The sequence below is a fragment of the Labrenzia sp. THAF35 genome (assembly GCF_009363595.1).
In the GTDB taxonomy this organism is placed as follows: domain Bacteria; phylum Pseudomonadota; class Alphaproteobacteria; order Rhizobiales; family Stappiaceae; genus Roseibium; species Roseibium algicola.
The window spans coordinates 4,789,537-5,013,316 of the sequence record NZ_CP045380.1; the positions used below are offsets into that span (position 1 = coordinate 4,789,537).

Annotated in this window: 228 protein-coding genes, 2 tRNA genes and 1 riboswitch (2 of these 231 running past the window's edge); of the genes, 79 read left to right on the forward strand and 151 right to left on the reverse strand. The window is 57.2% G+C overall.

Going from position 1 to position 223,780, the window contains the following annotated elements; all coding sequences use genetic code 11:
• Positions 1-6,675: the 3' portion of a type I polyketide synthase gene (locus FIU93_RS21980; protein WP_209010199.1), read on the forward strand. Its footprint begins 933 nt before the window's first position; the window shows 6,675 of its 7,608 coding nt (coding positions 934-7,608); the start codon falls outside the window, past its left edge; it ends in the stop codon at positions 6,673-6,675.
• Between the two features lie 26 nt (positions 6,676-6,701).
• Positions 6,702-8,060, forward strand: coding sequence for an aminotransferase class I/II-fold pyridoxal phosphate-dependent enzyme (locus tag FIU93_RS21985; protein ID WP_075282607.1), 1,359 nt, complete (start codon positions 6,702-6,704; stop codon positions 8,058-8,060).
• A 70-nt stretch (positions 8,061-8,130) separates the two neighbouring features.
• Here FIU93_RS21985 and FIU93_RS21990 read toward each other — a convergent pair whose 3' ends face one another.
• From FIU93_RS21990 to FIU93_RS22010, 5 genes are all read right to left on the reverse strand, one after another.
• Positions 8,131-8,940, reverse strand: coding sequence for an SDR family NAD(P)-dependent oxidoreductase (locus FIU93_RS21990; protein WP_152506750.1), 810 nt, complete (start codon positions 8,938-8,940; stop codon positions 8,131-8,133).
• Between the two features lie 20 nt (positions 8,941-8,960).
• A complete protein-coding gene (locus FIU93_RS21995; RefSeq protein WP_173017380.1) occupies positions 8,961-10,406 on the reverse strand; it encodes a capsular biosynthesis protein in 1,446 nt (481 codons plus the stop codon).
• 290 nt (positions 10,407-10,696) lie between these two features.
• Entirely contained in the window at positions 10,697-12,019 is a 1,323-nt protein-coding gene (locus FIU93_RS22000) for a capsular biosynthesis protein (protein WP_152506752.1), read from the reverse strand.
• Positions 12,003-13,352 carry a capsular biosynthesis protein gene (locus FIU93_RS22005; RefSeq protein ID WP_208993338.1) on the reverse strand — a complete coding sequence of 450 codons (1,350 nt, stop codon included), beginning with the start codon at positions 13,350-13,352 and terminating at the stop codon, positions 12,003-12,005. Before FIU93_RS22005 ends, FIU93_RS22000 begins: the two co-directional genes overlap by 17 nt.
• Positions 13,353-13,425: 73 nt before the next feature.
• A complete protein-coding gene (locus FIU93_RS22010) occupies positions 13,426-14,556 on the reverse strand; it encodes a polysaccharide biosynthesis/export family protein (RefSeq protein ID WP_055653909.1) in 1,131 nt (376 codons plus the stop codon).
• A 321-nt stretch (positions 14,557-14,877) separates the two neighbouring features.
• Here FIU93_RS22010 and FIU93_RS22015 point away from each other — a divergent pair, with 321 nt between their 5' ends.
• The 6 genes from FIU93_RS22015 (at position 14,878) to FIU93_RS22040 (ending at position 26,055) form a co-directional block, all read left to right on the forward strand.
• Complete coding sequence (locus FIU93_RS22015) at positions 14,878-15,978, forward strand: AGE family epimerase/isomerase (RefSeq protein ID WP_353621960.1); 1,101 nt, start codon at positions 14,878-14,880, stop codon at positions 15,976-15,978.
• Positions 15,979-16,115: 137 nt separating this feature from the next.
• On the forward strand, positions 16,116-17,027 hold the full coding sequence (gene folD / locus FIU93_RS22020; RefSeq protein WP_022999442.1) for a bifunctional methylenetetrahydrofolate dehydrogenase/methenyltetrahydrofolate cyclohydrolase FolD: 912 nt from the start codon (positions 16,116-16,118) through the stop codon (positions 17,025-17,027).
• 240 nt (positions 17,028-17,267) lie between these two features.
• Positions 17,268-19,250 (forward strand): autotransporter assembly complex family protein, encoded by a 1,983-nt coding sequence (locus tag FIU93_RS22025; RefSeq protein WP_209010200.1) that lies wholly within the window; start codon positions 17,268-17,270, stop codon positions 19,248-19,250.
• Between the two features lie 5 nt (positions 19,251-19,255).
• A complete protein-coding gene (locus tag FIU93_RS22030) occupies positions 19,256-23,602 on the forward strand; it encodes a translocation/assembly module TamB domain-containing protein (RefSeq protein ID WP_152506754.1) in 4,347 nt (1,448 codons plus the stop codon).
• A gap of 218 nt (positions 23,603-23,820) precedes the next feature.
• Complete coding sequence (locus FIU93_RS22035) at positions 23,821-24,171, forward strand: helix-turn-helix domain-containing protein (protein ID WP_075282623.1); 351 nt, start codon at positions 23,821-23,823, stop codon at positions 24,169-24,171.
• Positions 24,172-24,597: 426 nt separating this feature from the next.
• Positions 24,598-26,055, forward strand: a complete 1,458-nt coding sequence (locus tag FIU93_RS22040; RefSeq protein WP_055653901.1) for an NAD-dependent succinate-semialdehyde dehydrogenase — start codon at positions 24,598-24,600, stop codon at positions 26,053-26,055.
• A gap of 33 nt (positions 26,056-26,088) precedes the next feature.
• Here FIU93_RS22040 and FIU93_RS22045 read toward each other — a convergent pair whose 3' ends face one another.
• From FIU93_RS22045 to FIU93_RS22060, 4 genes are all read right to left on the reverse strand, one after another.
• Entirely contained in the window at positions 26,089-28,854 is a 2,766-nt protein-coding gene (locus FIU93_RS22045; RefSeq protein WP_209010201.1) for an EAL domain-containing protein, read from the reverse strand.
• Positions 28,855-28,930: 76 nt separating this feature from the next.
• Positions 28,931-29,992, reverse strand: coding sequence for a FecR family protein (locus FIU93_RS22050; RefSeq protein WP_209010202.1), 1,062 nt, complete (start codon positions 29,990-29,992; stop codon positions 28,931-28,933).
• A 326-nt stretch (positions 29,993-30,318) separates the two neighbouring features.
• On the reverse strand, positions 30,319-31,350 hold the full coding sequence (locus tag FIU93_RS22055) for a FecR domain-containing protein (protein WP_209010203.1): 1,032 nt from the start codon (positions 31,348-31,350) through the stop codon (positions 30,319-30,321).
• A 410-nt stretch (positions 31,351-31,760) separates the two neighbouring features.
• On the reverse strand, positions 31,761-32,480 hold the full coding sequence (locus tag FIU93_RS22060; protein ID WP_152506755.1) for a glycerophosphodiester phosphodiesterase family protein: 720 nt from the start codon (positions 32,478-32,480) through the stop codon (positions 31,761-31,763).
• Between the two features lie 423 nt (positions 32,481-32,903).
• On the opposite strand from FIU93_RS22060, the gene FIU93_RS22065 reads away from it, so the two are divergent.
• The 5 genes from FIU93_RS22065 to FIU93_RS22085 all read left to right on the forward strand — a co-directional run bounded on the left by FIU93_RS22065 (position 32,904) and on the right by FIU93_RS22085 (position 37,510).
• The gene (locus tag FIU93_RS22065; protein ID WP_022999451.1) at positions 32,904-33,488 is read left to right on the forward strand and encodes a YceI family protein; all 585 of its coding nucleotides are present in this window, start codon (positions 32,904-32,906) and stop codon (positions 33,486-33,488) included.
• A gap of 52 nt (positions 33,489-33,540) precedes the next feature.
• Entirely contained in the window at positions 33,541-34,125 is a 585-nt protein-coding gene (locus FIU93_RS22070; RefSeq protein ID WP_077293030.1) for a cytochrome b, read from the forward strand.
• A gap of 23 nt (positions 34,126-34,148) precedes the next feature.
• Positions 34,149-34,706 carry a YceI family protein gene (locus tag FIU93_RS22075; protein ID WP_022999453.1) on the forward strand — a complete coding sequence of 186 codons (558 nt, stop codon included), beginning with the start codon at positions 34,149-34,151 and terminating at the stop codon, positions 34,704-34,706.
• Between the two features lie 151 nt (positions 34,707-34,857).
• Complete coding sequence (locus FIU93_RS22080; RefSeq protein WP_075283804.1) at positions 34,858-36,495, forward strand: fumarate hydratase; 1,638 nt, start codon at positions 34,858-34,860, stop codon at positions 36,493-36,495.
• A gap of 421 nt (positions 36,496-36,916) precedes the next feature.
• On the forward strand, positions 36,917-37,510 hold the full coding sequence (locus FIU93_RS22085) for a L,D-transpeptidase (protein ID WP_031268808.1): 594 nt from the start codon (positions 36,917-36,919) through the stop codon (positions 37,508-37,510).
• 82 nt (positions 37,511-37,592) lie between these two features.
• Here the strand turns inward: FIU93_RS22085 and FIU93_RS22090 are convergent, their stop codons facing one another.
• Positions 37,593-38,162 carry a TetR/AcrR family transcriptional regulator gene (locus FIU93_RS22090; RefSeq protein ID WP_152506756.1) on the reverse strand — a complete coding sequence of 190 codons (570 nt, stop codon included), beginning with the start codon at positions 38,160-38,162 and terminating at the stop codon, positions 37,593-37,595.
• 392 nt (positions 38,163-38,554) lie between these two features.
• Between FIU93_RS22090 and FIU93_RS22095 the strand changes: the two genes are divergently transcribed.
• Positions 38,555-39,025, forward strand: a complete 471-nt coding sequence (locus FIU93_RS22095) for a nuclear transport factor 2 family protein (protein WP_022999458.1) — start codon at positions 38,555-38,557, stop codon at positions 39,023-39,025.
• A 114-nt stretch (positions 39,026-39,139) separates the two neighbouring features.
• Here the strand turns inward: FIU93_RS22095 and FIU93_RS22100 are convergent, their stop codons facing one another.
• The 3 genes from FIU93_RS22100 to FIU93_RS22110 form a co-directional block, all read right to left on the reverse strand.
• Complete coding sequence (locus tag FIU93_RS22100; RefSeq protein WP_152506757.1) at positions 39,140-39,850, reverse strand: DNA helicase; 711 nt, start codon at positions 39,848-39,850, stop codon at positions 39,140-39,142.
• A gap of 187 nt (positions 39,851-40,037) precedes the next feature.
• Positions 40,038-40,406 (reverse strand): DUF971 domain-containing protein, encoded by a 369-nt coding sequence (locus FIU93_RS22105; protein WP_055656473.1) that lies wholly within the window; start codon positions 40,404-40,406, stop codon positions 40,038-40,040.
• Positions 40,407-40,481: 75 nt separating this feature from the next.
• Complete coding sequence (locus FIU93_RS22110) at positions 40,482-41,918, reverse strand: deoxyribodipyrimidine photo-lyase (protein ID WP_152506758.1); 1,437 nt, start codon at positions 41,916-41,918, stop codon at positions 40,482-40,484.
• 402 nt (positions 41,919-42,320) lie between these two features.
• Here FIU93_RS22110 and moaA point away from each other — a divergent pair, with 402 nt between their 5' ends.
• Entirely contained in the window at positions 42,321-43,310 is a 990-nt protein-coding gene (gene moaA / locus FIU93_RS22115; RefSeq protein ID WP_031268810.1) for a GTP 3',8-cyclase MoaA, read from the forward strand.
• Positions 43,311-43,371: 61 nt separating this feature from the next.
• Here the strand turns inward: moaA and FIU93_RS22120 are convergent, their stop codons facing one another.
• Complete coding sequence (locus FIU93_RS22120; protein WP_152506759.1) at positions 43,372-44,610, reverse strand: multidrug effflux MFS transporter; 1,239 nt, start codon at positions 44,608-44,610, stop codon at positions 43,372-43,374.
• A gap of 356 nt (positions 44,611-44,966) precedes the next feature.
• Positions 44,967-46,121, reverse strand: a complete 1,155-nt coding sequence (locus tag FIU93_RS22125) for an Mrp/NBP35 family ATP-binding protein (RefSeq protein WP_152506760.1) — start codon at positions 46,119-46,121, stop codon at positions 44,967-44,969.
• Positions 46,122-46,475: 354 nt separating this feature from the next.
• Between FIU93_RS22125 and FIU93_RS22130 the strand changes: the two genes are divergently transcribed.
• The 8 genes from FIU93_RS22130 (at position 46,476) to glp (ending at position 53,131) form a co-directional block, all read left to right on the forward strand.
• The gene (locus tag FIU93_RS22130) at positions 46,476-47,156 is read left to right on the forward strand and encodes an SDR family oxidoreductase (protein WP_152506761.1); all 681 of its coding nucleotides are present in this window, start codon (positions 46,476-46,478) and stop codon (positions 47,154-47,156) included.
• 26 nt (positions 47,157-47,182) lie between these two features.
• Positions 47,183-47,773, forward strand: a complete 591-nt coding sequence (locus tag FIU93_RS22135; RefSeq protein ID WP_209009519.1) for a GNAT family protein — start codon at positions 47,183-47,185, stop codon at positions 47,771-47,773.
• Between the two features lie 204 nt (positions 47,774-47,977).
• Entirely contained in the window at positions 47,978-48,436 is a 459-nt protein-coding gene (locus tag FIU93_RS22140; protein WP_152506763.1) for a BLUF domain-containing protein, read from the forward strand.
• A 137-nt stretch (positions 48,437-48,573) separates the two neighbouring features.
• Positions 48,574-49,743, forward strand: a complete 1,170-nt coding sequence (locus FIU93_RS22145; RefSeq protein ID WP_152506764.1) for a benzoate/H(+) symporter BenE family transporter — start codon at positions 48,574-48,576, stop codon at positions 49,741-49,743.
• 67 nt (positions 49,744-49,810) lie between these two features.
• Positions 49,811-50,689 carry a formate dehydrogenase accessory sulfurtransferase FdhD gene (gene fdhD / locus FIU93_RS22150; RefSeq protein WP_152506765.1) on the forward strand — a complete coding sequence of 293 codons (879 nt, stop codon included), beginning with the start codon at positions 49,811-49,813 and terminating at the stop codon, positions 50,687-50,689.
• Entirely contained in the window at positions 50,686-51,339 is a 654-nt protein-coding gene (gene mobA, locus FIU93_RS22155; protein ID WP_152506766.1) for a molybdenum cofactor guanylyltransferase MobA, read from the forward strand. Before fdhD ends, mobA begins: the two co-directional genes overlap by 4 nt.
• Positions 51,336-51,857, forward strand: a complete 522-nt coding sequence (mobB, locus tag FIU93_RS22160; RefSeq protein ID WP_022999471.1) for a molybdopterin-guanine dinucleotide biosynthesis protein B — start codon at positions 51,336-51,338, stop codon at positions 51,855-51,857. The genes mobA and mobB overlap by 4 nt, the downstream gene beginning before the upstream one ends.
• Positions 51,854-53,131, forward strand: a complete 1,278-nt coding sequence (gene glp / locus FIU93_RS22165; RefSeq protein WP_022999472.1) for a gephyrin-like molybdotransferase Glp — start codon at positions 51,854-51,856, stop codon at positions 53,129-53,131. Before mobB ends, glp begins: the two co-directional genes overlap by 4 nt.
• A 36-nt stretch (positions 53,132-53,167) precedes the next feature.
• On the opposite strand, the gene FIU93_RS22170 is transcribed toward glp, so the two are convergent.
• Positions 53,168-54,163: an MBL fold metallo-hydrolase gene (locus FIU93_RS22170; RefSeq protein ID WP_152506767.1), complete on the reverse strand. Its 996-nt coding sequence runs from the start codon at positions 54,161-54,163 to the stop codon at positions 53,168-53,170.
• 177 nt (positions 54,164-54,340) lie between these two features.
• Between FIU93_RS22170 and FIU93_RS22175 the strand changes: the two genes are divergently transcribed.
• Positions 54,341-55,324, forward strand: a complete 984-nt coding sequence (locus FIU93_RS22175; RefSeq protein ID WP_209010205.1) for a LysR family transcriptional regulator — start codon at positions 54,341-54,343, stop codon at positions 55,322-55,324.
• A 37-nt stretch (positions 55,325-55,361) separates the two neighbouring features.
• Here FIU93_RS22175 and FIU93_RS22180 read toward each other — a convergent pair whose 3' ends face one another.
• Positions 55,362-56,003 (reverse strand): glutathione S-transferase family protein, encoded by a 642-nt coding sequence (locus tag FIU93_RS22180; RefSeq protein WP_152506768.1) that lies wholly within the window; start codon positions 56,001-56,003, stop codon positions 55,362-55,364.
• Positions 56,004-56,189: 186 nt separating this feature from the next.
• Here FIU93_RS22180 and FIU93_RS22185 point away from each other — a divergent pair, with 186 nt between their 5' ends.
• From FIU93_RS22185 to FIU93_RS22205, 5 genes are all read left to right on the forward strand, one after another.
• On the forward strand, positions 56,190-56,603 hold the full coding sequence (locus FIU93_RS22185) for a hypothetical protein (protein WP_055653860.1): 414 nt from the start codon (positions 56,190-56,192) through the stop codon (positions 56,601-56,603).
• Between the two features lie 264 nt (positions 56,604-56,867).
• Complete coding sequence (locus FIU93_RS22190; protein WP_031268815.1) at positions 56,868-57,644, forward strand: ABC transporter substrate-binding protein; 777 nt, start codon at positions 56,868-56,870, stop codon at positions 57,642-57,644.
• 129 nt (positions 57,645-57,773) lie between these two features.
• Positions 57,774-58,487: an ABC transporter permease gene (locus FIU93_RS22195; protein ID WP_031268816.1), complete on the forward strand. Its 714-nt coding sequence runs from the start codon at positions 57,774-57,776 to the stop codon at positions 58,485-58,487.
• Positions 58,484-59,311, forward strand: a complete 828-nt coding sequence (locus FIU93_RS22200; RefSeq protein WP_022999479.1) for an ABC transporter permease — start codon at positions 58,484-58,486, stop codon at positions 59,309-59,311. The genes FIU93_RS22195 and FIU93_RS22200 overlap by 4 nt, the downstream gene beginning before the upstream one ends.
• 197 nt (positions 59,312-59,508) lie before the next feature.
• Complete coding sequence (locus tag FIU93_RS22205; protein ID WP_152506769.1) at positions 59,509-60,675, forward strand: PLP-dependent aspartate aminotransferase family protein; 1,167 nt, start codon at positions 59,509-59,511, stop codon at positions 60,673-60,675.
• 12 nt (positions 60,676-60,687) lie between these two features.
• Here FIU93_RS22205 and FIU93_RS22210 read toward each other — a convergent pair whose 3' ends face one another.
• Positions 60,688-61,578 (reverse strand): LysR substrate-binding domain-containing protein, encoded by an 891-nt coding sequence (locus FIU93_RS22210; RefSeq protein WP_022999481.1) that lies wholly within the window; start codon positions 61,576-61,578, stop codon positions 60,688-60,690.
• A gap of 100 nt (positions 61,579-61,678) precedes the next feature.
• Here FIU93_RS22210 and FIU93_RS31475 point away from each other — a divergent pair, with 100 nt between their 5' ends.
• The 3 genes from FIU93_RS31475 (at position 61,679) to FIU93_RS22220 (ending at position 63,533) form a co-directional block, all read left to right on the forward strand.
• Positions 61,679-61,831 carry a hypothetical protein gene (locus tag FIU93_RS31475; RefSeq protein ID WP_022999482.1) on the forward strand — a complete coding sequence of 51 codons (153 nt, stop codon included), beginning with the start codon at positions 61,679-61,681 and terminating at the stop codon, positions 61,829-61,831.
• 97 nt (positions 61,832-61,928) lie between these two features.
• Positions 61,929-62,810 carry an NAD(P)-dependent oxidoreductase gene (locus FIU93_RS22215; RefSeq protein ID WP_022999483.1) on the forward strand — a complete coding sequence of 294 codons (882 nt, stop codon included), beginning with the start codon at positions 61,929-61,931 and terminating at the stop codon, positions 62,808-62,810.
• Between the two features lie 54 nt (positions 62,811-62,864).
• A complete protein-coding gene (locus FIU93_RS22220) occupies positions 62,865-63,533 on the forward strand; it encodes a DNA alkylation repair protein (protein ID WP_286202374.1) in 669 nt (222 codons plus the stop codon).
• 35 nt (positions 63,534-63,568) lie between these two features.
• Here the strand turns inward: FIU93_RS22220 and FIU93_RS22225 are convergent, their stop codons facing one another.
• From FIU93_RS22225 to FIU93_RS22240, 4 genes are all read right to left on the reverse strand, one after another.
• Complete coding sequence (locus FIU93_RS22225) at positions 63,569-64,069, reverse strand: DUF302 domain-containing protein (protein WP_077293051.1); 501 nt, start codon at positions 64,067-64,069, stop codon at positions 63,569-63,571.
• A 99-nt stretch (positions 64,070-64,168) separates the two neighbouring features.
• Entirely contained in the window at positions 64,169-65,242 is a 1,074-nt protein-coding gene (locus tag FIU93_RS22230) for a hybrid-cluster NAD(P)-dependent oxidoreductase (RefSeq protein WP_022999486.1), read from the reverse strand.
• Positions 65,243-65,246: 4 nt separating this feature from the next.
• Positions 65,247-66,482 (reverse strand): aromatic ring-hydroxylating dioxygenase subunit alpha, encoded by a 1,236-nt coding sequence (locus FIU93_RS22235; RefSeq protein WP_152506771.1) that lies wholly within the window; start codon positions 66,480-66,482, stop codon positions 65,247-65,249.
• Between the two features lie 148 nt (positions 66,483-66,630).
• Positions 66,631-68,667 (reverse strand): NADH:flavin oxidoreductase, encoded by a 2,037-nt coding sequence (locus FIU93_RS22240; protein ID WP_152506772.1) that lies wholly within the window; start codon positions 68,665-68,667, stop codon positions 66,631-66,633.
• Between the two features lie 169 nt (positions 68,668-68,836).
• Between FIU93_RS22240 and FIU93_RS22245 the strand changes: the two genes are divergently transcribed.
• The 3 genes from FIU93_RS22245 (at position 68,837) to FIU93_RS22255 (ending at position 70,885) form a co-directional block, all read left to right on the forward strand.
• Positions 68,837-69,490 (forward strand): TetR/AcrR family transcriptional regulator, encoded by a 654-nt coding sequence (locus FIU93_RS22245; RefSeq protein ID WP_022999489.1) that lies wholly within the window; start codon positions 68,837-68,839, stop codon positions 69,488-69,490.
• 54 nt (positions 69,491-69,544) lie between these two features.
• A complete protein-coding gene (locus tag FIU93_RS22250) occupies positions 69,545-70,408 on the forward strand; it encodes a helix-turn-helix domain-containing protein (RefSeq protein WP_152506773.1) in 864 nt (287 codons plus the stop codon).
• A gap of 66 nt (positions 70,409-70,474) precedes the next feature.
• Positions 70,475-70,885: a VOC family protein gene (locus FIU93_RS22255; protein ID WP_152506774.1), complete on the forward strand. Its 411-nt coding sequence runs from the start codon at positions 70,475-70,477 to the stop codon at positions 70,883-70,885.
• Between the two features lie 66 nt (positions 70,886-70,951).
• Here the strand turns inward: FIU93_RS22255 and FIU93_RS22260 are convergent, their stop codons facing one another.
• Together FIU93_RS22260 and FIU93_RS22265 are read right to left on the reverse strand one after the other, a co-directional pair.
• The gene (locus tag FIU93_RS22260) at positions 70,952-71,443 is read right to left on the reverse strand and encodes an Lrp/AsnC family transcriptional regulator (RefSeq protein ID WP_031268819.1); all 492 of its coding nucleotides are present in this window, start codon (positions 71,441-71,443) and stop codon (positions 70,952-70,954) included.
• 158 nt (positions 71,444-71,601) lie between these two features.
• Entirely contained in the window at positions 71,602-72,246 is a 645-nt protein-coding gene (locus tag FIU93_RS22265) for a uracil-DNA glycosylase family protein (protein ID WP_152506775.1), read from the reverse strand.
• A gap of 130 nt (positions 72,247-72,376) precedes the next feature.
• On the opposite strand from FIU93_RS22265, the gene FIU93_RS22270 reads away from it, so the two are divergent.
• A complete protein-coding gene (locus FIU93_RS22270) occupies positions 72,377-73,933 on the forward strand; it encodes a HAMP domain-containing sensor histidine kinase (protein ID WP_152506776.1) in 1,557 nt (518 codons plus the stop codon).
• 43 nt (positions 73,934-73,976) lie between these two features.
• On the opposite strand, the gene cobT is transcribed toward FIU93_RS22270, so the two are convergent.
• Positions 73,977-75,002, reverse strand: coding sequence for a nicotinate-nucleotide--dimethylbenzimidazole phosphoribosyltransferase (cobT, locus tag FIU93_RS22275; RefSeq protein WP_152506777.1), 1,026 nt, complete (start codon positions 75,000-75,002; stop codon positions 73,977-73,979).
• 106 nt (positions 75,003-75,108) lie between these two features.
• On the opposite strand from cobT, the gene cobS reads away from it, so the two are divergent.
• The 4 genes from cobS (at position 75,109) to FIU93_RS22295 (ending at position 78,180) form a co-directional block, all read left to right on the forward strand.
• Entirely contained in the window at positions 75,109-75,981 is an 873-nt protein-coding gene (cobS, locus tag FIU93_RS22280; protein ID WP_152506778.1) for an adenosylcobinamide-GDP ribazoletransferase, read from the forward strand.
• 79 nt (positions 75,982-76,060) lie between these two features.
• Complete coding sequence (locus tag FIU93_RS22285) at positions 76,061-77,215, forward strand: alpha/beta hydrolase (protein ID WP_208992404.1); 1,155 nt, start codon at positions 76,061-76,063, stop codon at positions 77,213-77,215.
• A gap of 72 nt (positions 77,216-77,287) precedes the next feature.
• Positions 77,288-77,470 carry a DUF1289 domain-containing protein gene (locus FIU93_RS22290; RefSeq protein ID WP_208993834.1) on the forward strand — a complete coding sequence of 61 codons (183 nt, stop codon included), beginning with the start codon at positions 77,288-77,290 and terminating at the stop codon, positions 77,468-77,470.
• Positions 77,467-78,180, forward strand: a complete 714-nt coding sequence (locus FIU93_RS22295; RefSeq protein WP_062488963.1) for a TIGR02281 family clan AA aspartic protease — start codon at positions 77,467-77,469, stop codon at positions 78,178-78,180. The genes FIU93_RS22290 and FIU93_RS22295 overlap by 4 nt, the downstream gene beginning before the upstream one ends.
• 25 nt (positions 78,181-78,205) lie before the next feature.
• Here the strand turns inward: FIU93_RS22295 and dusA are convergent, their stop codons facing one another.
• Entirely contained in the window at positions 78,206-79,168 is a 963-nt protein-coding gene (dusA, locus tag FIU93_RS22300; protein ID WP_286202450.1) for a tRNA dihydrouridine(20/20a) synthase DusA, read from the reverse strand.
• Positions 79,169-79,347: 179 nt separating this feature from the next.
• Here dusA and FIU93_RS22305 point away from each other — a divergent pair, with 179 nt between their 5' ends.
• On the forward strand, positions 79,348-80,433 hold the full coding sequence (locus tag FIU93_RS22305) for a tyrosine-type recombinase/integrase (RefSeq protein ID WP_152506781.1): 1,086 nt from the start codon (positions 79,348-79,350) through the stop codon (positions 80,431-80,433).
• Positions 80,434-80,454: 21 nt separating this feature from the next.
• Here the strand turns inward: FIU93_RS22305 and FIU93_RS22310 are convergent, their stop codons facing one another.
• Together FIU93_RS22310 and FIU93_RS22315 are read right to left on the reverse strand one after the other, a co-directional pair.
• A complete protein-coding gene (locus FIU93_RS22310; protein WP_152506782.1) occupies positions 80,455-80,667 on the reverse strand; it encodes a hypothetical protein in 213 nt (70 codons plus the stop codon).
• Positions 80,668-80,774: 107 nt separating this feature from the next.
• Positions 80,775-81,032: a hypothetical protein gene (locus tag FIU93_RS22315; protein ID WP_152506783.1), complete on the reverse strand. Its 258-nt coding sequence runs from the start codon at positions 81,030-81,032 to the stop codon at positions 80,775-80,777.
• Between the two features lie 51 nt (positions 81,033-81,083).
• Here FIU93_RS22315 and FIU93_RS22320 point away from each other — a divergent pair, with 51 nt between their 5' ends.
• Positions 81,084-81,398, forward strand: coding sequence for a hypothetical protein (locus FIU93_RS22320; RefSeq protein WP_152506784.1), 315 nt, complete (start codon positions 81,084-81,086; stop codon positions 81,396-81,398).
• 8 nt (positions 81,399-81,406) lie between these two features.
• Here the strand turns inward: FIU93_RS22320 and FIU93_RS22325 are convergent, their stop codons facing one another.
• From FIU93_RS22325 to FIU93_RS22370, 10 genes are all read right to left on the reverse strand, one after another.
• Positions 81,407-82,054: a hypothetical protein gene (locus FIU93_RS22325; RefSeq protein WP_152506785.1), complete on the reverse strand. Its 648-nt coding sequence runs from the start codon at positions 82,052-82,054 to the stop codon at positions 81,407-81,409.
• A 24-nt stretch (positions 82,055-82,078) separates the two neighbouring features.
• On the reverse strand, positions 82,079-82,672 hold the full coding sequence (locus tag FIU93_RS22330) for a hypothetical protein (RefSeq protein WP_152506786.1): 594 nt from the start codon (positions 82,670-82,672) through the stop codon (positions 82,079-82,081).
• A 29-nt stretch (positions 82,673-82,701) separates the two neighbouring features.
• Positions 82,702-82,992, reverse strand: coding sequence for a hypothetical protein (locus FIU93_RS22335; protein ID WP_152506787.1), 291 nt, complete (start codon positions 82,990-82,992; stop codon positions 82,702-82,704).
• Entirely contained in the window at positions 82,989-83,237 is a 249-nt protein-coding gene (locus FIU93_RS22340; RefSeq protein WP_152506788.1) for a hypothetical protein, read from the reverse strand. Before FIU93_RS22340 ends, FIU93_RS22335 begins: the two co-directional genes overlap by 4 nt.
• Positions 83,228-84,451: an oxidoreductase gene (locus FIU93_RS22345; protein WP_152506789.1), complete on the reverse strand. Its 1,224-nt coding sequence runs from the start codon at positions 84,449-84,451 to the stop codon at positions 83,228-83,230. Before FIU93_RS22345 ends, FIU93_RS22340 begins: the two co-directional genes overlap by 10 nt.
• Positions 84,448-84,651, reverse strand: coding sequence for a hypothetical protein (locus FIU93_RS22350; protein WP_152506790.1), 204 nt, complete (start codon positions 84,649-84,651; stop codon positions 84,448-84,450). Before FIU93_RS22350 ends, FIU93_RS22345 begins: the two co-directional genes overlap by 4 nt.
• A gap of 52 nt (positions 84,652-84,703) precedes the next feature.
• Positions 84,704-85,459, reverse strand: coding sequence for a S1 family peptidase (locus FIU93_RS22355; RefSeq protein ID WP_173017381.1), 756 nt, complete (start codon positions 85,457-85,459; stop codon positions 84,704-84,706).
• A 136-nt stretch (positions 85,460-85,595) separates the two neighbouring features.
• On the reverse strand, positions 85,596-85,919 hold the full coding sequence (locus tag FIU93_RS22360; RefSeq protein ID WP_152506792.1) for a hypothetical protein: 324 nt from the start codon (positions 85,917-85,919) through the stop codon (positions 85,596-85,598).
• Positions 85,916-86,323: a hypothetical protein gene (locus tag FIU93_RS22365; protein WP_152506793.1), complete on the reverse strand. Its 408-nt coding sequence runs from the start codon at positions 86,321-86,323 to the stop codon at positions 85,916-85,918. The genes FIU93_RS22360 and FIU93_RS22365 overlap by 4 nt, the downstream gene beginning before the upstream one ends.
• Positions 86,320-87,204, reverse strand: coding sequence for a peptidoglycan-binding protein (locus FIU93_RS22370; protein ID WP_152506794.1), 885 nt, complete (start codon positions 87,202-87,204; stop codon positions 86,320-86,322). The genes FIU93_RS22365 and FIU93_RS22370 overlap by 4 nt, the downstream gene beginning before the upstream one ends.
• A 208-nt stretch (positions 87,205-87,412) precedes the next feature.
• Here FIU93_RS22370 and FIU93_RS22375 point away from each other — a divergent pair, with 208 nt between their 5' ends.
• Positions 87,413-88,378 carry a hypothetical protein gene (locus tag FIU93_RS22375; protein ID WP_152506795.1) on the forward strand — a complete coding sequence of 322 codons (966 nt, stop codon included), beginning with the start codon at positions 87,413-87,415 and terminating at the stop codon, positions 88,376-88,378.
• Here the strand turns inward: FIU93_RS22375 and FIU93_RS22380 are convergent.
• The 35 genes from FIU93_RS22380 to FIU93_RS22545 form a co-directional block, all read right to left on the reverse strand.
• Entirely contained in the window at positions 88,317-88,655 is a 339-nt protein-coding gene (locus tag FIU93_RS22380) for a hypothetical protein (RefSeq protein ID WP_152506796.1), read from the reverse strand. The two genes, FIU93_RS22375 and FIU93_RS22380, sit on opposite strands and share 62 nt — an antisense overlap.
• A gap of 17 nt (positions 88,656-88,672) precedes the next feature.
• Positions 88,673-91,276 carry a peptidase G2 autoproteolytic cleavage domain-containing protein gene (locus tag FIU93_RS22385; protein WP_152506797.1) on the reverse strand — a complete coding sequence of 868 codons (2,604 nt, stop codon included), beginning with the start codon at positions 91,274-91,276 and terminating at the stop codon, positions 88,673-88,675.
• Between the two features lie 72 nt (positions 91,277-91,348).
• Positions 91,349-93,451, reverse strand: coding sequence for a fibronectin type III domain-containing protein (locus FIU93_RS22390; RefSeq protein ID WP_152506798.1), 2,103 nt, complete (start codon positions 93,449-93,451; stop codon positions 91,349-91,351).
• Positions 93,452-93,453: 2 nt separating this feature from the next.
• Positions 93,454-93,846, reverse strand: coding sequence for a hypothetical protein (locus FIU93_RS22395; protein ID WP_152506799.1), 393 nt, complete (start codon positions 93,844-93,846; stop codon positions 93,454-93,456).
• Positions 93,847-93,862: 16 nt separating this feature from the next.
• Positions 93,863-94,450, reverse strand: coding sequence for a hypothetical protein (locus tag FIU93_RS22400; protein ID WP_152506800.1), 588 nt, complete (start codon positions 94,448-94,450; stop codon positions 93,863-93,865).
• A gap of 13 nt (positions 94,451-94,463) precedes the next feature.
• Positions 94,464-95,138 carry a hypothetical protein gene (locus tag FIU93_RS22405; protein ID WP_152506801.1) on the reverse strand — a complete coding sequence of 225 codons (675 nt, stop codon included), beginning with the start codon at positions 95,136-95,138 and terminating at the stop codon, positions 94,464-94,466.
• The gene (locus FIU93_RS22410; protein ID WP_152506802.1) at positions 95,138-97,363 is read right to left on the reverse strand and encodes a tape measure protein; all 2,226 of its coding nucleotides are present in this window, start codon (positions 97,361-97,363) and stop codon (positions 95,138-95,140) included. Before FIU93_RS22410 ends, FIU93_RS22405 begins: the two co-directional genes overlap by 1 nt.
• A 310-nt stretch (positions 97,364-97,673) precedes the next feature.
• Positions 97,674-97,835, reverse strand: coding sequence for a hypothetical protein (locus FIU93_RS31480; RefSeq protein WP_173017232.1), 162 nt, complete (start codon positions 97,833-97,835; stop codon positions 97,674-97,676).
• Between the two features lie 56 nt (positions 97,836-97,891).
• Positions 97,892-98,248: a gene transfer agent family protein gene (locus FIU93_RS22415; RefSeq protein ID WP_152506803.1), complete on the reverse strand. Its 357-nt coding sequence runs from the start codon at positions 98,246-98,248 to the stop codon at positions 97,892-97,894.
• A gap of 6 nt (positions 98,249-98,254) precedes the next feature.
• Entirely contained in the window at positions 98,255-98,692 is a 438-nt protein-coding gene (locus FIU93_RS22420; protein ID WP_152506804.1) for a phage tail tube protein, read from the reverse strand.
• A 934-nt stretch (positions 98,693-99,626) separates the two neighbouring features.
• Positions 99,627-100,052 (reverse strand): DUF3168 domain-containing protein, encoded by a 426-nt coding sequence (locus FIU93_RS22425; RefSeq protein WP_152506805.1) that lies wholly within the window; start codon positions 100,050-100,052, stop codon positions 99,627-99,629.
• Complete coding sequence (locus FIU93_RS22430; RefSeq protein WP_152506806.1) at positions 100,045-100,542, reverse strand: HK97 gp10 family phage protein; 498 nt, start codon at positions 100,540-100,542, stop codon at positions 100,045-100,047. Before FIU93_RS22430 ends, FIU93_RS22425 begins: the two co-directional genes overlap by 8 nt.
• On the reverse strand, positions 100,539-100,886 hold the full coding sequence (locus FIU93_RS22435) for a head-tail adaptor protein (RefSeq protein WP_152506807.1): 348 nt from the start codon (positions 100,884-100,886) through the stop codon (positions 100,539-100,541). The genes FIU93_RS22430 and FIU93_RS22435 overlap by 4 nt, the downstream gene beginning before the upstream one ends.
• Before the next feature lie 155 nt (positions 100,887-101,041).
• Positions 101,042-101,545: a hypothetical protein gene (locus FIU93_RS22440; RefSeq protein ID WP_152506808.1), complete on the reverse strand. Its 504-nt coding sequence runs from the start codon at positions 101,543-101,545 to the stop codon at positions 101,042-101,044.
• Positions 101,546-101,569: 24 nt separating this feature from the next.
• Positions 101,570-102,142: a head-tail connector protein gene (locus FIU93_RS22445; RefSeq protein ID WP_152506809.1), complete on the reverse strand. Its 573-nt coding sequence runs from the start codon at positions 102,140-102,142 to the stop codon at positions 101,570-101,572.
• 15 nt (positions 102,143-102,157) lie between these two features.
• Positions 102,158-102,400: a hypothetical protein gene (locus FIU93_RS22450; protein WP_152506810.1), complete on the reverse strand. Its 243-nt coding sequence runs from the start codon at positions 102,398-102,400 to the stop codon at positions 102,158-102,160.
• Positions 102,400-102,810, reverse strand: a complete 411-nt coding sequence (locus FIU93_RS22455; protein ID WP_152506811.1) for a hypothetical protein — start codon at positions 102,808-102,810, stop codon at positions 102,400-102,402. Before FIU93_RS22455 ends, FIU93_RS22450 begins: the two co-directional genes overlap by 1 nt.
• 76 nt (positions 102,811-102,886) lie before the next feature.
• Positions 102,887-104,230 carry a phage major capsid protein gene (locus tag FIU93_RS22460; protein ID WP_173017382.1) on the reverse strand — a complete coding sequence of 448 codons (1,344 nt, stop codon included), beginning with the start codon at positions 104,228-104,230 and terminating at the stop codon, positions 102,887-102,889.
• A 43-nt stretch (positions 104,231-104,273) separates the two neighbouring features.
• Positions 104,274-105,131, reverse strand: a complete 858-nt coding sequence (locus FIU93_RS22465; RefSeq protein WP_152506813.1) for a head maturation protease, ClpP-related — start codon at positions 105,129-105,131, stop codon at positions 104,274-104,276.
• Between the two features lie 3 nt (positions 105,132-105,134).
• On the reverse strand, positions 105,135-106,367 hold the full coding sequence (locus FIU93_RS22470; RefSeq protein ID WP_152506814.1) for a phage portal protein: 1,233 nt from the start codon (positions 106,365-106,367) through the stop codon (positions 105,135-105,137).
• Positions 106,367-106,552, reverse strand: coding sequence for a hypothetical protein (locus FIU93_RS22475; protein ID WP_152506815.1), 186 nt, complete (start codon positions 106,550-106,552; stop codon positions 106,367-106,369). The genes FIU93_RS22470 and FIU93_RS22475 overlap by 1 nt, the downstream gene beginning before the upstream one ends.
• 1 nt (position 106,553) lies before the next feature.
• The gene (locus FIU93_RS22480) at positions 106,554-108,422 is read right to left on the reverse strand and encodes a terminase TerL endonuclease subunit (RefSeq protein WP_152506816.1); all 1,869 of its coding nucleotides are present in this window, start codon (positions 108,420-108,422) and stop codon (positions 106,554-106,556) included.
• Positions 108,391-108,795: a hypothetical protein gene (locus FIU93_RS22485; protein WP_152506817.1), complete on the reverse strand. Its 405-nt coding sequence runs from the start codon at positions 108,793-108,795 to the stop codon at positions 108,391-108,393. The genes FIU93_RS22480 and FIU93_RS22485 overlap by 32 nt, the downstream gene beginning before the upstream one ends.
• A 244-nt stretch (positions 108,796-109,039) precedes the next feature.
• Positions 109,040-109,321, reverse strand: coding sequence for an HNH endonuclease signature motif containing protein (locus FIU93_RS22490; protein ID WP_152506818.1), 282 nt, complete (start codon positions 109,319-109,321; stop codon positions 109,040-109,042).
• Positions 109,322-109,339: 18 nt separating this feature from the next.
• Positions 109,340-109,415, reverse strand: a tRNA-Pro gene (locus tag FIU93_RS22495).
• 25 nt (positions 109,416-109,440) lie between these two features.
• A tRNA-Thr gene (locus FIU93_RS22500) sits at positions 109,441-109,516 on the reverse strand.
• A 7-nt stretch (positions 109,517-109,523) separates the two neighbouring features.
• Positions 109,524-109,901, reverse strand: coding sequence for a hypothetical protein (locus FIU93_RS22505; RefSeq protein WP_152506819.1), 378 nt, complete (start codon positions 109,899-109,901; stop codon positions 109,524-109,526).
• A gap of 706 nt (positions 109,902-110,607) precedes the next feature.
• A complete protein-coding gene (locus tag FIU93_RS22510) occupies positions 110,608-111,318 on the reverse strand; it encodes a hypothetical protein (RefSeq protein WP_152506820.1) in 711 nt (236 codons plus the stop codon).
• Positions 111,319-111,373: 55 nt separating this feature from the next.
• A complete protein-coding gene (locus FIU93_RS22515; RefSeq protein ID WP_152506821.1) occupies positions 111,374-111,574 on the reverse strand; it encodes a hypothetical protein in 201 nt (66 codons plus the stop codon).
• Between the two features lie 38 nt (positions 111,575-111,612).
• Complete coding sequence (locus FIU93_RS22520) at positions 111,613-111,954, reverse strand: hypothetical protein (RefSeq protein WP_152506822.1); 342 nt, start codon at positions 111,952-111,954, stop codon at positions 111,613-111,615.
• A 190-nt stretch (positions 111,955-112,144) separates the two neighbouring features.
• The gene (locus tag FIU93_RS22525; protein ID WP_152506823.1) at positions 112,145-112,522 is read right to left on the reverse strand and encodes a hypothetical protein; all 378 of its coding nucleotides are present in this window, start codon (positions 112,520-112,522) and stop codon (positions 112,145-112,147) included.
• Entirely contained in the window at positions 112,512-112,979 is a 468-nt protein-coding gene (locus tag FIU93_RS22530) for a VRR-NUC domain-containing protein (protein ID WP_152506824.1), read from the reverse strand. Before FIU93_RS22530 ends, FIU93_RS22525 begins: the two co-directional genes overlap by 11 nt.
• Before the next feature lie 102 nt (positions 112,980-113,081).
• The gene (locus FIU93_RS22535) at positions 113,082-113,387 is read right to left on the reverse strand and encodes a hypothetical protein (protein WP_152506825.1); all 306 of its coding nucleotides are present in this window, start codon (positions 113,385-113,387) and stop codon (positions 113,082-113,084) included.
• A complete protein-coding gene (locus tag FIU93_RS22540) occupies positions 113,384-113,668 on the reverse strand; it encodes a hypothetical protein (RefSeq protein WP_152506826.1) in 285 nt (94 codons plus the stop codon). The genes FIU93_RS22535 and FIU93_RS22540 overlap by 4 nt, the downstream gene beginning before the upstream one ends.
• Positions 113,668-114,063 (reverse strand): hypothetical protein, encoded by a 396-nt coding sequence (locus FIU93_RS22545; protein ID WP_152506827.1) that lies wholly within the window; start codon positions 114,061-114,063, stop codon positions 113,668-113,670. Before FIU93_RS22545 ends, FIU93_RS22540 begins: the two co-directional genes overlap by 1 nt.
• A 597-nt stretch (positions 114,064-114,660) precedes the next feature.
• Between FIU93_RS22545 and FIU93_RS22550 the strand changes: the two genes are divergently transcribed.
• On the forward strand, positions 114,661-114,897 hold the full coding sequence (locus tag FIU93_RS22550; RefSeq protein ID WP_152506828.1) for a hypothetical protein: 237 nt from the start codon (positions 114,661-114,663) through the stop codon (positions 114,895-114,897).
• A gap of 27 nt (positions 114,898-114,924) precedes the next feature.
• Here FIU93_RS22550 and FIU93_RS22555 read toward each other — a convergent pair whose 3' ends face one another.
• A complete protein-coding gene (locus FIU93_RS22555) occupies positions 114,925-115,155 on the reverse strand; it encodes a hypothetical protein (RefSeq protein WP_152506829.1) in 231 nt (76 codons plus the stop codon).
• Between the two features lie 151 nt (positions 115,156-115,306).
• On the opposite strand from FIU93_RS22555, the gene FIU93_RS22560 reads away from it, so the two are divergent.
• The 3 genes from FIU93_RS22560 (at position 115,307) to FIU93_RS31485 (ending at position 116,191) form a co-directional block, all read left to right on the forward strand.
• Positions 115,307-115,516, forward strand: a complete 210-nt coding sequence (locus FIU93_RS22560; RefSeq protein WP_152506830.1) for a hypothetical protein — start codon at positions 115,307-115,309, stop codon at positions 115,514-115,516.
• Positions 115,517-115,747: 231 nt separating this feature from the next.
• Positions 115,748-115,939: a hypothetical protein gene (locus tag FIU93_RS22565; RefSeq protein ID WP_152506831.1), complete on the forward strand. Its 192-nt coding sequence runs from the start codon at positions 115,748-115,750 to the stop codon at positions 115,937-115,939.
• 81 nt (positions 115,940-116,020) lie between these two features.
• Positions 116,021-116,191, forward strand: coding sequence for a hypothetical protein (locus FIU93_RS31485; RefSeq protein WP_173017383.1), 171 nt, complete (start codon positions 116,021-116,023; stop codon positions 116,189-116,191).
• Positions 116,192-116,477: 286 nt separating this feature from the next.
• On the opposite strand, the gene FIU93_RS22570 is transcribed toward FIU93_RS31485, so the two are convergent.
• From FIU93_RS22570 to FIU93_RS31910, 21 genes are all read right to left on the reverse strand, one after another.
• Positions 116,478-116,819, reverse strand: coding sequence for a hypothetical protein (locus tag FIU93_RS22570; RefSeq protein ID WP_152506832.1), 342 nt, complete (start codon positions 116,817-116,819; stop codon positions 116,478-116,480).
• Positions 116,809-118,986 carry a bifunctional DNA primase/polymerase gene (locus FIU93_RS22575; protein WP_152506833.1) on the reverse strand — a complete coding sequence of 726 codons (2,178 nt, stop codon included), beginning with the start codon at positions 118,984-118,986 and terminating at the stop codon, positions 116,809-116,811. The genes FIU93_RS22570 and FIU93_RS22575 overlap by 11 nt, the downstream gene beginning before the upstream one ends.
• Positions 118,970-119,182, reverse strand: a complete 213-nt coding sequence (locus FIU93_RS22580; protein ID WP_152506834.1) for a hypothetical protein — start codon at positions 119,180-119,182, stop codon at positions 118,970-118,972. Before FIU93_RS22580 ends, FIU93_RS22575 begins: the two co-directional genes overlap by 17 nt.
• Complete coding sequence (locus FIU93_RS22585) at positions 119,179-119,364, reverse strand: hypothetical protein (protein WP_152506835.1); 186 nt, start codon at positions 119,362-119,364, stop codon at positions 119,179-119,181. The genes FIU93_RS22580 and FIU93_RS22585 overlap by 4 nt, the downstream gene beginning before the upstream one ends.
• A gap of 32 nt (positions 119,365-119,396) precedes the next feature.
• Positions 119,397-119,558: a hypothetical protein gene (locus FIU93_RS31490; protein WP_173017384.1), complete on the reverse strand. Its 162-nt coding sequence runs from the start codon at positions 119,556-119,558 to the stop codon at positions 119,397-119,399.
• Entirely contained in the window at positions 119,558-119,938 is a 381-nt protein-coding gene (locus FIU93_RS22590) for a hypothetical protein (protein ID WP_152506836.1), read from the reverse strand. The genes FIU93_RS31490 and FIU93_RS22590 overlap by 1 nt, the downstream gene beginning before the upstream one ends.
• Before the next feature lie 172 nt (positions 119,939-120,110).
• Positions 120,111-120,287: a hypothetical protein gene (locus FIU93_RS31495; protein WP_173017385.1), complete on the reverse strand. Its 177-nt coding sequence runs from the start codon at positions 120,285-120,287 to the stop codon at positions 120,111-120,113.
• 60 nt (positions 120,288-120,347) lie between these two features.
• On the reverse strand, positions 120,348-121,970 hold the full coding sequence (locus FIU93_RS22595; protein ID WP_152507675.1) for a DNA cytosine methyltransferase: 1,623 nt from the start codon (positions 121,968-121,970) through the stop codon (positions 120,348-120,350).
• A 143-nt stretch (positions 121,971-122,113) separates the two neighbouring features.
• Positions 122,114-122,302 carry a hypothetical protein gene (locus tag FIU93_RS22600; RefSeq protein WP_152506837.1) on the reverse strand — a complete coding sequence of 63 codons (189 nt, stop codon included), beginning with the start codon at positions 122,300-122,302 and terminating at the stop codon, positions 122,114-122,116.
• A 38-nt stretch (positions 122,303-122,340) separates the two neighbouring features.
• On the reverse strand, positions 122,341-122,562 hold the full coding sequence (locus tag FIU93_RS22605; protein ID WP_152506838.1) for a DUF6511 domain-containing protein: 222 nt from the start codon (positions 122,560-122,562) through the stop codon (positions 122,341-122,343).
• Between the two features lie 139 nt (positions 122,563-122,701).
• Complete coding sequence (locus tag FIU93_RS22610) at positions 122,702-123,625, reverse strand: GIY-YIG nuclease family protein (RefSeq protein WP_152506839.1); 924 nt, start codon at positions 123,623-123,625, stop codon at positions 122,702-122,704.
• A complete protein-coding gene (locus FIU93_RS22615; protein ID WP_209010206.1) occupies positions 123,622-124,200 on the reverse strand; it encodes a hypothetical protein in 579 nt (192 codons plus the stop codon). Before FIU93_RS22615 ends, FIU93_RS22610 begins: the two co-directional genes overlap by 4 nt.
• A 214-nt stretch (positions 124,201-124,414) precedes the next feature.
• Positions 124,415-124,636: a hypothetical protein gene (locus FIU93_RS22620; RefSeq protein WP_152506840.1), complete on the reverse strand. Its 222-nt coding sequence runs from the start codon at positions 124,634-124,636 to the stop codon at positions 124,415-124,417.
• On the reverse strand, positions 124,633-125,382 hold the full coding sequence (locus FIU93_RS22625; RefSeq protein ID WP_152506841.1) for a hypothetical protein: 750 nt from the start codon (positions 125,380-125,382) through the stop codon (positions 124,633-124,635). Before FIU93_RS22625 ends, FIU93_RS22620 begins: the two co-directional genes overlap by 4 nt.
• Entirely contained in the window at positions 125,379-125,507 is a 129-nt protein-coding gene (locus tag FIU93_RS31760; protein ID WP_286202375.1) for a hypothetical protein, read from the reverse strand. The genes FIU93_RS22625 and FIU93_RS31760 overlap by 4 nt, the downstream gene beginning before the upstream one ends.
• Before the next feature lie 63 nt (positions 125,508-125,570).
• Positions 125,571-126,683 (reverse strand): RNA ligase, encoded by a 1,113-nt coding sequence (locus FIU93_RS22630; protein ID WP_173017386.1) that lies wholly within the window; start codon positions 126,681-126,683, stop codon positions 125,571-125,573.
• Positions 126,680-127,300, reverse strand: coding sequence for a hypothetical protein (locus FIU93_RS22635; RefSeq protein WP_152506843.1), 621 nt, complete (start codon positions 127,298-127,300; stop codon positions 126,680-126,682). The genes FIU93_RS22630 and FIU93_RS22635 overlap by 4 nt, the downstream gene beginning before the upstream one ends.
• Positions 127,297-127,566 carry a hypothetical protein gene (locus FIU93_RS22640; RefSeq protein WP_152506844.1) on the reverse strand — a complete coding sequence of 90 codons (270 nt, stop codon included), beginning with the start codon at positions 127,564-127,566 and terminating at the stop codon, positions 127,297-127,299. The genes FIU93_RS22635 and FIU93_RS22640 overlap by 4 nt, the downstream gene beginning before the upstream one ends.
• Positions 127,563-127,889, reverse strand: coding sequence for a hypothetical protein (locus FIU93_RS22645; RefSeq protein WP_152506845.1), 327 nt, complete (start codon positions 127,887-127,889; stop codon positions 127,563-127,565). The genes FIU93_RS22640 and FIU93_RS22645 overlap by 4 nt, the downstream gene beginning before the upstream one ends.
• Positions 127,886-128,239, reverse strand: a complete 354-nt coding sequence (locus tag FIU93_RS22650; RefSeq protein WP_152506846.1) for a hypothetical protein — start codon at positions 128,237-128,239, stop codon at positions 127,886-127,888. The genes FIU93_RS22645 and FIU93_RS22650 overlap by 4 nt, the downstream gene beginning before the upstream one ends.
• Before the next feature lie 4 nt (positions 128,240-128,243).
• Complete coding sequence (locus tag FIU93_RS31910) at positions 128,244-128,576, reverse strand: hypothetical protein (protein WP_353621966.1); 333 nt, start codon at positions 128,574-128,576, stop codon at positions 128,244-128,246.
• Here FIU93_RS31910 and FIU93_RS31765 point away from each other — a divergent pair.
• Positions 128,481-128,789, forward strand: a complete 309-nt coding sequence (locus tag FIU93_RS31765) for a hypothetical protein (RefSeq protein WP_286202376.1) — start codon at positions 128,481-128,483, stop codon at positions 128,787-128,789. The two genes, FIU93_RS31910 and FIU93_RS31765, sit on opposite strands and share 96 nt — an antisense overlap.
• A 59-nt stretch (positions 128,790-128,848) precedes the next feature.
• Here FIU93_RS31765 and FIU93_RS22660 read toward each other — a convergent pair whose 3' ends face one another.
• From FIU93_RS22660 to FIU93_RS22730, 17 genes are all read right to left on the reverse strand, one after another.
• Positions 128,849-129,790 (reverse strand): AAA family ATPase, encoded by a 942-nt coding sequence (locus FIU93_RS22660; RefSeq protein WP_152506848.1) that lies wholly within the window; start codon positions 129,788-129,790, stop codon positions 128,849-128,851.
• A gap of 41 nt (positions 129,791-129,831) precedes the next feature.
• On the reverse strand, positions 129,832-130,008 hold the full coding sequence (locus FIU93_RS31500) for a hypothetical protein (protein ID WP_173017387.1): 177 nt from the start codon (positions 130,006-130,008) through the stop codon (positions 129,832-129,834).
• 219 nt (positions 130,009-130,227) lie between these two features.
• Complete coding sequence (locus tag FIU93_RS22665) at positions 130,228-131,943, reverse strand: DEAD/DEAH box helicase (RefSeq protein WP_286202377.1); 1,716 nt, start codon at positions 131,941-131,943, stop codon at positions 130,228-130,230.
• Positions 131,943-132,407, reverse strand: a complete 465-nt coding sequence (locus tag FIU93_RS22670; protein WP_152506850.1) for a sigma-70 family RNA polymerase sigma factor — start codon at positions 132,405-132,407, stop codon at positions 131,943-131,945. The genes FIU93_RS22665 and FIU93_RS22670 overlap by 1 nt, the downstream gene beginning before the upstream one ends.
• A 49-nt stretch (positions 132,408-132,456) precedes the next feature.
• Positions 132,457-132,639, reverse strand: coding sequence for a hypothetical protein (locus FIU93_RS22675; RefSeq protein WP_152506851.1), 183 nt, complete (start codon positions 132,637-132,639; stop codon positions 132,457-132,459).
• A 3-nt stretch (positions 132,640-132,642) separates the two neighbouring features.
• Positions 132,643-133,185: a DUF2493 domain-containing protein gene (locus FIU93_RS22680; protein WP_209010207.1), complete on the reverse strand. Its 543-nt coding sequence runs from the start codon at positions 133,183-133,185 to the stop codon at positions 132,643-132,645.
• A 4-nt stretch (positions 133,186-133,189) separates the two neighbouring features.
• Positions 133,190-134,110 carry an oxidoreductase gene (locus FIU93_RS22685; protein WP_152506852.1) on the reverse strand — a complete coding sequence of 307 codons (921 nt, stop codon included), beginning with the start codon at positions 134,108-134,110 and terminating at the stop codon, positions 133,190-133,192.
• Positions 134,104-134,310, reverse strand: coding sequence for a hypothetical protein (locus tag FIU93_RS22690; protein WP_152506853.1), 207 nt, complete (start codon positions 134,308-134,310; stop codon positions 134,104-134,106). The genes FIU93_RS22685 and FIU93_RS22690 overlap by 7 nt, the downstream gene beginning before the upstream one ends.
• A 2-nt stretch (positions 134,311-134,312) precedes the next feature.
• A complete protein-coding gene (gene dnaN, locus FIU93_RS22695) occupies positions 134,313-135,368 on the reverse strand; it encodes a DNA polymerase III subunit beta (RefSeq protein WP_152506854.1) in 1,056 nt (351 codons plus the stop codon).
• Between the two features lie 72 nt (positions 135,369-135,440).
• Positions 135,441-136,034 (reverse strand): DUF669 domain-containing protein, encoded by a 594-nt coding sequence (locus FIU93_RS22700; RefSeq protein ID WP_152506855.1) that lies wholly within the window; start codon positions 136,032-136,034, stop codon positions 135,441-135,443.
• 44 nt (positions 136,035-136,078) lie between these two features.
• On the reverse strand, positions 136,079-136,252 hold the full coding sequence (locus tag FIU93_RS31505) for a hypothetical protein (protein ID WP_173017388.1): 174 nt from the start codon (positions 136,250-136,252) through the stop codon (positions 136,079-136,081).
• Positions 136,252-137,043, reverse strand: a complete 792-nt coding sequence (locus FIU93_RS22705; RefSeq protein ID WP_152506856.1) for an ATP-binding protein — start codon at positions 137,041-137,043, stop codon at positions 136,252-136,254. The genes FIU93_RS31505 and FIU93_RS22705 overlap by 1 nt, the downstream gene beginning before the upstream one ends.
• 90 nt (positions 137,044-137,133) lie before the next feature.
• Positions 137,134-137,418: a hypothetical protein gene (locus FIU93_RS22710; RefSeq protein ID WP_152506857.1), complete on the reverse strand. Its 285-nt coding sequence runs from the start codon at positions 137,416-137,418 to the stop codon at positions 137,134-137,136.
• 2 nt (positions 137,419-137,420) lie between these two features.
• Positions 137,421-137,648 carry a hypothetical protein gene (locus FIU93_RS22715; protein WP_286202378.1) on the reverse strand — a complete coding sequence of 76 codons (228 nt, stop codon included), beginning with the start codon at positions 137,646-137,648 and terminating at the stop codon, positions 137,421-137,423.
• A 33-nt stretch (positions 137,649-137,681) separates the two neighbouring features.
• Complete coding sequence (locus tag FIU93_RS22720) at positions 137,682-138,263, reverse strand: hypothetical protein (protein ID WP_152506858.1); 582 nt, start codon at positions 138,261-138,263, stop codon at positions 137,682-137,684.
• A 1-nt stretch (position 138,264) separates the two neighbouring features.
• Positions 138,265-138,549: a hypothetical protein gene (locus FIU93_RS22725; protein WP_152506859.1), complete on the reverse strand. Its 285-nt coding sequence runs from the start codon at positions 138,547-138,549 to the stop codon at positions 138,265-138,267.
• The gene (locus FIU93_RS22730; RefSeq protein ID WP_152506860.1) at positions 138,546-138,761 is read right to left on the reverse strand and encodes a hypothetical protein; all 216 of its coding nucleotides are present in this window, start codon (positions 138,759-138,761) and stop codon (positions 138,546-138,548) included. The genes FIU93_RS22725 and FIU93_RS22730 overlap by 4 nt, the downstream gene beginning before the upstream one ends.
• Positions 138,762-138,848: 87 nt before the next feature.
• Between FIU93_RS22730 and FIU93_RS22735 the strand changes: the two genes are divergently transcribed.
• Genes FIU93_RS22735 through FIU93_RS22745 form a run of 3 tightly spaced genes read left to right on the forward strand, consistent with a single transcriptional unit; the run spans position 138,849 to position 140,619 of the window.
• Positions 138,849-139,541, forward strand: a complete 693-nt coding sequence (locus tag FIU93_RS22735; protein WP_286202379.1) for an XRE family transcriptional regulator — start codon at positions 138,849-138,851, stop codon at positions 139,539-139,541.
• A 37-nt stretch (positions 139,542-139,578) separates the two neighbouring features.
• A complete protein-coding gene (locus FIU93_RS22740; protein ID WP_152506861.1) occupies positions 139,579-140,265 on the forward strand; it encodes an XRE family transcriptional regulator in 687 nt (228 codons plus the stop codon).
• A gap of 60 nt (positions 140,266-140,325) precedes the next feature.
• On the forward strand, positions 140,326-140,619 hold the full coding sequence (locus tag FIU93_RS22745; protein WP_152506862.1) for a hypothetical protein: 294 nt from the start codon (positions 140,326-140,328) through the stop codon (positions 140,617-140,619).
• 413 nt (positions 140,620-141,032) lie between these two features.
• Here the strand turns inward: FIU93_RS22745 and FIU93_RS22750 are convergent, their stop codons facing one another.
• A complete protein-coding gene (locus FIU93_RS22750; protein WP_152506863.1) occupies positions 141,033-141,758 on the reverse strand; it encodes a hypothetical protein in 726 nt (241 codons plus the stop codon).
• Between the two features lie 143 nt (positions 141,759-141,901).
• Between FIU93_RS22750 and FIU93_RS22755 the strand changes: the two genes are divergently transcribed.
• From FIU93_RS22755 to FIU93_RS31625, 7 genes are all read left to right on the forward strand, one after another.
• Positions 141,902-142,111 (forward strand): hypothetical protein, encoded by a 210-nt coding sequence (locus FIU93_RS22755; RefSeq protein ID WP_152506864.1) that lies wholly within the window; start codon positions 141,902-141,904, stop codon positions 142,109-142,111.
• Entirely contained in the window at positions 142,108-142,353 is a 246-nt protein-coding gene (locus FIU93_RS22760; protein ID WP_152506865.1) for a pyocin activator PrtN family protein, read from the forward strand. Before FIU93_RS22755 ends, FIU93_RS22760 begins: the two co-directional genes overlap by 4 nt.
• A gap of 17 nt (positions 142,354-142,370) precedes the next feature.
• Positions 142,371-142,610 carry a hypothetical protein gene (locus FIU93_RS22765; protein ID WP_152506866.1) on the forward strand — a complete coding sequence of 80 codons (240 nt, stop codon included), beginning with the start codon at positions 142,371-142,373 and terminating at the stop codon, positions 142,608-142,610.
• Between the two features lie 371 nt (positions 142,611-142,981).
• Complete coding sequence (locus tag FIU93_RS22770) at positions 142,982-143,596, forward strand: hypothetical protein (RefSeq protein WP_152506867.1); 615 nt, start codon at positions 142,982-142,984, stop codon at positions 143,594-143,596.
• 16 nt (positions 143,597-143,612) lie between these two features.
• A complete protein-coding gene (locus FIU93_RS22775) occupies positions 143,613-143,825 on the forward strand; it encodes a hypothetical protein (RefSeq protein ID WP_152506868.1) in 213 nt (70 codons plus the stop codon).
• Positions 143,826-143,868: 43 nt separating this feature from the next.
• Positions 143,869-144,516, forward strand: a complete 648-nt coding sequence (locus tag FIU93_RS31620) for a hypothetical protein (RefSeq protein WP_209010208.1) — start codon at positions 143,869-143,871, stop codon at positions 144,514-144,516.
• 16 nt (positions 144,517-144,532) lie between these two features.
• Positions 144,533-145,054 (forward strand): hypothetical protein, encoded by a 522-nt coding sequence (locus FIU93_RS31625; RefSeq protein WP_209010209.1) that lies wholly within the window; start codon positions 144,533-144,535, stop codon positions 145,052-145,054.
• A gap of 369 nt (positions 145,055-145,423) precedes the next feature.
• On the opposite strand, the gene FIU93_RS22790 is transcribed toward FIU93_RS31625, so the two are convergent.
• The 7 genes from FIU93_RS22790 to FIU93_RS22820 form a co-directional block, all read right to left on the reverse strand.
• Positions 145,424-146,125 carry a 4'-phosphopantetheinyl transferase superfamily protein gene (locus FIU93_RS22790; RefSeq protein WP_152506869.1) on the reverse strand — a complete coding sequence of 234 codons (702 nt, stop codon included), beginning with the start codon at positions 146,123-146,125 and terminating at the stop codon, positions 145,424-145,426.
• Positions 146,126-146,236: 111 nt separating this feature from the next.
• Complete coding sequence (locus tag FIU93_RS22795) at positions 146,237-147,877, reverse strand: cyclic peptide export ABC transporter (RefSeq protein WP_152506870.1); 1,641 nt, start codon at positions 147,875-147,877, stop codon at positions 146,237-146,239.
• 46 nt (positions 147,878-147,923) lie between these two features.
• Positions 147,924-148,133, reverse strand: coding sequence for an MbtH family protein (locus FIU93_RS22800; RefSeq protein WP_022999502.1), 210 nt, complete (start codon positions 148,131-148,133; stop codon positions 147,924-147,926).
• Between the two features lie 24 nt (positions 148,134-148,157).
• Complete coding sequence (locus FIU93_RS22805; RefSeq protein ID WP_022999503.1) at positions 148,158-149,708, reverse strand: 4-hydroxyphenylacetate 3-hydroxylase N-terminal domain-containing protein; 1,551 nt, start codon at positions 149,706-149,708, stop codon at positions 148,158-148,160.
• Positions 149,698-163,440, reverse strand: coding sequence for a non-ribosomal peptide synthetase (locus tag FIU93_RS22810; protein WP_152506871.1), 13,743 nt, complete (start codon positions 163,438-163,440; stop codon positions 149,698-149,700). Before FIU93_RS22810 ends, FIU93_RS22805 begins: the two co-directional genes overlap by 11 nt.
• 70 nt (positions 163,441-163,510) lie before the next feature.
• Positions 163,511-164,881: an NtaA/DmoA family FMN-dependent monooxygenase gene (locus FIU93_RS22815; RefSeq protein ID WP_286133995.1), complete on the reverse strand. Its 1,371-nt coding sequence runs from the start codon at positions 164,879-164,881 to the stop codon at positions 163,511-163,513.
• A gap of 173 nt (positions 164,882-165,054) precedes the next feature.
• Entirely contained in the window at positions 165,055-165,726 is a 672-nt protein-coding gene (locus FIU93_RS22820; protein WP_152506872.1) for a class I SAM-dependent methyltransferase, read from the reverse strand.
• A gap of 281 nt (positions 165,727-166,007) precedes the next feature.
• Between FIU93_RS22820 and FIU93_RS22825 the strand changes: the two genes are divergently transcribed.
• The 3 genes from FIU93_RS22825 (at position 166,008) to FIU93_RS31510 (ending at position 167,993) form a co-directional block, all read left to right on the forward strand.
• On the forward strand, positions 166,008-167,138 hold the full coding sequence (locus FIU93_RS22825) for a prohibitin family protein (protein ID WP_152506873.1): 1,131 nt from the start codon (positions 166,008-166,010) through the stop codon (positions 167,136-167,138).
• A gap of 100 nt (positions 167,139-167,238) precedes the next feature.
• Complete coding sequence (locus FIU93_RS22830) at positions 167,239-167,817, forward strand: DUF697 domain-containing protein (RefSeq protein WP_023004114.1); 579 nt, start codon at positions 167,239-167,241, stop codon at positions 167,815-167,817.
• Positions 167,817-167,993 (forward strand): hypothetical protein, encoded by a 177-nt coding sequence (locus FIU93_RS31510; RefSeq protein ID WP_023004113.1) that lies wholly within the window; start codon positions 167,817-167,819, stop codon positions 167,991-167,993. The genes FIU93_RS22830 and FIU93_RS31510 overlap by 1 nt, the downstream gene beginning before the upstream one ends.
• A gap of 226 nt (positions 167,994-168,219) precedes the next feature.
• On the opposite strand, the gene FIU93_RS22835 is transcribed toward FIU93_RS31510, so the two are convergent.
• Both FIU93_RS22835 and FIU93_RS22840 read right to left on the reverse strand, forming a co-directional pair.
• Positions 168,220-168,573 (reverse strand): cupin domain-containing protein, encoded by a 354-nt coding sequence (locus tag FIU93_RS22835; protein WP_152506874.1) that lies wholly within the window; start codon positions 168,571-168,573, stop codon positions 168,220-168,222.
• Between the two features lie 98 nt (positions 168,574-168,671).
• A complete protein-coding gene (locus tag FIU93_RS22840) occupies positions 168,672-169,502 on the reverse strand; it encodes a peptidoglycan-binding protein (protein WP_023004111.1) in 831 nt (276 codons plus the stop codon).
• Between the two features lie 222 nt (positions 169,503-169,724).
• Between FIU93_RS22840 and FIU93_RS22845 the strand changes: the two genes are divergently transcribed.
• Entirely contained in the window at positions 169,725-170,606 is an 882-nt protein-coding gene (locus tag FIU93_RS22845; RefSeq protein WP_055653811.1) for a DMT family transporter, read from the forward strand.
• Positions 170,607-170,648: 42 nt separating this feature from the next.
• Here FIU93_RS22845 and FIU93_RS22850 read toward each other — a convergent pair whose 3' ends face one another.
• From FIU93_RS22850 to FIU93_RS22860, 3 genes are read right to left on the reverse strand one after another with little or no spacing between them, the layout of a single operon-like run.
• The gene (locus FIU93_RS22850) at positions 170,649-171,713 is read right to left on the reverse strand and encodes a TRAP transporter substrate-binding protein (protein WP_055653808.1); all 1,065 of its coding nucleotides are present in this window, start codon (positions 171,711-171,713) and stop codon (positions 170,649-170,651) included.
• Between the two features lie 20 nt (positions 171,714-171,733).
• Positions 171,734-173,299 (reverse strand): TRAP transporter large permease subunit, encoded by a 1,566-nt coding sequence (locus FIU93_RS22855; RefSeq protein ID WP_062488973.1) that lies wholly within the window; start codon positions 173,297-173,299, stop codon positions 171,734-171,736.
• The gene (locus FIU93_RS22860; RefSeq protein ID WP_208984142.1) at positions 173,296-173,769 is read right to left on the reverse strand and encodes a TRAP transporter small permease subunit; all 474 of its coding nucleotides are present in this window, start codon (positions 173,767-173,769) and stop codon (positions 173,296-173,298) included. The genes FIU93_RS22855 and FIU93_RS22860 overlap by 4 nt, the downstream gene beginning before the upstream one ends.
• Positions 173,770-174,202: 433 nt before the next feature.
• Here FIU93_RS22860 and FIU93_RS22865 point away from each other — a divergent pair, with 433 nt between their 5' ends.
• Positions 174,203-174,745, forward strand: coding sequence for a peroxiredoxin (locus FIU93_RS22865; RefSeq protein WP_055653804.1), 543 nt, complete (start codon positions 174,203-174,205; stop codon positions 174,743-174,745).
• A gap of 84 nt (positions 174,746-174,829) precedes the next feature.
• Here the strand turns inward: FIU93_RS22865 and cydX are convergent, their stop codons facing one another.
• The 8 genes from cydX to FIU93_RS22905 all read right to left on the reverse strand — a co-directional run bounded on the left by cydX (position 174,830) and on the right by FIU93_RS22905 (position 184,551).
• Positions 174,830-174,949, reverse strand: coding sequence for a cytochrome bd-I oxidase subunit CydX (cydX, locus tag FIU93_RS22870; RefSeq protein WP_031270783.1), 120 nt, complete (start codon positions 174,947-174,949; stop codon positions 174,830-174,832).
• A gap of 12 nt (positions 174,950-174,961) precedes the next feature.
• Positions 174,962-176,119 (reverse strand): cytochrome d ubiquinol oxidase subunit II, encoded by a 1,158-nt coding sequence (gene cydB, locus FIU93_RS22875; RefSeq protein WP_023004104.1) that lies wholly within the window; start codon positions 176,117-176,119, stop codon positions 174,962-174,964.
• 6 nt (positions 176,120-176,125) lie between these two features.
• Complete coding sequence (locus tag FIU93_RS22880; protein ID WP_152506875.1) at positions 176,126-177,730, reverse strand: cytochrome ubiquinol oxidase subunit I; 1,605 nt, start codon at positions 177,728-177,730, stop codon at positions 176,126-176,128.
• A gap of 346 nt (positions 177,731-178,076) precedes the next feature.
• Positions 178,077-179,783, reverse strand: coding sequence for a thiol reductant ABC exporter subunit CydC (cydC, locus tag FIU93_RS22885; RefSeq protein WP_152506876.1), 1,707 nt, complete (start codon positions 179,781-179,783; stop codon positions 178,077-178,079).
• Positions 179,780-181,588 carry a thiol reductant ABC exporter subunit CydD gene (gene cydD, locus FIU93_RS22890; protein WP_152506877.1) on the reverse strand — a complete coding sequence of 603 codons (1,809 nt, stop codon included), beginning with the start codon at positions 181,586-181,588 and terminating at the stop codon, positions 179,780-179,782. The genes cydC and cydD overlap by 4 nt, the downstream gene beginning before the upstream one ends.
• 304 nt (positions 181,589-181,892) lie before the next feature.
• The gene (locus FIU93_RS22895; RefSeq protein WP_152506878.1) at positions 181,893-182,483 is read right to left on the reverse strand and encodes a TetR family transcriptional regulator; all 591 of its coding nucleotides are present in this window, start codon (positions 182,481-182,483) and stop codon (positions 181,893-181,895) included.
• 2 nt (positions 182,484-182,485) lie between these two features.
• The gene (locus tag FIU93_RS22900; protein WP_173017389.1) at positions 182,486-182,929 is read right to left on the reverse strand and encodes an isoprenylcysteine carboxylmethyltransferase family protein; all 444 of its coding nucleotides are present in this window, start codon (positions 182,927-182,929) and stop codon (positions 182,486-182,488) included.
• A 122-nt stretch (positions 182,930-183,051) separates the two neighbouring features.
• A complete protein-coding gene (locus tag FIU93_RS22905; RefSeq protein WP_077293079.1) occupies positions 183,052-184,551 on the reverse strand; it encodes a CoA-acylating methylmalonate-semialdehyde dehydrogenase in 1,500 nt (499 codons plus the stop codon).
• Between the two features lie 340 nt (positions 184,552-184,891).
• Here FIU93_RS22905 and FIU93_RS22910 point away from each other — a divergent pair, with 340 nt between their 5' ends.
• On the forward strand, positions 184,892-185,773 hold the full coding sequence (locus FIU93_RS22910) for a LysR family transcriptional regulator (RefSeq protein ID WP_152506880.1): 882 nt from the start codon (positions 184,892-184,894) through the stop codon (positions 185,771-185,773).
• Between the two features lie 27 nt (positions 185,774-185,800).
• On the opposite strand, the gene FIU93_RS22915 is transcribed toward FIU93_RS22910, so the two are convergent.
• The 5 genes from FIU93_RS22915 to FIU93_RS22935 form a co-directional block, all read right to left on the reverse strand.
• On the reverse strand, positions 185,801-186,406 hold the full coding sequence (locus tag FIU93_RS22915; protein ID WP_152506881.1) for a thiamine phosphate synthase: 606 nt from the start codon (positions 186,404-186,406) through the stop codon (positions 185,801-185,803).
• Positions 186,403-187,176, reverse strand: coding sequence for a thiazole synthase (locus FIU93_RS22920; protein WP_152506882.1), 774 nt, complete (start codon positions 187,174-187,176; stop codon positions 186,403-186,405). The genes FIU93_RS22915 and FIU93_RS22920 overlap by 4 nt, the downstream gene beginning before the upstream one ends.
• 5 nt (positions 187,177-187,181) lie before the next feature.
• Positions 187,182-187,379, reverse strand: a complete 198-nt coding sequence (gene thiS / locus FIU93_RS22925) for a sulfur carrier protein ThiS (RefSeq protein ID WP_152506883.1) — start codon at positions 187,377-187,379, stop codon at positions 187,182-187,184.
• Complete coding sequence (thiO, locus tag FIU93_RS22930; protein ID WP_152506884.1) at positions 187,363-188,340, reverse strand: glycine oxidase ThiO; 978 nt, start codon at positions 188,338-188,340, stop codon at positions 187,363-187,365. The genes thiS and thiO overlap by 17 nt, the downstream gene beginning before the upstream one ends.
• A gap of 161 nt (positions 188,341-188,501) precedes the next feature.
• Positions 188,502-188,622, reverse strand: a riboswitch (TPP riboswitch).
• A gap of 47 nt (positions 188,623-188,669) precedes the next feature.
• On the reverse strand, positions 188,670-189,194 hold the full coding sequence (locus FIU93_RS22935; protein ID WP_209010210.1) for a DNA topology modulation protein FlaR: 525 nt from the start codon (positions 189,192-189,194) through the stop codon (positions 188,670-188,672).
• A gap of 146 nt (positions 189,195-189,340) precedes the next feature.
• Here FIU93_RS22935 and FIU93_RS22940 point away from each other — a divergent pair, with 146 nt between their 5' ends.
• Positions 189,341-190,276 carry a pirin family protein gene (locus tag FIU93_RS22940; RefSeq protein ID WP_031270780.1) on the forward strand — a complete coding sequence of 312 codons (936 nt, stop codon included), beginning with the start codon at positions 189,341-189,343 and terminating at the stop codon, positions 190,274-190,276.
• On the opposite strand, the gene FIU93_RS22945 is transcribed toward FIU93_RS22940, so the two are convergent.
• Positions 190,245-191,087, reverse strand: a complete 843-nt coding sequence (locus tag FIU93_RS22945; protein ID WP_152506886.1) for a DUF6030 family protein — start codon at positions 191,085-191,087, stop codon at positions 190,245-190,247. The genes FIU93_RS22940 and FIU93_RS22945 overlap by 32 nt on opposite strands.
• A 300-nt stretch (positions 191,088-191,387) precedes the next feature.
• On the opposite strand from FIU93_RS22945, the gene FIU93_RS22950 reads away from it, so the two are divergent.
• The gene (locus FIU93_RS22950; protein WP_023004089.1) at positions 191,388-192,095 is read left to right on the forward strand and encodes a class II aldolase/adducin family protein; all 708 of its coding nucleotides are present in this window, start codon (positions 191,388-191,390) and stop codon (positions 192,093-192,095) included.
• Positions 192,096-192,097: 2 nt separating this feature from the next.
• Positions 192,098-192,991 (forward strand): ROK family protein, encoded by an 894-nt coding sequence (locus FIU93_RS22955; protein ID WP_152506887.1) that lies wholly within the window; start codon positions 192,098-192,100, stop codon positions 192,989-192,991.
• Between the two features lie 73 nt (positions 192,992-193,064).
• Here the strand turns inward: FIU93_RS22955 and FIU93_RS22960 are convergent, their stop codons facing one another.
• Positions 193,065-194,216, reverse strand: a complete 1,152-nt coding sequence (locus FIU93_RS22960; protein ID WP_209010211.1) for a DMT family transporter — start codon at positions 194,214-194,216, stop codon at positions 193,065-193,067.
• A 94-nt stretch (positions 194,217-194,310) separates the two neighbouring features.
• Here FIU93_RS22960 and FIU93_RS22965 point away from each other — a divergent pair, with 94 nt between their 5' ends.
• Positions 194,311-194,889, forward strand: a complete 579-nt coding sequence (locus tag FIU93_RS22965) for a MarR family winged helix-turn-helix transcriptional regulator (RefSeq protein ID WP_023014493.1) — start codon at positions 194,311-194,313, stop codon at positions 194,887-194,889.
• A 150-nt stretch (positions 194,890-195,039) separates the two neighbouring features.
• The gene (locus tag FIU93_RS22970; RefSeq protein ID WP_152506888.1) at positions 195,040-195,804 is read left to right on the forward strand and encodes an FKBP-type peptidyl-prolyl cis-trans isomerase; all 765 of its coding nucleotides are present in this window, start codon (positions 195,040-195,042) and stop codon (positions 195,802-195,804) included.
• Between the two features lie 67 nt (positions 195,805-195,871).
• Here the strand turns inward: FIU93_RS22970 and sthA are convergent, their stop codons facing one another.
• Positions 195,872-197,272: a Si-specific NAD(P)(+) transhydrogenase gene (gene sthA / locus FIU93_RS22975; RefSeq protein WP_023004084.1), complete on the reverse strand. Its 1,401-nt coding sequence runs from the start codon at positions 197,270-197,272 to the stop codon at positions 195,872-195,874.
• A gap of 413 nt (positions 197,273-197,685) precedes the next feature.
• Here sthA and FIU93_RS22980 point away from each other — a divergent pair, with 413 nt between their 5' ends.
• The 5 genes from FIU93_RS22980 to FIU93_RS23000 all read left to right on the forward strand — a co-directional run bounded on the left by FIU93_RS22980 (position 197,686) and on the right by FIU93_RS23000 (position 203,418).
• Positions 197,686-198,537, forward strand: coding sequence for a transporter substrate-binding domain-containing protein (locus FIU93_RS22980; protein ID WP_173017390.1), 852 nt, complete (start codon positions 197,686-197,688; stop codon positions 198,535-198,537).
• Positions 198,538-198,771: 234 nt separating this feature from the next.
• Complete coding sequence (locus tag FIU93_RS22985; protein WP_152506890.1) at positions 198,772-200,958, forward strand: anthranilate synthase component I; 2,187 nt, start codon at positions 198,772-198,774, stop codon at positions 200,956-200,958.
• Positions 200,959-201,264: 306 nt separating this feature from the next.
• The gene (locus tag FIU93_RS22990) at positions 201,265-201,603 is read left to right on the forward strand and encodes a hypothetical protein (RefSeq protein WP_023004080.1); all 339 of its coding nucleotides are present in this window, start codon (positions 201,265-201,267) and stop codon (positions 201,601-201,603) included.
• 137 nt (positions 201,604-201,740) lie between these two features.
• Positions 201,741-202,265: a TerB family tellurite resistance protein gene (locus FIU93_RS22995; RefSeq protein WP_023004079.1), complete on the forward strand. Its 525-nt coding sequence runs from the start codon at positions 201,741-201,743 to the stop codon at positions 202,263-202,265.
• A 304-nt stretch (positions 202,266-202,569) separates the two neighbouring features.
• Positions 202,570-203,418 (forward strand): hypothetical protein, encoded by an 849-nt coding sequence (locus FIU93_RS23000; protein ID WP_152507680.1) that lies wholly within the window; start codon positions 202,570-202,572, stop codon positions 203,416-203,418.
• Between the two features lie 9 nt (positions 203,419-203,427).
• On the opposite strand, the gene amt is transcribed toward FIU93_RS23000, so the two are convergent.
• From amt to FIU93_RS23020, 4 genes are all read right to left on the reverse strand, one after another.
• On the reverse strand, positions 203,428-206,622 hold the full coding sequence (gene amt, locus FIU93_RS23005) for an ammonium transporter (RefSeq protein WP_209010212.1): 3,195 nt from the start codon (positions 206,620-206,622) through the stop codon (positions 203,428-203,430).
• A gap of 361 nt (positions 206,623-206,983) precedes the next feature.
• The gene (locus FIU93_RS23010; RefSeq protein ID WP_152506891.1) at positions 206,984-208,075 is read right to left on the reverse strand and encodes a metal-dependent hydrolase; all 1,092 of its coding nucleotides are present in this window, start codon (positions 208,073-208,075) and stop codon (positions 206,984-206,986) included.
• Positions 208,076-208,296: 221 nt separating this feature from the next.
• Positions 208,297-210,141 (reverse strand): dihydroxy-acid dehydratase, encoded by a 1,845-nt coding sequence (gene ilvD, locus FIU93_RS23015; protein ID WP_031270774.1) that lies wholly within the window; start codon positions 210,139-210,141, stop codon positions 208,297-208,299.
• Positions 210,142-210,342: 201 nt separating this feature from the next.
• Positions 210,343-211,314: an AraC family transcriptional regulator gene (locus FIU93_RS23020; RefSeq protein ID WP_152506892.1), complete on the reverse strand. Its 972-nt coding sequence runs from the start codon at positions 211,312-211,314 to the stop codon at positions 210,343-210,345.
• Positions 211,315-211,451: 137 nt separating this feature from the next.
• Between FIU93_RS23020 and FIU93_RS23025 the strand changes: the two genes are divergently transcribed.
• The gene (locus FIU93_RS23025) at positions 211,452-211,856 is read left to right on the forward strand and encodes a DUF4345 domain-containing protein (RefSeq protein WP_152506893.1); all 405 of its coding nucleotides are present in this window, start codon (positions 211,452-211,454) and stop codon (positions 211,854-211,856) included.
• 92 nt (positions 211,857-211,948) lie between these two features.
• On the opposite strand, the gene FIU93_RS23030 is transcribed toward FIU93_RS23025, so the two are convergent.
• The 3 genes from FIU93_RS23030 to FIU93_RS23040 form a co-directional block, all read right to left on the reverse strand.
• The gene (locus FIU93_RS23030) at positions 211,949-213,055 is read right to left on the reverse strand and encodes an alkene reductase (protein ID WP_023004071.1); all 1,107 of its coding nucleotides are present in this window, start codon (positions 213,053-213,055) and stop codon (positions 211,949-211,951) included.
• A gap of 112 nt (positions 213,056-213,167) precedes the next feature.
• A complete protein-coding gene (locus FIU93_RS23035) occupies positions 213,168-213,767 on the reverse strand; it encodes a TetR/AcrR family transcriptional regulator (protein ID WP_152506894.1) in 600 nt (199 codons plus the stop codon).
• A 103-nt stretch (positions 213,768-213,870) separates the two neighbouring features.
• On the reverse strand, positions 213,871-215,070 hold the full coding sequence (locus tag FIU93_RS23040; RefSeq protein WP_055653752.1) for an ABC transporter substrate-binding protein: 1,200 nt from the start codon (positions 215,068-215,070) through the stop codon (positions 213,871-213,873).
• A 295-nt stretch (positions 215,071-215,365) separates the two neighbouring features.
• Between FIU93_RS23040 and FIU93_RS23045 the strand changes: the two genes are divergently transcribed.
• The 3 genes from FIU93_RS23045 (at position 215,366) to FIU93_RS23055 (ending at position 218,588) form a co-directional block, all read left to right on the forward strand.
• The gene (locus FIU93_RS23045) at positions 215,366-216,550 is read left to right on the forward strand and encodes an SH3 domain-containing protein (RefSeq protein WP_173017391.1); all 1,185 of its coding nucleotides are present in this window, start codon (positions 215,366-215,368) and stop codon (positions 216,548-216,550) included.
• A 227-nt stretch (positions 216,551-216,777) separates the two neighbouring features.
• Complete coding sequence (locus FIU93_RS23050; RefSeq protein WP_075281657.1) at positions 216,778-217,254, forward strand: hypothetical protein; 477 nt, start codon at positions 216,778-216,780, stop codon at positions 217,252-217,254.
• A gap of 143 nt (positions 217,255-217,397) precedes the next feature.
• The gene (locus tag FIU93_RS23055) at positions 217,398-218,588 is read left to right on the forward strand and encodes a lytic murein transglycosylase (RefSeq protein ID WP_077290062.1); all 1,191 of its coding nucleotides are present in this window, start codon (positions 217,398-217,400) and stop codon (positions 218,586-218,588) included.
• 117 nt (positions 218,589-218,705) lie between these two features.
• On the opposite strand, the gene FIU93_RS23060 is transcribed toward FIU93_RS23055, so the two are convergent.
• Both FIU93_RS23060 and FIU93_RS23065 read right to left on the reverse strand, forming a co-directional pair.
• Positions 218,706-220,307, reverse strand: a complete 1,602-nt coding sequence (locus FIU93_RS23060; protein WP_209010213.1) for an arylsulfatase — start codon at positions 220,305-220,307, stop codon at positions 218,706-218,708.
• 221 nt (positions 220,308-220,528) lie between these two features.
• Positions 220,529-221,077 carry a cupin domain-containing protein gene (locus tag FIU93_RS23065; RefSeq protein WP_209010214.1) on the reverse strand — a complete coding sequence of 183 codons (549 nt, stop codon included), beginning with the start codon at positions 221,075-221,077 and terminating at the stop codon, positions 220,529-220,531.
• 335 nt (positions 221,078-221,412) lie between these two features.
• Here FIU93_RS23065 and FIU93_RS23070 point away from each other — a divergent pair, with 335 nt between their 5' ends.
• Positions 221,413-223,440: a methyl-accepting chemotaxis protein gene (locus FIU93_RS23070; RefSeq protein ID WP_152506896.1), complete on the forward strand. Its 2,028-nt coding sequence runs from the start codon at positions 221,413-221,415 to the stop codon at positions 223,438-223,440.
• Between the two features lie 182 nt (positions 223,441-223,622).
• On the opposite strand, the gene mdlC is transcribed toward FIU93_RS23070, so the two are convergent.
• Positions 223,623-223,780: the end of a benzoylformate decarboxylase gene (gene mdlC, locus FIU93_RS23075; protein WP_152506897.1), read on the reverse strand. Its footprint extends 1,447 nt past the window's final position; only the last 158 of its 1,605 coding nucleotides appear in the window; its start codon lies off the right edge, out of view — the gene reads right to left on this strand; it ends in the stop codon at positions 223,623-223,625.

Sequence of the window (223,780 nt, forward strand, 5' to 3'; positions counted from 1 at the left end):
GGCACCGGTACGCGCGTTGGCGACCCTGCAGAAGCTGATGCGCTTGGCAAGGTTATCGGCCAGAAACGCGACAAGGCGCTGCCCATCGGATCCGTCAAGACCAACGTCGGTCACCTTGAGCCTGTTTCCGGTCTGGTCGGACTTCTGAAATCGGTAATGGCGCTGCGAGAAGACCTCCTGCCGCAGTCGCTGCACTTCAGAAATCCAAACCCGGATATTCCGTTTGACGAACTGAACCTCAAGGTTGCCGGTGAAGCCGTTTCCCTGGAGCGCAATGGCACCCGCAGACTTGCAGGGGTCAATTCCTTCGGTTTCGGTGGCACGAACGCTCACGCCGTCATAGGCGATCCCGATCCTGAAACCGCCGAAGCTTCGACAGCACCGGTTGACGCGCCGCTGGTCATCAGTGCCCGGTCCAAGGAAGCCCTGCAGCAACTAGCCGGCAAGTTCGCCGAACGTCTCGACAACGAGGCGGATGAAACAGCCGGCAATGTGATTGCCTCGAGTGCCCACGGTCGCGATCTGCTTTCTGAGCGACTTGTTGTTCTCGGCAAGACCAAGGCGGAAAAACTCGACGCACTGCGTTCATTCGCAGAGAGCGGCGATGAAAACGCAGAAGTCGTGTCTGGCAGCGTCATCAAGTCGAACGCGAAGGTCGGGTTTGTCTTTTCCGGAAACGGGTCTCAATGGGCCGGTATGGGTCAGGAAGCCTACCAGGCCGACACGCCATTCCGGACCGCCTTTGACAAGGTCGACAAGATCTTCATGGGTCTGAGCGGTTGGTCGCTCGTCACAACGCTTTTTGCAGAAGACCTTGAAGCCGATCTTGAGCGCTCCGAAATCGCGCAGCCGCTTCTGTTTGCTATTCAGGTCGGCATTGTGGAATCACTGCGCCAGCGCGGCATTACCGCTGCCGGGACCGCAGGTCATTCGGTCGGTGAAGTTGCCGCAGCCTGGTGTGCAGGCGCCCTGAACCTCGAACAAGCAGTCCGCGTCATCCGTGCCCGTTCCAGCGAACAGGAAGTCGTCAGGGATCTCGGGTCCATGGCTGCCTTGCTTCTGCCGGCAGATCAGGCAGTTGCCGCCATCGCGGAAAGCGGACTGCCGAGACTTGAACTCGCTGCCGACAACAGTCCGCGAAGCGTTACAATTTCCGGCGACAGCGAAAGCCTGGATGCTTTTGCGAAGTTTGCCCGCAAGAAAAAGTGGGCCATGCGGCGCCTGAACCTGGCGTATCCGTTCCACAGCGCTCTGGTTGACCCGATCGAAAAGCCTCTGCTTGCTGCATTGGATGGTCTTGCGCCCACAGACGTGTCGCTTCCATTCTATTCGACGGTTACGCCAGATGAACGCGATGTCCGCGTTGATGCCGAATACTGGTGGCACAACGTTCGTCAGCCAGTCCGGTTTGCCGCCGCCATGGAAAACATGGCAGCAGATGATTTCTCTGTCCTGATCGAGATCGGTCCCAAGCCTGTTCTCGGCACCTATGTAAACGACGTCCTGCGGGCCAAAGGCAAGAAGGCCAAGGTTCTTGAAACGCTCAAGGAACCTTCCAAGAAAGCAGCTGCCGCAGCAGGCAATCCGCTTGACAGGATCGCCGCATCCGTTGTGGCACATGGCGGCCAGACTGACCTGATCCGGTTTGTCGGCGAACGCCCAGGGCATCTGGTTCCGCTCCCGTCCTACCCCTGGCAGAACTCCGAGTATCGCCCGGAAAACAGCCCTGAACGCGTCGATTTCATGTTCGGTCAGACCTGGCCGCTGCTGGGATACCGTCTGCGTCAGGACACTGCGGAGTGGTTCAACCACATTGACAGCGGTTCCCTGCCCTTCCTGCAGGATCACAAGGTCGAGGAAAGCATCGTCTATCCGGCCGCGGGCTATATCGAGATGAGCCTGCGCGCAGCGCTCCGGTGGAGCCGGAGCGACCAGATCGAATTGCGCGACTTCGACATTCTTCGTCCGTTGGTGATCGAAGGCGATGAAGTCTGGGAAACCCAGGTCCGTATCTCGCCTGACGATCATGTGGTCGAGATCCTGTCTCGACCGCGCCTGTCCGACAACGACTGGTCCTTGAATGCCCGGGGAACATTCCTGACGCCTTCAACGACTTCCAGGACCCCATGGGCGAAACCCGGCGACAGCGTTCTGTCGGAACTCGATCACGAAACGCTTTACACGGTCACCAAGAGCTTTGGCCTGAATTACGGTCCAGCTTTCCGCCGTGCCGATAAAGTGGTCAAGCACTCGAATACCAGCGCGACCGTTATGCTGTTGCCGCAGGACGAGAGCCTCGCAGATTACTCGTTCTCGCTCTGCCCGACTTTGGTGGATGCCGGTTTCCATGGCCTGTTTGCGCTCCTGGATGGTGTCGAGGACGTTCCGCAAAACACATCCTTCCTGCCGATCCGACTTGGCACCTTGCGTCTTCTGGCACCGGAAACCCTGCCGGCTTCCGTGCGTATCGAAGTCACAAAGGCGTCTCCGCGCTCGATCGAAGCAAACTTCGAGTTCCTGGATGCCGAAGGCCTGACAATCGCCCGCTTGACCAAGACCCGGTTCAAGGCGGTTACTCTTGGACAGGACACACGTCCCGACGATCTGGTCTACCGCCAGATTGCGACGCTTCTTCCTGCGCAGGACCGTATCTCGCCGCTTCAGGAAACCTTCGAAGGCTTGCCTTCATTGGCAGGCAATCTGGACCTTCTAGGCGCCGACGACCAGGAACTCGACGACAGCCGTGTTCTGATCGAAGCGCTGGGTCGCACGATTGCGCACAAGACTCTTTTCGATCTTTTCGCAGATCGGAAAATTGAACTGGCGTCGCTTGTCGCGGCCGGCGATCTGCATGAAACGGCAGTGCCGCTTGCAGCAAGTCTCTTTGGCTGGCTGGCCGAGAGCGGGCTGTGCACGGAAAGTGACGAAGGTTTTGAACTCACGGATCCGTCTGGCAATCCAGATGCATCGGCGCTTCTGCAAGCCCTGACCGATGGCGGCGGAGAACATATCGCCGAGGCAGCATTGCTGGCACGACTTTGGACGGGTTTGTCCGATATCCTGAAGTTCGGCCTTCAGGAAGCTTCCGGCAAGGAATATTCTTCCAGCCTGTTCGACGCCTACCGCTCCTCCTCTCCTGGCAAGCGAGCCCTGTCGTCGGCCCTGCAGTCTGGTGTGCAAAGCCTGATTTCCAGCTGGCCAAGTGACCAGGCACTAAGGGTCCTTCTGGTTGGGGCAAACGGTGGCCTCGCTGCGGCGATCGATGCTGCGCTTGATCCCACCTACATGGCGCTGACCGTAACAGATGCAACGTCCTCCGCAGTTGGCAGGGGCGAGCGTTTGTGGCAGGGCAGTTCGGCGACCGAGTTTGTTGAACCAGGCGAAGCATCCTTTACCTTCGACCGGCATTTCGACATCGTGCTGTTCGATACGTCTCTTGCGGAAATCGATGCCGACGCGCTGAAGCGTTTTACGAAATCCATCGTTCCGGGCGGGCTGGTGCTTGGCGCAGAACCGCTGCCTCATCCGCTCACCGACCTAATCATGGGCGTCGGCTCGTCGTGGTGGGACGAAGGCGCAACTGCCGAGTTCCCGATTTCCAGGCAACAGGCAGACTGGACCAAGACGCTGGAAGCTGCCGGTTTGACCGAGGTCCAGACCGTACCGCTGAAGAGCACTTTGATTGAAGCCGATCTCCTGTGCGCGCGTGCGGGTGATCGCGCTGAAGAAGCATCGGACACCGACGAAGAAGCACCGGAAGCTGAAGCCGAGAAGAAAAAATATCTTCTCCTGACCAGCTCAGAGGGCGCGTCTCACCGTCTCGCCGAAGGTCTGAAGGCTTGCCTGACCCGAAAAGGTCATACAGCCACCCTTCTTGTTCCAGGAGAAGTTACCGAACAGCTCGGCGATGACATCTGGAGTGTTGCGCTTGGCGACAAAGTTGATGCCCAGGTAGCCGACGAAGCGCTCAACGCGCTTGTTGCCGCACATAACGGCCGGGTCGTTCACCTGCTTGGTGCCTATGCTGCCCCGGCCGACGCTCTCGCATCTGTCGATAGTCGTGCCTTCAGCCTGATGACACTTCTCAAGGCGTTGGGACCAAACGGCGGCGAATTCACGGTTCTGGCACCAGCCGGCGCGCAGGATATTGCCGGTGGCAAGCCAGCCGCTCCCGAGCAAGCCGGGATCTGGGCGTTTGGCCGTGTGGTCATGAACGAATACCCGGACGCGAACCTGAAGCTGATCGACGTCTCACCGGATCTGGAGCCAGGGATAGCTGCTGCACGTGTGGCCGACGAAATCCTGGTAGCAAATTGCGAGCGGGAAATCGTTCTCGACAGCAAAACCCGTTCCGGTATCCGCCTTGTAAAAGGTGGCGTCCTATCAAACGTCACGTTGCCGGAAGGCGCCAAACCCGCCATGCGGCTGGATATCCTGCGCCAAGGCTCCCTGGACCAGCTCTCCTGGCACGCCGTTGAGCGCAAGCCGCTTGAAGGCAAGGACGTGGAAATCGCCGTTGAAGCCAGCGGACTCAATTTCCGCGATGTGATGTGGGCACTTGGCCTGTTGCCGGAAGAAGCTCTCGAAGATGGCTTTGCCGGACCGACACTCGGCATGGAGTGCTGTGGTCATGTTGTGGGCTGTGGTCCGGACGTGACCCGCTTCCGACCGGGTGACAAGGTCATCACCTTCGCCCCGGCCTGCTTTGCATCTCATGTCACGGTCGACGAAAGTGGCTGTGCGCCGATGCCGAGCACGGTTTCCGCGGAAGAAGCTGCGACGATCCCGGTCACCTTCCTCACGGCCTATTATGCCCTTGTGCATCTGGCGGCTCTCTCTAAAGGGGAAACGGTCCTGATCCACGGTGGCGCCGGTGGCGTCGGCCTGGCCGCCTTGCAGATTGCCAAGTGGCGTGGTGCGAAAATCATTGCGACTGCAGGGTCCGAAGACAAGCGCAACACCCTGAAGCTGCTCGGGGCAGATGTCGTTCTGGACTCCAGAAGTCTGGCTTTCGTTGACGCAGTCATGGAAGAAACTGCCGGCGAAGGCGTCGATGTGGTTCTCAACTCGCTGTTCGGCGAAGCCATGGAACGCAGCATTGAGGTTCTGAAACCGTTCGGCCGCTTCCTGGAACTGGGCAAACGCGACTACTACGGCAACACCCGGATCGGCCTGCGTCCGTTCCGTCAGAACCTGACCTACTTCGGCATCGATGCCGACCAGCTTCTGACCCGTCAGCCAAAGCTGGCCGTCGACCTGTTTGTCAAACTTGTCGAGCTATTCGAAGCGGGCACGCTACGTCCCTTGCCGCATCGCCTGTTCGAAGCCGCAGATGTGGTCGACGCCTTCCGACTGATGCAGCAGGCGGGCCATATCGGCAAGATCGTGATCCGCCCGCCCGCGGTTCCCGAAAACGTGCCGACCAAGCGCGAGATCTCGTTTGACGGTGAGGCTGTTTACGTCGTTGCCGGTGGCTTCGGCGGCTTCGGTGCAGCATTGCTCAACCGCCTTGCCGATCACGGTGCCAAGTCGCTTGCGGTTCTCAGCCGCCGGGGCGCTTCAAGTGAAGATGCCCAGGAGGTTCTCGCGCAACTGACCAAGCGCGGCATCTCGATCAAGGGTTATGCCTGCGACATCACCAACGAAGCAGCAATCAAGAAGGCGCTTGCAGAGATCCGGGCTGAAGGACATCAGATCAAGGGCGTGTTCCACACGGCGATGGTGCTGAATGACGTGCTGATCGCCAACATGGATCATGACGGTCTGACAAAAGTGCTGGCGCCCAAGGTCCGCGGCGCGGAACTGCTGGACAAACTGACATCCGACGATCCGCTCGATCATTTCGTGTTGTATTCGTCCGCCACGACCCTTGTCGGCAACCCTGGTCAGGCCAACTACGTCGCCGCCAACGGCTACCTGGAAGGTCTTGCACGCAAACGCCGGGCCGAAGGCCGGCCAGGCCTTGCTGTCGCCTGGGGTGCAATCTCCGACGCCGGGTATCTGGCCCGCAACGAAGAAGTCAACGAGATGCTGTCCCGCAAGCTCGGACGCCATGCCCTGACTGCCAAGGAAGCGCTCGACGGGCTCATGGCCCTTATGGTGCAGCCGTCGCAGGAAGACGTTGGCCTTGCGGCGCTTGGATATGCGCGTATCGACTGGCAGGCGGCACGCAAGGATCTGGCACTGGTCGGCACACCTCTGGTCGGTCTGCTTGGCCTTGGTGACGAGGACGAAACCGGTGCGGACGGAGCGATCGACCTTGCAGCCATGCTGGAAGGCATGGATCAGGTCACTGCCGCACAGACTGTTGCCAAGCTTCTGGCCGCCGAAATCGGCAAGATCCTGCGGATTGCACCTGAAGAGATCGATCCGCACAAGCCGCTGTCGGACATCGGCATGGATTCCCTGATGGCTCTCGAGCTGCGCATGAGTGCGGAACGGCAGCTGGGGATCGACATTCCATTGATGTCTCTCGCAAACGGAGCGACGTTGATCGACCTGTCCAGCCGTGTTGCAAACCGGGTTCTGGGCGAAGAAAATGCCTCCGGAATTTCGGATGAAACGCAGCAGCTCGCCAGCTTGCACGTGGATGACCAGCGTCAGGAAACGGAAGATCTTTCCGACATTGCTGCCGAAGTTGAGAACAAGAGCCGCGAACTTGGTTCCTTCCTGTAAGCGGCATCATAAAAGGATTGACTGGTATGGGCGCTGATGATCGCGCCAAGCTGATGGACAGCTTGAAAGCCAACCGCCGTTCTGCGCGTGGACGGGCGACGTCTTCGTCGGCACGTCCACAAGCGGCAGCCCCGAAGCGCAAGGTCTATGACTTCAAGGAGCTGCCGCAGGTCAAGCAATTGCAGATGCACAGAGCTGCGGCAGATATGATGGGGATCGAAAATCCGTTTTTCCGACCTCACGACGGGCTGGCAGCGGGTACGAGCGTCATCAACGGCAGCAACTACGACAATTTCGCTTCTTACAACTACCTCGGCCTGAACGGGCACCCCAAGGTCAACGAGGCCGCAAAGGCCTATGTCGACAAGTTCGGCACGAGCGTTTCCGCAAGCCGTATTGTTGCCGGCGAGCGCCCTTTCCACGCAGAACTGGAAGCAGCGCTGGCGAGGATCCACGGTGTGGAATCGTCGATCGTCATGGTGTCCGGTCATGCCACCAACGTCACGACGATCGGCCATTTGGTCCACAAGGGTGATCTGGTCCTGACAGACTCTTTCGTGCACAACTCGATTGCCGAAGGTGTTCGCCTTTCCGGCGCGACCCGCATGAACTTCCCTCATGATGATCTTGATGCTCTGGAAAAGATGCTCGCAGATCATCGGCACAAGTTCGACAAGGTGCTTGTTGTTGTGGAAGGTCTCTATTCGATGGATGGAGATTTCCCAGACCTGAAGCGGGTCGTGAAGCTCAAACAGGCTTATGACGCCTGGCTGATGGTCGACGAAGCACATTCCATCGGTGTCCTCGGCAAGACCGGCAAGGGCATCGCCGAGCATTTCGGAATAGACCCGACTGAAGTCGAAATCTGGATGGGGACGCTGTCCAAGACCTTCTCATCCTGCGGTGGCTATATCGCCGGATCCAAGGTCTTGTGCGACTACCTCAAAGTGTCTGCGCCGGGTTTCGTGTTTTCCGTTGGACTTTCCGCCGCGCTCGCGGGCGCTGCCATTGCGTCTGCCGAACTGCTCGAGCAGGAACCTGAGCGAGTCACAAAGCTTCAGAAGAACGGAGCACTCTTTCTGGAGCTCGCAAAGGAAGCCGGACTGAACACCGGCCCCAGTGCCGGCTACGCGGTGGTTCCCGTCATTGTCGGCGATTCTGCAAGTGCCGCAACACTTTCCAATCGTTTGCTCGCAAAGGGAATCAATGCCCTGCCGATCATTTTTCCGGCCGTGCCTGAAAAATCAGCGCGCATTCGGTTCTTCATTACGAGCGAACATACCGAAGACCAGATCCGGCGCGCTGTAGAGACAACAGCGTCCGAACTCGACGCCATGCGCGCGGACGGAACTGCCGTCGACAGGCTTATCAAGGCTACGCGCTAAAAGATTTGGGCATCATGCCTCCCGCAATTGCCGGACACGGATATGTTGTCGTGTCCGGTTCAATGGAAGCCTACCTGTCAGAGTTCTCTCGATAACGCGGATCCTGATCAATCGTCACATCAAAACCGCCCATGAAGAGATCGCCGATCTTCGTCGGCAACAGATTTTGAAGGCGAATACCCCAGGCCAGCAAAAACGGAAACGCATAGAACGGCTTGCGACGGTCGATTGCCCGTCGCATCAATGCGGCTGCTTTTGAAGCCGGCATTTCGAATGGTTTGGCACCGTTGTGGCGCGCAGACATCGGTGAAGTGATGAACCCCGGACAGATGATCGTCACGGATATGCCGAAGGGCTTCAACCAACCGCGAAGGGAATGCCCGTAGGCAATGAGTGCCGCCTTCGTGGCGCTGTAGCTCGGCATATCCGGCAAGGCACGCATTCCGGCCAGAGACGAGATAAGCACCAGTTGCCCCTGCCGGCGTATTTGCATGTTGTCGACGAGGCCCGTGAGAGTGTTGACCACGCCTCGATAGTTCACATCAATCTGCCGATCGCTGTCGGCATTCGATTCGCGCGTTCGGTTGGGACCGAGCCCGGCAGTCACACCAGCATTTGCAATGACCAGATCGACAGGATGCCGTGCATCCAGATCGCAGAGGTAGCCATGCAGTGCTTCGCGATCACGAATATCGATGGCGCAGATTTCACCGTCTGCGCCAAGCTCGTGAATTTCCTTCAGCAAAGCTTCCAGCCGCGCCTCGTCCCGGGCAATGAGGGCGAAATAGATGCCAGGGCCAGCGTATTCACGAGCAAGCGCCTGCCCTATGCCGCCACTGGCACCGGTCAACACGATGACTTTTTGTGTTTCGCCTGCCATTCTTGCCTCTCCCATGAGGGTTAGATTCCAAGTTTTCTGCCTAGCCAGGACGAGTGCTGCTTGATCGCGGTCACCAGAAGGTGCCGCTTGTCTGTCCGCTGCTCCGCTAGCCGCGCAACCAGAAACTCCGGTGAGCATGGCAACAAGGAAACCGGGTCAATTGTACGGGCATACTTCACGAGAGCCAGATAGACCAGCTCCGGCAAGGTGCGGCTTGTGCCCCTGCCTTCAATCTGGGTCAAATCCTCACAAAGGCCCCAGCCGGCATAAAAGGGCGCTCCATGGACACACACCTTCTTGCCCCGTAGCAAAGCTTCGAACCCCGATAACGAAGAAAAAGTCTCGACGCCATCGACTGCCTCTATGAGGTCGATGATATTCGCATCTTCGGCAATTTCATCGGCGTATTCCAGCGCGGTTTCACGGGGCACCTTGCCTTTGCGCAAACCGGTCTCAACATCGGGATGTGGCTTGAAAATCAGGAACGCCTCGGGATGACGGGCACGGGCGAGGCGAAGCAGATCGAGATTCACGTTCGGTGTGTTGGCGCAATCGATTGTCGCAGATCTGGATTTTCTGATTGCCGCATCGTCCGCAACCTGCCCCGGTACAAGGATCTTTTCCTTGTTGGCCGGATAGGCAAATGAACGCGTCTTGCCGAAATTGTATTTGGAGACCCTGGCGCGGATGATCAGGTCGATCAAAGTTTCGCCCCGTTCCCGTTCTGCCGGTGAAAGCTCGTACTCATTCAGTAGAACTTCAAGCCGGCTGGGCCGAGACGGGTCGTAGTAGATGCCGAGGTCATCGACCGCAAGCATAGCCCCTCTTGCAAGGCCTGCACCAAGACCGACGGAGCGCAAGAAACCGTCTTCTATGCGCGACAACTGAATCCCGTTTTGTATGCAGATCTGCTCGAACGCGGGATCGGTGCGCCCTGCCCAGGAATATATCCGCCCGCCGTCACTCCGTGCGGCTGAGACAGCGTCCTGTTGGGTTTCGTGAAACGTGACCGCCCCGCCTTTTCCGGAAAAGGTGGCGTTGATCGAAGGATGGTTCCAATACTGCGCGCCGTAGCAATGGCCAGGCATGGCGTTGTCCTGCCACTGCTCCTGCATGAGCGAGTGGATCTCCAAGGCCTCACCAGGGTGCAGAAGATCGCCTGTATAAGGTGAGAACCAGGCAGTCCGGCACGACAGTATCCAGTTCAGCAAATCGTCGATGGCTATCTGCTCAAGAGCGGCCCTGTTTTTGAGCTCGGTCCAGAACAACGCTCCCTCTTGTTGGACTTCGTCTCCGGTCAAAAGCCTCTGAAGCGAAAGACCTTCGGTTCCAATGATCTCTGTTTCGCCCGCCGCTGAACAGGAGAGCAACTGCTCACGCCAAGTGCCTGCAAAATCGCAAACCGACGCAATGTTTCGGCCATGTGTGACGAACTGCCGAATTAGCGTGTCACAGGCGACGCTCATCAAAGACCGTTCTTTCAGCTCTGTGCGGCTCACTGGCAAAAGAATTAAGCTGGAAGGCAGCCGCCGGGCTTGTGCAGGGGTCGGTCCTTCCAGGACCAGAAGAAGGCCACCTGTGGTGGATTTCATGCTGCTGAACGCATTGGCGTTTTTCAGCCAAACTGCCTGATATGGACTGGTATCTGAACTCTCAAGGATCCCGCCCTCGACAGCCGCTTGAAGCCGGGCTTCCAAAGGCCGAAGCTCCGGATCGGCAATCTTCAACGCCGACTTATGCCCCTTCAACCAACCGATCACAACGGCACTCCGAGCGAACGTGCCCTGGCGAGCCTGGGAGGAGGATCGACATAGGCTCCGAAGGCGTTCAAGTCTCTATTGGCAATCTTTTCGGCAATGTTTTTTGCCGCAACTGCGACACCTTCCGAATTGTGGATTGAACCTCTCACCTGCGTTGAAGCTGCCAGCGCCTGAACGTAAGTGAGGAGAAGGTCACGATCCGGCTGATCCGGATTATTCCAGAAACTCGCCAGATCACCCTGGTGGGTCAGGCCGGCAATATCATAGTGGGCCGGCACCAGCGTCTTCACCGGCACACCAGCTTGCAAGGCTTCCAGCCCGGCGGTGGAATTCAGTGTCACGACCCCGAGCGCCTGCTCGAACGGCTTTGCAAGGCCGCCGCCATCGAGAAAATGCACCCGGTGCTGCAAGCCGAAGCGGTCTGCAAGTAGATTGGCAACACCCGGCCAGTCTTCGAAGCCGACATCGAGAGGGTGGCTCTTCAAGACCAGATGAACGTCGTCATCTGCCACTTCGGCCAAGGAGCGGAAAACGACCTCCAGAACCTCTTCAAAACTCTGAAATGGTGAATGTCTGCGCAACTGGAAATCTCCCTCCAGCTGCAACGGCAGCACGTAATAGCGAACCGCCTTCTCCTGCAATTCCGCAAGCTGGCGTTCTGCTGCCCTGTTCCTCCGCTTTTCCGTCAACAGCCTGACTGCTCCGCGCAGATATTCAGCGACCGGGGAATAGATCGTGTGCCGCTGATAGGCGGGATAGAGCGGCTTCAGGAAGACATTCGTCAGGTTATAAACTATGTCTGGAGCTGTCTGGAGCCAGAAGCTGGAGGGATAACGCGGGGTGAGATCCACCGCCTCCGCAGTCTCGGCTATACGCCTTATCGCAGCCGGGTCGGAAGGAAAGTGACTGAGCGTGGACAAACCGGTTCGCTCCAGCGTCATCCAGCCGGGCCGCAATGCCCCAAGTTCTGTCACGGCAACATAAACGCCTAGCCGGACTGCCTTTTCGACAGCAACGCGATGGTAAAGGCGCTGATCCCCATGAAGAACGAGATCTGTGATCTCGTGTTTGCGCAGATAGTCTTCTATGTAGGCCGGCCATTCGGATGGCTGCCCCTTGAAACTGATACAGCCCTTTCCGTGCCAATGTAGCCAGTCACCAGCGCAGAAGTTGATCCGGTGAACATCAAACCCGAGGGCTTTGAGGCAATCACCCGTTTGCTTGTAGAGCGGAGATAACGGTCCCTGCAGAAATAAGACCCGTCTTACGACGTTTGGGCGAGTTTCCGTTGCCACAGACGGCTCAACCGCGCCAGACATGTGTCCACCGTTCGGTTTTGCCACGCCGTTCCAGTTGTTCGGAAAAGGTCGTTGCGATCCCTCTCGCCTGCGCCTTTTGTAAACGAGGCGGCATTTCACAGAATGCTTGCGGCAAATTAACCGTGTCCGCAATCATCCGTTCCGCCATCATGTCGGCAGCCGCCTCTCTGCCTTCCTTGGTGTAGAAACATCCCTTGACCTGAATGGACGCGGCAAGCAACCGTTCAAGCGCATCCAGCAGATCCTGATCCGGCATCGTCGGGTTGCGCCAGAAATCATCAAGAGGGTTCTGGCAGGTCAGCCCCGCGATATCATAAAGTGCGATGCCAAGAACCTTCGTGGGGCAATTCGCTCTGAGGGCATGCAGACCGGTGGTGCTGTTTATCGTCAATGAGCCTGCTGCGTGTTCCAAAAGCCGGTTCAGGTTGCCACCATCCACCAGAACCACACGTTTCTTGACCCGATATTTCTTGGCGAGCGTCCGCAGGATTCGCCCCCAAGGCTCCATGCCATTGTCCAGAGGGTGGACCTTGAAGACAAGGCGCGCCGCGGCAGGTGCGTTTTCTGCAAACGACTTGATGACCTCCTCCGCAGCATCCGCAATATGGTCGTACTGGGAGTTATAGCGCAGCTGATAGTCGCTCTGAAGCTGAAGGGGAAAGACGTAGTATGGCAGGCCAGTCGCAATAATGTCGTCAATCACGTGGTGGGCATGCCTGTTGCGGCTTTTGGCGAGCGAGAATCGCGGAATATTGCTCAGGTAGTCGATCAGCGGATGATAAAGCTTGTCACGGACATACCTGGGATATGACAACGCGAAGATCACGTTCGACATATTGTAGGTTACCTCGTTCACCGCTTCGTTGATGAACGGGTACTTGTAAAGTGCCTGCCGGTCGATATCCGGAAGGCTGCTGCCTACTTTCATGATGAGTTCCGGATCATCCGGAAACCGGGAGTGCGCGGACATTCCGCAATGCTCGAGCGTTATCCAGTCCGGACGCAGATAGCCATTCTCAAAGGTCAGACACGTTATGCCGAGTTCCGCCCCCACTTCCGCCGCTGCGACATGATAAGGCACACGATCCGCGTAATAGACGATGTGGGTAATCTTCTGGTCGAGACAGTAGGCTCGAAGCCAGTTTGGCCAGTTTCGCAAGGAACCGCGATAGGATGTACATCTGCGGTCGTGCCAACCGATCCAGTCGCCGGCACACAGGTTCACACGGCGTGTGGACGCCCCTGCTTTTTCAAGGCTGTCGGCAATGGTTCGCGCAAAAACGCCAGGCGGCCCTTGCAGAAACAGCACCACCATTGAACTGACTGAAACCATGCAATCTGCCAACCTACCGGCTTTAACGGCCCACCATGTTTATCTGAGCCGTTAAATCTTCTTACGGCAACTGTTATTCTGTGAGGTTACTTACCACAGAGTAGTTGCTGATGAGCGGTGCGATGATTTGTAGGAACTTGCCAAGCTCAGCAGTCGGATGGTTCGAAACGAACAGGATGTCCTTGTCCCGCATTTCGAATTTCTGCGACATGAAAAAGCCCTTCGGATCGCGAAGGCTCAGTTTATATACAAGTGGAACGCTCTGCGAGCCCGTCAATTTGTCCGCGAGAAGAGGCTTGAGCTTTCGCACAAGCGCAGCATCTTCGAAGCGGAACAGGAACACACCGTTTGCATCCGCGCGATCATCCCGCAAACCACCCACCGTCGCCAGGGCCTCGGCCATTGTGACGGTTTTCGTCCTGAACGGAACGAGCTGGTTTGCCTTGAGGGCACCAAAAGCAGAGAAAGTACGCGGGCGATGCGACAGAAGAATGTTGTCGTTCGGCGCGATCAGAACGTTGTTTTCCGGATAGTCGATCAGATCTTCCAGACGCGTGGTACCGGCGCGATTGCCGCGCTTCAGCGTAACCACGGTCTCATAGGTCGCGTCGCGCGCGCCACCTGCCTGCGCAACGAGGTCAAGCAGGCGAGTATTTCGCAGCGGCAGCGGATAAACGCCCGGCTTGGCGACATCGCCGACGACAACCGCGGTTGAGCTCAGCTTGTCTCGGAGAGAAATCAGAACCTGCGGCTCAACGGCCTTGCCAACGAGTTTCTGCTGCACCGATTGGCGCAAGCCCTCAATGCTGAGGCCTGCTGCCCGTATACGGCCAGCGTACGGCACGAAGATATAGCCGCTCTCGTCAACAACGGACGGAATGTTGCTCGACCCGCCACCGCCACTGCTGAACAGGCCGTCTGGCGACGCTTCCCAGATAGTGACATTCAGCGTGTCGCCAACGCCGAGGAGCGTTGAAGACCCGCCACTTCCAACTCCGTGGAACTGGTTGGCGAAAGCGAGTGGGCGGTAATTCTTGATGGTGTCAATATTGGACGGTTCGACAACGACGACGGTGTAATCACCCGTCTGCGCGCTGGTTTCGACATCTTGCGACGAAATATTTATCGCAGCCGGGCCCTCGCCCGGCAGGGCGGAGCATCCAAACAGAACTCCGGCAGCCGCCAATACTGACAAAAAACGCATTAGTACCCAATCCACCCAAATTGCTGCCAAGTCTGGTAACACCCTCTTGCAAGGTTGTCCAAGACGCATCGCAGCTTTCCCCGGGAGAAACCTCCCAGCTGTGACTTTGCTGTAACACTACACCGTCTTTTCCTAGTGAATTGATAAATTTCCAATTTATCGTCTTCTGTTCGGCATGTGAGCGTCGATAATCGAATTCAGCGTCAGAGCTTCCAACATCTGTCTTCGGGGTATCTTATGACCGCCAGCAACCGGCATAACGACATTAAAAACATTAAAATTCTCTCGTCAGAATTAACAATCTGGCTGCGGGATTCTGCCTTGCCGCTCTGGTCAACTGCCGGTATCGACCCGCAAACAAAAACCAGTCTTGACGTTATCGACCTCAATACTGGTGCCGGCCTTCCGGTCACGCGGCGCGCGCGGGTCGTGAGCAGGCAGATCTATTCCTTTCTGGAAGGCAAGAAGCTCGGGTGGACGGGACCAGCCGAGGAATTAGCGGCCGAACTTTATGGCTGGTACACGAGCACTTTCCTGATGCCGGACGGACACTACGCCTCTTGTGTTGACATGAATAACACAGTCACAGACACGAGTTTCGACCTCTACAATCAGTCTTTTTCCCTCTTTGGCTTCGCCAAGCTGGCAGCGGATCTTCCCGCCTGTAAAACCAGAGCAAGCGAACACGCAGACAAGCTGCTGGCTCATCTGATGACGGCCTATCGTCATCCGGAAGCAGGATTTCAAGAAGCCTCTCCCGCGAAGGCACCGCTTTGCTCCAATCCGCACATGCACATGTTCGAAGCGTGCCTCGCATGGGAAAAAGTCTCCTCAGATTCTGCCTGGGCGGACCTTGCCGATGAGATCGCCGAACTTGCCCTGACGCGTTTCATCGACCCGGTTTCAGGCGGGCTTCGAGAATTCTTCAACAGCGACTGGACCCCATTTGATGGTGACAAGGGCCGTGTCATGGAGCCCGGTCACCAGTTCGAATGGGCGTGGCTCCTGACAAGATGGGGGCAATCGAGAATGGATGCGGGCGCCCTGATTGCTGCGCGGCGCCTCTATGACATTGCATGGACATACGGCATAGACGAAAGCCGCGGTGTTGCCTTCATGGCCTTGAACGACGATTTTTCCGTCAGAGACCCCATGGCACGCCTGTGGGGACAGACGGAATGGATCAAGGCCGCCGTCGCTCTGGCAGAAGTTTCAACCGGCGCGGAAAGGGACGCCTACCTGGCAGATATTCCGGAAGCCGTCCAGGCACTGAAGGTCTATTTTGCAGACGTCCCCGCCGGCTTGTGGCGAGACAAGCTCTCTCCCGACGGAACCTTCGTCGATGAACCTGCACCGGCAAGTTCGCTCTATCACATCGTTTGCGCCATCTCGGAACTTCACGATTTCGCAGAATCACTTTGACCGGGCCGTCGGCGTCAAAAAGGCGTGCATGGCGAAACCAGAGCAGTAAAAGACGCATTCGGCCTTTTTCATTTCGATACAGAGCTCTATAGCTTGTCGCCGGTTTAAGAAGACGTGCGACCTAATGAGGAGGCCGAATGCCCAAGGCTCAGATCATCGATGGCAAGGCTATCGCGGAAAGTGTCAGGCAAGAAATCACCAACCGGGCAGCCAAGCTGCTGGAAACCAGCGGCAAACGCCCCGGTCTGGCGGTCGTCCTGGTGGGTGAGGATCCTGCCAGCCAGGTCTACGTACGCAATAAGGACAAGGCCGCCGAAGCCTGCGGTTTTCACTCCGTGAAACACACGCTCGCTGCCGACACCAGCGAGGACGCTGTGCTGGCACTTGTCGACCAGCTCAACAACGACCCTGATATTCACGGAATTCTGGTGCAGCTGCCTTTGCCGGGACATATCGACGAGAGCAAGGTGCTGCGCCTCATCCGCCCGGAAAAGGACGTCGACGGTTTCCATCCTGTCAATGTTGGACTGCTGACTGCCGGAGAACGGGACAGTGCGCTGGTGCCCTGCACACCTGCCGGTAGTCTGGTGCTGTTGAAGCGCACACTCGGTGACACGCTCTCGGGTCTCAACGCAGTCGTGGTGGGCCGATCCAACATCGTCGGCAAACCCATGGCGAGCCTTCTGCTTCAGGAAAGCTGCACTGTCACGATCGCTCACAGCCGCACAAGAGACCTGCCGGACGTCGTGCGTTCCGCGGACATTGTCGTCGCGGCGGTCGGTCGGCCGGAGATGATCAAGGGCGATTGGATCAAACCGGGCGCGACCGTTATCGATGTCGGCATCAACCGAATCCCGGCTCCGGACCTGGGTGAAGGCAAGGCTCGCCTGGTTGGCGATGTGAACTTTGCAGAAGCAGCAGAGGTTGCAGGTGCCATAACACCGGTTCCCGGCGGCGTTGGTCCAATGACGATTGCCATGCTGATGGTCAACACCTTGACGGCTGCTCGCCGTCTGCTTGACCTCCCGGAGGAAGAAGCGCTTTTTTGAGTAATAACCGGCCGGCACGAAAGCGCGCGCAAGAATACTTTCGCGCGTTCTTTCGGCACATTCACTAAAGTCTTGTGCCACCTTCTCTCTTGAACTCGTTCCGGCGCCATGGTCTATCGTGTTTGTATTCGCTTAACCATGGCCCTTTAAGGTGCGTAACGTAGGGGCTGCAAACGCAGATGGTTGAATTGCGCTGTTATCAGATGCAATTCGGCTGACCAATTAAACAGGCGGCAGTGAGTGAAGGGTCTACCGTCTTGCAAGTCCGGCAGGTTCGCCGGCAAGCGTTTCAACGCATTTTCCTCATTGGCAGCCTGGTTGGCTGGCGGTGTTTCTTTTGTTGCCTTGCGCCCGGCTGGTGCTGGGTTGGCCTGTGCCCTTCTTCTTGCTGCTCCCCTTCCCGCAAATTCCTTTGAAATATTCGGCTGGAAGTTTTTCGAATCGGCGGAAGACGAAGCCAACGCTGTTCCCGATCCCCTGCCCTACGAGGCAGACCTGACAATCTCCAATGGTGCGGATGATCTCACCAAGGAATTGAGAGACGCCTCGCTGCTGGTGCAGCAACAGGAAAAGCCTCCCTCCGGCGAGGCAGGCCTGCTCGCACGCTCTCTTTCTGATCGCGAACGGCTGATCGCCCAGCTTTATGCCGATGGCCGCTACGGTGGAACTGTCGATATCACGCTTGCAGGCATTCCGCTTGAAACCGCTCTTGAACAAAGTGATTTGCCTGACGCTCGGCCGGTGAAGGTTGAGATTCTGGTCAATCCGGGGCCGGTCTTCACCTTCAGCAATATCGACGTTTCGTCCCAGGACGGCGATCTGTCCACCGACCCGTCCTTCTGGGGCCTCGCGAAAGGCGAGGTCGCTGCTTCCGGCAAGATCCTGACGGCGGAAAAGCGCATGATCGCGGTTCTGCGCGATCGCGGGTATCCGAAGGCGCGGATCGCGGAACGCCGGATAACGGCGGACCATAGCACCAACACCCTCGCCGTGGTGCTGATCGCCGATGCCGGCCATCAGGCACGTTTCGGCCCGGTCTCGGTCAAAGGTACGGAAGTCACTGACCCGGATTTCGTCGTCCAGCAGGCAATGCTTCCGGTCGGAGGCGTCTATTCGCCTGAAGACCTGGCCCGTGCACGCAAACGGCTCAACGAACTCGGCATCTTCTCGTCCATCCGGCTCGTGGAAGGTGAAATCGAAGGGCCAGACGGCACCATGCCGGTCACCATCGAGGTGAGCGAGCGCAAGCGCCACGTGATCGGTGCCGGTGCTTCCTGGTCCAGTACCGAGGGCTTTGGTGTCGAATCCTATTGGCGCAGAAGAAATCTCTTCGGCCGCGGCGAATTGCTCTCTGTTGAAGGGTCCGTTGGCAGGATCGGCAACGAGAGCGTCCTCGACATGGAGTACTCGGCGCGGATCGCCTTTGAAAAGCCAGGCGTTTTCGGCCCGCTTACCAGCTTTTCGACCAGCCTGCAGGCACGCCAGGAACATCCTGACGCCTACAAGAGCCGGTCGATTACCTATGACGCCTATCTCAACAGGGAATTTTCCGAGCAGCTGAAAGGCCGCGCGGGCGCCGAGGTCTTTTACGCCAATGAAGAAGACGCCTTCGGCGATGGCGACTATCTGCTGGTTGGACTGCCGGCGGACCTCACCTTCGATAACCGTGATGACAAGCTCAATCCGTCCAAGGGGATTTTCGCAGCCCTGTTTGCGGAGCCCGCTTACGATACCCTGAACAGCAACGCGATGGGTTTCATCAAAGGCACTGTTTCCAGTTACTATGCGCTCGATCAGGCCAAGCGTTTTATTCTTGCGGGCCGCGTCTCCACAGGGTCGATCCTGGCGCCGTCCGTGGAATCGGTTCCCGCCAGCCGGCGGTTCATCGCCGGTGGTGGCGGGTCCATCCGTGGCTACGCCTATCGCAACGTCGGTCCACGCAAGGATGGTGAAGTTACCGGTGGACGCTCAATTATCGAGCTTTCCGGTGAAGTTCGCGTCATGGTAACCGAAACTATTGGAATTGTTGGATTTGTTGATGCAGGTAATGCATACGAAGACAGCATTCCTGATTTTTCCGAGAGCCTGAAGGTGGGCGTTGGCGCTGGTCTGCGCTACTTTACTCCAATAGGCCCGCTTCGAGTCGATGCTGCGGTGCCGCTGGATCCGGGACAGGATGACCCGGACTTCGCCCTTTATGTAGGTTTGAGCCAGGCGTTCTAACGCAGATGCGTTTTCTGAAACTTTCCTTGCGAATCTTCGGATTCCTGATCGCGGTTGCGATTGCTGTTCCCGTCCTCGCCCTTTGTGCCCTGCAAGTGCCGGCGGGCCGCACCTTTGTGTCCAGCGTCGTCAGCACGCTTGCCTCGTCCGACAATCAGACCATCACGATCGAAAATTTGTACATCAGCTTTGGGCTGAAGGCTGAAGTCGGCAAGGTCTCCCTGGCCGACAAGGAAGGAACCTGGCTGAACGTCGAGAACGTTGCCGCCGACTGGCATCCCATGCGGCTCCTTGCCGGCAATCTCGATATTTCTTCTCTCACCGCATCCCGGATAGATCTGGAAAGAACACCTGTCCAACCACCGGCTGAAGAGGTGGCAGCGACCGAGGAGAGCAGCTCTTCGGGCGGTGTATCGCTGCCATTTAACGTCACTCTCGAACGTCTGGGCCTTGACGAAATCAACCTCGGCGCTCCCCTGCTGGGTGTACCTGTCTCCCTGACGGCCGCAGGATCAGGCTCTTTCGCGCTCGACCCGGCGCTTGTCACTGCCGATCTCGACCTGCACCGGATCGACGGCATAGAAGCCGGTCTTGTGGCCAAGGCACAGTTTGAACCCGCCGCCGAAACGCTTGCCTTCGATATTGAAGTGTCCGAACCGCGCGGGGGTCTTGCCGCACGGCTTCTTGAAGTTCCCGACCTGCCTGCGCTGGATCTGTCGCTCAAAGGTGATGGTCCCCTGACCGACTGGGCAGCCAACCTGAGTGTGGCTCTCGATGACAGGACCACCGTCACTGGTTCGGCAAAAATCGAGGAAAATGCATCCGAACGGCATCTGGCCTTCGATCTGGACGGCGATCTCGCGCCACTTGCACCTCCCGCGGCACAAGCCTTTCTGCTCGGAACGACAAATGCCAAAGGAGCTGCCAGGTTCTCTACGGAGTTCGCCCCTCTTTCGGCCAACCTGACCTTGAAAACACAAACACTTTCTCTGGAAGCAAAGGCCGATCTTGAGAACGATGCCGTCAACGCCACGGCGGATCTTGCCGTAAGTGCCGGGAATGACGCGCTGATTGCGCTCGACCTTGGCGAGAGGCGCATTGCCTTCGGTCCGTTGACCGGAACGGTACGTGTTTCCGGACAACGCTCCGCGGTCGACTGGCAAACCAAGATTGACCTGAAGTCGCTGCAGACAACGGAAGCCAGGACTGGAGCCATCACGCTGTCGTCCTTCGGAAATGGAGCAGATCTCTCCGAAGGAACGCTGACGTCACCCTTCTCGCTTTCGCTTGCCATTGACAGGCTGGAAGGCATTACCCCGCAAACAGAGCCTTTGACCGGTTCACTTGAATTGAAGGCTACAGGCGCCGTGAACGGCTCAACCCAATCGGCCCAGATCAAGGATCTGACCCTTTCAACCGCTGTCGCCTCGCTTGCACTGTCGGACACGAACCTGTCAGCCGACGCTGTCAACGGATCGGGCAGGCTTTCGCTCGCCGACCTTTCCCGTCTGTCGGGGCTGGCAGGCCGCGATCTGGCCGGTGCTTTGAACGGAACATTTTCGCTGGATCTTGATCCAAGCCAACTGTCAGGCACAATCACCAGCGCTCTCGTCACCAGGGATGTCGGGACGGCAATTCCTCAGGCCGACGCGCTTCTTGAAGGTGAAACACGCATCGACGTGGCTGTCGATCTTCAAGGCGTGGACGATATTTCCGTCACCAGTCTCGCTGTTTCGAACAAGGCGCTGGATGCGAAAGGGAATGCCCGTTACCGGCAGAACGAACTCAGTTCCAGCCTGACGACCAGCCTTGCCGATCTCGCAAAGGTCGATCCGCAACTTGCCGGCTCGCTGGAACTCGAAGCGAGCACGGAAGGTCCGATCGACGCGCTTGAAGTGCAGGCGGTTGCCTCTTCAAAGCAGATCATGCTTGCAGGCACACCACTGGATGACTTGAAGCTTTCTGCAGAGGCAACGGCCAATCCCGCCGCGCCTACAGCCAAGATTACCAGCAGTGCCAGCCTGAATGGCCAACCCATTGCCGTTGATGTCGAGCTTACCAGCAAGGACGGTGGGGCAAGTGTCAGCCCGCTTTCCGTCAAACTGGCCGGCAACACCGTGACCGGTGAACTTTCTCTGGCAGATCTCGACAAGCCTGTTGAAACGCTCAAGGGCACGTTGAACATCGATGCTCCGGACCTTGCCTCGCTCTCTCCTCTCCTTCTGACGGAAATCGCCGGACGTGTTCAAGGCACAGTGACAGCCAATCCGGAAACGCGGCAACTCGCACTTGACGTTACCGGAAGCGATATCAGCGTGCCCGCAGTCAGTCTCGGCAGCGTGAAGCTCAAGGCCAATCTTACTGCCCCATACGAGCCGGAAACCGTCACTGCGGACATTCAGCTTTCAGACATCCTGACAGATGCGACCCCGGTTCATGCGGTCAGCCTTCAAGCCCAGCCTCAAAACGGCGGCACCGCGATCACGGCAGACGTCAAGCTGGACAAGAACGGCAAGGATGGCGTGACGCTTGCAGCGCAGGTGAACGAACCGGAAGCTGGCTCCTACGTCGTCGCCCTGTCCGAGCTTGCCATGCGATATCAGGGTATCGCCAGCCAGTTGAAGCAGCCGACAACCATTTCCTATGCGGCCGGTGAAGCGACGATCGAACCACTGGAGCTTCAGCTTGGCAATGGCTCGCTTGCCGTGTCCGGCAAGGCCGGCGAGACGCTTGACCTGAACGCCAACCTGACATCCATTCCGCTCAATCTTGCCAACGCCTTTGTCCCCTCGCTTGGTCTCGGCGGTGCTCTTTCCGGGAAAGTATCTGCCTCAGGCAGCTCATCGGCTCCCGAAGCGACCTGGTCGATCTCCGGAACAGGTCTGACGGCTAACGAGTTGCGAAACAACGGTCTGGCCGCGCTCAGTCTGTCGACCTCAGGCACATTGAAGAACAACCGGATCGACCAGACAACCAAGGTCAGCGATCCGAATGGACTGAACCTCACGGCTGCGGGAACGGTCGGGCTGCAGAAACCCAATCCGATTGCTCTTACCCTGAATGGCAACGTGCCGACTGCGGCTCTCAGACGCCCCATGATCGAGGCAGGTTTGCGCGGTGAAGGCACAATCGCCCTGAGCGGCAATGTCGGCGGTTCGGCAGCAGCCCCCACTTACCAGATCACCGCCACGCCCAACGGTTTGAAGATCACCAGCCTGTCGACAGGTATCACTGTTCAGAACATTCGCGGCACGGCTTCTGTCAGCCAGAACGAAGCGTCGCTAAACGGCATTGCCGGTGACCTCGCGACGGGTGGCTCCATGTCTGCGTCAGGCACTGTTGGCATGAAGGACGGATTTCCGGCGGATCTCAGCCTGAAACTGGACAATGGGCGCTACGTCGATCCTGGCCTGGTGACTGCGGAAGTGGATGCGGATCTCAAGGTTTCCGGTCCGCTTGCTTCTACCAGCGCATCTGCTCTTATCAGCGGTCAGGTATCGATCAACAAGGCGGACGTCTCAATTCCCGAGTATCTGCCCGGTGCGATACCTCCCGTTGATGTTCGGCATATCAATGCTTCCAAGGCGATCCAGCAGCAGGTTGCAGAACTTGGTGGCGAAGTCTCCCAAACACAGACCCAGCAAAAGACCTTCCCGCCGCGTCTGGACATCGTCCTGTCCGCACCGGGACGGATCTTCATTCGCGGTCGTGGTCTTGATGCGGAACTACAGGGCAATCTCAAGATCGTCGGCACAACGGCCTCGCCGCAGGCAATCGGTGCTTTCGGACTGAAGCGTGGCCAGCTCGACATTCTCACACGCCGCCTGATCTTCTCTCGCGGCAACGCCACTTTCGAGGGCTCACTGACACCAGTCCTCGACTTTGCGGCAACGACAGTCGTGAGCGACACCACCATCACCGTTACCGTGAGCGGCGAGGCAGACGATCCCCAGATCGCGTTCTCCTCGTCCCCCGAACTTCCGCAAGATGAAGTTCTGGCACTGCTTCTGTTCGGCAAAAGCGTCGGCAACCTGTCGCCCACACAGGTGGCACGGCTTGCGGCGGCCATAGCCACGCTCACCGGGGGCAGCGACAACGGACCGCTTGCCACGATCCGGAAGTCTCTGGGTCTGGATGCCATCGACATCAACACGGACGGGGACAACGGCCCTTCGGTCGCTGTCGGAAAATACATCAATGACAACATCTACGTCGGCGTTGAACAAGGCACGGGTACCGGTTCCAGCCGGGTGAAGGTCGACATTGATCTGGACCGCGGACTGAAGGTCCGTGGTGAAGTCGGTGCGGACGGATCTTCTAAGGCCGGTATCTTTTTTGAACGCGAGTATTGAGCCCACTCCCGTTCCCGGCAAATCTGACAGGGGCGAAGCGTGTAGCCGCCGCTGGAAACCGCGATTGCGACAAATTGCCCGCCAACGGTTGCGGTGCACTTGTGTCTCGTGCGAGTGTGCCCGCCATGACCAAACAATTTATGAGAAATACTCCGTCCCATCCGGAGGAAACCGTTTTTTCGGTGACGGAGACAGCCGTGAATGACGGGGGTGCAATCATGTCGGTAAACAGCAGTGACTACACTCTGGGTGAACGGATCTGCAAGGCGCGCGATGCCTCCAATCTTTCGACCGCCCAGCTTGCACGTCGGCTGGGCATCAAGACATCCACCCTGCAGAGCTGGGAAAGTGACCGGTCCGAACCGCGTTCCAACAAACTCGTTTTGCTTGCCGGTATCTTGAATGTAAGCCCGACGTGGCTGCTGGTTGGCCGGGGGACACCGCCGGTTTCGGAAAGCAGCACGACCTCCGATCTCGATAGCATGCGTGTTGCCCTCGACAGGGTTCAACGCCAGGCTCAGGCACTTGCCGACGAGATTGCCACGCTACAGGATCGTCTTGAAGGCTGATCCATTTCGCTGAATGACCAATCTTCTTGTAACGGCCGCCAATAAAAAGGTGGCCGTTTTCAAACGTGTGATTTGCTTGGCTCAAAATTCTGCAAAGCAATGGGACTGGTGTCCTTCGGCGCAGGCGTTAAGTGGATTATCCGCGTCCCCGCCCCTCTTGGGTCGCCAGACCGTGGCCTGACTGCTTGTTTGTCTGCCTACTATTTTCCGGCACAGTACGCTTGGCCGGGAAAAGCGCTTGCCAGACCTCGCGCCTCCCCCCTATCTCTAGGTCAACGATTTCCTGGCCGGAATCGAGCTAAGGCCCGAAAGCTGGACCCTCCAGCCTTTCTGGCTCCGCTCCTCGCGTTCGTCAGAATGCACTCACTGCCGGGCGATCCGTCAGACCACCAGCGTCTGCCCCTCTCACGGTTCAGGAAACTACCCATGTCATTGAATGCTGCACTCTTGAAGGAAAAAGTGTTTATCGGCGGAGCATGGAGCGATGCGGACAGCGGACAGACGGTCGCCGTAACCAACCCTGCGACCGGAGAGACGATCGGAACCGTTCCCTTCTGCGGGCGCCCTGAAACCGCAAGGGCGATTGCGGCTGCCGAGGCCGCGCTTCCCGCCTGGAAAGCGTTGACGGCCGAGGCGCGGGCCAACCATATGCACGCTCTCTGCGATGCTATCATGGCCGACCTGGACGACCTGGCCGCCCTCCTGACCACGGAAATGGGCAAGCCGCTTGCTGAAGCCAAAGGCGAGATTGCGCTTGGTGTGAAATACATCCGTTTCTTTGCCGAGGAAGGCAAACGGGTTTATGGCGACACCATCCCCTCGCCCTGGGCAGACCGCCGCATTCTGGTGACCAAGGAACCTGTCGGGGTCGTCGGCTCGATCACCCCCTGGAATTTTCCGAATTCGATGATTGCCCGCAAGCTTGGCGCAGCCCTGGCCTCCGGCTGCACAATGGTGATGAAGCCTGCCGAATTCACCCCTTATTCAGCGCTGGTCTACGGCGTGATGGCGGAAAAGTCCGGTCTTCCCAAGGGCGTGATCAACATCATCACAGGTGACGCTCCGGCGATTGGCGAGGAGATGTGCGAGAACCCCGTTCTGCGGAAACTGACGTTCACCGGTTCAACCCGTGTCGGCAAGCTGCTGGCCGGGAATGCTGGCCGCAACATGAAGAAGATCTCCATGGAGCTCGGCGGCAACGCGCCCTTTATCGTTTTCGACGATGCCGACCTCGACAAGGCTGTCGAAGGAGCAATTGCCAGCAAGTTCCGCAACTCCGGGCAGACCTGTGTCTGTGCCAACAGGCTCTATGTGCAGGCAGGCGTCTACGACGCTTTTGCCCAGAAGCTGAAGGACGCGATGGCGGCGCAGCTGAAGGTCGGCAACGGTCTTGAAGCCGGAACGACCCAAGGCCCGCTGATCAACGAAGCTGCTGTCGAAAAGGTCGCCGATCACGTGCAGGATGCGCTGTCCAAGGGTGGTGAACTTATTACAGGCGGACACCGCCCCAACGGACCGGGAACGTTTTTCGAGCCGACACTGATCACCAAGGCGACGTCCGATATGAAGGTGGCGCGCGAAGAAACCTTTGGCCCGCTTGCCGTTCTGTTCAAGTTCGACACTGAAGAAGAAGCGGTGCGACTTGCCAATGACACCGAATTCGGTCTCGCCTGCTACTTCTATACCAAGGATCTTGGCCGCACCTTCCGCGTCATGGAACAGCTTCAGTATGGTCTTGTCGGGGTCAACGAAGGTGTCATTACGACGGAGGTTGCTCCCTTTGGCGGCGTCAAGGACAGCGGCATGGGCAACGAAGGCTCGAAGTACGGTCTGGACGATTATCTGAACGTGAAATACAGCTGCATCGGCGGCCTCGGCATGTAATTGCCTTGCGTCCCGGCCCAACGCCGGGACGCATTACGCTGCGTTGAGCAGTGTCGACTGAAGATTGGCGGAACTCATGGGGCGCCCGAAAAGGTAGCCCTGACCGTACTTGCAGCCCAGTTCACGAAGCCGCTCAGCCTGTTCAACGGTTTCGATGCCCTCGACGATGACGGACATTCCATAGCCCTTCGCCATATGCAGAACTGCCTCGATTACGGAGATGTCCTGTTTGCTGGCGATCGACTGGCGAACAAATGTCTTGTCGAGCTTGATCTTCGAGAACGGATATTTGGGCAGGTAGCCGAGTGAAGAATAGCCGGTCCCGAAGTCGTCCAGTGAGAAGCTGCAGCCGAACGCCCGCATTTCTTCCATGGCAAACTTCAGGTCGAGCGTTTCATCGATGAACAGGGATTCCGTGATCTCGAGATCCAAGCGGTCCGAAGGGAAGCCGGTTCGTTGCAGCGCCTCGCCGACAGTGGCAACAAGATTGCCGCGGCTGAACTGTATGGCTGACACATTGATGGACAGACGAAGGTGGCTCGACCAGGTCAGCGCTTCCTTCATTCCCCTGTTCAATGCCCAGGCCCCCAATTCAACGATATAACCGTTCTCCTCGGCAATCGGGACAAACTCGGCGGGCGAGATCGGCCCCAGTTCCCGATGGTCCCATCGCAGCAACGCTTCAACGCCGAAGATCGACCGGTCGGCCAGATTGGTGAGTGGCTGATAGACCATGTGCAGCTCGTCACGGACGATAGCCTTGAAGAGTTCCGTCTCCAGTTGGCGCCGGCGCTGTAGCGCTGCGTCCATCTCCGGCAGAAAACGCAGGACCGGCGACCGGTTGTTTCGCCGGACTTTGGCCAGGGCATTGCCGGATTTCTTCAAAAGATGCTCGGGTGTCATGTCTCCGCTGGTAACGATGTACCCGAACTTGAGCTGCACCGAGATTCTGGCGCCTTCGATCTTGTAGTCCTCGCCGATCACTTCCTGGAGCGACTCGATCAGCGCCAGATCCTGATCCGGCTCACAGCGAAATACGCCTGCAAAAACATCTGCTGTAATGGCTGCCCATGTCGTGCGAGCGGAAAGATGGCTTTTCAGACGCATCGCGACCGTTTCACGAAGCTGGTCACCGTAGGAAAATCCGAGCGAAGCAACGATCTGATCGAAATTGGCAATCGCGAATTGAACCAGGCATACTTCCTGGCCCGTGCCGCGAGCCAGCTTAAGCGTTGCGGCAACTTCTTCTTCGAAACCGTTCCGGTTGAAAAGCCCGGTGCTTGGATCGAACCGTGCGAGATAAGCAAGGCGTTCCGCAGATTCCTTTTCTTCCGTCACATCCCGACATGTCAGACAGGCGACCGCTTCGATTTCCATATCGCGCAGTTTCTTCGATTTCGCGACCGTGCGTTCAGAGCGCGTGACGACATATTCGATAAACCGGCGTCTTCCGTCATCCAGGCGCATGTCCAGGATCTTGGCCACCGGCTGACGGTTTCCAGGATCGGCAAGAACTGACAAAGCTTCTTCAACCAGCTCCAGCGGCAGTACATTCCTGGCAGGCTTACCGACAAGAGCATCGCTTTGGAACAACGAGCGGGCCATTTGGCTTGCAGCGGAGACACGACCGTCATTCTGAAGGACGACGATTGCATCAAAGCTGTCGTCGAAGACAAGACCGAGCATACGCTCGCTGTTGCGGCGTCTGACGTTGGCGATGTGCGAGAGGAACTTGTGAAAGCCCAGTTCCCGCAAGACGATGCTTGCGGCTGCCAAAAGCAGAATGAGATGCGAACTTGCGGTCGGCACAAGAACGGGAGCCGACTTCTGGATGGCAATGGCACCAATTTCAAACATGATCGCACAGAGCGCAAGAATGCTGATCTTGAGGGACCAGCCTTCGATTTTCGTCAGAAGCAGAGCGAAGAAAACAAGGAGTGCCCACAGGACCGCAATCCCCTCACCCCTGACTTCCATGGCCCTGTTCTGCAACAGCGTTTCGGCGCCGAGAGCCTGGATTACACTTCCCGGCAAGACATCGTAGACGGGAACAGGAAACAGGTCGCGAAGCTCCTGCGCACTTGCACCGACGATCACCTTCTTGTCCAGAAACAGACCTGGGGCCGCTGACTTGTTCAGGACATCAACAAGCGATACCCGCTCAATCTGTTCCAGTGAGATACTGTAATCAATGCCGAAACTTCCGGCTGCGTCTCCGGTGTACTCACCCAGGAGAGCCGCGGCAGAGATCTCCGAATTCCCATTGATTTCGAAACCGTACAGATTTCGCCAGATGCGGCTGTCGGTTTCCATCGGAACCATGACGACGACCGGCCAGGCAACATTCAGAAACTGTTCGATCGGCTGGTTGACGACTTCCCCAGCGTGCTGTTCAGCCGAAGCAGCTTGCCGAAACACGGCAAGGCTGACCTTACCGGCGCGCTCGATCGCGGCTGCAAACAGCGTGTCATCTTCAGGATTGGAAGCTGAGCTGAAATCGATGTCGAATACGATGTCGCGGGCGCCCGCTTCAGCCAGATGATCTGTCAGGTCGGCATAAAGACGGCGCGGCAATGGCCATACGCCGAGTTCATTCAGGCTTCTGGCATCGATATCCACGACCACGATGTCGCCGGAGACCGGTCTTTCGATCGTGTGGAAACGAAACTCCCATAGAAACCGGTCGAACGCCGTGGTCAGGGCAACCGTGCGCAGAACAGCCACAGCGGCGATCACGCCGACCACGATCAAGACCGCGCTCGCTATCCGTTTCCGCTGTTCAGAGCTTCCGATCAGCACACCCACCGCCCACTTTCTCAGTCCGCACTTCAGGTGTCAGTGGCATAGCCTCGCACCTGCGGCATCCTGATTACCGTCAATTCTTGTTTTTTCCGTTTCCGTTTCCGGAATTGCCTTTGCCGTTCCCGCCGGCATTGTTGTTTCCGCTCCCGGAATTGCCATTTCCATTGCCACCGGAATTCCCGTTGCCGTTACCACCGGAATTGCCGTTACCGTTTCCGCCTGCGTTGTTGTTACCGCTTCCGGAATTGCCATTTCCGTTGCCACCGGAATTCCCGTTGCCGTTGCCGCCGGAATTCCCGTTGCCATTGCCACCGGAATTGCCGTTACCGTTTCCGCCAGAATTCCCGTTGCCATTACCACCGGAATTTCCGTTGCCATTGCCGCCGGAATTGTTGTTACCTTTGCCGCCGGAATTGTTGTTACCTTTGCCGGCATTCCCGTTCGAGTTCGCCGATTTCGCTTCTGCTGCATTTGATGGCACGTTTTTCACGGCCGGCGTTTCGAATGCAGGCGCGCGCTTGGCTCCAGATTTTACGGTCGGTTTGGTGCGACCGCTTACAGACAGGCCAACCCGGTTCGACGGTGCACTGGCAGCAGCCTGACCGGCTGTCAGGTCCACCCTGTCGCCGGAAGCGAAATCTTCCACAGCGACGACGCCACGTTCGACGGAAACGCGTGCCTGCATGCCCTGCACATTGACCTCAAATCGCGTACCTTTGACCACAGCGGCAAAGAACGGGGTTTCGACGGTGAAATGCGGCTGCTGCCGTTTTTCAACATCGACCTCGATCGTCCCCTTTCTCTGCAGCAGTGTGGTCTTTGTTCCATTGCTGCGGAATGATGACATGGCAAAGGTGGTGTTTGGCCCAACGGCAATGGTTTCGCCGCCTCTGCCTATGAGAGCGCGGGCACCTGCTCTGGTTCCGATGGTGTAGCCTTTTTCAAACACCATGCCCTTTTTGACACGGAAAGCTTCCACGCCAGGCGCAACGAAATAAACGATGCCGGACACACGTTTGACGACCCAGTCCGAAGCATTCGCAGCAGCAGGAAACAGGACCAGAGCTGCAAGCAAGAGGACCCGCAGAAGTGATCCTGCTTTCCGCTCGACTGAATACATAGCGTCTTTTTTCATCTTGCTCTTCAACACGTTACGACTGAATGTCAATGCCGTGCGCAGAACCCACGGACAGGTTTATTGAGCTCTACACATCCTGTGTAGCATTTCAGCGTTTAACCCAACGTGAAGACAGGCGGAAAATATTGCCTATGCTCGTCACTAGTTGCGATAAACGACTACTTCAAAACAGAAAGGAGCTAGGTAATCTTCCGTAACATACGGAGTTACCCAGCCCGACCTCCACGACTTGCGTCCGGCAATACGGATTGCTTGTCGTCATATTCCTGGAACGCCTTCAGCAGTAATATCCCGGGCGATGCCTTTTCGCAGACGGAGTGGCGTTACCGACCCTTGCCATTTCCGTTGCCACCGGAATTGCCATTGCCGTTGCCACCGGAATTGCCATTGCCGTTGCCGCCGGAATTGCCGTTGCCGTTGCCACCGGAATTGCCGTTGCCATTGCCGCCGGAATTGCCGTTTCCGTTGCCACCGGAATTACCGTTTCCGTTGCCGCCGGAATTACCGTTTCCGTTGCCACCGGAGTTGCCATTCCCGTTGCCACCGGAGTTGCCGTTGCCATTGCCACCGGAGTTGCCATTGCCGTTGTTCCCCGAGCGGGAATTTCCAGCATTGCCCCGGTTGCCGCCATTGGCAGCTCTTGCTTCAGCTTTGGTAGCTGGCACGTTCTTCACGACGCGTGTTTCGAATGAAGGAGCCCGTTTGGGGCCAGAACGCACCGCAGGCTTGTTCTTTCCGCTGACGGATAAACCGACGCGGCGCGAAGGGTTGGTGGCGGCCGCCTGACCGGCGCCTACGTCGGCACGATCTCCGGATGCAAAGTCATGAACACCGACAACGCCCCGCCCCACATTGACCGACGCAGTCCTGTTGCCGACCTTGACCCTGAACTGAGTTCCTTTGACAACAGCGGCAAGGAAAGGGGTTTCCACTTTGAAATGCCGATACCACCGGCGCTTTACGTCCACATCTACCTGACCAAGGTCCTGGTAGACGACCATTCGCTTGATCAGCACGCCCTTCGGCTCAAGCGTCACAACAGAATTTGGAGAAACAACGAATGTTTCTTCACCCCGATTGATGACTACACGCCCACCGCCGGTCTTGATCTTCCATCCCTTGCGCACCGTCATGCCACGCTTGACGGCAAAGGTCTCGCCGGCACGGGTTTGCACCATGACCCGGCCGCTGACGCGTTCGACCGACCAGTGCCACGGCGTGCCACCTGTCTCCGCGTCTTGCGACAATGCCTCTTGAGAAAACCAGAAGGCCATAAGGGCAGCCAGCAGAAGCGACGCTGCCAACCGCATCCGGAGATCCCAGAACTGTCCAACGTCATCAGCTTTTGCTGCCATGCAACTGGCCTGACCTGAGCAATTGACGTTTATTTTGTTGGACATGGGAGCCCTCTCTTGGCCCAGCTTCGGAAGCTCGGCAAGCTATTCCGCCCCCGTTAACAAGACTTGAATTATAATGGGAAACCTTTTTATTTCATTCTTTTAGTAAAAATTGTTCTATCATCTAACGTTTCCAACTTTTTCCCATATTAGATAAAATTTTAATATTAAAACTATTTAAGATTGTGTTTTTGGATAACTAGAGAAAAATCACAATCATAGATACCTGCGATCCCTGATCGAAATGGCGTATGACGCTCAAAATATTTTTTCAATCATTCCAAAACAAAACGGCCAGGAACCCGTAAGTTCCCGGCCACGCCAGTCAATGATTTCCGTCTGAATGCGAGTTGCATCACGCCGAAGCGTCAGACGGTTGCCAAAAGCTCTTTTTCCACGGACTTGAAAATTTCGACCTGGTCGATGTTCATTTGTTCGACGCCGCAGCGCACGGCTTTCTCGAAAACGGCTCGTTCAGACCCGGCGTAGAACATCTGCGTAATCAATCCGGCCTGCTTTGCCTCGTTTATGAGGTTCTCTTCCAGGTCATCTTCATGGAATTCCAGAATATGCGCACCCTGGGCAACAGCGCGCTCGACCGAACCAACGTGAGCGTAAAGAACCATGCGTCGCAGATCCGGTACCTTTGCACGGGCTTCAGCGCGGATTGCCTGATCGAACGAAAACGTCCAGGCGTCACCCAGCATGCCGCGCACTGCCAGCATGTCGCGAATTTCCGCGGGGTCGCCTTCCTTGATCTCAACATAGGTGCCAATACGGCCCTTGCAGGTATCCAGAAACGCGTCGAGCCTTGGAACTCGCTCGCCCTTGAAGGTCTCCTTGAACCAGTTCCCTGCATCAAGAAGGTCAATTTCGTCGGAAGTCATATCCGAAATTCGGCCACTTCCATCCGTCGTCCGGTCAACAGTTGCATCGTGCATCACGTAGAGGATGCCATCCCTGGACGGCCGAACATCCAACTCGACAACCTCGGCGCCAAGCGCAATTGCTCCCTCGAGCGAGGCAATCGTGTTTTCCGGAGCCTGAAGGCTGGCTCCGCGGTGGCACACAACGACGGCTTGTTTCACGGTTAGGTCTCCTGTGTCTCCAGAGTGATATCCGGAGCTTGGATAGGGCTGGCAAACGGCCACTCTAGAGGGAAGTCGATGAAACAGGTGCCTGAAATTCTTGATGAAATGATGACACTACAACTTCCCTCGCAATTTCATGTGCTTACCGGTCGCGACAACCCTTAATTGAATGACTGAACAATTCACTTCAGCCTCGGAATTCTATCGCGATTCTCACCCAATACCGCAGGGTCGACTTTCTATCCCCCTGACGCTTGAAAATCTTTCCAAAGCCACACAGTTAACGGTGAAGAAATCAACTGAATTATTGTTCAGCATTTACGAACAGTCAGTCAAATTGCACCGCACAATTTTCTTCCTATGTTCCAGTCTGCAGCGTTCATGAGCGAACGCTTCTGGTAACATCTATGAGGTTTGATCATGATCCGTCTCGCAGCTTCTGCGCTTGCCCTTTCCCTCGTTGCAGGCACCGCCCTTGCCGAACCGGTGGCCTACGACTTCGACAAGTCCCACGCCAACCTGGCTTTCTCCTATAACCACCTTGGCTACTCCACGACCGAAGGCCGTTTCGGCGAATGGGAAGGCACGCTGCTGATCGACAAGGACACGCCTGCCAATTCCTCCATCGAATTCACGATCGACGTCGGCAGCCTCGACACGTTCTGGGCAGAGCGCAACGCGCACTTCCTGAGCGCGGACTTCTTTGACGCTGAAAAATTCCCGAAGGCGACCTTCAAGAGCACCAAGGTCGAAAAGACCGGTGACAACCAGCTGGAAGTGACCGGCGACCTGACCATCAAGGACATCACCAAGCCGGTGACCCTGACCGTTGATGTCACTGCACTTGGTGAGCACCCGATGGCGAAGAAGGAAGCTGCCGGTTTTGCCGTTTCCACAGTTCTGAAGCGTTCCGACTATGGAATGGACATGTATGTTCCCTATGTAGGTGACGACATTACCGTGACCTTCCATTCCGAAGCGCTCAAGTCCGACGCGACCAACTAAGTGAACACCCTCGGAGGCCGGACAGACCGGCCTCCGTTTTCCAGGAGCCGCCATGCTGCGCAACACTTCAACCGGGTATGGAAGAATCGCCATCGCGTTCCATTGGACGATGGCAGTCTTGATCATCGGCATGCTTGGCCTCGGCCTCTACATGCACCAGCTTCCCCCGACTGAACAGGCAACCTTTGAACTCTATCAGTTGCACAAGTCGATCGGCTTTGTGGTGCTGACGCTTGCCGTGCTCCGTCTTGTCTGGCGCCTTCTCAACCCTTCGCCGAAACTGCCTGACAACATGCACCCGCTGGAAAAGGCCGGGGCGCATCTGGGACATGTCGGCCTGTACGCGCTTCTGTTTGCACTGCCACTGACCGGCTGGTTCATGGTGTCGGCCTCGCCGTGGGGCATTCCGACCATCCTGTTCAACACCTGGCCAGTGCCGCATCTGCCGGTTCCAGGTGTGCTTGGTTCGCAGGAACAGGCGGAAACCTTCTTCAAGCTGCTGCATGAATACGGCGCCTATCTGCTGATTGCGCTGATTGCCGTCCATGTCGCAGCTGCGCTGAAACACCACTTCATCGCCCGCGACGCCACGTTGAAACGCATGATTTCAACCGCACCCGCCAAGGCCGATAGCTGACAACACGAACTGGAAATCCGCAGATGACATTGAAGCATTTTACATATGCCGTTGCAGTCCTGTCGGCGACGACCTTCACCGCACCGGCGTTTGCCGACACCTGGAAAGTCGATCCGGACAAGAGCAAGCTCGGCTTTGAAGTCAAACAGGGCGGCGGCACGCTGACTGGCGTCTTCGCGTCGTGGGAAGCAGACATCGATTTTGATCCTGCGGCCCCTGAGACCGCCAAGATCAGTGCTGAAATCAAACCCATGAGCGCCACCACCGGCAACGCCCAGTTCGATGGCACCCTGCCTGGCAAGGACTGGTTCAACGCCGGGGACTTCCCGACGGCCGAATTCACGTCCGACACTGTCGAGCTTGTCGAAGGCAACAGCTACCGGGCACAGGGCACGCTCTCCATCAAGGGAATTTCCCAGCCGGTCGAGATGGATTTCACCTTGGACATCGCGGGCGACACCGCCACAGCAAAGGGGACGGCCATCGTCAACAGGCTCGACTATCAGCTTGGCAGCGGCGTCGGCACCGACACGGTCGGAGATATCGTCACCGTTACCCTGGATCTTACGGCGATCCGCTGACATCGCGTTCGGCAAACAAGACTTCCGGCTCCGACCATTTGATCAGGCTGCGGCACTTGGCGTCCGCAGCCTTTTTGCCGTATGAGAACAGCACTCAACGTTCCAGCGCTTCCCGATGTGACGGGAAGCAGCCAGATCAGGAAAGCCTCCTATGAACGCTCCGCTCACACCTCCAGCTTATCAGCACAGCGCCCTTTTCCCTCAGGGAGAAGACAAGACCCCGTATCGGAAATTGACGTCGGACCACGTCAAGACAGCCGAGTTCAACGGCGAAGAGGTACTGGTTGTCGAAGCTGAAGGTCTACGCCTTCTTGCCGAAGAGGCCTTCAAGGACATCAACCATTTCCTGCGTCCAGGCCACCTGGAACAGCTGAAGAAGATCCTGGAAGATCCGGAAGCGACCGAGAACGACAAATTCGTTGCGTTTGATCTCCTGAAAAACGCGAACATCGCCTCCCACGGTGTTCTGCCAATGTGCCAGGACACGGGCACCGCAATCATCATGGGCAAGAAGGGCCGCCGGGTCTGGACCGACGGGTCGGACGAAGCGGCACTCGGCGAAGGTTCCCGGGACGCCTATTTCAAGAAGAACCTGCGGTATTCCCAGCTCGCGCCGATTTCGATGTTCGAGGAAAAGAACACGAGCAACAACATGCCGGCACAGATCGAGCTCTATGCCGAAGGTGAAGATGCCTACAAGTTCCTGTTCATGGCCAAGGGTGGCGGTTCTGCCAACAAGACCTTCCTGTTCCAGGGCACGCCATCCCTGCTGACCCATGACCGGCTGGTGGAATTCCTCAAGGAAAAGATCCTCACGCTCGGCACCGCGGCCTGCCCGCCCTATCACCTTGCGATCGTCATCGGCGGCACGTCTGCGGAAATGAACCTCAAGACAGCAAAACTGGCTTCGGCCCGCTATCTTGACGGCCTGCCGACGCAAGGGTCGGAACTCGGACATGCCTTCCGTGACCTCGAGCTGGAAGCCGAGATCCACAAACTGACCCAGGCAACCGGCGTCGGTGCCCAGTTCGGCGGCAAGTATTTCTGCCACGATGTGCGTGTCATCCGCCTGCCGCGTCACGGCGCGTCCTTGCCAATCGGCCTCGCCGTGTCCTGCTCTGCGGACCGGCAGGCCGTCGGCAAGATCACGAAAGACGGGATTTTCCTGGAACAGCTCGAGATGCACCCGGAAAAATACCTGCCGGAGGTCACCGACGACCACCTGTCCGACAATGTGGTGAAAGTCGACCTGACCCGGCCGATGTCCGAAATCCTGGGCGAACTTTCCAAACACCCGATCAAGACCCGGTTGTCGCTTTCCGGACCGCTGATCGTTGCCCGCGACCTTGCCCATTCCAAGCTGCGTGACCGGCTGGAAAGCGGCGAGCCCCTGCCCGACTATTTCAAGAACCATCCGATCTATTACGCTGGCCCGGCCAAGACACCGGAGGGAATGCCTTCAGGTTCGTTCGGTCCGACAACCGCAGGACGCATGGATGCTTATGTCGATCAGTTCCAGGCAGCCGGCGGTTCCATGGTCATGCTGGCCAAAGGCAACCGTTCCGCTCAGGTGCGCCGCGCCTGCCAGGCTCATGGCGGATTTTATCTCGGCTCCATCGGCGGTCCGGCCGCTCGCCTTGCGCAGGATTGTATCAAGAAGGTGGAAGTGGTCGAGTTCGAGGAACTGGGCATGGAAGCCGTCTGGAGAATCGAAGTCGAGGATTTCCCGGCCTTTATCGTCATTGATGACAAGGGCAACGACTTCTTCAAGGAATTGAACCTCGGCTGAACGCCGCTTCAGCTGAAAACACCAGACCCGCGGCTTTTGCCGCGGGTTCTTTTTTGTCTGTCGACACACCAACAACAGTAACCACGCGCCGTTTTGGCGCGATTTGGATCGCGGTCATACGATTCGGCATCAGGCGCGGAATCGCCCAATCCGGATCAAAGATAGCTGACGATTTATGCCAAGGCGGGCAAATTCCACAATTTCAGCGAGCGAACGCGTCTTCATCACGTTTTTCACGAAAAATCCGTTGCAATTTCAGCACAGACGCAGGACATGGTCGGTGGTCACATCAACGTGAGATTTTCCCGAACGCCGTTTTGCGACATAATAATTAAGAGTGCGGCAAGGACATTTTCGTAACGTCACTTTGATTGAGAATCGCATCGTTGAGGCACCAGCCCGATGCTGATGGGGGATCGGAATGAAGAAACTTTTATTTGTAATGGTTGCGGTTCTGGCGGGCGCTTTTGCGCTGACCGCTCAGGCAGCTCCGCGATATGGCTACTTTGACCACAGCACGAACACCTGGGTCACTCCGAAATATCACCCGGGCGGCCCGTCCCCGGTCAAACGCAAGCGCGTGAAATATGATGGCCCGTACCCTGCAGGCACGATCGTCATCGATACCTCCGAGCGCCGTCTTTATCATGTCCTGCCTGGTGGCAAGGCCATGAAGTACGGCGTCGGCGTTGGCAAGGATGGCTTCCAGTGGGCCGGCACGCACCGCATCACCCGCAAGGCTGAATGGCCGAGCTGGACCCCGCCTGCACAGATGCGTGCTCGTGAACGTGCGAAAGGCCGTATCCTTCCGGCTTACATGCCTGGTGGACCGAACAACCCGATGGGTGCTCGCGCGATGTACATCGGCTCGACCCTTTATCGCATTCACGGCACGACTGAGCCGTGGACCATCGGTTCGGCTGTCTCTTCCGGCTGTATCCGTCTGGCAAATGAAGACGTGATCCACCTCTACAACAGCGTGACTGTTGGTTCGAAGGTCATCGTGAAGCGCTAAACTGCGGCACCAATTATCAAGAAATAAAGCCGGGCCCTGCCCGGCTTTTTTATTTGATGCTCACTTCTAAATCCCAGCTTGATCAATTTTCCTGGATGTGGGCATCGATCAGCACCGCTGCCGCGTTCTTTGCCACACCTGACGGATCCGGGTCGAACCCCATCTGAGCGGCTACGATTGCCCCCTCCTTGAGAAGGAGGATCTGTCGTGCCAGCAGATCCGCCTCGCGAGCCCCCGCCTTTTCCGCAAGACTCCTGAGTGCCGACAGAAGCAGGCGCTTGTGTTCGGTGGACTGGGCATATGCAGGGTGTACGGGGTCCTGAAACTCAGCCGATGCCTTGATGAACATACATCCCTTGAAACCGGGTTCTTCGAACCACTCTTTCAGAATATCAAAAACTGCGAGAAGCTTTTGCCTTGGCGAAAGATCGCGTTCATCCAACCTGCGCAGGAACCAGTTCCGGAAAGTCTCGTCCCGGTATCTCAACACCGCCAGGATCAGATCATCCTTGGTTCTGAAATGCTTGAACATCGTCGTCTTGGAGATGCCTGTTTCAGCAACAAGCGTATCCATGCCGGTCGCATGGAATCCGTCTCTGTAAAAGACAGCCAGAGACTTGCGTACCAGTTCATCGCGTTTGCTTGGTCGCATGAGCTTCCTTTCTGTACTGACTTGTAAATAGTCAAACATCAGCGATCGTTCAAGATACCCAAAATAGGTGCTACCCAAACAGCCGAAACACGACCTCCTCACGTTTTAATGATCTCAGACACGAAGTTAGCGCCTTGCCATCATGTACAGATCGGTACATATATAACTCGTAACTGAACAGATCGGTACACATTTATCTGTTTAACACTGCGAGGCAAACCCATGTTCTCACCAAGACCTGCATATCCGCGCGGCTTCTATCTCTTCGGCGCACTTGTTGCCGGGGTACTTGTGATCACATCAGCCTTGACCCCGGCCCCCCAGCCGCTGGACGCCCGCCTTCATGCGGGGTTGGCCTCGTCTCCTCAAATTCAGACTCTGGAGCTAGCGCGATGACAGAACAGCGCCCCCCGCTGCCGCCTTTTACCCTTGAGACCGCCCGCCAGAAGGTGCGTGCTGCGGAAGACGGCTGGAACAGCCGGAACCCGGAGAAGGTCTCGCTAGCCTATACACCGGACACCATTTGGCGGAACCGGTCGGACTTTCCGGTCGGTCGGGAGCAAGTGGTGGAATTCCTCACCAGCAAATGGCAGAGGGAACAGGAGTACCGCCTGATCAAGGAACTGTGGACCTTTGCCGGCAACCGGATTGCTGTTCGCTTTGCCTACGAATGGCACGATGCGGCCGGACAATGGTACCGCTCCTACGGCAACGAGAATTGGGAGTTCGCTCCCAATGGACTGATGCATCGCCGATTTGCCAGCATCAATGATCTCGCCATTTCCGCGAATGATCGCAAGATGCACTGGCCTCAGGGCCCGCGCCCGGCAGACCATCCTGGCCTGAGTGAACTCGGACTTTAAACATCCACAACCCACAAGCCCGCGAAAGCCCGGAACGTTTCAAGACGTTCAAGCAACCGGTGCCCTGCGTTCAGCAGGACACCGGCCGGTTATCTAAAAGACCGGCAGGGCAACTCAATGTCCGGACAGCATCATCTCGCCGTCGTGCAGGAAACAGCCCTTGTCGAAGTGCGATAGATCGACAGGATTGGTCGTGCGGATATCGGAGAACCCAGGCAGTGACCGGATCTCGGGATCAAAGCTTCTGTGGACCTGCGACAGGAAGACGAGCGTGATACGCTGCTTGTTTGCAAATTGTCTCAGCTCCTCGATCTGCGCACCGAGCGGAGGTTGCGAGCGATGCTGGTCCATGACCTGAAGATAATCGATGACGGCAATGGAGCCCGGCACAGCATCAGCCAGCGTCTCTTCAATCTTCTCGGCGCAGACGTTGTCGGAAAGCCTAATCCGGAACGCTCCCGATTTTTCCGGATCGCGGTATCCGCTGGCGGATAGCTTCATACGAACATCGCGATAAGAACATTCTGACGAAAAGAACACGGACGTTCGACCGGCCTGGGCCGCTTCTGCAAGCAACTCGAGCCCCAGCACTGTTTTGCCGTGTCCGGGCCGCGCCCCAAGGATGACCATATCGCCGGGTTCAAGCGCTGACAAAAGCCTGACCGATGGGCCTTGGTCGCGCACAGCAGACGCGAGATGGCTCCAGCTTCTGAAACCTTCGCGAACAGCAATTGCGTCCAATGCGCGGCTCAACGCGATGGATTTGCTGCGGGCAAGTGATCGGGCTTCACGCTTCAGGCGGAAAACGGGTGCAGTGAGTTTCATGGTGCGACCTCCAGATCGCGTGCATCAGCCGCAGTCCCTCCATATGCGAACGCACGATCGTCTGGTTGCCAGTATGAAACGACCCTGCAGTTCGGCTGCTGCTCCTGATGGAGGGGGATGGCTTGGGTCGAGCCACTCCCTTTATAGCTGATTCCAGCTGGCTTCAGCCAGCCCGGCCTGCTCTCAGTCAACGATCCCGTGTCAGGCCCTTGTCCGCCAGTTCCTGCAGGTAGACACCCCAGTGTGCTTCCGGATCTCTGCCTAACTCGAGGAAATACGTCCAGGTAAAAATTCCGGAGTTATGCATGTCGTCAAAATGGATACGGACAGCATAGTTGCCGACAGGTTCGATCTTCATGATCTCGACGTTGCGTTTGCCGGGCACGGTCTGCTTCTGGGATGGATTGTGGCCCTTCACTTCCGCCGAAGGTGAACACACCCGGAGATATTCGGCAGACAATTCGTGCCGCTCACCCGTGTTGAAAGCAACAGTCAGGCTCTTCTTGTCTTTCGATACGCGTAGTTCCGTCGGCCAGGGAGCAGTCGGGTCGGTCATCTCCGGGTCCTTTGATTCCACCCGGCACATGTCGCCGGGACTTGCGCGCGGACGATACCGGTAGCACGGGCACCGTCAAGCGGCGTCTTGTCCCGCCTGCTTCACCGCTTCATAGCCGTCGAGCGCTGCCTTGCGTGCCTTGGCATGGTCGACCAGCGGTTTCGGATAGGTCTCGCCAAGCGCGATACCAGCCTTTTTCAGGGTTTCGGCCGGGGCATCAAACGGTGCAAAGAGATAGTGCGTGTCCAGATCGCGCAGCTCTGGAACCCATTTGCGGATGTACACACCTTCCGGATCGAATTTTTCTCCCTGGGTAATCGGGTTGAAAACCCGAAAATAGGGAGCAGCATCAGCACCTGATCCAGCGACCCACTGCCAGCTTGCGGAATTGTTGGCAAGGTCCGCATCCACCAGCGTGTCCCGGAACCAGGCCTCGCCATGGTGCCAATGAATACGCAGATGCTTGATCAGGAAACTCGCCACGATCATGCGCACCCGGTTGTGCATGTATCCGGTTTGCCAGAGTTCGCGCATGCCGGCGTCGACAATCGGATATCCCGTTTGTCCTTTCTGCCACTTCTCCAACTCGTCGCCCGGCTCCTGCCAGGGATAGGCATCGAACGTTGAACGCCAGTTGTCCGACGGCAATTTCGGAAAATGGTAGAGCAAGTGGTACGCAAATTCCCGCCAGGCAATCTCGGACAGGAATTTCATACCGTCACCGGCAACCGACGATTTCCGGTCCATTACCTTCTGCGTTGCATGCCAGATCTGTCGGGGTGAGATTTCGCCGAAGTGGAGATGCGGCGACAAACGCGACACGTTCGGAAGATCAGGGCGATTGCGCAATGTGCCATAGCCCTTCAAGCCTTCCTCGAAGAAGCCTTCCAGCCGCTCCGCAGCGCCAGCTTCACCGGGCTGCCAGCAATCCTCCCATCCCTTTGCCCAGTTCGGTTTCGTGGGCAAGAGGTCAAAGCTCTCAAGCTTTTCACCGCCATCGTAGTCCGCAAATTCCAGCTTCTCCGGTGCTGGCAAGGCGTCATCGATGGTCTTTTGCTGAGCAGCCTTCCAGAACGGCGAATACACCTTGAAGGGGCCGCCTGATTTGGTCTCCAGTTCCCAGGGTTCGAACAAGAGGGACGCCTTGAAGCTTTTGACTTCAAACCCGTCTTCTTTCAGCACCTTCTTGAGATCGGTGTCCCGCTCGATTGCATGTGGTTCGTAGCATCGATTCCAGAAGACGGCCTCGGCCTCGACTTCCTTTGCAAGCTGTGGGATCAGGTGTCTCGCGCTCCCCCGCAGGAAGATCAGACCCGGCAGATCCGCCTTCAAGGACGCCAGGCTGTGATGCAGCCACCAGAGGCTTGCCCCGCCAAGCGGGTGCGTTTCACCGGCCTGCTCTGATGGTTCAAGGATGAAGACCGGAAGGACACGTCCCTTGCGGGCCGCCTCGAACAGGGCCGGATTGTCTTTAATGCGCAAATCCTGTCGAAACCAAACAAGTGTTGTCATGCTGCTCCTGCCGCTTGCTACAGCTCAGATACGCCGCAAAACACAATCGGATCAATGGTGTGCCGGATTTTTTGGCTCCAATACCGGGCGAGCGGCAAGTAAAGTGGATCTCCTAGGATTGTGACCGGACCAAGCACTCGTCAGTGGGCGCTTCGATGCATGTTCCTGGTCGCGCAGGCGAGTGAATTCCGGCATCTTTCCAATTGATTTGACAAGAGTACACTCACGAGTTTACCTGATGCCGTAAACCGGACATTTGCAGTCCGGTTTCAATTGATCTTGCCCACATCGACGCCATATGATCTGGATAAGATAAAAATCGAGGGAGAGCGAAACGTGACAGACGGCAAGATTGTGGTCCCGGCACAAGCGGCAATCGGAAAAGCGGAATCACATGGTCCGATGATCGACCCGTTCGGCCGCGCCGTCACCTACCTTCGCGTCTCCGTGACCGATCGTTGCGATTTCCGTTGCGTGTATTGCATGGCGGAAGACATGACCTTCCTGCCCAAACGCGAAGTGCTCAGCCTTGAAGAGCTCGACCGCCTGTGCACTGCCTTCATCGAAAAAGGCGTCCGCAAACTGCGCCTGACCGGCGGTGAGCCGCTGGTCCGCAAGAATATCATGAGCCTTATCCGCAGCCTTGGCCGGCATCTGGACAGTGGCGCTCTGGAAGAGTTGACACTGACCACAAACGGCTCGCAGCTCGCCCGCTACGCGCAGGAACTTTACGATTGCGGCGTGCGCCGGATCAATGTGTCGATCGATACGCTCGATCCGCAGAAATTCAAGGCAGTCACCCGCTGGGGCGACCTTGGCAAGGTCATGGACGGAATCCGAGCAGCGACTGCCGCGGGCCTCCAGATCAAGATCAACATGGTTGCTCTCAAGGACGTCAACGAGCATGAGATCGTGACGATGCTTGAGTGGTGTCATGAGCACGGTCACGACCTGACCCTGATCGAGACCATGCCACTTGGCGAGATCGACGGCGACCGCACGGACCAGTATCTGCCGCTCTCGACCGTGCGTGCGCGCCTGGGCGAGCAATTCACATTGACGGACATCCCCTACAAGACTGGCGGACCTGCCCGGTATGTGACTATCGAGGAAACCGGTGGTCGTCTCGGCTTCATCACGCCGATGACGCATAACTTCTGTGAAAGCTGCAACCGGGTGCGCGTCACCTGCACCGGCCAGCTATACATGTGCCTTGGTCAGGAAGACATGTCGGATCTTCGCGCGCCTCTGCGCGCTTCGGAAGGCAACGACCTTCTGAACGATGCAATCGACGAGGCCATCGGGCGGAAGCCAAAAGGGCATGATTTCGTGATTGACCGGAACCGCAACCAGCCTGCAGTTTCCCGGCACATGAGCGTCACCGGCGGTTAAACAGCCAAAACTTCAGTTACCCAGGCAACAGCAAGTTCAGCGACCTTGAAAACCGGCAAAACTATTCTGCCGGAACAAGCTCGGCGCGCGTGGTGTAGAACCTGATGCAGACGGTCGCGATCAGGCTGCACCCGATGCCCAGTCCCATCATCAGGATCATGCCCCAGGGCGAGGAGGCCAGCAGGCCATCGGCATAAAGCGAGGCGACAATGGATCCGGCCAGCGCGCCCATGGCGACCTGAAGTGACGCCGTCAGGCCGGAAGCAGCTCCCGTCAACTCAGGCCGTACACTGACAGCACCGGACAAGGCACTTGGCAGGCAAACCCCATTGCCGAGACCAAGAAGGAACATCGGCAGGAAGAGGCTGGGTGCGCTCAACGCTCCGAAATAGGCAAACCCGGAGATTATCGCCACGCAGACAACGCCGATGAGAGTGCCGGACAGTATCATCCGAAACAGGCCAACTCGCTCGGCAAACCGGCCGGAGATGAAGTTTCCAGCGATATAACCGAGCGCCACGAACATGAAGTAGAACCCCATTTCCTGCGCACTCAGGGACAGGAGATCGGCGGCAATAAAGGGAGCCCCTCCCAGATAGGCGAAGTAGGCAAGCGCGTTGGACGCCGCTGTCAGACTGTAGCTCCAGTAGAGCGGCTCACGGCAGAGGGTCGCATAGGATTTCAGGATCTGCCGCCCACCAGCCGCTTTTCGGTTCAGGTGCGTTTCAGGCAGAAGCGCAATGCTTGCCCACAGAACCGCCACTCCGAACATCAGCAGCAGCACAAACCCGCCCTGCCAGCCATAGTATTGATCCAGAATTCCGCCGATTGCTGGTGCCACTGTCGGCATCACCGCCATGCCCATGGTGACATAGCCGATCATGCTGGCCGCCTGCTTGGGGCTGTAGAGATCACGCAGGATCGCACGGCCAAGGACCATTCCCGTACAGCCACCGGCAGCCTGAAGAACCCGGGCGGCGATCAAGGCTTCGATTGTTTGCGCAAACAGACAGAACACGCTGCCGATTACGAACAAAGCCATGCCGAGAATGATTACCGGCCGGCGGCCGAACTGATCCGACAAAGGCCCCCAGAACAACTGGGAAACCGCAACCGCGATGAAATAAGCGGACATCGACAGCTGAATCTCGCCCGCGGTTGCGGAAAAGACCACCATCATTCCTGCCAGGGACGGCAGGTATATCTGCATGGCAAGCGGGCTGACCGATGAAATCGCTACAAGCACCGCCAGGGATGGTTTGGCATCGGTGCTGGAAGTCTGAGTTCGGCTGGTGAGCATGCCCGGGAAGGAACCTTTTGGTTTTCACCCTCGCGGGCGATATATTCATGTTCGAATATATATTGGCCGCGTGATCCGGACGTGAAAACCTGAATTGCTACAGGCCCAACATCGAAAGACGGCAGAAACCGCTAATGTTTCTCCTCATTGGCTTTGAAATTGTTTCAACTTTTCAAGACTGACCCGAGCCTTCGCAACGGGTGGAAACTGCTGCATTTCACGGATAAATCTGCGATCAACACCACTAGTCCTGCAGCCAGCTAAACCCGGATGAAAAAAGGCCACAGCTCTCGCCGTGGCCAAAACTTGTCTCGTCGCCTAATCAGGAATTACCCAGGGATCGACCCTGCCCTGTATCAATCGAAGACGATGTTGGGGGCGGCTCGTGTGGGTTCCGCGCTCTCCCGATCAATGCTGTCGAGTACCTTGGTAGCAATGTCCTTGTAGATGCCTGCGACCGAGCCTTCCGGATCGGACACCACCACCGGTGTTCCGGCATCGGAGGTTTCACGGATCTTCATCGTCAAGGGAACTTCGCCCAGGAAAGGAACGTTCAGCCGGTCCGCTTCCGCGCGCGCTCCGCCATGGCCGAAGATATCATGGCGACCACCGCAATCGGGGCACAAGAAGTAGCTCATGTTCTCGACAATCCCCAGCACGGGAACATCGACACGCTTGAACATGTTGAGACCCTTGCGGGCATCAATCAGGGCAAGGTCCTGCGGTGTCGACACGATAACGGCTCCGGCCAGCGGCACTTGCTGGGCCATGGTGAGCTGGGCGTCGCCGGTTCCCGGTGGCATGTCGACCACAAGGACGTCAAGTTCGCCCCAGGCTACTTCGCGCAACATCTGGGTAAGCGCGGAAATAACCATCGGTCCACGCCAGATCATTGGCGTTTCCTCTTCCACCATGAAGCCCATGGACATCACCTTGATGCCATAGCCTTCCATTGGCTTGAGCATTCTGCCCGACAAAGCTTCCGGCCTGCCGGAAACATTGAACAGCCGCGGCACCGAGGGCCCGTAGATATCAGCATCCAGGACGCCGACCTTCTTGCCGAGGGAGGCCATCGCCAAGGCGAGGTTCGCCGTGGTGGTGGATTTGCCAACACCGCCCTTGCCGGACGCAACCGCGACAATGTGCTTGATGCCCGGCACACCCGGTTTTGCAGGCGCCTGCTCTTCCGCAGGTCGCCGAGGCTGTTGGGGGGCTGGTTTGGGAGCTGATTGTTGTGCCGCATTGCGAGCGCCGCCCGCCGCCCGTTCGGCAGTCAGCGCGACCATCACGGTTTCGACGCCATCCACTTCCTTGACCACCTTTTCAGCGGCCTGGCGCAGAGGCTCAAGCTCCTGTGCGCGCTCTGCGGGAACTGTGATGGAAAAAACAACACGGCCATCGGACACAAACACGTCCGAGACAAGGCCCAACGAGACGATATCGCCTTCAAGGTCTGGTCCCTTGATCTGCCTCAGTCGTTCCATGACTGCGCTTTTTATGGTGTCGGTCATCTTTCGGTCCTGTTTCGTACACCGGCCACTGTGTTCAACCGGCTATTTCCGGTGCGAACTCTAGTTCGCCGCTCCATTCAGGCAACCTGCCAAAATGAAGCACGGCGCGTTCCGGTTTCAGACCGCGAGTCATAGAAGGGGTGAAAATCCGACACAAGCCCTGCGCAGTTGAAAGCCGCAAGCTTCAGAAGCTTTCATAACCATGGAATTGGCCATGGTTGCTGCTGGATCTCGCGATTGTTACCCCTCCTTAAAGGGAGACAATGTTTTCGTTGAACAGCCAGACGGCCCGGTTAATTTGTTACGGCTCTATACAGCGTCCTTCCCAAGACATTCCAGCTTCAGGAATTTGACATGCCAACCTGCCTCATCACCGCAGCCAATCGCGGGATCGGTTATGAACTTGCCCGCGCCGCACTGGACAGTGGTTGGACCGTTTACGGCTCCGTCCGCACGCAGCAGTCGGCTGACGAGACAGCGGAACGGCTCGGCAAAGATTTTCATCCGTTGGTTTTCGATGTGAGAGACCATGCCGCCGTTCGCGCGGTCGCCGGCGACCTCGACACCCCGCTGAACCTTTTGATCAACAACGCGGGCATCATCACTCCGGAACGTCAAAGCGCACTCGATATGGATTTCGAGGGTTTTGCCGAAACCCTGGCCGTCAACACCCTTGCACCTTTGGCGGTCTCACAAGCTTTCCTGCCTCATTTGCGCCGGTCGGGATCCAGTCGAATCCTGACTATCTCCAGCCAGATGGCCTGGATGGGATACCGGAAGTCGGACACCCTCGCCTACCGTGCCTCCAAGGCGGCAGTGAACAAGGTCATGCAGGGGCTGGCGACCGATCTGGAATCCGAAGGCATTCCGGTCGCACTGATAGATCCGGGCTGGGTGCGTACGGACATGGGCGGCCAGTTGGCAGACAATGACCCGGTGGATGTGGCGCGGGGCGTTCTGAAGATTGCCGGTTCCCTGTCTGTTACCGATACCGGAAAGTTCTTCAAATGGAGCGGAGAAGAGCGTCCGTTCTGACCTGCCAATTCGACTGGAGACACATGATGGCCTGGCCTCTCCCCGTAACCCTGAAGGGCAGTACCGGCACACTTGCGCCCTTGAGCCTTTCCCACGCCGCCGATCTGTCTGAAGCTGCCGCCGACGGCGAACTGTGGAAGCTTTGGTATACCAGCGTCCCGAAGCCGGATGCCGTTCGGGCGGAAATTGAAAGACGGCTCTCGCTTCAGGAAGCCGGCTCGATGCTTCCGTTCGCCGTGTTGACGCCAACCGGCAAGGCCGTCGGCATGACGACCTATATGAACATCGATGCGGCCAACAAGCGCGTCGAAATCGGTTCGACCTGGTATCGCAAGGCCGTGCAGCGCACTCGCCTCAACACGGAATGCAAACGCATGCTGCTGGCACATGCGTTTGAGGAACTGGACTGCATCGCGGTCGAATTCCGGACGCACTTCATGAATCACCAAAGCCGCGCCGCGATCGAAAGGCTAGGTGCCAAACTGGATGGTGTTCTGCGATCCCACCAGCGCTCGCCCAATGGAGCGCTCAGGGATACGGCGGTTTATTCGATTCTTCCTCACGAGTGGCCTGCCGTAAGAGCCAGTCTCGATTTCAAGCTCGAAGCCGGTGCCTGACCTCCTTATCCACACAAAGATGTACGCACGTTGTATTGCACAGTTTTCTTGTTCTGTTCACCGGGCTGCAAAGCACACTTTTGCGGAGGACTTGGCAACGCTTCGGTAACACGAAAAGCTCTTCTTCGTATTTGATTCAAATTTTAAGCAAATGTGAGGAATTGAAGCGCAGGCTGGTTTCATCGGCAAAAGGATGGACACGCCATGGAACTTTACCGCGCCTGCTACCGAAGCAAGATCAACTGGGGCAAGATGCGTCTGCCCCTGCCCGACGAAATCGACAAGACGTTGCTGCGTATTCGGCGGATCAACAGAAAGGCCGGCGTAACCGGTGCGCTTCTGCTGGTCGATCAGCACATCATCCAGGTTCTGGAAGGCCTGACCGGCCCGGTGCTTGATACCGTCTATTGCGTGATGAACGATCCGCGTCTTGAAGCCATCGAGGGCATCATTCACGAACCGGCGGATTTCCGGCTGTTCCCGAATTCACTGATGTTCTTCCGGGATCTGACCGATGGCCTGGCCGCTTCCAAGCATGACGTGCTGCGCCCTCTGCTTGACCACCCTGCCGACGTAACGCGGGAAGAAGCCTACCGGGCGTTCGGACATTTCGCGCAGGAACTTCAGGAAGGCCGCCTGACCAACGACATGTTGATGATCTGAGCCGCTCCGGGTTTTCTGCCGCGGAGCCCCAGCTCATCACATGTTTCGCAAAATTATCCGGTTCGTGGCCGCAAGGTCCTAGTCCGATTGCCAAGCATGCCGATATTGTGCGCCCTTGTTAACTGGGGGATTGCATCATGTCAGGCAGGTTCGCCGGCCTTCAGCCGGTATCAGCCGGCTTTCTTGCTGCCATTGTCGGCTTTGCAAGTTCATTCGCTATCGTCATTCAAGGGCTGACAGCAGCCGGCGCTTCCCCAGCCGAAGCAACCAGCGGCCTGATGGCACTGTCCATTTCCATGGGCCTTTGCGCGATCGTTGCCTCCCTCGCCACGAAGATCCCCGTCAGCATCGCGTGGTCGACACCCGGTGCCGCGCTCCTTGCGACAGCCGGCCCGCTCGAAGGAGGCTTTTCGGCAGCCGTTGGTGCTTTTCTGGTTTGTGGCGCGCTTATCGTACTCGCGGGCCTGATCAAGCCTTTCGGACGGGCGGTCGCAGCCATTCCGGCACCACTTGCCAACGCGATGCTGGCAGGTGTCCTGTTCGGACTGTGCCTTGCGCCGGTAAGAGCCGTCGCAGAACTGCCTTACAGCGCACTAGCCATCATTGCCGTCTGGGCGATTGCCCTGCGCTTTTTCAGGCTCTTCGCGGTTCCCCTTGCCATGGTCATGACATTCGCGATCGGCCTTTCGAGCAGCGGCCCGATCGACCTGAGCAACGTCCAGCCGATCACCGAACCAGTCTGGATCGCACCCTCGTTTTCCCTGGAAGCATTGATCAGTATCGCGCTGCCGCTCTTCATCGTGACGATGGCGTCCCAGAACATCCCGGGTGTCGCTGTGCTGTCCGCCTATGGATACCACCCCAAAAGCGGACCGCTTTTCACTCTGTCCGGCGTCTTCAGTATGCTGTCCGCCCCATTTGGCGGACATGCGGTCAACCTTGCCGCCATCACGGCAGCAATGTGCGCGGGTGAAGATGCGCACCAGGATCCGGCAAAGCGTTACTGGGCGGCCGTGACCGCAGGTGCGGTCTATGTCCTGTTCGGCCTATTCGCAGGGCTGGTGATGGCCTTTGTCGCGGCCACGCCGACTATCCTGATCGAAGCCGTTGCGGGATTGGCCCTGCTGGGGGCTTTTGCCTTTTCCATCAGCGAGGCCACAAAGGCTCCCGCCGACAGGGACAGCGCCATCATTACCTTCATGGTGACGGCTTCCGGGGTTAGTTTCCTGGGTGTTTCGGGTGCATTCTGGGGACTGCTGGCCGGCGGTGCCTTCATGGCACTTTCGCGAACCAAAACGGCAAAGTAACACCTTGCCCCGCGGCAATCGCGTCCCATAGTGTTGAGACAATCGAAGCAAATGGAGTCGTTTGCCTGTGTCAGGCTCATATGTGCTGCAACCCGACCCGGAAGATTCGCGTCTTTCGACGTCCGTAACCGGTATCGATCAAGACGGACAGCCGGTCGAAACGCGTGTCGTGACGGAAAAACCCCTGACCCTCTACCTGAATTCTCAGGAAGTGGTCACCATGATGACCATTGGCGATCATCCGGACCTTCTCGCCGTCGGTTATCTGAAAAACCAGAACATGCTGGCCGAGGACGATGTCATCACCGGCATCGACCATGACGACGATCTGGATGTTGTGGTGGTTCGCACCGAGCGCGAAACCAATTTCGAGGAAAAGCTGAAGAAGAAGGTGCGCACCTCCGGCTGCGCCCAGGGGACAGTCTTCGGCGATGTCATGGACGGCTTCGATACCGTTCAACTCGCTGAGGACGCCCGTCTCAACACTTCCTGGCTCTATGCGCTGACCAAAACCATCAACACAACACCTTCCCTCTATCTCGAGGCGGGGGCGATCCATGGCTGTGTTCTGTGCCAGGAAGACCGTGCGCTAGTCTACATGGAAGATGTCGGCCGCCACAATGCGGTCGACAAGATCGCAGGTTGGATGGTCCTGAACGACATCCCCGCGCACGACAAGATCTTCTATACCACTGGCAGACTGACCTCCGAAATGGTCATCAAGACCGTGATGATGGGCATTCCGATCCTCGTGTCACGCTCGGGGTTTACCGCCTGGGGCGTCGAACTCGCACGCAAGGCCGACCTTACGCTGATCGGACGCGCACGCGGCAAGCGGTTCGTTGCCTTGTCCGGTCACGACAGGATCGTGTTCGACATGTCCGCAAGCGACGTGGAAGACGAGCCGGATACGGCCCGCCGAAAAGGGAGCGTCCCGGCAGAATGACCAGACACAAGAAGACCCTTGAGAGCAGCAAGGTGCTTGGTTGCGTGCTTGCCGGCGGCCAATCCCGCAGAATGGGCGGCGGCGACAAGAGCCTGATGGATCTTGGCGGCAAGACGATGCTTGATATGATCCTCGACCGTCTGAAACCACAGCTGCACGACATAATCCTCAACGCCAATGGTGACCCTGACCGGTTTGCGCGCTTTCAGCTGCCTGTTGCCGCTGATCCGGTAGGCGATTTCGCAGGACCGCTGGCAGGTGTCCTGGCCGGCATGACTTATGCTCACAACGAGCGACCGGATATCAGCCATGTGATTTCGGTAGCCGGTGACACGCCGTTTTTCCCTACCAGCCTTGTCAGCCGGTTCTGTGCCGCAGTCCCTGGTGACAGACCGGTCATTGCCCTCGCCTCCTCTGCGGACAAGCTCCACCCTGTCTTCGGCCTCTGGCCTGTCAGCCTGAAGCCGGATCTCGAGGACTGGCTGCAATCCGGCAAGACAGGCAAGGTGCTTGCCTTTGTCGACTGTTACGACAGTGTCGAAGTCGCCTTCGATGCGGATCCTGACAACGGGTTGGACCCCTTCTTCAATGCCAACAAACCTGATGACCTTTCGACTGTCAGAGACGCGCTGAGCTTACATTCCAGATGACCACCACCCCTGTATTCGGCATCACCGGCTGGAAGAATTCCGGCAAGACACAACTCGTGGCGAGCCTCGTGGCCGAGTTCACCGCGCGGGGCCTGAAGGTTTCGACCGTAAAGCATGCGCATCACGGCTTCGATATCGACAAGCCGGGCACGGACAGTTTCCGGCACCGCGAAGCAGGTGCAGTGGAAGTAGCACTGGTGTCCGGACGCCGCTGGGCCTTGATGCATGAACTGAAAGAGGAAGACGAGCCGCCGCTGGAAGACGTTCTGGAGCGGCTTGCTCCCTGCGACCTGATCCTGATCGAAGGCTACAAGAGCGAACCCCATCCGAAGATCGAGGCACGCAGAACCGAGGCAAGCGAACGCGGTCCCCTTGCCGTTTCCGATCCGAATATTCTGGCCATCGCAACCGATCACGATTTGCCGGACGAGGTGTTGCCGGTGTTTCATCTGGACGACATTGCCGCCATGGCGAATTTCATCGAGACCCATCTCGGGCTGAAAAGGTCGACAACATGACCGGTAAACAGCTTCTGGATGACTGCTTCCTGCACGACAAGGACCGCTTGCGCCACCACGAGGCGCTGGAGATCTTGAAACAGCGGCTGCATTGCATTGCCGAGACCGAAACCGTACCCCTGCAGGATGCCGCCGAACGCATCCTTGCAGATACGGTGACCGCTCCCCGCAATGTGCCACTGGCCGACAATTCGGCCGTTGACGGTTACGCCTTCCGTAACGCCGATTTCGAGGAAGCCGGAGGTTTCTTCCGTCTGGAACAGAGGATAGCTGCAGGGCACGCGAGCAACGCCGATCTTGGCCCATGGGCAGCAGCCCGGATCTTTACTGGAGCGGTGATGCCACCCGGTGCGGATACGGTCGCCATGCAGGAAGATTGTGAAACGCACCAGCAGGATGGGCAGGACTTCGTGATCGTGCCGCAAGGCCTGAAAACGGGTGCCAACCGCCGTAAGGCGGGAGAAGACGTGGCGGAGGGAACGACGCTGCTGAGCCCCGGTCAGCGCTTGCGCCCGCAAGATATCGCGGCAATCGCGTCCACCGGACAGGCAGACGTTTCCGTTTACCGGAAACTGAAGGTGGCCCTAGTGTCGACAGGCGACGAGCTGCGCCGGCCTGGCGATCTCATCACGCTCGGAGACGTTTACGATTCCAACCACTTTCTGCTGCGCAGCCTGTGCGCAACGCTGCCTGTCGAGATCGACGATCTGGGCATTCTGAAAGATGACGCCGACGCCCTTGAAGAAGTGCTTTCGACGGCAGCAGCCAGCCATGACGTGATCCTGACCACCGGCGGAGCAAGCCGCGGCGAGGAAGATCACATGCTCAAGGTTCTGGACAAGATCGGAAAACGCCACATGTGGCAGCTTGCTATCAAGCCTGGCCGCCCGATGATGTTCGGAAATATCGGATCCTGCGTTGTTCTCGGACTGCCGGGAAACCCGGTTGCCGCGATGGTCTGTTTTCTGCTTTACGCACGGCCGGTCTTCAGCGTTCTTGGCGGAGGTGCCTTTCTGGAACCGCAGGCCTTTCAGGTTCCGGCAGCCTTCGAAGTTCCCAAGAAAAAGCCGGACCGCCGAGAGTTCTACCGTGCTTATCTGAAGCCTCGTCCAGACGGATCACTTGCAGCGCATAAATTTCAACGCGACGGCTCCGGCCTGATCACTGGCCTGCGCGAAGCCGACGGTCTTATCGAAATACCTGAAGACGTGACCTCGATCCGCAAGGGTGAGCTGGTGTCCTTCCTGCCCTTCTCCGGGTTCGGACTGCGCTGACCCGGCAGCGTTGCCGGGCCAGAAAGAGTTTCTTCGTTAGTAGGCGTAGGGCCAGTTGGCCGGGACGAAGCGATAACCCTCGCCGTCCTTTGCAACACGGCCCATACCGGGAAACGGAATATGCGCGCCTGCAAAGAACAACTTGTCGGCGGCGGCCTGGTCCAGGAATGTCTTGCGTGTCGACACTGCCTGCCCGGGATCAATGTCGAACCCGATACCCCAGTCCGGCCGGTTGAACTGATAGACGGCCATATGGACGATATCGCCCGCAATCACGAGGGTTTCGCCGTTGCTGTCGAACAGATAGCCGGTATGCCCAGGCGTGTGACCCGGAAGAGCCATCGGCCGGATGCCGGACAGGATTTCCTTGTCGCCGGAAATCAGGGTCTGGCTGTCCTTGTAGGCATCGGCAGCCTTGCGTGCACCGAGGAAGAACGGTTTGAACTGCTCGGGAGCGCCGTTCATTGCCGCATCATCGTACCAGAAGGCCTTGTCCACCTCCGGGAGGATCAGTTCCGCATTCTTGAAAACCTTGTTGCCGTCACCATCGATCACGCCGAAGAGGTGGTCCGGATGCATGTGGGTGATCAACAGCGCGTCCACCTGATCGGGCGATACACCTGCGGCTGCCAAGGCATCCGGCAGACGCCCCATGGTCGGGCCCAGAGCATCCGCAGTGCCGGCATCGACAAGGATCAGCCGGTCACTGGTGTTGACGAGGTAGGCATTGACAGGAATACGCAACGCCTCACCTTCAACCATGGCTGCATCTCTCAGGCGCTGCCCTTCTGATGCGTCGTAGCCGATCACCAGTTCCGGCGTGACATCGAGATACCCGTCGAGCAAGGCGGTGATTTCAAGATCGCCGACCTTGTAGCGGAGTGCGCCTGCCATCGGCTTTCCGGCCTGATCGACAGCGGCCTCTGCGGGTGCGGACAGAAAAGTGACACCACCGGCAGCGGCAAGCGCCCCTGCCCCGGCAGCCGCACCGAGCAGCGAACGTCTGGAAACGGAAATCTGTGAAGTGGTCATAATTGGCCTCCCGGCTCGACCTGATGGAAAACTTTGACGCTCGAACCGTTGGATCGGTCCGGCAGTCCTAAAAGTGTTTCATTGGCTTTGTTTTTAAAGCGGCCAATATCTTATATTACTCATAACCCGTGCTTATGTATGAGATCGTTCCTCACTCGCTCTCCAACTGGGGCCGCCATGGACAAGCTTTCCTCCCTTTCCGGCTTTGTGCAGGCTGTCAATCTCGGCAGCTTCTCAGCAGCTGCAAAACTTCTCGGCATCTCGCAACCTGCCGTCAGCCAGCAGGTTCGGGCGCTTGAAGACGATCTGGGCATCAGACTGCTGAATCGGACCACACGTCAACTCAGCCTGACGGAAGCCGGGGAACGCTATTATGCCTATGCAAGGGATATTCTGGAGCGCCTCGATGAGGCCGACCGCTCGGTTCAGAGCGAGGAGGCCCAGATGTCCGGCCCGCTATCGGTGGGGCTGCCTCTTGGCTTCGCGGAAACCATCCTTTCGGACTTCCTGATCCGCTTCAAGAAGGATCACCCCGGCATCCTGCTGGATGTGTCGTTGTCCGACCAGTTTGTCGATGTCATCCAGCAACGGCTCGATGTGGCAATCCGCATGGGTGAGATCGAGGACGACCGGCTGATTGTTCGAAGGCTCGGGCTTGCTCAGCGCTGCCTGGTGGCATCACCAGACTATCTGGATAAACGTGGACGCCCTGACCATCCCGACGAGCTGCCCGATCACGATTACTTGCTTTACAAGAACATCGCGACCGGGAACCGGGTTCCGTTCATCAGTCCGATCGGTGAAAAGCTGTCTATCAAGATCACGCCGACAATGCTGGTCAACAACTCTTCGACCCTGCGCCGTGCGGCACTCGCCGGTCTCGGAATTGCGCTTTCCAATCGCTGGCTTATCGAGCCGTACCTGCGAACTGGAGACCTGGAAGTGGTGCTGCCACAATGGCAATACCCGCCGCATCCGGTCCATGCGGTCTATCCTTCCAATCGCTTCATTCCGCTGAAAGTGCGCCGGTTTGTCGACAGCCTTTATAGCTTTTTTGAAGACGAAGGCGCATTCCAGTACGCCGGTAAACCCGATTCAGGCAGCCGTGACTTTCAGCAAAGTGAGGACACTGCGTTGGCCAGCGACGCGGTTACGGCCTGACGGCCGCCCGGCGGCTGGCGCCGGGCTGGCAGGAACCTCACTCGGTATCGACGATCCAGGTTTCCTTGAGTGCAGCCTCTTCCCAGACTTTCCAGGCCTCGGTTGCCTTCATGGCTTCGCTGTATTTGCTCACCACAGGGTCGCTGGATAGCTGGTAGGTCTCGAAACGGCTGACGACGGGTGCATACATGGCGTCGGCAATCGTGAAATCGCCAAACAGGAAAGGACCGCCTGATGATGCCAGGCATTCTTTCCAGACGGTCACGATGCGGTTGACCTCACCCTTAACCGCGTCGCTGACGGCTTTTGCCACCACAGGGCGCTGCATGTTCATGGAACATTCGCTGCGAAGAGCGGTGAAACCGGAATGCATCTCCGCCGAGATGGACCGTGCCCAGGCGCGCTTGGCCTTGTCCTTTGGCCACAGGCCTTTGTCCGGAAAGCAGTCGGCGACATATTCCAGGATCGCCAGGCTGTCCCACACCGTCAGGGTACCATCCTTGAGAACCGGTACTTTTCTGCTTGGTGAAAATGCCGCGAATTCCGGATTTCCATTTTCGAAATCGAAAGGAACCAGGGTCTCCCGGAATGGAATATCCTTGTGCCTGAGAGCGATCCACGGCCTGAAAGACCAGGAGGAGTAGTTCTTGTTTCCGATGAAAAGTTCGTAGTCCGACATTGCTGGGCCCTTTTCCGAAACCCGGCAGAAATAACCATGTGTCACCGGGTAGTCTTTTCCTAGGAAGTTCGGCTTCCAGCTTCAAATTCAATAAGTTCATGAGATTCATCAGGGTTTTTAATATCCCCTCTCGGCACAATTTTTGCTTGCATATTTGACAATACCTGCAGCCAGAAAGAGGATCCGATGACATCTGCTCTGCCGCCCACGCCTTCCGTGTCACCGCAATCGGCCAAGGCGCCCCAAAAGCAGCCAAGCGAAACCGAAAGCCGGTTTCTGCAATTCCGCAGCATTCTTGCGGAACAATATGCAGAGTGGCGTGAACTGCCTGAAGAAGAGCGAATTCGGCACAAGTATCTTGAAGATCACGGGCTGACCGAACTCGGTCTGGACAACCTTTCCCCCAGAAACAGGGCTGTTCACGAAGAAAAGATCGCCGAATTGACAAAGCAGCCGGTTGTCTCGCCGACACCCTATCGTGGGGCAGATGCAGGGGATGCGCTTTCCCGCCCGGTGATTACCCTGCAATCCGTTCTCGACGTTCACGACGCTTCCCGGGAAGCTGAAGCAGCAGAGGCAACAGCCGACTCAAAGGCCTGATTTCTGCCCTTCGGCCGACATTTGGTTCAGGGTGGCATGCTTCTACAGCACGAAGAAAAGGCCTCAGGGAACAGTCAGGTTTCCACAATGACTTGACGCTTCCCCAACGACATGCCGGAAAAATTGAAAATTCGGCGAAATCACGCTGTGTTTTTTTCGTAGGCATGCTTGAAATTTGAACCGAAGTGTATGGAATAGAGCGCTCGGGCAAGAAGGCGGGACGAACCCGCTTGCGCCGCGAAGAAGATATTAGGGGAACAAAATATGCGTGTATTGCGTATGGCTGCGGCCGCAGTAGCAGTACTGGCTGCCGTGAGTGGCGCTGAGGCGAAAGACTGGTCAAAGGTGCGTATCGGCACCGAAGGCGCTTATCCTCCGTTCAACTCCCTGACCGCAGACGGCCAGCTGATAGGTTTCGACATCGATATTGCCAAGGCACTCTGCGAAGAAATGAAAGTCGAGTGCGAATTTGTTACCCAGGACTGGGACGGCATGATCCCCGCCCTGCAGGCTGGCAAGTTCGACGCCGTGATCGCTTCCATGTCGATCACCGAAGAGCGCAAGGAAAAGGTCGACTTCACCAACAAGTACTACAACACCCCGCCGGCAATTGCCGTGCCGAAGGATTCCGCTCTGACCGGTACGTCGGATGAAGACCTCAAGGGTGTCGCACTTGGTGCACAGTCCTCCACCACCCACTCCAACTATGCTGAAGAAAAGCTGCCGTCCGCGGACCTGAAGCTTTATCCGACGCCGGATGAATACAAGCTCGACGTTGCCAGCGGCCGTGTCGATGCCGTCATTGACGACGTTGTGGTTCTGTCCGATTGGCTGGCGACCGACGACGGTGCCTGCTGCAAGCTGCTGGGCACCCTAACGCCGGATCCGGTGATCAACGGTGAAGGCGCCGGCATTGCCATCCGCAAGGACGACGGCGAGTTGAAGGAAATGTTCAACAAGGCCATCGAAGGCATCCTGGCGAACGGCAAGTACAAGGAAATCAACGACAAGTACTTCACGTTCGACGTTTACGGCGGCTGATTAGCCTCCAGTTGATCGCATTCCGGTGCAGCGCGCCCTGTGCGCTGCACCACCTGCAGGGAAAAATCCCGCAGTACGGCCGGAGGGGCGGCCGGAATAGCAACGACAAACAGAAAGAAGCGCCGGCTTATGAATGAAGCTTTGACGCTACTCTCCTTCGGACCAGAGGGTTGGGGAGACGAAATTGCCTGGGGCGTGGTTGTAACCGTATGCCTGGCAATAGTGACTTTGCCGTTCGGATTGTTTCTGGGATTTCTGATTGCGCTTGCGAAAAAGTCATCGGAACCCAGCTTGCGCCTGGCGGCCAATATCTACACCACTCTTTTCCGGGGCTTGCCGGAACTGCTGACCTTGTTCCTGGTCTACTTCGGCCTACAGATCGCGATACAGGTCTTGCTGAAGATGGCCGGCTTCGACTTCTATTTTGAAGTCAATTCGTTTGTCGCCGGTGTCATCGCACTGTCCTTCGTCTTTTCTTCCTATGCTTCCGAAGCGTTTCTTTCCGCCTTTCGCGGGATCCCGCAGGGACAATACGAAGGCGGATATGCGCTTGGACTGTCGAAAGGCAAAACCCTTCGACTGGTGGTACTGCCGCAATTGATCCGGCTCGCACTGCCCGCACTTGGAAACAGCTGGCTCGTCCTTCTCAAGGACACCTCGCTCGTTTCGGTGGTCGGCTTGTCTGACGTCATGCGCCAGTCAGGGATCGCCGCAAGGGTGACCAAGGAACCCTTCATGTTCTTTGGCATCGCCTGCCTGATCTACCTGGTCCTGGCAATGATATCATCCACCGGTCTCGTGCGTATCGAGCGCTGGAGCAAACGCGGAGATACGGCACGATGATCTCCGCAAACCCCGCCACAGGCCTGAAACGGCCGCCCGCACCGCCCCGTGGTTGGACCAAGACGCGAATTCTCGGCCATGTCCTCATGGCGCTCTGGATCGTCTCCGGTGCCTGGCTGCTCTACTATCTGGCGATAAACGTCGCGAGTCCGTTCGTGCTGAAGTATTGGCCCGAGTACCTCAGCGGTTTTCTGGTCACCCTTCAGATCGTCGGCCTGTCGTTGCTGATAGGTGCGGTGCTGAGCGTGCCCATCGCAGCTGCACGAGCGTCGAAATGGTGGCTTTTATCGAAGCCTGCCTATTGCTTCGTCTATTTCTTCCGCGGCACACCGCTGCTGGCACAGACCTTCCTTGTCTACTATGGCGCAGGCACCTTCCAGGCACAGCTGGAGGCAGTCGGCCTGTGGGGTCTTTTCCGGGAAGCCTGGTTCTGCGTGATCTTCGCGTTTTCACTGAACACCTCCGCGTATCAGGCCGAGATCCTGCGCGGTGCCATTCAAAACGTGCCCAGAGGTCAGTGGGAAGGGGCTGCTGCTCTCGGCCTCAACAAGCAGATTACCTTCTTCAAGATCATCCTGCCGCAGGCACTGATCGTTGCCCTGCGGCCCTATGGCAACGAGATCATTCTCATGCTCAAGGGTTCCGCCATTGCGGCAATCGTGACGGTGTTCGATCTGTTTGGAGAAACCAGACGGGCCTACTCGAGATCGTATGATTTCCAGGCCTACATCTGGGCAGCGGTGATCTATCTGTTCCTGGTAGAGATGCTGCGCCGCCTGTGGGACAAAATCGAAGCACGCCTGACGCGGCACCTGATACGCTGAGCAGACTTTCAGCGTTCGAAATAATTGGGCCGGACTTTCCAAGTTCCGGCCCGTTTTTCTGTAACCTGTCCCGCGTTCGCCTTCTCGATATTCCTTTGGAGGCAAGTCGGCACCGCTCTCCCAAATGGATTGATTTCATTTGATTATCCAAGCGGACGGCGATAACCCGAAGGGACCCCCATTCACGGAGCTCTCCCATGCCGAAAACGCCCTCCATTGCCCATGGCCTACACCTCGACAGCCTGCTGGCCCATGGTGGTGGCGGTTTTGATGCGGCAACAGGCGCCGTCGTGCCGCCGATACAGACTGCTACCACATTCGTGCGTGACGAAAACTATGAGCTGGTCAACCCGGGTCATATCTACAGCCGTGACGACAATGCGCTTTTCAAGAAGACCGAAAAACTGATCGCCGCTCTTGAAGGGGGAGAAGACAGCCGGCTGTTTGCATCCGGCATGGCCGCTGTCGCGGCCGTCGCCCGCATCGTCAAGCCAGGCGGCACACTGCTTGCCCAGTCCGGCATTTACTGGGGGACCACGTTGTTCCTGCGCAAGATGTGTGCACGCAACAACATTGCCCTCGTAGAAGCTGATGCAAGCGACCTTCAGTCCTTCCAGGACGAGATAGCTGTCACTCGCCCGGATCTTGTCTGGCTTGAAGTGCCCAGCAATCCGTTCTTGAAGGTCGCCGACATCAAGAACATCGCCAACCAGTGCAAACAGGCGGACGCCCTGCTTGCCGTCGATGCGACCGCCGCAACACCGCTGATCCTCAAGCCTCTGTCGCTCGGAGCGGACCTGGTGATGCATTCGGCGACCAAGGCCCTCAACGGTCATTCAGACCTTCTGGGTGGCGTCGTCACAACCGACAACGCGGGCAGCGAAGCCTGGGCGTTTCTGACCGAGGAACGCAAGTTGGCCGGCGCCGTGCTCGGTTCGTTCGAAACCTGGCTTTTGCTCCGGGGCCTCAGGACACTTGCCTTGCGTGTGGAGCGCATGAACAGATCGGCACAGGTTTTCGCGGAACACTTCGAAAAACACCCGAAAGTGGAAGCCGTGCTTTATCCCGGCGTCAAGAGCCACCCTCATCACGAACTTGCAAAAAGCCAGATGACCGGCGGTTTTGGCTCGCTCATGTCCATTCAGGTCAAGGGCGACAAAACGGCCGCCCTGAATGTCACCGGTGCGCTTGACCTGTTCCAGCGAGCAACCTCCCTCGGCGGCACCGAGAGTCTTGTCGAGCATCGTTTCACCATCGAGGGCGAAGGCTCCGGCATTCCGGAGAACCTGTTGCGGCTGTCCATCGGCATCGAGCATTGCGACGACCTGATTGCGGACATGGAGCAGGCCCTCACTGCAATCTGACGTCTGCCCAGGCTAATCGGCGAGCTGTTCGGCGCGCATGGCCCTGAGCCAGCTCATGAAGGCCTTGAGTGGTGGACGGTTGACACCGGGGCGGGTCACCAGATGGTATCCCGTCCCCGGATAAACGCCGTCTTCAAATAGGACCCTGAGGTTACCCGCCTCGATTTCAGGCTCGACAAAGGTCTTGGCGGTGGCCGAAATACCATCGCCCCGCCGCAACCCTTCCAGCACCATATAGCCGGGCAAATGGGTGATGTTGAGCTTGCCCTTGGGCACGACGCCCTGGCGCTCCAGCCAGATGGTCAATTCGTTGGTGCCGTATTCCTGCAACCAGGGAAACTCCAGAAGATCTTCAGGGCTTTCGATCTTCTTGTCTCCGATCAGGCAATTGGCACCGATCACCGCAAAATTCGTCGGGATGAACAGTTCCGATTCAAGCCCTGTCCAGTTGCCCTTGCCGAAACGGATCGCCAGGTCGACGCCGCCAGGTCTGAGTTCAACCACTTCGGCCGTCGGATTGAGCATCAGTTCAATGTCGGGATGCTTGTGCCGGAAATCGCTGATCCGCGGCATCAGCCAACTTATTGCAAAGGACGGCGTCATGGTGATGTTGAGCGGACGGACCAGATCTTCCCGCGTCAATTCATCGACTGTCTCCCTGATGATTTCAAAGCCTTCGCTCAGACCTTCAAAGAGCTGCTTGCCTTCAGGGGTTAATGCAATGCCCCTGCCCTCACGGACAATCAGTTTCAACCCCAGAAACTGCTCCAGAGCCTTGACCTGCTGACTGACGGCCGCGTGAGTGACGTTCAATTCTCTTCCCGCGGCCGAGAGACTGCAGGTCTCGGCAACGGCAGTGAAGGTTCTCAGACTGTTGAGGGATGGGAGAGATCGCCAATCCATATGTAATTTCACCTTACATTTTGAAAATCTTCCTGACTGGCATCAGCAGCCGTAAACAGCCACATTACTCTCACACAACGCAGCGAGAGGATGTAAGCATATGTTTGATATTTACGCACGTAGCTTCCTGGAAGCAACCCGGTTCTCCAGCAACACTCGTCCGGATCCGCGCACCCAGCGGCACCTGGACGCCCAGTCGGCGAAGCGGGAACGTCATTTGCGGCTCTGGCAGCGCGGGCCCTATTGGATCTAAGCTGACAGCAAGAGGCAAATGGCCTAAAACCATGATGAACCAGTTCAATTAAAGGCCCGGCTCGTACCGGGCCTTCGCATGCGAAGGGAGCGTCGTCATGGCAAAGGTTGCATTTATCGGTCTGGGCGTCATGGGATATCCGATGGCCGGATACCTGAAAACCAAAGGTGGGCACGACGTCACGGTCTATAACCGCACGACTGCTAAGGCCGAGAAATGGGCTGCCGAATATGGCGGCAACTTCGCCAAGACCCCGAAGGAAGCAGCTGAAGGTTGCGACTTCGTCTTTTCCTGCGTCGGAAACGACGATGATCTGCGCTCCGTCACGACCGGCGAAGATGGTGCCTTTCATGGATTGAAGGAAGGCGCGATTTTTGTCGACAACACCACCGCGTCTGCCGAAGTTGCCCGTGAGCTTTATGCAGCGGCCAAGGACAAGGGCTGCGGCTTCATCGATGCTCCGGTTTCCGGTGGCCAGGCAGGTGCCGAAAACGGCGTCCTGACAGTAATGTGCGGCGGAGATCAGGATGCTTTCGACAAGGCCAAGCCGGTCATCGAATGCTTCGCAAAATTCGTCGGTCTGATGGGAGAAAGCGGCGCAGGGCAATTGACCAAGATGGTCAACCAGATCTGCATTGCCGGCCTGGTGCAGGGCCTTTCCGAAGCCATCCACTTTGCCAAGAAAGCGGATCTCGACGTCGCAAAGGTCATCTCCGCAATTAAAGGCGGGGCTGCCCAATCCTGGCAGATGGAAAACCGGTGGGAGACCATGAATGCGGGCAAGTTCGACTATGGCTTTGCGGTCGACTGGATGCGCAAGGATCTCGGCATCTGCCTGAAGACCGCAAATGATACCGGTGCCCGCCTGCCTGTTACGGCGCTGGTCGATCAGTTCTATGCCGAAGTTCAGGCCATGGGCGGCAAACGTTGGGATACGTCCAGTCTGATTGCCCGCCTGGAAAATGCCGACAAGTCATAAACGGGCACCCATATGCCCCAAGTCCCGGACACGACCTTAACGCTTGAAAACGTATTGAACGATCTGCGTGAAGCGGGAACGGAGCCGAACCGTGCTGGAATGGCGCGGTTCGGCATCGAAACAGATCGGGCCTTCGGCGTTCCACTCTCTGTGCTGCGTCCGTTGGCCAGATCCATAGGCCCTTCCCCGGACCTTGCACGGGAACTCTGGGCCAGCGGCTTTCACGAAGCTCGCCTCTTGGCAATCCTTCTGACCCCACCCAAACACCTGGCACCCGAGCTCGCCCTTCAGTGGCTGAACGACATCAATTCCTGGGATCTGTGCGATCAGCTCATGAATGTTCTGGCCCGGCGTGCCGGTTCAAACGAACTGGTTCCGGCACTTGCCGCAGACGAACGCGAATTCGTCCGGCGGGCTGCCTTTGCGCTGATCGCCTGGCGCGCCGTCCATGCCAAGACAGCGCCCGAAACCGAATTTCTGGACTACTTTCCCTTGATCCGCGCTGCTGCCGCGGACGAGCGAAACTTTGTCTGGAAAGCGGTGCATTGGGCCCTCCGCCAGATCGGCAAACGCTCCTTGCCTCTACATGGCGCCGCTCTCGCGATTGCCGAAGACCTGGCAACATCCGAAAACCGGACAGCCCGCAAGGTCGGCAATGCGGCTGCCCGGGAGCTTTCGTCCGAGAAGGTTCTGAACCGCCTCAACAAGGCTGCAGACATCTAGTTAAATGTTGCTGTCGATCTATTATCGACCGCCGCTTACTGACCTGCCGCTTCCTTGGCGATGGCATCCAGCAAGGCATTCACTTCACCGATAGCCGCCTTGGATTCCTCAGAGCCTGTTTCACCGAGGTGACGATATCCGACCGTTACGGTGCCAGGCTGGTCCGGAGTTTCGTAGACGAATACCGAATAGGGGCAATAGGCGATGTTCGCAGCGTCAGCCTCCATCACCTTGCGCGAGAGATTAGCCGAGCAGAACAACATGGCCTGCGCCTTGACGAAGATCTGTTTCTGACCACCGACATCTTGTGATGTGCGATCCAGCATGTCGCCTATGTGCGAGACGTAATCGATGACCAGGCCATGATTGACGATGGCATTTTCAAGATCGAAACGCACATCATCAAAGGCCGCTGAAACCTGGTAGGCGGTAACGCCTTCCGGAATTGACTGGGCGCTGGCGGCTCCGGTGCCGCAAACTGCGAGGCCCACAAAAGCAATTGCGATCCGAAACGGCTTCCTGAAACTTTCAAACATGCGACGTCCTCCCGAGCATGAAGACCAGAATACTCCGCTCTTCATGCCCGCGCCATTGATACATCGCAAATTTTGAATATTTCCTCGACTATCTCCGGCTCAGATATCGACCTCGACTGTACCGATCGGATTCGAGCAACAGGCCAGAATGAAACCGGCCTCGATATCTTCATCGCTGATGCCACCGGAGTGGACCATGTGAACTTCACCGGAAAGTTTCTTCACCTTGCAGGTGCCACACACACCGAACGTACAGCCCGACGGGATATTGAGCCCTGCATCCTTTGCAACCGCCAGAACCGTGTCGGTTTCCGAACACCAGGAAGACACCTTGGAGTTGGCAAAAACGATCTGGGCCTGCACGTCGTCCTGAGGTACGACGTCATCGAACTCTGTCAGTTCAGCCTTGGTTTCAGCCGGCGCCTGGAAGCTTTCCTGGAAATAGTTTTCCATGTTGAAACCCAGCGAGTTCAGAATCTCGCGCACGGATTCCATGAAGCCTTCGGGGCCGCAGCAATAGACTTCGCGCTCCAGATAGTCGTTGCACATCAGGCCCAGCATCAGCTGGTTGAAGTGCCCGCGATAACCGGTCCAGACCTCGTAAGGATCGCTCTTCGTGACGACGAAGTGCAGTTGCAAACCGTTGACGCGGCTCGCCATGTACTCAAGCCGCTTGCGGAAGATCAGATCAACAGGCCGCGTTGCGCACTGGATGAAACAAATGTCAGGATCCTCACCGCGCTCGAAGAGCGTCGTCGCCATCGACATCATGGGCGTAACGCCGGAACCGGCTGAAATGAACAGGTACTTGTTGTCCGGATTGCGCGGCAGATGGAACAGTCCAGCCGGTCCATAAGCCTTGATCTGCATGCCGGGAACAAGGTTCTCCAGCATCCATTTCGTACCGACGCTGTCCTGCTGGACCTTTACCGTTACGGAGATATAGGCGTTGGTCACCGGCGAAGAGGAAATCGTATAGGTGCGTTGAACGTTTCCGCCAGGCACCGGGAGATCGAGCGTGATGAATTGGCCTGCCCGATAGACGAAAGTCGCGCCTGATGGCGGACGGAAGGTGAAGGTTTTCACCCCCGGCGCCTCGGGCAGAACACTCACGCATTCCAGAACTTCACTGTCGGACCAGACCGGCGTATCGCGTCCGGGCATCGGGATCATCGTACTACTCCGCGGCGACACGGAAACGGCCCATCAGACCGTTTTCCAGGGTTCGGGAGTACCAGTCGACGAACTGGATGACGCCGCTTTCCTGAGCCGGAGAATACGGCCCCGGTTCATAGGCCGGTGACTTGATGCCGATCTGGTTCTCCTCAACGATCTGACGGTCCTCATCGTTGGTGTGGACCCAGACTTCCGTCAGCCGCTTGAGGTCGTAGTCGACCCCTTCCTGAGCGTCCTTGTGCACCAGCCAGGTGGTTGTCACCTCGGTTTCCATGGGACTGATCGGCAGAACGCGGAAAGTCAGCACCTGGTCGGACAGGAAGTGGTTCCAGGTGTTCGGATAATGGAAGAACAGGCAAGACCCCGCGTTGTCGAAGGGCACGGTCCCGATACGCTTGGAAACGGCCGCCTTGCCATCCATGGTGTAGCTGACCGCATCTCCCAGGAACGGAATGCGCACGAAACGCCATTGCTCGGACGGCGAAATCAGGAACCTGGACGGAAGCCCTGCGCCTTCGCAGCGTTCCACATGCGCCTTGCCGACGTTGGAAGAGGTTGAATCGTCACCACCCACAAGGTTGGGATCGTCCGGGAATGTCCGGCATAGCGACGGATGCGACCCGGAGCAGTGATAGCACTCGCGGTTGTTTTCCAGAACAAGCTTCCAGTTGCCCTGCTCGACGATGGTCGACTGGTGGGCAACCTTGAGGTTGGAAAGGTCGTGCGGACCGAGATAGCGTTCAGCCTGCTTTTCCAGTTCCGTGGTGTCGGGAGCAACGGCAGCAAGGCAGATGAACACCATGCCTGAAACGGTCACGCAGTGCACGGTCTTCAGTCCATGGTTTTCCGGCTTGAACTCCGGCCCCATTTCGCGCGCCCACAGAAGCTTGCCGTCGAGTTCGTAGGTCCACTGGTGGTACGGACAGACGAGCTTGGGCGCCGAACCTTTGGATGCTGCACAAATGCGGCTGCCGCGGTGACGGCAGGAATTGTGGAATGAGCGAATGACACCGTCGGCTCCACGCACGATGATGATGTTGTAATCACCGATCTGAAGCGTGACGTAATTTCCCGACTTCGGCAGCTCGGCAGACGGAATGGCGAAAATCCATTCCTTCTGCCAGATGTTCTTCAGGTCCGCCTGGTAGACGTCGGCATCGGTGTAGAAGGCCTGGGGCAAAGAATACCCGGCTCGTCGGCCCATCAGAAGTGATAGAATTTCCGCATCGCTGAACATGGTGACACATCCTCTTTGGCCGAGTCTCCCGGCCTGTCCTTGCCGGGAACGTTAGGCCCACCCGACCCCACCGCCGTAGCGCAAAAGCGTCATTTGGTTATCCATGTAAGACGCTGCCCAAATTTTCCGCGTGCGGTGCAGCATCACGTCAAATGTCCTTGACCAAACGTAACGCATCATAGATTGCCGCATGGGTGTTGCGAGCCGCAACCGCATCGCCAATGCGGAAAAGCGCGAATGTTCCATCCGGGTTGGCCTCGAGAGGCTGCGGGCGGCCAAATATCAACGCTTCCTGCTGAACCGCACCAAGGTTTTTCGACATCGGCTTCAGCTCGAAATAGAGTTCGTCCATCGGTATTGTACCGTGATTGACGACGATTTGGTCGAATTCCCGCTCTTCCGTGTGGCTGGAATAGTCTGTTCCGACGACAGCGGTGATCAAGTTCCCGGAACGCTTTGCAGCTTTCAGGCGGTAGGTGACCGTGAAGCGAACGTCCTTGTCCTGCAGCGATCGCATGTAAGGCACCAGGTTCATTGCCATGACATCCGGGGCGAAGGACCTGTCCGGCGTCATGATCTCCACGTGAGCGCCGGATTTTGCGATCATCTCGGCCGCCTGAAGTGCGGGATGATCACCGGCATCGTCGTAGACGAGTACACGTTTGCCCGGCTTGACGTCGCCAGCAATGATATCCCAGGCAGAGACAACAAGATCATTGCCTTCGCTCAGGACTTCCGTATGCGGCAAGCCTCCTGTTGCGACGATCACCACATCCGGGTTTTCTCCCGTGATATCTTCTGCTTCTGCAAAAGTGTTGAAACGGAACTTCACGTCTTTCGCCAGGCACTGGTCCATTCGCCAGTCGATTATGGAGATCATTTCGCGCCTGCGCTCGGATTGCGCTGTCAGCCGGACCTGACCACCGGCATTTGGCGCTGCCTCGAACACGATCACATCGTGCCCCCGTTCACCTGCAACGCGCGCCGCTTCCATGCCGGCGGGCCCTGCGCCAACGACGACCACCTTCTTTTTCGTGTCCGCGAGCGGGATCTCGTGGGGCATGGTCAATTCCCGACCGGTTGCCGGGTTGTGGATGCAAAGTGCATCGCCAGCCTGATAGATGCGGTCGAGACAATAGGTTGCTCCCACACAGGGGCGTATATCCCCTTCCCGCTTTTCGGCAATTTTCCGAACCACCATAGGGTCGGCCATATGTGCCCGCGTCATGCCGACCATGTCCAGAAGCCCTTCGGCGATCGCATGGCGCGCTGTTGCGACATCGGGGATCTTGGCTGCATGGAAGGTCGGCATGCCGACTTCCTTCTTGATGCGGCCGGCAAAATCCAGATGCGGGGCGTTGCGCATGCCCTGAACGGGAATCACGTCGGTGAGCCCCGGATCAGTGTCGATGTGGCCCCGAATGACATTGAGGAAGTCGACCTGTCCCGTAGCCTTCAGGCGGCGGGCAATTTCAAGACCTTCGTCTTCCGTGATGCCTCCGTCCAGATCCTCGTCCGCGGTAAAACGGATGCCCAGAATGAACTCGTCACCAACCCTCTGCCGAACCGCCTCGATGACTTCGAGTGAAAAGCGCATCCGGTTTTCCAGTGAACCGCCGTACGGCCCATCCAGTGTGTTGGTGACCGGCGACCAGAACTGGTCCATCAGGTGACCATAGGCCTGCAGCTCTATGCCATCCATCCCGCCGGCCTTCATGCGTTCCGCCGCGTCGGCATAGTCGGCTATGATGCGGGCGATGTCCCACTCTTCGACCTGCTTGGGAAAGGCCCGGTGCGCTGCTTCACGTTCATGGCTGGACGAAACCGCAGGTAACCAGTCCCCCTTGTTCCAGTGTGTCCGGCGACCAAGATGGGTCAGCTGGATCATCACCGCACAATCGTGTTCGTGGCAGGCATCCGTGAGCCGCTTGATCCACGGCACGACTTCGTCCTTGTAGGCAAGGATATTGTTGAAGACGGGCGGCGAGTTGCGAGAGACGGCCGCGGAGCCGGCGGTCATGGTCAGTGCGACACCGGCCTTTGCCCGGACCTCGTGATAGGCGCGATACCGGTCCTTTGGCATGCCATCCTCAGGATAGGCAGGCTCGTGCGACGTGATCATGATCCGGTTTTTCAGCGTTAAATGTTTCAGCTGATAGGGCTGCAACAACGGATCTTTCGACATCTCTTTCCTCTCCGGGCATTCCACCGCGTCACGGATTTCCTCAGGTTTGCAAAGATTAATTCCCACCGATCAACTTTGAAAAGTCTGAAAAGCGACATATGTGTCGCTTTTGTCGACATTAGTGTCAATTTTGATTGTCGGCAGGCCGGAGCTTTGTTATCGCAAGCACATGAGCGACCTATTGATCGAAAAAACGTCCGGTTGGCGCGGCACACGTGAAATCTGGATCGAAGCTGCCTACCAGGCGCTGATTGAACATGGCATTGATGCCGTCAAGGTGATGCCCCTGGCCGACAGGCTCGGTCTGTCGCGGACCAGTTTCTATGGCCATTTCTCAGACCGGAACGACCTGCTCGACGCCTTGATCACCCAGTGGCAAACGAAAAACACCGGCAATCTGGTGAAACGGACCGAGGATTACGCGGAGACAATCACCGAGGCGATCCTGAACCTTTTCGATTTGTGGCTACTGCCGGAGCTGTTCGATTCCCGGCTGGAATTTGCGATGCGCAACTGGGCACACGCGGATCCGGACCTGACGCCCATGCTGGAAGAAGCCGACCGGGTGCGGATTGAGGCTTTCACGGCGATGTTCGAACGTTTTGGCTATGAACACGCCTCGGCCGACGTGAGAGCCAACACCATGTATCTGACGCAGATCGGCTATATCTCCATCGTCAAGGATCGGCCGAGCGAGCCGCTTGGCCCCAGGCTTCAGCGCATGCCCCACTACATCGAGATCTTTACCGGGAAAACCGTATCCGATGCGGAATTCGCCAGATTTCGCGCGCGCCATCCGCTGGGTCCCGGTAAGACTGAATGATTATGGGTGACCACGACCCGAGTTGATCCTATCCTGCCCCGACAAGGAAGGATCATGACCACCTCGCAAGATGCCTCACTGCCCTCCTCCTCGGTTCCCCCCGGCATTGATGCCGGTTTCTGGCGCCGGACAGCACCGCCGGACTTGCGCAGCCTTTTCACCGACATCATCGGCTACGAAGAGCGAAACCCGCAGACGAACAGGCAGGTTGAAACCGCCTCGCTGACCATTCCGCTCATCCTGAGTTTCGGCGATCCGTTTGAAATCGCACTCGGTCAGCATCCAACCGCTGAAAATGAGCGTCCCACCTTTCTGGCTGGGCTCAGTAGTTCTCCGGTTTTCATTCAGTCAAATGGCCGTGCCAAATGCCTGCAGATCAACTTTACTCCGATCGGTGCCCGTCATTTTTTCCGGTTCCCAATGGACCTGCTGACGGACCAGATGTTGCCGTTTGCCGATGTCGCGGAACCGGAACTGGCTGAATTTGTCCGCCGGATCGAGGATCTGACAAGCTGGAATGCGCGGCTTAATCATGCCCTTGCCTACGTCATCAAACGCCTACGGCAAGACACCGTCCAACGAACGCCGGCGGACCATGTGTTGCGACGGCTACTTGAAACCGGAGGCCAGGTCTCAGTCACATCGTTGGCTAAGGAGATTGGCTGGAGCCGAAAGCACCTGGCACAAAAGTTTCGGAAGGATATCGGCCTTCGACCCAAGACGGTTGCCCGGGTGATCCGCTTCGGCAAGGTGCTCAAACATGCACAGAACTGCTGCGACATCGATTGGGCCGGGTTGGCGGTCGATTGTGGTTACGCCGATCAGGCCCATCTCATTCGGGACTTTTCCGAGTTTTCCGGTCAGTCACCGGAAGCCTGGCGCACACGGCTGCTGAATGGCACTGCCAACACCTGGTAGGTAACAAAACTTCAATCCCGCAAAATCGCGAAGAGCTATCACCTCCTTCATCAAAGGAGGTACGACATGTCTCATGAAGCAAGCAGAATTTATCCCGTTTTCCGGTTCGGCAATGCCAATGCGATGATCAAGTGGCTCTCAGATTCATTCGGGTTTGTCGAACACGAAGTGCACAGGGACGACAACGGCACTGTGGTGCATGCAGAGCTTTCTTTCGGATCAGCCATGATCATGGTCGGTCAGGCCCGCGACGACGCTTTTGCAAAGATCATCGGGCATCCGGACGGCCCTTGCGGCAAGGCAATTTACCTGGCGGTGGAGAATGCCGACAAACTGTTCGACCGCGCCACTGCGGCTGGGGCGACAATCCTTGAGGGGTTGACGAACCGGGACTACGGCAGCCGGGAATTCATTTGCCAGGATCCTGAAGGAAACATCTGGAGCATCGGCACCTATTGGCCCAAAACGTCCACGTGAACCAACCAGAAGAACTAATGAACCTGAGGGGTTCGCTGGCCGGAACGGATCGTGTTGCCGGCCAGTTCACTTGTCCCGGTCGGGTTTAGGCTTTTCCGGTGCCACATAGCTGAGCGGCAAGGCCGTGGTATTCTTGATCTGCTCCATGGCGAAGGTGGTCGAGACATCCGAAATGTCGATCCGGGAAATCAGCTTCTTGTAAAAGGCGTCATAGGCCTCGATGTCCGGCACGGCGACACGCAGCAGATAATCGACCTGACCTGCCATCCTGTAGAATTCGACCACTTCGGGAAACTCCCGGATGACATCGGCGAATTTCTTCAGCCAGTCTTCGGAGTGCTGGCTCGTGGTAATGGCGACGAAGGCAGTTACCTTCGCATTGACCTTTGCCGGGTCCAGCAAGGCGACGCGACCGGTGATGACCCCGTCTTCTTCCATTTTCTGGATGCGCCGCCAGCACGGCGTGGTCGACAGCCCCACCCTGCGGCCGATTTCAGCCACCGGAACGGTACAATCTTCCTGGAGAATGGACAGGATACGACGGTCGATACGATCAATCATGAATTCAAGATCCGCCCAGGAGCAACAGAGATTCCCGACCGCGCAGACCGCAACATGTTGGGAAATCATTTTCATTGAAGATAAAAACTCGTAACTGAGTTTCAATGAAAATGTCAATTCTCACCGAAATGAGAATTATTTTCGAATTCCAGCAATTAGGGCACCTTTGTAAGGCGCTGAACCTCGCCTCTCAGAACCGGCAGCAGCTCGGTTTCAAACCACGGGTTCTTTCTCAGCCACGCATTGTTGCGCCAGGAAGGATGCGGCAACGGCAGGACCGCCGGTTTGCCGTCCATCTGCCGAGCGAAATGCTGACGCCAGTTCGACACTGTCTCGGTAAGGGATTTCTGCCGGTTTGACCTAAGATGATAGGCTTGGGCGTATTGGCCGATAACCAGCACCAGTTCGATCTGCGGCATGGCAGCAAACAAGCGGTCATGCCAGGCCTTGCGGCATTCGGTGCGCGGTGGCAGATCGCCCCCTTTTGCGTCCAGTCCAGGAAAACAAAACCCCATCGGCACGATAGCCAGTTTACCGGCGTCGTAGAAAATATCCTCGTCGATGCCCATCCAGTTTCTCAACCGGTCACCCGAGGGATCGGTGAACGGTCTGCCGCTCTGGTGAACGCGTGTGCCTGGCGCTTGTCCGCAGACACAAAGCCTTGCTGTTCCAGACACTTGCAGAACTGGTCTGGGCTCATGCGGTAACGCCGACTTTTCAGGGTTCTCGACGCAGATCCGGCACGACCGAACGTCAGCCGCGAGTCTGTCGAGTGTTTTCGAATTCGTCTTTTCTGACAATGAGTTGCACCTTGGCACAGCCTGTTAACACTTCCCTTACCACGATCTTGAGGACGATCTTAAGGAATGGTGAGTCAGGTTGAATAAACACGCGGCAGCGCGATAACAAAATCAAAACTTCGGGCAGCAAATGGCATCGGTTGCGTCAGAAACCGGCGACGACAAAGTCACCATCAACGAACAGCGCGCCAAGCGTCGTCGTGAGATGGCGCGCTCGGCCAACGATGTGCGCAGCCGCCTTGGTACGCCTGAAAACTGGTACACGTCTTTCGATCTGGAACGGCAGCATCTGTTTGCCGACACCCGCATCAACGCTGCCTACGCGGTCCCCCTTCTCGCCCTGATCGTTGCCGCGATCTCCGTTCTGTGGATCAACCCGCTCTTCATCGGCGCCTGGTTTACGGCGACGCTCTGCACCCACTTCATGATGGTGATCACCAGCCATTCCTACGAGAAGGCTCCGTCCGACCAGAAAGCCCGCATCTACTGGCGGCGCAGGTTCGCCTTTGGTGACTTCGTCTACGGCTGCAGCTGGGCCAGCTTCTTTCTGCTGCCCCAGACCAGCGAATCCGGCGACGGATTTGTCATCTTTCATTTCGCGACGCTGCTGATCGTGGTTGCCATGAACACGATGCAGTCGGCCACCCTGCCGAAATGCCTGCTTGCCAGCACCTTGCCCATGACACTGATCGTCACCGTCAGCTTCCTGCAGCAGGTGAACCCGATCCACTATACGCTCGCCGCCATGGCGATCGGCGCGCAGGGTTTCTTCCTGATCCTGGGCAACCAGCTTCTGAAGAACGCCAACACGATGCTGGAATACCGGGCCGACAAGGATCACCTGATCGCCGAGTTGGAAACTGCGAACGCGATGTCCGACGAAGCACGTCGCCGCGCAGAAGCTGCCAACCTTGCCAAGTCCCGCTTCCTGGCCACGATGAGCCATGAACTGCGGACACCGCTCAACGCCATCCTCGGATTTTCCGAAATCATGAAGGATGAAGTGCTCGGCAAGATGCACAACAAGAACTACCAGTCCTATGCCGAAGACATTCACGGCTCGGGACAACACCTGCTCAACCTGATCAACGAAATTCTCGACCTGTCCCGCATCGAGGCCGGTCGGCACGAATTGCACGAGGAACCGATCTTCCTGGACGATATCGTCGAGGAATGCGGGACCATGATGAAGGTTCGGGCGAAGGCCAAGACGATTTCGCTTCACCACACCCACGAGCCTGACCTGCCGCGCGTTTGGGCGGACGAGCGAGCCCTGCGTCAGGTGGTGCTCAACCTCCTGTCCAACGCCGTGAAGTTCACACCGGTGAACGGCGAAGTCTGGATCAAGGTCGGACCGACGTCAGATGGCGGACAATACGTCTCGATAAAGGATACGGGCCCCGGCATTCCGGAAGACGAAATTCCGACCGTACTGGAAGCTTTCGGTCAAGGGTCTCATGCCATCAAGACGGCAGAACCGGGGACAGGTCTTGGCCTGTCCATCGTCCAGGCGCTGATCAACATGCACGACGGCAAGTTCTCGCTGAAGTCCAGGCCCGGCGATGGCACGGAGGTGATCGTCACCCTGCCGAGAGCCAGGATCATGAACTATTCGCCGGATGTCATCTGGGTGGACCCGAACGACAAGGACAGCGGCGTCCCCTCCGGCAAGGCAAGATCGGCCTGAGCCGCATCAGCGGTTTCAGGCCGCTTCAATTTCAAAAAGAGCTTCAGTCGTCTTTTTCGGACACACCAGCGTCTGCGAAGGTGGCCATGCCGGAGTGCATTTCGGCGGCGGCCTTGGCAATACCTGCAGCGAGTGCAGCACCGGAGCCTTCACCCAGACGCATGCCAAAATCGAGCAGCGCATCCTTGCCCATGTGCTCGAGCACCTTCGCATGGGCCTGCTCTGCCGAAACATGGGCGAAGAGGCAGTGGTCGAGACCGGCCGGGTCCATCGCATAGACAACAGCAGCAGCAGCCGTCGTGACAAAGCCATCGACAATCACCGGAACGCGCTGCAGGCGTGCGGCAATGATGAGGCCGGTCATGGCTGCAATCTCGCGGCCACCGATGCGACGCAGGATTTCCAGCGGATCGCGTTCGCCGTTCAGTCGAGCAACTGCTTTTTCGACAGCATCGCGTTTGCGGGCAAGGCCCTCGTCGTCAACGCCGGTACCGCGCCCGATCCAGTCTTCAGCCTTGCCGCCGAACAGCGCATTGATAACCGCAGCAGCGACTGTGGTGTTGCCGATCCCCATTTCGCCAAGACAGATCAGGTCAATCCCGCCGGCAAGCGCTTCCATGCCGTATGCCATGGTCGCAGCGCAATTGGCTTCGTCCATCGCGTCTTCCCGCGTGATGCTGGGGGTCGGCATGTCGACCGCCAGGTCGAACACCTTCAGGCCGATGTCATAAGCGCGGCAGATCTGGTTGATTGCAGCACCGCCAGCCGCGAAGTTCTCGACCATCTGCCGGTTGACCGCACTTGGAAACGCGGACACGCCTTCATCCGCAACCCCATGGGCGGTCGCGAAGATGCCGACCATCGGCCGCGTGATCTTCGGCGGTGCCTTGCCGGACCAGGCAGCCAGCCATTCGGCAATTTCTTCAAGCCTTCCGAGCGAACCGGCAGGTTTGGTCAACTCCGCATCCCGGCCCTTCACCTTCGCGAGCGCATCCTCGTCCGGCCCCGGCATGGATTTCACCAGATTGCGGATATCGTCAAAGGGCAGCGCGGTCTCGGAGAGGGACATGTTCTTTTGGTTCCGGTTGTTCGCGGCCGTCGAGTGGCCACTTGGTCTCGCTTAGCCGCTGTTCTATAACTTCGCCCGGTAAAAACTCAAGCACGGGACCGGCCTGATGAGCTCTGAAACCGACCAAGAGCCTGATTCACAGGTTGAAACGCGGTCCAGGAAAACCCGGGATCAACACCAGGTCTGGCTGGACGGGGGCAAGGCACTCGCCGCGGACACGGCCGCTTGCGTACGATTCTTCTCCCGGCTGCCGCTGCCTGCAGTCAACACCGAAGACGACCCGATGTCCCCTCCGGACTTTGTTCGGATCGCCCGTGCAGCGCCTCTGGCAGGTGCAATCATTGCCCTGCCCGCGGCCGGCATCGGTGTTGCGCTCGGTTTCACTCAACTGCCGCTTCTGGCCATTGCGGTTCTCCTGACCGCGGTTCTTGCGGCAACGACCGGAGCTCTTCACGAAGATGGTTTGAGCGACGTAGCCGACGGCTTCTTCGGCGGTGCAACCCGCGAAAGACGCCTCGACATCATGAAGGACAGCCGCATCGGAGCCTTTGGGGCTCTCGCCCTGATGATCTCGGTACTCCTGCGCGCCGTCCTGCTTGCAGCGCTTTGGCAAAAATTCGGACCGGCTGATGCGGCGCTGCTTTTTCTGGCGGGAGAAGCCCTCAGCCGGATGTTGCTTGTCTGGCAGTGGCAATGCCTGCCATCTGCAAGACCTGAAGGGCTTGGAGCTCGCTTTGGAAAGCCGTCCCGGTCAACCGTGCAACAAGCTTTTCTTGTGACGTTGCCCGTGATGCTGCCTGCGTTCTTCCTGCTCTCCCTGCCGGCCTTGCTGCTGGCCCTTGTCATCGCCATCGCCGCGGCACATGCGACCGGTCGGCTTGCCGTGGCCAAGATTGGCGGAGCCACTGGCGATGTTTTAGGCGCAGTTCAACAACTCACTGGTCTTGGCTTTCTTGCAGGGATGCTTATGGTGCCGTGAGTAGCGGATAGAGGCCTTGGTGGCGGGAATAGCTCACATGTCAGTATCGGGCAATTCAGTTGGACGAGAAGCAACAGGTTTGCGCGCAGCAACCCTGTTGATCGTTTTTGCCATCTTGTCCGCCTGTTCCGGAAGGCCGGAAGTCGGAGCGCTCGCGCTCAACGAAGACCCGGTCGTTGGTGCCAGGGTAAATGATATCCTGATCGTCACCACCCGCCAGCGGGACGACCGCCCCGACACCTATTTCAGCGGTGAGCGTTCAGCCGCGGTCAATTACGCGGAAGCCTCGATTTCGGTACCGCCTTCTCACAAACCGGGACAGATCGAGTGGCCCGAAAGTCTGCCGGGTAACCCCAAGACCGACTTCGTTGCGCGCAAGGCCGACTACATTGCCGACAAGGCCGCCTTCCGGCGTTCCGTCAACGCCAGGCTTGCCAGTTTGCCGCGCGGCGAACGCGACATAATGCTGTTCATTCACGGCTACAACACGCGCTTTCCGGAAGGGCTTTACCGGTTCGCGCAGATTGTCAACGACAGTCAGTTCCAGGGCGTCCCGGTTCTGTTTACCTGGGCCTCACGCGGCAAGCTTCAGGATTACGTCTACGACCTCAACAGCGCCGCGATTGCTCGCGGAGCCCTTGAAGAAACGCTTGTGGAACTTGCCAAGACCAATGCCGACAACATCACTATTCTCGCCCACTCCATGGGCAATTGGCTGCTGATGGAAACCGCGGTACAGGCACGACCGGAAAACCGCCGGCTTGTCGCAAAGCATGTCAACGACATCATTCTGGCGGCGCCCGACATCGATATCGACCTCTTCAAGACCCAGCTCAAGCGAATTGGCCCGATGCCCCGGCCCTTTACCGTTATCGTTTCGCGTGACGACAAGGCCCTGCGCATTTCGCGCACCATCGCAGGTGGCAAGGAACGTGTCGGGGCTTTTTCCAACGATCAGGAACTGGCGGAACTCGGTGCTGTCGTTATCGATGTGACCGAACTTGAATCGCTGGACAGCACGAACCATTCGAAATTTGCACAGCTTGCACAGCTGCAGCCTGACTTGCGCAAGGCACTCGGCAGCTCCGCACTCGGGTCCGGTGCCGACCACAACCGTGGCGCCAATCTTGGTGATGACCTGGGGTCCTTTGTGGGCACGACGGCACAGGCAGCAGTTACCTTGCCGATCAAGGTCATCACCGCGCCGTTCACCTATGCGTCAGGCGGCTATTGATCCGGTCATTATTCGCTGTTTTCCGCCCAATACAGTCTTGGCAACGCCACAATCTGCGGCCATATGCGCTTCATGAAGTCACCTTGTATCAACATCTGCCAGATCGACGCCAAATCAGGCCTTTGCACAGGCTGCCTGCGCACTCTTGACGAAATCGCGTCCTGGGCGAGTTACAGTGAGGCCAAGCGCAACCAGATCCTCGCAGAATTGGCGAACCGGCCTCAGCCGACCACTGAGCCCGGAGTGCGCGGATGAACAACCCCAGAAACTACCGCGGCCTGATGGTTGTCATTCTGGTGCTGGTCATGGCAGTTGCCGCTTTCTATGCGTTTTTTGGTGACCCGACCGACCCGGCGAATGTCAACTTCGATGACACTGGCCCCCGGGTTGTTGCCCTTTCCGCACTCGCCTTCGTTTTTTTGGCCAGTTTTCTGTTCGGCCAGCCGAAAGCCCGCGAAATCCTGCATGGCACGGTTTTCTGGGGTGGCTTCTGTGCCCTGCTCGTTGTCGGCTATGTCTACAAGGCGGAACTGGTCCAGGCGGGCTACCGCGTTCTTGGAGCACTGGCGCCCGGACTTGCCGTGACCCAGCCCGATGGCACCATTTTGATTGTCCGCGATGCTGGCGGGCATTTTGTACTGGATGGACGCATCAACGGTGCGCGTGCAGAGTTTCTGCTTGATACAGGCGCCAGTGCCGTCGTCCTGACCTATGAAGACGCGCTGCGTGCCGGCTATCGGCCACAAGACCTGACATTTTCAGTACCGGTTTCCACCGCCAACGGCCGTGCACTGGTCGCGCCGGTGAAGATCGACACGATCACCATCGGCGATCACACGCTGCGCAACATCCGCGGTTTCGTCGGGCGCCAGGGGACCCTCGATTCCAGCCTTTTCGGCATGACCGCACTTGATCATCTGCGCAGTTGGCGCATCGAAGGCGACAAGTTGATCATGACGCCTTGAGCGGATCGGGAACCGCGCGATAGTCCTATTCGGCTGCCGCCAATTCGGCTCCTGCAGGACTGACCGCTGCAAGCGCCTTTTCAACCACTTCCAGACCAGCACCGGGCTTGATCGCCTCCACTGTCAGAATGCGCCGCCAGGACCTCGCCCCCGGACGCCCGTGGAACAAGCCCAGCATGTGCCGCGTCATATGTGCCAGTTTTACGCCCTTGCCCAATTGCTCTTCCAGATAAGCCATATGCGCCTTCACTGCATCCCATGGCGAGACGTCCGACCCGCTGGCGCCATAGAGCCGCCGGTCGACCTCTCCCATGATCTGCGGAGTGTGATAGGCAGCGCGGCCAAACATCAGGCCATCCAGGGTCTCCAGGAATGGTTCCGCCTGGTCCAGCGTCTGCAAGCCACCGTTGAGGCCGATGAACCTGTCCGGCAGACGCCGCTTCAGGCGCAGAACCCGCTCATAGTCGAGCGGTGGAATGTCCCTATTTTCCTTTGGACTGAGTCCCTTGAGCCAGGCCTTGCGCGCGTGTACCCACAAGGCATCTGCGCCCGCAGGAAAAACGGCATCCGCCATGGCGTCAAGCGCTGCTTCAGTGTCCTGTTCGTCGACACCGATCCGGCATTTCACGGTTACGGGAATATCGACGGCGGCCTTCATGGCCTCGACACATGCCGCCACCAAGGTGGGCTCTTCCATCAGGCACGCGCCGAAGCGGCCGGACTGAACCCGGTCGGACGGGCAACCGACGTTGATATTGACCTCGTCATAGCCAAAATCGGCAACGATCCGCGCAGCTTCCGCCATGTCCTTCGGATCGGATCCGCCCAACTGACAGGCAACCGGGTGCTCAATATCAGAAAAGCCTAGCAGATGCTGCCGGTCGCCATGGATCACCGCTCCAGTCGTCACCATCTCCGTATAGAGCAACGCATGCCGCGTCAGTTGCCGGTGAAACGCGCGGCAATGGCGATCCGTCCACTCCATCATGGGGGCGATGGAAAATACTAAGTTGTTGTTTTCATATATTTTTTGTTTCTTCACAACAGCTTGCCACGTTTTATTTGTACAAATTTTGACAATTTTCTCAGCCATTTATGATCGTTTTGACATTCTCGGTGCTACATTGTAGCACTGAAGCACATTTTTGTAGCACCGGGATACACCACATGGGGACGATCACTGCCCGCAAGGGCAAGAACGGCAAGCGGTATACCGCGCAGATCAGGATTAAACGAGACGGCAAAATTGTCCATACGGAGTCGCTGACCCGTGGCGTTCGAAAAGATGTCTCGGATTGGATGAAGCGCCGCGAGCTCGAACTGGCTCAGCCAGGTGCTCTGGACGCGCTGAAGAAAAAACCAGAGGATAAGACGTTGGCGGACGCGATCGACCAATACCTCGAGTCTCACAAGAAGGGCATCGGCCGAACCAAAAATCAGGTACTTAGGACTACCAAGGAATACCCACTTGCCGACAAGCTCTGTCAGGAGATTACCAGCCACGACGTGGTGAGCTTTGCGGAGACGCTGAGCGGCAAGCGCGGACTTCAGGCCGCAACCATCACCAGCTACCTCTCGCACCTCTCAGAGGTCTTCTCTGTGGCCGGAGACGCGTGGGGCTTCGCACTTGACGACGCGGAATTCGCGAAAGCCAGAAAGGCATTGAAGCGAATTGGTCTGATGGGGAAAGGAAAGGCTCGCACGAGGAGGCCGTCGCTCGACGAGCTTGACCGCATCCTGACCGGTTTCGCGAGAGCCGAGGAGATCTATCCCGACAGCATGCCGATGACAAAGATTGTGGTCTTCGCGATATTCTCAACTCGCAGGCAGGAGGAGATCACGCGGATTGTGCGGGCGGACTTTGAAGAGAAGCATGAGCGGATCATGGTTCGCGACATGAAGCACCCAGGGAAAAAGGACGGCAACGATACCTGGTGCGACCTAACGCCAGAAGCCATCCGCGTCTTGAATAGCCAGCCGCAGGAGTTCGAGCTCTTTTTTCCATACAATCACCGCACCGTAAGCTCGCGCTTTACGAGGATGTGTCGGTTTCTGGAAATCGAAGATTTGCATTTTCACGATCTGCGGCACGAGGGTATAAGCCGGTTGTTCGAGATCGGCTACACCATCCCGAGAGCGGCAAGCGTCAGTGGTCACAGATCGTGGAGCTCGCTTCAGAGGTACAGCCACATCAGGCAGACCGGCGACAAGTACAAAGGCTGGAAGTGGCTGGATATCGTCTGCGGATCATAAGGGCGGGTTATGACGGGCGGGTCATGGGGAGTTGGGGGCTCCCGATGAGTCACGTTTGTTTTCTGCGTCGTTCAATGCCCGAGCGAGAAACTCAGCATTGCGTTTATCCTGTGCGTCATCTGCTGTGATGGCGATGAACGCGAACGGTTTGCCGTTGGCCTGCTCTACTTTGTAGGACGTGAAATCATCGACGTAATGCGACTGACTCACGACAAAAGGTCCACGCTTTTCCACGGCCTCGGCTCCGCAATATCTGCATTGCATTTCACCATTAGGGCCATGCGGGGTGTAATCGCACCCTGCCCCACTTGCTGCGCATTCCATCATTGTTCCACCTCTTGTCACAGATTGTTTCGGCCGAGATAAACCGTGGAGTGCACCACGTCGCAGTCATAAACAATATTGAAACCGTGCTCTCGGATCGCACGGCTCAAAACCATGTAGCAGCCTGGCGGCCCACCCCTTGTCGGATAATTCCAGGCGTTGGGATAATGCTCTTTTGGAAATACGACACGAGCCAGATCGTAATACAGCATGAAGCCGCCATTGCTCTTTAGAGCGGCTACAATCCTGTCTTTGATTTTCGCTTGTTTTGCCATGCCCGCTTCCTCTATGTTGCATCAGCCTTCACCCGATACGGGAATTACAAAATGAGAACCCCAGAACAAATCCGCTCCGAAATGCTTCAGCTCGAGCAGGAGCTGCGCGAGGCAGAGGAGCAGGAACGCAAGCAGGCAATGGCCGGAAACGCCATCAAGGCAACAGCCCTACTCTCTGCCATGCGGACGGCCTACAAAGAGCTGTCGGACATGTTTCCGGACACGTTCGAAAGCGACAAGTGGGCCGCCATTACTCCGCAAGCCTGGCCTCGCGACAACAAATTCAAGCGCCTTGCCGATCTGTCTGAAACGCAGGTTCACGAGGCCAGAGAGCGCGGCAAGGCTGCTGTCGATAAGCTGCTATAGCGGATAGACTACAGCAAGCGATACACGGCGCTCTCAACCTGCGACAAGAGCGACTCAACCGACCTTGCACTGATAGTGAGATCGGCGACGATTGCGGCTTGTGCCTCGTCACTTTCAAAGCCGGCCGGGCCTTCGTGGTCTGGCCGTTCAAGGCGGATTACAACCCCGCCACACTCGCGGAAATAATCGACCTCGTAGACGATGGACTCGCAGACGATCCTGGCCTGCGGATGGAAGCGACGAGCGCGATCGATCTCCATGCCGAGCGTCCACGGCACGCCCATCTCGACACCCATGAACTTTCCGAAGCGTTCAAGGAAATGCCGCGGCGCCACCTCACCTGGAAGGAAGTGTGATGGCACGTCTTTCAAGTCGCCGTAGACCATACGATTGGCGAGACTGTAGTCACCCGTCAGGTAGCCGAAATACTCGTATGCCGCAGCCCTCCCGCCACCGAAAGCATGGATCGAGCTGAAGCGGTAGTTTTCGACCAGATGACGAGCCGCTGTCGATTTTCCGACGTTACGCTTGCCGGTGAAGCCGATCAGAGGTGGATGCGTCGTCTTTGCATCTCCTGTGGTGGCCGGCAGACTTGTGAACGGCTGGTCAAGCGCAGCCGATGCCATAGCGATGGCAAACCTTTCATCGCAGTACATTCAGTTCCTTTCTGTGGTGGTGACTTATAGGGACAACATCAGGGCAAGCCTGTTGTGCAGCATCAGGAACTCCTGCTCGGCGTATTCCGGATGCCAGAATTGCAGGTCGATTTCGAGCGCCGGTCCCGGCTCGTAATCCCATTCCATGTAGACCATGTTTTGCGCGCGCTCGTCGCTAAGGATGCGGTCGTCTGCTTCCTTCACGACTGTCGGCACGTATTGCGGCATACCCAGGTAATCCCAGACGCACGCCTGCACCGCCTTTTCCAGAGCGGAATACCCGCGAAGCCATGGCTTCACCGGCCGCGGCACATCTGCGAGGTACGCCTCGCTGTCGTCGTGATGGAGACCGTAGAAAGCCTTCACCGGGTCGTGATTATTGAGTAGCCAATTGCCGACATGAACCGCGTGCTCAGCAACGCTGTAATAGCGCTTGCAGTGACCGTTGTATCTGCACTGCATCGACAGGCTGTGGGCCACATCTTCCAGGTGAATCTCATCAGACCGTGGATCCAGAGGCCAGAACTTCCGGCCGGAAAAGGTCTGCATGTAATCCCCGGCCCGCTCTGGTGTAAGCGGGCCGAAGGTCTCCATGATATGGTCGTCTGCGAGTTCCATGTGGTGCCTTTCTGTGGTGGAGTTGGTGGTTAACAAACCTCGTTGAAATACTGGTTGAGCAGGGCGTTCGTGAATGGCGGCGCGGCCTTCATCAGATCAGCTATTTCGGTTTCCTCACCGCCTGCGATGATCCGCAGATCTTCGACAGACTGCGCGGCAAGCCACGCATCGATCTCGGTCAAATAGCCATTGTCAGCGCGCTCAAGGAACGCCCGACACTCTTGGCGCATCTTCTTTTCCGAGCGCATACGGTTGATGCCGCCGTTGTCATAGGCGATCTCGACACAGGCTTTTTCGATCCCTGGAAATCGGCATTTCATAGTCTGGGGGTACCCCTCATCAGTACGCCGTCGAGCCAGCCGCGGTAGGCCGGCAGCATCACTTTTGACCATTCCGCGTGCATCAGCCTCACCTGCTTCCATCCAGCATCAGCGCCAACGAACAGCCCGCTTGCCAGAATTGAAAACCAGGCAAGGGGCGTCAGGATCAGAAACATTGGCGAGAAGAGCAGCATTGCCAGGCTGCGCAAGAGCTTGTTGCGCACGTTCCACGGACTCAGGCGCATGTCGACGCCCCCTGCATGACACGTGCCGCGGACAGGGTAACGCGACCATCCTCGCCGAAACGTTTGTGATACGTGATGACTTTGGCGGATCTTCCGGAAAGCCAATTTGATCCATATGCGTCTGGAGCGGCGAGCGTTTCATGCTGCTCCACCTTCATCAAGTCGGTTGTCTTGAGCTCGTCCGCATGTTTGTGACCAGTGTGGGCGTAACTGATGCTTGTGCGCCCATAAATCTCGCGGTATTTCCCCACCAGGATGGAGTCAACGTTCTTGACGCCGCGGCGATGGCCATGGTGGTAAAACAGAGAGACGTCGCCATGCTCAATGACTGAATAAGTCCCAGGGTTTGTGTCAACCCGAACGCGTGGTTCGTCATCGTAAAACGCTGCCATCATTTCCCGCAGCCAAACCTCGCCAGCGGGATCGTGGTTGGCATCACACATGATGACGTCAAGCCGCTTGTGTTTTTCCAGCAGCATGTGAATGACCGTGCGCACGATCCGAATCGCGGCCCGCACCATCTTCGGGTAACGGCTATCACTGTCCAGGTGATGGCCATGCTCAGGCGTCAAGCTCCTGAATGAATCGTAATGCAGGAAGTCACCTAGCTGCGCGAACACGGCACGCTCAGCAGGCGGTGACTGTGCAATAGCAGCGGCGAACCATCGTAGAATTAGTTGCTCACCGATCCGTAGGTCATAATCTCCCGACCCGGTCTCCTCGCCCCACGCCAAGGCGCCGAGGTGGTGATCCGTGATCGTGTACTGATTCAGCAAATCAGACAGCGTGTGAGCCGGCGCATCGATAGCTGGTGCTCGCGGAATCTCTTCCTTGAACGCTTCCACCGCGGCGCGCATCGCGTTCGCCTGTTGCTCTTTGCTGGGCTCAACAATATCCCATCGAGCAATGGTGCGCCCCTGCCCATCCGACAGGTTGGAGATGCGCTTTGGCAGGAATCCGTCAGGCAGCTCGAAAACCGGCCCTTTTTTCTGCTTCTGCTGTACATAGTCACCCCGAGGAGTGTTTGACACCTTGGTAATTTCGAACCCTGGCATGACAGGGGACGTTCCAAGCATCCCCTTCCGCGCTGCCCTCTGAAGGCATTCCTGCAACGCTGTCTTGCCGATGCCGAGTTCTTGCGCTGCCGCGCGGTACGACCCGTGCTTCAAATAAGCCGCGTGCCGTGCCTCAAGCTCTTCCTTCGAAATCTTCATGCAGCTTCCTTCGGCTTTGCTGGGTCGCGGATCACGACATATGCGACGATGTCGCTGGCCTGCTGTTTGTGATCCCACTCGAAAATCTTGGCAGCGACTGGAACGGTGACGTACCCATTCCGGAGCTTCACGCTCACAACTGCCGTCCAGTGCAGCGGGCAGTCTCCCCCGCCCCACTCAATCCAATTTGTTTCGTTCACATCTCGCTCCGAAAAGGCCGCCACACTCTTGGAACGGCGTGGCGGCAGGCTTTCAGGGTTGGAAGACTTCTTCGATCTTGAAGTCGATTGCCTTCGGTGCCGCGGTTTTCAGGAAGTCGCGGATCTTCTTTGCCGGGGTGTAAAAGCCCATGTACGGCGCGCCCCTGATGCCGGCCGTAGTAACGCCGATGAGCTCATATTTTCCATCGGGCCGCTTGTGATAAAGGGCGCCGCCGCTGTTGCCGCCGATGATGTCGGGCGTCGCGCGGTAGTATTCCGTGTCTTCGTTTCGCTCGGGGAAGTTGATCGAGTCGTAGGACGAGAACAGGCCTTCCGTGATCGTGAGGCCGAGCCCCATTGGGTAGCCAACGGTGTAGACACGGTCTCCCATCTCGATCGAGATTTTCTCGCCGGGCAGCGTTGCCACCGTGTCGAAATAGGTTTCCTTGTCGATGAGCTCGACGACGGCCAGGTCAGCGCTGAAAGATTTGGTCTTGTATTTGGCGACGTAGCTCTCGCGCTTGACCACGCGGTTTTCCTGGTAGACAGGAATGTCGACCGTCATGTTCCTGCTTTCGGAACCCTTGACACAGTGTGCCGCGGTCAGGATGTATGTGTCGACGTCGCCGGTCTTCTTGTCCCGGTCGGAGTAGATCAGGGTGCCGCTGCAATTTCCGTTCAGCTGAACCGTAACGCCGAGCATCTCCTCCTGCCAGGCAGCATCGGCCGCGACTGCCACTGATGACTGTGTGATTGTGGCCGCGAACGCCAGAAACAGCGCGCCGCGGACAAGCGCAAAGAAACGCATGCCTTTTCCTTTCTGTGGTGGATATCTGGGTTGGTGGCCCAGCATGCGTTAATTTCATATACCAATTCTACAAATTTGTCAAGTCAAACAAAAATAGACCCCGCCACGTTTCCGCAGCGGGGTGCTTACTTTATTGCTAATCTGGTTTTCGCTCGTGGAGGGAATCGAGCCGCGAAGTCAGGTGTCTGAAATCATCTCGAAGGCCGCCAACGGCCTTCAGGATTTCGTCTCGCGTTTCCTTGAGTCCCTGCTTCGAGACGTAGTTTTCGGCGATGTGAAGCTTGTGAGCCGCTAGCTCGCCGTGCGTTAGGCGGGCCAGCTCCGCAGCGGAGTCGGCCTTCAACTCAGCGTCCTTGCGGGCCGTGGTGATCTTTGCGTCAACATATTTCCACACGCCGAACATAGCCCCAAAAAGTGCCAAAATGACCCCAACAAATGGAATGATCTCAGCGCCGGTCAACCGCGCCTCCAAGCAAAGATGGACAGCGCTTTCGAAACCAGGCTGGACGTCGTCTGCAGGCCAGCGCCAGTAAGGCCGGAGTAGAAGAGGCTGTTGAAGATCTGATCCGCCCACGGCTTGATTGTCATCGGCAGGTTTGAAACCCCCCAGCCGAAATTGAATGTGGTGTCCAGCATCACCGCACACCACCAGCCGCCGAGCGGAACTGCAAACATCGACCAGACGACCCAGAACATAAAGAACGACATCTGCATTCTTTGCGTCGTCGACTGCTCCCTGAGCCAGTTGTTGGCGAGCTCGGCTTTCGTCTTGAATCGCTCCGTGTCGTTGTCGAAGTAGTGATCCACGGTGTCGAAAATCCGACTCAGCGGGTTCTTTCCCAGCAGCAGGCTAAAGAAGTTCATTCGACCTCTTTCCCCCTGAACGTGTTCCACCGACGCTGGATGACATCACGGTAGCGCCAGGCGAAATAGCCGGCCGCAGCCACTACGGCGACCGCTGCGACGGATACGATGAGCCACACAGGCACGCCGAGAGCCGTTGCGGTTGTCGTCACACCGACAGCAGAACCTCCACCCTTGGTGATCGCGTCTTTGACGGCGCCGGCATCCCGGCGAAGCTGGGCAAGTGTTGCCGGGCCAAGAATGCCGTCATTGGTGAGATGCGGGTGCGACTTCTGATATTCCAGAATGGCGGCCTTAGTGTTGCGACCCATCCAGCCATCGATCGCGCCAGGATTGAAGCCACGAGCCGTCAGAAGCTCTTGAGCCTCTTTGACGACAGGATCCGGCTGCCTGCCCGGAGCGTCCGATTCAATGCGCTGAACACCCTCCCCTGCGCCATCCGGATACACGCCGCGGAAGATCAGATCAGCTTCAGCTTTGCGGCGATTCACAAGGCCTTTGATTTTCCGGCCGCCAGACTTCACCCAGAGCATCAGCGATGCCTCTGCCTTGGCCCAGGACTGATCGCGATACCGCTTTACCCAGGTGGCGTCGTGGATCCGGCCCGTGTTGAAGTCGAAGGACACGGCACCGTCAAAGGCATGCTGACGTACGAAAATCCTTTCGGCCTCGACTCGCTTTTCGAATTTGCGAAGATCCTCCGCAAAAATGGCCATTGCCTCTTCGCGTGTGATCTTCATTCCCGGCTTCGGCACGAGGCCACCAGCTGCGGCAGTGTGCCCAACGCCGATCGTCCAGACGCCTTTGACATCCGGATAAGCGCGCAGCACAACGCCCTCGTGGGCAGCGATTGCCTCGCCGCCACGTGCGCTTGTTTTCATGAGATTCTTTCTGTGGTGGAGTTGGTGGTTAGGATGTGGTTGTTGACGGATTAGAAATCTCGGCGCAGCGCTATGGCCGTCACCGTCTTACGAACGGCAGCGTTGAACATGGATCACCTTTTCCGGCCTTTGCGCCGATTGTCTGGTTGCTAGGTTGTAAAATCCAAGATAGACGTGTCTTGACATTCACGTTTAACGAGCGTTGAGAATGATTAAAAATGCAGTGTTCCATCTTGGTGCACACAAGACCGCAACTAGTTCTATTCAGCAGTCATTGAGGCAATCCGGGCTCCGCCAAAAAGGCGTCCTTGTGATTGCAAAGGGGGCGGCAAATAAAGGGCGCGACCTATACAAGGAGATGGTTAATCCGCTCATTCGAAACAGCTACACGGCGCAAGATATAGAAGCCCTCTCCTCTGCCGTGGTTGACGTGATCACCGCACTGTCAAAGCGACACCGTTGCGACAGCGTTATTTTGTCGGATGAAAACCTAGGTGGACCAATGCCGGGATTGTCACCATTGTTCTATGACGATGGTCCACGCATCCTGTCCTCCATTCTCGACAAGCTGAAGCCGGAAGCATTCACCGTATTTTTGACCTGCCGGAAGCAAGATGACTTTCTATGTTCCTGCTATCGACAGCTCTATCATCTCGGAAAGCCCCAACTCCTTGAGGAATTTTTAGAGTCTTTCCACCCTGGGCGAGCTGACTGGAACGCAATTGCTGACAAATACGTTTCCGCAATCGGCCGAGACGGCTTTCGGCTGTTACCATATGAGGCCGCAACCGGTTCATTTGTGCCATTCTTTCAGGATCAGCTTTGCAGGATCGGGATTGACGTAAAGCTTGCCGACAAGCACGCGAACATTTCAGTAGACCATCAGAAAGTCGCGAAACAGCTACTGGCGAAGGACGGTCTAAGCCAGGAAGAGGCACGCAGCATTGCCATGTTGGCGCAACCCACCAGCCGGCAGAGTGGATTTCCGCCGATCATTGCCCGCGCGATTATGGGGCCACTAGAGGCGGGAAACAGAAGACTTTTCAGAAAGCACCTTAGAGAGTATCGCGGCCATAAGCTTGGGTACTACCAAGCAAACAATCTAGATTTGATCAAGGCGTTTCGTCTTCCGGCTTTTCCGATCGAAGAGAGCAATATCTTGAATTATAAATAAAATTTTCAACTTCCTTATTAGTAGTCACAGTCATCTCTTCACAATTAGCAACGATGACGACAGACTCGCCGGAGAGTATTTTGTCGACCAAATGACCAAGACCAAAAGTTTCAGCGGGTATCGGATTAGCCTCCAATTTGAACTTTCTTGAAGGCTGCGCCTGCGGCATAGGCTCGCCAAGAACGATGGCGCGGCACCCAGGATTTTTTATTGTTCTAGGCAGCCCATCAGCGACCGTTAAGACGTTATAGGGATTGCGACAGATCGTTCTAGACATGACTACCCATCCCAGACTTATCGCACAAAACAGAACGCCACCGCATAACCCTTTTTCGGGTCGAACGGCTGGCGAATTTCCATGCAGAGCACGTTGGTTTCCGCATCCGACTTGGTTCCTACACCATCAGCAAAAGGTTTGACGTATTCCCCGACAGCGACTGTCTCATCAACGCGCACATGGATCTGGCCGAGCAAGCCGACGCAAGTCCACTCTTCGGGCCGGTCAGACCGGCGCACGTTTTCAATCGACGGATCATAATCCGGATTTTCACGCTGGATCTTGACCAACGGAGCCGGTACCGGGTTCGGGACAAGCGGTGCGGGCTCAGGGTTCGGAATGAAGGGCGACGAGGCAACGAGCTTGCGAAGCTCGACAATTTCGCCTTTGTCGTTCTTGACCTGCACCTCATCAAAGACAGGGTGGTTCGGATTCGGCACACTGCGCGGCCAATCCGGGTCTGGCACCTTTTCCGGCCAATCCGGGTCTGGCACTTCATCATAGAGCTCTTCACCGAACTCTCCAGTCAGGAAGCGGCCCGCCCAGGTAAACGGCGTGTCGCCTGCGACAACCAGAGCCGTTGCCGAAACAACGCCAAGAACTCTGTCCCCGTCACGTGCAGGGCGCACCTTGCGGCCATTCAGCGCGACCAGCGAACCGAGCAGGATGACACCATGCTCAAGGTTCTCGAAATATTCCGCATAGTCCGTGAAGGTGTGCGAGCCGTTGAACGCACCTGCCGCGTAGACTTGGCCGTTCGGATAGGCATGCCATTTCATGTTGGCGGTCGAAGCCCCACCTGCGCCGCTATCGCCAAGACCAATTGACCGCGTCACATTATTAATCGTGCGCCGACCCGCAACAACAGCACCGTCAGCCGTCGCATTACAGGTATTTGCCGCGAGTGCGACCGAGAAAGTCCCTGTTGCAGTTGATGCACTTGCGGCTATTGCTGCGGCAAAATCACCGCTGACAGTGCTGTCTGCGGCTGCAAGCGCACCTGACACATCGCCAGTAACATCTGTATTGTCGGTTCCGAGTGAACCTGAAGCCGTACCAGTGACTGTTGAGCCATTGATGTTGGCTATATTGGCAGAGAAATCGCCCGTGCCGTTGTCAACGCAAGCATCTACGGTGTCCGAATAACCGCTCCCACCATTGGTGACAGTGACAGTCAGAATAGCCCCGCTGCCGTCAACTGTCGCAACTTCAGCTGTCGCCCCCGTACCGGGGCCGGCCCGATCAAAGATCGTGATGTCATCCCCAACCTGGAAGCCCCAACTCATGTCATTTGCATTTGGAGCGATGGCCGTGATGACGCCGCTCGAAACGGTGACGTCAAGAAGATCGCCGCCTCCGCGACCGACAGAACCGCCAGCACTTGCCGCCAGAAACGCAAAACGGCCACTCACAAAACCATATCGAGCTGAAACAGAAGAGCAGCGTTCGTTGCTCAGGAGAGTAAACTGGCTGCTATATGCGCCGCCGCCAAAACCGCCAACGACCCAACATTCTTCGGACCCGAGCGCAACCGACTGCGGTACATCAAGCTTGCACTGCCGTGCTGCCCCGCCGAAATACACGTTTCCACGGCCGCTAGAATAGGTCGAAGCCGCAAAAACACCACGCGTGAATGTGGTGTAACAATTGGTTGAAGCAATCAGCGCCAACAGGTCGTCCGTACTCGCACCGCTCTCTGTCGGAATGGGAAGCACACCGCCACCATACGCCGTCAAGTTCTGCGGCGTTCCGGACAGCTCAGCCGCTGTTATGATGGATTTTTCGAACCTGTCTTCTACGCGCTCCGGCGTCATCACCTTATCTGACGCAGTCCCCGCTTTCGCTTCAGCTTCGGAGGCAATGTCGTTGGTCCAGGACACCGAACTAGCGTCGAAAATTTCCAACCAATCGCCAGACCCACCGGAAACAGGATCATCGCCCGTCGCGGATGCGACCTTCAACTGATACCACTTGTCATCTGAACCGGTAACGATCTGCCCCTCTGCGTAGGTGGTCCCGTTGTCGTACGCACCTTGATGATCAAACTGCGCACCCTCTGCCGAGCTGACAAGCTGTCGCCATTCCGAACCGGAGCGGAAAAGCAGAGTGCCAACGCCATCGATAATGTCGCCGATAGCAACATCCGCCCCAGACGCAGACTTGATGTTTTCTGCGCTGCCGCCATCGATAGCAATGGTTACCGTTGTGCTTGTGTTAGTTCCTGGCGGATCAGGCAGAATAAGGATCTGCACCTCAGACGGATCGACGCCGGTTTCCGTATCGGCCGTGATAGCGTTTGCTGTGCCACCAATATTGGTCAGCACTGCAGCAGTATCTGGAAAGCTGCGAAGCTTGCTCCAGGAGCCGCTCAGCGACTGATAGATGCCGTTATTCGTTCCTGTCGAATCCGCAACGACCCAGGCCATCTGGTTATCTGTGGCACCGGTATTAGCGTCGAGCTGAGCCTTCGTGCTATAAATCAGCGCGCCGAGAGATGCGCCAGTAGCGAGCTGATTGAGAAGTGCGCGAATGTTTGCCTTTTTGGGCTTGTAGCTTCCAGACGACGAAACACCGTCGACGTTGTAATCCCGAAATTCGGTATTTGGAGTGAGTACTGCCATGTAATTTCCAAAAAAAAGGGGCGGCCGAAGCCACCCCTGTGTTGGTCAATGTGTTTCGTTTTCTGGTCCGGCCTACGTCACAGTCACAGACCCGCTTTCAACTGGAGGATCACTCTCGACTCCACTGAAGTTCGCTGCTGTGAAATAGTAGTAGTAACTGCCGGCCGATAGGCTTCCATCCGTGTGAGTGTACGCCGTGGACGGGGAGCCGTAGAACGGGCTGCTTCCAATCTCTGTCGCAGTGCTGAAGTTGTCTGTCGTGTTGCGATAGATGTGAACACGAGAGAAGTTTGCGCTGTTTGGCGTTGTCCATCCGAGATTAGCAGACCCGACACTATCGACAGCGCTAACGGAAGTTGGATCGCCAGGTGGCGTCTCGTCAGCTGTTGCGGTAACGGTAATGCTTGATGTCCAAGCACCTTGACGACCAGTTAACGTGATATACCGCGCCTGAAATTCGTATTCGACGCCGTCATCCATAATGAACCCGTCAACGCTCGTGGCACCATCTGGAACAGTTATCGATGTCCAGTTCGTGTCTGCGGTCTTCTTTCCACGAAGCTCCGTCACCAAAGCATCGCCTGGATCATCAAAGTCAAGGACAGGGTATGGAACCGTAACCCCACCGACAACACGGTTATCGACCGTTACGTCAAAGCCAGCGACGGCAGGAATTGTATTGTCGACGACTGCCTCATCAACGACTGGAGCGTCACCTTCCTCCTGATCTTCGTCCCAGGTGTAAGCCACGGCACTCATGGCGCGAAGCGTCAGCGTGACGCTTTTCAGGATACCGTTGTCACCGATATTAAACTCGAAATTGTCAGTTTCGAACGCGCCCTGAATTCGAGTATTTCCAACGGTGTAATCAACCGCAACGAATTGCTCCTGGAACGCTTCCATAGCCTTGAGGCGGCACGTTACCGTGATGCTCCAAAGCGGATTCAGTCGGTAATACTGGATCTTGAGTAGTCGCCTAGCCTGACTGTGGGAAGGCGTCCAAACAAGCGGGTAGTCCTCTGGAATTTCACCGCGGGCCGCCACACTCGTTGCGTCGATCCACGCATCTATGTCTGTAAGCTGATAGTCCTGATCTTTGGAAAGCCATTTGCCAGTCAGCTTGTTCGCGACATCGGCGACGTTGTTCCCGCGCCTCAGCTTTGAAAAGCCAGTGATCACGGTGTTGTCGAGCAACACGGTTGGCTCGTAGTATTCACCAATAGCGATTGACATGCCGCCATCACGTGTCAGAATTGGACGTGCGTCACAATTCTTGAGCATGGCGTCAAGAACGCTGCCAGGCGTCTCCGATAGCTTATACGCCCCCCAAAGACGATAGCGCTTCTCTGTCCCGCCTGCTTTCAGGTCGATATCGTCGTCGCATCTATTCCAAGCCGTTAGCCACGCAGCGGATGCGAGTGTTGTATCAAGCACCTCTGACGGGATCCGCATCCCGTTCTCGCTTTCCATGAAGTGCTTGATCACACCTGCTGCATTGTCTGACCATTCCGTCACGCCAGTCGAGATGTTGGTCACCTTGGTGAACTTTCCCTCGATGCGATAAAGAGTGTTGATGCCATTCGGGAACGTGTCGTAATACGACGATTGGCCGACCGGGAACTGAGTGGCGTAAAGCGAAACAACTCCCAGACCCTTATGGCTGGAGGTCCACTCCGAAAACGCAGAGGCAAGATTGGTGTAATACGTCTCTGTGCCGTCTCCGTATCTCAGCTCGACTCGTGCCTTGGAGTTGTAAGGCGAGCTCGTCACAATGCCGCTTCCGTTGCGGGTGACGGTATTGTCGTCGATCTTGACACTCAAGAGCTGAACCAGCGGACCTTGGCAAATCGCCAGAAGCTTGTGAAACGAACCCTGTTTCGTTTCCGCGAACACCCAGTTTCCACTGGCCTGATATTGACCATAAAACACCTGACGGTCAGCCGCGGAGGCTCTTAGGGATTGCTGAACATCTGTCGGGTTGGAGGCGGAGGCCGGAACTTCCTGAGAGAACAGCGCGTTCGCTAGAAACGAAGCCCCGAATGCCAAGCCGATGCTGACAGCTGCTCCAAAAATCGAACCGGCAATACCAACGCCGGCAACTGTGTTCACAATAGCGAGGGGGGCGCCGAGGCTGAAAAGCAGCCCGGCGATAGGTACAGCAATAACTTGAGGCACTATTACAACCCTCGAGGTTCAATTCGCCATGCGACGATCGTTGCGCCTACGTCTGCGCCGATGAAACCATCTGCATCGCGGGAAAACCATTGCGACCCGTCAAAGACAGCCACACAAACTTTTCCGTGTGTGTAGATAAGGCCGACGTCGTTTTCCTCTGGCTCGGAGGTGCGCTTAAACCCGCAGGAGCGCATAACTTCCTTTACGGCCCTTATCAGACCGCCCGGCTGAGCCATCCACTGCTCCGCTAGATCAACGGAGTTATAACCTCGGCCGAACTCTGCGAGCGGCGAGCGCCCGATAACCTCTTGAACACGTCTGTCGGCCATCGCTGCACAACTCGCATTCTCCCACGAAAATGGAATCTGCATCTCGCGTTCGATGAAGTCGGCCATGCCGCTCTGCTGCATATCAATAGTCCGGATAGGTAAATGTCTTGAAGACAACCGGCGCCACGAACTGGAAAAACTTGTCGCCTGGGTGCCTGATTTGTTGATCGCGATCAGTGAACCGGCCGCCGACAGGTTTTGTGCGGTTGAAAAACACGTTTTCAGCAGCAACTTCGATCGTGCGTACCTTCTGTGAGTCGCCGTCGAATTCGATTTCTGTTTCCGTGATCTCTGGCGGCTGCATGAATCCGAAAAACACACAAGGCGCCGCAGCGACGGGTTGCCATTCGTCATCGAAGAACTGCAGGTAAATTCGCATCAAGCGATCTTGCACTTCGCCAGCATCCTCAAGGGCAAGGCCGATCGCCGTGTCTGTGACGCCACTCAGGGAGACGGTCACCTTGTCGGATCTCGTTGCATTCTCGAACGACAAGCCGTCCACGCGGCCGGCGCCGAAGAGAGGCTTATACTCCACGCCATTGACGGTTAACTCGTCGAAACCGTTCCAGACGCCCATCGTTTCATCGTCGAAATTCAACTCGACGAGCAATGCAACGCGGATGGGTTGAGACGAAAGCGCCTCAACCTCATCAGACGTAAAAAATGCCATTCTTCCTGACTCTCTACGCGGAAAGGTCTTCCACGAATTCGACGGTTCGAACCGACAGGCGTCCAGACTTCAACGGCAGCTCCATCTGCCGATCATCCTTCAGCCGCATACGGCAAACAGGATCCGAAAAATTGAGCTCATCACCAGAAATTACGGCTTCTCGCAGAGGCGGCCGGAACGTGATTTCCGCGAACTCTTCACTTGAGTAGCTCACCGATTTCACCTCATACAATCGCTCGAAAAAAGAAAAGACATGACCAGGTTCGATCGTGTCGCCGTAGTGAATGGTAATGTTTGCTGTCGTCGCGCGCTTCGCCAGCGCTGTGTCGGTTGTCACCAACATGGTGGCGCCGACATACCCCGTGTCATCGTCGAACAATGCATCATCATCGTGCGCGACCTGATCGTAAGCGCCAGAAACAACTGGCAACGGCTGATAGCTGCGACAGTAGGGCACCACAATCGGAGCCCCCCTGCCCTGCAGCTGAGCTTTCAAGCCACGCCAGGCTCGCACCGTCGCCTCACCCCTGATCGGTATGTCAGCGAGAGTGCACCTCCAAAACCCGGAGTCCCCCTCGACCACATCGGAAATTGACGTGCCGGAGATCGGGCCGCTCAAGGAAACCGGCGTGAAGTCGAACATCGGCTCTTGCGAGATCAGCAATTGCCGCGGCCAGTACAAAGCCATCAACCATTCCTCTTCTTCGCATTCGCCAACAGACTTGGCATTGATTTATCGACGGCCTTCACGCTCGATTGCACCGCGACTTGAACGATGGATCCGGATCTGGTGCGGATCTGCTGATCAGCAATCTCTGCCATCCTGCCGCTGTCGTCTTGAAGGATAATGCGAACAACATCATTCGACGCAGAACTACCGCTGAAAGACGGAATGGACGGAGCCCCAACGGCCCCACCATTTGCATAACCGCGGAGCCTCTTGCGCATCGCGTCGAGTGCCCCAGGGCCGCCAGCCGCTCTGACCGAGTCCTGGTCGAAGACGTACTCGCCCTTGTGAACCACGCCGGCCGGCTGATACTTCCCGCCAGGGCCTGTATAGCCGCCCTTGTCGAATGCGCCGAACAGCCCGCCAAGCAGGCTGGTGAAAATCCCACCAATGCCCCCGCCACCCTTGCCGGGCATCGGGAACGCAGCGTTAATTGCGATATCGATCAGTTTGTCGCTGATCTTTGTCAGCGCATTGGAAAAGATCTCCGCAGCGTCTTTGCCGTCACGAAAGCCGCGGATAATGTCGCCGGCCAACTCTCGCTGCAGGCCGACCATTTCTTCGGCGCGCTCGCGGATTTTATCCTGACTCTCTGCGAGCTTGTTGGACTCTTGCACCGCGGCAGCGTATGCCGTGGATAGCCCTTCAACCTGCGCGGCAAGTTGTGGCGTAATTTCCAGACCGTTGCGCTTTGCATCGGCCAAAAGTTGCTGCGCTGTACTGGCCTTGGTAACCGAAAATCCAAAGTCGTCGATTAGCGGGTTGAGCCCACGCTGCGCCTCTGTTTCAGCCTTTAGAGCTTCCGTGCGCTCCCTGATTTGCGCGATATCATCAGCGAACTTGGCACCGCCGCTCTTCTTGCCACCACCACCGCGGCCACCAGACTTAGCGGGCGGAGTGAAATCATCAAGAGAAACCGTCTTTGCCGCCTTCCGACTCGGGCCGTTTCTCGCAGGCGGGCCGTATGAAAGCGGAGTATCTCCAAGGCTCGGATTCGGCAATGTGGCTGGAATGTCAGCCGCCTCTGCTCGAAGCGCGGCGAGCGCGCCACGAACCTCGTTTAGACGGGCGATCGCTTCAGTGTTATCGAAGCCAAGATTGGTATTTTTCTCAATCGTGGCCTGCAGAAGCTCGACTTCGCGTTCCAGGCCAGAAATCTTGGTTTCGGCTTCCGAAACATCCGGATTTACCGCATTCCCTTCTTCATCCAGAAGGCCAAGCGCTCTGTTCAGGTCTTCGAAAACCGACGCGTTGCCGATATTGGTGAAGAATGTTTCGAACTCGGCATTCGCTTTGGACAGCTTGTCAATTAGTCCGGAAACATCAAAATTATTGATTGCCTTAGCGGCAAAATTCACACCGTCAGCGAAATTCTTGCTTGCACCAGTGCTGTTGTTGAACTCCCGAGCTGAGTCAATGAGAGCGGTTTGAAGATTTCCGAGCGCCTGAGCTACTGTAAACTGAGCGTTTGCCACCTTCTCCGCAAGTGTGGGAGCCCCTGCTTCGAATGCCCTGAAAAACGCCTCTGACGACACCTTGCCGTCAACAACCAGCTGACGAAGCTTGGCTACAGAACCACCAGCCTCCTCCAGTCCGCGCGCAGCAGCTTGTGCAATCGGCAACGCGCCTTCAAGGATGCTGTTGAATTCTTCTGCGCGAACAACGCCTGAACCGAGAGCCTGACCCAACTGCAACAAAGCGCCAGACGACTCGGCCGCAGATTTACCAGACACACGAAGCGCAACAGCTACGTTGTTCGTAAATCCAAGCAGCTCTTGGCTGCTAACTCCGAGTTCCTTTTGAACTAGCGCGGCCTTACCGTAAACCTCAACCAGGGCCTCTAAAGGTGCAGCATTTTCGATTGCCGCGTCTCGCAGCTTCCCGTAAACCTTCTCGAGCTCGATACCGGAAAGTCCGGCAACCTTGAGCGAGTTATCAATTCTGGTCGCGGCGTCTGAAAGGTCTTTCAGACCACGCACGGAAAGCGCTGCGCCGATCGCCAGAGCCCAACCGCGGGCAGCGGAGCCAATGCTGGCTCCGATCCGCTTGTTCATGGCAGCAAACCGACTTTCAATGCGTCTCGTTGCCGTATTGGTGATGCCTCTGGCTTTATCCAGCCCCTTCTGATACTTGCGTACATCCGCGCTAAGCTGGACAACCAACCGCTCGAGATCTGTTGCGGCCATTATGTTTTTGCCCTACAATATATCGTTATGAAAAAACCGTTTTGGCCGCGCTTGTGGCAATGACGACGTTCAGCGCTTACGCGAACGAAATAGACGACGCCATGAAGCGTGTCGGGCCAGCTTATATGTGCGGCCCGGAATACGAATACCGTGCATCTCTAAGCGATCTGAAATCAGCCCTGCTAGACGCTGGAGTGCCTGAATCTCTAGCCGTGTACGCCGTCACCGGGATATCCGAATGGATCGTCAAGGAACACTCGGCAAATAGAAAGACGATGACGGCAGAAGATTGTAACCGTGTCTACGATCGCTAGGCGTCACCACGCTCCTTCATCCAAGCGAAAATTTCATCAGCCTCTTTGTCAGAAAGCCTGCTCTGATCATCTGGAGAGTTGGCCCTTATGTAGCCATCCAGCGCCGCCATGTATTGCCACATGGACATCTGATTGACCTGCTGCGGCGTGAACCCCATAACCACGCCCGTTCCGTAAATCGCGGAGACACGAAATTTGCCGTTCGGAAGGGAGTCTAGGGGTTCTCCGTCTCGTCTTCCGTTTCGGGCTCCCCCGGCTGCTCATCCTCCGCACCGAGCAGGCCCGCTGACAGAATTCCGATGGCGTGCAAAAGGTTCTCAACCGGAGGTCTTGCTTCAACATATTGGCGCACCAGCCGCAAAGCTTTTACTGGCTCGAGGCCGCCTCCGATCAGGCCCAGCCTGATAACGTTGGAAATATCCTCAACCAGCCATGTACTGTTCTGCATGCGGTTCAAAATGACATACGGCCCGGCGTCACATTTTTCCTGGAGCTCGACCAACTCACCCCAACCAAGGCGGAATGTGTAATCATCATCCGCCCAGGTTAGATCAATTTTTGCGTCGCGCATTCCGGATTACGCAGTGACTCTGGTCAGTTCGCCATCGCTCTGCATTTCGATGGCCATTGTGACGCGGCCACCCTGCTCCGCTGACGGATTGAGCGAGGACACGTGCATGTATCCTGTCCAGGTCGTGGTTGTGCCGCCCGTGAATTCAATCTCGATCTTGACCGGCGTGGAAGATGTGCTCTCCCATGCGTCAAGCCAGGTGGTCAGGGATTCCGAGGCGACAACGCCTTCGCCGGAGACGGAGGCAGACTTTGATGTCGCGTCGCGGCCAATCCATGCAACCGCGTCGGGGTCGTCGCAATCCGGGATGAGAACGTCAGCAAGTTCCTTGCTGAGAGTCAGTGATTTCTGAGTGAAGCCACATGGACTGGTGTAAACAATCGGGTCGCTATCGTCGCCGAGCTTGATGAGAAATTTGCCAAAGCGGGTCGTTGAAGCTTGCATTGCTCTTGATAAACCTCATAAAAAAACCCGCCAACTGGCGGGTTGCTGTAGTTCTGGTGATTTGTGCTCTAAAGCAATGTTAGAACTTTATTGCTCTTTTTAATGTTGTCGACGGCCCATAGCGGCCTGAGATTTGTTATCGCCCAACAATGCTTGAACTCTTCGTCTTCATGACTTTCAAACGTAAACTTTGATCTCGGAATAATGTGGTCGATATGCCAATCTCCCATATTATCCCACGTCATCCCCGGCAAAAACTGTTTCTCAAGGTGACGATAAAGATCTTCTAGGGAATATGGAACAATACTAAGCCACGACTTCCCCTGCTTGCCACCCTTAAGTCCGGACCTTACAAGCTGGCTCATCCTGTGATGCAGCCTTTTGCATGGGTCCGCGTGACGCTTGACCGCAGCGCGAGCGGCCCGCGCTCTTGTTAGTTCCCTTCGTCGTGGATCGGACTTGTCTTTCTCTCTTCTTTCCCGACTCCACTTTTTGACGAGTTCGGGATTATTCCTTTTGTATTCCTTGTGAATCTCATCACGGGCGGATTTTTGGCAAGAGTCGCAACGCTTTTGAGCCTGCGCCAGATATACAATCTGTGTGCCGCAATCCTGACACGGCACTGTGTCGCCAATTTTCTTTGCGCCCTTTAGCCGAGTTTTCTCGTGGTATCGTTGCAGTTCCATTGCTCTGCGGCATTTCTCACTGCAATACTTGTTCCCGCCCTGCCTAGCGGGGAATTCAGAATCGCAGACGACACACTTTATTGTATCGCCAGCTATAACTTTTCCGCCCGCCCTACGAAGAGCAATCGCACATTCAGAGCACCGCAATTGACGGCCACCAGTCCGCTCACACTCGCGGCCACACGATTTACAAATCAATTTTCGACCCCTAACGATTTATTTCGCAGGTAGTCTGTTTTACAAATTTGTCAATCACCTAGTTCGACCGTGGCTATAAATGTCATGATTGCGCGGTTCGTGGCGCCATCCGATTCACGCCTGAAACGGGTGATCCTGTGCTGGATGTTTGCGAGCGCATTGTCCGTGAGGGAAAATTCAGCGTCGTGCAGAAGTTTCTTGATGATGCTCGCGATCTTCTTGACCTGAGCGCTGCCGTATGCCTCACCGCTGCCACGCGAATAAACGTCGATCTGAAAAGTGATCTCGTCCGCGTAAACGCAATCGGCGTCGTCGGGTGTGTTGTCGGATGGGCCAAATGCCACATACGGAAACGTGCTGAAATTGTCTGGCACACGATCAAAGAAACGATTTGCGCAATACCCTGCGAAACTCGCGTCTGCCTTGACCCGCGCCATAACTGCGAGTTCAAGTTCGTATTCTGAGCTTTCAGCCACTCGCGGCAACCTCTTTTGCGGCCTTGTTTATCGACCGCGTAATTCTCGATTTTGTACGCTTGCGCAGTGCCCGATAGGACACAAAGAAGAATGGTGATGCCGGGATTGCCGGGATCGTAGCGCCTTTGAACTTTCCGCCAGCCGTATGCGAAGGTGTTCCGAATTCGACCCAGGCCGCGTAAAACGCCTCCTTGCTGCCGGCGTAGATTGTGAGCGTTAAATCCTGCCCCGCGCCGACACCCTGAACCGTTGCGATAACCACAGAGCCTTCCGGCGCCTTGCTCCCCCATCGCCAATCGATCGAATCGCGCAGCGTTCCTGGTGAGTTTCCGTGCGAGCCGCTAGAGCTTACCGGGACCAGATTTTTCATCATGGCCACGATTTCATCAGCGCCCTTAGCCATTGCCTCCCGGATACGCTTCTTGGCAACCACCGGCATCAGCGCGAGTTTGCGCTCGAGTCTTTTTAATCCAAGAATTTTCGCCGTCATTCGGCCGTCCCTTCTTGAATCAGAATTTCGAGAAACGCGTTCTTGCTGGTGTCGTCAGTGGCTGGCGCGATCACGGCAAAGGTTCGGTCGTTGTTTCGCGCGTCTACGGCCCGCCAGGCGGTCGTAATATCGCGTGCCTTCGCGCTACTCCGGATCTTGGCGATGTAGGGCTGCTGTCCCTGCAGTCTGGCCGCCTGGACGGGCTCAGATCCTCGCAGCGGCCGAAGCTCTGCGGCAGCTGTAACCCTCGTCTCGAATTCCCCGGCAATCATATTGCCGAAGCCATCGTCTTGCAGCGAGCGCTCCTGAAACCACAGGAGAACACGCTTATTGCCTGCACTCATCCTTTGGTTTCCCGGTCTTGACTGCCTTGCCGGCGCCCACTGCTCGAGTCGCGCACGCGCGGGTGACAAACTTCGTCATCCCCGCGCGGTATGCGATCGTTACTTCTGATTTTGGGCGCCAGTCGAAGTCATGAGTGAACCGCACCCAAGGCAAGTTAAGCGGACCTTGCGAGCACGATTATGGTGTATGTGACTGCGGTTCCGGAGGAGCTGTTGGCAACTTTCAGATCGTCAGTCGAGCCGGCGCCTACGGTGAACTGGCCAGCCGCATTCGGAGCGAACAGCACAAAGACGCCGCCAGGCTTTACCGACACTGTCGGGTTCGTGCCGCCAAGCAACGGAACCGGCGCAGTCGCGTCACCCAGAACAACGTCGTTGGTGTTGCCCGCATCGGCCGTAACCATGACGCCGACCACCTCGGCCGCGGCAAGCGTGTCGCCAAATGCCGTGGTGAGCTCGCCCGCGAGATCGAGGTCTTCACTGCCGGATGCGGCAATGGTTCGCGTGTCGGCCCAGACAAGGTCGGCCTTGTTGGCCGTTGTGCCGTCCGTGAACTGAAGAACCTTCTCAAGCTCGGGGACGTAACGCTGTGCAGCGAGATCATTTGAACCGGTTTCGGTGGCCTTGAACTTCACACGAAGTTCGGACGTAAGAGACATTGAAAATCCTTTGTGATGCCGCGGTTAACCCGGCCAGTTTCGATATGGCATGAGAAGACGATCGATGGCCTGAGGAACGACGTAGACCTTCTTTTCGGAAACGTCTTCACGGTTATCGAAAAGAGTTCCGATCATCAATTTTGCCGCGTGTTTGACAGGCGCTGGAACAACATCGTAACCACTCGTGAAGCGGATCCTCACCGAGGCCGGCTCACCATTCGTGTCGGGCCAGTCCTCATCGATCGCCGGCAGGATATAGCCGCCGCGAAACTTCACTTCAGCGTCGAACGTGCGGAACGTCAGAAGCTCCGTTTCAACATCCGTGTCTGGCGTGTAGTAGACGTTGTCGACCGTCTTTAGCGGCGGTCGCGGGATCCGCAAAAGACCGCAAGGGAAAGTGCAAGCGGTATATTCCCAAACCTGCTCAACCACAGAAATTCCGAGCCATCCCTGCTCGCCACAAAAGTTTTCGGTCACTACGGCCAGGAGGGCGTCGATATAGTCGTCTTCATCGTCGTGATAGACGCGAAGATGCTCTTTCGCCTCATCCCTGGTCAGTAGATTTCCCGAATCCATCGAAATGAGGCGAAGACTCATCTGACGCCTCCATCGTTATTTGTCGGCTGATTTCGGGCGCCCGCGTCGCGGTTTAGGCTCTTCCTGGCTTTGTTCGGCCGGCTCTTGCTCTGGCGTCTTTTGCTCGATTTTCTTCCCGCTGTCCGCGGCTTCAATCAAGCCTTCCTTCTCCAGGCCTGGGGCGCAATCATGAAAGTCGGCCTCATCACCGACTTTCATCATGATTGCTTCAATCCCATTTTTGGCATACGGGAAGGGTTTCTTAACCCTGTGCAGCATTAGGCAACCGCGGCGAGCGCCGGATGACCCTTGACCGCAACAGCGCTGAGCGTGCCGCCTGAGGTCGTGCTGGCGGAAGTGATGTTCAAACGAACGTATCGCTTCGTGCCACTGTACCCGATTTTCTTCACTGCATTGTCATCAGCGGCTGCAAAGGTGGCTGCGGCGATGGTGCCAAGCAGATCTGCGGCGACAACGGCAGAGCCGTCAGAGAGGTCATCTTCGTCGCCTTCGGTGATGGAAGGCGTATAGGTGCCGTCCGTCAGGGTTTCGGATTTGATGAGAAACTCGACGCTCTCGTAATCGCGAGTATCGATGATTTCACCATTCGTCGTGGTGTCGGAACTGATCGCGGTGGAATCCAGTGCATTCTCGGCCGCAATGTTGTTATGAAGATCGCGTACAGCCATGGCTGCTAAAAACCTCGTTTCTTGAAAAGAAAAGAGCCGCTATTCAGCGGCTCTGATTGTTGAGTCTTGGGACTGCTTACGAAGAAGCGATCTTCTGCAGCTTGACAGCTTCGAAGTTCACCACAGCACCACCGACGCGACGACGCGTGTAGTACTTGGTGTAAGGCTTCGCGGTATACGGATCGCGGAGCAGCGTGATGCCCAGGCGATCAACGATCGTGTAGGCACGCTCAAAGTCGCCGAACGCCATTGCGAGCGCGTTAGCTGCGATGGTCGGCATGTCTTCGGCGCGAGTGACTTCGTAGCCAAGCAGGGTAGCCGGCTGACCATTGCGCACGTCGCCCATCTGCCACAGGTAGTTGCCCTGGCCATCCTTGAGCTTCATGACGTCGCGCACGGTCGTGCGTTTCATCATGAACCGTGCGTTCATGGTGTAGAAGTCCTTCAGGCTGAACACCAGGTCGTAGACGCCGTCAGATGTGACGGTGGTGGCGCCACCGGAAACGATCTGTTCAATCTGCCCGTTGCTTGTGCCGGCATCGTAGGTCAGGAGACCGCGAGGCTTGTTGACGCCGTTGCCGTTAAAGAATGCGGCAGCCTCGACGCGACCGAAGCGCTCACCAACCTTGCGATTGATCCAGCCATCGACGTCAAACCCACCGTCTTCCAGCATCTGCTGGGTAACGCGAGGCTCGGCGTACATCTCATGAACCGCGATCTTCGATTCACCGAACTGCGAAGTCATGGTTTCAGACGGAGCCTCGGTTTCGCCAATCCAGCCATAACCGAACTCGCCTTCATCGCGAGGGATGATCAGCTCTTTGCCGGAGATGGATTCAACGGTCGCATAGGCGCGCAGATTGGAAGTCTCGTAGACCTTCTCGATGATGCGACTGGAGGACTCGGTCGGCACCATATAGCCGCCATCTGGATCCGAGCCGGTGGACAGTGCGGCCTTGATGTCGGTGCTCCGACCCTCGCGTGCACGCAGGTAGGAGGCGTAAGCCTTCTTGTACTCCGCGTATGCTTCCAGGTCCGGAACGATCTCAGCGTCGTAGGTCAGCTTGTTGTCGCCAACCAGGAGCGCTTTGTGCCAGTCATAGGCAGCAGAGGCTTCCTTGGTTGCGTCTTCGCCAGACCAACCACCGCCGACGCGCTTCATAGCCGCCTCAAGGTCGCTAATTCCGTCCTCAACCGCCTTTAGGCCGGTTTCCAGGACGTTGGTCTTTTCTTCGATCGATGCGGAGAACTTGTTGATCTTTTCATCGACAATCGGATCGACATTTTTGCCGGCCGCGTCGAGTTCGGAGCGCATGTTTTCAAGTTCGCGCTTGGTTTCGTCCTGCAGCGCCTTGAAGTTGTCACCATGCTTTTTGATGTCAGCCGAGATCTGCTCGACGACCTTATCGTCAATTGGCAATGTATTTTCCTGTGGTGGAGTCGGTGCTTGGTGGGCACCTGGTTTAGATCGTGGCGAGCTCGCGAGCCGCAGCTGCCAGTTTGCTAAGGTCGACGCCAGCGTCTTGCGTGGTGTCATCTGCGTCGCTTGACGCCTTCAGGACGCGCTTAAGCGCGCGAACCTTGGAACGCGAATAGCCAGCGTCTTGCATGACCAGCCGTTCCCAGTCTCGCTCCGTCTCGGGATCGAAGCTGTCATCGGATGGCCATTTCAGCGCATCCGGCACAGACCCGAAAACCGAGAGGTCGAATTTTGCTTTTGCGCCGTCGTCGGCGACTTTGATTTCCTTGTCTGCAAAACCGAACTCAATCGCCTCTTTGGCTGTGAGCCAGGTTTCATCGTCCATCATTTGCTTGATGGATCGAATTCCGGTTGAGGTGCGCGAGACGTAAGTTCTTGCAAGAGCATCATCGATCTTCGCAAGGACGCCGGCCAGCTCTTCGAAATCGTGGCGATTTCCAAGGCCGATCGTCCAGGCGTTGTGCACCATGAAAAACGCGTTCGGCGCGATCGTGATTTCGTCACCAGCCATCGCAATGATGGATGCGATCGACGCGGCAATGCCCGTGACTTCGACGCGTACGTTTCCATCGTGCGCGACAAGATCGTTGTACATGGCAATGCCATCAAAAACGTCACCGCCAGGACTGTTCACTCGAAGAACAATGTCACCGGCACCGCGCAGGGATTCCCGAAATCGTTTTGCGTTGACGCCCCAGTATCCAATCTCGTCGTAGAGATCGATCTGGGTCTCCCCGCCTTCATTTCTTTTGGTTCCGGCACCAAATTTTGTGCCAACGGAACGCGCGAAAAAGCGCTCCCGACGATCGCCGAGAGGCGCAGTGAAATCAATTTTGTCCATAAATTATCCCTGCGCGGCGGCCGGCGTTCCCTCTGTTGGGGGGAACATGTTCGTTGGACGCCAATATTCGTCGCCGCCCTCCCTCGGATTCATGTTCTCAAGAGAGCGAACTTCGTTCGGGCTTCGAATTCCGTTTTGAATTTGCTGTGCGTAGCCTTCCATGCGGCTCTTGAAATCGCCGCGAAGCAATGCGTCTGGAAGGAATTCACAGAAATAGCCTTCGGCTCGCTCTCTTGCTGTCAAGAGATCACGGTTCGCCGCGGACGCGATGCGCACCAGCCACGGCATCAGGCAGTGCATGACGTACTCGAGCGATTGATGCTCGATGTTGTTGTTCGTGGATCTGTCCAGGTCGCCGATCATGTGCAGCGGCACACGAAACACGCCGGCAATCTCGGAGCGCTGGAATTTGCGCGTATCAAGGAACTGTGCATCGTCTGGATTGATCGACAGCGCGACCCATTCCATCCCCTCTTCCAGCACCAGTGGTCGGCTGCTGTTGGCCAAGCCGCCGTACTTCTCCTCGAACTGCTCCCGCAGCGCCTGCGTGGCCTCTGGACCAATCGCGCTGGGATGCTTGAGCACGCCAGAAGGTTTTACGCCGTTCTTGTAGAGATGAGACCCGAATTTCTCCGCAGCCAGGCCAAGCCCAATTGCATTCCTGGCAAGGGAGATGATCGACTGACCCTTGTATCCGATCGGCATTGGGCCGCGGATATGGTGGATCTCATTCGACTTCAGCATACGCCGACTATTGTCTGGCATGATCGCAGAGTAGACAGGCGACCAATCGACATCTTGCTTGATTTCGACAGCATCGGGATTAAGGGGTACAAGTCCCCTCACCCTGTCCTTATTGTCGCGATTGATATAGGCATACGCATTCCCACGAGTGGCGAGGTTGACCATCTGGCCTTCCTTGTACTCGTAAGCCGTATTCCAGCCGTTCGCTTTGTCGTGGAGAACCTGATAGAGCGGATGGCCATCCGCTCTATCTTTACCGCCATCACTTCGCGTCTTGTAGAGCATCAGCGGCAGCTGAGCGACGCTTTCCGAAAGCACACGCACGCAGCTCAAAGCCGTCGTGTAGCGCATCGCGCTTTCCGGAGACACTGCAACACCGGTATCACTCTCCGGGCCACTGAACATGGCCTGGTATAGCTCTTTGGATGTCGTGATGTTGTCTTTTGTGATGGCGTCTTTCGTGCTTAAAATAAGATCAAAAAGCCCTGCCATCAACTCCCCGCAATCATCGGCGCGATGTACGCGGCAAGCGCGATCGAACCAAACACGAGGTAGCCCATCGGTTCATAAACCAGCCAGGCGCCGTAAGTCACCGACGCCACGCCGGCAAGGGCGGTCAGGTCGCGAGCAACTGCGCGGCAGAAACTGACAAATTTGTTCATTTGCGTATTCTTCATGCTAGATCTCAGTGAACCGCGGCCGTTTTTTGTAGAGGGAGTCGTGCTGAGATTCAGCGCTGTCGACAGCCGCTCCAACCGCCATTGCCAAAGCAACGGCGCAGTCAATCCTGACCGACGCCTTCTGTTTGACGAACCACCTGTTGTCCTGAGGATCGTGATCGAAAGTCGCGCCCATCATCGCGGTCATGAGTACCGGGCTGCGGCGCAACCGGATCCTGCCGTCGATGATCATGTTCTCAAGCTCGGAGACGCTTCCAGGCATCCAGAGCCCTAGGGGGGCTTTTTTACCGGCCTTGCGGGCCGCCTCGACTTTTTCGTCTGATGGCTTCGCCCTGACCCTGCCACCCTGTGGATGCGGCACGTGCTCCAACGTCAATCCGAGATTTTCAATCTCAACCCGAAAAGCATCGTACGCGTATTTATCGTATGCGATGCACTGGATATCGAAAATCTGATCCAGGTGCTGAACATGAGCCGCGACGAAGTCATTCCGGATCCGCGGCCCTGGCGGCGCATTCAGCCAGCCCTCTGCCACCCACTGCTCATACGGAGCCTTGTCTTGTCTGGCGCGCTCGGAAAGAGTGTCCCTCGGTGTCCAGGCGTCTACCCACGCATCGAACGTAGGCAACATGACGGTGGAACCGTCTTCCTTGACCATTTCCTTGAAGCCGGTCTGGATCACGCCGGCCAATGCCGTCATATCCTTCGAGCCGGAAAGGTCACAACCGAGAAAGAGCTTCTTGTCGCGGTGCTCGACCTCTGGATCGAACTCCTCCATAACGCCTTCGATCGTCGATCGCGGCATCCAAGCCTTGTCGCTATCCGTCCAGACGCAGAAATGCAGCCGGAGAATGCCGTTCAGCTTTCCCGGAATCTGCCTCGCCTGCGCCACAACACCTTCGAGATAATCGAAGGTCAGAATGACGCCGAGCAGCGGATTGGCCTTTACCCAACAGGATGGGTCTGTGAGCGGATCGTCGTCCTTATCAAGGGCGCACACATAGGAGAACGTGCTGTCGTCGAGGATTTCTCCAACGTAGGTGAAATCATCATCGGGCTCACTCGTGCCAGCTGCGACACGAACAGCATGTTCGTGCTCTTCCCAGCAGACCGTGTTTCGATCGCTGCCGCTGTTCGTGATCATCAAAAGCAGCGGCTGCCGGCGAAACTTGAACCCGCGCTCGAGCATTTCCATCACGTCGCGGTTCGGGTGTTCGTGCACCTCATCGCAAAGCGCGAAATGCGGGCGGAGACCAGAGCCTGTCTTCCCTGCCTCTTTCGACAGAGTGCGGAAGAACGAAGCAGACTTCAGGTGAGCGAGATTGTATTCCCTGCCCGGCCCGCCGCTCGGGTTCGTTCTGCTGACAAGTGCGGGTGACTTGCCGCGCATCTTGATCGCATCGCGGAAAAGAATATTTGCCTGATCTTTTGTGGCCGCCGCGGCGAAGATTTGTGCGCCTGGCTCGCCGTCAGCGGTTAGACCGTAGAGGCCGACCCCACCAGCAAAAGGCGACTTCCCGTTACCTTTTCCCTCTTCGATGTAAGCACGTCGAAATCGACGAGATCCATCTTGACGCTTCCAGCCAAATAGAGAGCCAAGCTTAAACGCCTGAACCGGCGCAAGATTGAATGGAACACCTTCAAACTGTCCTTCGCTGAGCTTTAGGCCGCGCTCGAAAAAATTGAAAACGTGCTGGGCCGCGCCATCGTCGAACCAAAGCCCGCGCTCGTGACCTTTTTCCAGGTCGTCGAAATGTCTGCGGCAAGCGTTTCGCACATGCGGACCCGCAACGATTTCGCCATCTAGGACGGCGCGAGCATAATCGTTTACTCGTTCAAGCGCCGTCCCGCTTGAAGAGTTCTTCATCTGGGTCGTCGTCACCTGTGTCAGGTAGTGTGATTTTCGAGGCGTCGGCCGGAGTAGCACCCATCTGGCCAAGCATCTGGCGTAAGAGATTGAGGGCCTGAACGCCGACTTCCTGCCCCGTCATGACTCGGCCCTGCAGAGTGGATGCCATACCGACAAGCATGCGGTGCGAACCGTTCAGCCATGGCATTTCCTTTTGAAACAGCTTCCACGCCGATCGAGCCTTACAGGTGGCTGTGTCCTTCAACCAAGCCGGAGGAGCCCCGAGAGGCGAGTCAATTCCGACTTCCTTCCGATCCTTGAATCGGCCTGGGTTCATCTTGTCCGACGCCTCGACCGCAGCCTTGGCGCGCGGCTTTCTGGGGCGCGGCATAGAAAAACTCCTATTTCACCACAAGTTGGGGTCATATTATGAATTGCAGATGCGTGCAGAACGGGACCGCGCCGGTCCTAGGATGGGCGATCCCCAAGGATCGAATCCCCCCCCCTACGCCAAAACCTTCAATGATATCAAAGTTCTACAAATTTGTCAAGCGATATCTTTGAAAAAATGATCTTTTTTCTAATTTTTTTTGGTTTATTTTGCTATTGACTTTTCTTGATCCGCTCATCAAGAGCTAGGCCAATGGCCAGCCATCCGCACCAAATACGATCACGTCTTGCCCTGCCTCCTCGCGCTGCTTGCGCTTGTTGTGGCATGGTGAGCAGAGGGATTGGAGATTGAGTGGGTCAGTGAACAGCTTCATGTCGCCACGATGTGGCGTGATGTGGTCGACAGTGTCGGCCGCTGTTACCTCTTCGCTTTCCAGGCAGTACTCGCACAACGGCTGCTTGATCAGCTGCCTGCTTCTAAGCCTGCGCCACACAGCCAGCTTGTATAGGTGTGTGTGCTTGCCCATGCGCTACCCTGTGTGGATTGGTCAGCGTAGCAGGGCTCGAACCTGCGGCCTCCGGTTCCCAAAACCGGCGCTCTCCCTTCTGAGCTACACGCTGTAACCGGATACGGTAGGCCGAGATGTGGAGCCGGCAGCAAGAGTTGAACTTGCGACCCGCTGTTTACAAGACAGCCGCTCTGGCCACTGAGCTATACCGGCATTAGGATTAGTGCAATGTGGGCTCGATCTGCCCACAGAACCAACCAAAGCTCTTAGCTGTACGCCTTCTGTGGCAGTTGGCACATCTAACATCGCATTTTTCAATTTCAGCCAACACCTTACCAGCGGCGTATCCGCTGCTTACGCAATCTGAAATATTGAAAAGCTTATTTTCGTCGTCTCTATGATCGAACTCAAGGACTGTTGGGTCACTCTCGCCGCAATCGATACAAGGGTTTTGTTTTAGGTAATCCCATATAAGCGATCTTATTTTTATTGCGGCTTTCTTTTTGTGGGCCATGGCCCTTTCTTTGTACACGCTTTTGTTTGCTCGATAATGAGCCCTACCATATGCTCTTCTGGCTTCAATGTCGGCGTGTGCCATAAAGAATTCCTTCGACTACATTAGTCAGGACACATAATTGCTGCCTCGCTCAACCGGTGAAAGGATAAGCCGGGAGCGAGGCCACCAGGCTGCGATTATCGCGCCACAGTGATCGAACAAGCTGCGGATGTACACGCGAGCCTTAGCTGGCGTTTGCTATACCTGCCGCAGTCAGGCTCCAGCCGCGTTAACTCCACAAGACAAGCGACTGCCTTTGTGGTTGGCTGCGCACACGCATGACCCAGACGTTCGCTGCCTGATCCGGTCAGAGGAGTAGTGCGGCACTATTTTGTTACCAGCGACGTGATCCAGCCTTTACACGGATACGCGGCTTCGCTCCGCAATAGACCTCGCGGACAAACTGCTTGATGTTTTTTGGAATAATGTAGCCGCCGTTCGCATCACAAGCGGCCTGCATCCGTTCACATTTGCAAAGACCATCAGCGCCTCTGCCTGTGCAAAAACACTGCTGAGACCGCCTGAGTTCTTTGCACAATTTGTCTAGAGGATTACGCGAAACAAGCGGAACAACGCGCGAGTCCTTGTAAGTCGGATCGACCAGACACATTGTTTTTTCCCTTTCAGAATTCCGTAGCGCCACCATTGGCAGCGCTAAAGAGAAGCATCACCGTCCGTTGGCCATTATGACTTCGGCGCGTCGGTAGAACCTACTTCCTATATAACCAACGACGGGAGACGGTTTGACCTATAGGGCACCACGCAAATCATCCCGCGAGACGTTCCCGGCAAAGTCTCTAACTCGAACCAAACCAAGGTGTGCGACAGCCTGAGCCGCCCCTCTTGCGCCGGCCTCGTTACCGACCCCCATGCGCCTGCCCGCTTGTTCGTACGTCAAGCCATCGCACACCATCTCTTCGAAAGGCCCCAGAATTGGCCCCAGAAGCTGCTCTAGACGCGGATAAAGCCTTTCGGCGTCCATCCTGTCATTTACCGCACGATCACCACTCCACGCCCCTTGTATCGGCGCCTTGATGTCATCTGGATTGGTTTTGTCGTCGGCCTTGGTCGTTCTAGTTCCGCAGTTGACCTTTGCTCCAGAAGCCTTGCTTTGTCGGATGTCGGCTTGAACAATCTCGCCGTTTCGGCGAATACGCGTCTCACGATCGATCATGACCTCTCGCATATCAACGCTGCCACCACCGCCAATCAGTGGATTGCTGTGTGCCTGAGCCTCTACCTTGCGATAGAACATGGCCGCTTTCAGGAGCTCTTGATTGCCCTCACGAATGAGGGCCGTTGCAAGTGGCCAATTGATGTTGTTTGCTGAGCTTTTGCCGTCCCAGTCATCACCGATCGACTGGCGCTTCTTGATCTTCCTGGCCGCTTTCGTGACCGCTTTGGATTCTTCTTTTTTGCGCTGCGCTTGCTGCGCCTCGCTGAGTGCTACTGATGACACTGCGATTCCCCGATTGGTTTCTCGCTATGTATACCATTTCTACAAATTTGTCAAGCTAAACACGAGGTAATATGCCGTATGACGAATAGACGGTTTCGGGAATAGGTTCCGGCTCCGGCTCGAACCGTTCCGCGAGGTTGAGCAACAGGTTTGCGATCTGGACCGCATCGTCCACCGGGATCTGATTGTGAGACCGGTAGAGCAGCTTGTTGGCCATCTCGTGGGCCTGTTTCGTCAGGTCTTCTGTGGTGTACATCACTGGCCTGCTAATTAAGGAAAAGGCGGTTTCGTTTATTAAGATGCCTGCGGTGGATCCATAACCACGTCCGCTGGGTGGCTGAAAAGGGACTGCTCGCCGTCTTCGCGGGCAAACCTGATGTAACCGTTCGGGTTCGGGTAGACGCCGGTCACGAGATAGGCAGGCTCGCCGCCAACCGTGATCCGCTTTCCGAAGTCGTCAGGCTCTTGCGCTCGACGCGCAGCAGCGATTTTCAGGAACTCTTTGAACGGCACGTCGTAGGCATGACTGTAATCACGCCAGGCAGCGGCAATAGCCTTCCCGCGAGACGCTGCGGCATAGTTCACGTCGGCGAAGCCAACGACCTGGACTCGGTACAGCTTCAAACGAAAGGTCATGCCGGCATCACCGAAACGCGTTCCCAAACCCCTACCACGTCCTTGGCCCCGCAATAATCACACTGGCTCGAACTGCGCACGTATCGCTCCCAATAAGGCTGCAGCCAGACACAGTTTTCTCCATCGTCCACGTGTGTCGGAAACCAGGCAAAATGCCTCTGCCACTGCGGGCTGTATTCGCTTGGCCAAATCATCCAGACCATCCATTGCTCAGCAAAACATTGTCCCGCGGATATGCACCATTTGTGGTGTCGATCCAGGTGTTGCCCTTGGCGTCCTCGAAAACACGCATGGCCTCGAAGTAGCCATCTTTTGTCCAGATCACGTCGCCGGCCTCGATTGGGAACTGCACGGTAATGCTGGCAGGTTCGCCTGGCTTGAACTCGATATTTGAAACATCGCACTCAATTTGGCTTCCATCCGGGAAGCAAGCCGTGAGGGTCTTGCGACCTGCGCCGAAACACTGCCAACCTTCGTCGGTGACTTCCACCTGTTTAAGGTCACGAGTAAGGGCTATACCGTTGTTTGGCGGCACTGCCCATGGAGCTGTTTTTTTGTCAGGATACATCACATTCCTCCAACCATTTCTCAACCAGAGCCACGGCCTGGGCCGCGGCATCTTCCTCTGTGACTGCCCGCACCACTTCAACGCGATGCCCGATCGCTTCAAGCATGGGGTGACGTCTCTGCTGGCTCTTTGTCAGCCCGGCCTTACCGACCTTGTTCTCGATGAGTCCTATGCGTTGGCGCGGCAGGTAGATCCGAACATCGGCCTCGCCTGCCTCCATGCCTGCCGCTATTGCTTGCACCTGGGCCTTTGCCCCGCGTTTGCTGGCGTTTTGATCCCCGGCCGTCAGGAAACGCTTGCCGTAATCCGGATGGGCCTTCAGGGCTCGGATCTGGGAGGCTTGAAGCTCCCATTCCTCCGGCAACGCGTCTTTGACAGAAACCTTGCCTTTCGCGCTGGTGCGAATAACCACCCGCTTGCCTGCGATGCGCGTGGTCTGCTGGCTTGCGCTAGCCACCGCTGTAGCGCTCGGTGTAGGTGGAATAGCGACCCTGGCCGTCCCAGGAATTGTAGCGGACATAGCTGACGCCTTGCCACGTGAAGTAGGTCACGCTGGTTTTCATAACGCGTCCCTCTGCTGAGCATCTGCGATGTCGACGAAGTGGTTCCACAACCCGGTGATGATGTCGGCATGGACGCTGGAATTCGGGCTTGTCCCTGTGTGACACAGGACCGTTGCCGTGCCGCTCAAGTAAACGCCATGCAAATACCTGTCGCCTTCCGTTCCGAAGGACTCGCGTGTGATGCGAAGTGTGTTTGCGAAGTCTTTCACGTGCATCTCGTCGGTCTGCTCATGCGTTCGCCCATGCTCGACCTTGCCGATTGCGAGGAGTTGCTCAGCGATGTGATCCGGGAGTCTGGTCATGCCGCACCTTTTTGCTCTTTCACTGGATCGCACATAAGGGCATAGCTGTCGCCGGACCAATTGTGCTCCTGCAGGAATCCGGCAATTCCGTCCTTGTGCTCCGTCGCAATTGCGATCAGCTCAGCAAGCCATGTGATCGGAATATCCGCGTTGTGGACAATCACACAGGAATGGCCAACTATGAGATGGGTATTGCCTTCCCATGTTTCCTCGATTTCGAAGAAAGAGCCGCCGCGCGCACCCTCCCCGCTAAACCTGTTCGGGCATTTGTGTTTCGCCATCAGTCGTCCTTCGGATCCGTGAATGTGAGCCCGCCGTCTACCTGCCTCGCGAATTCCGGGACATCCCAGCTCCGCTCGTCATCCTCCGGGATTTCCAGCCAGGTAAACCATTCCTCTTTGTGCTCGACGGGAACGACATAGTCGTGCCCGCTGTTGTCGCCCGCGAGGAAGTAACGGGTTGGAGGCGCCGCAGGCTCGATGAGAATGAGTTCGTTCGTGAATGCCCACGGACCGTCGTCACCCACAACTTGAGCCCCGTCCTCCATCCGAATTCCAGATCCCGGTTTCATTCGTGCCGAGCGCTCTTCGATGTAGTCGATGATGTAACTCGTGAACCTGGTCCCCCAGGTCACGCGATCGCCGACCCTGAACTCGTGCTTGCTCGAATCTTCCATGGATGCCTCGTGGTGGTTTTTGCTGGTGGAAAGGTGTGTATATCATTTCTACAAATTTGTCAAGGCGCGTGTGCGGCAGGCGGGAGGCCGAGCGGCCGGCACATGGCTGGTGAGAGTTGACGGCCTTCAATCAGTCGGCTGTCCGCTTTCGGCTGGCCGCTATTTCGATTTGCGCAATTCTCGCGTCTCAAATCCTATCTTTCTAACACCCCTGCTAAATTATATTGCGAACATCAGTGCGCACCAAAGTATGCGCATGAAATTCGCATATATTTTCGCAGGTATGTAGAGGTGTCTCCTGGGCCTATTTGCGCAATTCGAAATGCGCAAATTTGATAGAAATGCGCAAGAAGTGCGCAGCCATAAAATGGCGGCTATGCGGGTGGCTGTGAGAACTGCGCAGGCAGGCGTTGAAAAACAACGGAAAATCCTGCGCAAGTATTGTTTTTGCTGGACTTTCGCACTTTCGCAGATCACCTAACCGCCAACCCTGGCGCACAACACAAAGTCTGTGGGGTATAAGTGCCATCATTGGCACGTTGCAATTCTCCGCGCCTGCTGTAAGTTAGAACAAAACAGGTACAAAGAGGTTGCGGCATGGCCCGGAGACGCGGACACATAGACACCCAGAAAGCCCTGGAAGGCCTGCGCAAGGGGCGTGAGAGCGCGATACAGGTGTGCAGCACGGCTCGCATAGGCTCTCCGCCCTACAGGCTCGCCACAGCGACGCTTGAGGCCATCGACGATCTCGTGGGCGAACTCACGGGCGATCGGGAATATCTGTGGTCCAGCGCAGCAAAAACCCCGCCTCGGGAGCGAAGCGGGGTTGGTTAGGTTTTGGGTTGGCTTGTGCGCAATTGCTCACGCATATGTCGCCCTGATTTCTAAAAGCTTCTGCTTGCCGAACTCGATGTCAGCGAGGCGATCGGTATGGTTGGAGCAATTCGCGTAGCCCGGAACAGGCCGAACACTCTCTTCGGCGCGCTTGATGAACTCGCGCGTCAGGGTAATCATCGAACCCCAATTAAGGACACCAGCATCAACCTTTGCCTTGCTGGCTGCGAGAAGAGCTTTAAACTTGGTGCGTGTCATTTCCGTATCTCCTGTGGTGTTGCGCTTAGACTGACACCATCTGACAAATTTGTCAAACAATAAATGTACAAGATTTTTGTATTTTTGTTGTTGACTCAGATCTGACAAATTTGTATAACGGGTCATCAGCAAGGGAGATACGGAAATGAACATGGAACAGATCAAGGCAGAACGCGCAGAGGAACTCAAGAATGAGTTGGCCGCAATCGACCAGGAAGACACCTTTGCGCAGTATTGGGCGCAATCTCCGTCTGCTTCCGTCATCCGTGACTATAAAGCGGGTCGTACCGTGGAAATCAAAGCTCGCCGCATTCGCAACCGCAAAAATCGTGAGGCTCTTTCTCGTGCTCGTAAAATTTAATCACCCATTTAGAGCCCGGCGGAATCATACCTTGCCGGGCTTCTCGTATCATAAAGGCTTTACACGCCTTCAAAACAACGGAACACCTATTGCGCCAGCAGCAATAGCTTCCCTGCTTCGACACGCAGCAGAGCATCGGCATCTCCCAATGCATCACAAAATTTACATGGACAAGGTGAGAGCCGTTCGGAAATACGGATCTTGGATAGATTCGAGGGGGAAATACGTTGCATGACTCCCGCATCCTTCACCGCGTGGCTCGCCGAAATGAAATCCTCGGGCCACGCAAAAACAGACAGGGATATCGCAGCGCTGCTTGGAGTGTCTGCAAATAGCGTGGTCAATATGAAGCGCAACGGCGCCGATAAGCGCACAGCTCTGGCATGCACCGCCCTGCTCCACGGATTGCCGGCCTATGAATGAAAATACAAAATTCTTGTATTTTCTATTTGACATTGGTTTGACAAATTTGTATAACTAAATCATCGAAAGGGAGACGTGGAAATGACCAACATCAAATCAGCTACACTCAAAAGGAATGATAAAGAACTTGAGATCTTCGTCGGTGAGCTGGAAGAAAACTCCCGTGGAGAGCCGCGCTATGTGGCGAGCAAGCAGCCCGATATGAAGTACGTATTCTACGCAGATCCTGAGTACGTGACCATCAATGAGTGATATCACGAAAGACGCCATGTACTGGGCCAATGTTGGTGATAACCGAGTTGGTCCTCTCATGAGAGAGTTGATCGAGGCGCTTGCCGAGAGTGATGACCCGCATTTCGTGCGCCAAATCTCTCGACGTATACAGCTTCTTTCCAGCTCTCTAAACTCAATGGCGCACAAGATGGCGAAGTCCCATGATCGCGAGTCTTGCCCTTTGTGCCAAAAGGGAAGCCCGCTATAAAAGCTTGCCGTCCCACGAACGAAAAAGCCAGCCCGAAGGCTGGCTCTGCTGCCGCGACTACTGTGGCACAGGTTTTCCTATTTCATCGTATAGCTGCACAACACCGTTGTCGCCATCATACCACGCGGCGATGATCAGTCCCTCGCATTCGATCCTGCGCGCATTAAAACACCGTCCCTTGATCCACCAGCCGCATGACTTCTTGCGGAACTCGTGTACATCGATTGGAACTGAGCCCTTTGGAGATTCAGGGTTTTCCCAGTTGATATCCAAGTCTCTGGCGACAGGCACGCGCACGAAGTCTTGCCCATCTGAAAACGAGTGCGCTGATTCGGCGAGAACTCCGCGCAGATAATCCGCGCGCTCGATGTTTTCCTGGGTTGCTGCTTCAGTCAGCATCCCTGTGCCTCTCTGCATATCCCGCACTCCTCACGTATTCCGCATTCTTGCGGCTGAGCTCGTCCTTCTCCGCCACAACGGCAAGCTCGCCGGAATCAAGCCATGCCTTTAAGATCATGCCGCATTTCTTGCGTGTGGCTTTATCGTCGGAGTCGAGACCGAGCGAATAAGCGATCGCATCGCCGGCCCAGTCTTTGGCCTGGGCGCCGCGCTTGTATGCCCCGTTATCGAGAAGAACCTTCACGGCCGGCAGCTTCTTGGCGTGCTCCGCCGCGATGTCTTCCGCTGTTGGCCATGCCCAGTCTGTGACAACCGGTGCGTGATCCTGGGGCTTTGCCAGGCCCTCCCCGTTCCCGAGCCCGACAGACTCCATCTTCCGCCAATCCAGCTTGCTTGAGAGCGGTGTCAGGTTGGCCTTGCCGTAGGTGATGGAGAAGTAGCCGTTCTTGTCGTCCACTCCAGCTGATGCGGCCTGATCCGGCGACATGCGATTCAGAACCCGCACCGAGCGCGCCGCGCCGATCAGGGATACAGCTCCACGAGCATCGTCAACCGTTGCCTCACGATCCGCGACCTTGCGCAGGTGGTGCACGATGTCGATTGAGCAATTCGTGCGATCCGCGATGTGCGCCCAGAGCTTGGCCACCTTGTCGATCGCGCCATTGTCGTTCTCATTGACGCCGTGGGTCGAGACAAACGGATCCACGATCATGACATCAATGCCGTGCCTCGTTATCTGTTCCACAACCGCCTCGACGATCGGCTCGATGATCCTGACGCCTGACTTCTTGTCTTCAATCGCGACGACGAGCTCCTGCTCGCGACCCGTATCGACGAAAAGCTGTCGCTCCAGGTCGCTAGGTCTGATCCTGTAATGGATATTTGCCGCAGCAATACGCCTGTCGAGCTCGTCGCGGGGGTCCTCAGCATTAAAAATCCACACTTTGGCCCGCTTCTCCGGCTTGACCCCGCAAAGCTCGCGACCCGTGGCCATGGCCAGCGCCTCGACAATGCTGTTGCTGGTCTTGCCAAGGCCGCCAGGCGCAACCGTGACGCTGACGTATTTGCGGATGTAGTGCTTGCCGAACAGGAATTCGCGCCGCGGGAGTTTTGTCGGATCCTTCCATTCAAACGGCGTCGCCAGGATTAGAGGCGGCTTGGCCTCTGGCTCGTCTGTCTTGGTAGCCGGTGCGTCCTTCTTGCGCAAACCGCTTTCGATCATGCGCGAGATGTCGACCAGCCGCGTGTTGTCCTCCGGAACGCCAGTCGGTGCCGGAATGGATCGTGGATGTTGCGCCCCGTCTTTCAAGCCGCGGCTGATCGTGCCTTTTGACTTCTGGAAGTTGGGCCACTGTCGCGCGATCGCCTCGAGGTATGCTCGTGCGTTAGATTCGCTGACGACGCCGGCACCGACGAACTGCCCCAGGCAGAACGAAGCGTCATTCAGCCTGTTGTTGCGCGTGCCGGGAGGTGCTGAAGCGAGGTCAGCAAGCTCAGCGTCGATCGCGGCCTGTACATAGGTCGGATTCTCCTGCGGAGGTAGCGAGGTGGTCGTTGGCTTGGTTGCCGGCGCTGCTGCCGGCGTGTCAGCTCTGGGCAATACGATATGGAGCAACCATTCCGGAGCGTCAGCGATCTGCGACAGACCAGGCGAGTCCTCGTACCAGTCGTATTCCGCCCCGCTTGCCAACTTGCTGCCCGGCGCGATGATGTAACCGCCCTCGCCTCGCACATCGAGGCCGTCGCCCATCTCGCCGCGGTTTCGAACCCCGGAGACGTGCTTGAAAAGGTAGTGCGAGCCACCACCAGCTGTCTTGCCGCGCGCCGTGTCTGGCAAGGCGCCGTGTTCGGACTCGAGCTCAGCCAGAGACGCGTCGCCATTCTTGCCGTGCTTGTTGTCAACGTCGAGCACCCACAGCCCTGACTTTTCCCCCGTGGGTATGCCGATCATGGCGTCGGGATGCCGTTCCCACAGAGTCCTAATGATCCGCTCGTTGGTCGTAGCACCCTTAAAGCCGTTGCTCGTAAGTGGTGTTTTTTCCTCGAGCGTGATGAATTCGCCGGTATCCGGGTCTACCTGGTCAGTCGTCTCAGCAGCTGCTCTGCAGGGGAAAACCGGAATTCCCTTCGATGCGTATTCCAGCGCGAGATCAAGCGGTGTTGTCATGCTTTTCCTTGGGAGCGGTCAGGTAGCGAACGAAATGCCAGGCGCGGCCGTCGTGGCTGTAAATGGCGCAAACGTCTGGATCGGTGGCCAGATCCGCGCCGTAGAAAACAGGGATGCCCGGCTCGAGCTTTGGTAGTGCTGCCGCAGCTGGAATGACTGTGGCGCAGAGCAGGAGTTGGCGACGGGTGAGAGTCATCCGACCTCGATGCTATCGAGCATGATGTCGATGATTTCATTGACTTTCACAGACGCAGTTTCATCCCCGTGCCGCAGGGCGAAAAGCCTGCTGTAAAGCGATTTGTTCTTAACTAGGGCCTTTGCCTCCGCAAGAGACAGACTCCGGTCTTCCCGCGCTTCCTTGACATCTTTCGCATCCACGAATTGCCCTCGCGCCAATGGGTGCATGACCATCACATCACCCTCACATAGTTCATTGCTGACATGACATAGGAGCGCACGTCACTCCTGCGCGCCTGGTTAGCCTCCGCCAGAGCCGCGCGAAGTGCGCGAATTGCTGAAGGCTTGTTGCGATCGAGGATGGCAGCGCGGGCTGTCTGGAGGTGGTGTTTCATCACACGCCCTCCGGCCGCTCGACGAGGCTGTCTTCCCAGTCCGTGGTGCCGCGGGTGTAGGAGGTGAAGGAGTCGGCCCGGATAGCGTAGTCGCCAGTTCCCCAATAATGCTCTTGGCCAAAAGGCTTGCTTCTGAATACGTGCGAATCCCCACTCTTATCCCGCGCCATCCACTTGTATTGCGGCGCGACGTGCGACCAGTCGATGCTGTCAGGCACAACCGGTTTCACGCGGTACTCATAGGAGTACCAGTCGAACGTTGGCGCCTCATCCTCGTGCCACTCCGGCCGAAGCGTGCCACGGAAGCACCATTCCACTTCGGCACCATCGGCATAGGCCTGCATCAACTCTGCGGCTTTCCGCGCCTCATCTCTGGTCATCGCTGTTTCCCTTTCCGGCGCCTGCGCCGTTCAATCTGTCTTGCTCATCGAACAGCCGCGCGTAGAACGCCAACGGCGTGAGATCGTAAAGACGAGACATTCCATCTCGGCTATCGCGTGGCACGTACCGCAAGAAGTCATCGCGGTAGCGCTCGTAGTGGGTTTTCATGCCTCAAACCTTTGCCCCATCCTTGCGAAGCGCCTCCCGGTAAACCTCTTTGGCTTCCTCGGTCAGTCGATCGCTCTTGATGGCCTCGCGCCAAACGAACTGACGCGCATTCCTCGGTGTCTCCGCCAACATTGCGGTGACATTTTCCTGAGCTTCTCTCTCGGTCATTTTCTTAAACATGATGCTCTCTCCAAATCTGTTACAAGCATTCTGCACTGTTTTACAAATTTGTCAAGAGAGTCATGTTAAATTTGTTTCCGGCATGAGTTGAGACAACCTTCTGCCCAGCCAAACAAACTTCGGGACTGCCCACGAATTCCCGAGCGCCTTATACCTGGGGCCATCCGCAGCCATGAGCCACCACTCACCGTCTAGCAGTTCCCACATGTCTTCCGGCCGTGTTTTGGTGACCTTCTTGGCATCGTATCGCTTCATCGGAATTCGGGTGTAATTGTCCGGAAAGCCCTGCAGACGCTCGCACTCTTTCGGTGTCAGTCTGCGAACTCTGGCTCCAATGGCGGCGGCCAGATGTCCGCCTCCATTCTGGTGGCTATCAGTGTGACCCATAGCCCTCAGTGTCGATGCGATCTCGCCAACGCCAAAACCGCTCTGGCCGGATGCTTTGCAGTCGAAACTCAAGACGTGCGGTTTATCACCACCGCCTTGGCTGGCTCGAAGTGCTGTCGCGACATCGCCACCAAGTTCAGCAGTAGCTCCACCATCTCGCCCACGAATAGCAACGCTTTTGGCAACAATAGGCGTGCCACGGCCTGAGCCATCTTCGCTTGCATCCGCACCTTCAGCCTTCAAGGTATGAGCAACGTTACCAGTGACACCAACCGCCAGCATGGTTGTCGTTTCGTAGTCGAGCGAAGAGCCTTCGCGCGTTGCGACGCAACGCGCGAGATCTGGTGCATACACCGCCAACGATTCATGACTATCCTGCTCCCTGGCTCGTAGCGGCCCGACACCTTCGCGCCAATAGCCATCACCAGAGCTTCCGAAGCATGCGACAACAGGATCTTGCCCTCTGGTATCTCCCGGCCGCTCTACTCCGCGGCCACTGCTAACAAGGCTTGGCGCAACATCTGTGGCAACTCCTTCCCCCGCTTCTCTGCTCGGCGGAGAATGCCGCGGCACGCAACCGGACTCAAATAGAACCTCTGCGGGATCGGCTCCCTGTCCAAAATCTGCGACAACGAGCACACGACGGCGTCGTTGGGCCACTCCGAAAAATTGTGCGTCCTTGACAATCCACGCGGCGCGTCCTTTCGGCCCATGGACCACCCCGCTGGTTGGCCACCGCGTGACATGACTCCCGAGTTCTTTGACCCATCTCCAAAATCCGTTTGACTTTCCGTCTGCTGGCTTGGGTCCGGTTGAAATGAAGGGGGCATTCGCTCCAACAAGTCCGGCAAGGAAGCACCCAAAGGCGTTACCTTTGTCTGAGAGCACTCCGACGACGTTTTCCCACACAACGTTTCGAAGTCCATTACCGTCTGTGTTGCCGAAACCAGCAAGTTCATGCGCAAGCTCCACGAATTTCAAGGTAAGGTTTCCGCGCTCGTCCTCGAGTCCGCGGCGCAAGCCTGCGACGGAAAAGGCCTGGCAAGGCGTGCCACCACACAGGATGTCAACACGGCCAAGCGTGGCGGTATCGATCTTTGTAAAATCTCCGAGATTCGGCACGGAGGGGTAGTGATGCGCCAGAACCTGAGACGGGAATTTCTCTATCTCGGAAAAGGCCACAGCCTTCCAACCGAGCTCGCCCCATGCGACCGACGCAGCCTCGATACCGCTGCAAACCGACAGGAAGCGGAGTGGCGAACAGGTACGGGCTTCATTTTGAATTGGTTTATTCATTACCCCCCCCCGCGGGCCAGGTAGAACAAGTTGTACTTCTGAGCGAGCTTCGAGGGTGTAAGCAATTTCAGGCTGCACCCCTATTCCGTCTGGGCCACTACTTGGATTTGTTCGTAAAGCGCCAGCCTGTATCGCGTAGGCTGTCACCTCAAACGATCCGCCGTCTTGACTGTCACGCCGCGCCGCGAGAGCTCGAGCCCCACAGCAGCCGGCCAAATCATGGTAAAAACAGCTGCGTCGGCTACACTTTCTTGACGAGGCACCACGTCGGCACCAACAAATCCGTGCGCGAAAAGAGTCCCGGCAATCCAGAACGCGATAATGTATTTCATGGCAGTGGTCCTTTCTGTGGTGGTCATTCCTCGGTGCGTCAGAACGGCGGGACCTGCTCCCTGACCAGGGTCCGGATCCCGTCTGAACAGCCCATCCAGGCCGTCTTCACAAGCATGCGCACCTCGAGCTCATCCATCTCGGAAAAGTCCGTCTTGCCGATCTGCTCCAGAAAGTCGCCCACCGCATCCATGCCGGCATCGAGTGCATCGACCTCGTATGGATCCAGCCGGCGCAACTGCTTCAGGGGCTCAAGGATCATGATGCACTCCGTGCAGAGAAACTTCGGGTCGCCTTTCCATGTCTCGTCTGATCGCAGCTTGACGGTGCCGATGCCGACACCGACAGAATGCCGACCACAGCAATAGCAAACAGATGGAGTGCCGTTTTCGTGTGTTGGTTCATGCATCGACGCAGGCTCGTTTAGACATATGTGAACAAACTTTATCCATAATTCCAAGCCTCCTTGCTGCGTTCACCGCCCCTCCCATGATTTTCTCAAATTCGGTTCTCGTCTTGTATTTCAGAGCTTCGTCTCCAATTGATTTGGCATCCCAGTAATTTAGCTTTTTCATGTGTTTGCTAAATCGTTCAACGCCTCCAAATCTTCGTGTCGCTGCTCCATATGCGCCTGGGCTTCCGCGCTGAAAACTGGTGATGGTTTTGTACTTCAGTGCCTCTTTCTGAATGTCAGGCTCGCTCCAACGAAAAGATCCTAGGGCGCCGAGAGCGCCACCAGAAACAGCGTTTAGCACTGTGACGCCTTTTTCGGCGAGCTCCATTATAGTGGCCTTTTCTAGTTCCTGGGCGTCGGTTTCAGTGAGGTCTTCAGCCAAAATTCTCAACCTATGTTCAGAGGAGATCAGCTCCCTCACCGCACTCTTCCCGCGCCTTTTGTGCTCTCTATATCTCCGCTTCGGGTCGCAACTGAGTCCAACGTAAGCGCTGCGCCCATCTGTGGACTCAATAATGTAAACAGATCTTGGTATCTCGTTTCTCTTCTTGTTCATATGTGAATACAACTCAGTCCTTCGGCCACTTCGTAATCCAGCCGAATACGCTGCATAATCGCCAATTCTGAATTCTTTGATGGTCTTATATTGTCGAGCCACCCTCAAAATATCGTCGAAATTCCATCTCTTGAAATTCTTTTTCATATGACCGCAGAAATATTCGATTCCAAATTCGTGCCTATATGCCGCACCGTACGCCGCGCAGTTTCCCGCTCTGAACGAATTTTTTGAATCATAACCCTTAGCTGTTGCTAAAATTTTTTCTGCAGTCCATTTAGATTTGAATGGCGCTTTTCCACTATCGCGTTTCATGCATAGACGAGCCTGCGCTTCAGTTGCCGTGGGTTTGCATCACTATCGACACGACGATGAAAGATCGTTCTGTCGAGCGGCGATCGGTCGAACCTGTACCAGGAGCAATTTTCTTTTCCGGCCATCTTCGTAAACGGTATCCAGATGAGGCGACCGACTGAGACAACGTCGGTGCAATACTTCATGTATGGCTCGGATTGATCTGTGTATGCCCAATCTGAATCAAACAGCAGCCAAGTGGGCGCCAGCTGGCACAGATGCATTATGATTGGATGCAGAGAAGTCCGCGTCCATGGTGGATTTGTAATGATCAGGTCGGCACCATTCAGATCGGCCACGGTTAGATCGAGAGCGTTCTTTTCGACGACTCCAGGGTAGCATGGGTCGATGTCGTATCGCGCAACACAGTCATGACCAGCCCGCATCAACGGCCCGACCAAATCACCCCATCCAGCCGCCACCTCGGCGAAGCTCGCACCTTTTGGCAGATGAGGCAGGAGAGTTCTGTGGGCTCTGAGATCCTGAGTCCGGTAAAAGTCGTTGCCGACACGCTCGAAATTTGAGCGCTTACCCATGACCGCACTCATCAATAGTCATGCAGTGACTCCGCGTATCCTCGGTTATGGTTTGCCACCCGCGGTTCGAACCTCTCCGCAACCTCCCTGATCGCGGACTTTCGGCCAGACTGGAATGCTTTCCGAAGCGCCTCTGCTATAGCCGGCTCGAGCTCAGAGATGCCACCGCTGAGAATTCCGGCCTTTCCCCACGCCCAATCTTTGTTCTCAGTCGTCATCCGGCTTCCTTGTACTGATCAGGTTGACGCGCCTGGACGAGACCCCACAGGGCTTCCAGCTGCTTGTCGCCGAGTTTCAGGATGAATGTGGTTATGTCGTCGTTGAAGCGAGACCACGCCTTGCTGTTGCCCCGCGCTATGACACCAGCCTCTTCGAGTTCCCAGAGGCTCAAGTTGTGGAGGATGGCGACAGCGTTTCGGAAACTCCGTACATTCACCGCGCCACCTTCCTTTCCGTGATCTTGAACCCGTCGATTTCGCGTGTGCCTGCGCGCGCCGCGGCATTCGCCATGTTCAGCGCGACCTCTTCGAAACTCTCCGGTGCTTTTGCGTAGGCCCAATCCAACGCCTTGCCGATGTCTGTGATTTCGACATCGCAGACAGTTCTAAGTCCTGTGCCGGTTTCGGCCGCTCTGCCCCAGCGTTTCGCTGTCTTCTCGAGGCTCTTGGCGTGCGCCAGCTGCTCTTCAGCAACGACGCGATCTTCCAGATTGCCGCGGCTGTCGCGAATCTTAGCTTCGGCTTCCGCCTTCTCTTTGGCGGCAAGGTCTGCGGCACGCTTCGCCTCGGCCTCTTTCTCGCGCTGCAGCTTTTCACGCCACGGCGTCAGGAGTTCCTGGCATGCCTTCTTGCCCAGAACCACGAGACCTTTTTTGGTCTTGGTATCGGCCAAGAGCGGCGCATACTTCTCCTGGATTTCCTTCACCTTGTCGTCGAGAGGTTTCTTCTCTTTGACGCGCAGATCCTCGGCTTCCTTGCCGGCCTTGTGCAGATCGTCGTGAACCTTCGTCACGTAGTCCGCGATGTCCTGATTGTCGATCGACTCGCCGTCACAGGCATTTTTCGCCTCTTCGAAAAGGTCTTCAATCTTCTTCTTGACCGTTTCGAACGTGTCTTCAGGCGCGCCGTTGTGGCCGATGCCGGGCTCGGCTTGCTGGGCTGCGTCTTTCTGGGCGGCCGTCATTGCACCCACCCGCTTTTTGCAGCTGCGATGAACAGCGGAACAATCAGCACGAGCCCGAGCAGCAGGCCGTAACCGAACTGCTTCAGCGCCCAGCCGAGCGAGAGATCGTCTTCCTGATCAAACATGAGAAACCCCGTGTGGTGTGGTGGTGGTTTGGTCTACGCAGTATGCATATTTTTACAAATTTGTCAAGCCGCCCACGAAGAACAGATTAAACCCCTGACGGAGTCAACCCCGGTCTGAGACGTTGCCTTTTGCTCGATGAGCGATCGAACGGCCTCATGCGGATCGCGGCCTGCGCGGACCTGAAACAGGAGCGGTTTGAAATAGTCGGCCGCACCGGCTGCTATCTCTGTGGCGAATTCCTTCTGGCTCATTCCTGCGTGGATGTTGACAATGGTGCGAAGGCCTCGCGCAGTCCCATCCACTCCCCTCAACACCTCATCGCGATAGCGCCTGGCACTGTCCGCGGTCCTCGGGTCGAGGACAGGCAAGACATCGTCGAGCTCGCCATTCAGCACGAGGCGTAGAATGTTTTTCTCCTGCGTGACGCTGTCTTTGGCGCGGTGCTTCAAGACGTAGTCCTCCGCCTTTGCCTTGACCCATGTCCCGTCAGCGAAGCGGACGACAAAACCTTCTAGGCCTTTCAGGTCGCGGACGTAGGCGAGGAAATCGGTGGCGCTGGTGTGATGCCGATTGAAACCGCGAGCATGAGGGATTTGCATGTGCGCCGCTGCGTACACCATGCCTGCCTGATTTGCATATGTGCCGTACCGATTGCTCCGAACCGCCAGAAGAGACAGCTGGCTCTCCTCGTAATTGATAACGATGCGATTGTCTGGCGCGGTCCACTCAAAGATGCACGTCTGCCCAACGCGGTGGAGCCCGGCGCAATAGTCCCGAACAGCCGGCGTGAGATGCCGCTCCGCCGTGAGCGCGTGATCCGTGCGACCCATGCGTGTCATGAAGACGACTTCGCCGTCAATCATGGCACTGTGGATCATGGAGCCGTCAAGCTTCTCAGTGATGGTGTGCGGCTGGGTGAAGTCCAGCGCGGCAGGCGCGACCTCGGGCGACTCCCCGATATTCTTGAATTTGTGCAGTGGGCGGGCGAGCACGGATCCATCAGGAGCGAACTTGATGCCTCGGCACTCCTTGCGGATCGGATCGTCAAACGTGTCTTCCAGGGTGTAGACATAGTCGATGACGGTGTAGTCGTCTTTGTCGGCAATCACGAATTCGTCGCGCTCCATGACTGACGGAAGGACTTCGTCGATGTGGCTGATGATTGGGTAGGTCATGCCGCGAGTCCCCATTTGAGCACCGTTTGAAAATCCCAGTCGAAGAACGTGTTCAGGTGCAACTTGGCCTGCAGGCTCAACTCATAGAAATCCGGCGCAGATCCACATCCTGATTCATTCATCCGCTTGAACGCATCCAGGCCGAGCATTGCCACAGCCTCGTGATAGGTCAGAATTTCCGTACCAAGGTCCGGACGCAGATAGACGAACAGGCTTTTCCGATTTTCCGGAATAGGATGACGCACCGCGTATTTCGGAAAGTAGTCCGTGCCAGCACTGTCAAACGGATCCGTAAATGGAATGGCGTTTTCGACCAGCCATTGCTCAAACGGGACGGAGACGGACTCCAGCAATTTCTCCCGCCAGGCCGGAGTGCCGCGGTCAGATATCGCCACCGACTTGCAATAGTGATACACGCTCCAAAGCCGCGCGATCGGTTCGCGGAACACACCAACGCGCCGCCAGCGGTCGTAACCGAACGGCACGCCGTCGACTTCCATGTGGCGATAGACCATGAAGGACTCGGGATACTTCGCCAGCACCTGCCGAGAGATGGAAGTGCTGCCAGTCCTCGGAGGGGTGACAAGCACGATTTCTTTTTCTGGAATGATGATCATTTGCGAGCCTCCATGGAAAGCATCTTGGCGATTGGGTTCCCTGCCGGCAGAAGGCCGCCGTACGGGTCCAAATAGGATCCGTTGTCTTGCACGCCGCCGCCGAACTTCAGATCGTATTCCTCTGACTCAGACCAGCCGCAGTGCGGGCAGCCCCAGGGGCCGTAAATGATCCCGACGCCAACGTCAGCGTCTTCGCGCCACAGGTCCTTTTCTCCGCAGCGTGGGCAGGTTCCCTCTTCGGTCATGGTTTCGTGTTTGGTGGTCATGTGGCCTCCGGAACGCGCCAGCTGATGAGCAGTTCAACATCGCCGTTGAACCGCGAGCGAGCCGCGTCAATCTCGTCTACCGTCTTGATCTCAAACCGCACATCTGGCCCGAGAATGATCGAGACGAAGGCGTGACCGCCCTCGCCTTCCCCTGACCAATTGTGAGTCCTGGTTTTGAGCCCGGCTTCATTTAAAGCCTTGAGCAGCGGTATCAGCGCGTTGTCCGCAACGAAGCGGCCCGTCCCGAAATCGACGAATGACTGATCGTCCTTGATCGGGTGATGGTGATTGCAGCGGTACAAATCGTGGTGCTTCCCGTTCATACCGCCCTCTCATGTTTGTATCTCTGTGGCTTCGGCGCTTCGTACCAGAACGCAACGCGCGGAGGCTCTTCGAAGCACGCAATCACAAGGGCGCCGTCGTAACGACGCTCGGCTTTTCGTAACGTTCGGCCGGACTGTCGGGCCGTGTCGATCAGCAGCATCTGCCCAAGATGATCCGGAGCCGCCGAGCCGTAAGGAATGAATGGCACACGCAGGTAATGGCTGGCGTAGACCGCGGCGACAGCCCCGCTTCGACCCGGCCCAGTCACGCAACCGATGTTGCCTGTGTCAGCGGCGGCCAGGATCGATGTCAGGCGCTCACGAAATTCGGGTTCGGTGACGATGCGCATTGGTTCAGGCCGCCTTCGCGCTATCAAGCCAGGACCAAGTTTTTCCACTAGCTGCGTCTTGTACGGTTCTCACAGATACTCCGAATTTCTTCGCGATTTCACGAGTTGGGGTACCCTTATGTGAACGTATCCAAATTACATCTCCTGCGGTAAGCTTGCTACTCGCGCACCTCTCTCCGCGGTTGCTAGTTCCGTGATCTATTTTGTCTTGCTCATTCTCGGACGGAGTTTTCCACTGAAGATGCTTTGGATTGCAGCAACCATGTTTACCGTTTCCGCAGGAATGCGCTGCGTGATGATCCGCAGTTGGCGGTTCACCATGTACAGATGCACACACCGCCCTATGAACAAGTTTCTTGCCGCCGTTTATCCATATTTTTCCGTAACCATTCTTGTCTCTAGAATATGGCCAGGCAAGGCACTCTTCCAGATCACACTTCAACAAAACCTCGTTGAAGAATTTCAATTGCTGCCCTCGCGGCGTACCGCGGAGTTTGTTTGGATCGCCGTTTCGCTTAACTCTCATGTGGTGCATTCCACACATGCCTGAAGCGTACATTCTTGGCTTATCGCAGCCATCCAGAATGCAGCTCTCTACATTGGATTCACTCATGCGGCCCTCCGCATGTCTTCCCTCTCATCCAGCACATAGACATTGCTTAAACCATCACCGCGCAGCACATCCTTCAGCACGGACTGCATGCGCTCGTGGTGCTTCATGACAAGCGTCTTGTCACCGATCACAACCGCGTTCCGCCATCCGCCGTCTTTGACCTTCTCCTCGAGCGGACGATCGACGACGACGTAGCGAACATGCGTGTCCTCCGAAGCCAGCGCGACACAAGCCAGTCGATCGCGCCGACGAAGGTTTGTGGCATCGACTGTTACCGGCAGGCCGCAATTCAGACGGGCGCGCACGAGTTCATGGAGAGCCTGGAAAACTTCGTCATTGCGATCCTGACAGCGGAAATCACCGCAGAGATATTCACGCAGCTCGTCACTCGAAACGATTTCGCTGGCAGGAATGTTGTTCTCACACCATGTCGACTTGCCCGCGCCGGCCGGCCCAACCATGACGGTCAACAACGTCTTGCGAATGGGCGCGATCCGCTTCGGCGCTTCCCAGTTCTCTGTGACCTGGAAGCAGGTGACCCCTTCCGATCTCCACATGTCGACAACGCGTTGCCGGTCATCATAGACAACGTCGGGCTTGCGATCTTCCTGGTGCAGCCAGAAGCGCTTCAGCTCGACGTCAGGCGTGTTGTCGTCCGCGGCGCGCATATGCTTCAGCAGATCCGGCGACAGGCCGGCCTTCCACTGCAGCCAATGCTCGGTTTGCTCGCGAACCTCGTCGCTTCTAGCGCTCCAGATTTCAACGCGATGACCCGCGACCAAATGAGCCCTTAGGCTGTCAATCACCTCCCACACGGGCAGATCGTCGACGCATTCCTCGAAGAATGCTTTCCAGTTCGGTTTCCCCGTGCCGCTGACGTGGTGCACGCGGTGCGTAATGTCGGCAATGGTGCCGTCCAGATCGAACACAACGAACATGATTCACCCCTGTGGTGTAATTGGTGAGGTTGGCATAGTGGTTAGCGCGTGGCCTTCGGCAACTCCGGCTCGTAGGCATACGGCTTGCACATCCAGCCGGTGCGCTCCTGCGAGAGCACCTGGGACTCGAGTTGTGTGAGGCATGCGTTTTTGTCGTCGTAGACACGATCGACCTCAAACGTTCCTGACAGAGTCAGGACGATCAGAAGAAATTGCATTTCTGGGTTCCTTTCAGAAAACTGGCACTCTGGCAGGTCCCGCCTCCGTCGCCTTTGCTCCTGACGGTCGAGCTCGTACTCTATTTTTTCAAGTAGTCTGCCACACAGGGTGCGCGCATCGCGCTGCGGTCTACATCTCGACCTCCCGGCTTCATTGCTCACTTCTTTTCACTTGGTATGATTCCAAGCTAGTCGCTTTTTACAAATTTGTCAAGCGAGTCAGAAAGGAATTTCGTCTTCCAGTTCTTGAGCCCAATCCACAGGCTGTGCATCTGGCACATCCAGCTCGACGGTGTGGCCACAAACCTCCCAGTACCTGCCCTTTGGTCGGACCTTGATTTCAATCGTGTCCTTCAGCTCCGCCTGTCGCTCAAGCCATTCCAGTGGGTTCTCTGGGCAGGGCTCATCCCCGCCGTGTTTCTTCCAATATTGATCCGCTTTGTTTTTCGCGTATCCCTCATGGGCAGGGCAAACCCACTCAGGGATTGGCGTCAAGCCAATCATGTACGTCACTTTAACGCTGTCTTTCTTGCCAGGCTTGCCCTCGTGGAAGCGGAACGTGCGACGCGTGACTTGCCGCGGTTCGGGTGCTGTTGATGACAGGATGGGGGCGTCGGAGGCGTGGTCCTTGATCTTCGGCTCTTCGTTGATCGGAAATTCAAAACCGCATTCACGGCACACGCGTGCACTTGCGTGCACTTTTTCTCCGCAGCCGCCCTCTTCCTGGGGGCAGATTTTTATCGGCGCCTCGCCGGTTCCTTTGCCCGGCTCTTTCGGGTTCACCATGTCGATCGGGCCGTGTTTGTCCACGAGACCTGCAAAATCCAAAACAAGGCAGTTCGGCTTCGGTCCTGCCGCAATAGCAGCCTTGCGCTGCTCCGCCGTCTCGAGCGGCATGCCTGGCGCATAGAGGACGCGCGTGCCCCTGCCCGCCATCTGGACATACAGGCTCAAAGATAGCGTAGGCCTCAGAAAGGCAATCAGATCGACGCCTTTATGGTTGAACCCGGTGGTCAGAACGTTGTTGTTCGTGAGCGCACGGATCTCATAGTTCTTGTACGCGGCCAGAATGTCACGACGCTCCGCCTTTCCGGTTTTGTCGGTGATCGCCTCGCAAGTGATACCGCGCGACTGGATCTCGTCTCGCACATGGATCGCGTGATCAACGCCGGAGCAGAAGCACAGCCAGGATCGCTTATCAGCCCCTTTCGCAACGATCTCGTCGACCGCAGCGCTGGTGACGCTCGTTTTGTCCACAGCCCTCTGAAGATCGCCTTTCTTGAAATCACCGCCAAGGCGGCCAACACCCTTCGTGTCAAGCTCCGTCGCAGTTGCCTTTGACGAAAGCGGCGCAAGGTAGCCATCATTGATACCATCGGCAACGCCATAGGTGTAGACCACCTTGTCAAAGATGCGGTCCTCGCCCTCGTCGAGCCTGCCGCTGTCCAGGCGGTATGGCGTCGCGGTCAGCCCAACCACTTTCAAGTCTGGTGTGATCTCACGGGCCATCTTGAAAAATTGGCCGTATCTCGTGGCGTCATTGATGGGGATGGTGTGACACTCATCTACAATGATGACGTCAATGCCGCCATGCTTGCAGATCTGCTCCAGCTTGTTCCACACTGTCTGGATGCCAGCGAAAATCACTTGAGCGCGCGAGTCCCGCCGCCCGAGCCCGGCGCTGTAGATCCCGGCTGGTGCCATTGGCCAAAAACCAACGAGCTCGAGGTAATTCTGCTCGATTAATTCCATGACATGCGTAACGACCATGATCCGCATGTCTGGCCAACCATCGAGCAACCGTTTGATGAGCGATGCGGCTAGCAGGCTCTTCCCGCAGCCGGTCGCGAAATCGACCAGAGGGTTGCCGTCCTCATCCATCCAGTAATCAAAGACGGCCTGCTCTCCCTCAGATTGATAATATCTGAGATCCATCAAGCAGCCTCTTTGTTACGCTCATAGAACCGCTTCGTGCGCTGATTGATGCGCTGCTTGGACACGCCATCGACGGCTGCGATTTCTTCGCAGGTATAGCCAAACGCCCAAAGCACGGCCTCGCGGCTGTCCTGACCACCGACGCGAGACAGGTCTACAACGGCCTCCTGGTTTGGCTCTGTGATCAGTTCGAACGGAGCATCGCCGACGCAGACGACACACTTCGACATTCGGTGCCGCCTCACCCACGTCGTCATGACATCTCGTGCGATGTAATGAATCCAGGTGCCGAAACTGCCTCTGTCAGGGTCGAAATTGCCGCGACGCTTGTATGCCAGCGTGACTATTTCGGAGACGAAGTCTTCCCTGTCGTATTCCGTGAAGGCGCATTTGCGAGACTGCTGCCTCATGAATGGGAGGTAGCTCAGGACGAGCTTGTCGAATTCGTGTTTGGTGATATTCATGGCGACTCTGTGGTGGTGTGGTGGTGGTTAGGCGGCGAGACAGGAGCGGTTAGGATTCCATAAAGATTTCCGTCGGCTTTTTCCCGTCGTGATACGTGCCGTAAATACAGCCGTGTTCGTCCAGCACGTTGATGTGCTTTATTTCATCCTCATGACTGCAGGCTAAAACAACCAAATCGCCGTATTTCTCTCGCAGTTCGCGCAACCTGCTTTCCAGTTCACTGGCCTTCATGACTCACTCCCCAATCTCAAAAACAGGTATCCCGGCGAGCTCGCAGCGGTCTTTCATGTCGGCCGTTCCGGATCCGCCTGGAAAGACAATGCCGCAATCCGGCCTGCCCTCGTCGATCATCTGCTGATTGCGCCTGCCGCCTGCTGCTGCGTCGTATTCTGTTCCATTGCGGCGGGTTCTTACGCGCGCGTCTGGATGCGAAAGATCATCCCAGTCAGCTGGATACGGCTCGACAGGTATGCCTCTCTTTTTCGCCCACGCTTTCGCCCGCAGGTCCGCGCCTTGCGCCTCACCTTCGATCAACACCGCGAAACCGATGTCCCTTTCAAAGTCATCGAGAGCAGCATCCATCATGTCTTGATCGCGAAAGTCCCGACCACCAAACACGACAACACGAACAGGCTTCGGAAGTGCCAGAAAGTGATCTCGTATTTGCTCCAGGTATTCTTCCAGATCGAGCTCAACGAGCATTCCGTCACCTTCGCCGGGATACTCGTCTGCTGCGAAGTAGCTATCGCTTTCCGGGTGCCGCCAATAGGTTCGCAACGCTTCACTCCCCATCAACCCAAATCTCACCCGACGCCAACCGGTAAGTCACGGTCTCCCGCTCCTCGTCGACATCGATCTGCTCGCCAGGCACGACAGCTGGAATAAACAGATGCGCCTCACAGCCCGCCTTCTGTTCATCCACGCTCAGCGGCTTGCACCATCGCGCACAGCTCCAATGCGCATTGCCGGTCATTTCCGGCGTGCTGTGCAAACAACTGCGACACGTTGCCCGCGGCCAATCCTCACCCCAGCAAACCGAGGCCTGCCGGCAGAGCATGCCGCGAAAGTCATCTCGCTTCGTGCATAACCGTGCTGGCGGCTCGTCCATCTCAATGATCCGCTCCAGCCGCGCGAGCAGCTTGGCGCAATATTCAAGGTCGTAATGGATCCGCTCCGAATGCCGTTCGTCAGTGTCTTTGTTAACGACCAGGTACAGGCAGCGCTCCAGCCCGAAATAATGCATCCCGAGTTGGCACTGAGCATAATGGAGCGGCTTGGAATCCTTCACGCCGCGCTTGACGATGTCGCGAAAGTCACTCGCCTTGCTCGACTTGAATTCGAACAGGTGCTCCTTCTTCGGAGCCTCCGGAACCCCTACCCCGGCGCCGTCACGTTTTCCGCGGACATGACCAGCGAGTAACCGCATACGATCCTGCTGACCGTAGACATCGACGCCGATGGCTTCGAGATCCCTGACCAGCCGCTCTTCCCATGCGTCGCCGGTTCTGAAAATTGAGACCTTGCGGCCATCAACCTTCTCCGGCTCACAGGCCCACCGAAACATGAACCACAGGGCTCTGTCGCATTCCGTACCTGCCACGCCGACACTGATGCCGAGTGACTCGTAATACTCGTTTGCGTCTTCGTAGGCTTTGTAAATCGCCTGGACCGTGGATGAGACTGACTTTGGGATTGCTACCACGTAACGACACCAACGACGCAACCATGACCCATTGCAACCAGATACTGGTCCCAGCATTCGGATGCACTCTTCCACTTCGGGTGCAGCATCCTGTCGATCGCCGTCTCTGCGTCAGCTTCACGACCTTCAGCAAATGCGCGATCGATCCAATCAGCCGTATCCGGCCAGAACGCCCGAATTCTTTCTGGTGCTTTTTTCATAATCAGGCCCTCAGTGGCATGATGGTTCCACGCCAGCCTGGAAGACTGCTGACGGTGATGAGCGGCGCGCTGGTCGGATCTCTGATGTAGAACGTGACATCCCCGCCATCGAAGACAGCCAACGTGTTTCTCAGCAGCGTCGAGTTAAATGCCATCATTGTTGGCTCGCCATTGTAGTCAGACTCGACATCACACTTGGCGTCACCGTTGTCAGACGCGGTGGTTAGCTCGATCGCGCCGGCAAGAAAGTCCATCTTGACCGTGTTGTATTTGTCCCCGACTACTGCGAGCACGCTTCCGAGGGCTGATGTTAACTCGGTCACTGACGCGGTGATGATATGTTCGTTCTGGCGCGGCAAGATCCGATCAATTTCTGGAAACTGACCGCTGATTAACGAGGCGATCAGCGACGATGTCTCCGTCTCGATCTTGATCTTGCGATCACAAATATGGACCTTGACCACGCCATCAGGAGTCAGGCCGATCGCTCTGGTGGGTATGATAACCCCCTCGAACGTCGCCTCACATTTCACTTCATTCGATGCGAGAACGAGCCTGTTTGTTGCCGAGGCCGTAACCACACTGCCGTTCCCAGAAATGTGGACACCGTTTAGAAAATGATACATTTCCTCCGTGCTCTGCGCATACGCCACTGGCGCGATCAGAGACTTCAGATCAATCTCGAAACAGCTGTCGTATTCCGGCTCGTCGAGCGGCGGGAAATCATGCGCCGGCAGCGTGTTTAGCTTGCTGCGGCTGCGGCCACATTTTACAACGAGCTGGTCGCCAGATTTTTCAAGCGTAACTTCGTCGCCTGAGGCGCTGCGAAGCAGGCTGGAAAGAACCTTCGAATTCACAGTGATGCTTCCGGACTCGCCCTCAGCGATCAGACGTGAGATTGCCGTCACATCGAGATTTGTTCCCTTGACGGTCAATGTCCCGTCATCGAAATCGAGATGAACGTTTCCAATGATCGGTATGATGTTGCGATTTTCGATCGCCTTACTCGCAAAGGTGACAGCCTTCGCAAGATCGGTACGCTTTAGTTTCACCAGCATGAGTGCCCTCGCCTAGACCGGAAAATCGGGAGCGCGCTGTAGCGCTCCCAGTTTTGTTTTTTCTGCGGGCTGTTACTTTCCCCAGGGACGCTTTTTCTGGGTCTGCTGCTGGCGCTGCTCCTGCCGATCATCTTCACGAGACGTCTGACGCGTTTCTGCCTGGCGTGAGGATCGCTCTGCGGGCTTGCCGCCCTGCTGAGCAGCTGGGGCGAGAATTTCGACTTCCGGCATTTCATCGGTGTCGGGGAAGAAGTATTTCTTGATCTCTTCGCGGCCTGGCCATTTCGGCGTGCCGTCCTGGTTCTTTTCCTTGGAGTCTTTCCCGATGCCGATTTTGGCGCGGAACCGCTTGAAGTGGAGTTCCTCACTATCATCGACGGTCGTCTCGCCGATCGCGCGGCACAGCCTCGCAAATTCCTGTTGCCCGATCTCCTGGGCTTTCGCGCTGGAATGCTGAAGATTGAAATTCAGGAAGACTTTGCGGCCGGCGAAATCTTCCGGCGCGAGGACTTCAAGCGTACCCTTGAGCACGATGTCGCCCGTGTCTTTCTCGTCGACCTCACTCGCGACCATTTCAAGGTCGTAGATGCCGAGCGGAAGCTTCTGATACTCCTGTTGCTCCGTGTCGTGATCTTGTGCGTCAAAGGTACGGCCTAGTTTAGCCATGTGTTGCTCCTGTGGTGGAAATGGTGGTGTGGTGGAAGTGGTGGTTAGGTGGTGACGTAGTAGCGCCAGGGGCCGGCGCCATTGGCTCCGGATTGCCCCAGAACGAAGAACGCGGGCCGCTCACGGGTTACGGTTTGGAGCCATGCGACACGTTTGCGGCCGAACCTGTCGGCAGCTGCAACGGGAAACCAGGCAAACCAGTCTTCGCGCTCGAGCACTACTCCCGAGCCCCCTGGATGTACTTCGACAATTCCTCGAAGCCCCTGCCCTTGTGATACGGAATTTCGGGCGGCATGCTCATCCGGTTCTTGGCAAGAAAGCCGGCGCGCTCGTCGGTGTAGATCACGCGCTCGCGACCGGAAGAGCCTTCGGCCTTCTTTTCCTTTTTGCCGAAACCCTTGTCTACTTCCTTGAGCGTGGTGCGTTTATTAACGAACAGAAGCGCGTCGCTCTTTTCGACAATAAGGTCACATGCCCTCTTCTGCAGCTTCGGCCGGTAGCGCATGTAGGAATCGACAACCGGATCCTCGTGCATCTTCGTCTCGCAGTGCATGATCTGCACCACGTAAATCCCACGCTGAGCGAGCTCGGTGATGGCGCTGATGTATTCACGCCAGTCGTTGTCTGCCTCGAGGTAGCCCTTTCCGAACGCGGTTGGAGAGCCCTTATCGTTGGAGTCGATGGAATCCCAGGCCATCCGCTCGCACGTGTAATCCCAGATCATCGGCTCGATGCCGTCCAGGCTGTCGATGATCGCGGTCTGAAAGGGGTGCTCCTCCGTGACGAGCTCGCCAAGAATGTCGAGCAGGCTGTCGAACGAAGTCACTTCGAACGCCGCCTCATCCAGAATGACGTCGTCTGGCGGGTTCTCACCGCGGGTGTGCAGATAGATCGGGTCCGGAAACTCCGTGGCGAGGCTGGTTTTGCCCATGCCACCGGAGCCGTATACAGACAGGATCGGCGGGTGGTCTCTCTTTGTCGATTTCAGAGAGCTCAGAAGTGTTGCCATCAGTTTCCCTGTATTGCGTAAATGAGGATCAGGGTTGCCAGCAGAAGCAGAACAGTGACTTTCCACGGACTGCCTCTGCCAGCGTCGTCATCATCGTGTCGCCGAGGCATGACGGTACTTGACCGGCCGCTGCTCAGAAACCTTTGCCCGAGATTTGGCGGCCATGGCTCGACGCCGTTGGCCTCTTGTGAGGCCATCCGCATTCTTGCGAGGCTTGCCAGGTTCTTTTGCGAACCCATCACCGCCACGCATGTTTCGGAAAAGCGTCATGCGGCGATCGTGCGCAGCCTTGTCGACGGCCGGCGCTCCGAGAGACACGTCGGCCTTTTGCTCGCCATGAATGATGGCCGCGATCTTTTTGAAGAATTTTTTCATGCCTACGCCGCCAACTCCCGCGACGCTGTCAGCTCATCGGACAGCTGAAACATGTAGGCCGCACTGATCTGGCCGTAGCTCGGCTCGGCTCCGTCTTGCTTGTCCTTCTGGAACTGAATGACGGATTCAAACTGCGCCATGAAGGCAGTTGGATTTTCGACGTATCGCCGCATCCATTCATTGAATGCAGCCACCATGCTGTCCATCGACAGCGATTTTTGTTCGCGCATGATTACCCCGTTGTGGTGAACGCCCGCGGCTGGTTAGGCCGCGACCGAGCGATGTTTCGTGACGGTTTCTTCGTACGCCTCTGCGACACGTTTTTCCGTCAGGACGAACACGCCGAACTCCTGACCGATATGCATCAGCGACAGGCGCTCCGCTTCCTTCGTGGCGGACTCTTCGGAGGCGTGCACGAACGGTTTGACTGATGGCCGCGGCTCTCCGTCCTCGAGAAGGCAGACGATGGAGGCGTCGATGTAGGGTGTGACGTGTTTAGCGGCGATCCACCACCTGTCAGTGCCTTCGCAGAAGTAAGTCTCTTCCGGGTCATCCGGATCTACGTCGCGGATCCGAGCGATTTCGCCAGGCAGGTATTTGCTGTCCAGAGATATGCAAACCTTGTCGCCACGCTTCAGCAGCCCTTGTTCGGGCTCGATGTGTTGGTCGTCGACGAAAACCAACGCATCGGAGTCGTCGCAGACAACACGATATTTCAGCGATACCGCGTCGTCTTCAACAAATCGTACTTCGCCCTCCTTGATTTCCGTATGCGGCCCGAACCACCACCCTCTGTGACACTGATCCGTAAATCTCACCCTGTCGCCGACCTTGAATTTCGCCATTTCACTTCCCTCTCGTTAGCGAGACGACCTTGCTTTCAGCGTCGCCGCAATTCGGTTCGTTGTCCTGATCCATGTCTGCTGGCTCTTTCGGATCGAATTCCGGGTCCTTCTCGAGTTCGATGTCATTGAGCCAGACAGCTGAAACAGTTCCACCGAGGCGAACGAGATATTCATCGCCCCAGTTTCGCTCGTTGATGACTTGCCCGGTCAAATAGTGGTTCTGGACAAGTCGCACGCGGTCGCCATAGGAGAAATAGCGCCCTTCATCTGCACCGTCGCAGCTCATGCAGCCACGCGGAAGTTGCGGTGGTAGCTGACCGGAGCTGAACTGCGCCAAGCGCCGTCCTCACATTTGACAGCGGTACGGATCGCCTCGGCCTTCTGCTTCACGGTCCGATAGGGCTTGCGGTTGGTCAGATCGAGCTTCCCGGTTCGGGTGAAGTTGGTCTGATGCGCCAGGTGTGCCGGAACATTGTTTTTCTTGCGGTGCCGGGCCATTAGCGCGCCTCCAGGCAAGAGACAGCCGGCAGCGTCACAGCCTTGTGGCCGCAGAGCGTTGAACAACCGCCATTATTGAAGACGTGAGTGGTCACCTTCCTGATCGTGTCAGAAAGCAATTTCCGCTTCCGGGATTTCATTATTTTACCCTTTCGTGGTGACGAATCGAATTGGTGGCTCGATTCGCTGTTGACAAAGGTCTACAAATTTGTAATGTCGTATTTAGTAACGAAAAAACGCCAAAAAGTCAAGTTCAAATTTGTAGAGGTGGTCAGAGTGTCACGTTTGTCGAAGATGATTGAGCAGGAGCAATCCCGCCGCGGCCTTACTGAAAGAGAGATTTCGACGCGCTGGGGATGGGGTCAGCAAACGTTCAATACCTGGAAGAAAGGCAGCGTTCCGCGCCCAAAGATGTACAAGGGCCTTGCGGACTTCCTCCGCGTTTCGACGGATGACATTGCCCTGCTCGCGAAAGAAGCTTCGGTCAGCACTGGCAGCACCAAGCTCCCGAACCTTGGCTCGCCAATCTACGGGCGGCAGACCCCTGATGGGAGTTTGATGTTCGATGACGAGGCGATCGGCTTCGCTCAGCCGAACACGAAGGGCTGCTATGCCATCCGCACTGGCGGGCATCATCTCTGGGTCAATCCCAACCTCAGACCCGTTGCCGGTAATCTGGTTGTGGTCCGTAACCAGGATGGAACCGGCGAACTTGCTGAATGGCCGGTAGACGCTGGAAAATGTTCTGTTCATGTCGTCGTCCTCAAGGAAATGGTGTGACGACAGCCCTCTGATTTGTTGACCGGGAAAAGTACGTATGCTAGAGATCAGCCGCTTCTGTGGTGGAAGTAGGAACGGTGGAGCTGAACCCCAGCTTGCCCAGTACGAAGATCAGGCACAGGCTGTTAAACGGGTGGTGCCGGCCTTAACGGGTCGGCCTGTGTTTGATACCTCTTCTTTAAACCCCTCCCATAGCTTCGAGTCTGTGCTATCATCTTCTGATAAGCCAAATCTCGAATTTAATTCCAGATCACGTTGTAGTCGCATCGGGGGAAAGTCAACCAGAAATTTAGGGGGTTGCATGGAATGGCACGAAAGACTTGAGCGAAAACGCCTGGAAAAAGGCATCAGCGGCGCCGAGCTTGGCAGACTCTCTGGCATCAAATACGACAATGTTATGAAATATTTACGCGGCAAAGTAGAGAAGCCGAGAGGGGACACTCTTTCGCGTCTCGCCAGCGCGCTAGGTACTACAGAAAAGTTTTTGCTCTATGGGGATATCGAGCAAACAAACGGTGCGGCTACTGTAAATTATGACAGGGCAACTGCCGCAGAGTTCATCAAAACATCTAGTCAGGCGTATGATCAAAAGGTTTACAACGAGGCCTTTGACCTCACGCTGGAATTGCAAAAAACTTTTGCCAAAGAGTCCCTTGTCGGCCGAGAAGACTTCCAGAAAGCGCTCCTCCTGATTTACGAGGCGAAACTAAAAAACAGGACGTGACCGACCATGTCACGACCATGTCACACCACATTTGCCACAAACGAATATTGTGGAGGGGTTATGTGCACTGAACAATTGCCGGATGAATGCAGAGACGAAGTGCTTGAGATCTTTTTCGGGTGCCAGCGTCTTTCGATAAAAGAAGCCTTCGATCAATTCATTATCGATATGAAAAAGCTTGGAATGGAGACCTTTGTGGCTTTCCAGGCTGATATCGAGCTAGAGGTTGAGAGCTTCGAAGAACTTCAACAAACACTAAGCGACGCTCAAAAGTCGCGCCTCATGGAGGAATGCAACAGGTATATGTACTGGAAAGCGATTGGAGGCGACGATGCCCGGTCTTCAATTTGTTGAGCCGATCTCCGTCTCGGCCATCCAACGAGGACTGATCGACGACACGGCGCAAGCCATCTGGAAGCACTGGTCGAAATCTTGCGGCGTGGTCGACATGGAACTGCGCCCGCTACTCCAGCACTGCACGATTTTTGAGGGATTTGTCGAGCCTGGCCGGCTCTCAAGGATACTTGGTGTCGGCCGCCACACGATCACGCGGCGCATGTACGAGGGGCGCGTTGAGGATCTGACGCGTCAGAAAATCAATTTCGACAACGATTTTCAGCGCGAAACAACCAACTCACACTTCCTGTCGTCGATCGATCGAGAGACGCGGATAGACAGCATTGGATACGACTACCCGCTTCCCGATGGTGAGGACTGCTACCTGCATTACGACAGGATCGTATTCCCGTACACGACGACAGCAGGGGTTAGCTTTCTAATAATCTATGCGAAACCTCTTCGTGTCGTTTTGCCAAGAGATATACCATCGCGTCGATATCATCACGTGAGTTTGCCACATACCATAGATCAAACTTTGGTACACGCTCAGTGTTCCCCCACTGCAGCAGAAGCTCGCGTCTGAAGCCCCAGCCGTAGACCGCTTCAAGGGCGTTGCGGAAGTCGCGCCACGGTATGAAGGCGTAAACCAGACTGGCGTTGAATTTCTTCTGCGCCAGCACCTGGACGAGTTGACCCACAACTCGCCCCAAGCCTTTTACGCGATATTCTTCCCTCACCCACAAGTCGCCGACATATGCGACGCGACCGCTAATTCTTGCGGCAAAGTCATAGATCGGCTCATCGAGCCGCGGCTGGTAGCCGAACTCGGCATATATTCTCGGCCAGAATTCCTTCCAGTGGTCGAGCAATGACATTTCATCCAAGTCATTGATCCGGCCTGTTGCGGTGCAAACGACCTCGTCATCGGAATTCGTGACGACGATATAGAGAAAATCCGATCTCAGATACGTGCTCAGCCTGGAGTGCCACTGGTGGCCGACATATAGTTTGTCGCATTCTTCCATGCTGTCATGGAATTCGTGGTACTTCGTCAAATTGTTCCCGTAGTGGATACTGTAGCCAGCTGAAACAAGACTTGTTTCCAATCTTGATAGCGCTGCGGAAAACAGCATTTCACGCTCGACAGAATTCATACACAACCCCCACGTCGATTTTCTAGTTAAGGAAGTGTGTGCCGGTGCGTCAATCGTCAATGGGGAAAAATATTTATGATTTTCGTTGACTTTTTTTACAAATTTGTATATTGAGTCTGAGTGAATTTTGGAGGCGCACCGTAATGACAGATAGAACCGTCGCTGAGATAGAGTTTAAGGCGCAGCAGCGCCTGCCCGTTCCTGGTCGAGATGTGTTGGTATTGGTCGAGCGGATACGGGAGTTGGGGAGTGTGCTGCGCGAGATTGCTAACTCTGACGATGTAGATAACGCGCTGGATCCGGAACGCAACAAGCGGCTGGCTATGGCGGCCATTTCTGGAGGCCAACCATGAACACGGTTTTCCTTCTCATGGCGCAATTTGAAAAGGTCGCCATTCCGCTCGATGCCGTCCGCAAAGAGTTTTTTGGCGGCATGACAGATGTGGCCTTCAAGCGCTGCCTGTCCGATGGGCGGATCAAGCTGCCCGTCGCTCGTGCCAGCGACAGCCAGAAGTCTGAACGGTTCGTGCATGTCGCGGATCTGGCCGCCTACATCGATGAGAGGCGCGACCAGGCGCTGCGTGAGATTGGGTGAATGGAAAGGGAAGAGCTATGAGCAAAGAAGCAGTGAGCAAGATGCGGGACGGGCTGGGAAGCGTTGTGATGAAGATGAAGGACGATGAGGCCGCGGAGCCTCATCCGGATTTCGAGGTCTTCTCAGACGAGGCGTATTTCGGCATGTGGTGTCTGCGCCCGATCGGCAATCGTTCGTTTGACGAAACCATCCATTTCAACATGCGCGGCGATGCCGTTAACGCGTCTCATGTCGTCGCGGCATGGATGAAGAAGTAGAGGCAGGCCCGTGCTCGAATGGCTGAAGCAACTGGTCTGCAGGCACTACTATGTGGAGAGGGGACGGACGAAGCACATGGCCTTCACAGCGGTAGGCCCGGAACGATTAATTTTCTGGGAGCGTGGCCACGAATATTGTCTGAAATGCCGCAAATATCGGCGCGGCAAAAAGTATGAAAGTTGAGGTCCGGCAGATGGAAGAACTCACATGCTCTTGCTGCAATCGGCACGTCGGATGGATGAACTATGCAGGCCCTCGCGGGTCCGTCTACTGCGACGATTGCAAGGAAGAGGAAGACAGAGAAGAGGCAGAGCGCGCGTTTGAAGACGCCATCATGCCTGGCGGTTTTAACTGATCAGAAAGGCCCGTCATGGACGTGAAGATATTGACATTTCAGGGTGAAAACGACCCGAAACTCTACGCGTGCGGAAAGTGCGGGAGTGTCTTTTCGCCAAAGATTTACGCCGTTCGTGATGACATGGCACACGACGCGGCGCGGAGCCGAGCAGATGAATGTTGCGCCAAAAAGTATTGCGCCTGCGGTACTGAACTTGAGAGCGGCTGGACAGCCTGCGCACCTTGCCGCGAACGAAACAAGCTTCTGAAGGCAGACGTTATCGACGCGCAAAGCTATGACGGTGCCGTATCAGCAGATGTCACTGGTGAGTGGGGTGAAGGCTATTCGTCAAATATCGCCGCGATGATGCAATCCTGCGAAGATTATGACGAGCCTGTGCCGATATATTGCCATCCGTGCACGGAACAGCATCTGCGCTTAGATCCCTACAGCCTGCTCGAACAAGCGACGGACGACATGCACGAAGATGCAGGCGACCAGGTCGTTGATGCTGACGCGCTTGTGGCGTTTCTCAAGGACTGGAACGCCAAGCAGACCTGCATTTCATATTACGAAGACAGAAGCCGCGTGATCGTCCTCGATCAGGAGCGCTTTGACACACTGATTGCAGAGCGTGAACCAGCGTAATCAGAAAGGCCCGGACATGGCTGAAACGGTAGAAACTTGGTGGGGTGAAGTCACCATCATTGACAAGCAGGAAGCGCGGGAATTGGCGATCAGCGAGTTTGATGCCGCCGTCAGCCGCTTTGTCGATCAGATGCAAAGCGCGGGCGGATGTATGCCAGCCATAGCCACTCGCCTGCGCATCCATGCCGACGAATTGGCAGACCGCTTCCCTGATGATGCAAACTCGTGATCAGAAAGGCCCCTCGGGGCAGAAAGGACAAGCTATGCCGACGATGTTTGAACAGGCAATGCGCCTGGATATGGAAGAGCAAGCGCAGCGTGACGAGCAGTCAGACCTGCAATTTCAGGACTACGTCAAACCGTGGATGCTGGCGTGCTTTGGTCAGGAGATTGCCGACAACATCATCGAACGCAATCACCGCTTCCTTGAAGAGGCGCTTGAACTTGTCCAGGCGGAAGGCTGCACACGGTCTGAAGCGCACCAGCTTGTCGACTATGTTTTCGACCGGCCAATCGGTGAACCGCATCAGGAGGTCGGCGGCGTCATGGTGACGCTTGCGGCGCTCTGCCTGGCTGCAAATCTGAACATGCACAAGGCAGGTTCTGATGAGCTGAAAAGGGTATGGAAAAAGAAAGACCAGATCCGTGCGAAGCAGGCCGCCAAGCCGAAGCATTCGCCCGGCATGATCAGCGTGAAGGAAACAGTAGAGAAGAGAACACTTCGAACCGGTCGCGTCGAATACACGATCCAACTCGAAATCGGAGACGGTGAATGTGTCCGCGACATCATCGCTTTCGAGTTTGATAGAAAGAGTCTCTCAAGCTTCCGACAAGCGCGTGACCGCGCTTACTGGCTTTGCTGCGGCCTCTCTCAAGCAGAAAACATTTTGAAGCCGCTCGCTCAATCTTCGGCAGCGTAACCAGAAAGGCCCGGCTATGGGATATGGCTGCTACGAGCTGAACGGACGCGACCAAGGATATGGCGTGCCGTGCAAATGCGATCACCCGGATTGCGGCGAGGAAATTCATCGCGGGATGGCTTTTGCGTGTGGCGGCGACCCGATGGAGAACTGCGGACTGTTCTTCTGCAACAGGCATCTGGCCAACTGGCGAGACGACGACGGCAACGGGTGTTGCGAGCGGTGCGCATCAGATCAACCCGCATTCGATCCGAAGCCGGATATTCAGGAATGGATTGACTGGAAACTGACTGACGAGAGTTGGGCCGCCTGGCGGGCTGAGAATCCGGAGTGGGTCGCGAAGCACCAATCAATGTCGCCTGAGCCGAACGCCAAGCGCCATAGCGTTACGCCGAAGAGTTGTGACGTTGGCTGGCACATGCTCGCCTTCGCGTTCCTGGCCGTCACGGGCGCTGCGTTGGCTTTCGCCCCGCCCATAAGCACTGGTGGCGTGCGGGATGCTGTGGAAGGCCCGCTCTGGCATCTGGTCGCGCCATAACCGTTACCCATCACACTCAACCTCACGCGTCATGCTTCCCTCCCGGCATGGCGCGTTTTTTATGCCGATCTCCACGCTGCCGGCATTATCATCCAGCCACGTTAAACAGGTGCTACAAATTTGCTACAACGGCAACCAACAGAAATCTAAGCCATTGCAACGTAACATCTATTTCTATCGATCCGTCCACTCCATCATGGGGGCGATGGAAAACTTATGCTCTTGATACTGTTGCATTTTTCTTCAACTGCAAGGAACTGGCTCCGGACGTCCACCGTCTAGGATGGACAGGCCGCGTGTCGCGTCGTCCAAGCTTGTTCTCATGTCGATCAACTTTAGTAGACGCGAAATAACAAATTTCGCGGCTTTTCAAAAGCTCCGCTTTTCACAAAGGGTAATTTCAACGTCCCTTGCGTCTATTCCCCCAAAGACCGCCAGCGCGACACGCCAGTGCCCTGAACGCCGGCTGATCTGGAAGGAACTGGCCGGACGGCGGAGGTCGGGCGGCGCGGAAATTGCGATGTCCCGATCGTCAGCCAAGGTAAAGCTGACGGTGGTCAGATCGGCTGTAATGCCCAGGCCAACAGCTTTCAGATACGCCTCTTTCAGCGTCCAGAAATCCAGAAATCTGGAGGTCTTGTGAGCTCCTTCAACCTTCGCCAGCTCTTGTCTTTCTCCGGGTGAACAAACGTCGCGCATCAACATGTCTACTTCGACCGTGCGCTGATCCGTTTCCGCATCAATGCCGATCACGCCCTTCCTCGTCACGGCGCAGGCAACCAGGCCACGTGTATGCGTCAGGCTGAAGTCGAGGTCTGACCGTCCGGCGACTGCCGGCTTTCCCTTAGCCATTGGCGCGAACTGCCAATCGCGCGGTGCCGTACCGGGTTCCAGATCACTCAGGGTTTTCCGCAGCAACGCATGTGCAAGCGCGTAGTCCTTCCGGTCCTGATCGAAATGAAACGCATGAAACCGCTGTAGTTCATCCTCCGAGAGAATTTCCAGCGCAGATTCGAGATCCTCGGAGCTGCAGCCGGTCGTCTCCAGAATGATCGCCTTGGTGCCTGGCAAGTTAACTCCCGGAACTCTGGAGATGGTAATCGGAGGGCAGACTGTTTCACCCTGTTGAGAAGTGACCTGGACACTAGCGAGGCTCTACCGTCAAGAACTCAGCCGAAGGTTTCAGACCGTGGCATCAGCCGGACTGGACACCTTGCTGATCCTGCCTTCTTCCATCCAGACGATCTTGTCTGCAACATCGAAATACCGGTCGTCATGCGTGATCGCGATGACTGTGCGGCCTTCTTTCTTCAGTTTCATCAGGAAATCTGTATAGAACCAGCGCCGATACTCCGGATCCTGATCGGCGGCCCATTCGTCAAAGAGGTAGACATCCCTGTCTTCCAGCAGGGCAACGACCATGGCGAGCCGCTTTCTCTGGCCAGTGGACAGGTTCGTCGTGCTGAACCGGTTGTTCCGGTAGTGAACCTTCTCGTCCAGTTTCATGTCTTCCAGCAGGTCGTAAAGCTTCTGCTCGTCCGTCAGATCCACACCATAAAGCCGGTCGAAGAGGTGGAAATCGGAAAAGATGACCGAAAACAGGCTGCGATACCGGTCGATGTTTTCAGGTTTGACGACCTTGTCGTCCCATGACAGATGACCACCATCCGGCTCATAGAGACCTGTCAGGATCTTCGCGAGGGTCGACTTGCCGCTGCCGTTGCCACCAACGATGAAGGCCATTTCGCCCGATGCAATTTCCAGGTCACACGGCCCGATCGAAAACGGGCGGTCGCCATCTTCGCTATGATAGGTGTAGGCAATCTTCTTCAGGGATATACCTTTGGAAAGCCTTGCCTGCCGCACTTCGCTGCGCTCATCCATGGCTTCGCTGTGTTTTTCCAGAAGCTCTCTCAATTCCTCGATATTGGACACCGCCAGATTGGCACGCGAAACCACCGGCAACATGCGGATGATCGAAGTGATTGCGCCGCTGGCAAAGACGATCACCGTGACAATCTTGCCCGGGATCGAGAGGTCCGACACATAAAACGGTATCGCAAAGACCAGCGTTCCCATGAGCGTATAGAAGAAGACATCACTGACAGACTGGCCATAGTTGAAGGAGCGGCCTGATTCCACCCGTAGATCCTCGACCCGCTCCGATCGCGGAATGATGTAGTTGTGGAAGAGATCGTCGCTGCGCTGCGCGTTCAGTTTCACTTCCTTGAAGCCGCTGAGAATATTCTCGAAGCTGTTGTGAAAGGCCTGTTCGCTCAGGCTTGCCTGGCGCATCAGTTCCTCCGCATCGCGGTAGCTCTTGCGATAGAAGAAGATGGCGCCGGCCAGAAACGCCAAGGTGACGATAAAGGCAAGCGGCGAAAGATAGCAGATATAGAGCGCCGACATGACCAGCTGCATGACGAAATAGATCAGACCGACAAGCGCTGGCGCCGTTTCCTCGATTGTCTGATGGTCACGACCAACTGCTGCCCGGATACGGGTCAGGCCGATTTCTTCTACGGTTGCGAGGTTCAGACTGCGGACTTGCGCGGTCACCCGGATCCGCAAGCGACACAGATAATCGGCGATGATTGCGGTTGCCATGTTGAGGGCGCGATTCATCGTGAAAAGAACCGTCGCGCAGCCAAGCACGAAGAGACCGAGATACTGCCACTGCAGACCGGTGTTCTGCTGATAGTTCGTCACCGCGTTGATGACGGCGATGATCAGCCCCATGACCAGCCCGGGCACCAGGGAAAGCAGCAGGAAGGTGCGTTTGCTGTCGCCCGCTTCACGATACAAGAGACGAAAGAAATTCATCGAAGACCAGGCGCTCCAGGTGGATCATCACCGTTTGAGAAATATGTCAGTTCAAGGCAGCATCCCGAAGACTTTTCGGGCGGATGTCGGTCCAGTTGGCGTTGACATAGTCCACGCAGTCCTGCCGCTTGCCGGGGCCGAAGACCGACCGCCAGCCATCGGGGATCGGCACGAATTCGGGCCAGAGAGAATGCTGTTCCTCGTCATTCACCAGCACATGGAAAATGCCGTCCGGATCGTCGAATGGATTTGTCATCGCCGTCTCTCCCAACCTTGCGCGTCAGTCTTTCCACGCCGTGTTGCACCAGCCGAATTCATCATAATCATCAAGGCACTGGTCAACAAGCGACAGCATTTGGTCCATTGAACCGTCGCGCCGTGCGATTGCAGGAAGCTGCAGTTTCACCTCTTCATGATTGCCGGCATAATTGCGCTCGTAAAGCTCGTGACGCCCGGCAAATTCCGAGCCCGTGGCGTCCCACAGCAGCTTCATCAGCTTGATACGGTCCTTGTAGCCAACGCCGTTGGAGCCGCGCACGTACCGTTCCAGATAACCGTCGATTTCAGGGTTCTGGAAATCCTTTGCGGAAGACGGCAGATAGATAAGCGCGGACGCGACGATCTTCTGGACAATCTCCTTCACACGACCGTAGGCATCGGGCGCCAGCGCGCGATAGGCCTGCGCGGCCGATAGTCCAGGCAGGAAAGCGCCGTCTGCAAAGGTTTCTGGTGTCCGGGCCATTGCATCCGACAACGACCAGAACAGGTGACGCAGTGCGATCACCTCCCCTTGCAGAACCTGATTTCCGCGAAACTCGTCACCACTGGTGATGTGCAACGCCCTGGTCAGCAGACCGGCGAGAAAGTCCAGCTTCACCGCAAACCGGGTGCATCCGTGGAAACAGGTGCCTTGCAGGTAGCCCGTGTCCATCAGGAAGTCGATCGGCTTGTGTGCAGGCCCATAGACCAGCACGTTCTCCCAGGGCACGAAAACGTTGTCGAGAACGAGGATGGCGTCGTTTTCGTCGAAGCGGGAAGACAGTGGGCTGTCGAACGGCGTCGAAGATTGGCTCGCCGCATATTCGTAGGAATTCCGGCAGATCAGCTTGATGCCCGGCGTCGACATGTCGAGAAAGAACATGAAAGCCGTAGGCGGTTCGTTGGTTTCCGAGACCGCGTGGTGGCTGAGAAAGTTGTAGTGGGTCAGTGCTGCCGAAGTCGCGACGACCTTTGCACCTGAAAGATAAAGCCCCGCGTCTGTTTCCTTGACAACGTGAACCAGGATGTCTTTTGCATCGCTGAAAGGCTTTGCCCGGTCAATCGGCGGATTGGCCACAGCATGGTTCATGAAATAGGTGCGCTGCTGAGCCAGATGATACCAGCAACGCGCGTTGTCTGCGAAAGGCCCATAATAGGCCGCGTTGGCGTCCAGCGTGTTGACGATCGCTGCCTTGTAGTCCGGTGAGCGTCCCATCCAGCCGTAGCTCAGCTTTGCCCATTCCGCGATCGCCTTCTGTTGACCGAGCAGGTCCTCTGCCGATCTGGCCACCTTGAAATACCGGTGTGTGTAACCGGTTGGATCGGCGTCGGCAGGTGCGGTCAGGACATTGGTGCCGCTATCGTGATCCTGATGCAGGGCATCGTAAAGTCGTGCCAGGGAACGTACCGAGTTGCGAAAGGCAGGATGACCCGTCAGGTCGGTCACCCGCTCCCCATTGAAATAGACACAGCGCTGGTCCTGGAGACTGTCGATGAACTCCGCGCCGGTCATGGGTATCGCGCGCTGTACAGCGTGCTCAGGTTCCACGGGATTGAGGATATCAACCGACATTCTTTAGTCTCCCTTCCGCAACGGCCTGCCTGAACGGCTGATCGCCAAGGTTCATCAAAGCATTCAGCCCCTCGCCGATTTCGCAAAGGGCCTGCTGCGATGTCATTTCATGGTGTGTACAGTCGAGTGCGTGCGTCTTGAATTGTCCGCTTGTCCGGTTTTCCCAGGGATCGGCCTCAACACCCAGCATACGCTTCGTATCGTTCGAAGCGTAATGCACCAGGGGACAGTTTAACGTCTTGGGCCGATAGCCATGTGCGAGCAGCGCGTTGTTTCGGGCGATCCGCAGCATGTTGTTGAAGTCGACTGGGCTGAGGTCTGCCAGAGGATGGGCACTGTCTTCCAGAAATCTCCGGACATCCTCAAAGGTAATGTCTTCGGGTACGCGTCCATGCGGATCGAAGCCGATCATTTCAAGGAACGCACCGCGCGCTCCACTATCTGAAAGATCCGGCAACGGGTCTCCTTCGTGCATAGGATAACTGTCCAGAAGCATCAGGAACTCGACGTCTCTGCCGCTTTCTTCCAAAAGACGTGCCATTTCGAAGGCAGCCAGCCCTCCGAACGACCAACCAAGCAACCGAACCGGGCCCGTGCTGGCCACCTTGTTGACGCTTGCGACGTAATCGGCCGCCATTTGGTTCAGCGTTGAAGGCAAATCGGCCTTGCCGATGTAGCCGCGCGCCTGAAGGGCGATGATCGGGACATCGGCTGGCAGGACGGAAGCAAGACCGGCATACGTCCAACCAAGACCGAAGCCCGGATGAACGCAGAATAGTGGCGCCTGACATCCTGCCCGCCGGATCTGCAGCACCGGCTCCAGCAAACCGGTCTTGCGACCTTGCCGGAGCGACAGCAGACCGCGCACCGTCGGTGTTTCGAAAATATCTCGAAGGCTGACGTCCAGGCCCATGCGTTCCTTCATCAGTGCCTTCAGGCGTGCGGCGAGCAGCGAATGCCCCCCCATATCAAAGAAACTGTCTTCCGGTCCCGGCACTACGCCGGGCAGCAGTTCAGCGAAGAGATTGCACAACAACGTTTCCTGGAGTGTTGCCGGACTTGTTTCTCCCTGTTTCCAGACAGGATCCGGCAGCGCCAGACGGTTCAGCTTTCCATTTGGTGTCAACGGCAATTCCGAGAGTACGATAAAAGCGCCAGGCACCATGTAGTCAGGCAGGTTTCGCTGGAGCACGGAACGAAGCTCTGCAGTTTTGAGTTCAGCCCCTTCTTCCGGAACAACATAGGCAACGAGCGAAGAACCTCGCGCTCCATCCGGCCGGTCCAGAACCACCGCCTGAGCAATGTTCGTCATCGATGCGATGGTCGCCTCGATCTCGCCAAGCTCGATACGATGGCCTCGGATCTTGACCTGGCTGTCGCTGCGTCCCAGGAACACAAGCTCACCGTTGCGTCTGCGATAGACCGTGTCCCCGGTCCGGTACATGCGCGCTCCATGGCCTGCAAACGGATCGGCAACAAAGCGTTCGCTCGTCAGGTCCGAACGCCCATGATAGCCACGTGCGAGCCCAAGCCCGCCAATGTAGAGTTCGCCGGAAATACCGTCGGCGACAGGCTGAAGGGTCTCATCAAGTACGTAGACCTGCGAGTTCCACAAAGGTTGCCCGATAGACGGAATGCCTGAACTTTCAGGGCGAACAAGTGCGCTCACAGACCAGATCGTTGTCTCGGTCGGGCCATAGACATTCGTCACCGGCCCTGCGGTTTGCAGCTGCGACGCTAGTCCGCCGTCCAGAGCCTCACCGCCCACAAGAACCTGCAAACGCGGCAGTGGCCCAACCTCCAGAAGCGACCGCCAGAGTGATGGCGTTGCCTGCATGACCGTTGGTTTTTCCTGGCCGATCCAGTCATGGAGGCGGTCCGCTTCGCGCTGGTTGCCCTCAAACAGCACTACGCCTGCACCAACCAGCAGCGGGCCGTAGAGCTCAAGCCCGGCGATGTCGAACCCGATCGTGGTCGCGCTGAGCACCTTGTCCTGCGGCCGCAAGCGAAGCTCAATGCTCAGGCAGCACAACAGGTTCTTGAGAGCCTCGCGGGTGACAACGACGCCCTTCGGCTTTCCGGTGGAGCCGGACGTGTAGATGACATAGGCGGGATGTGCGGGATGGATCGCCTGTCCCCGGTCATCATTGGTTGGAGCCGAAGCGGACATCGCAGCCAGCTCGACACCGGTCGCCTCGGCATCCAGCAGCAGAAGCGCCGATGTCGGTGCACCGTCCGTCAAGGCGGCGGCGGTCACCGTCTCGGAGATCACAAGACGCGGCGCGGCATCGTCCAGCATCATCGCAATGCGGGCTGCCGGATAGTCCGGATCCAGCGGCAGATAGGCGGCACCCGTTTTCAGCACCGCCAGCAGCGCCACGATCATGTTCGGGTTTCTCGGCAAGGCAATCGCGACCCGGTCCTCAGCACCAATGCCGCGCCGGATCAGAAGATGCGCCAGCCGGTTTGCCCGTACCTCAAGCTCGGCATAGGTCAGCCGCTCCGTGCTGCCGATAACCGCTTCCCGCGTTCCAAACCGGGAAGCCGTTGCAGAGACAAGCTCCGTCAGATCCCCTTCCAGCAAGGCGTGCCGTGTTGCGTTCCACCGGTCCTGCACAGCCTTTCTTTCGGAAGCCGGCAGCATCTCGAGAGATCCGAGCGGCGCTTCCAGACGGGAGACCATCTGCGCCAGTACATTGCACAGCTGCCCCAGGAGACTGCGGCCAAGGTCTGCGCCGATCCTCTCTTCCCGGCAATCCAGCCGCAGCAGCAGCCGTTTGCCCGGAACAACCATCAGGCTCAAAGGATAGTGGGTCTGGTCATGCACCTCGACACCGCTGATCCGCAGGCCATCCGGCGAAGCCTCATGGGTCTCGTCGCTGAAGGGATAGTTCTCGAACACCACCAGCGTGTCGAACAGGTCTCCAAGTCCCGCTTCTGCCTGGATCTCCGGCAGCCCCAGATGCTGGTGCGGCAGAAGTGCGGCCTGACGGGACTGCAGCTCCTTCAGAAAGCTGCTGACGGATGTTGCCGGAACAGGCTTGGCACGCACCGGCACGGTGTTGATGAAGAGACCCGCCATGGTCTCAACGCCGGTGATCTCGGCTGGCCGGCCGGAGACCGTCGTGCCGAAGACCAGATCATCCCGTCCGCAGATGCGGCCAAGCACGACCGACCAGGCGCCCTGGAGCACCGTGTTCAAGGTGATGTCCAGCGTGCGGGCCAGGCCTTCCAATGACCGGGTTGCGTCCTCGCTCAGCAGATCGTCAAAGCGCAACACCGCACTGCTTTCACCTGACGAGGAGCCGGAGGACGTGTTTGCAGACTGGCCATAGACAGAGGCCGCCAGCCGGGTCGGTTCCTCCAGACCGGACAGAGCTTCTTGCCAGGCCGCTTTCGCAGCCGTCTTGTCCTGCTGCTGCAGCCAGCCGAGATACCGGTCAAACGGCGTTACAGGCGGCAGCCCCCCTGCCCCGCCGGCTTCATAAATCTCCTTCAGCTCCCGCATCAGCACCGGCAGCGACCAGCCGTCGAGAAGAATGTGATGATTGGTCAACACCAGCCAGGCACCGCCGTCCGGACGTTTTACGAGGCAGACACGCAGCAGTGGACCTTGAGCAAGGTCGAAACGGATCTTCCTGTCTTCCTGAAGCAATAGATCCAGCTGCGCTTCCGGATCTGCGTCCTCGGACAAGTCCACCTGCTCAAACGGCAGCTCGACCTTCGACAGGACCACCTGAACGGGATCGCTCAGGCCTTCGTGGCAGAAGACAGCCCGCAGGGGAGCGTGCCGGGCAACGAGAGCCTGAAGGCTCGCCTCAAGACGCTGTGCATCCACCGGGCCATCCAGGCTGACCACCGTCTGCACCTTGTAGGCGTCCTCGCCCGTCTCAGCGTCCATCAAGGCGTGAAACAGCAAACCCGACTGAAGGCCCGTCAACGGCCACACCGTCGATAGCAAACCGCCGTAGCGTTCAACAAGCAAGTCGACATCGGCCTGGGAAACAGCAGCCAGCGGGAAGTCCGAAGGCGACTGACCACCGGCTTGAGACCAGTTGCCGTGTGCTGCCAGCCGGATCAGAGCGTCTTCCCAGAGAGCCCTGAATTCAGCAGTCTCTTTTTCCGAAAGATGTCTGCTGGCAAACCCGAACTCGGTGTGGAGGCAAAAGCCCTTTTCCTCTTCGATCGCCTGACAATCGATGGAAAGCATGTGAGCAAGCGGCGTTGCCGGATCGAAACCGCCGTGCATTCCACCAAAGAACGGCGCCGCGCTCCAAGCACCACCAGCGTTCGCCGGAAAACGACCGAGATAGTTGAAGGCGATCTGCGCCTTGTTTTCACTCACAAGTTTGGCGGAGGTCTCCTTGTTGAGATACCGCAGCATTCCATAACCAAGGCCATGATCGGGACGTGCGGAGGCTTGCTCCTTGATCTCGATAATGAGCTGCTTCAGGTCCGCGTCGGAGATACCGGAAATTCCATTGCCTGCCGTCGTGACCTCCAGCCGTGCCGGGAAGACGCTAGTGAACCAGCCGACAGTTCGGCTGAGGTCGGCGTCTCCAATCGCTTCGCGTCCATGCCCTTCGACGTCACACAGGATCGGACCACCCGGTTTTCCAAACCTGGAAGTTTTGAAAGCCCCAATGGCAAGGCCAAGTGCCGCCAGAAGCACGTCCTGCGGTCCGCAGCTGTAAAGAGCAGGCAGACGGGTCAGGATCTGCTCGGTTTCCTCAGCGCTCAGAAAGCTAGCAAGAGAGTTCAACGTTTGAACCGTATCCTGCCTGCGATCCAGATCACCTTCCAGAAAGCGCTCAGTGCCGGATGATAGAAGCGCGCTCCAGTACCCCTCTTCAGATACGCGCGCATCGGAGGCCGCATCGGCTTGCAGCAGCCTGCTCCACCCTGGGAAAGAAGTGCTTTCAGGTTCCAGGCTGATCGGGCGGTCGGCCGACCAATCGTCCCAAGCTGTCCGAAGATCATCGGTCAGGATGCGCCAGGAGACACCATCGATCACCAGGTGGTGCGCCACAAGCAGAAGCAGACCCGGCTCCATCTGGCCACGGTCAAACCAGATGGCACTGAACACCTTGCCTCGGGAAAGAGACAAGGCCTCAACTGCGGCGGCATGCTGTTCTTCCAGGAGATCTTTCAGCCCGTTTTCGTTTTCGACCTCATTCAGGCTGATGTGCTTTAAAGGGAAAACGTCAGTGAATTCGGCAACCGGACCAATCTTCATCGCCGGCGTGGTCTTGTTCGCTCGAGCCCGCAGCATCCCGTGTCGCTGGACGATTGCCCCTAGTGCAGCTTGCAGGAATTCGGCATTTGCCCCCTTCGGAAGCATCAGACAGGTCGACTGGAAAAAGCCGTCGACGGGACCACCCAGTTCTGCAAACCAGCGCAGGATTGGCGTGGGCAAAACGGTATCTGGCTCGAACTCCTTCAGTCCAGTGACTTCCGGTCCTTCAAGCGTCCTTGCCACGCTCGCAAGCTTTGCAACCGTCTTGTGATCGAAGACGTCTTTCGGTGTTGCCTTGAGACCCTTTCGACGCAACAGTCCAACAAGCCGGATTGCCGATATGCTGTCGCCGCCGAGACCGAAGAAGCTGTCGTCGAGCGCGGGAGGCGATATGCCGAGCGTTTCGGCAAAAGCGGCGGCTACCGCCTGTTCTGCCGGAGACTGCCGTCTTGTTTCTTCAGCTCTTTGCGGGCGGCTGGGTGCCGGCAGGGCCTTCCTGTCGATCTTGCCGTTCGGAAGCCTAGGCAAGTAGGGTAAGAGGTCTATCTGTGCCGGAACCATATAATCCGGCAGACGATCGGCGCAGTAGCGCTGCAGCTCTTCTGCACTTGGATCCGATCGTTCCTGCCCGATCACGTAGGCAACGAGCCTCGAAGCGCCCTTCCGGTCGCTGTAGACGCTCACGAGACATTGGGCGACATCACTGCGTTCCAGAAGCACACGTTCGATTTCGCCCGGCTCGATACGTCGTCCCCTGACCTTGACCTGCGCATCACTGCGGCCCAGGAAAAAGAGGTTGCCGTCTTCCGCCCGATAGACGAGATCTCCAGTTCGGTACATTCGCCGTCCGGCACCGGCGAACGGGTCGGCGACAAATCTGGAAGAGGTCAGATCCGCCAGGTTCTGATAGCCCCGTGCAAGACCGACACCGCCGATGTACAATTCTCCAGCCACACCGTTCGGGACGGGCTGAAGCGTTTGATCAAGTACGTAGAGGCTGGAATTCCAGATCGGCAACCCGATGGGCGCGATATCGACTTCCTGAACAGGTGTCAGCGGCAAGCTCATGGAACCGCACACGGTCACTTCTGTAGGGCCGTAAGCATTGACGAGGCAACAACGGTCAGACCATCTGCGAACTTCCGGCACGCTGATGGCTTCACCAGCCGTTACCAGCACACAACCTTCGGGAAGGTCTGTCGTCTTCATCACGCTCAAGAGGCTCGGCGACAACGTGATATGCGTTACCCGTTGCGCATACATGAATGTCTTCAGGGCTGCGGGATCTGTGAATGCCTGTCTTGCCCAGATCACAAGAGCCGCACCGGAGACCAGGGCCGTGGCGATTTCCGAAAAGGCGGCGTCGAAACTGAAGGATGCGAACTGCGCGACCCGAGACTGTTCCGAAATCGCAAACCGTTCGATCTGGGCATAGGCGAGATTTGAAAGCCCCTCGCGTGTAACGACGACACCTTTCGGCTTACCAGTCGAGCCGGACGTGTAGATGACGTAGGCCGGGTGCGCGGGATCAATCGGTTGTTTCCGGTCGGCATCGGTCGGGGTCGAAGCGGACATCGCAGCCAGCTCGACACCGGTCGCCTCGGCATCCAGCAGCAGAAGCGCCGATGTCGGCGCACCGTCCGTCAAGGCGGCTGCCGTTGCCGTCTCGGAGATCACAAGACGCGGCGCGGCATCGTCCAGCATCATTGCAATGCGGGCTGCCGGATAGTCCGGATCCAGCGGCAGATAGGCGGCACCCGTTTTCAGCACCGCCAGCAGCGCCACGATCATGTTCGGGTTTCTCGGCAAGGCAATCGCGACCCGGTCCTCAGCACCAATGCCGCGCCGGATCAGAAGATGCGCCAGCCGGTTTGCCCGTACCTCAAGCTCGGCATAGGTCAGCCGCTCCGTGCTGCCGATAACCGCTTCCCGCGTTCCAAACCGGGAAGCCGTTGCAGAGACAAGCTCCGTCAGATCCCCTTCCAGCAAGGCGTGCCGTGTTGCGTTCCACCGGTCCTGCACAGCCTTTCTTTCGGAAGCCGGCAGCATCTCGAGAGATCCGAGCGGCGCTTCCAGACGGGAGACCATCTGCGCCAGTACATTGCACAGCTGCCCCAGGAGACTGCGGCCAAGGTCTGCGCCGATCCTCTCTTCCCGGCAATCCAGCCGCAGCAGCAGCCGTTTGCCCGGAACAACCATCAGGCTCAAAGGATAGTGGGTCTGGTCATGCACCTCGACACCGCTGATCCGCAGGCCATCCGGCGAAGCCTCATGGGTCTCGTCGCTGAAGGGATAGTTCTCGAACACCACCAGCGTGTCGAACAGGTCTCCAAGTCCCGCTTCTGCCTGGATCTCCGGCAGCCCCAGATGCTGGTGCGGCAGAAGTGCGGCCTGACGGGACTGCAGCTCCTTCAGAAAGCTGCTGACGGATGTTGCCGGAACAGGCTTGGCACGCACCGGCACGGTGTTGATGAAGAGACCCGCCATGGTCTCAACGCCGGTGATCTCGGCTGGCCGGCCGGAGACCGTCGTGCCGAAGACCAGATCATCCCGCCCACAGATGCGGCCAAGCACGACCGACCAGGCGCCCTGGAGCACCGTGTTCAAGGTGATGTCCAGCGTGCGGGCCAGGCCTTCCAATGACCGGGTTGCGTCCTCGCTCAGCAGATCGTCAAAGCGCAGCACCGCACTGCTTTCACCTGACGAGGAGCCGGAGGACGTGTTTGCAGACTGGCCATAGACAGAGGCCGCCAGCCGGGTCGGTTCCTCCAGACCGGACAGAGCTTCTTGCCAGGCCGCTTTCGCAGCTGTCTTGTCCTGCTGCTGCAGCCAGCCGAGATACCGGTCAAACGGCGTTACTGGCGGCAGAACCCCTGCCCCGCCGGCTTCGTAAATCTCCTTCAGCTCCCGCATCAGCACCGGCAACGACCAGCCGTCGAGAAGAATGTGGTGATTGATCAACACCAGCCAGGCACCGCCGTCCGGACGTTTTACGAGGCAGACACGCAGCAATGGACCTTGAGCAAGGTCGAAACGGGTCTTCCTGTCTTCCAGGAGAAACCGCTCCAGCTCCACTTCCGGATCTGCGTCCTCGGACAAGTCCACCTGCTCAAACGGCAGCTCGACCTTCAACAGGATCACCTGAACGGGATCGCTCAGGCCTTCGTGGCAGAAGACAGCCCGCAGGGGTGTGTGCCGGGCAACGAGAGCCTGAAGGCTCGCCTCAAGACGCTGCGCATCCACCGGGCCATCGAGGCTGACCACCGTCTGCACCTTGTAGGCGTCCTCGCCCGTCTCAGCGTCCATCAAGTCATGAAAAAGCAAACCAGACTGAAGACCCGTCAACGGCCACACCGTCGATAACAAACCGCCGTAGCGGCTGCTGACAATGCTCAAATCTTCCTTGCTGATCCATCCTGACTTGAGATCAGTTCCGATCTCCGGCAATTGCTGCCTTTGCGCAACCGTTGCCAGCTCTGCAGGGGTCTTGTTGCTGAAGACATCCCTTGCCGAAAACACCAGCCCTGCTCGCCGTGCTCGGCTGACCAGTTGAATGGAGAGAATACTGTCGCCGCCAAGTGCGAAGAAGTTGTCGGCAGGCCCTACGGTTCCCAGACCCAGAACATCAGCAAACAATGCGCAGATATCGGTCTCGGTTTGCCCCGCAGGTACCTTCGCTCCATCGCCGTGAATTTCAGGCGCAGGCAGGCGCTTGATGTCCAACTTGCCATTGGTCGTGAAAGGAAGTTGTTCCAGAAGAACAAAATGGGCTGGCACCATGAATGCAGGGAGTGTCTCGGCAAGCCTTTTTCGTAAGCCTGCAAGATCTGGTTCTCCTGTCCCCGTACCAACCACATAGGCAACGAGTTTCTTTTCCCCGGGCCTGTGTTCACGCACGATCACCGTGCACTGGCCTATGTCCGACTGCCTCCCGATAGCGTTTTCGACTTCCTGCGGCTCGATACGGAAGCCATTGATCTTGACCTGGTGATCGGCACGTCCGACGAAGGTCAGCAAGCCGTCGCTGCGCCAGCGCACCAGATCCCCGGTCCGATACATTCTGCTGCCTGCGGGCCCCGCGGGATCGGCAACGAAGCGCTCGGCCGTCAGACCAGTCCGGTCGAGATAGCCAAGCGTCAGGCAGGCACCGGCCAGGTAAAGCTCGCCCACCATGCCGATACCGACAGGTTGCAGGCGGTCATCCAGAATTCGGACGCTACAATTGTCACGCGGCAACCCGATGGGTACCTTGTGCGCGGATTTCTCCAGCGTGTGCATTGCATGCCAGGTCACGAAGGTCGTGCCCTCTGCCGGGCCATAGCCATTGACGAACCGCGTACCAGGCGAAGCTGCCGTTGCCCGGCGCAAGGCTTCTGCGGAAGCCGCCTCACCACCTATCAGCACTGACCTCAAAGGCTTGAATGCTTCGGGTTTTTCACCTGCAATGATGTTGAAAAGACGTGTCGTGATGCAGGCTGCAGACACCTTGTGCTCTTCGACCAGCCGCGCAATCGTTTCAGCATCGAGAATGCCAGGCGGCGCGACGAAAAGCTCCTGCCCCAACATGAGCGGTGTCCAGATTTCATAGGTCGAAGCGTCAAATGCATAGGGCGAATGCAGCAAGACCCGCTCATGGGAGCCTTCCGGCCAGCATCCGTCGAGCGCGAGGGCCTGAATATTGCGGTGGCTGATCGCGATCCCCTTCGGCCTGCCTGTGGAGCCGGAGGTGAAGAGAACGCAGGCGATCTGTCCATTGGTGATATTCGGTAAGGTCTCCTTTCCCGCCGCCACTTGCAGGTGGCTGAAAGGAACGCAGGGTGCATCATTGAAGCTGACTGATATCGCGCCTTCACTGTCAGTCAGCACGAGGTGGGCCCGGGTGTCGGCAACGAGTTGTTGAAGCCGGTTGGCAGGATCGTTCCTGTTCAAGGGAACATATGCCCCACCTGCCTTCACGATCGCGAGCGTTGCGACGACAAGATCAATGGAACGGTCCATCAAGACCGCGACCCGTGCCCCAGGTGCAACGCCCCGGCGGAGGAGGTTTTGCGCAACGCGGTCCGACAATGCATCGAGTTCGGCGTAGGAAAGCGTGCGGGTCTGGCTGGAGAGAGCGACCTTCTCGCCCTTTTCCCTGGCCAGCAGACGAAACCGCTCGGGCAAAGACATTTCGATCGCAGCTTTTTCGACCCGCTCGCCTTCGCACAAGGTGACAAGGCGTGACGCTTCGTCGGGATCGACAATCATGAGGTGGTCGATCCGTTTGTCCGGATTTTCCACGGCTGCGCGAAGTAGATCGATGAAACGCCGGGAAATGTTGCCCGCAACCTCCCGATCCAGGAGATCTGTCCGGAATTCGATCCGCCCGCCGATACCACCTGCGCCTCCGACCTCGTCGCGACGAGCAGTCAGGTCGAAGGAAAGATCAAACTTTGAGGCTTCGACAGGCACGTCTTCAACCTCGCAGGTCAACCCCGGCAAAGTAACAACAGTCTCTCCTCCCATATCGAGCGCCAGAACGGTCTGGAACACCGGATGAAAGGACAGGTCCCTGCGTGGAGCGACCTTGTCGACCACGAGCTCGAATGGCACGTCCCGGCGGGAATAGGCGGCAAGGTTCCGCTGACGCGTATCGGCCAATAATTCGCGAAAGGTCGGTCTGCAGGAAAGATCGCTCCGGAGCGCCAGCATGTTGACGAAGAGGCCTATGGTTTCTTCGAAAGTGCTGTCCGGGCGGCCATCGACAGGCGTTCCGATGACGATGTCGTCCCCAGCGCCGAGCCGCGCCAAGGTCGCAGCCATCGCAGCCTGCAGTACCATGAACAGGCTGGTCCGAGTTTCCAATGCCAGTCGCTCAAGCTTGCAATGAAGCTCTGGCGGGATTGCGACGGCTACTCCGTCGCCTCGCCAATAGGTCTTCTTTCGTTGCCCCTCGGCACAGGGCAGATCAACACAATCCGGAGCGCCTGCGAGGTCTTCGCTTGCTTCGGCAAGACGAGTGGCAAGTTCCTGTTCTGCTGCCTCGGACAGCCGGGTATGCTGCCAACTTGCGAAGTCGGCATATTGGACTGCCGGCTTTTGCCAGACAGGTTCCTTGCCGCTCATTCTCGCCGCAAAGGCCGTCTCGAAGTCGGCAAGCAATGGGCGCAGGGCGCCACCGTCAATCGCGATATGATGCACGACAATCTGCATCATGCATTGTGGTTCAGGACCGAAATTTTCGTCCGTAACGATCGACACTCTCACCGGCAGGTCCTTGCACAGATCGAACGGCCTGGAAGACTGACGGGTGAGCTCTGACCGGCCTTCAGCTGCCGGTACTGAAACAATCCGGATGACATCTTCCGAAACGAAACCCGTACGGATGTCCTGATACGGCGCTCCGGCCCCGTCTTGCGGATAAACGGTCCGCAAGACTTCGTGCCTCTCGATAACGTCTGACCAGGCTTGCCCAAGAACGGACGGATCGACAGCACCGGAAAGCCGGAAGCGGTAGACCAGATCGTAGGAAGTATCTTCCGGGTGAAGCCGCTGCAGGAACCAGAGACGCTTTTGAGCAGAAGACAGCGGAACCTTGTCGGGTCGCGCAACGGATTTCAGTTTCAGGGAACATGGTTTCGCTGCCCCTATCAGACGGGCAAGCGCAGCCGGTGTCGGCGCGTCAAAAATCTCGCCCGGCGCAATCTGCACACCAAAACGGTCTCTCAGTCGATAAGCAAGACGAGCGGCCAGCAGTGAATGCCCACCCAGGAGAAAGAAATTATCATGGACTGAAACCGAGTGGACGCCGAGAAGCTCTGTAAATGCCTTACAGATTGCGGTTTCAAGGTCGCTCTGCGTTCCGCTTGCGCTCCGCCCAGCCGTCCGCACTGGATCCGGCAACGCTGCCCTGTCCAACTTGCCATTGGGTGTGAGCGGAAGTGCATCGAGAGCCATGATCGCCGACGGCAGAAAGGCTGGGGGGAGAGTTTCTGCCAAGGCGGCCATAAGCCTTGCGATATCCTTGTCGGCTCCCACTTCCCAGACAACATAGGCAGCAAGATAGACGTCCGTTTTGTCACGTCGCTTCGCAACGACAGCCGAACGGGCAACTTCCGGCAATCTGTCCAAGGCTGCTGCGACTTCTCCCGGCTCGACGCGGACGCCGCGTATCTTCACCTGATGGTCGGAACGCCCCAGATATTCGTAACCACCGTCAGGCATTCGCCGCGCAACGTCGCCTGTTCTGTAAAGCAAGGCACCAGCGGGCCCAAAGGGCGAAGCGACGAACCGTTCTGCGGTCTTGTCCGGTTGGCGATGATATCCAAGAGCAAGACCTGTGCCGGTTATGTAGAGTTCACCGGTCTCTCCGTCGGAGACAGGCAGAAGCAGATCGTCGAGCAGGTAGACGACTGTTTCCCGTATAGGGTTGCCGATGGCAATTTTCCTGTCTGCATCACATCGCGCCCAGAGGCTGTCCCCCGCAGCTTCTGAGGCACCGTAGAAGTTGAACAAGCGGGCGTCTGGCAGTTTCTCGCAGAATTTTTGCAGGAGACTTGATGGTAGAGGCTCGCCACTCGTGACCCAGGTCCGGCAGCCCTTCAAGTCTGGCAAACAGTCGTCCTCGAGAAGACTTGCCAGCAGGCTCGGCACAACGGTCAACCGCGTGACGGCAAACGCCGCCACCGTCTCTGCCAGTCGCCTCGGGTCAGCGGAAACATTTCCACCTTCGAGGACGACCGCACAGCCATTGCACAAGGCGCCCAACAGCTCGGTCGACCCGTCAATGAAGTTCAAGGAGGTCTTGAACAACGTCCGCTCACCCGGCGCGAAGGGCAAGGCTTCCGATATCCAGGCCAGCCTGTTGGCAAGAGCGGCCTGCCGCCCGAGAACGCCCTTGGGCCGCCCGGTGGAACCGGACGTATAGACCAGATAGGCAGGATCATGGCCCGTCAGCCGGCGAACAAGATCACCACCCACAGGAGCGGTATCAGGCTGTCCGGCGATGTCCCGGCTCAGCGAACCGTTTCCAAGAAAGACCGCCCACGCTGTCTGACCAGCCGCCTCAATGACGCCGGCGACCGGTTGCTCCGCAAGGATCAGATCCGGATCTGCGTCTTGAAGCATGTCAATCAGACGCTGTCGAGGATAGGTCGGATCGAGCGGCATGTAGCACGCTCCGGTCTTGATCACCCCCAGCAGGCTTACGACGAGGTCCGGCCCGGCAGCACAGCCGAGTGCCACGATGTTGCCAGGCCCGATACCCCGGCCGATGAGGTACCACGCGACACGGTTCGCCTTCCGGTCCAGTTCCTCGAAGGTCAGAACCTTATCCGGCAGTATCAGTGCCGTGTCACCAGGTCTCGACTTCACCTGCCTGGCAAAAAGTGCGCGAACAGAATCAGTCTCATTGTCCGATGTTGCTTCCAACGGCAAATGGCTGGCATCCGGACGCGCATTGCTGCCTGAGGCAGCCTTTGCCCTTGCTGTCTGGAAACCACTTTCGCGGGATGTCATTGAGATCAACTCCGTCGAAGAATTGCCGTTTCTGTTTTGCCTGTCCGGCCGAAACCGAATTGAAATATCGTCAGCCTTGCAGCCCGAGGCGCTGCCTGAGTGTCAAAGGTTCGTGCCCCGCCGGCCGTACGTGCCCTCGCCGGCGGAGAATTGGCACGACGGAGCGGGAAAACTCGTCAAAGCTTCCGGGAAAGTGGGTCGGGGTAATCACGAAGCCGTCGCAAGCGCCGCTTGTAAAATAGCTCTCAAGCTGATCGGCCACCTGTTCCGGCGTTCCGACAAGACGCGGCGTCGACGTGCTCCGCGCCATCCGAATGGCAATGTCGCGAAGCGTCCAGAGCCTTCCCCTGTCCTCTTCCCGGATCCTCTCCAACCAGGGAAATGCGGCTCCGCCATCGACAGCCGCCTTGTTTGGCGACTTGCCAGAACTCTCCAACACCTTGTCGATTGGCGTATCAGGATCGAAACCTGTCGCGTCGACGCCGATCATGCCCGACAGAAAGGCGATGGCGACATCCGGATGGATCAGCTCGTCCAGATATTCGGCCCGCGCTTTTGCAATGGCTTCGGTTTCACCGATTACAGGCTGCACCGCCGTCAGCAGGAATATCTTCTCCGGGTCGCGCCCCATCTCTGCAGCCCGGCGGCGAACATCTGCACGCAGTTCCGACATGCCCTCGGCGTCTGCCTGAATGGCGAAAACGACATCAACCCACTTGGCGGAAAAATCACGACCCCGCGGAGAAACGCCGACACTCATCAGGATCGGTTCACCGTCCGGTCCCGCGGGAAGTGACAAGGGACCTCGAAGTTTGAAGCGTTCGCCTTCGTGATCAATGGGATGGATCTTGCCGGTGTCCGCGTAAAGCCCGGACGCCTTGTCGCTTACCAGCGCGTCCGGTTCCCAGGACTTCCAGAGCTTGCGGCAGATCTCCAGGATCTCTTCCGCCCTGTCATAGGCTTCGGGAGAAATGAGCTTTGGGAAATGACCGAAATTGTGCCCGTTGCTCGGACCAGCAGAGGTCACGACGTTCCACGAGATCCGGCCCCTGCTGAAATGGTCCAGCGTACTGAGCGTACGGGCCAGATGATAAGGTTCCATGTAGGTGGTCGATAGCGTGACGGTAAAACCGAGCGACTTCGTTACCGAGGCCATGAGGGAAACCAGCAGGTTCGGGTCATGGCGGATGGCACCAACCGCACCGTGTTTCAAAAAGGTTTCGTAGTTGTCGTTCAGTCCGGTTGTCACACTGAGCGATTCTGGAATGAATGCGAGGTCGAACCCGCCCCGTTCCAATGTGACCGCCGTATCCTTGAAGAGATCGGGATCACAGAAATCCGTTTCGCTGTACGGGTGGCGCCACATGCCGGCGAAATGGCTTCCAGGCACCAGAATATACCCGGCCAGAAACATATGACGATTTGCAACACCAGAACTCAAATCACCCCCCAAGACCGGTTTTTAGCAAAGTAATCGATCGTTTAAATTCGCCACCTACTCACTTTTCATTCTCATGACCTAACGGCAATAAAAAACAATTCACGAATTTTTCGCAGAAGATAAGTTAATTTTTATTCACATTCGTCGTTCAACATATCTCTTTTCGACGTTTACTAAATTTTTCGAAAAACCCTCAGGGTGTTGCCGTAAAAGACCCTTGGTATTTCGAGACTCTCGACCAGTTCAAAGCCCGCAGCCCTTACCTGCTTCTCAACTTCTGCGGTTTTCACCTGCTTCACCCATTCACCGGAAAAAATCAGGTCATCGATATTGTGGGCCAGGCGGCGCCAGAAAGGTGCTTCGACCATATCCTTGAAAAGGAACACTCCTGCGGGACCGACCCGTTTGATCGCCTCTTCAACAGCCGTCATCCGTTCAGGTTCGGCAACATGGTGCAGCACGTCGACCATGGTCACCACATCGAAGCAGTCGTCCGGCAGCTCCGCGAAGCTGTCAATTTGCAGGAAGGATACTTCCGCTGAGTGCCCCGTTCTCCCCGCTGCCTTGCGGGCCGAGGCAAGAGCGCCTTCGTGGACATCGCAGCCGGTTGCTTCGCTTATCCTTCCGGATGCCAGCAGAATCGCCAGCAACGCGCCATTGCCGCAGCCTACATCCAGAACCTTTGCATTTGCTGGAACATGCCGCTCCATCTCTTCGAATGGGCAGACGTAGGGCCTGGCGGAAATCAGCTTGCGCAAGAGCTTTGGTTCATAATCGTAAAGGTCGAAAAGGAACCGGCTAAGGTCCTTGCGATCGAAACTGAATGACCCTGTGCTGGCTGACACTCACCACTCCCATTGTCTGTTTCGATCTTGGTTTCACAAACCAAGAAATTAACCATACGTTGTAGTGACGCAACGATACACAACACAACTTAAGCAAATTCTTTGGCTCTTGCCTAGCTCAAGAAACACGCTTGCCACAGAGTTGTTTTCTTGCAACTGTGCTGCAATTGACGCAGACAAGACTACTCGGAAAGCATTGAGAGTTCTTGTTTTTATGCGTTTCTTGGCCGCTAGGTCACTTTAACGAGCTGCGGAGCCGTTTCAATTCCTGGGAGCGCTGAATGAGCGTTGCGGAAGACGACGTCGAAGTTGGTAAGCCGAAAAAGAAGCCGCGCAAGATCCACAGGATGAGCCGGACCGACAAGGCCATCGCCTATCTGCTGCTGCTCGGCTTCGTCTCGATTTTCTTGTGGCCGCTGACGTTCTTTGTCATCGGGCCGGGTGAAGTCGGCGTCCTGTTCAGAACCCTCACCGTCGGCACCGAAACCAGGTTTGTTTATCCCGAAGGTATCAACATCAAATGGCCGTGGAACCGCATCTACCGGTACGAAGTCCGCATCCAGAAACAGGATGAAACGGTCCACGGCCTGGCAGCGGACGGCTTGCGCATCACATCCGATATTTCGGTTCTGTATTACCCGAAGGCGGATAATGCCGGCAAACTGCACCGGGCGATCGGGCCGGAATACGCCGACCGTTTCGTCCGCCCGACCGCCGTGGAAGCGGTTCGCTCGGTGATCGGCAAATACGACCCTCATGAGCTTTATCAGGTCGACATGACGCGCCTCGAAAAGGAAGTCATGGAGACCATTGAAGCCAACAATCAGGATCTCATCGTCTTCGACCAGGTTATCATTCGCCGGATCGAACTGCCGAAGGAAATCAATCAGGCGATTTCACGTAAGCTGACCGAGGAACAAAACGCCCTCGCCTATGAATACGTGCTGGAGCAGGCCCGCAAGGAAGCGGAACGCAAGCGGATCGACGCCATCGGCTACCAGACATTCTACTCGATTGTTGCAGATGCCCTGACGCCGCAACTGCTGACCTGGCGCGGAATTGAAGCGACCGTCGAACTGTCCAAGTCCAACAACAGCAAGATCGTGATCGTCGGTGGCGGGAAAGATCAGCTTCCGCTCATCCTGGGCAGCGACATTGCAAACCAGCCGAATTTACCAGCGCCCGCTCCGGTTAATCCGCAGCGCTACCGACTGCCTGATTTTGATAACCTGCCACAGCTTTTCCCGAACGCTCCTACAGCAGAGGCAGATACATCTCAGGATCAGGAGACACAGCTGAGGCCTGACGAAAATTCGACCGGCGACAGTACATCAAGCGAAAGCACGACGTCAGGTGAGACCGCGCCTGCTTCGAATGATCAAAACACGGAAAAGCCGCAAACTGACAATTGATACCGCGCTGATTGTAAGATTGAAATCGGACCGCACTCAAGCTACGCTCACGTAGAGTAAGCAGCGGGGAGCTGCGACGCTGAAGGAAGGAAACTGTGAAATGACAACGAAGTCCACTCGCACAAGTTCCGCAAAATCAGAAGCTGAGGACACTGTTGATGCAGCTGAAAAGCTGGCAGACGGCAAGGCTCAGACCGAAAGTGCTCCGCTGACCCCGGAAGAACGCACGCTGGCAGCCGAAAAGATCATTCGGGACCATGTTATCGTCGGCACAGGTACCGGCCTCATTCCGGTTCCGATCTTCGACCTCGTCGCCGCAATCGGAACGCAGCTCAACCTCATCCGCAAGCTGGCAGCCGTTTATGATGTGCCATTCTCGGAAAATCGCGCAAGAACCGCAGTAACCACGCTTCTGGGAAGTCTCGGCGGTGTCGGTGCAGGAACCTTTATCGCCACCAGCTTCATGAAAACCATTCCCGTGCTCGGCACAGCGCTGGGTATCGTCGGATCAGGCGCAACGCTTGGTGCCTTCACCTTTGCCGTCGGCAAGGTATTCCAGCAGCATTTTGAAACCGGTGGAGATTTCCTGAGTTTCGACGCGGCTGCCTACAAGGAGCATTTCAAGAAGATGGTGAAGAAGGGCGAAGACATCGCGGAAGAGAAGTCGGAAGCCGCCTGATGTTTGTCGCACCACTGGTCATCTATCTGCTCTTGTGTGTCCTGGTCGGTTACCGCGGTCGGGACACACGGCTTGGTTCCTTCGGCTGCTTCCTGGCAAGCGTGGTGCTGACACCCGTTCTGGTGTTCGTCATCCTTTTGCTGACAGAACCTGCCGGTTTTCAGTCGCAGAAGTAATCTGACCGAAAAATGCAAACCGGGTAACACCGTTCCTGGTTTCACTTCAGCTGCGTCAAAAGCCTCATCAGCTTACGAGCAGCACGATGCTGTTGAGGTACCCCAAACAATAGCGCTGCAATCTACCCTGACCTTAACGAACTCCAATAGGTCAGGGTACTTGCTCATATGCGTTCGCAGCTAATCCTGAAAAGTCACGTTAGTCAGCTCCTGGAATGCCCCATCGTCAAGACGGCAGGCGGATCACAAAAAGCTTGCGAGTGGTTTCAAGGACTTCCCAGGTTCCGGAGAAACCGGGTTGCAGGACAAAGCTGTCTCCGGGGCCAACTTCCCGGCTGATGCCGTCCTTGTCGGTCAGCACCGACCTGCCGGAAAGGATCGAACAGAACTCCCATTCGTCATAAGAGATTTTCCAGGCCCCTGGCGTTGCTTCCCATACGCCCGAGAACAGGGTCTCGTTGTCCGTCGTTTCAACCAACCAGGTGGTAAACTTAGGATCGCCCGCAATGACCTTTTCTGGTGCTGGCGCATCTTGTTCGGGAACGATGTCGTCTAGATTGAACGGCAGGAAGGCGTGCATACAGGTCTCGCTGTCAAAGATGGATCAGTTTGAACTGCCGGATGCTAGCCTCCGCTAACGATGCTGACCAGATGATCTTGGCCTGCAATTATCCGGCATCACGCCCGCAACAGCCGAATGTTGCGCCGCATCTGCTGAATCTGTTCGAAACTCAACACAAAGGGCGTGGTCCGGGGCAGTGTCGCCAGGATGTTCTGCTTGTGCGCAACATGCTCGCTCACACCCCTTGGACTGTCGATCAGATTATGGGCGACCTCATGGGCAAGTGTGCTGGCATCCGCGTTCTTCTTGATTCGGGTAACAGCACCCGTGTGGTTGGCCTTGGACAGGGCCAGGTCCGTGTCGGGATTGAAGCGACGGATATAGAACACCATGATTTCATTCGGACGGATCCTGACGGACGTATGCGCCTCGGCAAGTTCCTTCATCCGGGCAAACAAGAGGCCATGCTGCGAAAACTCTGTCTCCTCGGCAGCGGTCAATGCCAGCGACTGGATGGAAGCAACCTCGAAGTTGATACCGTAATGTCCGTAAAGCTCCTTCGCAGTCGTTTCCGCAGTTGCCACCGGAGCATCCGGCGTCACCACGACAAAGATGTGCACACGAACCTTGTGAGTGAAGGACGCGAGCGCCCGGTCCAGCTTGGCCATGGTATTTCGTCCGACGGCGCCGTCGTCCTTGATCGGGGCTCCGCCATGCGTTGATCGCTGGAACTCCTTGACCTTTTGCACGGTTTCACTGCCGTAGACCCCATCCGGACTGAGCCCCGTTCCACCAACGGATTTTGGCATGGGAAACCCCAGGTCAATCAACCCGAACTGAACCAGATGCACTCCATGACCGCTCGACCCGCTGCCGAGCCAAGGGCTGTTGGTGGACGCTGCGGTGAGCTGCGGCACGTTGCGGAAATAGGGAGACGTCAATGCCATGGGACGGGGCTTCCGGACAGTGGACCTGGGAACATCGAAAACAATCGATGATTGCATCTTACCGCAAAACACTATCGCCCCGAAACGAATTACGTAGCGGCATCAGTAATTTCCGTATTCCAGTTTCTCCTGGTGTCCGGACAGGCCTGATTTCGTGAAATCGTGCCTTGCCGCCCTGCCTGCCCCGATGCTTCACTGCGCCAAAACCAGGGAGACAAGGGAATGGAAACGGCCATGACCGGCGGTCGCAATCAGGTGACCACCGGAATCGGAATGATGTGTGCAGGTGTCGTGTGCCTATGCCTCAACGACGCCATTGCCAAAACACTGACGGCTGATTACAGCCCCATCCAGATCCTGTTTCTGCGCAATTTGATCGCGCTTCCGATTGCGGTTCTGATCGCACTAAAAATGGGTGGAAGATCTGCCTTGATCTCGCACCGCCCGGCAGCCCATCTTCTGCGCGGAGTGTTGTGGCTCTGCGCCGCCACGCTGTTTTTCACCGGGCTGAGCCTTCTTGGCCTCGCCGAAGCAACAGCGCTGATTTTTGTCATGCCTGTTTTTGTGACAGCGCTTTCCGCCCTGGTCTTGCGAGAGCAAGTGGGCTGGCGTCGATGGACGGCAGTGCTCGTGGGATTTCTGGGCGTTCTGGTGGTTGTCCGTCCGGGTTCAGGCGCTTTCCAAGCAGCATCGCTCCTCCCAATCGCAACGGCTTTCTTCTATGCCGCGCTCATGCTCAGCGCCCGCCTTGTCGACCCGCGCGAGAGTGTCTGGACCCTGATGCTTTACCTGGTGGGGGCTGGCGCAATCATGAGTGCCTTTGCGATGCCCTTCGTCTGGGTGCAGCCACGCGCGGAGGACATCTGGCTGTTTCTTGGCATCGCACTATTCGGCACGGCCGGCATCACCCTGATGACACAGGCCTTCCGCTTTGCCCCGGCAGCCGTTGTCGCGCCATTCGATTATACCGCGCTCTTGTGGGCGACCCTGCTCGGCTGGCTCTTGTGGGGGGAAATTCCCGACATAGCAACCTATGTCGGTGCCGCGATCATCATCGCGAGCGGCATCGCCATCGTCCTGCGCGAACGGCAGCTGGAAACCTGAAGCCCCGCCGGTGGCCAATGCCACCGGCAGGATCAACTCTGCTTACATGCGCTGGGTGAAAGTGGTTGCCTTCACCAGTGCCGCGTAGTCCTTGGCAAGCTCGAGGAACGCGTCATAGCTTTTCTGCACTTCGGCAAACTTCGGATTGGCGGCAGCGTTTTCCGCCATCACTTCCGCAACCGCCGTCTTCAGCGCAGCCAGGACATCATCCGGGAAGTTGGCAAAGGTAACGCCGTCTTCCTTCAGTTTCTTCATGGCAACCGCGTTGTAATAATCGAACTGTGCGGTGGTCTCGACGGAAGCCGCTTCCGCAGCATAGGCGATGATTGCCTGAAGGTTCGCCGGCAAGCTGTCGTAGGCTTCCTTGTTGACGACGATTTCCAGCGCGGCTGACGGCTCGTGGAAGGCCGGAACATAGCAGTAGTTGGCAACCTTCTGCAGGCCGAATGCCTGGTCCAGCATGGGACCAACCCACTCGGCCGCATCGATGGCGCCGGACTGGAAGGCCGGGAAGATTTCCGGAGGCGGCAGCAGGACAGCGTTGACGCCGAGCTTGCGCATGGCTTCACCGCCCAGACCGGCAATGCGCATATTGAGGCCGGCAAGATCATTGAGGCTTTCCACCGGGTTCTTGAACCAGCCGGCCGCCTGCACGCCCGAACTGCCGGAATAAAACGGCTTGAGGCCGCGTTCTTCATAAAGGCTGTCCCACAGGTCCTGCCCGCCGCCATAGCGAAGCCAGGCGGTTGTTTCGACTGCGGTCATGCCGAAAGGAACGGCAGAGAAGAAGTGCATGGCGGTGTTCTTGGACGCGGCATAGTAAGGCGTCGAATGACCGATCTCGGCAGTGCCCTGCTCCACGGCATCTTCAACACCGAACGGCGGTACGAGCTCACCACTGGAATAGACCTTGAAAGTCAGCTGTCCATCGGACATTGCAGCCACGCGGTCGGCAAAGGCGGTCACGTTGGTGCCGACACCCGGCGCCTTCGCCGGAAAGGAAGTCGGCAACTTCCATTCGATCTTGCCTTGCGCAATTGCCGGTGCTGCCAGCAGGCTGGCAGGTGCGGCAACGGCACCAGCCTTCAGAAAATCACGTCTTTTCATGCTTGTGTCTCCCTCGATTTTCAAAACAGGACGTCCGGCAGCAGGGTTGCCAGTGCCGGAAAGGCGGCGACCAGACCGAGCGCCAGAAGCTGGATGGCGACAAACGGGATCACCGAAACATAAATGTCAGAGGTGCGGATATCCGCCGGTGCAACCGATCGAAAATAGAAAAGCGCAAACCCGAATGGCGGCGTCAAGAACGAAGTTTGCAGGTTAAGCGCAATCAGGACCGCAAACCAGACCGGGCTTATGTCGCTTTGCAGGATAATCGGCCCGACAATCGGAACAACAATGAAAATGATCTCCACGAATTCCAGAATGAATCCGAGCAGGAAGATCACCAGCATTGTCAGCAACAACATGCCATAAGCGCCGCCCGGCAAGGCGTGCAGCAACTCGGCCACATGTTCATCACCGTTGAACCCCCGGAACACGAGCGACAGGATGCTGGCAGCAATCACGATGCCGAAGATCATTCCGGTGATGGTGACGGTTTCCCGCAGCGCGGGCACGAGTACTCCTCCCCGGATCAGAGAAGCTGCTGCGATGGCCAGCATGACAAGGGCAGCGGCCGTCATAACGACGGAAACGATCGTCAGTGTCGTCCAGCTGATCCGGCCTCCTTCAAACTCCAGACCGAACAGACCGAGCCTGCGCAGGATCAACAGCAGAATAGCAAAGGCAGCGCAGGCCATGGCAACACGCGCCACCTTGCCGTCGCTTCCTGCTGCCGCGATCAGGACAGCCCCTGCGACACCGACACTTGCGGCTTCCGTTGGCGTTGCAATGCCAATCAGGATGCTGCCGAGCACGGCGATGATCAACCCGAGCGTAGGCGCGATATCCCGGAATAATTCCCGGCCTGACACGCGAGGCTTTGGTGTCGGGGTCTTAGCTTCCTGTCCCTTCGGAGAGGCCCGGCGCAGTCGCAGCAGGACGTATGCCGCATATAGCGCGACCAGGAGCAGCCCCGGGATCAGCGCACCGGCAAAGAGATCCCCCACCGTGACCGGGTCCGGCGCGAAGTTGCCGGCTTCCTGCTGCGCTTCGAAGTAGGCATTGGACACCTGATCACCCAGGAGGATCAGAACGATCGACGGCGGAATGATCTGACCGAGCGTGCCGCTGGCGCAAATGAGGCCACTGCTCATGTGCTTGTTCACGCCCGCGGCCAACAGAGCCGGGAGTGTGATCGTGCCCAGCATGACGATGGTTGCCCCGATGATACCGGTCGAGGCGGCAATGAGTGCGCTCACCAGAACCACAGAAAGCGCCAAAGCGGACTGCTGCCCGCCCATTGCAGCCGTCAGGCTCTGGAGCATCCGCTCTGCCTGGCGCGACTTTTCAAGAAGCAACCCCATCAGCACGAAAAGCGGCACCGCCAACAGGAGCGGATTTGTCATCACGCCATAAACGCGCTGGGGAACAGCCTGGAAGAACACGAGGTCAAAATGTCCGGTGGCGGCGGCGACCAGCGCGACAATCGTCGGTGCGCCGGCGATTGCAAGCAGGACCGGCACGCCGGAAAGAATACAGGCAAATACGGAAAGGGCCAGAATGATGAGCCAGATGATATCGGCAGTCATGAAAATTTCCGTCGCATCGCGCCGAACAGCTTTTGAAGGATGTAGATCACCACCAGCGCAGGCAGGATCACCAGACAGGTCTTGACCAGAAACAGGCCGGGCAGACCGCCGGTTTCCGGAGAGCCTTCCAATATCGCCCAGGAACTTTTGACGAGCGGGAATGCCGTCCAGAGCATGATCGCAAAGACCGGCAGCGCGAGCAGAAGGTCTCCAAGCCAGTCGATACGCCGGTTTGTCCGCTCGCTCCAGTTCTGGCGAAATACATCGACCCGCACGTGCTTGTCTGCATCGAAGGAAACGGCGACAGAAAGGGCCACGAGGGCTGCAAAAGCGTAGTTGACCGCGTCCTGAATTTCCAGAAGACCGAAGCCAAGCAGATAGCGCATGAGCACCATGGCCAGCTGGCCGAAAAAGACGATCGCGGCAAACCCCATGCAAAGCATGTGTACCGCCCGAAAGACCCTACGCATTCATCACTCTTGCTGCTGGAAGTCGCATTTCGCTCTGGTCACGGCGTCAAGACCCGACCTTCTGGAGCCTCCTCCTCAGCCCCGCATTGCGCCACAGGCGAACCACACGGGACGTGGTCAGCTTAATGACCGAAATTGAGCGTGTATACAATGATTTGAGTGCTTTTTCCGGAAAAGGCGGACCACCCACAGAAGTCCGCCAACCGTGCCCCTGGAAATGCCGACCAGCGGCATATCGCCTCGATTGAGTGCTTCGCACAGGCTTCTTGTCTATTGCGGAGCAAAATGGATTGCGGCATTGCAGCAAATGGGCTAGGCCGAACTTCTCCTCCACTTTCAGGGCGCTTGTGCCCTGCCCGGTTCTCCTCCCGCGGGCAAGGCACGATTTCGGCGCTCTGGACAGTTTGCAACCATTCAAATTCTGGAGTTTGCGATGCTCAGCAAAAAAGTTCCGTTCGTTACCTTCCGCACACGCGTCCGTGATGAATCCATTGAAGGTCCGAACCCGTTCCGCTGGGAAGACAAGACCAGCGACGACTACTTCAAGGGCAAGAAGGTCGTTCTGTTTTCGCTTCCAGGCGCATTCACTCCGACCTGCTCCACCTATCAGCTTCCGGATTTCGAAAAGCTGTTTGAAGAGTTCAAGGCTGAAGGCGTTGATGAAATCTACTGCATCTCCGTCAACGACGCTTTCGTGATGAATGCCTGGGCAAAGGCCCAGGGCGTCGAGAACGTCAAGGTTATTCCGGATGGATCCGGCGAGTTCACCCGCAAGATGGGCATGCTGGTTGCCAAGGACAATCTCGGGTTCGGCATGCGCTCCTGGCGCTATGGTGCGGTCATCAATGACGGCATCGTCGAGCAGTGGTTCGAAGAAGAAGGCTTCTCCGACAACTGCGAAAGCGATCCTTACGGCGTTTCCTCGCCGCAGAACATCCTGGAAAAGCTGCGCGCTGCAAAAGTGCAGGCCGCCTGATCCACCAGGAACTGGTTCAGCAAAAAGCCCCGGAGCAATCCGGGGCTTTTTCATTTTCCAACACGATTTCCAGAAAAGCCGGAACTACTTGCGGCCTTCCAGACGGCGGCGTTCGTCTTCCGACCTCAGCTCCAGCCACATGGCGTTCAGGATCGCCATGGCGCAGGCCAAAGGCATTCCGAGGACCCAGGCAAAATACCACATGTTGCAGTCTCCTCAGTAAGCGCTGTGGTTGTCACGTTCGATGGTTTCTTCATCCACCTTGCCCCACAGGACCTTGTACACCCAAGCGGTGTAGACAAGGATGATCGGCAGGAAGATGAGAGTCGCCACCAGCATGTTGAACAAGGTCCGGTGACTGGAAGATGCGTCCCAAACCGTCAGGCTGGCTTCGGGCTGTATCGATGATGGCAGGATGAACGGGAACATCGAGACACCGACTGTCGAGATGATCCCGAAAATCGCCAGCTTCGAGAAGAGGAAGATCGGCATTTCGAAACGTGTCTGCAAAAGCACGAGCGTTCCGAACAGGCCAAGGAACCCGAGACCGGGGGCCAGCCAGAGGATGGGGTGGACTGTGTAGTTGTACATCCACGCACCACCTTCGGTGATCGCCTGCTTCGCCAGTGGATTGGCCGCCATGTTCGGATCGACTTCGGATGTAATGCGGAAACCTTCCACATAGCCGCTGGCAACGAGATACCCGCCGAGAGCGAACAGAGCGATGCTGAGGCCTGCCGTTACCGTGCCGAACCGCCGGGCCCGCGCAGCAATATCACCTGACGCCCGCATCACCAGCCAGACAGACCCGTGCGTGACGAGCATTGTCACCGACAACAGCCCGCACAGCAGCGAGAACGGCGAGAACAGACCGAAGAACGACCCTTCGTATGTCATGCGCAGATCGTTATCGAGCGAGAACGGGACCCCGAGCAACACATTGCCGACGGCAACACCGAAGACAAGCGCCGGTACGAAAGACCCCGTGAACAGTGCCCAGTCCCAGGCGTTGCGCCAGGAGGGATCCGGCCGTTTGGACCGATACTTGAAGGCCACCGGCCGCAGGATCATCGCGGCCAGTACCACGAACATCGCCAGATAGAACCCCGAGAAGCTGATGGCATAGAGCGGCGGCCAGGCAGCAAAGATCGCCCCGCCCCCCAGGATGAACCAAACCTGATTTCCTTCCCAGGTCGGGCCGATGGTGTTGATGACGACACGCCGTTCGATATCTGTTTCGGCAACAAAGGGCAGCATCGCGCCCACACCCATGTCGAAACCGTCCATCACGGCAAAGCCGATCAGAAGGACGCCGAGCAGCAGCCACCAGATCATCTTCAGGATGGAGTAGTCGATCATTTCATAGAGGATCATTTTCGATTACTCCGCTGGTACAGAGGCTGCGGCCGGGACCGGCTGCTTTGGCGCGGCCGGAGCTGCATCCGGGTTCTCGCCGTCTTCAGGGCCGATCTTGATGTATTTGATCATCAGCGTGATCTCGATCACCAGAAGCGTGCTGTAGAGTGCAACAAAGCCGGCAAGCGTCAGCAGGACCTCGGTCACGCTAAGGCTCGAGACACCGGCAGAGGTCGGCAGCATACTTTCGATGATCCAGGGCTGACGGCCATACTCGGCGACGAACCAGCCCATTTCGCAGGCGATCCACGGCAACGGGATCGACCAGACTGCGACATGCAGCAGCCAACGACGCTTTTCTCTGAGAACGTCCAGCCGTCCGGACGACGAATAGTAGAAGAACACCGTGGTCATCAGGATGAAGAAGAAGCCGCACGCCACCATGATCCGGAAGGAATAGAACATCGGCATGACTTCCGGCACGGTGGACCAGGCGGCAGCGTCCACCTGAGCGGTGGTCGCTTCCATCGGATTGTCCGTGAACGGCAGCAGCAGATAGGCGTACCCAAGCGAGTTCTCGTTCTGCAGGAAGGTCTCGCGGACATCCGCACTTGCATTTGCCGGATCCTGCCGGATTTTCTGCAGCGCATCCCAGGCTATGGCACCCTGCCGGATGCGGTCCTTTGTCCGCTCAACCAGATCCTTGATGCCGGGAATGATCGTGTCGAGGGAACGCGTTGCGATCAGGCCCATGACATAGGGAACTTCGATGGCAAAGACGTTCTCCCGCTTCTCCATATCCGCCCAAGCAATCACGTTGAACGAGGCCGGAGCCGGCTCGGTCTCCCACATGGCTTCGATCGTCGCCAGTTTCATCTTCTGGTTCAGGTTGGCCTCGTAGCCGCTTTCATCCCCGAGAACGACAACCGAAAGTGCAGATGCAAAGCCGAATGCGGACGCAATGGCCATGGATCGTTTGGCGATCGGAATATGTCGGCCTTTCAACATGTACCAGGCAGAAATACCCAGAACGAACATGGATGCGGTGACATAACCTGCAGACACAGTGTGCACGAACTTCGCCTGGGCCACCGGATTGAACAGCACTTCATAGAAACTGGTGACTTCCATGCGCATGGTGTCGGGGTTGAATGCGGACCCGACAGGGTGTTGCATCCAGCCGTTGGCGATCAGGATCCAGAGTGCCGACAGGTTTGTTCCAATCGCGACGGCCCACGTGGCAGCCAGATGCTGGCGCTTGGAGAGCCTGTCCCAGCCGAAGAAGAACAGCCCAACGAATGTGGCTTCCAGAAAGAAAGCCATCAGGCCCTCGATCGCCAGAGGCGCACCAAAGACATCGCCGACATACTGACTAAAGTAGGCCCAGTTCATGCCGAACTGGAACTCCATCGTCAGACCGGTAGCGACCCCCAGGACGAAGTTGATCCCGAACAACGTGCCCCAGAACTTGACCATGCGTTTCCAGACCTCTCGGCCGGTCATCACATAGACTGTTTCCATGGTGGCCAGCAGGATTGACAGGCCGATGGTCAAAGGCACAAACAGGAAGTGGTAGAGCGCTGTCATGGCAAATTGCAGCCGGGACAGGTCAACGACGTTCAGTTCCATCGTATTCCCCCTTTACGGACCGGAGAGGCCCGAGCATTTCGGCAGTCGTGTCAAAGGTTCTATCGAACCGCAACAGGCACGTCTGCACATCAGGACGATCGACGGGTAAATGCCCTGTCGGAGGAGACCGGGCCTGTGTCGATCTTGATTGAAAACCCGGTTTTCGTCCCGATCCGGCAACGGCAATCAACTTCACAGTGAATGCGGATTGCGGCCGCCAATCCCGTCAATGAACCGGCTTGGAAAACGAGTCTTCCTATGGCCTGATCGTGGCCCACCGCCCCCCCAAGGTCAATGCGACAGTTAGGTCGCGGCAACCTCAAGATGCGGAAAACTGCGGGAGAACTCATTGAAATTCGGAAAGAATTATTTCCGGCGACCGAATGCCGCTGCCGCATGGTGCCGTCAGATCCAGCACGCGGTCTGCCCGCTCCAACTCCTGTCGTCGGTGCGCAATCATCAGCACAGCCGCATCGCCGCGGTAGGACAAAAACCGGTCCAGAACATCCGCAGCGGTTGCAGCGTCCAGTCCCTCGGTCATCTCGTCCAGAACAAACAGGGCCGGCCGCGTCAGAAAGGCACGCGCCAGGGCAAGACGCCTCTGCTCTCCACCGGACAGTCCGAGTCCCCCCTCACCGAGAATGGTCTGCAGGCCTTCCGGATTTTCAGAAATACGTTCAGCAAGCGCCGCTTGTTCAAGCGCACGCCAAAGTTCCGTGTCGCCAGCATCCGGGTTTGCAACACGCAGGTTCTCGGCAACGGTCTCGTTGAAGAGATAGGCCTTTTGCCCAATGACGGTAACCTTGCGGCGTAGCTCTTTCTCGCAGATACGGTCGATTTCAAGCCCACCCAGAAGTATCTTCCCCTGCCCTGGCTTTCGTAACCGAGCGGCCAATGCCCCAATCGTCGATTTGCCGCAACCGCTGCGCCCTGCCAATGCGAGAATTTCGCCCTGATCGAGGTGAAAGGAGAGCCCCTCCAGAACGCTTCTGTCAGCACCGGGATAGCCAAAACTGACGTCCGCGAAAGCGAGCGCAGGCACGGCGCCTTGGCGTCCGGTTTCTGGTACGGAAAGGCTCTGCGAAGGCTCGACCTCATCGGGGCGACGCATCAAGTGCATGATCCGACAAGCTGCCAACGCGACGCGAGGCAGTCTGGAAAGGCCAGGCAAGCTCATCGAGAATATTTCCGGAAGCCCCATCACCACCAGTATCAGACCGACGCTGAAAGCCGCCGTCAGCGCGCCATTCCCGACTTCGTGCAGACAGACAAGAAGCATGACGGCAAGAAACAGCTGTCCAAGGAGCGTGGAACCCGCTGTCAGCTTGCTGGTACGGCGATCCTCAACCTCCTGGGCTTCCGCCAATCGCGAGTCGGCGACAAGGACCGAGTCGGCTGCCGCTTCCAGCCCCCCGTAAATCGCAAGATCCCGCCGGCCTGCCGCCAGATCCGCCGCTCGAAGCCGCATGGCATCCAGCGCCGCGTCAGAGCGGCGGGCGGTTTTGGTGTCGGACCGTGCAAAGGTCCAGACCGCGAGCCCGAGCCAGGCCAAAACGAAGGCTGCTCCGGTAAGCAACAAAAGCGGCGATACGCTGCTCCAGACCAGAAGCAGCGAGACAGCAACAACCAGCGACAGCACCAGAGGAACCACCAGACGCAAATAAACCGTATCGAGGACGGCAACGTCGAGTGTCAGACGATTGAGCAGCAATCCGGATCGCTGACCGTCGTTTGTCTTTAGTGCCATCGCCGCAAACAGCCGGTTTCTGAACCCAGTCAGAAACCGGAACGTGGCGTCATGTGTCAGGACCCTTTCACCGTAACGGCCGGCGGTACGGACTATTGCAAAGGCCCGAATGAGCGCGCTTGGCGCAAAAATGTTCAAGAACGCGCCACTCAAACCCGCAATAGCCGCAGCGGTGATGAACCAGCCGGAAACGCCGAGCAGAAGAAGCCCGGCAGCCGCAGGCAGCAATGCCACAAGAATGCCAAGCCAGAAATGAAAGCTGTCGTACCGGTGCTGGGTGCGAATGATATGCCAGACAGACCTCACGCGAACACCTCCCCTTCGGCGAGGACGCCGAACGCCTTCAGGTCAATCCGCCGCGAGGCGATTTTCCGAAGGGTCGGGTCGTGTGTGGCGATCACGGCGGTCCGGCCATCGCAAAGTTTCCGCAATCCCTCGATGACATCTGCTGCCGTTTCTTCATCAAGCGAGGCTGTCGGTTCGTCCGCCAGCAACAGGACAGCATCCTTGCGCATTGCCGCCCTCGCGAGAGCCACCCGGCGGATCTCCCCAACCGAGAGGCCGAAACCGTCTTCTCCCAAAGGTGTTTCCAGACCACGAGGCAAGCGCTGGACGAGCGCTTCGGCCCCGGCAAGGCGAAGGGCTTGCCAGAGATCGTCTTCCGTAACCGCTGCAGATGTATCAACAGCTCTCAGGAGGTTGGCCTTGAGACTGCCGTGAAACAGCCTTGGCGACTGGCCGAGCCATATAACCTTTCGACGCAGCAATGGTGCAATCGCGGTTGCAGTAAGGTCGTTCACCTGAATTTTGCCGGAATCAGGCTCCTGGAAGCCCAGTATTCCGTCAATCAGTGTGGTCTTGCCGCTGCCGCTCGGCCCTTCGACCAAAAGCGTTTCATCCGGCTCAATCCTCAGATCGAACTCCTTGAAGACACAGCGCTCATCATGGGAGATGCCGACAGACCTGAACTGAATGGCGGGCGGGCCTGAAAGTGAAATGGAACCGACCGGCACGTCTGATCGTTCAGCGCGCTTAGGGTTTCCAGGGGTGTTCTGCGACGGAAAAAGTGTCGCCAGCTTCTTCCGCGCGGCAAGTCCGCCGGCCCTGTCATGATAGGCTGCCGCGTAGGCACGCAAGGGGGCAAAGAACTCCGGTGCGAGCAGCAGAATGAACAGGCCCTGCGCAAAGGTCAGGGGCCCGCCCCAGGTTCCAGCCTGGATTTCACCCAATAGCGAGAACCCCACATAGACCGCGCAGAAGGCTAATCCGAGTGCGGAAAAGAGTTCCAGAACGGTTGAGGAGAGGAATGCGATCTTCAGGACGCGCATGGTACCGGTTCTGAACCGTTCGCCCGCATCAGCGATTTGCCGCTGTGTACGCTCGATTGCGCCAAACAAGGTCAGTGTTTCCAGGCCCCTGATCCTGTCCAGCAGACTGCCGCTCAGCCGCACCAGTTCTTCCTGTTGCGTCTCGCTCGCAGCCTTGGCACGCATACCAATCAGCGCCATGAAAACAGGAATGAGCGGCCCGCAGACTACCAGGATCAGCGCGCCGACCCAACTGAACACGGCAGTGGCGGCAACGATCCCGAGGGGCACAAGACGAAGCCGGACCTTCTGAGGTTCGAAATTCCGATAGTAAGGTCCGAGCAGGTCGACCTGTTCGGTAACATGGGCGGCAAAGGCACCGGAAGATGGGAATTCTGCAGACGGCGACGTTCTGGCGGCAACGGAAAGCAGCTCTGCACGTGCCCTGCTCTGGATTGCACGGGCAGTTTGCCGGGCAACCGTTTCGGCTCGGTTTTGCAGAAACACTCTCAACACAGCAACCAGCGCGATGCTGGCGGCAGCCTGGAAAGCCAAGCTTGTCAGATCGCCTTCGATAACCTGGCCGTCATCTGCGGCGGAAAACATCATGGGGAGCGATCCGAGCGCCCAGGAAATCAATCCGGCCTGTGCGATCCACAGCAGATCGGATACGGCCAGAAGCCGACCAGCCCGTTTCAAGCTGCGGCCTTCTCCTTTGTCCGGCCAGCCGAAAGCAGCTGCTGCTCCGCTGTCCTGCCCCTCACCCTCAACCACCGTCCCGATCTTTTCCCTTTTTAATGTCATCAGCCGTTTAGTGTCGCCCCGTCCGCCCAAATTCAAGAGGCAGATTGCCACGGTGGCAATGGGAATGCCATGCAAGGGCGACCGGTATCGGCGCAGTGCTGCGCCAGCAGATGCCTATTTTCTTTCACCGGATGCACAATCCTGACAAGAGGTTTTCAGGACGCTTGCGAGATCTTCGTTCATGAAATTATCTCCTGAATCTCTAGAAGACGGCTTTGTGCAGGCCTTGTTTCCAACAAACGCCCTAAAAAGGCAGCTGCTGCGTCTAACAGCCAGTGCCTTTAGCGGAGGTTCGCGGTGACAGCTATCGCACGAGAGGATGCTCCAATTCGGAAAGCACCGCGGCGAGAACCGCTTCGGCGCGTTCTTCCGTGCACCTTGGCCTAAGGCGGGCAATCAGAAACGGGTCCCTGAACAGTTGCGTTGCGTCTTCAACCAATTCGCACGCCCTTTTCAGTTCGCATCCTTCAAATACGGCGCCGAGTATTCCTTCCAGCATTTTCCGTAATCTGCTCACATGGATGGTGACAGGTTCGGGATGCTCTCCAGCCAGTGTCAGATAAGCCCGGAACAGGTCCGGATCGTCGTCAAACCTTTCTGACTTGATTACGAGCTGCACCCTGACAAAAGCTGCCAGTTTCGATTGCCAGCTTTCCGCAGCTGAAATTTCCACCTGAAGCGCAACTTCCACGTCTTCGAACCAGCGTTCCGCCAAGCCGGCCATGAGAGCCGCCTTGTTGGGAAAAAACCGGTAGACATTCGATTGCGACATCCGACAATCGGCCGCCAGATCAGTCACGGAAAAACGCGGCGAACCTTGCCGCCGCAAGCGGTGTTCCGCAGCCTGCAGCAGACTCTCCCGGATTTCGGCGTTTTCAACCTTCGGTCTTGCCATTTCTAAAGCCAGCGCCTCACATTTTTTCTGTAGTCCAGGTAAGGCTGGCCAAACGTCTTCTCGGCGTTCCGCTCCTCAATCGGGATATACCAAAACTGCGCGGCCAGAAAAAAGACGATTGCGAAAAGGACGTTCAATGTTTCGTTGGTGCAGACAGCGACCCCGAGCAGCATCAACAAAAACCCAAGATACATCGGATTGCGCGAAAGCGCGTAGATGCCGGAGGTGACCAAGCGGGTTGGTTGCCGGAACGTATGGATTTCCGTTTCTTGCGAAAGGAAAGTGCCATGCCCCTTTTTGAGGAAAAACAATCCCAGAGCGACAACTACCAAACCGGTCCACTGGAACGGTGCAGGAAGCATGGGCGAACCGGGAGACAATATCGTAACCGGGACCATCAACAACAGGAACAGGCCGAAAAAGACAGGCGGAATTATCTGAGGCATGAGAGGTCTCCAAGCGCACTTCATAATAAATAATAAAATTCATCTTTTATCATTTTACAAGACAAAAAAGAGGCGCTCCAGGCGAAGCCGGGAGCGCCAGACCGGACTTGGTCCGGGAGGAATTACTTCATCGTCGGGATCACGAACTCGGCCCCGTCCTTCAGACCTGACGGCCAGCGGGAGGTCACGGTCTTGGTGCGGGTGTAGAACTTGAACCCGTCCGGACCATGCTGGTTGAGATCGCCGAAGCCTGACTTCTTCCAGCCGCCGAAAGTGTGGTAGGCGAGCGGCACCGGGATCGGCACGTTGATGCCGACCATGCCGATGTTGATGCGGGACGCGAAGTCGCGGGCGGTGTCGCCGTCACGGGTGAAGATCGCAGTGCCGTTGCCGTATTCGTGGCTGAGCGGCAGATCGAGAGCTTCTTCGTAGGTCTCTGCGCGAACCACGGACAGGACCGGACCGAAGATTTCGGTCTTGTAGATGTCCATGTCCTTGGTGACGTTGTCGAACAGACAGCCGCCCATGAAGAAGCCGTTCTCATAGCCCTGCATGGAGAAATCGCGGCCATCGACAACCAGCTTCGCACCTTCCTTGATGCCCTGGTCGACGAGACCCTTTACGCGGGCAAGCGCTTCCTTGGTCACCAGCGGACCGAAGTCGACGTCATTGCCAGCCGTGTACGGCCCGATCTTCAGTGCTTCCACCTTCGGCGCAAGCTTCTCGATCAGTGCGTTTGCGGTGCTTTCGCCAACCGGCACGGCAACAGAAACAGCCATGCAACGCTCGCCGGCCGCGCCGTAACCGGCACCGATCAGAGCATCGGCTGCCTGATCAAGGTCCGCATCCGGCATGATGATCATGTGGTTCTTTGCGCCACCGAAACACTGGGCGCGTTTGCCGGATGCAGTTGCACGGGCATAAACATACTGGGCAATCGGCGTGGAACCGACGAAGCCGACAGCCTGGATGGTTTCATCGTCCAGGATTGCATCAACCGCGCTCTTGTCGCCGTTGACGACGTTCAGAACACCTTCCGGCAGACCGGCTTCGATCATCAGTTCAGCAAGCATGATCGGCACGGACGGATCGCGCTCGGACGGCTTCAGAATGAAGGCGTTGCCACAAGCGATCGCCGGGCAGAATTTCCACATCGGGATCATGGCCGGGAAGTTGAACGGCGTGATGCCGGCAACGACGCCAAGCGGCTGGCGCATGGAGTACATGTCGATGCCAGGACCGGCGCCTTCGGTGAATTCGCCCTTCAGGAGATGCGGCGCACCAATGCAGAACTCGGCAACTTCCAGACCGCGAATAACGTCACCCTTGGCGTCCGGAATCGTTTTGCCGTGTTCGCGGGAAAGAGCTTCTGCCAGCTTGTCCATGTCGCGGTTGAGAAGATCTACGAACTTCATCATCACGCGAGCGCGACGCTGCGGGTTGGTGGCAGCCCAGGCAGGCTGTGCGGCAGCAGCATTGGCAATTGCCGCGTCCATCTCGGCCTGGCTGGCCAGGGCGACCTGCGCCTCGACTTCACCGGTTGCCGGGTTGTAGACGTCTGCAAAGCGGCCGGAGGTTCCCTCCACGTGCTTGCCGCCGATAAAATGACCGATCTTCCGCATGTCGCGTTTCTCCCAATATGTCCTGACACCAGCCAAAAGGATTTTGGGCGAGCGTCCGAGATGACGTCTTTTTTGACTTTTATTTTTGCCACAAACAAGAGCCAGATTTCCGGACCCGTTGTGCGTTTTTTAAAGTTATGCAATAAAACGCCACGAAGCGTCTGAGACAAACGATAGGTCCAATCCCCCTCGGTTGTCATCCCGGCTGAAACTCTACCAAAAGCCGGTGTGCAGCAAGGCGTGAACTCACCACCATGAACGCGGCGGCATCGTGCCTGGTATCTGACATCAGCTGAAAAACAAACCGGAGCGGGCTGGTCATCGCGGAAAGAAAATCGACATGAACTGGGACGACATCCGCATCTTTCTCGCGATCGCTCGAACAGGACAAATCCTGGCGGCAGCGCGCCGTCTCGGCCTCAACCACGCCACGGTGGCGCGCAGGCTGACGAGCCTCGAAGACAGCATCGGCACACGCCTCTTTGACAGATCAACATCCGGCTGCCTTCTGACGGAAGCCGGCAGCCGCTTCTTTGACCGGGCAGAACGGATCGAAGCCGAGGCGGTGGCAGCGGAAGCCGACCTGACAAACAATACGCCGGAAATTTCCGGAACCGTTCGCATCGGTGCGCCCGATGGTTTCGGTGTCGCGTATCTTGCGCCCCGGCTTGGCAAGCTCACGGAAAAACATCCCGGACTGACGGTGCAGCTCGTTCCCGTGCCCCGCTCCTTCTCGCTCTCCCGCCGTGAAGCTGATATCGCCGTGACAATAGACAGGCCGGAAACAGGCAGGCTGGTTGCCGGCAAGCTCGTCGACTATTCGCTCGGCCTTTATGCGTCAAAAACCTATCTGGAAAGCCGGGGAGCGCCTGCCTCCGCAAGCAATCTGATCGACCACGATCTTATTGGCTACGTGGAGGACCTGCTCTATTCGCCATCGCTGAACTATGGCACCGAGATCCTGAAAGACTGGACCGCGCGATTTGAAATCGCCTCCGCACTTGGCCAGACCGAAGCAGTCAGGTCCGGCGCCGGTATCGGCATTCTTCACGATTTTATCGCGCGCGACAATGCGGACCTGGTCGCCGTTCTCCCGGAGATAAAGCTTCACCGGGCCTACTGGATGGTGACACATGAAAGTTCGCGCCCTCTCCGCCATGTCGCCGCGGCACAGGACTTTCTGCGCGATCAAGTCGCGCGCGATAAGGCGATATTCGTTTAGCCAGGCCGAAGGCGAAACGCACTCCACCTACCGCCAGGGATCTGTCGCCATTATCCATTCCCTGGTGCGCGCTTCCGGATCGGCATTCCGGGTGATGTCAGTGACAACGGCTGCGATATCTGCGCCGTTCTCGAACACACCCGGCAGACGCTCCGGATTGAGGCCGCCAATAGCAACAAGCGGCAATTCGCCGATCTGCCGCTTCCACCGACCAACCTTTTCAACGCCTTGGGGCGCCCATTTCATTTCTTTCAGGATCGTTGGATAGACAGGCCCCAGCGCGACATAGTCGGGCTCGACAGAAAGAGCGGTTTCCAGTTCCTCACCGTCATGGGTCGAAACGCCAAGTTTCAGACCCGCCTTGTGAATGGCCGCGACATCGGCGTCAGCAAGGTCTTCCTGACCAAGATGGACAAAGTCGCAGTCCAGTTCAATCGCAAGCTGCCAATAGTCGTTCACGACAAGTTGGCAGCCGTGCTTTTCGCAAGCGCTCTTGGATGCTGCGATTTCCTTGCGCAGGACTTCGTCGCTCGCGTCCTTGATGCGCAGTTGAACCAGTTTGACGCCAAGCGGAACCAGCCGCTCGATCCAGTCGGAACTGTCGACGATGAGGTAAAAGGGATCGAGCTTCATTCAAACACCGCCATTCCGAGAACCGGGGTAGAAGGAACCGCCATGTCGCGAGGTTCCAGGGGTTGGGCTTCATAGGCCAGGCGACCGGCCTCAATTGCAACTGCAAAGGCTTTGGCCATTGCGACAGGGTCTCCGGCCTTTGCGACAGCCGTATTCAGCAGTACCGCATCGAAACCGAGTTCCAGAACAGCAGCCGCATGGGACGGTCTGCCAAGACCGGCATCCACAACAAGTGGGATGCCTTTGAAGTGACTGCGATAAGCACGAAGGGCATCCGGATTGACCGGCCCTTTCGCCGAACCGATTGGCGCACACCAGGGCATCAACACCTGACACCCCGCGTCAAGCAACCGTTCGCCGACGACAATATCGTCCGTCGTATAGGGAAACACCTTGAAGCCGTCATCGCTCAGGATACGTGCGGCTTCAACTAGGCCAAAGACATCCGGCTGCAGGCTGTCGTGATGACCGATTACTTCCAGCTTGATCCAGTCGGTTCCAAAAAGGTCGCGTGCCATTTTTGCGGTGGTGACGGCTTCCTTCACCGAATGACATCCGGCAGTGTTGGGCAGCACCTTGACGTTCAGTTCCCGGATCAGGTCCCAGAACCGGCCGCCTCCGCCACTTCCTGCCGTTTCGCGCCGAAGGGACACCGTCAGAATTTCAGCCCCGGATACCTTCACCGTGTCCGACAGAATTTGGGGAGATGGGTACTGGGCAGTTCCAAGCAGGAAACGCGACGCAACGCTTTCGCCATAAACTTCAAACATGGGCGTCATCCTCCCTGCATCGGCGACAGGATCTCGATACGGTCGCCAGCTTGAAGGACGCAAGCGCTTCGTTCTTCAGCACAAACCAGATCGCCGTTGCGCGCCGTTGCAAGAAACTCATGGTCATAGGCAAGTTCGTCCAGAAGCGCAGCTAGCGTCGCGCTGACAACTTCCTTAGGTTCGCCGTTAATGGTTAGCTTCAAGGGACATCTCCTGAAGGTGTTGCACGATCCTGCCTGCCGCCTCCATGGCAAAATGCGGAGCAAGCAGGAAGCCGTGCCGGTAGAATCCGTTCATTGACAACGTGTTGCCGGTAAACGTGAGACGAGGAAGATTGTTTGGATATGCCGGACGGATGCCCACCCCGGTTTCGATGATCTTTGCCTCGGCAAATCCCGGATGCAGGCTGTAGGCGGCATTTAGAAGTTCCATGGTGGACCGAACACTGACCGCTCCCTGGTCACCGCTTTCGATCATGGTTGCCCCGACCATGAAAACACCGTTGTCACGAGGCACGACATAGACCGGGATGCGCGGGTGCATAAAACGCACCGGCCGCGAAAGCGAGACATCCGGCGCGTGGAGGATCAGCATTTCACCGCGTACGGGACGCAAGTGCGGATCCGGCGAGGCCATGCCGGTACAATCGGCGACAATATCGGTCGCCGCGGTGAAGTGCTGCGCCTCTAACCTCACCTTGGCACCGCTTTCAGACACCTTTGCCCGCAATGCCGTGAGGGCCTGCCGCGGATCGAGATGGGCTTCCCCGGCAAAATGGAGCCCCTTTGCAAATCGGCCTGCGAGGTCCGGTTCGAGTGCGCCCAGCGCGTCAGCATCGAGCCAGGCAAAGCCGCTGGTTCGAGAAGCAAAGCGACTTAACTCGCCGGTATCGCGCGGCGCGGCAACAACCAGCGTGCCATTGTGCGAAACCTGTCCCGGCAGGACCTTGCTCCACCAGCCAATGGAGGCTTGCCCGAGCCGCAGAACATCTTCCTCGGCACTTTCCCGCTCACACCATGGCGCCAACATGCCGCCTGCGAGCCAGGAGGCACTGGCGGTGAGATCCTTGTGTTTTTCCAGCAGCTCCACCCGCACACCGCGCGAGACAAGCTCATGTGCCAGTGCTAAACCGGCGACACCCGCCCCTTTGATACAGACCTTCATTCCGCCTCTCCTGCCAGGATGGACGTCAGTCGTTCGACATCACGGAATGTCTGATAGCCCGCTTGCATTCAACGGATCTCCGTAAGGACCGGAAAAGGTCGCGCATTTCGGACATTCGGCTTGGAAAGGTGGCCGGGGTGGAGCATTGCCGTGGCGAACGCAGTTGGCCGAGAACACCTTCCCTTCGCCAGCATGACCTGGATCAGGTTCGTCGGGTCCCTGCACTGCGCAAGTGCGCCAGCAGTATCTCAGCCTCTTCTGGAGGCACCCCGGGTGAGCCCCTGTTGTGCCGCCCGTCAGGCGCACCTGTCAAGAGACAGGATGAGCCTTCATCCTTGTTGCCAGGGTCGCGCCAGAAAGTCGTCGATTTCGGCAAGGGTGCTGAACCGATAGACTTTCAGATGGTCCGGAGGTTCGCGGTAGATGTGCTCCAGCTTGGCTCTGGCGGAGTGTCTCGTTCGCCAGATGAACCTCAGGAATTCAACAGTTTGCCAGTTGAACTGCTCCGGGCAGCCCTCGGCCAGATCCGGACGGCTTTGCCCATTGTATTTCACCGACCGTTTCAGCACTCGAAATATGCGGCACGTCACCGGGACATCGAGCCAGATGAAAGTGTCGGCACGTTCGAGACGTTCCGCATAGGTGCTTGAATGACCGCCCTCGAAGATCCACACATCCTTCAGATGGACCTCATGCGTCAGCCGGTCTTTCTCTGCCCGCGTCCGCTCGCTCCAACCGGAGCGGTAGTGGATCTTGTCCATATGATAGACCGGCAGTCCGGTTTTCCGCCCAAGGGCAACGGCAAGCGTGCTTTTGCCCGAGCCCGGGCCGCCAACGATCATCACGCGTTTCATGTCGCACCAAACAAAAGCAAGGAAGGGCCGGTCGTTATACAGATTGTACAGGGGATGAAAACCCGAAACAGACTGTTCAATGGACACTTCGGCTTCGCAGGCCCTATCTAGTTTGCAAGACAGAATGTTCTTTGATGGAGAGGCAGATGAGCTGGTTGAATTGCCCTGATCCCGTACCTGGAAATGCTGCAAGCTGTGACCCGATTGAAACGATCATCGTACCGCGGACATCCGACCTCGGCGGATTTTCGGTAAGACGTGCCTTGCCGTCTGCCAGGCGGCGGATGGTTGGCCCGTTTATCTTCTTCGACCAGATGGGCCCGGCAGAGCTTTTGGTCGGCGGCGGTATCGACGTGCGCCCGCATCCTCACATCGGGTTGGCGACAGTTACCTATCTCTTCGAAGGAGAGATGTATCATCGTGACAGCCTTGGAACGGAGATTGCGATTGCCCCCGGTGCTCTGAACTGGATGAGCGCCGGCAAGGGCATCGTGCATTCCGAACGTGAGAGGCCGGAACGCCTGCAGGAAAAACGTCCCCTGTTCGGCCTGCAGAGCTGGGTGGCCCTGCCTAAACATCTGGAAGAGACAGACCCGACCTTCCAGCACCACGGCACAGAAGAACAGCCGGAATTTGCCGACAAGGGCGCTTCAGTCAAACTTATCGCGGGCGAGCTTTATGGCCACAAGGCACCGGTAAAGACAGCGTCCGACATGTTCTATGCCGATATCACGCTGGAACCGGGAGCGAAGATCCCGCTGGATGCCGGATGGGAAGAGCGCGGCCTTTACACGGTCTCGGGCCAGATCACCATCGCCGGCCAGAATTTCGATCCGGCCCAGCTGCTGGTGTTCAAACCGGGTGATCATCTGGTGATCGAAAACACGTCTCCCGTGCCGGCTCGTTTCGTAGTGCTTGGCGGCGAACCGATGGACGGCCGGCGTTATATCTGGTGGAACTTTGTGTCTTCATCGAAAGAGCGCATCGAGCAGGCCAAGGAAGACTGGCGTCTTGGCCGTTTCGATACGGTACCCGGCGATGCGGAAGAGTTCATTCCCTTGCCTGACCGTCCGGGGCCCTGACACTCCAGCCGCTTTCCAGTGGCGGTGCTTTTTCAAACCTGTCGGCGGGCCGGATAAGGTCCGGCTCGCCAAAGTCCAGAATGATGTTGAGCCGTTGGCTTGCCAGCGGGTCCCCCGTCAGATTTGGATCTTCCGGCGAAACCGACAGCCGCACGCCCCTGTGGGTCGTCTCCAGTTGCCTGAACCCGGAAACCGCCTCGCGAAACACTTCCGGAACCGTCCAGCCATACCGAAGCGACAGGGCGTCGATCACCAGCCAGACCGCATCAAGGCCGATCTGCATCTGGCGCGGATCTTCCACCACCAGCTTCAGCCGCAGATAATCGATGCTTTTTTCCGATGGGCCGCGCAGCAGAAAGAAAAGAGTTGTCGAACCGTAGTCGACGCTGGGTGTGGTCAAGGGCACCAGGTCGGATGCACATTGCCAGCGGCCTTCACTGAAAGGTGCCCGGCTCCAGCCGGGATTTCCGAGCCCCAGAGACCGTAATTCGTCGCATAGCTGATCCGGCTGGCCCAGGAAGCTGCGTTTCAGCTCCGCGGACAGTTCCGGTTCCGGAGCCAGCAGCACCTGCTTGGCCGGAGACTGCAGGGAAGAAAGCGGATCAGGCATCAAGGGGGCGGTTGCAACGCTTTCCTCACTTCCTTGCCCGGCCAGGTGAAGGAACAGGCCGCCAACGGCGAAACCGGCAGCCAGCAACGCCAGGGTTCCCCAGATGTAGTACGGCGTCACCTGAGCACGTTTACGAGATCTGGACGCGCGGGTTGGCAGGCCGGGCCTCCTGGGCTCGCCTCCTTCAGACAGAGTTTCCATGTCCGGCTCGGCCCAGCGCGGGCCCTTGGAACGGTGCCCCGGCCTCGACCTGGAATGCGCTCCCCTACCCGTCCGGTCTGCCGACATTGCAGCCGATCCAAGCAAATGCCTGAGCTTGTCTGCGAAACCTGCCATTCAGTCCCTTAACACCGCGATCCTCAACCGAGTGGTCAAGGGCACGGGATTTATCAAACCAATACCTTGAAAAGGCAACCGGATACCTGTCATGTAAGCGCCGCTTCCACGGTCGCGCAGCCAAACGTAACGCTCGCACCCGAACCAGAACCAAAGAGGCCCCGAATGCCCACCTTTCCAGGTGACACACCTGACCTGCGCCGTGCGATCATCGAGACAGCCCGTGCCTTGCCTCGTCTCGGACTGACCAAAGGCACCTCAGGAAATGTCAGTGCACGCACCGAATCCGGTTTTTTGGTGACGCCGTCGGGAACGCCTTACGAAAATCTGACTGAAGACAAGATTGTCGCGCTGGACTGGGAGGGCTGCTACCGGGGCGAGACACTACCGTCTTCCGAATGGCGGATGCATCTCGACTTCTATCTGGCGAAGCCGGATTGCGGCGCGGTGGTGCATTGCCATAGTCCTCGCGCGACCGCCCTGTCCTGTCACCGGCGCGGTATTCCTGCATTTCACTATATGGTGGCGCTTGCCGGTGGCGACCGTATCGAATGCGCCCATTACGCCACCTTCGGCACCCGCGGATTGTCCGAGGCAATGATTTCAGCACTTGGCGACAGAAACGCCTGCCTGCTTGCAAATCATGGGCAGATCGCCGGTGGAGCAACCTTGCAGAAGGCGCTGTCGACCGCGGAAGGCGTGGAAGATCTGGCAGACCAGTATCTATCAGCCCTGATCCTGGGTGAACCTGTGATACTGGATGCGGAGGAAATGACCGTAATCTTGAAAAAATTCAAAACCTACGGAAAACAAACAAGCGAACTTGAAGACGGCCAGACAGCTGCCTTCGAACTGCCAAGACGGATGGACTGAAAATGCGGCTGGGAATTGACTGGGGTGGAACCAAGATCGAAATCATCGCTCTTTCCAACGAGGGCGAGGAACTGTTCCGGCAACGGGTCGACACACCCAGGGACGACTATGAAGGTTGTCTGGAAGCAGTCCGTTTTCTGGTCGAGGCGGCCGAAAAGGCAACTGGACAGACGGGAACGCTCGGTCTTGGAATTCCCGGTTCGCTTTCCCCCAAGACAGGCCTGGTCAAGAACGCCAATTCCACCTGGATGAACGGCAAGCCCCTGGACCAGGACCTGCAGAAGGTTCTTGGCCGCCCGGTGCGTATCCAGAATGACGCAAACTGTCTCGCTGTTTCCGAAGCGACCGATGGCGCAGGTGCTGGAGCGCATATCGTTCACGCTATCATCATCGGCACAGGCAGCGGCTCGGGCATTGCCATCGACGCGAAAGCCCATCTTGGTGCCAACGGCATCGGTGGCGAATGGGGAGCGATCACCGTGCCCTGGCTAAAGCCGGAGGAGTATCCGGGTCCCGACAGCTGGATCGGCCACAAGGGCGCCATCGATCGCTGGTGTTCGGGAACGGGTTTTCAGCTCGACTACAAGGACAGGACGGGAACGCTGCTGAAAGGCCATGAGATCATGGCGCTGAAACGCTCCGGCGACGCGGTGGCAACTGCCGTCTACGAGGCTTATGTCAGCCGTCTTGCCCGTGCGCTTGCAATGTCGGCTAATCTGCTCGATCCGGACGTATTCGTCCTGGGTGGCGGCATGTCGAATATCGACGAACTTTATGCCGACCTTCCGCCCGCGATGACGCCTTACATTTTCTCCGATACCTTCGAGACACCGATCCGCAAGGCTATGCACGGCGACAGCTCTGGTGTGCGGGGAGCAGCCTGGCTCTGGGGGTGAGAAATCACCTGAAACCCAAAGACGACAAACCGATCCCGCGAGTTGCGGGATCGGTTCTTAGGGTATGGCAAGACTAGCCTGACTTTTTCGCTCCAGCGCCGCGCCCTTTACTGACGAGCACAATCCCTGCCCCCACAGCTGCGACGGCCGCCAGTTTCGCCAAGTTTGGCACTTCACCAAAGGCGAGATATCCAAGGCCAAGACCAATCACCGCGGCAACGGAGCCTATCTGGCTGAGATAGACAGGCCCGGCTGTGTGCTGCAGGCGAAAATACAGCCCGTACTGAAAAGCGAATATCGTTATTTGGGCTGCCAGCAGGCCAGTGGCCTCCAGTGACCAGGTGCCGGGCACAACGGGGATACCGGCCATGGCAGTAAATAATCCGAGTGCCGCAAACCCGACCAGCATCATGCCGAGAGCAAGATTGACCGGTCGCGCGCCTGCTGGCCACTTCACCGTGCGAAAAATGTTACCGGAAGCCAGGAATACAGGGATCGACAGAGCAAACATCGCCCACCAGGAGGCATCCACGGAAAGCTGACGGCCAGACGCTGCCAGCAAGATGCCACCAGCCAGACCGAACAGAACGCCAACCCCACGCAGAACCTGAAACTTCTCCAAGCGTAACAGAACAGCAAATCCATAAGTCAGAACCAGCGGAAAAGCGTAGCTCAGGGAGACAAACCCCGCCCCGACCTTTGGCGCAGCAACCACTGCGATCATGTTCGGGGCAATGAACAGGAGACCGCTGACCAGCAGGTAGAAGGCAAACTGGCCCCGGCTGACACCTGTGTCCCCTTTGGCGGTGATACTTCCTCCGGCTGCAATCCTGCTAATAACGAACAAACCCGTAGCACCGCCAAGGATGGACCATTGCAACAAGGCCAGAGGATGCCACCCGGTCATGGGGGCGGCCTTGGCAATCACCGTGGATACGGCGAGAAAACCACCGACAATCAACAACAGCACCAACGGCTGATCCAAAGGACTTTCACGCCTTTCGCCGGAAAGAGAAGCTTGTTGCTGCAGGGAAGCCGCACTTGCGGATGTTCCTAATCTGGTCGTGTCCACCATGGGACTGTCCTTCCTCACAATTTGGCGCTGGCTTGATGCTGCACCGTTGCCAAAACAGATAACGCATTTTATCTCGATTTCAAGATACTTAATTTCAAGATTCTTGACATCAGTTGACAGAACCACCCGAAACAGCGAGTATCGGAACAACAAAAACAGTCGATATGTCAGCTAGTTACGCAACCTCTTGTTCCCTTGTAAAAAAGTGCGTCATCTGACTGGAAATGATCTGGAGTTTCCGACCATGACCACCCGGTCAAGCGACACCAAGAAGCCATCGGATCACCTGTTCGGAGATCCGGAAGACCTGCTAATCGACCGTGCGGAGCGCGCGCGCAGGCAATGGCAAAGGGAAATACCCGAGATCGCAGAGCAGTTGTCGCCAATGGTTCTGCTTGGTCGATTGAACGAAGCGTCTCAGGTGATGGGCCGCGACTATCTTGCCCCTGCCTACGCGGATATCGGACTGAAGACGGGTGAATTCGATGTTCTGGCGACCCTCGTGCGGTCCGGCCCCCCCTACAAGCTGACACCGACGGAATTGTACCGGACCACGATGATGAGCTCGGGCGGCATGACGGCCCGGGTCGATAAACTGGAGAAAGCAGGTCTGGTTGAACGCTGCCCGCATCCAGATGACAGGCGGGCACTCACCGTTTGCCTGACCCCAAAGGGACTGGACCTGATAAAGGGGCAAATGCCCGACTACATTGCAAAACAGCAGCAGGCGGTGAGCGGGTTAAGCGAAAAAGAACAACAGCAATTGTCAGACCTTCTGGAAAAGCTCATTCGCTCCGTCAACGATCCTCTTGGCAAGACCTGACTGGCGCATACGCTAGCCAGGCGCCTCTGGTCTGGAAACCACAAGCCGCCCCGGACTTGTGACTTACCGTCACTGTGATGGAAACCCGGATTGTTTTCCTGTTCCAGATGACCAATTCTTGTCCGTAACAACACACCGGGACAACACATCATGCTCAAATGGGTTACGCGCATTCTCGCCATCATGCTTTTCGTCCTGCCGGCACAGGCGCAGGAAGAGCTGCAGATCCGGGATATTGAAAAAGGAACCGGCGAAGAAGCAAACGTCGGTGAAACGGTGGTGGTGCACTACACCGGCTGGCTGATGGACGGCACGAAGTTCGATTCCAGCGTCGACCGAGGCACGCCATTTTCGTTCACGCTGGGAGAGCGGCGCGTTATTCCCGGTTGGGAAAAAGGCGTCGAGGGCATGCAGGTCGGCGGCAAGCGCGAGCTGATCATTCCGCCGGACATGGCTTACGGGTCCCAAGGCGCAGGCGGGATCATTCCGCCGGATGCAACATTGAAATTCGAAATCGAACTGCTTGAGGTCAAGGCGAAGAAATTCTCTGATATCGACAACGGCACCCTGAAGGCAAAGCTCGCCTCGGGCACCACGGTCATTGATATCCGGCGTCCTGACGAGTGGAAGCAAACCGGCGTCATTCCGGGCAGCCACCTGGTTACGTTCTTCAATGACAGTGGCCAGGTGAACCCTGCCTTCGGCAGCGAACTTCAGAAGTTGGTTTCCGGCCCCTCGGACGAAGTGGTGTTAATCTGCCAGACAGGGCAACGAAGCCAGGCTCTGTCAGAATATCTCGCCGGACAGGCCGGCTTCACAAACGTGGTCAACGTCGAAAAGGGAATTGCACACTGGATCGAAGATGGCGGCGAAGTCACTCAGGCAGCCTTGCCGGAGAATTGCTGGCTCTGCTGAGTTCGGATCATCCGCCTTATTCCAGTTGATCTGCAAGAGCTCGTCAGACAAGGCCGCCACCGCTGGTTCAGTGATCCAGTGGCGGCATACGGTTCCAGGCATCGAGCGCGGCGATCTTGTAGGCCTCGGCCAGTGTCGGGTAATTGAAGGTATTTTCGACGAAATACTCCAGCGTACCACGCAGATTGAGAACGGCCTGACCGATGTGAACCAGTTCGGTCGCGCCCTCGCCCACAATATGACATCCCAGAAGCCGGCGGGTCTTGAGCGAGAAGATCATCTTCAGCATGCCGGTATCAAGACCCATGATGTGGCCGCGTGACGTTTCGCGGAAACGGGCAACGCCGCACTCGTAGGGAATGCCGCGTTCCTTGATCTCCTCCTCGGTCATGCCGACGGTCGAAATTTCCGGAACCGCATAGATGCCATAGGGAAAATACTCTGGCGGATCGTAGGCCTTTTCTCCCAAGGCCTGGCAGGCTGCGATGCGCCCCTGCTCCATGGATGTCGAGGCAAGGCTCGGAAAACCGATGACATCTCCAGCCGCATAGATATGCGGCACGTCGGTCTGGAAAGTCATCGGATCGACCTTCAGACGACCACGGTGGTCCACTTCCAGGCCGCAGCTTTGCAGGTTCAGGTTCGGGGTCGCGCCCATGCGCCCTGCCGCAAACAGGATGACGTTGGACCGGACACTACGGCCGCCTTCCAGCGTGATTTCACATTCTGCGGGACCGTGTTTTTCGATCTTCTGGACCTTTGCCCCGAAGCGCAGCGCAATTCCGCGGTCTCGGAGCTGATGCGTGAAATCGGCAACGAGCTCCTTGTCCAGGAAGTCGAGCATCGTTTCGCGCGGCTCGATCAGTGTCACGTGTACATCGAGCGCGGAAAATATCGAGGCATATTCGACACCGATAACACCTGCGCCGATGACAGCGACCGACCGGGGCAATTCGCCAAGCTCGAGGATCTCGTCGCTATCGAGAACATATTCTCCATCAAAGGGAACATAGTCGGGGCGGAAGGGCTTGGTGCCGACGGCGATGATGAACTTGTCCGAGGTGATGAAATGAACTTCCCCGGCATCGCCCTCCACTTCGATCTTGTGCGGCTCGATGAACCTTGCCTCGCCCCGGATCGTATCGACCTTGTTTCTGGCAAACTGGTGCTCCAGAACCTCGACCTCATGATTGAGGGTGATGTGCAACCGCGCACGAAGGTCCGCCGCCGTCAGGTCTTCCTTCACCCGGTAGGAGCGACCGTAGAAGCCTCGTTCGCGCCATCCGGTCAGGTTGAGCACGGTCTCACGCAAAGTCTTGGAAGGAATGGTCCCGGTGTGCACCGAAACGCCGCCGACCCGCCGTCCGCGTTCCACCACCAGAACATTGTATCCGAATTTTGCCGCCTGGATCGCCGCCCGGCGCCCGGCCGGTCCGCTGCCGATCACAACCAGATCGTAGTGTTCCATGTGCCCCTCACTGCCAGTTTTCTGTCAGCCACTCGGCCTCCGTTCGTGCGGAGGCACCTTGTTGAAAATCGCTGCACTGCAAAAACAGCATCTTGGCGGAAGGGTCAAGAAGGCAAGCGGAAAATGAAGGTTTTCCGAGAGCTTTGGTGGAGAAGCCGGTCCTGACCAGAACTTGTATCCAGGTTGCAAGACAAACACGGTCGGTCGTCTATATACTCGCCATCGATGAGATTCTCGGTCTCTGCCGAGCCATTCCCCTCACATTTCATGCGACCTTTCAGGAAGCTGAAGTTCGAGAGCGAAACGTAAATATGAAGGACCTTCACGACAGCCAGGCGTGAACGGGTTTCCCAACACTGAAAGGGTCGACCACCGAAATGGGATCATCGCCTTCCCAGACGGCGTGCCGGGCAATGGCATTGCTTGAACGTATTACAGTCAGGCTGCCGCATGCGTTGGTTCTATTCAGTGCGATGCTGCTGTCGCCGATCGATAACGCGAAGGCGGAACAATCCGGCCAATGCCCGATGCATGAAGAGATCGTTCTTGCAGCGGAAGATGCCTTTTTTCCCTATTCAGGCCTTCATGAGGGAGAGCTACGCGGATTTGCAGTGGATCTAGTAACCGCCGCCTTGAGCGCAAAACACTGCGACGTCACGCTTCACGTCATGCCGTACAACAGGTGCATACGTGAGGTCGCGCAGGGCAGACAGCTTGGCTGCTTCGACACCACCGGCTCGGATGAAAACAAGCGCAATTTCATTTTTCACCAGACACCGCTCTTTTTCGGAAAGATCCTGGTCTACAGCCATCCGGACAACACGGCGAAATTTCATCCCGATTTCCTGAAAGACAAGACCTTCTCCGTGGTCAGAGGGTACACCTACACCGACGCCTTCGATGCCGACGAGACGATCTCGAAGGTTGAAGTGGATTCCGATCTGCAGACACTTGCGCTGGTAGCGAAGAGGCGAACCGACTACGCCGTCGCTTACGAAAAGGTTGCCGACTTTCACATCAACAACAGTCAGGATCTCATTTCCCCAGCCCCCAAGGCTGTCCACGAACTCGCAAGGTTCGGTCTCTTCGTGTCGTTTTCCAAATTGACGCCCGAGCGCTCAAGCGCGGTAGCAGCCCTTCTCGATGAGGGACTGCACGCCATACAGGAGAATGGGACTTATAATGATATCGATGCAGCCTGGGACGAATGGCTGAAGCACGGTCTGAAGGATGGGCGCCCCGCGCCGCACTGGAAAAGCCGGTAAAACGTCAGGTAGTCTTTTTTCATTGCCATCCAGAAGCGTATAATCTATCCCTCTTGCCATGAACATGAACCTGAAAGCAGCTTGGTGGTGGCGTCGCGCGAAATAGGCGGCCAGCGATCAGTCATGCTCTGAAGGGATCGAGTATCAAACCAAAGGCCGCCGCGGGACACCGCTGGCGGCCTTGGTTCTTTATAAGGCCGTCACAAAGGCAGCCACCAGAACGGGACCAGAGACATGCCGGTGCTGGCAGACCAGACCTATGAAACCGATTGCGGGATCACCATCCTGCGCACATCGCGCCCTTCCGACTACGAAACCGGAACGTCGGAATGGATCGACCGGCTGGATGCCGAAATGGGGGCGGTCCTTTCCTCCTCCTATGAATATCCCGGACGGTATACTCGCTGGGACATGGCGCTGGTGAACCCGCCCCTGGTGATGGAAGCAACGGACAGAAACGTCGAGATCCGTGCTCTGAACGACCGCGGCGGCCTGCTGCTGCCGGCAATTGCCGAAGTGCTGAAAAAACATGACGATGTGGACACGTTCAATGCCGACACCGGCAAGATCCAGCTAACGGTCAAGCGGCCCGACCGGTTGTTCAACGAGGAAGAACGCTCACGCCAGCCGTCTACCTTTTCGATCATCCGTGCCCTGAAGGACATGTTCGCCTGTGGCGATGACCAGCTCGGGCTTTACGGCGCTTTCGGCTATGACGTTGCCTTTCAGTTCGAGCCCATCGAACAGAAGCTCGACCGACCGGACGACCAGCGCGACGTCGTCCTGTTTCTGCCGGATGAGATCCTGATCGTCGATCACCACGGCAAACGCGCCTACGTGCTGGAATATGATTTTGTTGTCGGTGGCCGTACCACCAAGGGAATGGAGCGGACGGGAGCCAAGCAGCAATATACGCCGGCGAACCGCGACCCGGGCCGCGGCGATCATGAACCTGGCGAATATGCAAAGCTCGTCGAAAAGGCCAAGGACTACTTCCGCCGGGGTGATCTGTTCGAGACCGTGCCCGGCCAGACCTTCTACGAGCCCTGCGCCAATCCACCGTCCGCCGTTTCGCGGCGCCTCGCCCAGATCAACCCTTCCCCCTATTCATTCTTCTTCAATCTCGGCAACCAAGAATATCTCGTCGGCGCTTCGCCGGAAATGTACGTGCGGGTCACCGGTGGTCGCCGGGTGGAAACCTGCCCGATTTCCGGAACGATCCGGCGCGGCAAGAACGCCATTGAAGACGAAGCCCAGATCCGCAAGCTGCTGAACTCTGCCAAGGACGAAGCGGAACTGACCATGTGTTCCGATGTCGACCGCAACGACAAGAGCCGCGTCTGCGTTCCCGGCTCCGTTCGGGTGATCGGGCGGCGGCAGATCGAAATGTACTCCCGCCTGATCCATACGGTGGACCACATAGAAGGCATCCTGCGCGAAGACATGGATGCGCTCGACGCTTTTCTCTCCCACACCTGGGCGGTGACCGTGACAGGCGCGCCCAAACGCTGGGCCATGCAGTTTATCGAAGACCACGAAAAGTCCCCACGCGCCTGGTATGGCGGCGCAATTGGTGCCGTGCTCTTTAATGGAGACATGAACACCGGCCTGACGTTGCGCACCGTGCGCATCACGGATGGCACAGCCCAGATCCGTGCCGGCGCGACCCTGCTGTACGACAGTGTTCCGGAAGACGAGGAAGCGGAAACCGAACTGAAGGCGGAAGCCATGCGGGCAGCCGTTCGCGAGGCCGGTCTTGCCGTCAACGCGCAGGAGAAGCGCGAGGACCGGAAACCCGGCAAAGGTATGAAGATCCTGCTGGTCGATCACGAAGACAGTTTCGTGCACACGCTTGCCAACTATTTCCGCCAGACCGGCGCAGATGTCGTTACCTACCGAACCCCTGTGGCAGACCACGTCTTTCACGACGTCAATCCGGATCTGGTGGTCCTGTCTCCCGGCCCAGGCAATCCCAAGGACTTCGACTGTTCCGCCACCATCGGCCGAGCTCGCGCGCGCGCCTTGCCTATTTTCGGTGTCTGCCTCGGGCTGCAGGCGCTCTCCGAATACTTCGGGGCTGAACTGGGCCAGCTTGACGTACCGATGCACGGCAAGCCTTCGCCGATTTCCGTTTCCGGAAACTCGTTGCTGTTTGAAGGCCTCAACGCCCCGGTGGTCGTCGGCCGCTACCACTCGCTTTACGCCAAACGGGAAACGGTGCCGGCAGATATCCGCGTGACTGCGGAAACCGACGACGGGATCGTGATGGCGATAGAACACGAGAAAGAAGCGATCGCGGCGGTGCAATTCCATCCGGAGTCGATCATGTCTCTGGATCAGGATGCCGGCCACAAGATTATAGAAAACGTGGTTACACGCCTTGTTGCGTCAAAAGACCAACAGGTGGCAGCAGCATCCTGATTTGCGAGCGCCATCGCAATGTCAGCTCTCTCCAAACGTTGAAATCCCGAACGGCGCCGTTGATGGCGCCGTTTCACTTTTTCCATTCAACGTCTTGTTTCTCAATACCGTTTACCCACGCGCGCGAATGGTGCCGGCCCATTTCGTTCCTGAAACTTGATGTTCCTCATCTGAAAATTTCGTGACTAAAAAATCAGGAACGATACCGGGTGTCATTGCATTTTCTCCCCGACCGCCTCAACGGCACGGACCTCAAGTCCCGTCTCAGTCAGTTGCAGGTGTCTCACGAAGCAAAGGAGAAAACCAATGCTTACCCTTAAGAAGACAATCGTTCCGCTCATGAGCGCATTCATCGCCTCGACGGCAATGGTCAGCTTCGCACAGGCGGAAGACCCTTGCGGCAGCGACGGAAGTGGCGACAAGCCAATCGTTGCATGTCCTGAAGCAAACGCAGCAGCTGCGGCTGACGCACCGGTTGATGCCCCCAAAGCAATGGTGGGCGATCTTGACGGTGACGAACCGTTGACCGCCGAACAGCAGGTTGAAGGCCGTGTTGAAAACCACGCTTCAACCAAAATGGACCTGGACGGCAATCAGGCAACCAACCAGCCGCTCATGGACAAGACCGACGGCAACGATTCCTAATTGAGCCGTCGAAAAACAGTCGCGCCGAACCGGCGCGGCTTTTTTTCTTTCAACTCCCGGCACCATCGTGATTTTTGTCACGATTTTTCCCGCAACCTGAGGTAAAGCTGACGCAGTTTTTTTGAAGGAGATTTTCCTTGCATATTCTGCTTGCAGCTCTTGGCATTTTAGCCGCTGGCGCTTTTTGGATCTATCGAGTTCGCAGGGTCGCCGACAACACCAGGGTGGTGCTTGATGCTGCTCAAGACATCAAGGCAGCCGCGCGGCGTTTCGGTTTCAGGACACGAGCAAACCAACACCCGGCGGAAGGTGTCGATGACCCTCGTGTTTCGGCTGCAGCTCTGCTGGTCCTCGTCGCCGAAACCGATGGCGGCATTTCCAGAGCCGAACAGGATATGATCCTGGAACAGCTTCAGTCGGTGTTTGCAATGCCTGCCGGTGAAGTGGAGGAACTGTTCCAGTTTGCCAAATGGCTCGCCAACCAGAGCAGCAATCCGGACGACATGATCCGGCGCCTCATCAAACGTACTGTAAATCTTGGCGGTCGCGACACTCTGCCAGATTTGATCCGCATGGTCAGTGCGGTGGGAAAGGCCGACACCGGAACCCTTACAGACGACACCCAACAAGTGATCGAGCGTCTCAAACAACTGAATGCCTGAGATCTAATTTTACGTTACGTAACTTTAGTATCGAAAGATAAGTTCTGCATCTTCGTTTCGCATGTTTCAGCATGATTTGAAGACTGCTTTGCCAAAAGAAAGTTGATTAACAGATTACAACAGAGTTCTATAGATATACGCAGTCTGGTTTATTCAGCCTTCACTGTTGAAAAGTATAAATACCAAATCCTGTCAAAACAGGTTTCAGGGAGACATGATGGCCGTAAGCGTACCAGAGGCAAGGAAACGCCGGGTTCGGTCGTGGGGTGACGCATGCCGCTGCCTCGTGGCGGCAGCCATTGTGATGTTTCCCTTTTATGGTCAACCTTCCGCTGCCGAAGACGGCGCGTCGTTGAAGAACCACATCCTCGGTCTTGGAACCTGCCCTCCCTGGAACCCGCAATCGGTCGAAATCTGCCGTTACAGTGTGGACAAGGTGATGTCCTCACTGGCCCCAAGGCTCGACGCCGGGCCAGACCGGCAACACTTGCTTGTCAACGAGGGCGCCAGTGCTGCGGCTCTCAAACTCAAGGCAACCGAACTTGCCAACAAGCTCGGACCTGAAGACCGGCTGGTGATCTATGCCAACTTGCCACTTGGTATTGTCGAGCAAACCGGCACTGGTGACCAAACCAACTATGCGCTGGAGCTCTGGGCCAGTGCCAAGCCCGAGACAACGCTTCAGGCGATCAGCGACGGAACCTGGATGTCTGCTTCCGCATTTGCGGCACTGATCCACGCCATTCCTGCTGGCGAAGTCATTTTGATACTCGACACCAACAATCCTCAGGCGTTCGACCTTGGCCTTCTTGAACATCATGCGGTCGATAACAAGAACAGGCCGGAAGCGTTGGTCATTTCCTCTGGTCCAGGCCAGTCAGCCAATTATTCCGCAGACCGCACGATATCGCTGTTCGGAAAGCATCTCGCTGTCGCATTGCACGCTGGCGAAGGCACGCTGCAAGACATAGTGACGACGGCTGTCAACGGCACCCGGCAGGCGGCCATTCCCATCTGCGCGGAACTCAAGGAAAAGCGCGGCGAGACAACCGAACCGCAGCCCGACTGCACCCAGGTGCCGGAAATACACGATCCCGATGCCCTGCTGAACAGGACCGTGCTTCTGCCACTGTCGGAATCCAACGTGAACTGAAGCAGGCGTCTAGCTGGCCAGGTTCTTCTGGTTGGCCGCTTCAAACACCTGCAGCCCGCCGAACTTCAGCCGATCGAGTGCCTCACTCACGTCTTCCGGGATACTCCGGACAAGTTTGGACGTTGGTGCGGGCATTCCGATCAGATAACCCTGAGCTTCGTGACATCCGCGCTGTGCCAACAGGCAGAGCTTTTCCGTGTCTTCCACGCCTTCGGCGACGACGCGCATCTTGAGAGCCTTGCCGAGCCTGACCACCGTTTCGATGATCGCCAATGAACCGTAATTGCGCTGTGCTTCGGAAACGAAGGACCGGTCGATCTTGATGCAATCGAAGGGAAAGCGGCTCAGGTAGCTGAGGGACGAATAACCGACGCCGAAATCGTCCAGCGCTATTTTCACCCCGATTTCCTTCAGGCGTGTCAGCACCGCCAATGCTCTGGCGTCGTCTTCAATCAGGGTGTTTTCGGTGATTTCCAGTTCGATCCGCTCAGCCGGAACACCTGACGTTTCGATGGCTCTGCGAACGTCATCTACAAAATCCCGATCACGGAACTGAACCGGGCTGACGTTGATGCTGATGCTGGCAGTCGTAATTGTCGAGGAGGCTATCCTCAAGGCTTCAGCCAACACATACTTGCCGATCGGAACGATCTGTCCGGAAGCCTCCGCGACGGGAATGAACTCGGCAGGACTGACAAGCCCACGCTCCGGATGGTTCCAGCGGATGAGCGCTTCATAGCTGACGATACGTGCGGATGCCAGGCACATGCGCGGCTGGAAAAACAACTCGAATTCGCCCGCCGAGAGTGCCGTATTCATGTCCTTTTCCAAGGCCCTGCGCTGGCGGACTTCATCCCCCATGCCCGGCTGGAAGACACAATAGGTATGCCGTCCGCCGTTCTTGGCATTGTAAAGCGCGATGTCGGCATTGGAGATGACCTGGTCTTCGGCGTCGTATCCGGTCATCAGCGCAACACCGATGCTTGCTCCCGGTTTCAGTATTAGCCCGTGGCCACAGTCGATCGGCTCCGACAGGGACTTGACCAGACGCATGGCCATATCCTCTGCCTGATTGGCGAATTGGATGCCGTTCTGGATGATCGCAAACTCATCGCCGCCGAGGCGTGAAACCGTATCACCGTGGCGGCACGAGTGGCGCAAACGCTCTGCGGTGACCCGGATGACGATGTCACCGACCGGGTGACCGTGCAGATCGTTGATATCCTTGAAGCGGTCCAGATCTATGATCAGAAGGGCTGCCGACATACCATGCTGCTTGCACTTGCCGATGGTCTGTTTGAGCTCGGCATTGAAGACGGCGCGATTGGGCAGGTCCGTCAACGGATCGTGCTGGGCAAGGTGCAGGATCTGTGCCTCAGCCTTCTTGCGCTCCCTCAGGTCAACCAGAGCGGAGACGCGGGTCGGAATGCCGCGATAGGAAATGACACGGGTGCGGATCTCGACGGGCACACGCTCACCAGAGCGGTTGATCAGAGTGACTTCCCTCGGTTCCTTTTCCGCCTTGACCAGATGCTCCTCGAGCGTGCCGGCGAGTTCATTGTCGACAAACTCGTATAGTCCGCGCATCTCGAGTTCGTCGATCGGATAGCCGATGAGATCCTCGAAGGTCTTGTTACCGTCCAGGATCCGTCCGTCGACCGAAATGACGATTGCATCGAATGTGGCGTTGGCAAGGGCCGACAGGCGTTCAGCCTCTTCGCGCGTCCGCTTGGCATCTGCGGCACGATTGTGAGCCTGTTCCTCGTTCTGAACGGTATCCATGAGCGCATTGAACAGACGCGTCAGGCGCTCTGAATCATCGCCCTTGGCAACTTCCAGCCTCATCGAGAGGTCCGCCTTGCCGGCAATCAGGCGATCAAGGGCATCTTCCACATGTCCGATACCAAGCCGCGTGCCGTGCTCCGCCTCGTTGAGGCCAAGATCCTCGCTTGCAAGGTCGAGCCGGATCGGCTGCATCTTGTTCAAGACGGACAGCACGAGCCAACCGGACCCGAAACTCCAGACAAAGCAGGCAAGCGCTCCGGTGAACTGGACCAGAAACTGCGGTAGATGAGCTCCCAGCGGCAACTGGTCTGCTGGTGCCAGAAGCGCCAGGCCCAGCGTACCGGCAACGCCTGAAAATCCATGTACGCTGATTGCGCCGACGGGATCGTCAATCTTCAGGACACGTTCCAAAAGGACCGCACCGAAAATGGCAACGGCACCACCGGCAGCGCCGATCACCAATGCACCGACCGGGGTCAGAAGATGGCAACCGGCAGTGACGGCAACCAGGCCACCCAATAGCCCCGAGATCGAGTTTTCCGGCAGAATGACCTTGTCTTTCTGACGGCCAAGAAGATACCCCGCCCCGGTGCCAGCCGCGGCGGCAAGAACGGTGTTGGCAAGGATCATCGGCACATGCCAGGAGGCGGCAAGTGTGGAGCCGCCGTTGAAGCCAAGCCAGCCGACAAAAAGGATCAACGCACCAGACGTTGCAAGAACGGAACTGTGGCCCTGAATGCGATAGGCACGCCCGTCGGCTCCGAAGCGGCCGGATCTCGGCCCCAAGATCACACAGGCAGCCAACGCGATCCATGCGCCCGTGCCATGGACTACCGTTGACCCGGCGAAATCGACAAAGCCGATGTTGGCAAGCATTGCGGTGGCATCTGAAAACAGCGCCTGTCCCCAGGCCCAATGCGCAAACACGGGGTAGATCAGCCCGGCGGTCAACACGGAACACCAAATGTACGCCGAAAGGCGCATGCGTTCAGCCACCGCACCGGAAATGATCGTTGCCGCCGTACCGCAGAACATGACCTGGAAGGCGAAGATGGTCAGTCCCCAGGGATCAAGGTCGGACAGACCGAACAGCCGCGTGTCAAATCCCCCGAACCAGCTTCCGCCGGCGCCGAATGCCAGCGAAAAGCCAAAGACCGCAAAGATCAGAACGGAGACCGCGAGATCGAGTAGGTTCTTCTGGGCAACGTTGATCGAGTTCTTGGAACGGACGAGGCCAGCTTCCAGCAACATGAAGCCAACTTGCATCAGCAAAACCAGCCCGGCTGCAAACAGCACCCAGACCATGTCCAGGCTCTTCTGGAAAGTCGCCAGCTCCATTGTCTGCGCGGCCATTGCCGGTCCCGCCACCAGAATACCGGCACCGCAGAGAACGGATCTAGTGTATGCCGCCCGGCTCATGATGTATTTGCCCCACTGTTCGAAAACACAGGCATGATTTCGCCGAGAGGTTAATTCTGTCTTGCTAATTTTGTCAGGTCTTTTACTGCAAAATGGATGCCCAATTCTTCAGCAAACCCGCCAAAATTCCAACGAGCAAAAATTTCAATTTAAGTAATTGAAATACTTGACCAAAATCCTCTCAACCACGCCAACTCCAACGACGTGCCGGGTATATTCCACCAAAAAACATGCTCAAAATTAAAGCAGCTAACAATCTGTAAAAGTTGAAGAATTTCCGCTGTTACTTGCCAACAGGCGGCTTCACATCAACTCACACAAGCGGATTGCAGGGGCATCTGTTTCAACGACCCTGCAGTATCTAACCGGAAGTCTCACCAGCAAGCGCACATGCCTGCCCGGCAATGGCCTCACCAGTTCCTGCAACAGCTGCCTCCGCCTGGCGCACCGCTACCACACCCTTGAGCCGGGCAGTCAGCCACGTCCAGTCTTGAGGATCCACCCTCACCTCTCCCGTTGCACTACGCGGAGGGATCTCCCGGAAGCCATCGTCCTGGGCCTCGGCAATCGCAAAGCGGAAAACATAGTTCGGGGTCATGCCCATGCGCAGATCGGAAATGACGAGCTTTCCGTCGTCCAGTTCGGCCCTGTAGTAGCCACGGCTGAACCAGTCCAGTTTCCGGAAGGCTTGCGTATCTTCAACGCAGGCAACGAGTTCCGGGTGTCGCGGATGGGTATAGATCTCCGGTGTCCCACCCTCGTCCAGAAGCGAATAATACAGATTGTCGTAGCGGTCTTCCTGAAGGCCGATAACCTTCCAGACGAGAATGTTGAAGGGAGCGGCAATTGCAAAAACCTTGTCCGGAAGAATGCCTTCCTGCCTGAACAGATCCTGCGCCTTCTGCTCGACATGACGCTGAAGGACGACGCTCAGGCCAAGATATCCGGTCGAAACCACCAGCGCAGCCGTCATCCAGGCCTGAAAGCGCCGTGTCCAGTTTTTCCTGAACAGAGCCCAGATCACGACGGCCAGAAGAGGCAGGGTATAGAGCGGATCAATAATAAACACCGACCCGACGCCGACGGGATCCGGATAAAAAGGCCAGAACAGCCGCGTGCCGTAGACCGTCATTGCATCAATGCCTGCATGGGTGGCAAGACACAGGAAGACAGTGAGCCAGGTCAGCCAGCGGCAGTCCCTCAAGCCCTTGAACAGCCTTATCAGCCCCTCGCCCAACAATGGCGCGGCCAATGCATGCACAAAGACCGAGTGGGTCCAGCCGCGATGGTAGACGAAACTGTCGATGGGATCGTCATAGGGGATCAGGACATCCAGGTCCGGCAACGTCCCGAGGACCCCGCCGATAAGAGCAGCCTTTCTGGGGCCAAGTTTTTTGCCAAGGAGTGCTGTGGAGACGGCTGCGCCGAGAACAAACTGGGTAAGAGAATCCATCTACTGCCTTGGATCTGAACCGGAAGATAAGCCGGATATGTGCGGCGGAAGCATGCGAATGGCAAGGGTCTTGGACGAATTGATTTCCCGAACCACCACCTAGCCTTCAGGCTGAAGCGATTGTCTTGCCTTGTCATAACCTTGAAATGACAAACGCCCCGCGGCCTATCGGGCGCAGGGCGTTGCAGTTGCGGTTTGCCAAAATTCAGTTCAGCTCGTCGTCAGTCGACCACCCGGAAGGCGCCCTTGGAAGCGCTGGTGGTCAGTTTGGCGTAGGCGCGAAGTGCCGTTGAAACCTTGCGCTTGCGGATCTCGACCGGCTTCCAGGCCTGATCGCCCTTTGCTTCCATTGCAGCGCGGCGTTCGGCAAAGACTGAATCCGGCAGATCGACCTTCAGAACACGGTTCGGAATATCGATCACGATAGGATCGCCTTCCTCGACCAGTCCGATAGCACCGCCTTCGGCAGCTTCCGGCGAAATGTGGCCAATGGACAGGCCCGAAGAACCACCCGAGAAACGGCCATCAGTGATCAACGCGCAGGCTTTGCCGAGTCCCTTGGATTTCAGGTAGCTGGTCGGATAGAGCATTTCCTGCATGCCCGGACCGCCGCGCGGACCTTCGTAGCGGATCAGCACCACGTCGCCTTCCTTGACCTTGTTGGTCAGGATCGCGGAGACGGCACTGTCCTGGCTCTCGAAGATCCGAGCCGGACCGGAAAACTTCAGGATGCTTTCGTCAACACCGGCAGTCTTCACCACACAGCCATCCTCGGCAATGTTGCCGTAAAGCACGGCGAGGCCACCGTCCTTGCTGTAGGCGTGCTCTGCTTCGCGGATGACACCGGCCTTCCGGTCGATGTCGAGGTCGTCCCAGCGACGCTCCTGGCTGAAGGCAACCTGTGTCGGCACCCCGCCCGGCGCTGCCCGGAAGAAATTGTGTACGCTCTCGGAATTCGTCTGGCGAATATCCCAACGCGAAAGAGCTTCCTTCATCGTCGCGGAATGGACGGTCGGAAGGTCCGTGTGCAGCAACCCTGCCCGGTCCAGTTCGCCGAGAATACCCATGATACCGCCAGCCCGGTGGACGTCTTCCATGTGGATGTTTTCGACCGCGGGCGCGACCTTGCAGAGCACCGGAACCTGTTTCGACAGACGGTCGATGTCATCGATCGTGAAGCCGATTTCACCTTCATGGGACGCTGCCAGAAGGTGCAGGATCGTGTTGGTGGATCCACCCATGGAGATATCGAGGCTCATTGCGTTCTCGAACGCCTTGAAGTTCGCAATGTTCCGCGGCAGCACGCTTTCGTCGTCCTGCTCGTAGTAGCGTTTAGCAAGATCGACGATCAGATGCCCTGCTTCCACGAAAAGCCGTTCGCGATCTGCGTGGGTTGCCAGCGTCGAACCGTTGCCCGGCAAGGCCAGGCCAAGGGCTTCCGTCAGGCAGTTCATGGAGTTCGCCGTGAACATGCCCGAGCAGGAGCCGCATGTCGGGCAGGCATTCTGTTCCATTGTCAGAACGTCTGCATCGGACATCCGGTCGTCGGCAGCGGCAATCATCGCGTCGATCAGGTCGACAGACTTGGCAACGCCATTTTCCAGCACCACCTTGCCGGCTTCCATCGGCCCGCCGGAAACGAAGACAACCGGAATGTTGAGCCGCATGGCAGCGTTCAGCATGCCCGGGGTAATCTTGTCGCAGTTGGAAATACAGACCAGCGCATCTGCGCAATGGCCGTTGACCATGTATTCAACCGCATCGGAAATCACTTCGCGCGAGGGCAGCGAATAGAGCATGCCATCGTGACCCATGGCGATACCGTCATCGACCGCGATGGTGTTGAATTCTTTGGCGACACCGCCAGCCTTTTCCACTTCTCGGGCAACCAGCTGGCCGAGGTCCTTCAGATGGACGTGGCCCGGCACAAACTGTGTGAAGGAGTTGGCGATGGCGATGATCGGCTTGCCGAAGTCGTCGTCCTTCATGCCGGTCGCGCGCCAAAGGCCGCGCGCACCAGCCATGTTGCGGCCGTGAGTGGATGTTCTGGAACGATACGGGGGCATTTTCGTTTCTCCCTACGTGTGCAGGCCTTTGTCCCTCCGGCGCGACGTGCTGCCGGAGCGGATCAGGTTTCCGCGCCCGATTTAGCTCTGATATGGGTTTGACAGGTTTTTTTGCCGAACGAAAGGCCGGAATGGGAAAAAAGAGTACGCTCCGGTACGGTTACCAGTCACAGCCGTGGTCGATGTTGAAATCACTCCGGTTTATTGCCTTCGATATGCCCCCGGCGACGTCCCGACAATTCGTTTGAAGGCCCTTGTAAATGCTGCTTCGGACTCGTAGCCGAGCCCGATGGCAATCTCCGCCAGTGTACGCTTTCCTTCCCTCAGATCCATTCGTGCCAATTGCATGCGCCAATGCAGGGCATACTGCATGGCACCTTCCCCGGTCAGTTGCTTGAAGCGCGCGGCAAACGCGGAACGTGACATACCAGCCCTTTCCGCCAACCGGGCAATGGTCCAGCCTTCTTGCGGAGCCCGGTGAAAGGCCTGCAGGGCCCGCCCGATCTTTGGATCGCGCAAGGCTGCAAGCCAACCTGTTCCAAGCGCCTCGTTGCTCTGCAGCCACGCCCGGATCGCCTGTACGACGAGAATATCCGTCAGGCGTGTCAGCACCGTTTCTCCGCCCGGCTGCGGATTGCATGCCTCTTCTGCCAGGTATTTCAGCGTGCTGTAGATCCATGGGCCGGCGTGCTGAGCGAAGGTGTCCAATCGTATGACCGGCGGCAACAGCTCCTGCAGTCGTTCGGCAGCCGCGTGGTCAAGCTTCAACACACCACAGGTCATCCGGGTGACGGCCCCGCCCCCACCAAATACCATGGTTTCGTAGGAGGGGCTGTGTCGGATGGCAGGAATGTCGAACAGAGGCGTCGCGACAGCTTCGGCATCACTACTCATGACAACCGGTTTGCCATGAGGCAAAAGCACAAGCTGCCCGGCGGTCAAGGAAATCGTCTCGCAGTGCTCCGTCTGCAGCAAACAACTCCCCTCGGTCACCACCAGAAGAACCATCTGTTCACCCATGTCCGGAACATCAATCGCCCAGGGAGCTGACAGTTCGGGATTGCAGTAGAAGGTTCCCGTGAGCCTTAGAAGATGCAACACATCGCCAAGCGGCGCAAAATCCAGCGAAGGCGAGGATTCGTCAGCTTGCAAGACCGGGCTCGGCAAGAACATCAGGAACTCCCACTTGAACGCTGGTCACCAACCCAGAAATCTGGACGATCTGCAATTTTTCTTATTCTTTATATCATAGATCATCTGGCGCAGGTATCAGATCCTGGATTCCAGTTCAAACGAACCGGAGACAGCCAATGAACACCCTGAGCAAAAAAGCCGCCCTCGCCCTGTCCGCCCTGACCTTTCTGGTGATCGGCTCCCTGATCGTCTTTGCGCCGGAGCTACTGTTTTCTTCAAACGGAATAACCCTCAATCCTTCCGCGGCGATGATGAGCGAAGTTCGCTCACCCGGCGTCCTCATCTTGCTGGCGTGTTTCGCCGCTTCGATGGGTCTTTTGTATCGTTCGTGGGAGACAATCGGATTGCTGGTGTCCACCGCCTTGCTGCTTGGCTATGGCACAGGCCGGCTTGTCAGCCTGGCCCTCGACGGCATGCCCCCTGCACCACTTGTCGCCGCTGCCGCAGTGGAGTTGGGACTTGGCTGCTGGTGTGCCGCTCACCTGCTTGTCAGCAGGGCAAATACCCCTTTGCACGCATAAAAAGAAAGCCGGTGCGGGTCGAAACCCTGCACCGGCTATCCTTCAGACCGCCCCGGAGGGGGTGGATGTCGGGCGGCCCGAAACCTTCTGGATTACTCCGCCGCGACAGACGCTTCTGCCAAGGTGGGATAATCCGTGTAGCCTTTTTCGCTGCCGCCATAGAGCGTATCGGTATCCAGCGCGTTCAGCGGAGCATTCTTCTCCAGCCTCTCGACCAGATCCGGATTGGAAATGAACGGACGGCCGAACGCGACCAGATCGACTGCGCCTGTTTCCACTGCCTCGATTGCGGAAGCACGGTCGTAACCGTTGTTGCCCATATGGGCGCCGTCGAAGAGTGCGTAGAGAGCTGACAAATCGCCACCGTCCGGGATATCGCGCGGACCACCGGTCTGGCCTTCAACCAGATGCAGGTAGGCAAGACCATAGCCGTTGAGCAATTTGATCGCGTGCGAGAAGGTCGCTTGCGGATTGCTGTCGGCAATGTCGTTGGCGCTGGAGAACGGGCTCAGCCTGATGCCGACCCGGTCAGCACCCAGCACACCAACAACGGCATCCATGACCTCCTTCAGGAAGCGGGTCCGGTTCTCGATGGATCCGCCGTAGGCATCGTCACGCTTGTTGGAGCCGTCGCGCAGGAACTGGTCGATCAGATAACCGTTGGCAGCATGCACCTCGACACCGTCGAAGCCGGCTTTCTTCGCGTTTTCGGCGGCTTTTCTATAGTCCTCGACAATGCCCGGGATCTCGCTGGCGTCCAACGCACGCGGCGTCGGCGTATCGACGAATTGCGTCCCGTCAAACGTCTTGGACTTGGCAGCAATTGCAGAAGGAGCCACCGGATCTGCGCCACCCGGCTGGAGAACCGGATGCGAAATACGGCCGACATGCCAGAGCTGGATGACAATCTTGCCACCTTTTGCATGAACCGCATCGGTGACCTTCTTCCAGCCCGCGACTTGCGCATCTGAATAGATGCCCGGCGTCCATGCATATCCCTTGCCCTGCGGCGAGATCTGCGAGGCCTCGGTGATGATCAATCCTGCTCCGGCACGCTGATCGTAATATTTCACTGTCAGATCATGCGGTGCATCGTCTTCGTGCCGGGCCCGGTTGCGGGTCAACGGTGCCATCACGATACGGTTCTTCAGTTCGATTGCCCCTGCCTTTGCGGGCGAAAACAGTTTTGCTTCTGACATGTTCTTCTTTCCTTTTGAAGTTTGTCTGCTTCACTATTTCTGGACTAAACAGTCCAATATTATGCGCACAACTCCGTGGTTCTTCATGAACGCTTCCACACCGCCCGGGCGATTATGGCATCAGGACGGTCCTTGCCTGCTTCAGGGTTCTGGCAATCCGCTCTGCCGGAACTCCAGCCTTGCGCAGCGCCAGGGTTCCAATGGCAAGCGATGAATAGGCGCTCGCCCTATCCCGGACAGCATCCGGGTTGTCCGGGTCGATCGCCCTGGCAAAGAGGTCTTCGATATTTTCCAGGTGACGACGGCCAATCTCGGCAACCTTGTCGTCATGGGGCGCAAGTTCGGTGATGCAATTGACCAGAAGGCAGCCCCTTGCCCCCCCTTTCGGATCGGACAAAGCCTGCATCATCGCGTCCACCGCGTCATCTTCAGCGCTTTCGGCAACTTCCTTCAGGCCACGGATTCCGTTTTTCGAATAATGCTCCAGCGCTCGCAGAAACAGCGTCTGCTTGCAGCCGAAAGTGGCGTAGAAACTGGAACGGCTAAGCCCCATTGCCTTGGTGAGATCGTCCAGAGACGTCGCTTCGAAGCCCTTCTGCCAGAAAACATGCATGGCCGCCTCAAGCGCCGCCGCTTCATCAAAGCTGCGCGGCCTGCCCGGACCTGCCGTGCGTTTCTCCGAGCCGGAAATATGGACCTCTGCGTTTCTCATGCCTCTGATATGGACTACGCAGTCCAGAATGCAAGAGGAGCAAGTCTGATTTCTGGACCGGTCGTTTCAGATCATCCCGATGCCTGGTCTGTGCAGGATAAAACTACATACGGCACGAACCGGCATAGGCATCGCCGACATCGTCGAAGACCCGGGCAACGGCTTCCATCTCATAGAGCTTGCTGGTGCGCCGGACCCCTTCCACAATATAGAAATCCTGAATGGGGAACTGGTTGGAATTGAAGCGGAAGTCGCCTCGAACGCTTTCAAAGGGAGCCGCACTGATAGCCGAGATCAACGCTTCCTGGTCCTTGATGCCCCCGGTCAGTTCCAGGGCAAAATGGATCAGCTTGGCAGCATCATAGCCTTGCGCAGCGTAGACCGAGGGCTCGTATTTGTAGGCCTTGCTGAACTCCCGCACGAACCTCTTGTTGGCCGGATTATCAAGGTTTGGCGCCCAATGAGATGCGCTGTAAAGTCCCTCAGCCATCTCCGCCGTATAGGGTAGCGTGACGGCATTGACCGTGTCGGACGAGAGGAACGGTACAATACCCTTCAGCCCGGAAGTGTGGAACTGTTTCACCAGTTCTACCCCCATGCCGCCCGGCATGAAGGTGAAAATCGCATCCGGTTCTATTTCCTCGATCTGCTTGAACTCATCCGAGAAATCGGTCTGACCCAGTTTCGGGAACAGTTCGCGGGCGATCTGTCCCTTGAAATGGCGGCGGAACGCGGCAACGGCATCCCGGGCAGCTTCATAGTCAGGAGCGATCGTGACGACGTCCTGGTACCCTTTGAGACTGGCGTAACGCCCCATCGTCTCGTGGACCTGATCGTCCTGTGACGCGGTGGAGAAGAAATAACGGCTGCAATTGCGCCCGGCGATCGGCGCAGGCCCGGAATGCGTTCCGATAAACAAGGTCTTCGACCGCACGATAGGATCGTGCACGGCAAGCATCACCTTGGAGAAATTGACGCCGACGATGAGATCGACGCCATTTTCCTCGATCAGTTTCGTTGCCTGCTCCAGCGCATTGTCCGGATCCAGCTTGTCATCGACCACGATCACATTGGTGGGCAAGCCACCAAGCGCGCCATTGGATTGCTCGACGGCCAGCATGAAACCGTCGCGCATGTGTTCACCGTAGACGGCCGCCGGGCCGGACAGTGTCGCCAACAGACCGATCTTCAATTCCTGCACATCCTGCGCGGCCGCCGAGTGGCACGTGAGCGCCATTCCAGCAGCAACGCCCGCCGCCAATCCGACCGTTCGAGAGATGAGGTGAGAGATCCAGCGCGTCATGATCTTTTTTGCCTGTCGTTTCTGGCTTCGCCTTTCGCCCTGCCCGGGCGAAATGCCTGCCGTTCATTCTATTGGCAGGCCGTTTGCGCGCAGTTTGTCAGAGACAGGTTAGGCTTTTGCAAACGCACATCCATTTGGCCCCGCAAGACCACAGACCCGTCACATTTCATGCAAAATTCCCTACTGCCGCCGCAATCCGGCCTGCGTGCCGACGCATTAACGAAGATTAATGCTCCGGTACCCAGATATGGCAACCGCTCCGAGCGTGCCCGAACCGCAAATCCAGGAGGGCCACATGTATTCCGTCACCGCGCCAGCCAACACTTGCGACTTCCCCGAAGGCCACGATCCGGACAATGCACCTCAAAAGAACGAGCTGAAGCTCGTCGTTCCAAACGATCCTTCCAAGGACGATAAAGCCCCTCCTAGCGAAACCGAAGTTCACACAGAGGCGGCAGACACAGGTTCTGACGCCAGCACACTTGCCGCCAAGATCCTGCAAATGCATGCAACCGCCGACGAACTGAAGCCGACAGCCTCCCGCCGCCCAACGCTGACAGGTGCAACGGACGAAGCCGGCTTTGATATGCCAGGCGTGTTGCACACTCCGGTACGAGGATCCCGGAATATCGGCCTTCAGCCTGAACAAGTCCCCGCACCTGCAGCCGTTTCCAAAGCGGCAGCCAATTTCCGGCATGGTCCGAGTTTCAGAACACTGTTGATCAGTACACTTGTGATTGTCGGCGTCGGCGCAGGAGCAGTCTATTTGAGCCTGAGCGACCTGCTGGCCGGCAAAGAGGCAGACAGCCGCACGGTCCAGACCCAGCAGATCAATACCGAACCGACGATCGAGAGCCTGATTGCCGGCGCAGATCCCGAATACCAGGGCAGGACGGATCTGACCGCAACACCGACCGCAAGCGCAGAGCAGGTAAAGTCGGCCAAGGACCGTATCCGCGAGGTATTCGCCTCAAGGTCGATAGCGTCCACTGCACCTGAAGACCATTCCAACCCGCTGGGTCATGACACCAACAAGGTTGCCGACGACAAGATCCAGTCGCGACTTGCTCCAGCTCAGCCCGCCCCCGTCAGAACCAATAGCCAATCGGCACGCGGCACCACCAATACGCTCGTTGCCAGCGCTGCTGCAGCAGTGCAGGAGACCGACGAAAATCCGGTATCGGATGCATCGCCGCTGGGAGCTGACCTTCCGGCCGTCACGGCACCTGACACCGACACTGCATCCACCTCTACTCCGGAAACCAGCGCCGCTGCGTCGGACTTTCCGCTTTCGGCAAAAATCAAGTCATCCGTGAACCTTCGTGAAGCGCAGAACAAGGATGCGACGGTTCTGGCCGTCATCCCGGCTGGAGCCGAGGTTCGTTTCAACACGTGCGGCAACTGGTGGTGTGGCGTTCAGTATGACGGCAAGACCGGCTACGTAGGTGAAAGTTTCCTGGAACCCCAGCAGCAGCCATGAGTAAAACCTGCGTTTGCCAGGTAGAGCCTTGTTAAGTGTCGAAGCGTAATATCCCGTCGATTTAGTTTTGCCCTGCGGACCGCGGGGACAGCTGCATCGACGGGCGCAATCAGCAGCGCCTGTGTCGATAGCTCTCGATATGTCGCAACACGTTTCCGGCCGGTCTCGGCATTTGGATTGTTGCGCTTTCGCGGTGCAAGTTTGGCACTGCAGACAGGAGACGGACCATGGCAAACCGTGCAGCCCTCAGCCTCAGCGCTTCCCTTCTCTTCACTTTCCCGGCCGCAATCACGCAAGCTCAGGCGGATGGAACCGATTGCACAGTCTATGCGACCGACTATGCCAACGCCCGCATGGGCAGCGGTGATGTCGTCGGAGATGCTGTTTCCGGCGGCATGGCCGGAGCGGTTGTTGGCGGCGAATGGCGCGGGGCATCGGGCGCTTATCGTGGCGCCCGTGCAGGTGCAGCGCTTGGCGTCCTGGACAACATGGGCTCAATGCCCGGCGGTTGGCAGGCCCTTTACGACATGGCCTACCAGATGTGCCAGCAGCAGACGTCCGGGGTAAACGCCCCCTATTACCAGTCCCCCAGCGTCGGAACGTCTTCCTCCGACTGTCGTTCTTCAGCCAGCGTCAACGCGCCGCTGAAAAGATCCCCGAACGGCGGCATCATGGTAGGCTCTGATTTCGGCAATTGCCGCTAGCACCGCAATTTGCTGCCAAAGACTTGGTGGAAGAGCCTTCAGCTCGCCCTGTCGACGGGTTGACGTTACAGGCGAAGCACAGTCAACTATGGCCGATTTTTAAAGGCTCCGGCCTGCCTTTGCGCCCAACGACAGGATTTTTCATGACACTCCGCTTCTCCCCGAAAATCGCTGCCACCGCCCTCGCCGGTTTCTGGCTCGCCACCGCGCCTGCTCAGGCGCAGCAGTGTGGCGGCGACTTCCGGCAGTTCCTTGCAGGCGTGAAACAGGAAGCGATTGCCAAGGGCCTTTCCGCGAATGCGGCAGACCAGACCCTGGCGGGCGCGCAGGTCGATCGCAAGGTGCTGTCGCGAGATCGGGCGCAGGGTGTCTTCAAGATGACCTTCCTGGACTTTTCCAAGCGGGTCATCTCCGGCTACCGGATGAAAAACGGTGCCGCGAACATGAAGAAATACGCGAGCGTGTTCCAGCGTACCGAATCCGAATATGGCGTTCCGGCACCTGTCATTACCGCTTTCTGGGCGCTTGAAACGGATTTCGGCGCGGTTCAGGGCGATTTCAACACCGTCAACGCACTGGCCACGCTCGCTCATGATTGCCGCCGCCCGGAACTGTTCCGGCCGCAGCTGATCGCTGCCATCGAGATGGTCCAGCACGGTGATCTTGACCCGCGCAGCACGACCGGCGCCTGGGCAGGTGAGATCGGCATGGTTCAGATGCTGCCGGAAGACATCATCAAGTTCGGTCGCGACGGCGATGGTGACGGGCACGTGAAGCTGAAGGAAAGCGCCGCCGATGCCATTCTGACCGCCGGCGCCTTCATCCAGCATCTGGGCTGGCGCCGCGGAGAGCCCTGGCTGCAGGAAGTCAAGGTGCCGCAGAACCTCAACTGGGCTGAAAGCGGGCTCGACAAGACCAAGACCGGTGCCCAGTGGGCTGCTCTAGGCGTGCAGCCGCGCTGGGGTCAGATTTCCGGCAACCTGCCCGCTTCGCTACTCCTGCCTCAGGGCCGCAAGGGGCCGGCATTCCTTGCCTATCCGAATTACAACATCTATCTGGAATGGAACCAGTCGTTCGTCTACACGACCACTGCCGCCTATTTCGCGACAAGGCTCGCCGGCGCACCGGTCTACACGGAAGGCAACCCGGACCTTGGCCTGGACGACGCCCAGATGAAGCAACTTCAGTCGAAGCTATCCAGCATGGGTTATGACGTCGGCAAGATCGACGGCATCCTCGGCTCCGGCACTCGAAATGCCGTGCAACAGGTGCAGCAGAAGCTTGGCATGCCGGCCGATGCCTGGCCGACACCTGAACTGTTGAACCGTCTCTGAGGTTTAAAGTCAGAAGACCGCTAATTTCTGCGGTTCTGGACGACACATTGGCAAATGCGCAAAAAGCCCGGAGCCTTGCGAAGCTCCGGGCTTTATTATTGTTGTGACAAGTTAAACTCAGTTGCTGCCGCTCATGCCGGCTTTCAACTTCTCCTCGATCGATGACAGATTGAAGGATCCAGGTGTCTGGCTTGGCGGATAGTCCTGCATGGTCTGCAGGAACCTTGAGGCCAGTGCCTGGATCGGAACGATCACGAACGCACGGTCCAGCAACCAGTCAAAATAGATATTGGCATTGTGCTGGGCCTTTTCGAAAGGATCCCGGCGCAGGTTGAAGACGGCGGGCACACGCAGTTCGGTGAAGGGCTCCTGCCAGACGCCGAAGGCCTGACCGCGGTTTTCCAGGAACACGACCTTCCAGTCGTCGTACCGGGCCGCAACCACCTGACCATCGTCATTCACGTACCAGAACTCGTGACGCGGCGAGGCATCCGTCTCGCCTTTCAGATAGGCGTTGAGGTCGTAACCGTCGATGTAGTTTCGGTAAGTCCGTCCACCGAGTTCAACACCTTCAAGAAGCTGTTCCTTGATATCCGAAGCCCCTGCAATCGCGGCGAAGGTCGGCAGCCAGTCTTCGTGGGCAACGATACCGTTCAGCGTCACGTTTTCCTGGAAGACGCCGGGCCAGCGAACAAAGGTCGGCACACGGTAAGCACCTTCCCAGTTGGAATTCTTTTCGCTGCGGAACGGCGTCGTGCCGGCATCCGGCCAGGTGTTGAAGTGCGGGCCGTTGTCGGTCGAATACATCACCACCGTGTTATCGGCGATGCCGAGTTCGTCCAACAGGTCCAGCAGCTCGCCGACATGCATGTCATGCTCAACCATGCCGTCGTGGTAGGTATCCCCGCTCGGACCGGCAATCCCAGTATGCTCTTCCTTCACATGTGTGCGGAAATGCATGCGGGTTCCGTTCCACCAGACAAAGAACGGTACGTCCTCTTCCACCGCTTCACGAATAAAACGCTTGGCTTCCGCAAGCGATTCCTCATCGACGGTTTCCATGCGCTTCTTCGTAAGAGGACCGGTGTCCTCGATCTTCTGCGTTCCGTCTGCATTTGCCCATGTATGGAGGACACCACGCGGACCGAACTGTTCACGGAAGGTCTTGCCGTTCGCCAGAACCATGTCACCCGGGTAGTCCCGGTTTTCCGGCTCTTCTTCAGCGTTCAGATGGTAGAGGTTGCCGAAGAACTCATCGAAACCGTGGTTTGTCGGCAGATGTTCGTCCAGGTCCCCCTGGTGGTTCTTGCCGAACTGGCCGGTCTTGTAACCTTGCGACTTCAGGATAGTTGCCATGGTGACGTCGGTTTCCTGCCAGCCCTGTTCGGCACCCGGCAGCCCTACCTTGGTCATGCCTGTCCGAACTGGCACATTGCCCCCGATGAAGGCAGCGCGGCCGGCCGTACAGCTTTGCTGGGCATAATAGTCGGTAAAGGCGACGCCTTCCTGCGCGATCCGGTCAATGTTGGGCGTGCGGTAGCCCATCATGCCACGGTTGTTGTGGCTGATGTTCCAGGTGCCGATATCGTCCCCCCAAATAGCCAGAATATTCGGCTTCTGCGCCTCCTGCGCCAGACTTGTCTGGGACGTTACGGCAAAAGCTGCCGCGAGTCCGAGAACCACCGCGCTCAAACGCGGCAACGTGCGAAAATAGCTCATGAAAACTCCCACCTGAATGGTTGCTTAGACTGCGCCCCCAGATTGCAGACGCGTTTTGCATCATCCGGCAGACCGTCTTCACTTACCTTAGGTCAGCTTTTGGATCTGACAAGCGATTTTCGATATTTTACAGAAAGTTCGCATTCCCGAGTGTATCGGAAATCGAAAAGCGTCCATTCAATCAATGGGTGTATAGGACGGTTAGGCGAGATTTCTCTCCCCTATTCGACCTTGTTCTTGTTTGCACCTGGCTTGTCCTCGGCGACCGTTGCCACACCGTCATCCCCGAGCAGGAAAACAGCCAGGATCTTGGCCGGCCCTTCACCGGTGTTCTGACCTTTGTGGGTGACATCCATTGCTTCCAGAAGACCGTCGCCGGCACGGTAGACCTTCTTGCCAAGTTCCTCGTAAGTGACGGTAATCTCGCCTTCCAGAATGTAGGCAAAGAGCGGCGCATGATGCTGGTGCCACTGTGTCTCCTCGCCCGGCTCCATGGTGATCTCGATGGCCTTTAGCGAAGGGTTCGATTGCGGAAAGGCGACCTTTTCACCGGCAACTGTCGTATCTCCGGAAAACACGTCCCGCACCGTCGCATAAGGCGTTTGAGCAGCAGCTTCTTCATCCTGCGCGGCTTTGGACCCCGGCTTGGCATGCGGCTTGGAGGGCGCGGGCTTGCCGTCAGGCGTGATCGACTTGTCTGCCGACAAGACAGGCGACGCACAAAGAGCGCCGCTCAGAACCGCGATGAAAGCAAAGCTGGACAGCTTCATGATGAGTCCCCGGTTATTCACTTGCTTGGGTGGCTGGGCCAAAATGACGGCTTGGCTACCATCAAAATGTGCTTGCATTGTGCCTGACGATTGAAGGCACAACAATATTCTCACAATGACTTGAACAACTTATCACACACCAAAGCGCATTCAGCCATTCGACGTGCACAGAAGCATTGTCACCCCCAACAATAAACACACCAAATATTTTTACTGCTCTCTGAAACACATACTTAAAACTATCAATGTTCTTTTCTCCTATCACCTGACGAAATACTTAGTTAATCCAAGCCCCATACCATCAGAGAACTCACTTCAGACATGTCGAGGCTCTCATGAGATTCGGAATTTCCCGCAAGCTGGCGGTGGTATTTGGTGCCCTGGTTCTGGTTTCCCTGTCCATGGGGTTCTTCTCCTACAGCCTCATGAAAAGTGTCGCGAGCGAAGGGGAACACCTGGGAGCAGAATTGGCGCCGCTTGGGGATGCCGCGATGGAGATCAAGCTCACCGCGACGCATGCGCATTTGCTTTTTGAGGAAATCATGTCCGGTGACGATGGCGAGAGCATCGACGAAGTCTGGAATCTCCTCGATGAAACACGGTTTTACGCGAACGCCATATTAAACGGCGCGAGCAACGAAGAAGGAACCTTCTACCCTTCCCGCTCCCCGGAAGTCCGCGAAAAGATCAAGGAAGTTCTGGCTGCAGTCGACGGGTTTGTTGCCTCCGCCCAAGGCCGGTACGCTTCCCTTGCAGGCGATCAGGGTGTCGGCAGTTCGGCTGACGAGAAGTTCGACGCGATCTACGACGATCTGGAACAGAAGATCGCTGCAATCTCCGCACCGCTGACGAATGATGCAAAGGCGCAAGCTCTGGCAGGTGAAGCAAGGTTCAGTCTTGCGCATGGACATTTGCTAGTCGCGGAAATCCTGGGTGGTGATGCCGGTGAGGAATTCGCAGAAGCTCTGGGCAGTTTCGAAAACGCCCGGAAAGCGCTCGAGGCTCATCCGGACCTTCAAAAGAGCAAGGACGTTCTCGCCCAGATCGGCGAACTGATCGACCTCGCGAACGTTCGACACCAGGCCATGCTTTCAACCGAGAAAGCCGGCTCGGGAGCCGATGTTGCCTTTGACGAAACCTTCGAACGTTTCATCGCCCTGGCGGATGACGCCGAAACGCTCATTCACCAGGAAATGGATAATGGGTTGTCATCCCTGCGCTCCGCCGCAGAAACGTCCAATGCACTTCAGGTCGGCGGCACGCTGGTGCTTGCGCTTTTTGCGGCAACAGCCTGGCTCTATTTCAGCCGCACCATCGGCCACCGCGCACGGCAGCTTTCAGACAATGCCAACCTGTTGGCATCCGGCCAGCTTGAAATCGAGCGACCGACCTGGCGGGCAGCAGATGAGCTGGGCCAGCTCCGCGACACGCTGGACGTCTTCCAGGGCTCTCTGGTTGAACAACGCCAGTTGGCAGAAGAAGTCGACCGGCAGCGCGAGGTCCAGGCAGCAGACCGCAAGAAGCTGATGCACAGGCTTGCAGAAGATTTCCGTACCAGCACCGAAGCGGTCCTCGCGGCTCTCGACAATGCCACAGAGGGTCTGCAGGTTGCCGTTGATATGTCCACCAAGGCCGCCGAAGACTCCGGCTCAATCGTGCAATCGACCACTCACGCCGCGGACAATGCATCCGGCAAGGTCGATACGGTTGCCACCGCCGCAGAAGAGCTTACTGCCTCCATTGCGGACATCAGCAGACAGGTGGAAGCGACCGCGTCCGTGGTTGCCTCGGCCACCGGCCAGGCCAGCTTGACCAACGAGAAGATTTCAAACCTGGCCGACGCAGCCGACAAGATTGGCGAAGTTGTCGTTCTTATCCAGGCTATCGCCGAGCAGACGAACCTGCTTGCACTGAACGCAACCATCGAAGCGGCGCGGGCCGGTGAAGCAGGCAAGGGATTTGCGGTGGTCGCGGCGGAAGTGAAAGAGCTGGCGACCCAAACCTCAAAGGCGACCGAGGAAATCGGCGGGCAGATTGCAGCCATTCAATCGGAAACCAGAGAGGCTGTGCTCGCAATCGAACAAATTTCAACGACCATGACAGAAGTCGACACTCATACGACAACGATTTCCGCCGCAGTGTCACAGCAGGGCTCGGCAACAACCGAGATTGCCGCAAACGCGCAGGAAACGTCTTCGGATACCAGCGTCGTCTCCCGCAACATGATGCAGATGCAGGAAGCCATTCAGGCGCTTGTTCAATCCTCCGACCAGCTCCGAGGGTCTTCTTCCTCCGTTCAGGATCAATCGACCAATCTCAGGAAATCTCTGGACGACTTCCTCGCCCGCCTGGATGCAGCCTGATGGCTTCAGCAACGTGTTGGCTGGCGGCAGGTCAGCTGCCGGTCAGCCAAATCGCCTCTCCTAAAGCTTCAGCGCATCGCCTGACCTCGCGTACGGCTTGGTACTCTTGAACTTTACGTGAGGCGAAATCCCCTCGCTCGCCGGTAAAAATGGCATTGCACGACGAGTGCTGCTTTGAACGTTTATCCAAGCAAAGATCTAAGCTTGGGCGATATCTCCACCTCGATCACTGTCGTCCCCCTGTGCGCAAGCGCCGCGGAAAGAGACGCCCTGAATTCGTCAGCGGTTTTCACCTTCGCAGTCTTTGCGCCGTATCCACGCCCAAGTGCCTCGATATCAA

What these genes read in the sequence shown, in the direction of transcription:
- FIU93_RS21985 (WP_075282607.1), top strand. Translation starts at nt 6,702, where the DNA reads ATGGGCGCTGATGATCGCGCCAAGCTGATGGACAGCTTGAAAGCCAAC.
- FIU93_RS21990 (WP_152506750.1), bottom strand. Translation starts at nt 8,940, where the DNA reads ATGGCAGGCGAAACACAAAAAGTCATCGTGTTGACCGGTGCCAGTGGC.
- FIU93_RS21995 (WP_173017380.1), bottom strand. Translation starts at nt 10,406, where the DNA reads ATGAGCGTCGCCTGTGACACGCTAATTCGGCAGTTCGTCACACATGGC.
- FIU93_RS22000 (WP_152506752.1), bottom strand. Translation starts at nt 12,019, where the DNA reads ATGTCTGGCGCGGTTGAGCCGTCTGTGGCAACGGAAACTCGCCCAAAC.
- FIU93_RS22005 (WP_208993338.1), bottom strand. Translation starts at nt 13,352, where the DNA reads ATGGTTTCAGTCAGTTCAATGGTGGTGCTGTTTCTGCAAGGGCCGCCT.
- FIU93_RS22010 (WP_055653909.1), bottom strand. Translation starts at nt 14,556, where the DNA reads ATGCGTTTTTTGTCAGTATTGGCGGCTGCCGGAGTTCTGTTTGGATGC.
- folD (WP_022999442.1), top strand. Translation starts at nt 16,116, where the DNA reads ATGCCCAAGGCTCAGATCATCGATGGCAAGGCTATCGCGGAAAGTGTC.
- FIU93_RS22030 (WP_152506754.1), top strand. Translation starts at nt 19,256, where the DNA reads ATGCGTTTTCTGAAACTTTCCTTGCGAATCTTCGGATTCCTGATCGCG.
- FIU93_RS22035 (WP_075282623.1), top strand. Translation starts at nt 23,821, where the DNA reads ATGTCGGTAAACAGCAGTGACTACACTCTGGGTGAACGGATCTGCAAG.
- FIU93_RS22040 (WP_055653901.1), top strand. Translation starts at nt 24,598, where the DNA reads ATGTCATTGAATGCTGCACTCTTGAAGGAAAAAGTGTTTATCGGCGGA.
- FIU93_RS22050 (WP_209010202.1), bottom strand. Translation starts at nt 29,992, where the DNA reads ATGAAAAAAGACGCTATGTATTCAGTCGAGCGGAAAGCAGGATCACTT.
- FIU93_RS22055 (WP_209010203.1), bottom strand. Translation starts at nt 31,350, where the DNA reads ATGGCAGCAAAAGCTGATGACGTTGGACAGTTCTGGGATCTCCGGATG.
- FIU93_RS22065 (WP_022999451.1), top strand. Translation starts at nt 32,904, where the DNA reads ATGATCCGTCTCGCAGCTTCTGCGCTTGCCCTTTCCCTCGTTGCAGGC.
- FIU93_RS22070 (WP_077293030.1), top strand. Translation starts at nt 33,541, where the DNA reads ATGCTGCGCAACACTTCAACCGGGTATGGAAGAATCGCCATCGCGTTC.
- FIU93_RS22075 (WP_022999453.1), top strand. Translation starts at nt 34,149, where the DNA reads ATGACATTGAAGCATTTTACATATGCCGTTGCAGTCCTGTCGGCGACG.
- FIU93_RS22080 (WP_075283804.1), top strand. Translation starts at nt 34,858, where the DNA reads ATGAACGCTCCGCTCACACCTCCAGCTTATCAGCACAGCGCCCTTTTC.
- FIU93_RS22085 (WP_031268808.1), top strand. Translation starts at nt 36,917, where the DNA reads ATGAAGAAACTTTTATTTGTAATGGTTGCGGTTCTGGCGGGCGCTTTT.
- FIU93_RS22090 (WP_152506756.1), bottom strand. Translation starts at nt 38,162, where the DNA reads ATGCGACCAAGCAAACGCGATGAACTGGTACGCAAGTCTCTGGCTGTC.
- FIU93_RS22095 (WP_022999458.1), top strand. Translation starts at nt 38,555, where the DNA reads ATGACAGAACAGCGCCCCCCGCTGCCGCCTTTTACCCTTGAGACCGCC.
- FIU93_RS22100 (WP_152506757.1), bottom strand. Translation starts at nt 39,850, where the DNA reads ATGAAACTCACTGCACCCGTTTTCCGCCTGAAGCGTGAAGCCCGATCA.
- FIU93_RS22105 (WP_055656473.1), bottom strand. Translation starts at nt 40,406, where the DNA reads ATGACCGACCCGACTGCTCCCTGGCCGACGGAACTACGCGTATCGAAA.
- FIU93_RS22110 (WP_152506758.1), bottom strand. Translation starts at nt 41,918, where the DNA reads ATGACAACACTTGTTTGGTTTCGACAGGATTTGCGCATTAAAGACAAT.
- moaA (WP_031268810.1), top strand. Translation starts at nt 42,321, where the DNA reads ATGATCGACCCGTTCGGCCGCGCCGTCACCTACCTTCGCGTCTCCGTG.
- FIU93_RS22120 (WP_152506759.1), bottom strand. Translation starts at nt 44,610, where the DNA reads ATGCTCACCAGCCGAACTCAGACTTCCAGCACCGATGCCAAACCATCC.
- FIU93_RS22125 (WP_152506760.1), bottom strand. Translation starts at nt 46,121, where the DNA reads ATGACCGACACCATAAAAAGCGCAGTCATGGAACGACTGAGGCAGATC.
- FIU93_RS22130 (WP_152506761.1), top strand. Translation starts at nt 46,476, where the DNA reads ATGCCAACCTGCCTCATCACCGCAGCCAATCGCGGGATCGGTTATGAA.
- FIU93_RS22135 (WP_209009519.1), top strand. Translation starts at nt 47,183, where the DNA reads ATGGCCTGGCCTCTCCCCGTAACCCTGAAGGGCAGTACCGGCACACTT.
- FIU93_RS22140 (WP_152506763.1), top strand. Translation starts at nt 47,978, where the DNA reads ATGGAACTTTACCGCGCCTGCTACCGAAGCAAGATCAACTGGGGCAAG.
- FIU93_RS22145 (WP_152506764.1), top strand. Translation starts at nt 48,574, where the DNA reads ATGTCAGGCAGGTTCGCCGGCCTTCAGCCGGTATCAGCCGGCTTTCTT.
- mobA (WP_152506766.1), top strand. Translation starts at nt 50,686, where the DNA reads ATGACCAGACACAAGAAGACCCTTGAGAGCAGCAAGGTGCTTGGTTGC.
- mobB (WP_022999471.1), top strand. Translation starts at nt 51,336, where the DNA reads ATGACCACCACCCCTGTATTCGGCATCACCGGCTGGAAGAATTCCGGC.
- glp (WP_022999472.1), top strand. Translation starts at nt 51,854, where the DNA reads ATGACCGGTAAACAGCTTCTGGATGACTGCTTCCTGCACGACAAGGAC.
- FIU93_RS22170 (WP_152506767.1), bottom strand. Translation starts at nt 54,163, where the DNA reads ATGACCACTTCACAGATTTCCGTTTCCAGACGTTCGCTGCTCGGTGCG.
- FIU93_RS22175 (WP_209010205.1), top strand. Translation starts at nt 54,341, where the DNA reads ATGGACAAGCTTTCCTCCCTTTCCGGCTTTGTGCAGGCTGTCAATCTC.
- FIU93_RS22180 (WP_152506768.1), bottom strand. Translation starts at nt 56,003, where the DNA reads ATGTCGGACTACGAACTTTTCATCGGAAACAAGAACTACTCCTCCTGG.
- FIU93_RS22185 (WP_055653860.1), top strand. Translation starts at nt 56,190, where the DNA reads ATGACATCTGCTCTGCCGCCCACGCCTTCCGTGTCACCGCAATCGGCC.
- FIU93_RS22190 (WP_031268815.1), top strand. Translation starts at nt 56,868, where the DNA reads ATGCGTGTATTGCGTATGGCTGCGGCCGCAGTAGCAGTACTGGCTGCC.
- FIU93_RS22195 (WP_031268816.1), top strand. Translation starts at nt 57,774, where the DNA reads ATGAATGAAGCTTTGACGCTACTCTCCTTCGGACCAGAGGGTTGGGGA.
- FIU93_RS22200 (WP_022999479.1), top strand. Translation starts at nt 58,484, where the DNA reads ATGATCTCCGCAAACCCCGCCACAGGCCTGAAACGGCCGCCCGCACCG.
- FIU93_RS22205 (WP_152506769.1), top strand. Translation starts at nt 59,509, where the DNA reads ATGCCGAAAACGCCCTCCATTGCCCATGGCCTACACCTCGACAGCCTG.
- FIU93_RS22210 (WP_022999481.1), bottom strand. Translation starts at nt 61,578, where the DNA reads ATGGATTGGCGATCTCTCCCATCCCTCAACAGTCTGAGAACCTTCACT.
- FIU93_RS31475 (WP_022999482.1), top strand. Translation starts at nt 61,679, where the DNA reads ATGTTTGATATTTACGCACGTAGCTTCCTGGAAGCAACCCGGTTCTCC.
- FIU93_RS22215 (WP_022999483.1), top strand. Translation starts at nt 61,929, where the DNA reads ATGGCAAAGGTTGCATTTATCGGTCTGGGCGTCATGGGATATCCGATG.
- FIU93_RS22225 (WP_077293051.1), bottom strand. Translation starts at nt 64,069, where the DNA reads ATGTTTGAAAGTTTCAGGAAGCCGTTTCGGATCGCAATTGCTTTTGTG.
- FIU93_RS22230 (WP_022999486.1), bottom strand. Translation starts at nt 65,242, where the DNA reads ATGATCCCGATGCCCGGACGCGATACGCCGGTCTGGTCCGACAGTGAA.
- FIU93_RS22235 (WP_152506771.1), bottom strand. Translation starts at nt 66,482, where the DNA reads ATGTTCAGCGATGCGGAAATTCTATCACTTCTGATGGGCCGACGAGCC.
- FIU93_RS22240 (WP_152506772.1), bottom strand. Translation starts at nt 68,667, where the DNA reads ATGTCGAAAGATCCGTTGTTGCAGCCCTATCAGCTGAAACATTTAACG.
- FIU93_RS22245 (WP_022999489.1), top strand. Translation starts at nt 68,837, where the DNA reads ATGAGCGACCTATTGATCGAAAAAACGTCCGGTTGGCGCGGCACACGT.
- FIU93_RS22250 (WP_152506773.1), top strand. Translation starts at nt 69,545, where the DNA reads ATGACCACCTCGCAAGATGCCTCACTGCCCTCCTCCTCGGTTCCCCCC.
- FIU93_RS22255 (WP_152506774.1), top strand. Translation starts at nt 70,475, where the DNA reads ATGTCTCATGAAGCAAGCAGAATTTATCCCGTTTTCCGGTTCGGCAAT.
- FIU93_RS22270 (WP_152506776.1), top strand. Translation starts at nt 72,377, where the DNA reads ATGGCATCGGTTGCGTCAGAAACCGGCGACGACAAAGTCACCATCAAC.
- cobT (WP_152506777.1), bottom strand. Translation starts at nt 75,002, where the DNA reads ATGTCCCTCTCCGAGACCGCGCTGCCCTTTGACGATATCCGCAATCTG.
- cobS (WP_152506778.1), top strand. Translation starts at nt 75,109, where the DNA reads ATGAGCTCTGAAACCGACCAAGAGCCTGATTCACAGGTTGAAACGCGG.
- FIU93_RS22290 (WP_208993834.1), top strand. Translation starts at nt 77,288, where the DNA reads ATGAAGTCACCTTGTATCAACATCTGCCAGATCGACGCCAAATCAGGC.
- FIU93_RS22295 (WP_062488963.1), top strand. Translation starts at nt 77,467, where the DNA reads ATGAACAACCCCAGAAACTACCGCGGCCTGATGGTTGTCATTCTGGTG.
- dusA (WP_286202450.1), bottom strand. Translation starts at nt 79,168, where the DNA reads ATGATGGAGTGGACGGATCGCCATTGCCGCGCGTTTCACCGGCAACTG.
- FIU93_RS22305 (WP_152506781.1), top strand. Translation starts at nt 79,348, where the DNA reads ATGGGGACGATCACTGCCCGCAAGGGCAAGAACGGCAAGCGGTATACC.
- FIU93_RS22315 (WP_152506783.1), bottom strand. Translation starts at nt 81,032, where the DNA reads ATGGCAAAACAAGCGAAAATCAAAGACAGGATTGTAGCCGCTCTAAAG.
- FIU93_RS22320 (WP_152506784.1), top strand. Translation starts at nt 81,084, where the DNA reads ATGAGAACCCCAGAACAAATCCGCTCCGAAATGCTTCAGCTCGAGCAG.
- FIU93_RS22325 (WP_152506785.1), bottom strand. Translation starts at nt 82,054, where the DNA reads ATGTACTGCGATGAAAGGTTTGCCATCGCTATGGCATCGGCTGCGCTT.
- FIU93_RS22330 (WP_152506786.1), bottom strand. Translation starts at nt 82,672, where the DNA reads ATGGAACTCGCAGACGACCATATCATGGAGACCTTCGGCCCGCTTACA.
- FIU93_RS22335 (WP_152506787.1), bottom strand. Translation starts at nt 82,992, where the DNA reads ATGAAATGCCGATTTCCAGGGATCGAAAAAGCCTGTGTCGAGATCGCC.
- FIU93_RS22340 (WP_152506788.1), bottom strand. Translation starts at nt 83,237, where the DNA reads ATGCGCCTGAGTCCGTGGAACGTGCGCAACAAGCTCTTGCGCAGCCTG.
- FIU93_RS22345 (WP_152506789.1), bottom strand. Translation starts at nt 84,451, where the DNA reads ATGAAGATTTCGAAGGAAGAGCTTGAGGCACGGCACGCGGCTTATTTG.
- FIU93_RS22355 (WP_173017381.1), bottom strand. Translation starts at nt 85,459, where the DNA reads ATGCGTTTCTTTGCGCTTGTCCGCGGCGCGCTGTTTCTGGCGTTCGCG.
- FIU93_RS22365 (WP_152506793.1), bottom strand. Translation starts at nt 86,323, where the DNA reads ATGAACTTCTTTAGCCTGCTGCTGGGAAAGAACCCGCTGAGTCGGATT.
- FIU93_RS22370 (WP_152506794.1), bottom strand. Translation starts at nt 87,204, where the DNA reads ATGAAAACAAGCGCACGTGGCGGCGAGGCAATCGCTGCCCACGAGGGC.
- FIU93_RS22375 (WP_152506795.1), top strand. Translation starts at nt 87,413, where the DNA reads ATGATTAAAAATGCAGTGTTCCATCTTGGTGCACACAAGACCGCAACT.
- FIU93_RS22380 (WP_152506796.1), bottom strand. Translation starts at nt 88,655, where the DNA reads ATGTCTAGAACGATCTGTCGCAATCCCTATAACGTCTTAACGGTCGCT.
- FIU93_RS22385 (WP_152506797.1), bottom strand. Translation starts at nt 91,276, where the DNA reads ATGGCAGTACTCACTCCAAATACCGAATTTCGGGATTACAACGTCGAC.
- FIU93_RS22395 (WP_152506799.1), bottom strand. Translation starts at nt 93,846, where the DNA reads ATGGCCGACTTCATCGAACGCGAGATGCAGATTCCATTTTCGTGGGAG.
- FIU93_RS22400 (WP_152506800.1), bottom strand. Translation starts at nt 94,450, where the DNA reads ATGGCATTTTTTACGTCTGATGAGGTTGAGGCGCTTTCGTCTCAACCC.
- FIU93_RS22405 (WP_152506801.1), bottom strand. Translation starts at nt 95,138, where the DNA reads ATGGCTTTGTACTGGCCGCGGCAATTGCTGATCTCGCAAGAGCCGATG.
- FIU93_RS22410 (WP_152506802.1), bottom strand. Translation starts at nt 97,363, where the DNA reads ATGGCCGCAACAGATCTCGAGCGGTTGGTTGTCCAGCTTAGCGCGGAT.
- FIU93_RS31480 (WP_173017232.1), bottom strand. Translation starts at nt 97,835, where the DNA reads ATGGGGTTCACGCCGCAGCAGGTCAATCAGATGTCCATGTGGCAATAC.
- FIU93_RS22415 (WP_152506803.1), bottom strand. Translation starts at nt 98,248, where the DNA reads ATGCGCGACGCAAAAATTGATCTAACCTGGGCGGATGATGATTACACA.
- FIU93_RS22420 (WP_152506804.1), bottom strand. Translation starts at nt 98,692, where the DNA reads ATGCAAGCTTCAACGACCCGCTTTGGCAAATTTCTCATCAAGCTCGGC.
- FIU93_RS22430 (WP_152506806.1), bottom strand. Translation starts at nt 100,542, where the DNA reads ATGACGGCGAAAATTCTTGGATTAAAAAGACTCGAGCGCAAACTCGCG.
- FIU93_RS22435 (WP_152506807.1), bottom strand. Translation starts at nt 100,886, where the DNA reads ATGAGTGCAGGCAATAAGCGTGTTCTCCTGTGGTTTCAGGAGCGCTCG.
- FIU93_RS22440 (WP_152506808.1), bottom strand. Translation starts at nt 101,545, where the DNA reads ATGTCTCTTACGTCCGAACTTCGTGTGAAGTTCAAGGCCACCGAAACC.
- FIU93_RS22445 (WP_152506809.1), bottom strand. Translation starts at nt 102,142, where the DNA reads ATGAGTCTTCGCCTCATTTCGATGGATTCGGGAAATCTACTGACCAGG.
- FIU93_RS22450 (WP_152506810.1), bottom strand. Translation starts at nt 102,400, where the DNA reads ATGCTGCACAGGGTTAAGAAACCCTTCCCGTATGCCAAAAATGGGATT.
- FIU93_RS22455 (WP_152506811.1), bottom strand. Translation starts at nt 102,810, where the DNA reads ATGGCTGTACGCGATCTTCATAACAACATTGCGGCCGAGAATGCACTG.
- FIU93_RS22465 (WP_152506813.1), bottom strand. Translation starts at nt 105,131, where the DNA reads ATGGACAAAATTGATTTCACTGCGCCTCTCGGCGATCGTCGGGAGCGC.
- FIU93_RS22470 (WP_152506814.1), bottom strand. Translation starts at nt 106,367, where the DNA reads ATGGCAGGGCTTTTTGATCTTATTTTAAGCACGAAAGACGCCATCACA.
- FIU93_RS22475 (WP_152506815.1), bottom strand. Translation starts at nt 106,552, where the DNA reads ATGAAGAATACGCAAATGAACAAATTTGTCAGTTTCTGCCGCGCAGTT.
- FIU93_RS22480 (WP_152506816.1), bottom strand. Translation starts at nt 108,422, where the DNA reads ATGAAGAACTCTTCAAGCGGGACGGCGCTTGAACGAGTAAACGATTAT.
- FIU93_RS22485 (WP_152506817.1), bottom strand. Translation starts at nt 108,795, where the DNA reads ATGCCGCGCCCCAGAAAGCCGCGCGCCAAGGCTGCGGTCGAGGCGTCG.
- FIU93_RS22490 (WP_152506818.1), bottom strand. Translation starts at nt 109,321, where the DNA reads ATGGGCAAGCACACACACCTATACAAGCTGGCTGTGTGGCGCAGGCTT.
- FIU93_RS22505 (WP_152506819.1), bottom strand. Translation starts at nt 109,901, where the DNA reads ATGGCACACGCCGACATTGAAGCCAGAAGAGCATATGGTAGGGCTCAT.
- FIU93_RS22515 (WP_152506821.1), bottom strand. Translation starts at nt 111,574, where the DNA reads ATGTACACCACAGAAGACCTGACGAAACAGGCCCACGAGATGGCCAAC.
- FIU93_RS22520 (WP_152506822.1), bottom strand. Translation starts at nt 111,954, where the DNA reads ATGACCTTTCGTTTGAAGCTGTACCGAGTCCAGGTCGTTGGCTTCGCC.
- FIU93_RS22525 (WP_152506823.1), bottom strand. Translation starts at nt 112,522, where the DNA reads ATGTATCCTGACAAAAAAACAGCTCCATGGGCAGTGCCGCCAAACAAC.
- FIU93_RS22535 (WP_152506825.1), bottom strand. Translation starts at nt 113,387, where the DNA reads ATGACCAGACTCCCGGATCACATCGCTGAGCAACTCCTCGCAATCGGC.
- FIU93_RS22540 (WP_152506826.1), bottom strand. Translation starts at nt 113,668, where the DNA reads ATGGCGAAACACAAATGCCCGAACAGGTTTAGCGGGGAGGGTGCGCGC.
- FIU93_RS22545 (WP_152506827.1), bottom strand. Translation starts at nt 114,063, where the DNA reads ATGGAAGATTCGAGCAAGCACGAGTTCAGGGTCGGCGATCGCGTGACC.
- FIU93_RS22550 (WP_152506828.1), top strand. Translation starts at nt 114,661, where the DNA reads ATGGCCCGGAGACGCGGACACATAGACACCCAGAAAGCCCTGGAAGGC.
- FIU93_RS22555 (WP_152506829.1), bottom strand. Translation starts at nt 115,155, where the DNA reads ATGACACGCACCAAGTTTAAAGCTCTTCTCGCAGCCAGCAAGGCAAAG.
- FIU93_RS22560 (WP_152506830.1), top strand. Translation starts at nt 115,307, where the DNA reads ATGGAACAGATCAAGGCAGAACGCGCAGAGGAACTCAAGAATGAGTTG.
- FIU93_RS22565 (WP_152506831.1), top strand. Translation starts at nt 115,748, where the DNA reads ATGACTCCCGCATCCTTCACCGCGTGGCTCGCCGAAATGAAATCCTCG.
- FIU93_RS31485 (WP_173017383.1), top strand. Translation starts at nt 116,021, where the DNA reads ATGACCAACATCAAATCAGCTACACTCAAAAGGAATGATAAAGAACTT.
- FIU93_RS22570 (WP_152506832.1), bottom strand. Translation starts at nt 116,819, where the DNA reads ATGCTGACTGAAGCAGCAACCCAGGAAAACATCGAGCGCGCGGATTAT.
- FIU93_RS22575 (WP_152506833.1), bottom strand. Translation starts at nt 118,986, where the DNA reads ATGACAACACCGCTTGATCTCGCGCTGGAATACGCATCGAAGGGAATT.
- FIU93_RS22580 (WP_152506834.1), bottom strand. Translation starts at nt 119,182, where the DNA reads ATGACTCTCACCCGTCGCCAACTCCTGCTCTGCGCCACAGTCATTCCA.
- FIU93_RS31490 (WP_173017384.1), bottom strand. Translation starts at nt 119,558, where the DNA reads ATGAAACACCACCTCCAGACAGCCCGCGCTGCCATCCTCGATCGCAAC.
- FIU93_RS22590 (WP_152506836.1), bottom strand. Translation starts at nt 119,938, where the DNA reads ATGACCAGAGATGAGGCGCGGAAAGCCGCAGAGTTGATGCAGGCCTAT.
- FIU93_RS31495 (WP_173017385.1), bottom strand. Translation starts at nt 120,287, where the DNA reads ATGTTTAAGAAAATGACCGAGAGAGAAGCTCAGGAAAATGTCACCGCA.
- FIU93_RS22595 (WP_152507675.1), bottom strand. Translation starts at nt 121,970, where the DNA reads ATGAATAAACCAATTCAAAATGAAGCCCGTACCTGTTCGCCACTCCGC.
- FIU93_RS22600 (WP_152506837.1), bottom strand. Translation starts at nt 122,302, where the DNA reads ATGAAATACATTATCGCGTTCTGGATTGCCGGGACTCTTTTCGCGCAC.
- FIU93_RS22605 (WP_152506838.1), bottom strand. Translation starts at nt 122,562, where the DNA reads ATGATCCTTGAGCCCCTGAAGCAGTTGCGCCGGCTGGATCCATACGAG.
- FIU93_RS22610 (WP_152506839.1), bottom strand. Translation starts at nt 123,625, where the DNA reads ATGAAACGCGATAGTGGAAAAGCGCCATTCAAATCTAAATGGACTGCA.
- FIU93_RS22615 (WP_209010206.1), bottom strand. Translation starts at nt 124,200, where the DNA reads ATGGGTAAGCGCTCAAATTTCGAGCGTGTCGGCAACGACTTTTACCGG.
- FIU93_RS22625 (WP_152506841.1), bottom strand. Translation starts at nt 125,382, where the DNA reads ATGACGGCCGCCCAGAAAGACGCAGCCCAGCAAGCCGAGCCCGGCATC.
- FIU93_RS31760 (WP_286202375.1), bottom strand. Translation starts at nt 125,507, where the DNA reads ATGTTTGATCAGGAAGACGATCTCTCGCTCGGCTGGGCGCTGAAGCAG.
- FIU93_RS22630 (WP_173017386.1), bottom strand. Translation starts at nt 126,683, where the DNA reads ATGACCTACCCAATCATCAGCCACATCGACGAAGTCCTTCCGTCAGTC.
- FIU93_RS22635 (WP_152506843.1), bottom strand. Translation starts at nt 127,300, where the DNA reads ATGATCATCATTCCAGAAAAAGAAATCGTGCTTGTCACCCCTCCGAGG.
- FIU93_RS22640 (WP_152506844.1), bottom strand. Translation starts at nt 127,566, where the DNA reads ATGACCACCAAACACGAAACCATGACCGAAGAGGGAACCTGCCCACGC.
- FIU93_RS22645 (WP_152506845.1), bottom strand. Translation starts at nt 127,889, where the DNA reads ATGAACGGGAAGCACCACGATTTGTACCGCTGCAATCACCATCACCCG.
- FIU93_RS22650 (WP_152506846.1), bottom strand. Translation starts at nt 128,239, where the DNA reads ATGCGCATCGTCACCGAACCCGAATTTCGTGAGCGCCTGACATCGATC.
- FIU93_RS31765 (WP_286202376.1), top strand. Translation starts at nt 128,481, where the DNA reads ATGCTTTGGATTGCAGCAACCATGTTTACCGTTTCCGCAGGAATGCGC.
- FIU93_RS22660 (WP_152506848.1), bottom strand. Translation starts at nt 129,790, where the DNA reads ATGTTCGTTGTGTTCGATCTGGACGGCACCATTGCCGACATTACGCAC.
- FIU93_RS31500 (WP_173017387.1), bottom strand. Translation starts at nt 130,008, where the DNA reads ATGCAATTTCTTCTGATCGTCCTGACTCTGTCAGGAACGTTTGAGGTC.
- FIU93_RS22665 (WP_286202377.1), bottom strand. Translation starts at nt 131,943, where the DNA reads ATGGATCTCAGATATTATCAATCTGAGGGAGAGCAGGCCGTCTTTGAT.
- FIU93_RS22670 (WP_152506850.1), bottom strand. Translation starts at nt 132,407, where the DNA reads ATGAATATCACCAAACACGAATTCGACAAGCTCGTCCTGAGCTACCTC.
- FIU93_RS22675 (WP_152506851.1), bottom strand. Translation starts at nt 132,639, where the DNA reads ATGAAGGCCAGTGAACTGGAAAGCAGGTTGCGCGAACTGCGAGAGAAA.
- FIU93_RS22690 (WP_152506853.1), bottom strand. Translation starts at nt 134,310, where the DNA reads ATGAAAAAAGCACCAGAAAGAATTCGGGCGTTCTGGCCGGATACGGCT.
- dnaN (WP_152506854.1), bottom strand. Translation starts at nt 135,368, where the DNA reads ATGCTGGTGAAACTAAAGCGTACCGATCTTGCGAAGGCTGTCACCTTT.
- FIU93_RS22700 (WP_152506855.1), bottom strand. Translation starts at nt 136,034, where the DNA reads ATGGCTAAACTAGGCCGTACCTTTGACGCACAAGATCACGACACGGAG.
- FIU93_RS22705 (WP_152506856.1), bottom strand. Translation starts at nt 137,043, where the DNA reads ATGGCAACACTTCTGAGCTCTCTGAAATCGACAAAGAGAGACCACCCG.
- FIU93_RS22710 (WP_152506857.1), bottom strand. Translation starts at nt 137,418, where the DNA reads ATGAAAAAATTCTTCAAAAAGATCGCGGCCATCATTCATGGCGAGCAA.
- FIU93_RS22715 (WP_286202378.1), bottom strand. Translation starts at nt 137,648, where the DNA reads ATGCGCGAACAAAAATCGCTGTCGATGGACAGCATGGTGGCTGCATTC.
- FIU93_RS22720 (WP_152506858.1), bottom strand. Translation starts at nt 138,263, where the DNA reads ATGGCGAAATTCAAGGTCGGCGACAGGGTGAGATTTACGGATCAGTGT.
- FIU93_RS22725 (WP_152506859.1), bottom strand. Translation starts at nt 138,549, where the DNA reads ATGAGCTGCGACGGTGCAGATGAAGGGCGCTATTTCTCCTATGGCGAC.
- FIU93_RS22730 (WP_152506860.1), bottom strand. Translation starts at nt 138,761, where the DNA reads ATGGCCCGGCACCGCAAGAAAAACAATGTTCCGGCACACCTGGCGCAT.
- FIU93_RS22740 (WP_152506861.1), top strand. Translation starts at nt 139,579, where the DNA reads ATGCTAGAGATCAGCCGCTTCTGTGGTGGAAGTAGGAACGGTGGAGCT.
- FIU93_RS22745 (WP_152506862.1), top strand. Translation starts at nt 140,326, where the DNA reads ATGTGCACTGAACAATTGCCGGATGAATGCAGAGACGAAGTGCTTGAG.
- FIU93_RS22750 (WP_152506863.1), bottom strand. Translation starts at nt 141,758, where the DNA reads ATGAATTCTGTCGAGCGTGAAATGCTGTTTTCCGCAGCGCTATCAAGA.
- FIU93_RS22755 (WP_152506864.1), top strand. Translation starts at nt 141,902, where the DNA reads ATGACAGATAGAACCGTCGCTGAGATAGAGTTTAAGGCGCAGCAGCGC.
- FIU93_RS22760 (WP_152506865.1), top strand. Translation starts at nt 142,108, where the DNA reads ATGAACACGGTTTTCCTTCTCATGGCGCAATTTGAAAAGGTCGCCATT.
- FIU93_RS22765 (WP_152506866.1), top strand. Translation starts at nt 142,371, where the DNA reads ATGAGCAAAGAAGCAGTGAGCAAGATGCGGGACGGGCTGGGAAGCGTT.
- FIU93_RS22770 (WP_152506867.1), top strand. Translation starts at nt 142,982, where the DNA reads ATGGACGTGAAGATATTGACATTTCAGGGTGAAAACGACCCGAAACTC.
- FIU93_RS22775 (WP_152506868.1), top strand. Translation starts at nt 143,613, where the DNA reads ATGGCTGAAACGGTAGAAACTTGGTGGGGTGAAGTCACCATCATTGAC.
- FIU93_RS31620 (WP_209010208.1), top strand. Translation starts at nt 143,869, where the DNA reads ATGTTTGAACAGGCAATGCGCCTGGATATGGAAGAGCAAGCGCAGCGT.
- FIU93_RS31625 (WP_209010209.1), top strand. Translation starts at nt 144,533, where the DNA reads ATGGGATATGGCTGCTACGAGCTGAACGGACGCGACCAAGGATATGGC.
- FIU93_RS22795 (WP_152506870.1), bottom strand. Translation starts at nt 147,877, where the DNA reads ATGAATTTCTTTCGTCTCTTGTATCGTGAAGCGGGCGACAGCAAACGC.
- FIU93_RS22800 (WP_022999502.1), bottom strand. Translation starts at nt 148,133, where the DNA reads ATGACAAATCCATTCGACGATCCGGACGGCATTTTCCATGTGCTGGTG.
- FIU93_RS22805 (WP_022999503.1), bottom strand. Translation starts at nt 149,708, where the DNA reads ATGTCGGTTGATATCCTCAATCCCGTGGAACCTGAGCACGCTGTACAG.
- FIU93_RS22810 (WP_152506871.1), bottom strand. Translation starts at nt 163,440, where the DNA reads ATGACATCCCGCGAAAGTGGTTTCCAGACAGCAAGGGCAAAGGCTGCC.
- FIU93_RS22825 (WP_152506873.1), top strand. Translation starts at nt 166,008, where the DNA reads ATGAGCGTTGCGGAAGACGACGTCGAAGTTGGTAAGCCGAAAAAGAAG.
- FIU93_RS22830 (WP_023004114.1), top strand. Translation starts at nt 167,239, where the DNA reads ATGACAACGAAGTCCACTCGCACAAGTTCCGCAAAATCAGAAGCTGAG.
- FIU93_RS31510 (WP_023004113.1), top strand. Translation starts at nt 167,817, where the DNA reads ATGTTTGTCGCACCACTGGTCATCTATCTGCTCTTGTGTGTCCTGGTC.
- FIU93_RS22835 (WP_152506874.1), bottom strand. Translation starts at nt 168,573, where the DNA reads ATGCACGCCTTCCTGCCGTTCAATCTAGACGACATCGTTCCCGAACAA.
- FIU93_RS22840 (WP_023004111.1), bottom strand. Translation starts at nt 169,502, where the DNA reads ATGGCATTGACGTCTCCCTATTTCCGCAACGTGCCGCAGCTCACCGCA.
- FIU93_RS22845 (WP_055653811.1), top strand. Translation starts at nt 169,725, where the DNA reads ATGGAAACGGCCATGACCGGCGGTCGCAATCAGGTGACCACCGGAATC.
- FIU93_RS22850 (WP_055653808.1), bottom strand. Translation starts at nt 171,713, where the DNA reads ATGAAAAGACGTGATTTTCTGAAGGCTGGTGCCGTTGCCGCACCTGCC.
- FIU93_RS22855 (WP_062488973.1), bottom strand. Translation starts at nt 173,299, where the DNA reads ATGACTGCCGATATCATCTGGCTCATCATTCTGGCCCTTTCCGTATTT.
- FIU93_RS22860 (WP_208984142.1), bottom strand. Translation starts at nt 173,769, where the DNA reads ATGCGTAGGGTCTTTCGGGCGGTACACATGCTTTGCATGGGGTTTGCC.
- FIU93_RS22865 (WP_055653804.1), top strand. Translation starts at nt 174,203, where the DNA reads ATGCTCAGCAAAAAAGTTCCGTTCGTTACCTTCCGCACACGCGTCCGT.
- cydX (WP_031270783.1), bottom strand. Translation starts at nt 174,949, where the DNA reads ATGTGGTATTTTGCCTGGGTCCTCGGAATGCCTTTGGCCTGCGCCATG.
- cydB (WP_023004104.1), bottom strand. Translation starts at nt 176,119, where the DNA reads ATGATCCTCTATGAAATGATCGACTACTCCATCCTGAAGATGATCTGG.
- FIU93_RS22880 (WP_152506875.1), bottom strand. Translation starts at nt 177,730, where the DNA reads ATGGAACTGAACGTCGTTGACCTGTCCCGGCTGCAATTTGCCATGACA.
- cydD (WP_152506877.1), bottom strand. Translation starts at nt 181,588, where the DNA reads ATGACATTAAAAAGGGAAAAGATCGGGACGGTGGTTGAGGGTGAGGGG.
- FIU93_RS22895 (WP_152506878.1), bottom strand. Translation starts at nt 182,483, where the DNA reads ATGGCAAGACCGAAGGTTGAAAACGCCGAAATCCGGGAGAGTCTGCTG.
- FIU93_RS22900 (WP_173017389.1), bottom strand. Translation starts at nt 182,929, where the DNA reads ATGCCTCAGATAATTCCGCCTGTCTTTTTCGGCCTGTTCCTGTTGTTG.
- FIU93_RS22905 (WP_077293079.1), bottom strand. Translation starts at nt 184,551, where the DNA reads ATGCGGAAGATCGGTCATTTTATCGGCGGCAAGCACGTGGAGGGAACC.
- FIU93_RS22910 (WP_152506880.1), top strand. Translation starts at nt 184,892, where the DNA reads ATGAACTGGGACGACATCCGCATCTTTCTCGCGATCGCTCGAACAGGA.
- FIU93_RS22915 (WP_152506881.1), bottom strand. Translation starts at nt 186,406, where the DNA reads ATGAAGCTCGATCCCTTTTACCTCATCGTCGACAGTTCCGACTGGATC.
- FIU93_RS22920 (WP_152506882.1), bottom strand. Translation starts at nt 187,176, where the DNA reads ATGTTTGAAGTTTATGGCGAAAGCGTTGCGTCGCGTTTCCTGCTTGGA.
- thiO (WP_152506884.1), bottom strand. Translation starts at nt 188,340, where the DNA reads ATGAAGGTCTGTATCAAAGGGGCGGGTGTCGCCGGTTTAGCACTGGCA.
- FIU93_RS22935 (WP_209010210.1), bottom strand. Translation starts at nt 189,194, where the DNA reads ATGAAACGCGTGATGATCGTTGGCGGCCCGGGCTCGGGCAAAAGCACG.
- FIU93_RS22940 (WP_031270780.1), top strand. Translation starts at nt 189,341, where the DNA reads ATGAGCTGGTTGAATTGCCCTGATCCCGTACCTGGAAATGCTGCAAGC.
- FIU93_RS22945 (WP_152506886.1), bottom strand. Translation starts at nt 191,087, where the DNA reads ATGGAAACTCTGTCTGAAGGAGGCGAGCCCAGGAGGCCCGGCCTGCCA.
- FIU93_RS22950 (WP_023004089.1), top strand. Translation starts at nt 191,388, where the DNA reads ATGCCCACCTTTCCAGGTGACACACCTGACCTGCGCCGTGCGATCATC.
- FIU93_RS22955 (WP_152506887.1), top strand. Translation starts at nt 192,098, where the DNA reads ATGCGGCTGGGAATTGACTGGGGTGGAACCAAGATCGAAATCATCGCT.
- FIU93_RS22965 (WP_023014493.1), top strand. Translation starts at nt 194,311, where the DNA reads ATGACCACCCGGTCAAGCGACACCAAGAAGCCATCGGATCACCTGTTC.
- FIU93_RS22970 (WP_152506888.1), top strand. Translation starts at nt 195,040, where the DNA reads ATGCTCAAATGGGTTACGCGCATTCTCGCCATCATGCTTTTCGTCCTG.
- sthA (WP_023004084.1), bottom strand. Translation starts at nt 197,272, where the DNA reads ATGGAACACTACGATCTGGTTGTGATCGGCAGCGGACCGGCCGGGCGC.
- FIU93_RS22980 (WP_173017390.1), top strand. Translation starts at nt 197,686, where the DNA reads ATGGCATTGCTTGAACGTATTACAGTCAGGCTGCCGCATGCGTTGGTT.
- FIU93_RS22985 (WP_152506890.1), top strand. Translation starts at nt 198,772, where the DNA reads ATGCCGGTGCTGGCAGACCAGACCTATGAAACCGATTGCGGGATCACC.
- FIU93_RS22990 (WP_023004080.1), top strand. Translation starts at nt 201,265, where the DNA reads ATGCTTACCCTTAAGAAGACAATCGTTCCGCTCATGAGCGCATTCATC.
- FIU93_RS23000 (WP_152507680.1), top strand. Translation starts at nt 202,570, where the DNA reads ATGTTTCCCTTTTATGGTCAACCTTCCGCTGCCGAAGACGGCGCGTCG.
- amt (WP_209010212.1), bottom strand. Translation starts at nt 206,622, where the DNA reads ATGAGCCGGGCGGCATACACTAGATCCGTTCTCTGCGGTGCCGGTATT.
- FIU93_RS23010 (WP_152506891.1), bottom strand. Translation starts at nt 208,075, where the DNA reads ATGGATTCTCTTACCCAGTTTGTTCTCGGCGCAGCCGTCTCCACAGCA.
- ilvD (WP_031270774.1), bottom strand. Translation starts at nt 210,141, where the DNA reads ATGCCCCCGTATCGTTCCAGAACATCCACTCACGGCCGCAACATGGCT.
- FIU93_RS23020 (WP_152506892.1), bottom strand. Translation starts at nt 211,314, where the DNA reads ATGTTCTTGCCGAGCCCGGTCTTGCAAGCTGACGAATCCTCGCCTTCG.
- FIU93_RS23025 (WP_152506893.1), top strand. Translation starts at nt 211,452, where the DNA reads ATGAACACCCTGAGCAAAAAAGCCGCCCTCGCCCTGTCCGCCCTGACC.
- FIU93_RS23030 (WP_023004071.1), bottom strand. Translation starts at nt 213,055, where the DNA reads ATGTCAGAAGCAAAACTGTTTTCGCCCGCAAAGGCAGGGGCAATCGAA.
- FIU93_RS23035 (WP_152506894.1), bottom strand. Translation starts at nt 213,767, where the DNA reads ATGAGAAACGCAGAGGTCCATATTTCCGGCTCGGAGAAACGCACGGCA.
- FIU93_RS23040 (WP_055653752.1), bottom strand. Translation starts at nt 215,070, where the DNA reads ATGACGCGCTGGATCTCTCACCTCATCTCTCGAACGGTCGGATTGGCG.
- FIU93_RS23045 (WP_173017391.1), top strand. Translation starts at nt 215,366, where the DNA reads ATGTATTCCGTCACCGCGCCAGCCAACACTTGCGACTTCCCCGAAGGC.
- FIU93_RS23050 (WP_075281657.1), top strand. Translation starts at nt 216,778, where the DNA reads ATGGCAAACCGTGCAGCCCTCAGCCTCAGCGCTTCCCTTCTCTTCACT.
- FIU93_RS23055 (WP_077290062.1), top strand. Translation starts at nt 217,398, where the DNA reads ATGACACTCCGCTTCTCCCCGAAAATCGCTGCCACCGCCCTCGCCGGT.
- FIU93_RS23060 (WP_209010213.1), bottom strand. Translation starts at nt 220,307, where the DNA reads ATGAGCTATTTTCGCACGTTGCCGCGTTTGAGCGCGGTGGTTCTCGGA.
- FIU93_RS23065 (WP_209010214.1), bottom strand. Translation starts at nt 221,077, where the DNA reads ATGAAGCTGTCCAGCTTTGCTTTCATCGCGGTTCTGAGCGGCGCTCTT.
- FIU93_RS23070 (WP_152506896.1), top strand. Translation starts at nt 221,413, where the DNA reads ATGAGATTCGGAATTTCCCGCAAGCTGGCGGTGGTATTTGGTGCCCTG.